Genomic DNA, 221,177 nt, shown 5'->3' with positions numbered 1-221,177 from the left:
TAATCCACCCAAATTAATTTTAAGGCCGGAGAAACCATTAACGCCACCGATAACAGCTTCGTTGCTTGTTGCACCAACGTTTAAACCTAAGGTCCAGGTGTTGTACTGTCCGCTCCCACCAAATATCCTGGGTTTAGAGGCAGTGTCGGCCAGATGGCCCTGCGCCCGGCTTACATTGCCGGCGGCGATGATTAAAATAAGCAACAAAACAATGCCGGTGATACTTTTCATTAGTCAAACAGTGATCAGGAGGGGTTTATACTAAGGTATATATTATTTTAATTTTTTTTGATATTTAATTAATTCGGTATGCATAAAAACCAAAACCTTAACACGCGGGGTTTGTTGCTATATTTGTACAAAACCCAATTGTTATGTCTGCATTTAACGATCTGCTCCAGTCGGGCAAGCCCGTGCTGGTTGATTTCAGCGCCGAGTGGTGCGGCCCCTGCCAGGCCATGCCGCCAATATTAAAACAGGTTAAAGAGATGCTCGGCGATGGCATTACCATCCTTAAAGTTGATATCGATAAAAACCCGGCTACGGCCAGCGCCTATAACGTGCAAAGTGTGCCTACGCTCATCCTGTTTAAAAACGGACAAACCAAATGGCGCAAAAGCGGCGTAATGCAGGCTTCGGCACTTAAAAAAGTGATTGAGCAGCACGGCTGATGGCATCATTCGAATTATTGTGTCATTGATCATTAAGCTGATCGATGGTCAAATGATTAATGATAAATGGTCACTCGTGAAATCTTTTGCCGAAAAACTCATCAATCCGCTGGTTAAAGGCGCTTACATGCTCACTGATGGTGTAATGATCATCGCGCGGTATTACCCATAAATTAGCGTACAGCAGGTTATTATAAATAAGTTGCGTATGCTCGCGGCGGATGATATCGTACTCGCCGCAGATAACCAGTACCGGGCATTTAATGTTATGCAGCTGCCCTAAGTCAATATGGGGTTGTTCGGCATCCAGGCGCACCAGTTTATCATGCTGCTTTTGGGCGGCAGTTTTTGCTGCGCCGCTTTTTGCCACGGCGTACTCCTTTTGCAGATCGTGCCACCCGGCAGGCACCAGGGCAGTGCTGCCCGGCCACAGGTTAGCGCCCGATACGGCCATTTTTTCGACCTTAGCGGGATGGCGTATCGCCATCAGCAGGGCAGTTATGCCACCATCGCTCCAGCCCAGCACACAGGCCCGTGGGGCATGCACGCTATCCAGCAGGTCGGCGCAGTCGTCGGCCATCTGTTCAAAGGTAAGCGAGTCGCGCGTGTCGGCGCTGCGGCCCTGCGCCCGGCTGTCGGCCACAATAACCCGGTAGTTTTGGGCAAAATAGCCAATGTTGCGGCTAAAGGTACTGATGCTGCCGCCGTTGCCGTGTATCATGAGCAGGGGCCTGCCCTGGCCGTAAACCTCGCAATACATCTGCATCCCGCGGATGCGGTAATACCTGCCCGCCGTTTTATTATCGCCGTAAGGCGTATGGTCGCGGTGGCAGGCCTGCAGTAACAAAACCGCCAGTAACAGTACAATAAATTTTTGCATATATTAAATATACAAAACAAAAAAAGCCCCGCAAGGGGCCATAGGTAAATGCAGGGTATTGTTGTTTTCAAGCCGCGGTTTTGGGCTGCTTGTAGCGCAGCACCATACCGTTAAGGTTGGCTTTAATATGTTGTTGTTTTTGTAACTGATGGGTTATGCTGGCCTGCAGGGCGTTAACATGGCGGCGTTTTACCTTTTGCCTGCCTACAAGCTGGTTAAAGGTATCGGCTGTGTAAACGTTATTGTGCAGTACCTGCAGGGTGCCGATGGTAGTATCGTAGGTGTTGCCGTCAAAAAGGCGGTCTTGCAGGCGTTCGGCATGGCTGCTTAGCAGGTTAATAAGTTCGGCGTTAAGGTTGCGCGCCCGCCTGAACTGGTGCGCGGCATCCAGCGCTTTTTGTTTAGGCGCAATTACAAAATGATTGTAGACGCAGGCAATGCCGAGCAACATCATTACGGCAAGATAAAGTGCGGTAGTGAACATGATTTTTTAGGTTTAGGTTACTCATAGTGTGTGATATAGCTGCTGTATACGTATACTCATGAAAAAAAGTTTACACACTTGAATTATTTTTATTTTTAAGTTAAAATGATGTTTTTGATATAGCAGGATGTAATATGCCGATGATGGCCCTCAGGGCAGTACCTGCCTGCCGACAGGCAGGTACTGCTAACCCTAACGCAGATATTAAGGGCAAAGAGGTACGGGAAACTACAAAAAGCAAAAACGCCCGGGGCAAAGCACCCGGGCGGTATTTTAATCAATAGCTAATGCCTTATGAACCAGCCGCTATGCTGCCATGCGGTTAAACCGGTCAAGCAGTTTGTGGTAATCGGCCCTGATCTGTTGCTGCATTTGTATCTGTTTGCTGATGTTTTGCTGTAGTGCCTCAACATGTGCGCGGCCAGCCTTTTGTTTACCTGCCAGTTGTTTAAAGTTTTGGGTTGTATACAGGTTATCGCGCAGGTTTTGCAGTGCATCCAGCGTATCGTCGAAGGTAGCGCCGTTAAATGCCAGGCCAGCATACTCCAGCCTTGCGGCATCCTGCCAAAGCAGGTTGATCAGCTCGGTATTGAGGTTGCGCGCATATCTGAACTGGCGGACCCGATCCAGCCGTTGTATCTTAGGTGTAAAAACGTACCTTTTATAAGCCTGGGCATACAAAATGCCCAGCAAGGCCAGAACGGAAAAATAAACAACATAGTCAGACATGGCTCTTAAATTTTAATATTAATATTAATCCCTGCGGTAGCTGTATACAGTTGTATACGGAGCTGCAGATAAAAGAGTTTCCCTTTTTGCAGTTATTTTTTCTTTAAGTTAAAAAACGCACCCCAAAGCCAAAAAACGAGCACATAAAGCCATATAACAGTAAATTAACCAATATTATTTTTTGCACATGGCCATCACTTACAAAAAAACTATATTTACAACCGCCCGTCATCCAGGCCGGGTACCGCCACGTATGTACCTGCGTATTGAAACGCCAGCACCCAAAACACTGATTGGCATGAGCATGCCTATGTCGTTCGCCAATATCCAAACGCCTGCACTATGGCGCAGCTTTATGCCGCGGCTCGGCGAAGTTAAAAACCGCGTGGGCGCCAACCGCTATTCGGCCGAGGTTTATCCGCCCGGGTACTATAACAATTTTAACCCTGCCAATACCTTCGATAAGTGGGCCGCTGTTGAGGTATCCGCTGTTAGCGATATACCCGCCGGTATGCAAACTTTACCTTTCGAAGGTCAATACGCCGTGTTTTTACATACCGGCCCGGCAAGCTTGGGCGCTAAAACCTATAACTATATTTTTTTAAACTGGCTGCCCGCATCGGGCTATATGCTTGATGACCGGCCACATTTTGCGGTGATGGGCGATAAGTATAAAGGCGAGGACGCGGCATCCGAAGAAGAGATATGGATCCCTGTAAGGGCAAAATAACCGGCAGTGCCAGCCACAAGGTTAAGCCCTGTGCAGCCGTGTAACATATCGCGATGCTGAAAACGTTATATGCCCTTACTGATGACAAACAGGGTATTTGTATTTTTTTAATTCCGGAGATATTTTTTTTCATATATAGTAAAATAATATTTTTTATTGTGTTTTATATTTAAAGAAGTATTTTAGGTATGTAAAATATTAAACCAATGCTTATGGGGAAGGCCACTCTTTAATTTAACCAGTTACGGCGGCTTTAAGCTGCAAACCTTTATTTATCAATTAAATCTGCAATTTTTCAAAAAAACACAATTTTTATGGATGCTTTTATCAGCGAGATAAGGATATTCCCTTTTACGTACAATCCGGTTGGTTGGATACCCTGCGATGGGCGCGAGTTAAACGTGGGGCAGTACCAGGCGCTTTATTCTTTGATCGGTAATATGTACGGCGGCACAGCGCCACAAACCTTTTGCGTGCCCAATTTTAATGTTAATGGTACGGCCAATATGGCCGTAGGCACCGGTACGGCTGTAACCGGTACCGTATACCAACTGGCCAAGCCGGGGGGTATAGCAGCGGTAACATTAACCGAGAGCCAGATGCCCAATCATACGCATACGTTCAACTTTTCGAATAATCCTATACCGGCACAATCATCAAATACACCTAAAGCCAATACCTATTTCTCAAGGCCGTATGCATCGGCCACCAATGTACTTGGCACAGCGTTTAACGTGCAGCCAACCGGTAATATTCAGGCTTCGCTCAACACCAGTGCGTTAGGCATATATGCAGGCACCGGCGGGCCGCACAATAACCTGATGCCTTTTGTAGCCATGGGTTTTTTTATTAACTACGATGGCGAATACCCGGTTTCGAATTAAAAATCTCACTCATCATTAAACAAAAAAACTATGGACCCATTTGTTGGAGAGATAAGAACATTCTCCTTCGGTAAAATACCTAACGGCTGGATGGCATGCAACGGGCAAAGCCTGCAAATTAAGCAATACGCAGCTCTTTACGCCCTTATCGGTACCTATTTTGGCGGCGATGGCGTAAATACCTTTAACCTGCCAAACCTACAGGGCGCCACCGTTGTTGCCGACTATTTAAACCGAACAAGCTATAAATTAGGCGCTACAGGCGGCACTGAAACAGTGGCCCTGACGACAGCCACCACCCCTGCGCACGCGCATTACGTGATTGTTAACACCAATGTGCCGACAGCTAACGTACAGCCTGCCGCTTCATACCTGTCGCCCCTGGCGCTTCACCAGACAACTGCGGCAACCCCGCTGGTAGCTATTAACGGTTATGCACCGGCTGCGACAGGCTCAAACCCGCCCGCACCGGCAAACCCGGTTGTGCTCCCAGCTGCAACTATCGGCACCGATGGTGCGGGCGCGGCACATAATAATATGTCGCCATACCTTACCATGAACGTTTGTATAGCCACCTTGGGTAATTTTCCACCACGTAATTAAAAACTTTAAATATTTAAAATTATGGATCCGATTACAGGAGAGATCAGATTTTTTGCCGGCCCTAAAATACCCGTAAACTGGCACGCTTGCGATGGTTCGACCGTGAGCATACAGCAATACCCGGCATTGTTTTCGTTAATTGGCACTACTTACGGCGGCGACGGCGTATCTACATTTGGCCTGCCCGATCTGCGCGGCCGTGCCATAGTAAGCCAGGGTACCGCTTTAAGTAAAACGGTTTATACACTGGGTTCACACGGCGGTACCGAAACGGTTACCCTGGCCCAGGACAACATCGTGACACACACGCATAGCTTTACCGTTGGCGCAACACCGGCAACAACGCAATCGCCAAGCGGCTCGTTTTTAGCCGAACCACAGCCAAACACCACTTATGCGTATGTGCCTACAAATATTACGGGGGTAAAAACGGCCAGTATCGCGGCCGGCGCACTTACAAGCTCTGGCGGGAACCAGGCACACGAAAACCGCCAGCCGTATTTGCCGGTTAATTATCTTATTTGCTTAAATGGCATTTATCCCGAATTCCCATCTTAATCTATTGATAACAAAAACGGCGCCCGTATAGATACGGGCGCCGTTTTTGTTTTGCCGGGGCCATATCGCCAATAACTACGAAAGAAAAACTATCGTTTTACTGGATTTGGATTTCGGGTACCTGGTAAGCCACCAGCGCCTTTAAAACATCGCCGCGGTACGTTTTTAAAGTTTTTAAAAAGTTCATCGTATCATCGCCATAAGCACGATGGCTGATACCGAACAGCAATACGCCTTTGTGACCGGCTTTATCGGTGTAAGGTTTGTAATGATATCCGCTCCATTCTATAACACTCAGATCATCGCCCGTGCTTTCGCTCATAATAAAATCAAGAATGTACTCACCGGTCTGCTCGTTTTTTATGATCTGGTAATTACAAACCTTGTCGGTTTTTTTTCTTTCCAGGATGTTATTCACCTGCGCCTGGGCCGCATCTTTAACAGTGAGATCGGTAATTATAAAATCAACCAGCACCATATCTTTAAAATGCTCAACAGCATCGCCATGCGTAATATATTCCTGCTTGTAATAGGTGTCGTTGGGGTGGCTGCTCCAGGTTAAGGTAAATTTGGTGTTGTTAAATATGATATCGGTTGGTGTACCATAATAATTTACAACGTCGGCAGCGGGTTTAACATGTAATTGCCCGATGATGAGCAACGGTAAAAGCAACAGTGTGTTCAGGTATTTATTCATCAATTAAATATAGCATTTTTTGATAAAGAATGCTTTTACAGTTGTACAATTACCAACCGCCGAAACATAGGAGCCGATTAGCAAAATTTATTCGGCTTATAACAAACCGCTGCCGCCGACTTTCTGACTCCGGACTCAAGGCTGCCCCTTAAAACTCCTCAGTAAATAACGTCATCTCCTTAATACCTATGCCCGGCGCGGCATGGCTAATGTTTAATCTGAACACCCTTGCTGTTACCGGCGCAAATGGTTTTAGCACTCCCCGGCCTATTTTGCCGCCGCTCAAAATGGTTTTCCATTGGCCGGCATCCTGGTACTCGAGCTTAAACTCTTTAACAGCGTTTTTATCTTCCTGCAAGGCCAGGGCGCATATTTTGCAGGCCCGGCCCAGGTCGACCTGCAGCCAGGCCGTGGTATCGGCAGCGGCGGCGTGCCAGGCGGTTTCGGTTAATCCGTCGATAGCTTTGGCGGCATTATCGTCGCCCAACTCGCCCGATGCGCTGGCCGTTTTACCGACAGATGGTATCGCAGGTACTACAGGCTCGCCCACAAACTGCAGCGCTATAACGCTGGCAATGCTATCGGGCGCGGCCAAAGGCAGTGTTAGCGTTAAACCCTCGCCGGTAGTTTTATATTTAACAGGCTTGCCGTTGGCCAGCAATGTAGCTTTGCTAATTTGGTTTTTAAGCGGAACGTTAAGCACGCCGTTTTTTGGCCAGTTAAATACATGCAGGTACAGGGTTTGCCCCTTGCGTGTACTGCGGCCCCAGCTTAAATAACTAAACGGACCGTTAGTGGTGCCGTGTATGGCCTCGCCGTTAACATCCATCCAACGGCCAATTTGCTGCAGGCGCTCAACCGAAGCATCGGGTACCAAACCCTCGCTGGTAGGGCCAATATTAAGCAGGTAGTTGCCGCCTTTGCTGGCAATATCCACCAAGTTTTGTATCAGGGTACGGGTACTTTTCCAGTTATGATCGTAGCTTTTATAGCCCCAGGTATCGTTCATGGTCATGCAGCTTTCCCAGTTTTTGCCGGGCAGGCCCGTTGCCGGGATGTACTGCTCGGGTGTTTCAAGGTCGCCGCCAAAGCCGCCGCCCAAACGGTTGTTGTAAATAATATTGGGTTGCAGCTTAAGCAGATCATAAATTTTAGCGGCGTTATCGTGGTTCATCTGTGCCGGGGTATCAAACCATAAAACCGATATCGGGCCGTATTTGGTTAGTATCTCTTTCATTTGCGGTACGGCAATATCATCGATGTATTTATCAAAGCTGCCTTCCTGCGCCTTATCCCAATAACCGCCGTAGGCGCCGCCACCGGGGTGGTTCCAATCCTGATCCTGCGAGTAGTACAGGCCAAATTTTATACCGTATTTTTTACAGGCTGCGGCCATTTCGGCAATTACATCGCGCTTAAACGGTGTGGCATTAACAATGTTAAAATTGCTGGCATCGCTTTTAAACATGGCAAAACCATCGTGGTGCTTGCTCGTGATAACGATGTAGCGCATGCCCGCCGCCTTGGCCAGTTTAACAACGGTTTCGGCGTTAAACTTTACAGGGTTAAACTGTTTGGCATATTGCCGGTAAACGGCCATGGGTATTTTGCCCTTGTTCATTATCCACTCGCCAATGCCGGGTATTTGTTTACCATCGTAAGTACCGGCGGGTACCGAGTATATGCCCCAGTGGATAAACATGCCAAAACGGGCCTCGTTCCACCATTGCATGCGCTGGCGGCGGTGAGCTTCGGTTTCGGGCTGCTGCGCCAGGATGGTTTTACCAAGCAACAGCAGGGCGGCAAAAAGCAGGGTTAGTTTTTTCATCGTTAAAAAAGGATCGTGGTAATAAATAATTGGTTAAAGGCAAGGCGTCATCGCGCAAGGCTAATTTCGATAATATCACCTAACCAGCAATGATCAAGATTGGCTAAAGAGTAAATTATTTTGTCGGGCGTATTTGCTGCCTGAATGCTTTTATTTGATCGTATCCGGGTATGCCCTCTCGGCTTTAAAGCCATAACTATCAAATACCTGCCTGGCGCCTGTAGGTTCGATAGCAATGGCAACGTTCCGGCCAACATCGGTTAGCGGTATGGTAAAACTATAGCTGATAACAAAACCCAGCCGCGAGCGCGATAGTTGCACCTTATGGCTCATAAACAATAACGCGCCGTAGTTTTTCAGCGATTCATCGGCCAGGGGCAAAAAATCGTTACGCGAAATACGGCCCGCATAAACAGGTTTAAAGTTACGGCTCAGTAAAACATCGGTAACAAAATTATTTGCGGCAAAGCTTTTAAGGCCAAACATATTGGTGTACTTTTCGGGCAGGATGATACCGCTGTCGTAGGCGCAATAATGTTTGAGGCGGATGTGCAGGGCCCCGCTATCGGTTGCAAGTGTGGTATCAACAACGGTAACTGTTTTGTAATTAGCCAGGCACTCCTTCAATATTTCGGCCGGCGATGGGTCGGGTTCGGCAACGCTATCCTTATTATTGGTATCAAAGGTTTTATCGATACTATCGGTTATGCTTTTTGCAGGTTTGATCACCGGTCCGCGATCATTGCCTGCACATGCCGCCAGAAACACACAGAACAATATAACAGCTATGTTTTTCATCAGACCCTCAATATACAAACGTACTTTTAGTCGGCATCCACTTCTTCGCAACCCACCAATTGCCACACCGCTTTACCTTTAACCTGGGTTTTGTGATAATTTACCCGGTAGGTACTGCTTGGCGCAACAGTAAATTGGAAGGTTAGCGTTGTTTCGTTTTCGTTTTTGGGGATAAACTTTGGCAGCAGTTGCCCTGCAATCAACCCGATATGCGGCGGTATCGTGGCCATTGTTCAACTGTTTGATTTAAATATCATGGCTATTAAAATAACCAGTATAATGCTCACAACTATCACCACCCATTTAAGCACCTTGTTGATGCTTTTGTTTTTTTTGCTGTTGGTTGCTGATTTGCCCTGTAACGATATGCGCAGGCCCGGTTCATCGGTCGCTGTTGTTTCGATCTCGTCGTTTTCGTGGTTATCAAAGCTGTCATCAACAAAGGGGTTTACCACCGCGGGTACGTGTTTGGTTTGATACTGAGGCTCGTCGGATGGTTTTTGAAAGTCGAGATGGCTGTCTTTGGCGCCCATCTTCTTCATCTTGCGTTTCAGGCGTTGCTCGGTAACCTCTTTGGTGCCTCCGCCAAACCAACTGCTAATGGCCTTAACAGGCGGCGGTAAAGGCAGGTCGAGCGGTTCGTCGGGTTCGGCAACCTTATCGTTAACCTCGGCCGGGGCTTGGTAACTTAAGCCTTTGGCCGTAATTTTGGCTTCGATGATCTTATCATCTATCGGGTACAGGCCGTTTATCAGTTTCCAGTTCAAAAAATCGTACGATCCGCTCACCACAATCATCTTCTCGTTCGATAAGGTATCGAGCGCCTGTTTAAACGCCTTGCGCTTATCGATGGTGTTCAGCTCAGTTAAAAAGGGATTTTTAATATCGATAACAGCGGTAGTAGCATTATGCTCGCGCAAAAAATTCAAAATACCTACACGAAAAGCATGTACCATGTGATAGTTAACTATTGGGTTTTAAAAAGTACCAAATTACACAAATTTTAAATGCTGTAACTAATTTTAATTGGCCATTTATTTTCCCAAAAAAAGTTTTTAACTTGTATGCGGTATTTGTATGCCGGCCCTAATCGCCATACAAACCAAGGCACCGATTAAACTTAAACTAACCAGATTAAACAACGCAGTGGCAGCGCAATGCTGTAAACGGCACAAAACAAAAAAATGATTGGTAATAACCTTTCCTACTCGTTAAAGGTTTGCCTGACCAGCGCAGTACTATCGCCCGGCATCATTATTGTAATTGACACCCAATTGCTTAATGCACGCTACCGCGATGTATGGCAATCGTTACAAATGGACCTGCTCATCAGCCTGGCATTAACTATCCCTATCTGGCTGTGTTTTTATTTTATTACCAGGTATGTAAATGCCAGCCCCCAGTTTTTTGCCAGTAAAAAATTCATCCTTGGCGTAACAGGTACTTTCCTGGCGTTTTCGCCGGTTATCTTCTGGCTTTTTTATAATGTGAGCTATTTTTTGGGTTTTAACGTGATCGACCTGGTACAGCCGCTCACCCACGCGTTGTTCATCGTGATAGCCATCATCGCCTTTAAGCTTAAACCCAACCTTGAGAACGACAGGGTTTATGGTGATTATAATGCCGGGTGATAGTTGATGCAGATACCTGCCATTCAATGTACAGCTCATAATCTCCATATTCATCCCGACTATTTTTTTCCGGCCTCCATCGCCACGTTTACAATCAGTTAGCGGCAACACACAGCTGATAAGGGGCACTCCCCGGTTCATCAAAATAAACTTTACGGCATCGTAGCAGTCAATATAATAATTAAAACATAAAACATAATTTAGTGCTTTATGATATAAATATCTGGCTATGAAAACCCCAAAATACTTTTACTATATTTTATTAACCATTGGTTTATCAAACACCCTGATGGTTAATAATACCTCTGCTCAAAGCAAACCACACAAACTTAAACGGGTTACCGTTACCCATAAGGCCGGCACTTATAAAGATTCGATACAGCTTAACGCATCGGCCAACCTGGATAAAGAGATCATCGATTTTAAAGACAACAAAACCACCTATGCCGAAGTGGTAAAATTTACCCTTACCATAACCAACAACAGCAAAGTTTCGGTACCCGACCCTATCGCCTACAAAGGCTCAAAATTTGTTAAGCTGTATATTAACGGGCATTTAAATATGCCAAAAGCACTGTTCGACGAAAGTGAGGATGTTACCGATACCGACAAGGTGATAGAAACCGGGCAATCGCAAACGTTTTATTGCGACTGGCTTAAGTCAAACCGCACGCAGCTCATCCGCAAGTACGGTAAAAAATTCGCCATCCAGTTTACCTACCTTAACAAACGCTCGGCAAAAGTATGGGTTGATGTGAGCAAGCTAAAAGCCAAAAGTTAACCGGGCAGGCTACAGGGGCAGTTGCACGGTAAAGGTGGTTCCCTGGCCCACTATGCTGTCGACATGTATGGTACCGCCCATTTCTTCGACCTGGGTTTTTACCATAAACAAGCCAAGGCCGCGGCCTTCTACCTGGCTATCAAAACGATTGTACAGGCCAAACAGTTTATCGCCGTGCCTTTTCATATCAATACCCTTACCGTTATCGGTAAAAGTAAGTACTACTTGGCTTTCGATAGTACGGGCAGCGATGGTTATTTGCGGCGCTACGCCCGGCCTGCGGTATTTAATGCTGTTTAATATTAAATTGTAAAAAATACTGTGCATATAGGTGCGCGGGCCAAAAACATGGGTGGTTGCAAAGTAGTGTTTAATGGCTACGCGTTCGCGGGCAATATCGGTACTGATGATGCTTTTGATGTTGTTAAGCAGGTCCTTCAGCTCGATGTTCTCTTTCACTTCGCCCAAATGCTGCCTGATATGCAAAACCTGGTTAATATCTAAAATAACCTGCTGCAGGCTTTTTGCCGATGTTAAGATAAAGTCGATGTACAGGTCTTTTTCGGCCTGGTTATCCAGTTCGTTAAAAGTTTCGGCCAGGGTAATAATATTGGCCACCGGCGCATTAAGGTTGTGTGATGTGATATGCGTAAACTGCTCAAACACCTTATTATTTTTTGAGAGTTCGTTCAGCATTTTTTCGCGCTCAATGGCAAGTTGCTTCCGCTGGGTAATATCCTTACTGATGAGGATAAACCCACGGTTTTTGTTGCCTTCACCATTTTTTACGCCTGTCCATTTAACATCCATCCAGCGCTCGCCCCCCGGCAGGCCGTCAAAATGCATTTCGTATTGTATCTCTTCGCCGGCAAGCACACGGCGGGTAACATCCAGCAGGATGGGGTGCCGTTCGGGCGGAAAATAATCTAACAGGTAGTTACCTTTCTTCAGGTTTTTTGAATACAGCAGCTGCGAAAACTTTTGTGCCAGCGAGTTATACGATACTATCCTCAAATCAGCGTCGTACAGGGCGTAGCCCGAGTCGGCATTATCCAGAATAGCATGCATATTTGCCTCGGCCTTTTTAACGGCATCCTCGCCACTATCCAGCCATGCATTATCGCTGCCGTAATCAAAATTAAGGTAATTCAAAACAGTAATTCAGGTAATGTAAATTTTTATAATATTAATTGCGCCCAAGTTATCACAAATTGTGTATAATTTAATATTAAATAATAAATTACATTAATATATAAAACTGCCGCAGGCGTACTAAAATTAACAAAAGTTTTATTGCTTGTACGTTAATGCAAAACTTTTGTTGCTGCATGTTAAGTACATATAAAAACGGTGCCCTAACGCGGTCAGGCAAAAAACACTGGCTTGCCCGTTTTGTTTGATTATGAAGTTGAGTAATGATAAAGTATAGTAACACCTTTTTTTATCAAACACACAAACAACAATCTGCAGCGCCAATTTGCATTTGTATTTTTTTTGCCGTACCTTTACATTTGTAATAAATGTAATAAATATACAGGCTGCGTTATCTGCCAAAACAAGCCAGTTTTACCTGCCAGCCGTTGTTCTTTATTTTCAAATACAGGCGTTCTGCCTCAATGCCAACCACTCTGCACATACATTCTCATGTCAAAATCCCAAAACTCCGCATCTTTAAAAAAGAAGAAAACAACTACCGCCATTCAAAACCTGCCCGATGCCCCATTGATCGCTGACGCAATGACTATTGACGCCCCCGAAAAAAAACCAGACCATATAACCTTCAGGCAAACCAGCCGTCAAAACCAGGCACTGGCCATGTTCGGCCAACAGGCCTCCGAGTTTCTGCTCGTTGGCGGCAGCCGCTCGGGCAAATCGTTCATCATTGTATACCATCAGTTGGCGCTGGCGCTGCAACATCCCGGCTCGCGGCATCTGATAGCCCGTTTCCGCTTTAACCACGCTAAAAACTCCATCTGGCTGGATACCCTTAAAAAAGTACTTAAGCTGGCCTACCCCGATGTTAAGGTTAAATGGCGCAATACCGACTATTACCTCGAATTTGAAAACGGCTCACAGGTATGGCTCGCAGGCCTCGACGACAAGGATCGCACCGAGAAGATACTCGGCATGGAGTTCCTCACTGTTTTTTTAAACGAAGCCAGCCAGATATCCTACGAAGCTTATACCACCCTTAAAACGCGCCTGGCCCAAAAGGTTGACGATGCCCGGCCGCAGCTTTTTGTCGACGCCAACCCTCCCAGCAAAAAACACTGGATGTACCAGGTATTTTATAACAATACCGAACCCGAAACCAACACCAGCCTCGATAAGCCGCGCTACGGGCACCTGCTGATGAACCCTGCAGATAATAGCGATAACATCAACAAAGAATATATGGCCACGCTCAATTCGCTTCCGTTGCGCAAACGCAAACGTTTCCGCGACGGCGAGTTTGCCGACGACAGCGAATGCGCCCTCTGGACCGACGACCTCATCAACGCTACCCGCATGCGCCGCCTGGCCGATGGTACCCTGCCTGTTAGCTTAAAGCGCATTGTAGTGGCCATCGACCCTGCCGTGAGCAGCAAAGATACCAGCGATGAAACCGGCATCATTGTAGCCGGGCTGGGGCTTGATGATCATTTGTACGTTTTGGAAGATAAAACCGATCGGTACCCCGGCCCTACCGACTGGGCCCGCCGTGCCGTGGCCCTTTACCAGCACTACCGTGCCGATCGCATCATTGGTGAGGTAAACAACGGCGGCGATATGATCGAAACTGTGTTGCGGGGAGTTGATGCATCTATCAGTTACAAGCCTGTGCATGCCACCCGCGATAAACTGACCCGTGCCGAACCGGTAGCCGCCATTTACGAACAGGGCAAGGCACATCACATCGACCAATTACTTGAGCTTGAGCTGGAAATGACAAGCTGGGAGGCCAAAAAAGGCGAAAAATCACCCAACCGGATCGACGCACTGGTTTGGGCCGCTACCGAACTATGCCTGCTGCCAGGCCACATCACCGGCAGGGCCAGGTTCAACTTTCGCAAAAAAACAGAGATAAGGCTGTTAGGCACTAAAAAGGTGTTCGATATAAAAAACAGGTAACCTCCTGTAAGCACACGGACGATATTTATTAGTTTACCCCAAATTTATCAAGCAGTTCAATCATCCCTTGCGCAATCACCGCATAACCATCTATGGTCGGGTGTGTTGTATCATCGCTTACCAGTTTGGTGCCGCCGTGTTGCAGCATATATGCTTTGGCATCGTAAACTTTTTTAATGCCAAACTCCGTTGCAATATCATGCACCGCAGCAATATACATATCCTGCCGCGCGTTATATACCGGGTCCTTATTAGTTAAGTATGCCGAAACAAGTATGATATCATCAGCCTTCCATCCTTCGCTAAGCCTTGTATTCAAATACTTACGATATCCGGCTTTAAAAAAATCAATGCTGCTCTGATCTGTGTAATATGATACATCGTTGGTACTGAATGCGCAACTCAGGTAGGCAACTTTCGCAGGTTTGGCATTGATTTCGCCGATATCCATCGAATTGATCGTTGTGCCATTAACACCCAGATTTGTCAATAACCAGTGCCTGGTATCGCATACAATGTTTACCCATCTGTGGTCGCTGGCAATAGCTCCCCCGAGCGTAATCGAATCGCCCTCGGCAACAAAAACAGGGACATCGTCAATATTCAACGAGCTTTTGCAAGCCGCAATCATCAACAAAATAACAAAAACGCCGGGTATCCTCAATTTGCCCATTAACTAACGAAAAACGGTTTAAAGTGATATACGCACTAAATCTACATACTTAGTTACTTTAAAATAACTTTTCTGAAAATTAATCAAAAAATTTGGTGTCCTGAATTAATAATATTACCTTTGTAATTAATGTAATAAAAAATCAGGCTGTACTCATTACCTTGCTCAGATCAGCTAACCCGACTGCCAGCCAGTGTTTTGATATCTCATACTGCTATTTACTTGAAACTAAACGCATCATGCTTCCAATCAAACTAAACGGAAACCCTTACAACTTTCCAACCGAGGCGAACGAGATCAGCCTGGGCCAGTTTTTTGCCTTACGGCAGTCAAAAGGCATTCTCGACGAGATATGCGCCCTTACCGGGATGGACCGCCAGAGCGTACAAAACTTTAAAGGACGCGACGACCTCGACCTCTGCCGGCTTTTATTAAATACCCTCGGCGAGAAACTCTCTAAAGGCATCGAAGGTAAAAAACTGCCCAAACAGACCACCATTGCCGGCAAAAAAGTAACCGTACCCAAAAACCTCAAACTCGAGCCCGTGGGCGCCTTTATTGCAGTGCACAACCTCATCAGCGAAGAGCAGAAGCGCAGCGCCGAAACCGGTGCGGACTTTGATCCAACGGACATCATCCCCCAGGTTTTGGCACATTATTTCTGGCTGCCCTATATGGGCGATGGCGTGCTTTACAGCGACGAAAAGATTGATGATGAGGCTTACATGGAGCAAATTTTAACTATCCCTGTAACTGACGCGGTACCCATTGCCAATTTTTTTTTTCGGAAGTACCCAAACTTGTAGCCGACCAGGCAGCATTACTGCACCGCCCCCCTGCAACCGATGAGATCCGCGCCAACGCATCAAAACTAAACCAGTTTGGCTGGATGCTCAGTATCGATACCCTGGCCGGCTTTGATATCACCAAATGGAACGAAGTGCTCACGCAAAGCTACGATCGCGTACTCATCAAACTACTGATGAACCGCGAACGCATGGAATATCAAAAACGCTACGCCGAGGTGGTGAATACAAGGTAAAGTCGATAGTCAATGGTCGATGGTCCATAGCGATAGTCGATCAGCCTATTACCATTATAACTAACCATGGTCTATGGACTATCGGCCATGGACTAAAGCAAAATCAAATGATCAAACAGACCTTACAAACCATTGCTTCTCAGCAAGCCTCCGTGGCTTCCTTTTTTTACGGAACCGACTATGAGGCAAACCTTCAGGCCGACGATGCACAATTTCCGATGCTGCATGTACAAACTATCGTAAACTCGGGCGCCGAGCTATCTGCCACTACGGGCGCCGCACGCAAAACCTGGCCGCTGTTTTTGTTTTTTTGCCAGAAAGGCGATATCGACATGACTACCGGCCAGCGGGAAAGCATTACCGAACAAATGAAGGACCTGGCCATCGAGTACGTTGCCCGCATTAATCAAACCAAACAGTTCGATCATGTCGACAAGGTGCAGTTTAAGCACCTGTTCTATAAGTTCGACAGCGCCGTTTGCGGTGTATTAACCATGATCACCCTGCGCGATAAAAGCGGTTATGCAGTTTGTGTTTAGTATATAGCCGATGGCTGCCAGGCCATAGTAAAAAGACATCTTTACTACCCAAAAAGTATGGATTATCGACTACGGACTTTATAAGTCACCGTCCATCCCTGTACAGCCAGGGTATCGTTCTTTCCGAGATTTAAATCGGCGCTCAAATTAAACTCGTTATATACCGATCCGGCCAGCATCTGATATTTAGCCGGATAAGGGCCGCTGGTAAACTTATAGGCTAAAACCGAAAGGGTAATAGTATTATAGTCGCCATGCCCGGCATCAACCTCTTTGGCCAGGTAAGCCGTGCCATTATTGATGGGGAAAGAAATGTATTGGCCCGTATATTGCAAAAAGGTATACAGCACATCGCCGGGGCCGTTAATGTTAACCCGGTAATCGGGCGAGCTGAACAGGAACAGGCCCTCGTTATTATACACCTCGTACTTTGTTTTTGATGCATTGAACACCGCTGTATCCCGCTTTAAAAACGTAATAGAGCTGGTATCGCCCGGGGCAAGCGCAACATTAAAATAGTTTTGCTGAACGCCTAAAAATTTAGCTTTAAGTGCGGGGTCGGTGATGTCCCCGTTGGCGGTCATTATCCGCAATGTCCCCTTTGCGCCCATCCCGCTGATATAAAGCTTCCTCGGGAAAGTAACGGTTTCGCTATCGCCGGGCGTCTTTTTACAGGCAGCCATATAAAGCATTAAAACTAAAGGCAGCAGCAAAAGCCTGGGTTTCATATTGCAGGTAATTGGTTGCCTAAAATTACACAATAAATGTATCCCCGACAATAAATCACATCCATGACGACCGAATTATTAAACTATTTCAACGCAGTCAAACAGCAGATCATTGATGCAGCTACGCAGCGGGGTATGTCGGCAAGTGGCAAAACCCTCGGCTCGCTCCAGGTTATCGAAACCCCTAATGGGTACGAACTGGAAGCCAACAGCAGTATTTATTTTTTGGAGCATGGCCGCGGGCCTACAACCGTGCCCAAAGGCGATCATGGCAACCCCGACCTGGTCGGGATCATCCGCGATTGGATCAGCGCAAAGGGTCTCGATCTTAATCCCTACGCTGTAGCCAATACCATCCACAAAAGCGGCACGCGGCTGTACCGCGCAGGCGGCAACTCGGGCGTATTGAGCGTACCCTTAAACCTCGATACGCTCGATCAGGTTTTTGATCAGATAGCCGGCCAATACCTGCAAAAAACTGCCGATGAAATATTTAAAACACTGGCTCCATCATAAGAGCAACTTACATTTCCACGAACTATCAACCATGATTCATGAACTAAACATATCAATATGCCAGCACCTATTGTAATAGATTCTTTTACCGTAACCGACAGTTTCGGCGATACCCTTATCGAAGTATCATATAACCCATCTGCTACCATACCTACGCTCGCCATAACAGCAAGCTGGGATAATTCGGTAATTACCGATTACACCGGCCTGACCAACAACAGGACGTTCCACCCAGGCGATCTGATCAGCAGTATCCCAAAAGGTTCAGACACCTGGAACATCGTAGCTACAATAACAAACCCATTCGCCGTTATTAACGTTGATACGGGCACCGGCGGCGGCACCGGTGGCGGAGGTGGAACGCCACCAGACGATCTGGCCGTCAGCTCCGTCAGCCTTGACCAGCAGGAAAGCGCTCCCGGCGCCGCCGACGGGCAGGTCACTATACATGCCATAGGCAGCAATACGCCATTGCAATACAGTATTGGCGGCACAACCTACCAAAGCAGCCCTGTATTTACAGGTTTAAGTGCTGCAAGTTATGTTGCTTACGTGCAAGATACCCTGGGCACCATCGTTTCGCAAAGTTTTACGGTAACTGCCATTATTCCCGTCCTGATCAGCACACCCGCAAGCGGCGGCTCGCGCTGGTCGGCCCTGTTTAACCCTATCGTTTTTGGCTACCAAAGCCTTACCCACGCCCCCGGCCGCAAGTTTGTTACCGAAGTTACCAGCGGGTACGATGGCGCAAGCAATGTCATCACGGCTATCCATGCCGCCAACCTTACGGGATATTGCCGTGCCGATATCAGCAAATATCTGCGTACGCTGCTGCAACCTGCCGATGGCCTTGATTATACCGCCATCAACTACCGCGATGCCAACATCAGCGCTTCGTACACTGTTCGGTACAAAGAGGTAGCTGATGGCTTTGATAGTGGTTGGAGCAGCGCCGGCGACCCGTTTTACGTAACATACTCGGCCATGCAGATCGGTAACAAAACCGGCGGTAATATGCAGCCCTATGTTACCCTACCCGATGCCGTTCAACCCCACCCGGCTAAGTTTTTAAACGATTTTGCGATACCGCATTTTTACACCGATATGCCTTTCGACCTGTCGTTCATCTACTCCGAAAAAATAGCCGGCCATCAGATAAAACTGGGCGGCAATGGCATCGATATCAATGGCAACATTACCGGCGCCCTGGGCGAGGCCATGCTGCTTAACGAAAATGGCTCGGTACTGTTAAACGATGATGGCTCAAAACTGCTTATCGAAAAACAGGCGCCCGGGGTACTTTACAGTAAATTAGGCGTTAACCGCCTGCGCATCACTCAAAATATACCCGCCGGCAGCATATATCTCGATGTGTTTTTGTTTTACACCGATACATCGGGCCAAAACATCCAGGTAACCGAAAGTAAACGCTTACTGCTCGATAGCTCACCCTGCAATGGCCTGCCTTACGAGTATTTAAAATGGATGGCGCCATCAGGCGGATGGCTGTATTATATGTTCATCAAAAACCAGTTCCACGAGCTCAACACCAGCAACCCGGTAATCACCGAACGCTTTATCAGCGATTATGCTACCGCCGACAGCACCCAACAACTCATCAGTATCGACGCGCAAAAAAAGATCACCGCCGGCAAAAACGATGTACCCGCCGCCGAAGCCGAAGTGCTGGCAACCTTGCTGTACTCGCCCAAGGTTTACCGCCTGGTTGATGCCGCCACCAATACCTGGCAAGGGGTTATCATCGATACCAAATCGCTCAAAATGTACCAAACCTATGAGGGCCGCGGCGATTTCGAGATCGCCTTCCTGTTGCCCGAGGTGAATACGCAACGCGCGTAGCGCTTCAGTATCAAGTAGCGAGTATCAAGTAGCAAGACAAAAAACTACCTGATGCCAACTACTTGATAATCCTACAGCAATACCCGGTACTTGATACTTGATACTAATTACTTGATACTCTAAAAAATGCAACACGCCGAACTATACGTCAACGATATCCTACTCGATCTGCCCAATGATAGTCTCATCGCGCTATCGTACGCGGTAAATACCCTTACCGACCTCAAATCCGTACAGGGCAATATCTCCAACTCCATCAGCCTGCCCGATACCGCCAACAACCGCCGGGCCCTGGGCTACCCCGAAGATTTAAACTTTAACGGGGCATCGGTCATCCGCAAAAAGCAGCCCTGCCGCTACGTGCAAAACGGCGTGGATGTTATCCCGCAAGGTAACCTGCGCATTGTTGGCGCCAGCAAAGGCTCGTTAAAAATTGTGATCAGCAGCGGCAACACCGATTTCTTCGATCTGCTCACCGGCAAACTGCGCGATCTCGACTTATCAGCTTACGATCATGTCTGGAACTTTAACAACGTGATAGATTCGCGTACCCATACCGATGGCTATATCTACCCCATCATCAACTACGGCAACCTGAGCAATAACACCGGCGAAGTGCACGGCCAGGCCATTTACCCCGGCGAAATGCGCCCCGCCGTATTCGTAAAAACCGTTGTCGACGAGATCATTAAACAAGCCGGCACGCTCAACAGCTCGGGCGTCAGCATCCCGGCAGGGTACACACTCAACAACCAGATTCTGGCCGACCCGGTTACCGCGCCAATTTATAACAACCTCATCCTGCCCTTCAGCAGCGATAAGTTTATTCATTCCAAGCGCTATTCCGATCTGTACAGCGCGCAAAACCTCAAAGCCCAGCAAACCAATACACTTACCTATGCGGGTTTGGATAACGGCAACGTGGTTAGCATACCTTTCAATGTAAGCATTAGCGATACCGGCCACCTGTTCGATACCGTTTATTGGACGGCCCCGCAGATCATGACGGTGGATATCGATGTGCTCTTTCCGCATATTTACATACACCGCAACGGCTCTGTCAGCGATAACATCAAGGGTATTTACATGAAGATCTACAAAATACCCCCCGGCGGCTCCACCGATCTGTCATCACACCCCGAGTATAAAATTTTCGAACCGCAAAACCTGGGCTTCGACGAAAATGACAAAGACTTTTTCAACTTCAGGATGCAGCTGCCGGGCGTAAACGTAGTCCCCGGCGACCGCCTCGTTATCGCTATGGAAACCGCCGGCCACAGCGGCAGTACCACAGCCATATTTTACCCCAATATCGAGCTTAACATCACCCTCAACAGCGATAATGTGCTATATGGCGAGCAGGTGCAAATCGAGTCGGTTTTGCCGGATATGACCACGTCCGACTTTCTCAAATTCATCCAGTTCTTCTTTTGCGCCGTTATTCAAACCGATAACATCAACAAAACGGTAAACATTGTGCCTTTCGGCCACATCATTCAAAACCTGCCCTTGGCTTTGGATTGGAGCGATAAGATCACCAACGACGGCGAAGACTTCGACGTGCAGATAGGCGACTACTCCCAGCAAAACGAAGCCCGGTGGAAACACGACGATACCGTTAGCCCCGATACTTACGGCAACGGCAGCTTTTACCTGCCCGACGAAAACCTCGATCTGTACCAGGACATTTACGATCTGCCCTTCGCCGCCAGCTTTGAACAATTGGTACTGGGCGGCTTTAACACCACCTTTATCAATAAGATCCCCGACCTGAACGCGTTGGATTACAACGGCCTCGTCTTCAGCACCCAAACCGAAGACCGCATTTTGCTGCTCAACAAGGTTGATACCACCATCAGCTACCGCGATCCATCGACGCCTACACCCATTAACGGCAATATCCCGTTCACCTATTTTACCTCAACCTCGGGCGGTGCCGATCTTACCCTCAAAAGCATCTTCGCCAACCATTATCAGGATCTGGTAAATGTACTAAGCGATCAGCGCAAGCTCACCTGTTATTTAAAACTTAACGAGATGGATATCCAAACGCTCGATTTTTTTAAACCCGTGTACATCGGCAAATACCAAAGCTACTTTTACATCTCCAAAATAACCGATTTCACCGGCATCAAACCCGTAAAGGTAGAACTGATACGCTTATAGTTCATCGGTTCATTAGTTCAATAGTTTATTGGTCTGTTATAGCGCAAATAAATTATCGAACTCTTAACCTTTTCTGAACTGTGCACCAATAAACCAATGACTAATGAACTAATGAACAACTAAAATGGACGATACCAAAAAAGCCCTCCTTAGTATTGATATCGATACTACCGCGCTCACCCAAAACGTAAACAATGCCAAAGCCGCCGTTGCCGATCTTAAATCGCAGCTCGATAACCTCAAAGCAGCTGGTAAAGATAGCGGCGATGCCTTCGATAAGCTGAGCGAGCAACTCAAAAAAGCAGGCGAAGACGCTAAAAAAAGTAACGATGCTTTAAAAGAGCATACCAAAGGTTTAAGCGATAGCACTGCTGCGGCCAATAATCTCAAAGGCGGCCTCATCGATCTGTCAAAGCAACACAATAGCCTGCAGGGCGATACCGCCAAATCAACCAAATCGGTAAGCGATTATACCAATAGTTTTTTAAAAGCGGTTGAAAGCGTAACCCCATTTGGCAAATCCATAGCCGAAACTGCCGAAAAGTTTAAAACCTTGCAGGAAGGTGCAGGCAAAGTAGGCTCGGCCCTGGGCCTGCTAAAAAAAGATGGCGATGATGCCGCTACCAACGCCCAAACCTTAAGTACCAATGCAGGCAAGGCAACCAAAGGCTTTGAGGCCCTAACCACCGGCACCGAGGCGGCCAGCGGCGGTGTAAGCACTTTTACCAAAGCGCTTGCCGGTACAGGTATAGGTTTAATTATTATTGCGGTAGCCGCGCTGATCGACTATTTAAAACAGGTTACCCCGGTAGTTGATGCCGTTGAGCGTGTTACCGCAGGCCTAACCGGTGGCTTTAATGCACTGGGGCGTATTGTGATGGATCTGCTATCGCCGCTCAAAAAACTATTCACCGATCCTAAACAGGCCATGAAGGACCTGGTTGATTTTTTAGAGCAGAACGTGATAAACCGTTTTAAGGCCTTCGGCGTTATTGTCGACGGGCTTGTTCACGGCAACTTAAAACAGTTTGCCGATGGTGTTATACAACTGGGCACCGGCGTAACCAATGCTACCGATAAAATAGTTACCGCCACTACCAAAATTGGCGAATACAGCAAAGCCATCTGGGATGCCGGCAAAGCCACTGCAAACCTAAAAGGCGAGCAGCAAGAACTTGCCCGCAGCGTAGAAGGCGAAGCTTTAAAAGCCAAACAAACAGCGGCCGAGATTGCCGAACAGCAGGTTAAAGCCCAAACAGGCACCGTTGCCCAGCGCAAAGCCGCCCTTGCCGAAATTGCCCGGCTCGAAGCCGCACAGGCTAAGCTGCATAAAGATAATATTGACAAAGGGGTCGATCTGGCCGTACAGGATGTAGGTATAAAACGTGGCCTTACCCAGCAGGAAATTAACCTGTTAAAAACCCGTGGTGCTGCCGAACTGGAAGACCTTGAAAAAAAGGGCCGTATTTATGCCGACGATGTTAAAGCTTTGAGCGATGCCCTGGGCAAAAAACTGGAGTTGCGCAAAGCCGATGCCGAAAAACGTAAACAATTGCGCAGCGCTACAGCGGCCTATAAAAAGAAACCGGCAGCCCCGCCACCGCCCAAAGCCGAAGATGACACCCTTAAAAACCAGGAGCTACGCGACCAGAAAGAACTGTTTGATTTGAAGCAGGAAGCGGCGATAAAAGCAGTGGAAAAGGATCACGATGCAATCTTCATGCTAAGGCAGCAGCAAATTGAAAAAGACAGGCAATTTGAATTGCAGCAAACAAAATTAACCCAAACTCAAATTGATATAATTAATGAAAGATATGATCAGCAACAAAATCAGGTAGCAAAAACCCATGCCGAGGCACAGCGGCAACAAGAAAAAGACGATCAGAATAAACGTTTCGATGCGCAACTAAAGCAAGACCAGCTTGATATTGCAAAAACCAATAATAATTACAAATTAAAACTACAGGCCCAGGCTAAATATTTAGACGACAAGCACAAGGCCGATCTTTTTAATGCTCAGGGCGATGCCAAAGAAATTGCTAAAATTGATGCGCAGTATTTAAAGGACAAACAACAACTTGCCAGCGAAGAACAAAAATTACTGCTCCGAAAAGCACAAAATTATGCCGGCTATTTCTCCACACTTACTGGCCTCTTTGGCAAAAATACCCAAGCCAGTAAAGCCGCCTTTGCCGCACAGAAAGCCATAGCTGCCGCAGAGATCGCCATCAACACCGAAAAACAGGTGTCATCAATCTTTACAGCCACGCGGTCGCAAGTAGCGGGTGATATCGCCAACTTCGGGCCGATAGTCGGGCCGGTAAAAGCGGCTATTGATATTGCTATTGGGGCTGCCGAAATTGTTGGTACAATAGCCAACGGTATAAAACAGGCAACAACCATAAACAGCACAAATCCCAAAGGTTTCGCTCGTGGTGGCGTATACATATCTGACGGCTATGGGGCCTACTTAATGGGGCCGGGAACTGGCACCAGCGATAGCATAAACGCCCGCCTAAGCCATGGTGAATCAGTTATTAACGCACGGTCGACCGAAATGTTCGCGCCAATTTTATCTGCTATTAACATAGCCGGAGGTGGCCGGTCCTTCAATTCGTCTGCAAATGGTCATGCCTATGCTTTGGGCGGCCTGTTTAATGGCAGCAATACCTTAAACGATGGTTCGAACGATCTCGCAACCACTCGCGCAACTAACGATATGGTACGTACTATTGCCGCGAACATGCCGAGACAGATTTTGGTAGTAGAGGACGTGCAAGCCTCACTAAACAACAAAGTAATGCTGCAAAATATGAGTAATTTTTAAAGCTAATTATTTTAGTATTTCACATTGCTTTTATCAGAATGTTTTTTATTTTTATCAAAAAATCACTTCTATGAAAAAAATATTAATTATAACATCCTTAATACTTGGCTCTTTAGGTTTCGCTAAAGCACAAACAGATTATTGTAAAGACATAACCAAAACAGTTGATTCAGCCTTAAATAAAATACAATATTCCAGTCCGTATAGCTATTTCTATATAAACCGAAGTGTACGAACATTTGGCTTTTTTACAAATTTTATTTTTCAAGCAAGAAATCATACCGCTAATTATAACGCAGTGGGTATAATAGTTCAGTTTACAGATGGCACCTATTGGAAAGATTTAGGCGTGAAAGTAGACTGTTCATACGAAAACTCCGATGTAGGATATACCTTCATGGCAATTGAAAGCTTTTTTACCCCAGATATTCCAGAAAAGTTCATAGATTTTAAACTGAAGAAAATAAAAAAAATCACACTGGGCAATATTGATATAGATGTAAGCGATGCAGATGCTACAAAATTTATGGCTTATGTAAATTGTATTGTGGCTATAAAAAAATAACACCAGCTATAGCATTAACGCCAAACTAAGCAACGGCGAACTTATCATCAATGCAGTTCTACCGCCATGTTCGCGCCCATTTTATCGGCTATCAATATGGCGGGCGACGGTAGGGCATTCAATTCTACAGCAAATGGCAATGGTTATGCCTTAGGCGGATTATTTAACGGCAGCAATGTAATAAACGATGGCTCTAACGATGTCTTTTTGGCTAAAACATATTTTTTAATATCTTTAAGTCCAATTAATTTGATTGCTGATCGATGAAAAAGAGCTTTTTGCTTATAGCGGTATTCCTGTGCCTGGCAACCTTAACCAGGGCCCAAACAGCTGATGAACCGGCTGTCGATTACTGTAAACAAATAAGCCGCGATACCGATGCCGCAGCAGGTAAACATACTTACGAGAGCCCTTTCGATAAAATGATCATCAAAAGCGTTGTTACATCTGCCGGGCAAACCATTACCATCAATTTCAATACCCATCAAATGGAACTATCCGAAGAAGCCGGCCTTTACATCAAATTTACCGATGGCAAGGCATTGCGGTTTTTCGGACAAAAAATCGATCATAAGTACGAAAACTCAGTAACCGGTTATAACTACGAAACCACGCTCATCGTATCGCCCGAAAAGCTCGAATATTTTAAAACTAAAAAAGTAGCCATCTTTCAGATAGCCAATATCGATGTCGAAGTTAACGACGATACCGCCACCCAGTTCCAGGCCTACGCCAATTGTATTGCTAACTTAAAATAGAAGCAAGATTCAAGACACAAGAACCAAGACTGTTTCCCAAACTGATCTTGATACTTGATACTTGATACTAATTACTTGATACTTTTTCTCAAAAATCCCTTGCATACATTATTACATTTTATTACATTTGTGATATAAGTAATAAATGATCATTTTCCTCCTGAAATTTCTTCAGGATGCTTCAGAGACGGTTAAATACAAGCTGTCCCAAACAAACGAAACTGCCATCCGGCAGAACTTAGAGGTCGAAAGCCAATTATTAAATCAGCAACAAACAAAGTATCTCTCAATCGCTATGTTCGATCTGCTCATCCAGCTCAAAAACAACGGCACGCTCAATCATATGGTGCGTAACGGCCTCATGTCGCCCAAGGTTTTTATGTACCTCGAAATTTATATGTATATAGATGCACGCGTAAAGGCAGGCGGCAAAAGTGTAAACAGCGTCGTTTTAGATGCCGAAATAGCGTTTGAGGTATCCAGGGCCACGGTTTGGCGTTCCATCAAGATCATTAAAGGTATTAAAGGCGAAAAGCAGTAAAATCAGGTTGTCTTAAAACTGTGAGACAACTAACACCCAAATACTGCTTACATTTGTATCACAATAGCAATAGAAGTAATAAAAACAAACACAAGAGCAAGTAGCTAAACAACACTCCATCTGTACATACACATTATCAGCAGCTTGCTTTTTTTGAATTTTAACTTTTGACTTTAAACTTAATAACCATGCCCAACACCTGTCATCTATACATCTACGGCGATATTGTCAGTCAGCAGGCCCCCAGCCTTGGCCAGTCAGGCGCTGTGTCCTTAACCTCAGTAAAGGATGCGTACACCTCTAACAGCTCCTGCGACGACATCGTGGTACACATCCACTCCAACGGTGGTTCCGTTTTCGAAGGCTTCGCCATCCACGACTTTTTAGTCGCCACCCGGAAACCCATAACCACCGTTGTTGAGGGGTTGTGCTGCTCTATCGCCACTGTAATTTTTATGGCCGGCACCGAGCGCAAACTCACCGAAAACAGCCGTTTCCTTATCCACAACCCCTGGGGAGCCGCCGAGGGCGATGCCGCTTACTTTTTACAATACGCCAACGAACTGCAGGACGAGCAGGCCCGCCTGCTCAACTTTTACAAACAGCGTACCGGCGCCAGCACACAATTGCTCCAAAGCTACATGAACGCCGAAAAAATGATGAGCCCTCAGCTCGCCGTCGACCTCAAATTCGCAACCGGCATTATCGATACCGCCAGGGCTATGGCCATTTACCGCAACCACCTGCATAACCCATACCAAGTAACCCAACAAAACAATAAACATATGGACAAAACCAAAAAAACACGCTTTAATCAGCTCATTTCGGGTCTTAAAAACCTGGTTAAAGATTTTACCAGCGATGGTTCCGAACTCCACGCAGCCAATAAAACCCTTGCCGGTAACGCAGGCGACCTGTATTTTGAAGGCGGACTGGCCGAAGGTACCCCGGTTTTCAGCGACGAAGCCATGACCATACCTGCGCCAGATGGCGATTACGAATTTGAGGACGGCACCGTTATTACCGTAGCCAACGGCCAGGCCACCGATATCACCCAGCCAAGCGATACCACAACCACCAATGACGATCCATCGGGCAAAGCTGTGCTAGCATCGTTACGCAAAAAGCTGGCCTCATTACAAGCCGAAAAACTGGAACTCGAAAATGCCCTGGCCGAAAGCGAAACCGTAATGAACAGCGCTTCAAAAGCATTGCAGTTAGCCAAATCGAGCTACAGGCCCGATAAGCGCGAAAACAAATTCAACCGTGCATCGGGCGGCAACCGAACCTCTGCACCCGATCTGGCCGACAAAATGGAAGCCCGCCGCACCGAGCTGAAAGCTAAGAAAGTCGGAAAGTCCACATAAGTCGGAAAGACCGGAAGTCAAATCAATTGCACAAAATCTTTCTTCCGGACTTTCCGTCTTTCGGACTTCCGGACTAACAACCCAATAACTTAATAACACATTAACCACAACCACATGCCATCAAACATCAATTTATCAACCGTTAGCTTCGACGGTAAAGAAGTAATGAGCTTGCGCGAGGCGTTCTACCAGGCAGTTTTTCAAAACCCGACTATCGACCAGTTTCACACCGTTGTAAACGGCATCAAGGCTAAACAACAAATGATATACTTAGGTCAGTTCGGGTTAACCGGTAAAGCGCAAACCAGCTGCGATATTACAGCCACCACAGCAACGGTGCCTGCCGTCGAAAAATTCTGGGACCCCAAATACATTGGCGACCGCATCGAAGAATGTTTTACCGATCTGTTACAAACCTTTTTTGTATGGGGGTTGAAAAACGGCGTCCAAAAACCCGACCTTACCAATACCGATTTTGCCCTGTTCCTCGAAGAGCGCTTCTCATTAGCCGCCTACGAAACCGCCCTGCGTTTTGCCTGGTTAGGCGATACCGCTGCAGACATTGCAACCAACGGTGGTTACCTTTCAAACAGTGTCGATCCGGCATACTTCAATGTGTTCAACGGCTTTTGGGCACAGGCAAAAGGTATAGTTGCTAACGATGCTACCAAAAAAGTAGCTATACCCAACAACGCAGGCACAAGCTTTGCGGCCCAGGCCTTTACCTCAACCGATACATCAAACAACCTGGTTACCAACATCTTTCAAAACATGATATACGGCGCCGACCTGCGTTTACGCGGCGCTAAAGATAAGGTGATCATTGCCACCCAGTCGGTAGTTGATCAATACGCCCGCGAGCGCAAAGCAGTAAACAACATCGAGCTGGCTTACGAGCGCACCGAAAGCGGTATCGATACCTTTAAGGTTGATGGTATCGATGTAATACCGTTCCAGTTCTTGGATCGCCACATCAAAGCTTACGAAAGCAACGGCACCAAATGGAACCAGCCGCACCGTATCCTGTTCACTACAAAAGGCAATCTGCAAATCGGTACCGAAGAAACCAGCAATCTGAGCGAGCTCGAACCGTTCTACGATAAAAAGTCAAAAAAATACTGTGTCGATTACGGCTTTAACCTCGATGCGAAAATTGCCGAAGACTACCTTACTATGGTAGCTTATTAAAGTCGGCAAGTCCGAAAGACGAAAAGTCAGCAGACACGCTCCTTCGGACTACAATTAACATAACAATCTCAATTAAAAATCACTTCCGGTCTTGCCGACTTTCGGTCTTCCGGACTAAAAAAACAAAAAACAATTATGGCCATCTGCGGAAAAATAGCCCAAAACATGCTTTATGATTGCAGCAACCCCGTTATAGGCGGCGTTGAAGCAGTAGTATACCTCTTTAACCGTAGCGATATTACCGCTTACGTAAGGGATACCACCAACCCACAAATTATTACCGATATCACGCTGGCAACCGGAGCCAAAGGCTTCCGTTACGAAGGGTACAATACCTCGGTTAAACCCAAAGCTACCTTTGTTAAAAAGGATTACAGTGCACGTTTCGATCACGCTGTCGATTTTGTCATCTTCGCCAAAGGCTCGGCTGTGAAAGCCGAGATCGAAAAATTAGGTACCAACCGTGTGGTTGCCGTTATCGAAAACATTCACAAATCAGGCGATTCGGCCTTTGAAATCTTCGGTACCGACCTGGGCCTCGAGTTAACAACCTTAACTGCCGATCCTAACGATGCCAACTCCGAAGGCGCATATGTAGTTAACCTTACATCGCCGGCCAACTTTAAGGAACCACACATGCCGGCTACCTTGTTCGATACTGACTATCCTACAACCAAAGCAGCTTTGCTTGCGCTGATAACAGCATAATAGCCACCCTTGCGATAACTAACTACTACGCCGCCAAGGTTTCCCCTCCTGCTTTTGAGGAGCAGGGCGTATTCCCATAAAAATCATATCGCATCCCATCAGGACGGGGACCACCGGCGGCAAACAACCACATCAAAATGAGCACATATACTCCCTCTGTAAATAATGAACCAATTTCCACTTCCAGAGTGGATTTAAAAGGAGTTAATCTGTTACTTTCCCTTTCGGCGCAGATAGCTCAAAAACAACCTGCTGCTATTGTGTTGCTAAACCAGGTTTATATGGATCTGTTTAATGAGACTATTCAAAAAGGATGTGGCAATTGTTATCAAAAGGCCTTTTTCAGGATACAAAAATACCTGTACCTGCAACAGCAAAATAATCCATCAAACAACCCAGACATCATGACGATAACCAACCGCAAATACCTGCTAAAACCCGACCGCGTACTACAAACCGCTTTTGGCGGCGATGCGTTAACCAACGATAACCTTACCGACGAAGCGGCGGAAAAATTGCTTGATGCACACCCAGCTCTGATCAAACATTTCGACAGGTATCCCGACAAAGACGAAAAGCCAAAAGTAAAAAGCCGGAATGCAATACTCGATGCCATGCCCCCGGCTGAAGAAGACGCTAAAACCACAGCCGACACTCAGTAATATTTAACAAACACAATCCGGTTCGACGCACTTTGCCGCCTTCCGGACTAAACCTAATAACAAATGCGTTTATTAACCAGCAACCGGCGCGATACTACACAACGGATAACCCAGCGCGAAAACCGCACCTATGGCATTGTCAGTTTCGACGAGGATAATGCTTACCCACAACGGATTTACTCGTTAACCAACTCTGCACCAACGGCCCGTACCTGTGTTGATACCTACAGCCGCTTTATCGGTGGTTCGGGCTTTGCCGATGTTGATTTTTACCAGGCTATTGCCAACAGCGAAAACCAAACTATGGATAAGGTGCTGGCATTGGTAAAAAAGGATTTGGCACGCTTTCGCGGATTTGCGCTCCATATAAACGTTAACGCGGCGGCCAAAATAACCGAAGTTTTTCACGTACCGTTTGAGCATGTGCGCATGGCATCCGAAAACCGCAAAAACGAGTCGGGTTTCGATTTTGCTACCTATGCCGATTGGAGCCGCGAAAAACGTAACAACATCCGCACCGATCTCATCACCTGGTTTCATGCCTTTAACCTTTCGGTTGATGCCATAGCCCAGCAGGTTGAAAGCGTAGGCGGCTGGGGCCAGTACAAAGGGCAGCTATTATATGTAAGTTTAGATGAGCATAGTTATCCGCTGGCATCCTGCGATGCGGTTTTGGAGAGCCTATACTCCGAAATACAATCCGATATCCGCACCACCGCAAACCTGCAAAACAACTTCAGCGCCAAAACGATGATGGTGCATAAAGGCAAATTTGCCGATGATGAGGATCGCGATGATTTTGAACAAGGCCTGCAGGAGTTTATTGGTCCTGAAGGTGCGGATATTATTGTGGTTGATGTGGAGAAGGACGAAGAAGTACCCGAACTGATTGCCATTAACAACAACGCCAACGATGCCGTTTTTGAGTATACCGATACCAAGATCACTAACAAGATCATCCGTAACTGGCTCATACCAAAAGTATTGTTATCGGTAACCGATGGTTCGGCAGGTTTTTTTAACCAGGAGCAAATCCGTGATGCCACGATGTATTACAACATGGTAACCATCGAAGAGCGCATTTTACTCGAAAGCGTATTTAGACAGATCGGACAAGGTTTCTACCAAAGCATAAACCCGAGCGATAACTACGCTATTACACCTATCGAGTTTAAACTCAGCAAAGCCGACCCGCCGCAAAGCCTGGTACAACTGCTCAATAACCAGTATATCACCAACGACAGTAAGCGCAATATCCTCACCATTTTATACGGAGTTGATGCAGAAGACGCGCTTAAAATATTTCCACAATAGTTGTCAGTTATCTGTTGCGGGTTGTCGGTTGTTTCTCAGGTATTGTGTTTTCTGATGCTAATAGCTAACGGGACACCTCGATAAAGACTAAAAACCTATAACTCACAACTGACAACTCGCAACTCACAACTAAACAAAAAATGGAACCACTACTCATCACAAAATCCGATTTTATTCCTTATCGCAACCTGACGGTAAATATGGACGATAGTAAACGCCTCGAACCCTTTATACTCGAGGCCCAGCGTATCGACCTGAGCAACCTGCTTGGCAAGCGTCTGTATTTTGATATGATGGCCAATATTGCGAGCTACAATGCGGGGGTGGCTGCTGCCGATGCTGCTTCGACAACTTATACACCAACTACCGACGAGCAGTGGTTTCAGAAACTGCTCACCGGCTGCGGTTACACTTACACCTGGCCCGACAGATCGACCACAACTAAAATATATGCCGGCTTAAAGCCCGTTTTGGTTTACCTGAGCTACGCCCGTTTTGTGCGCAGCGATAATGTGCGCTCAACTCAATCGGGTTTTGTAAAAAAGACCGTCGATTTTGCAACCCAGGTTTCCGACAAGGAGATACAAGCCGTAGCCAGCCGCGCCGAAGCTGATGCCAACGCCTTTTTTACAGGTACCGAAGATTTCATGGCCGATAACGCCGGGTACTTTGGCAAATACATAACAGGCGAATACCAGGGCCGGCCGGGAGATGCCTTTAAACGCGATGGCAAACGTACCGGTACGCGCCTGTCTGCCATTAAAGGCAATACCTATCTGCACGATCAGAAAAAATATCTTATCAGATAATAATCATACCTCACCATATGCCGCAAAACTCAACCATATCCAACCTGCCCGAAGATATCGGCGTTACCATTGCCGATTATGTTGCCATTGTTACGCCTGGCTCGGCACAAACAAAAAAGGCCAAACTGGCTAATATATTAGCCCTGGCAACAGGCGCAGGCGCACCAAACTTCATTGGTAAATTCGCATCATTAGTTGCATTACAATCGTATTTACCAGCTGGTGCCGATGGCAACTACGCTGTTGTAACCGCCTCGCCAAACGATGAAGAATACATTTGGGATAGCGACCACAATGCCTGGGTTAAAACCGAAAACGTACCGGCCAGCACCTTCGCACTGTTAGGCGGTAACGCTGCAGATAATGCATCCCTGGCTGCCGAGCTATCAGCACGCGATACGGCTATAAGCACCGAATCTGTCATACGCACCAACGCCGATGCCAATTTGCAAAGCCAGGTAAGTGCATTAAGCGCGGCTCTTATACCGCATCCAACCTATGTAAACCCAACGGCGGGCATCAGCTCATCGCAAAGTACCGGCGGTTTAGAGGTCGGGCAAACCATTAACATCCCGTTAACGGCAACTTACAACCAGAATGACGGTGGATCGCAAACCGGATTAAGCATTAAAAAGAACGGAACGCAGATAGCCACCACATCTCCGTATACCGACTCTGGCGTTGTGGTATCGGCAACTCCTGTTACTTATCAAAGCTCGGTCACATTTGGGCAGGGAGCAGTAAAAAACAACATTTTAGGCATAGCTGATGCAACAGGCCGCATAGCTGCAGGTAGCGTAAACAGCAGTAACCTAAGCTATCAGGGATTTTACAAAGTGTTTTATGATGCGGTGAGCAGCTTCCCCACCAATAGCGCCAGCGCCAGGGCTTTGGGTAATACCCGCTTCAGTAATTCGGGCAACACTTTTACCTTAAATACCGGCAGTACATTTACCAAATTTTGTGTGGTACTCCCTCCGGGCAAAACATTGGTAAGCGTCATCGATCAGGATGCATTAAACCTCGATATCACATCTCAATACACTTCGGCCTCCATTTCGGTAAACGATGCCGCAGGCACAGCTGTAGCTTATACTATCTGGAGCATGAGCCAGAGTGTACCCTACTCATCAAATCACAGACATAATATAACCATAGCATAACATGGCAAATTTAGAAATAGCGGGCGCGCATAAACGTACCCAAAAGGGAAATGTTGATTATTACTACGGTGGCGATAACGAAGCATGGGCGGATCTTGCGGCCGCTAAAGCGGGGGTACCATCAAGCATTCGCCCGGGTAAAACAGTGGGCGTATATATAAGCGGCAAAATAGTGGAACATTGGTGGCCCGATGCAACTCACATTGCCGACAGTGATTTGCAACCAATTTTAACAGCTGGTGCCGTTGGGTTAGGCGTTACAGATAGTCTGACAATTTCAGATGTAACTACCAGTACGCTTTCTGTCACAGGCCCTTCAGGTATGGGCGTTAGCAATTTAGGAGTATCAGGTAAAGTAAAGATCGGTGGAATGGACGTAACCAACAATGGAGGTCTGGAGTTTGCTGATTCCGGTGCGAGTGCTACTGTAAGTATCGGTAGCAGTAAGGCTATATTAGGGTTAAGTGAGGCTCACGACCTCGTAATTGATGTTAAGGCTAACAAAAGTTTTGAAGTACATACAAATGCCTCCAAGGGCTTTGAAGTTTTAGGTGATGGTACAGTTAATGGTAATGGTGGAAAACTGGCAACAACAGCCAATGTAGCCACCGCAGTAGCGGCCGCAAATCATTATCGGGGCAAGTATGCAAGCTTGTCGGCTTTGCAAACTGCAATACCAACAGGTGCTGATGGCGACTATGCTATTGTAACCGGCTCACCTAATGACCAGGAATATATCTGGGATAGCGATCACACCGCATGGACACTGACCGCCAATATCCCTGCAGGTACTTTTGCAGGGCTGGGCGGCTCGCCAACCGATAACGGAGCTTTGGCAGCCGCTTTAGGTGCAAAGGTTGACACGGTGTCAGGATACGGGTTGATCTCTTCTACCGACCAAACTAAATTAAACAGCATTGCATCCGGCGCAACAGCTAATAGCGCGGCAACATTGACAGATGCACAAGCCGGGACTGAAGCATCAAAATTCATTGTGCCGTCAATTTTAGCCGGCTGGTGGACATGGATTAAAACCCAGGCGGCCACGATTGCTGGCGCATGGAACTTCACCGGTGGGCTACAGTCTGGCGGCAACGCTGTTGAAACACAAAATAATAAAGCAACTGATTTTACTATAGTCGATAATAATAAGTATCCTACTACCGCTGCGGTCAGGGCCGATAAGCTTGTTTCGTTTAACGATCAGACAGGCACAACGTACACATTGGCACTTACCGACGCAAATAAAAAGATCAGGATGTCGAACGCTTCGGCAAATGTGGTAACCATTCCCACAAATGCAACAGTAGCATTTTTGGTTGGTACAACTATCCGCGTACAAATGGCTGGTGTGGGTAATACTTCAATAGTAGGGGCTTCCGGTGTGACCGTTCATGGTTATACACAGGTTATAGATGTACAATACAACGAAGCTCTGTTGTTTAAGGAAGCCACAGACACATGGAGCGTAATTGGAATTGCACCCGATGTATCAGCCGTTGACGGGCCAAATGGTACTATAAAAAACGTGCCGGGGACAAATACTATCGATTTTAAAGCCAAAGTACTGCAAGCCTCGGGATTGGGAGGATGTTTGAGTTTGAATGCAGCAAATAGCCAGTACGTTGATATCCCGACGACTAACTTTAGTGGGGTAAACGTTGACTTTTCAGTATCAGTGCTCCTTAAGACCACGCAAACTACAGGTGGCTTTTTTAGGCTTGCATACAGCACCGGATTTGCTGTACTAGGGGGTTTTAGTGGAAATGCTGTAGAATTTGGTCAAAGCGGTGGATCCTCGTATACAGGAACTAAAACAATTAATGACGGCAACTGGCATCTTTGGATAGTTACTTATTCAGCCTCAAGTAGAATACTTAGTTGTTATGTGGATAATTCCCTTGTAGGTACAAGCTCAAACCTAAGTAACAATTGTATAATGAATAGCGACATTGTCCGCATAGGAATGGGCGTATATGCAGGCAATGGCTATTATTTCACTGGTCAAATTGCTCAATGTTTAATATATTCAAGTGTGCTTTCTTCCACAGATCGTGGAAATATTTGGAATAGTGGCAACTTTACAAATACACCACCAACAACAAATCTTATACGCAGTTATCAATTTCAAGACGCGTCAGGAACTACTGTAGCGGATAATAACCCCAATACAACGCAGTACGCGGCCACCTTAAATAATGGGCCCATCTGGCAAGGTCCTGGCAATGGGGCTATATCCCAGGGTGCCACAACATCCTCAACTACTTACCTGGAAGTTTTAGACGGTGCAATTGCCGGCGAACGCGGACAAGTCAAAACCGGTGATGTATTATGCGGCAATATACAACAAGGAAGATCTGTTAAAACATTTATTAATAATTACTGGCCTTTAATTCAGGATTTTTCGGGAAAAGTATTGATCAATCCAATTAATACCAATACAAATGCCATAGCATCATCTGCCCTCGATGTGAGCAATCTCACGATCGGCTCTACTTATATTACAAATAATGCAGCTCCATCAAACGGTTTGCTCGTACAGGGCCGGACGTTACTGGGAACCTCTGCGGACAATACAGTGGATCAGCTTCAGGTATCCGGTAATTTAAATCTTGTATCTGTGGGTAACAAACTTAAGATAGCCACAGGTACCAATGCAAGTATTGGCACGGCTACTCTTGTTGCCGGAACAGTAACTATTAGTACAACAGCAGTTACCGCAAGTAGTAAGATTTTTATTACGCGTAATACAACTGGTGGAACTATTGGCAGTCTGTCTGTTCCGTCAACGAGCATTACAGCAAACACGTCCTTTGTAATTAATTCGGATAGTGCTTCAGATACCAGTACAATAAACTGGTGGGTAATTAACTAATTCTCGTCAAGCACGTCCTTTACATTCTTTATTTATGAAACAATTTTTTAACGAGGCAAGCGCTCGTTTCAAAAGCGCTGTGCCAAATTTTGAGAGGAAACTACAAATTGCTCTCAGCGGTGCGGTAACAACATTCCTGGCGATATCGCAAATCACATGGCCTGGTAAGCTTTCCATAATTGCAACAATAGCAGGTTACGCCTCTGCATTATGTGCCGGTATGGCACTGATCATTCAATTTACTGAAGACACGATAAAAAAATTCGATGAAGCCGGAACAGCACCAACCGCAAGCCAATCCACCGCAGCTTCAATAACAAATTCAAACGACTTTAAAACACCAAAAGATGGACAACTCAATAGCCCAAATACAAACACTTCATCCCCGGCTTAGGCAAATCGCTTTGCAAGCCTATCAGGAAGCTGTGAAAAATACACCAGCCGGTGTTCACCCAATAATTACCGAGGGTTACCGCTCATTTGCCGAAAGCGATAAACTATATGCCCAGGGACGTACGGCACCCGGCGCAATAGTGACCAATGCTCAGTCGGGATCATCATATCATAATTATGGCCTCGCGATCGATTTCGCGTTGGTGGTCGACGGCCAAACCAATTGGGATGAACATCATCCCAATTGGATGACGGTGGTAAACATCTTCAAAAAACACGGGTTTACCTGGGGTGGCGATTTTGCCGGTAGTTTTAAGGACTATCCGCATCTGGAAATGAGATTCGGCTACAACTGGCGGGATCTGCTGGCCCTGCACAATACAAACCAATTCATTCCCCGAACAACTTACGTGCGAATATGACAGCCATCGAAAGCCGCGAAATCCGTGGCATTACGCTAAAAGTTTTATATCTGCTTGTCGCTTTTTCAATCACTGCCACCGCCGGCATCATGACCAGCTACTTCAGCTTAAAAAACGACAATCAGCAATTAAGCACCCAGATCGAGATATTAAAAATTCAGATCCGCCAACTCGACCGCCGCCTGGACAATATAGAAATCCACCATGCTTCATTCACTCCGCAGGTCGTGAATGTAAAAGAGCAATAATTCACTTACAACACTTTATCTTTCATGAAAAACTACAGTATATTAATAGCCCTGCTATTGCTATGTGCCTGCAAAACCCGCCAGGTAAGTACCAGCAAAACGGCTATGTCAAGTCAATCGGTCAAAACCGAAGTACAGAGAGTTAGCACATTGCGTACAGACACTGCCCAAACAATAACACATATCACCGGTCAAAAACTCCGAACTGATAGCCTGGCTATCCAGATCACTCCAGATACAGGAATTATCCAAATTGTAAACGGCAATTATATAGGTCGCGCCCGTAAACTAATCATCACAAGTCGCTCGGCGTCTACACAAACCATCAATCAGGCTATGCAACAAAGTAGAGCCGAAATAACTCACAGCGTCTCGAACGACAGCACCCAGCAGCAAAACAGCACTAATCTGCAGGAAAAAAGTAAACAAACAATAGTAAAAAGTAGTAGATTTTGGTTCTACATCGTGATCATTATTATAGTTTTAACTATCTTGATTTATATTAAACCACCAAAATCACTGTAGATAGAATATTTTTTTTTGAAATGATTTAAGCTTATGTCCTACAGGAACCTCTATATATCTATGTATTAATGAAGCAATCAGTATTACTAATACAATCCCTATACTAGCTGAAACATAATAATTCATTTCACAATATTTAATCAAGAAAGGGATTATCATGGACAATAATAAATATTGGTGAATCAAGTAAATTGGAAATGAGATTTTACCTAAAAATAAAATGGGCTTATAGATAATAAGCTTTAATTTTTGGTTGACGAATAAAATAAATAACGTAAAGTATATGACAAGCATAATTATGTAAGTAATATGCGACACGTGCCCCGCTGATCGTGTTAAATTATATAAGGCTATTTGAGTAAGAAAGCAAATAATTAAGATCAAATAATTATTTAGAAAGCTTTTTTGATCGTAGTAAATTTTATAAAAGACAATACCAGCAATAAAGAGTGGAAAAAAATTGAGCATTGGCAAATAATGTGTATTTAGAAAAGGTATACCTTTTAGGCTCATGAAAAAATTGGCTATTAATAGCACATTAACTCCGACTCCAATCTCAATAACTCGCTTTAGTAGCTTCGTTTTAAATAGAATTAAAATAAAAATGTAAAATATCATTTCAATAATCATTGTCCAATATGGCCCATCTAAATCTGGTTTGCCAAGATAATATTGAAACATAGTCATATTTGCCAAATAGGTCTTAATATGTATAGAATGCTTATGTGTGATATCTCCTATACACATCAATGTAAAGGTAATAGTTACACATGTCCAATACGTGGGATATAGCCTGGAAACTCTGTTTATGACAAATTCTCTTCCTTTAGAGACGTTGCTTATGCTTAAAAAAATAACAAAACCGCTGATAATAAAAAAAAGGTCCACCCCTGTAATTCCCACTCGAAAGATAGATAAGGTGTCACCAAAAACATGAAAGAAGACGACTAAAAGTGCAGCCACACCCCTAAGGCAATCTAATTCTAAAAAACGATTTTTCATTCTGTAAATATATAAGAAGTATAATAGTTATTGCTGCAATGATTCGCTTTGTCAAAATCCAAATTTAAGACTATCGATTGAATCGCATTTTACATTTCTTTAAATAACTCCAGGCTTTTTTACCTTTTGTGCAATAGTCTTGAAGCAATTGCAATTATTTAAGCAATTATTTGCAAAACCGGTTAAATTAAATTTTCTTTTTTGATATATTTACGAATGACACTTTCTAATCGGTGTGGGGATTTAAATCAGGTATGACAAGCGAGCACCCGCGACTTCTGGCTGTACAGAAATTTACAAGTTTTGATCTGCAAATGGATGCCGATCTTAGGGAATTGATATCCATGGCTGCCGATATTTGCGATACGCCTACCGCAGCTATTACTTTGCTCGACGAACAATCGCAATGGTTAAAGGTGCGGACGGGCATTGAGCACGAAAAACTACCCCGCGAAACCTCTTTTTGCAATTACGCGATCCAAAGTGACGAGTTGATGCTGGTCCCGGATACCTTGCGCGACCCGCGGCTTGTTAATAACCCGCTTGTAGTGAACGAGCCCAACCTGCGCTTCTATGCCGGCGCTCCATTGATAACTACCGAGGGCCACCGACTGGGCACTTTGTGTGTAGTTGATCAAAAACCACATATTTTAAACAAATATCAGCAGATGATGCTGAAAATGTTGTCGAAGCAGGCTCTTAATATCATGGAGCTCAAACTGAGCCAGCAGTTGCTGGCCCTGCATCAAAAAGAACTGGAGGAACAGAGACGAACGATAGACGAGGCCGAGATAAAACTCCGCTCGTTTTTTGAAAGCTCGGTAAACTTCCACGTTTTACTTGGCAAAAGAGGCGAATTGCTCGATTACAATAAAACAGCTTATCGTTTTGTAAAAAAAGCCTATCAAACCAAGCTGGTGCGCGGTTGTGAATTTGTACAGTACATCGAACCCGATTTTAAAGAAACCTTTTTGGTTAACTATACCTTATGCCTTGCCGGCGAAAAAAGCTATGAACAGGGGCATACTGATTATCCGGAACTGGGCCGCGTTTGGTGGGAGGCGTCTTTTGAACCAGCTTTCAATAACGATAATGAGATCATCGGCGTATCGTACTTGATACGTAACGTTACCGACCGTAAGCTATACGAGCAAAAGATATTGGAGCAAAACCAATCGCTCCTTAAGATTGCCTACATACAGGCACACGAGTACAGAGGGCCGCTTACCTCGATCATGGGCCTGATGAATCTGATTAAAGAAGAAAACTACAGCGCCCCGCCCGAATACCTGAAAATGATGGAAACAGTTGTTAATAAACTTGATACCAAGATACACGAAGTAATCAATGATGTAAACAACATCACACTCGATGTTTAAGCGCCGATATTTATTTTAATTGTCATTTTCACCATATTTTACTGACCAGCAAGTCTGTTTTTAGGTCACAAATCCGTTAATTGAGTATTTTTTTTAAACCTTATATGTAAATTAGTGTTTAATTGTTGATGCTATATAGATGGGGCTTAAAAATTACGATTATGAAAAAACATACTACAAAAAAATTGGGATTATGGGCGCTTGGGCTAATAGTAGTTTTGGCAGTAATTTTTATTGGTACAAAAAGCATATTCGGTCCTAAAGAGAGCATTAATGTAGCCGATGTTGAAATTAAACTTCCGGCAGGTAAAACTTCGGTAAAAATTGGATCTACCGAAAATGCGGTGATAAGCGCTTTAGGCCAGCCAAAACAAATAGCGCCTTACTCATCGCAGGCAAGCTACAAACAAGGCACTGTACTCAACTACAACGGCGCAAAGTTTTATTTCGTAAAAAATAAACTTACCAACTTCGAGATCACATCACACAAATTTAAGGTAGGTTTGGCTGGCAACCGGTATACCACCTCGATAGGGAACACTACCAGAGATCTGCCCCACCTGAAAATTCAGGATAACGCCGCTTTTTTGGATGTAAAAAGTGATGATGCCACAACCGATCAGTACCTGGAGTATGATATGGGCGAGAATGGCCGTGTAACTAAAATCCTGTATAGCGATTACTAATCTTTGTTTAGCGCTGCATTAACCGTGCTACGTATTTGCCTATAATGTCGAACTCGAGGTTAACAACCGATCCCTGAGTTACCGATTGCAGGTTGGTATGTTCGAAAGTATAAGGTATAATGGCTACCGAAAAATAGTTAGGCCCGGAGTTTACCACTGTAAGACTTATCCCATTTACACAAATTGATCCTTTTTCAACTGTTACGTTACCAGCAGCGGTGTCATATTCAAAAGTATATTCCCAGCTGCCATCCAGCGTTTTAAAATTGGTGCAAACGGCTGTCTGATCAACATGGCCCTGCACAATGTGGCCGTCGAGCCGGGCGTTCATTTGCATACAGCGTTCCAGGTTTACCAGGTCGCCAACCTTTAACTCAACCAAATTGGTTTTGTTTAACGTTTCGGCAATAGCAGTTACTGTATGTTGTCCATCGGTTACTGCAATAACCGTTAAACATACCCCGTTATGCGCTACCGATTGATCGATCTTTAACTCGTGCGCTATGGCTGATGACACGGTGATGTGTAAATTACCACTATCGTGTTGTAGGTTGGTAACTGTACCTAAAGTTTCTATAATGCCTGTAAACATGGCTTCAAAAATAATTATAATAATTTCACCTGTAGGTATTGCCGCACAAGTTTACAATTTCAAGATCATTTAAAACGCTCTCATCCCGATATACCGCCGCGTTTATATCACAATATTTGTTTAAAATATTTATGATAATGACATAAAATATCGGCATCGTAAACCCTGCAAAATATTTATATTTTTTGTCAAAAGCTCCAAACCTTGTTTTAAACAGCCCCGTATACATCCATCCCAATGTTAATTTATTCATTATGGTTTAACACGCAAAACACATGTAAAACATATTATTGTGATCATGCCCTTTGACAAAAATTATGGAAAACCGGTTGTTGATAACAAGAAATATTAATCCGACTCTTAAGCAGCAATTTGCGGCAAGGCTGGAACAAATTGAGCAGATGTACATCGACTGGTTTAAGAAACGCCCGGCTATGTACGACCAGGACAAGCACGACTCTCTGATGTACCATATTTTTAGCGAGCAGTACGGCAATACGTTCAGTTTTATTTTTTGGAAATATTCGGAACTGCCCGAAACCATTCGCAGGGAATGTATAAAGGCCTTTAAGGAAATATTTGAAGATCAGGCTGCCTGATTGCTGCCTACTTTATTTCGACCTGATTGATGATCGAAGTTATTTTCTGATCGAGCTCGGATGTCGCATTTTCCAACATTTCCAAATGCTCCTTATCAGCATTATAGCTATTTAATTTAATCAGATACATCAACCCCAAAATGCTGGCTACGGGTTTGCGCAACTCGTGCGACTGTACAAAGGCAATATTACGCAGCAGCTCGTTTTGGTCGGATATTCTTTTCTGGTTATTTTTAGATTCGGTGATATCGGTGGCGTTGTACGAAACCCCGATGATTTCGCCTTCACTATCATAAGCCGGTTCGCAAACAATTCCCCACCAGATTGGCCCGTTTTTATAATTCACTTCAATTTCGGCCTTAATAACCTTGCCCGCTAAAGCTCTGTTAAAATTGCGGGTAAACCTACCCACGTTCTCAACATGATCGCTCATACGGATGCCCGCTTTGAGGCGTATCCCCAGCATGTTTTTTACAAACTTGGCAGCAGTTTTATTGAAAGCGGTAATGCGCATATCGCGATCAAGCAAAAAATGACACGATACCGAACTGTCAAAAAACGACCGCAGCTTATTCTCGGATTCTTTTACCTGGCGGTATTGTGCTTTTAAGACCTCGATACTCAGATCAAACTCCATAATCGTAATAATCTGGTGCGAAAGCAGGCCAAGCATTTTGACCTGTTTTGCACTAAGCGTTTTAGGCTGGATATCCAACACGCATAATGTACCTACGGTTAATCCATCGAAAGTGGTAATTGGTGCACCTGCATAAAAACGCACACCAGCATCGGCTTTAACAAAAGGGTTATCAGCAAAAGCGCTTTTTTGCAAATCGGGAATGACGAGCGGTTGGCCCGTTGTAATAATTTCGCCGCAAAATGCGTCGGCATTTTTTATCGTGGCGGTATCAACGCCCGTTTTATATTTGATAAGCTGGGTTTTGGTATCAGTAAAAGTGATCATGGCAATAGGCGTGTGGCAGATCTGGGCCGCCATCTCTACTATCCCCTGCAACTCACTCTCCCGGCTGATCTTTAAATCCAGAAAACGCTTTACCGCTTTAGCTCGCTGCTCTTCAGTTTTATTCATTTCGGCTTATACTTAATTAATAAGTATTTGGATTCAATTTTGTTAATAAATATCACTGAAAAACGATCAGGCGTATATGCCCGATATAAGTATCAGCAAAGATAGCTTTGTTTGCCATCTTATCAATTATATAAAATAGTGACATTAATGTTACATTTAAAAATTATATTATTGTTGTTGTATTACTGTTGTAAATAAATGGGTAAAAAAATTTTAGTTGCCGACGATGATCCGGGTATACTGGAAGCTATCGAGGCAATGCTGCATTTTAAGGGGTATGATGTGATTACCACTCTGGATGGTGACAACGTGCTCGAAATTGCAGGGCAAAACGCGCCTGATTTGTTTTTATTGGATATCTGGATGCCCGGGCTAAGCGGCACGGAGATATGCAAAGTGCTAAAAACCGACCCCAAAACAGCGCATATACCCATCATACTGATATCGGCCAGTTTAAATGTGGCCAAAGCAGCTACAGACGCCGGTGCAGATAATTACCTGGCCAAGCCTTTTGAAATGCGCGAAATGCTGAGAAAAATAGAGCTGCTGATTAGCTAAAAGCCGCGCGTTTTTAAACAGGTAAAAACAAAATCCTCCCCGAAACTCTTATCCTAAATAAAGTGCAGCATTATGTTTAGCTATAACGAAGCATTCAGCGGGTTTTCGGTTAACGACCTGCAACAGGCAAAAACCTTTTATGGCGATGTGCTTGACCTTAAAGTAACCGAGCAAAAAGAAGGCCTTGACCTGGATATCGGCAACGGCACGCATGTATTTATCTATCCCAAACCCAACCATCAGCCGGCAACTTTTACCATCCTTAATTTTAAGGTGAGCGATGTGGAAAAAGCGGTGGATGAACTCACTGCCAAAGGCATAAAATTTGAACATTACACCGGGCAAATGCAAACCGATGACAAGGGTATCTTTCGTAAAGGCGGCCCGCTGATAGCCTGGTTTAAGGACCCGGCGGGCAATTTTATTTCGGTTATACAGGCATAACATTACAGATGCGGCTTGGCAGGCTTTACAGGCGGGTCAAAATCATTCATGCCGTGCACGTTTAGCTTACGCCGATAGATCTTATCGCGGGTAATAACAAATAACTCGTTAAAATCTTTCCCGCCGAAGCAAAGGTCGATAGCAGGGCCGGCACCAAACGGTAAAGGTAAAATAGCATTAACGCGGCCAACCTGATCGAGCACCTGTATGCCTAAAGCCGTAGCCACGTAAACCCGGCCGTCGCGGTCGACTTTGATACCGCGGGGCTGCGCGTTATCGGTGGTATCGGGCGAGTGCAGCCAGCCATACCGCTGCTTATTACTTAAAGTACCATCGGCGTTAATGTTGTATATCCAAATCCAGTGGGTGTTTGATTCGGTTACATAGAGTTGGGAATGGTCAGGCGTTAGGGCCAGGCCATAAGGGTGGTTGAGGCCTCTATCCACGACTAATTTTTTTGAATAGTCTTTAAACATTAAAATTTTACCACCATCAACGGAACCGGTTGTACCCGTCAAATACATAAAATTATTATTTACCAGGTCGTTGCCTGAAAAAGGATATTTATAATAGTCTATTTCGGCATCTTTATTAAAAGCAACAACTACTAAGCTTTTCATTCCATGAGGAGATGCATCGCTTTTTAACACCTTGGGTTTAGGATGCCTTTCAACTTTAATTCTATTATCATGGTCAATCGTATACCATTTATTAGTTTTTATATCCCGTAAGCAAATCTCCCCCTCCCGATCTGCTTTAAACTCGCTGAGCAATCCATAATCGCCACTAACCTTTTCCCACCCTTCCCTATCAATCAAAATCTCACCGAGCATAGCATTTTTACTTTTGCCTGCTTTAACCGGCGCCGGATAATCTTTCCATAGCCAGCGCATGGCATCGGCAAAAAGGGCGGTACTTTGTGCGCCGCTATGCGCGCCTTCGCCCCAGGCATGGTTAACCTCGTACCCGGCAAAGGTAAACGCCCGCTCCATCATCTGGTTGGCATAAAACCAATCTCCGCCATAAATATTCAGGTCGTGCGAGCCGTCCTGCAAAAATATGCGGATAGGTTTGGGCTCATACTTACGGATAAGCCCGGGATAGCGGTCGCCGCCGCGCAGGCTAACGTAGGTACCAATGCCACTCATTACCCGGCTAAAAGCGTCGGGCCGTTCCCAGGCGGCTGTAAAGGCGGCGATAGCGCCGCTGCTGGTACCGGCTATCATGCGGTCGTTACCATTATGCGATAATACGATGGCCCGGCCATTGGTAGTTTTATGTTTCTCTACATCGGGCAGCAATTCATCCAGCACAAAACGGGCATAAGCATCACCCAGGCCGTCAAATTCGAGGCTGCGGTTGTAGCGGTCGAGCGCGGTAGTATCCTTTGCCAGCACACGGCCCGGTGTGATATATACGCCAATGGTAACCGGCATTTCTTTGCTGTGTATCAGGTTATCAAATACCGTTGGCGATTTAAACTGGATACCATCCTGATCGACAAATACGCAGGCGGGTTTAGCCGGATCGTACTGGGCAGGTACGTAAACCATATATTCGCGCCAGGTGCCGGGGAATATTTTGGAGTCAGCAAATGTAAATTTCAATATCTCGCCTTTAGGCACGCCGGGATGCTCTACCGAGGCCGAATCGACCGGGTATTTTTCGGCGGGTGTTTGGCTAAAACATATGATCGGCAAAAAGCACAGCAGAATGACCAGCAGGTTTCTCATAGGAAGGTTGGGTTAGCTGATCAAATATAAGCAATAAGGACCCATTGCCCGCATATGCTTATAGTTTGCGTTGGCGACAGGCAGGTACAGCACGGCCCGAACGGGGAACGCCCTAAAAATTACAACAGCACGCCATCGGCGCGCAGTTGTACGCCACCCTGGCCAATCAGTACCGACTCGGCAAAGCTTTCGTTATCGATAAACAGTTTTTCGTTATCGATGCTGATGCGGTGATCGCCAACCATAAAATGACCAAACACCCTGATAACGGCTATATGCTCATAGCGCTCCAGTTCGGCAGTAATATGGTGCGACAGGTGCATGTAATCGTGTTTTTCTAACTGGTGCACATCAATCAGGGTTGAGCCATCGGTGTTGAATACCTTAAACCTTCCGGGCGAATCGTCGATGCGGGTACTGTTCATTGTTTTATTATCCAGCACATCTATATTATACCCTTCGCGATTTTTGATATGGATATTTACAGCTAATTCGGTATTGCCTTCCCTTACCGGTTTAAAAACCGATCGTACCCTTAAAAATTCCTTCTCCTGAGTATCCTCAAAAAAAGTAATAACGCCCTGGTTGGCTATATAGGCGTTGCTCCCTAAAACAAATGCGTATTTCATAATCCGACACAGGTTTGTTTGTAGTATAACAAACCTGATAGGAAATGTTTGTTTTATTTAGTAAGAATGTTGCGAATCATAAATGCCGAGCTCGGTTAAAAAGCTTTCGACTATGCCGTTGAACTCCCTGTTTTTGGTATCGGGGAAACCGCCATGCCCGCCGCCCTGCACGGTGATAAAGCGCGTTTTTACGCCGGCTGCCTGCAGTTTATTGTACAGGTCGGCCGATTGCTGGTAAGGCACCAACGGATCGGCGGTGCCATGCAATATCAACACCGGCGGACAGTATTTATTAACATAGATAATGGGCGATATAAATTTAATGAAGTTGATATCGCCTTTATGCGGGCCGAGCCAGTTGGTAACGGCGTTGTAGCCGTTGAACATGGTAGCCATACTTACCAGGTCGGTCGGGCCGTACTGATCGATAATAGCGGCAACCTTAACCTGGTGCTGGTGAGGGCAATCGTCGTCGAAAATGGTATTGTTCCCTAAAAAACCGGCCATCAGGCCCAGGTGCGCCCCTGCCGACGAGCCGATGATAACGATCTTATTGACATCGATATTTAGCTCGTGCGCATTTGATACAAGATAGATGAGCGCGCAGCGCACATCCTCGATAGCCGCAGGGGCCGGCGCAGTGGGCAGCATGCGGTACTCGATATTGGCAACTGAATATCCAAGCTTATAAAACAGCCCGAAACCGTATTGCGACTCTTTGGTGCCGCTCGTCCAGCCGCCGCCGTGTATATTGATCACTACCGGCGATGGCCTGCCAAGCTTTGGCGCCAGGTAAAGGTCCATTTTGCACTCGTAATTAAACACTTTGGTATAAACCACGTTAAGTTGTGCTGTATAACCTTTGGGATAGGGATTGGCAGGATACTTAACACCATCCTGGGCTATTAGCTGCAGGGCGCATAAAATAAGAAGTATTAAGGCGGCTGATCTCCTCATTGCTCGGTCAGCTTTTTATAATCCTCCCTTACGGGGTCAAAAATATCGATCAGTTTACAATCGGTAACGGCAGTACCACCATGTATCGTATCAGGTTCGATCACCACGAAGGACGAAGGTGTGAGGATACGTGTTTCGCCGGCGACGGTCATCTCGAATTCGCCCTCGATCACGAACGAGCTTTGCCGGTGTATATGCTGGTGCAGCGGTACTGAGCAGCCTGCTTTAACCGTGATAAAATTGATGGTGTTATTGGGTGTATGAACAAGCTTTGAAAAAAAGCCGGGGGCTATCTCGCGCGTGGCAATATCATCGAAAAACCGAAACGGGGGCTGCTGCATAAAACCAGTTTAAACACAAATTTAAACAAAACGCGGTAAATAATTATGGCGCGTTTTGTTAGCAAATGATAAATTATAGCTTCAATTTAACCGTGAGCGATAACAGGCTGTAAAAGCCTTTGAGGTTACTGTCGGCGGTCGACTTAAACCCATCGGGGTAAGGCGACGCAATGTAGGTAATTTGATAGTTCGGGTTGATCTCTACCCTATCGTAACCAAAAATATTACCTATATCTATAAAGGTGCCAATATTTAGCGGTATTATGGGCACATAGCCGTAGGGTTTAACATCGAAATAAGGATCTGTTATACTTCTGTCGTAAGTGAAAGCGATATTACTTTTCATCACGCCACCGCCTATGCCCAGGTACAAACGCTTAACGGCATCCTGAAACTTGTTTTCAGGTTCAAAATCATTAATCAGACCCAAACCAAATTTCATATTAAAGTTGATAGCTTTAAAATCGTTGGTACTGCTGTGAATGTATTGCCGTGGCGGGTTATTGGTGTCGATGCCCTGCAGTGTGCCTATCTGCCCTTCGATGCCTGCCGAAAAGTAAGGACTGAACTCGTAGTCGAGCGTGGCGATAAAGCAACCGATGTGGGGGTTATCATTATAATGGGTAGCCAGTTGGGTAACCCCGCCGCCCAAACCAAGGCGCAGGCCGCTGGGATGCCTGCCAAAAAAATAATCGATCTGGCCATAAGCTGGTGCAACATTAAATACAACGATGCTTAGCGCGATAATAAAAATGAGTTTACGGGGCTTAAAAAGATACCTGACGAGATTTCGGCCGGTGTTACCGGGGGCGTAAGAAGTTGGAAAATAGGGCATACCAATAGTTTACAGGTAAATCTATAAAAACCCGTATAATTATCCAATAATTAATAAATTAAAACTTATACTTGATATTGATCGATACCATATTGTAAAAACCTTTAAGATGGCTGTACTGGTTTGATATATATCCGTCTGAATACATGGAATCCATAAAGGTGAACTGATAATTGGGATTGATCTCGATCCTGTCGTAACCAAGAAGGTTAGGCAGATCGATATAAGTGCCGAACGAAAACGGCACGACAGTTATCAGGTCGTAAGTATGAGGTGTGCCATATACGTATTGAGCCCGTTCGGGGTCGTAGGTAAAGCTGATTTTATCCTTCATTTTACCGAAACCCACTCCTATATACATGCGCTTTAGGGCATCCTGAAAAGCATTGTTAGGATAAAAATCGTAAAAAAGCCCAAGCGCGGCTTTAAGGTTGATATTAGCTGCCCTGAATTTATTAGTACTGCTGGTATAATACTGATGATGCGGCTCATAGGTATCAACACCTTTAAGAGTGCCGTACTGCCCCTCGATACCAATGGACAGGTAAGGGTTAAAGTCGTAGTCGAGGCTACCATCATAAACCAACTGTAACGGGTTACTATTATAGTGGGTAACTAATCCTGCTAAACCCGCACCTGCGCCTATACGTAAACCGTGCGTATTTTTACCGTAGAAAAAATCGATCTGACCGAAAGCCCGGGATGATGAGAATATGCCCGTAAGAGCAATAAGATATAGGGAAAAGCTAAAAAGGCAGTGTTTAATGTTTTTCATAATCTGCACGCTCCAAACGTTATGCCAAGGGTAGTTGTATGCCCTTTTTAATGCAATCGGAAGCTAAGAGCGTATAATTAAAGTAACTAAAAAGTTACAATAACGCTTTTTGTATGCATTGCTATACAAAACCGCTTAAAAAAACAAACCATTTTTATGCATTTTGGCTGCTTTAGGCAATTCGGGTTAAACTTTTAACTTTGCTAAGCATGAAAAAATTATTAGTAGCCAACCGTGGCGAAATAGCTTTAAGGATAATGCGCTCGGCGCGCGAAATGGGCATCAAAACCGTAGCTGTTTACAGCGATGCCGACCGGAATGCGTTACACGTACGTTATGCCGATGAAGCGGTACATATTGGCCCGGCACCGTCGAACCAGTCGTACCTGGTTGGCGATAAGATCATAGCAGCATGTAAACAAACGGGGGCCGAGGCTATTCATCCCGGTTATGGTTTCCTTTCGGAAAACCCGGCATTTGCCAAACAGGTGCGCGAAGCGGGGCTGATTCTGGTTGGCCCATCGCCCGAGGCTATGGAAGTGATGGGCAACAAGCTATCGGCGAAAGCGGCAGCACTAAAATACAATATACCCATGGTGCCCGGCACGGAGGAAGCGATAACTGATGTGGTGGTGGCCAAGATCCGCGCAAGCGAAGTAGGTTTCCCTATCCTGATCAAGGCGGCGGCCGGCGGCGGCGGCAAAGGCATGCGCATTGTTGACCGCGTAGAAGATTTTGAAGAGCAAATGGCCCTGGCCGTGAGCGAAGCAACATCGGCCTTTGGCGATGGCTCGGTGTTTATTGAGCGTTATGTATCGTCGCCAAGGCACATCGAGATACAGATATTGGGCGATACGCATGGCAACATCGTGCACCTGTTCGAGCGCGAATGCTCGGTACAGCGGCGCCATCAAAAGGTGATCGAGGAAGCGCCATCATCTATACTGACGCCAGAGATACGCCAGCGTATGGGCAAATGCGCCGTAGATGTGGGCCGCAGCGTAAACTATACCGGCGCAGGTACGGTGGAGTTTATCATGGATGATGACCTGAACTTTTATTTCCTGGAGATGAACACCCGCCTGCAGGTGGAGCACCCGGTGAGCGAATTAATAACTGGCATTGACCTGGTGAAGGAGCAGATAGAGATAGCACGGGGCAAAGCCATCAGCTTTAAACAGGAAGACCTGGAAATAAAAGGCCATGCCATTGAATTACGTGTTTATGCCGAAGACCCCGCGAATGATTTTTTACCGGATATCGGCACACTGCAAACCTACACTACTCCCAAAGGACCTGGCGTAAGGGTTGACGACGGTTTTGAACAGGGCATGGAGATACCGATCTATTACGACCCGATGATTGCCAAGCTGATAACCTACGGCGCCGACCGTACCGAGGCTATCGACCGCATGATACGCGCTATTGACGAATACCATATAACCGGCATTACCACAACGCTCGGCTTTGGCAGGTTTGTGCTGCAGCACGAGGCCTTTACATCGGGCAAGTTTGACACGCACTTTGTTAAAAAATATTTTACACCCGATGTACTGAAGACCCAGAACGCCGACGAGGCGGAGATAGCCGCCCTGGTTATGGCTAAGCTTTTAAAAGAGGGCAGTAAAGTAGCAGTGGCAGAGACAGTAATAGGCACGGAAAGTAATTGGGTTAAAAATAGAAAAGCTTTATAACTTGAAGTCACAAATTGTGACTTCAAGATTTTGGCTAACATATATCAAACTATGAAAACATTAAAATCAGTAGCATTTAACAGCTTTCACCCCTTAAGGGATATCACCGCTTTTATAAATGACAACCACATAGCGCGCGAAGATATACTGATCATTACCGAAGCGCCGGGAACTTATACCTTGTTTTATTACGCAGTTTAGTACTGTGGCATTACAAAATGCCTTAGCCAAGTTAAGCGCTCGTTACAAACGGGCGCAAGTTGTATCCTTAGCTTATTTTTTAGCGGTATAAGCTTTTGCAATGACGTTTAGCTGTTTGGCATCGGGTGTTTTGGTGCCGTTGTCAATCACTATCCGATAACGGAAAGTGACCGACTCGCCTTTTTGTAAGGTGAGACCTTTTGGCTCGCCGTTGGTAAATGCTTTTTGCCCAAGCGGATTAGCTGCAAACAAGCCATAGCCCCGCGCGTGCCAATAGGTTGGGTAATTGAAATTTTCGGGATGATCGAAGATGGTAATGCTGATAGAATCGGCACCCATCTTACCAAAAACCTTGCACCAGGTGCCGCGCGTACCCCAGGCGGCATCGCCCATTTTACCTTCGCTGGTGAGGTAACTGCCGGTAGGTACTTTGTCGTCGCCGCCTTTAACTATAGTTACGTTGCCTTTATTATCGGTAAACTTCTGGTCAACCTTACTCGGTATCTGTAGTTCGTGGGCCAGGCGCAGGCCAAGCAAGCCATCTTTCGAATCGTTAAAAACGCATTGGGTAACCGCTTTTAAGGTGGTCACCCTATCGATAATGCGCCGGGTTGCTGTCCCGCTAAACTCCAGGCGGGTGGTTTCTTCCAGTAAAACATCGTTAGCCTGGTTAGTCCAGTTGGCATGATAGGCCAGTACGCCTTTTGCCCCGCTGGTGGTTTGCAATATACGGTCGGTTTTTACCCAACCGTATGCGCTTTTCTTTTCCTTTTTAATAGCGTAGGAGTTGTTCCAGAAATCGAGTCCGTTGAGGTTCTCGAAGTTGAACCAGATGCCAATGTGATGCGGGTGATCGGTTGGATCGCCGGGTTTTGGATCGATCGGAAAACCCCTGGTTACAATGGTGCCGTTAGCCGCATGTACAGGGTATAAAACAGGTTTCTCTAAACTATCGGGGTACAAAAAACTGGTGAACAACTTATTGCCGATAACAATATCGACCTTATTTTTATCGGCTACTTTTACCATTTTAACCATTTCGGCCTTTTGGGCCATGGCAGTTGAGCCTATGGCTATAAGCGGTACGAATAGTGTGGCTTTAACGGAGTTTTTCACAGGTGTAATTTAGTAACTATAAGCTTTAAATTCGTCTAAAGGTCCGTTTATTTCGTTTGATCCGAGCTCAACGCTGTCGCCAAACTGCGGGGTTTCGTGTTTTAAGGTCCAGGCTTCTTCCAGCAGGGCGTCAACATAGCCTTCCAGTTTTGTTTTAAATTCATCAGGTAACTGTGCAATTTTTCTCTCGAGTGTTTGTAGTTCTGTCATAATTTATTTTGTACGTGTTATAATTTGCTTTGGTTGGCCCGCTTTAAATCTCCCTTCCGGGGAGGGTTTGGGAGGGGCCTAATATTTAAATACTTTCCCGCCGGCCATTACCTCTTGTGTAGCCTCGTCGAACGTTACCTTTTGGCCGGTATGCACGGCGGCATTAGCCATTATGGTAGCGATAGAGTGGCTGTACCCTGCCTCAACAGGTGCGTGCGGCGTTTTACGGCTGCGCACGCATTCCATCCAGTTGCGGATGTGGTTTGATGTGAGGGTATCGCCACCGGTATTGGCGCTCGATACCACCTTCTCGGTATTAGGCAAGCTCATCTGCTGGAGCAAATTGGCCTGCATACCCATGGCCAAGGCCATTTTTTGTGTCAGGCCCCCTTTGGGCGATACTTCGTTCGTATCGAGGTTGAGCGAGCCGCCGTTGCTGTAATATATTTCGGTAGGATGATCTTCGCCGTTATGCATCCGCGAACTGAACGTTACCTGGAAACCTGTCGATGGGTCGTTCTGCGGACCGTAATCGAACACAGCGGTAATGGTATCCCAGTTTTTACGGCCATCCTTCCACATATAAATACCGCCGTTGGCAACCACGCTGCGCGGGTGCTGCAGGCCGCTGAACCAGTGTACGGTATCAATCTGGTGGCTCATCCACTGGCCTGGCAGGCCCGACGAGTATGGCCAGAATAAACGAAACTCCAGATATTTACGCGGGTCGAATGTATCTGCGGGGCGGTTCAATAAAAAACGCTTCCAGTCGGTATCGCTTTCTTTGAGTAAAGGCACCACATCGGGCCTGCGCCAGCGGCCGGGTTGATTTACGTTCCATGTCAACTCCACCATCGTGATCGGCCCGAATTTGCCCGAACGCACAAACTCGTTGGCGGCCTGATAGTTGGCCCCGCTGCGGCGCTGCGAACCTATCTGTACAATTTTACCGCTCTCTTTTATAGCCTTTAGCGCGGCACGGTTATCGGCCATGGTTTCGGCAAAAGGTTTTTCGCAATATACATCGCAACCGGCCTTTACCGCTTCCATAGCATGTAAGGAGTGCTGAAAATCGGCTGTGCTTACAAATACCGCATCAACCAGCTTTTTATCGTACATCTCTTCGTTGTTACGGCAGGCGGTAACATCGCGGCCCATTTTTTCTTTCCATTGTGCAGAGCCTTGCTCACGTCTCAGTTTCCAGATATCGGATACGGCCACTACTTCAAAGTTCAACTCTTTATAATGGTTCATGAAACAGGGCATGTGCGAACTGCGGTGCCTGTCGGAAAAACCAACAACCCCTACCCTAACCCTGTCGTTAGCGCCAATGATGCGTTTATAGCTTGCGGCACTCCAGCTCACTTTTGATGCCAATACGCCGGCACCTACCAATGCCGACTGCTGAATGAATTTGCGACGGGAATTGTTCATGCTTATTTCAGTTCTTTGATTTTGATACTGCGGAACGATACCTGGTTGCCGTGATCCTGTAAAAGGATATGGCCTTCTTTGGCTTCGCCGAAATTTGGATAGGGTTTGAATTTGCTGATCGCTACCAGATCGCGGAAAGCTTTGGAGCCGCGTTCGTACTCTAAAACCTTTACCCCATTCAAATAATGCTCCACATGGTTATTCGGGTAAACTACTACACGGCCCACGTTCCACTCGCCGATGGGTTTGATACAGCTTGCCGGTTTGTTTGATGGGATGAGATCGTATACCGAAGCCAGCTTACGGTCGCCGTCGCGGCCCAGTTTGGCATCGGGGTGCAGTTCGTCGTCAAGCAATTGATACTCTAATCCTATAGCCGAACCGGTGGTCTGCTCGTTCAGTGTCACAAAATATTTTACGCCGCTGTTGGCTCCGGGCGTAAGCTTAAACTCAAATCTGAGGTCGAAGGCGCTGTATTGTTTGTCGGTTACGATGTCGCCACCATTTTGCGATTCTTTACCTTCGGAAGCCAGGACGGTTAGCTCTCCGTCTTTAATCTGCCAGCCCTTAGCCGGGAAGGCTTCGCCTTTGGCACTGCGCCAGCCCGTGCTTGTTTTACCATCAAACAGCAGTTTCCAGCCGTGTTGTTTTTCGTTAGCGGTTAATTGATTGTGCTTTTGCGCATTGACATTACCGGCTTTAAACAAAAGCAGAACGCAACAAATGGCAAATACGGCCATTGGTACAAATCGTTTCATGAAGATGGTATTTTCAGGTTTACGGGCTAAAGGTAAAATGTTTTTATCAATATCTTAAATTATTTGTGTTATTGATACACTTTATTGCCATAATAATAATACCGGGTTAACATTAGGTATGTCAATTCGGTTATTGATTAATTTGCCTTAGAGTTTGAATAGCTATTATAAAAAGAAACGATTTCTTTTTCGCTATATTTATTATCCAATCTAAAACCCTACTTGCCATGAATTATCACACTCAAATAGAAGCGTTGATCCCAGCTTTCTTTTCGGTTCAGGATGGTATACTCATACTATTCATCCTTATTATACCAATACTTTTACTCGTTTACCTGTTTGTTTCGCTGCAACGAAAAAAGGAACAAACCGCATTACTGAATCAAATACTAACAGAATTAAGAATACTAAACACCAAAAAATAGTCATCAGATTTTGGGCGTTTCCCTACGGGCCGCGTTTCCCCTGCCTGCCGGCAGGCGGGCGCTGCAATCGCTAACGCAGGTGCTACGTCTTACTTCCCCGGAACCGGGTGCGTAACCTTGCTGAAGTTGTAGCTGATGGACGCGCTGAAATTACGGTTGCGCGAGGTTGAGTAGTTTTGCTGGTTAAAGTTATCGCCATACAAATAAGTAGTATAGCTGCTTTGGCCCAGCGGGTTTACCGCCATAATGCGCACACGATATTTGTTTTTGAGAAACGATTTACGGATGGCAAAGCTCGAGGTAACCGAACCGTGGTTGCTGCTTTGCGCCGATGTATTGGTGTAATAGTTAAAATTACCCTCGAACGCGTAGTGACCCGGGATATCCATCGATAAGCCTGCCTTTGCCTGGAAGCTGATGCCGTTACGGTTCAGGCGTGTATTGCCGCTCGACTGATACAAAATACGGCCGATGGTAGTACCGCCTGTAAACTGCATTTTACGCGCCGGGCGGTAGTTGCCGTAAACGCTAAAACTATTGTATGAGCTTGTGCCCAGGTTGTAATAGCTGTTACGGGTAATACCGGTTGTATCGATGGTGCTGATACGCTCTACAATATGCTTGGTGTTTTGCAGGCTCAGGCGTGGGTAAATACCCCAGTTATCGCCGTAAGCGCCAAAACTAAAATCAACCTGCTGGGTGAACGAGGGGTCGAGACCGGGGTTACCGTAGCTGATGGTTTTGCCATCGGTACTTACGTATACCTGCGGGTTAAGCGTGCCCTGGTTTGGCCGCCCTATGCGCTGGCTGTAGCTTATGCCTATGTTGTATTTCTCTTTAAACTGCTTCCCGATAGAAATATTGGGGAAAAAGTTAAGGTAAGGTTTGATGTTGTATTGCTGCGCAATGGTGGATACATTAAAGTTCACGTCGGTGAGCTCGGCACGGCTGCCTACCCTGAACGACCATTTGTTATCCGTTTTGATGCTGAAACTGGCATAACCCGAGTAAATATCCTGCGTGTACCTGAAGAGGTTGGTGAGCCCCAGGTTTTGCAGGTACTGCTGCGTAGCCTGGTCGAAGTTCTGCACATCCTGGTTATTATTGTTATTATGGACGTTTGCCGACAGGCCGGTGTTAAAAGTGTAGTGCAGGCTATCCAGGGGCTTATCATAATCTATCTTAGCTAACAAACCCGTGTTGTTGGCAGCCGTTTGGTTGATCTGGTTGATGGGCAAACGCCCCAACACCGGCTGGTTGCTGCCGTCCAGGTAGTTCACATCCGAAAAACGGTACGCCGAGGCCGTGTTGCCGCTATAGGTTACGCTGGCATCCAGCTGTTCGCCGCGTTTGTTGATCTTCCAGGTATAGTTCAGGTCGAAAACGTAGTTAAATGAGCGGTTACGGGTATCGTTGGCCTGTGTATTGAGGTTGCTGGTTACGTAATTGCTATCCAGGTAATAGGTATCGCTGTACGAATCGCCCTGCGAATGGTTAAGGTTAAAATTGGTAGTAAAGCGGATATTTTGCGTGGTATCGATATCGTAATTGATACTGCCACGAAGGTTCTGACCGTTATTACTGCCCTCGCGGTTAGCATACGAGTTATGATAAAAAGTGGTGTCTAAAAAAAAGTTTTGGCTGAGCGATGAACTTACACCCGTGCTATGCCCGCCACCATACGCATAACTGCCGTTAATGGTAACTTTTTTGCCGTGGTACGAGATGTAGCTGTTCATATTATAATTGCCCAGCGTACCTGTATTAGCCGATAGCGTACCATTCAACCCAACCTTATAGCCTTTTTTAAGTACGATATTGATGATACCATCGCCTTCGGCGGCGTATTTAACAGGCGGGTTGGTCATTACCTCGATCTTCTCTATCGCATCCGAAGGCAGGATATTGAGCAAATCGGTGATGTTGGATGTCATGTAATCAGATGGCTTGCCATCCAGAAAAACCCGGCTGTTGCGCTTGCCGGCAATGGTGGCGTTACCGTCGATATCCACGTTCACCATCGGCACGTTCTTCAGCACGTCGGTAGCGGTGGCGCCTTCGCTTTGTACGCTGGCGGTTACATCGTAATCAATCTGGTCGGGGGTATATTTTACTACAGGTTTTTTCTCCACGATCTTCACCTCGTTCATTTCGTTACCGGTGCGTTTTAAGCGGATTACCCCCAGGTTATGGTCAGGTTGCGAGGCATTGATCTCGATATCGGTAATGAGCATTTTTTCGTAGCCGACGTAAGATATGCGGATGTTATACTTACCAAAAGGCACATTGCCCATTTTAAATTCGCCGCCATTGTTGCTGGTGGTGTTTTTGACGATGCTTTCGGTTTCGGGCGCGATGATGGCGATACCCGCAAAATCTATCTGTTCGCCGTTAACGGCGTCGATCAGTTTACCGGTAACAGTACCCGTATTTGCCGACTGCCCGTAGGCGTTGCCAAGGCATAGCAAAAACATCAGGCAGGAAGCGTAGTAAAGTATTTTCAAAAATTGCTGTTTATGAGATACAAAAATCAAAAAATCGCATTAAAAATGCCAGAAACTTGAACGTATTATTTTCGTTAGACTGTTTTTTTGAAAAAGGATTAAGTGAGGAGATTTTATTTCGAATATCGAATGTTCAATTTCGAATTTTATTCGGGCATCGTTGCGAACGATAGTGAAGTAATGTCCGACTTTCAGGGTCATTTTAGCGTAGACACTGACATTTAATTTTACCCAGGCGCGGAGGCGCGGATAGGCAAGCAGAAAAACAAAAAAGCGCCCTGGTTATTGAGCGCTTTTACTTATAAGGTTTAGTTCAAAAAAATTACTTTTGCCCGGTTGGCGGGTTGCCTGCCGGCGGAGGGGTACCACCACCCGGAGGCGGGGTCATGCCTGGCGCGCGGCCACCATTACCGTTACGCGCAGGAGCGGTAGCATCCGGGTGCGCTTTGCCGTTGTGGCAGGTGTAGCAGCCGATGGCAGCCGTCATGGCGCCGCCGTGATCTTTATCGTCTTTGTCTTCTTTAAAATATTTTTTGTTGATCTTTTCGGTCATGGTCATCATTTTGCGGGCCATCAGTTTTTCGGGTTTGGCATCACTCGCAAAATCGGTTTTGTTGGTTTGTGCATCGCGCGCGTGGCAAAAGCCGCAGCGCTGGCCCAGTGCTGCCGACCACTCGTGCATTACCTTTTCCATTTCATCGTGAGTGATGTTTTTAGGCAATACCTTCAGGTTTTTAAATCCGGGTTCTTCTTGTTGCTGCTGCGGCGCCCGCATGGCGGTAGTAGCAACAAATATGATAGCAGCTGACAGACAGGTTACTATTAATGTTTTTTTGTGTTTAAGCATATTTGTGGCGTTAGATTATCATGCTAAAGTAAAAAAATAATCGTAAAAACATATAGCTGTACAAAAAACATGTTGTAACAAATACGATATTAATTTTTAAATTCTACGATTTTTTGGTGCAACACCTCAGGTTTAAACGGCTTAAGCATACAATCAGAAAAACCGAGCGTTTTTAGCTCGTTAAGCATTTCGTTATCAACCAGCGCGGCAGTAAAAGCCAGCATGGGCACGCCCGGGTAAAGCTGCTTAATTTTAACAGCTGCCGCATAGCCGTCAATTTCGGGCATCTCCAGGTCGAGCAGTATAATATTGTAGGCCGCATCTTTGGCCAGGGCTTCGAGTACCTCGCGCCCGTTTTTGCAGGCAGTAATATCAACGTGCCAATCCTGCAATATGCGTTTGGCAACCAGCATATTAATAGGGTTATCATCGGCAATCAGCACCCGGCAGCCGCTAAGGTCGGCATTGAAGGTATTTTCGGCAGCTTTGGCGGCATTGGCATCGGCCTGCGGGAAGGTGACGGTAAAGTAAAAGGTGGTACCTACGCCGTATTCGCTGTTCACCTCCAGCTCGGTGCCCATTAAATTAAGCAGGCGCTGGGTAATGGTAAGGCCAAGCCCCGTGCCGGCATATTTGCGTGAGCTTTCGTGATATATCTGCCAAAAACCGGCAAATATTTTGGCGGCATCTTCTTTATGCATACCTATGCCCGTATCTTCAACCTCAAATTGCACAGTTACCTTACCGTTATCATTGCCAAAACAGGTGGCCCGCAAGGTTACTTTACCTTTTACTGTAAATTTGAGCGCGTTGGAGAGCAGATTGTTGATCACCTGTATCAAACGCATGTCATCGGCCATTACGTTAACGTTCAGCTTATCGTCAACATCAACCATCAGGTTAATATTCTTCTCTTCGAACCGGTTATAAAAAGGCAGCGCCGAATTGATCAGAAGCTCCTTCAGGTTAACGTTGATGGCATGCAGTTCAAACTTGCCGGCTTCGATCTTATTAAAATCGAGTATATCGTTCACCAGGTTAAGCATATGATCGGAGCAGTACCGCAATACATCAAAATATTCTTTCTGCTCGGGCAGCATTGCATCTTTTTGCAGCAGGCCCGATACACCGATGATGCCGTTTAAAGGCGTGCGCAGCTCGTGGCCCATGGTCGATAAAAAACGGGTACGAGCCTGCATGGCCTCTTCAGTACGTTCCTTCTCTGAGGTGATGGCACTGATGTACCTGCGCTCAAACCGCACGCTTGCCAGTGCAAATATTGCCGATAAGGCAACAGAAAATGCAATGTTAACATGAAAGAGGACATTATACGCCGCATCGGATATTTGATCCAGCGAACTGGTTTCTTTACCAAAAAACACACAGATATAAGCGCAGATAGCCGTAAAAGCGAGAAATCCCCCGATCTCGGCAGTATGCCTTTTATGGTTGTTGATCACCATAGGCAGGGCAAATACCAGCGGGAAATAATACAGATAACCGCCGGCCCTGTGACCGACAATGTACGAGACGGATATTAAAAAAACGTTGATCTGAACAACGATGTAATACTTGGCAAACTTGTAATAACCCAAACGCAGTAAAATCAACACCACCACACTCGATAATATTTTGCCGAATGTTACGCCCGCGCTGATATAGTTTTGATGAAAAAGCTGGATTAAAATGATGATTGCGCTTACGCTGATGGCAATATAACTCAGCTGCTGCATCCGCTTGGCGGTTTCCTTAATATCCTGCAGATCAAATTTTGTTTCGGCAGTTTGATTATTAAGGTTATACATAAAGTTTCCAGTAACGGATGATAGCGATAGTGGGCCGATAAAATTGTAACGGTATAAATCTAAAAAAAAATAATTATCAAATTATTTAATAGTCAAAAAAACAATAATCAGATTAACTAAAAAAATTAGTAAATGCTTTATATATTTGTATGTTAAGCACCCGGGGTAATGTATGCTATTGTAGATATCGAGACGACAGGAAGCCATGCCAGCGCGCATGGTATTACAGAAATAGCTATCGTAATACACGATGGCACACAGGTGATTAACCGTTTTGAAACCCTGGTTAACCCCTGCGCGCCTATACCGGTTTATATACAGGCCCTTACCGGCATTGATGACCGGATGGTGCAAAACGCCCCTTTGTTTAACGATATTGCCGAACAGATATTTGGCTTATTAAACGGTAACATTTTTGTGGCGCATAACGTTAACTTCGATTACTCGTTTATGCGGCACCATTTGCAGCGCGCAGGGTACGATCTGCAATGCCCTAAATTGTGTACCGTACGTTTGGGCCGCAAAATATTTCCGGGGCTGCCATCGTACAGCCTGGGTAAGTTTTGCCGGCAAATGGGTATCGAAAACCTGAGCCGACACCGCGCCATGGGCGATGCCTTTGCCACCACACAGCTTTTTGAGCTGATGCTGCAAAATGACAGGCAGGGCCACATCACAACATCGCTTAAACAAAAATCGAAAGAGCATTCGCTGCCATCAAACCTGCCGCAGGCACAGGTTGACGCTTTACCGAATGCACCTGGCGTTTATTATTTTCACGACCAGAAAGGTAAAATAGTTTATGTAGGCAAGGCGCGTAACCTTAAAAAACGGGTAAAAAGCCACTTTACCAATAACCGGGCCGACCTGCAGAAACAAGAGTTTTTACGTAACATCCATACCATCACCCATCAAACCTGCGGCACCGAGTTGCTTGCTTTTATTCTCGAAGCTGTTGAAATCAAACGCCTGTGGCCCAAATATAACCGCGCACAAAAGCATTACGAATATACCTACGGCCTGTACCGTTTTGAGGACCAGCGCGGCTACACCCGCCTGGCCATAGATAAATGGACGCGCTACTCGCAGCCGCTGTACACCTGCAACAGCATGCTTGAGGGCTACAACCTGCTTAACCGGCTGATAGCCGAATTTGACCTGTGCCCGAAACTATGCTTTGTACAGCGTAACGACCAGCCCTGCCCGCGGGTTAAAACCAAGCCCTGCGCCTGCCAGGTAACCGAAACTACCCAGCGCTATAATAAAAGGGTTAACAAGGCTATCGATCACCTGAAAGCAGCTTTATCGACCTTTGCCATACGCGATAAGGGCCGTACCGACGATGAGTACAGCTATATTTTGATCGAGAACGGCGAGTTTTACGGTATGGGATATGTTAAGCAAGGCCTCGACGGCAGCGAGCTGGCGGTACTCAAAACCCAGCTAACGCCTTATCCCGGCAACGGTTATATTAAAAGCATGGTGGCTAATTACGCGTTCAATAACCCGGAGAGGAAGGTGGAGTTTGAGGTGGCGGGTTGAGTTTGCGAGTGGCAGTGGCAGTTTACCGTTTTTGAATAACAACTATTACAAACGTCGATGACGCGCGGAGAGAGAACTACTCCTCACTCCGATGATGCTTTTTCTTCTTCCTGGTATGCTCTTCGGTTTTCTTTTTCTTCTTTTTGCTTTCGGTGTGCTTTTCGGAAGAAGCCGGTTTATCGTTGCTTTTGGCGCTGACAGCGGTTGTTCCGGCAGGTTTTGAAGCTGATGAGGTGCTTGTTTTGGTACTGTCAACCGGGCTGATATCTTTTACCGTAAAGGTGTTATCGCTTATGCCGTATTGCAGTATTTTGGTTTTCCCGGTTGGTTTGGCATCGGGTCCGTTACCATCGTAAACAGGGAACTGGCGCACCAGGTTACCCTCTTTTATCGAAAAAACATCGCCGCCGCGGTAGGTTTTTTTGGTATTGGTGCTCAGTTTCGGGAAGTCGATCTTCTGGCCCTTGCCGCCTTTAAACTCATAGGCGTAGATATTGATATGGTTGGTGGTATCCTTAGCTTTCGATTCGATAAGTATTTCCGGATTGCCGTCCATATTCATATCGGTATTGTACACGTCGATCACTGAGCCTTCCAGGTCGCCATAGGTGGTGCTGTAATGGCTGCCGGTCGAGTCGGAATGCAGGATAAGGTACGCGCCCGACGAATCTTTACCCCGGCCCCAGGTATATACGTCGAAATATTTACCCGGCGAGCTCTCAATAAGTTTATGGTACCTGAACGGCTGCGGCAATATCGCTTTAACCGCCGGGCCGGGCGGTGTTACCGTTTGCTGCTGTGCGGGTTGTTTACACGCACTTATCGCCGCAAGGCAAACCGTTACCAGGGCCATGTAAAACAGATCGGGGCTTATCTTCCTTACCATTGCATAAATATACTCAATTAAACATCATATCGGGCGGCAGCTCGCCTTTAGGCTTGCCGGGTATCGTCATATATACATGCAGCGAGTTACCTGCGCTCGCAAAAAAGTATTTCAGCGTAAATTTATGATAGCCTTTTTGCAGCAGTACATCGCCGCCTTGTTCAAACGCGCTATGTTTACCATCGTTATCAACTACCAGTTGGTCATCTATCAATAATACCGAGCCATCGCCCGAAGAGGTTGAGAATGAATAGCGGCCGTCATTATCAATACGTATAAAACCGTTATATATTACACCAAAATCGTGAATGCCGTTTTTGCGAAAAACATTGGTGTTAAAGTTTTTAACTATCCCGGTATCTATTTCGGCCCCGCCGTCTATCTTATCCGTGTTTTCGAACGTTCCGTTAAACAACCGATATTTTAAACCATCGGCAGTACCGCTGTAGGTTACCGGGGCAAGGGCTGGTTTGTTATTGATCACGGCACGGGTCACGGCGCTGCGTTTGCCCGATGGCGTGATCACAATGGTTTGAAACACCCTGCTCATATTATCGGGCACCTGCACGGTTACCGGCCCGGTGTATTCCAGGTCTGTTTCGCGCGGGGTGTAGCCATCAATGGTATAATATATTTTAGCTCCGGCAACCGGGCTTTTTAAAGTAAAAGTGTATTTATTCCCTGTGATGATGGTATCGGGTGCGCCAATGGCGGTTGATACACGGTAGTTCAGCCCGGCGGCATCTATCTTAGCCAAATGCACGGGCACACGGGTCTCGCTGAAATCCTTGTAATTTTTGTTGGCGAGGGGTGTCCATGCAATTTCCGACAGGGCCAGCAATCGCGGAAGCAACATATACTCTACTTTGTTATCGGTGGCAATATATTCCGTCCATACATTGGCCTGTACACCCATGATATATTTTTGCTGATCGGTGGTAAGCGATACCGGCACCGGGTTATAGCTGTAGGTTTTTTGCAAAGGTGCGTAACCGCCAATGCCTACGGGCTCCTGGCTGGTTTTGCCCTGGGCATGATCGAAATATACCCCCCCGCTGCCGGGCGTCATAATCACATTATGATGCTGTTGTGCGGCAGCTATGCCGCCGGATTCGCCGCGCCAGCTCATTACGGTGGCATTTGGCGCCAGGCCGCCTTGCAGGATCTCGTCCCAGCCGATGATGCTGCGGCCCTTGCTGTTCACAAATTTTTCTATCCGCTGGATGAAGTAGCTTTGTAATCCTTCCTCATCTTTAAGCTTTAACTTTTTGATCAGGTCCTGGCAGAACACCGATTGTTTCCAGGCGGTTTTCGAAACCTCGTCGCCGCCGATGTGGATGTACTTGCTCGGGAAGAGGCCCATCACTTCGGTCAGCACATCCTGCATAAAATTGAAGGTATAATCGGTAGGGCAATAAATATCGTCGAAACCACCCCAGGTACCCTGTACCTTTACCTGCTTATTGCCATAACAACCCAGCTCGGGGTAAGCGGCTATTGCAGCAACCGAATGCCCGGGCATTTCAATTTCGGGCAAAACGGTAATGTAACGCTCGGCTGCGTATTTCACCACGTCGCGCACCTGGTCCTGCGTATAATATCCGCCGTAAGGCGTGTTATCAAACTGCTGCGGGTTAAAATCGTGGTAATTACCGATCATGGTCTGCTCGCGCTGACTACCAACTTCGGTTAGCTTCGGATATTTTTTGATCTCGATGCGCCATCCCTGATCATCAGTTAAATGCCAGTGAAAGGTATTCAGCTTATACTGGGCCATCAGGTCGATATACTTTTTAACGAAATCGACACCGAAAAAATGTCGCGATACATCCAGGTGCAGGCCGCGGTAGCCAAAGCGGGGGTAATCATCAATATCCACACAAGGTACCTTCGCTACAGCAGCGTTGGTTGCCGGCAGCAACTGGATTAAAGTCTGCACAGCGTAAAACAGGCCGGCTCCTTTGCCGGTAACGGTAATTTGCTGCGGCGTAATGCTGATATGATAGCCCTCGGCGGGCAGGGCATCGGCGCCTGCCGAAGTAAACTTAATAACATGTGTGGTAACCGAGTTATCGGTTAAGGTAACCTGTTTGCGCAGCCCCCGGGTGCTCAGCAACGCCGATGTAAATACGCCGACTGCACGGTTGGCAGGTGTATCGGCCTGGATAAGGGTTTCCTGGTTAAGGATAAAAACGCCGTCAGATTTTTTAAGAGAGACGGGGGCAGGTATGATATTAAGGTTTGGAGCAGCGTCCTGCGCATAAGCCGCAGAAAAACCAAAGAATGTGAGGGCCAGTAAAAAGTGTTTTAGCATTACATTGGGTTATGGAAGTTGTGAAGTTAACAGATTTTGAAAATAAAGTGTTTACCGTGATGTAAAAATTTTATGAAAGAGGGTGAAATATTAGTAAAAAGACAATAAGCAGGCAGCATGATTTGGGCCTTACTCAGCCTGTTTAACTTATATCATTGCTATGACGTGATGGATATCAAAAACAAAAAGCCACTCGATGAGTGGCTTTTGCAATATTATTAACCGAACTTACTCAGCGGTAATTACATGCTCCTTGGCGGCCAGGTAACGCTCGGCTTCCAGTGCAGCCATACAGCCCGTACCGGCGGCAGTTATCGCCTGGCGATAAATACGGTCCTGGGCATCGCCGCAGGCAAATACGCCTTCCACATTGGTTTGGGTACTATCCGGATGGGTAATGATATAGCCGGTTTCGTCCATGTGGATCTGGCCCTTAAAAATATCGGTGTTAGGGTGGTGGCCAATAGCCACGAAGAAGCCGGTAACATCCAGCAGGCGTTCTTCCTGTGTTTTATTGTTTAATATCCGCACACCGGTAACTACCTGGCCATCGCCAATGATCTCCTGCGTTTCGCTGTTGTAAATGATCTCGATGTTTTTGGTATGCTGCACGCGGTGAACCATCGCTTTTGACGCGCGGAACTCGTCGCGGCGGACGATCATATACACCTTACGGCAAAGCTTGGCCAGGTAAGTGGCTTCTTCGGCGGCGGTATCGCCGGCGCCAACGATGGCTACATCCTGCCCGCGGAAAAAGAAACCGTCGCAAACAGCGCATGCCGAAACGCCAAAGCCATTATATTTTTCTTCGGAGGCTAACCCTAACCACTTAGCCGAAGCACCGGTAGAAATAATCACCGTATCGGCTGTAATGGTTTTTTCCTCGTCAACAATAACCTTGTGCGGCAGCGACGAAAAATCAACCGAGCTTACATACCCAAAGCGGATATCGGTACCAAAGCGTTCGGCTTGCTTACGCAGGTCTTCCATCATTTCGGGGCCCATCACCCCGTTTGGATAACCCGGGAAGTTATCGACATCGGTAGTTTGGGTTAACTGGCCGCCGGCCAGCATCCCGGTATATAAAACGGGCTTCAGATCGGCGCGTGCAGCATAGATAGCTGCGGTATACCCGGCCGGGCCAGAGCCTATAATCAGGCATGTTACGTGTTCGGTTTGTTGAGACATTTGTTTGGAAAATTGTGGTACAAATTTAGGGTTTATGCAGCGCTTAGCCAATAGACGATTGTCGGGATATTGACATTTCATTTTGCACAAAGGGAAAGATTATTAACACCAAAGCGAAATAAATATTTTATCATTGTTCTATTAAACCCTATGCCCTATTATGAAATGCTTATGCCTCTCACTATTTTTAATTTGCAGTATAACAATAAGCAAAGCGCAAACTTCCGCACCAAAGATTGGCAAACATCCTATTGTATTTATGGACAGTGTAAGACTTGGCTTACAAGATATAATAGCAGTAAACCCTGATGATATTGTCAGTTTAACTGTTTTAAATACCCAGAATTCAATAGCACAATTTGGCGAAGCAGGCAGAGATGGTGTGATATACATGGAAACTAAGGCGCATGCCCGCGGCCGGTATCGAAAATTTTTTAGTTCAAAATCTACAGAATATGCTGATTTAATTAATAAGGATATTGCTGATTCAACTATACAATATATAGTAAACGGAGAACTAATGAGTTTAAAAAACAGTATAAAAACAAAGAAAACTTTCGAGAGCGAACTTGAAAAAATCACAGATAGTACTTTTGTCAGTTTAAAATTAATTAACAGGAATGCGTTAGTATCTGATTATGGAGTAACCGATAAAGACTATGGTGTAGTGATAGCAACGAAAGCAATCAAAACACTCTCTAAAGATACGTCGACATATAATCAGCAGAAGAGAAACGAATCGATAATGCTGGACTGGCCCGACAGTGAGGGCTGGAAGGTTGGCGGTGATCAGGAAAATGAGCAAGAGCACGTGATCGACCTGGTGCGCAACAATGAGACCGTAGACAAATGGACAGAACTTGGTAATATGACAACGATCAAGGTGATCAAAAATTTACCGATAGATAAGGCTATGGACTTTATGTTTGACCAGGCCAAACAGCATTCGCCAAAGGCTAAGCTTACTTTTATTGAAAAGGATGAGCGAGCCGAAAACCCATGGATAATTTTCACCATTGAATCGCCCGGGTTTAAAGATAACAAGACCCCAGAATCGCAATTGTGGTATATTGTGCAAGGCAAGCAAGCGCTTTATACCAACTTCAGGGCGGTTAAACAAGCTTCTATACCCGATGCCTTGAAAACCAAATGGATCGCCTTTTTTAAGACTGCCAAAATTGTCTACAAGGATTAAGTAGCGTTTAGCATGGTCAATAGGGTACCGATATTTGGCAGTAAACCACTGAAAAGATGGCGAGATAATTTTATGGCTTCACCTTTTGAAGTGAAATTCTTACCCATCGTGTTTATTACTTTAAGTTTGCTACCTTTTTCTTTTTTGTTCGCCGAAAATAGTACGGTCAAAATCATTCATTATGTAACGATGCCCGGCGGCTGTCTATTTTTCATGCAGGCGGGTATACAATCATATAAATTAGTGTTTGGAGTCCAGGACCTGAAAAATCAGATTCAATACCGTTGGGGAGTTATCGGCATGTTGCTTTTTATTATATTGTTTAATTATTTCGAGCCAATTTCATATCTCGCTTTACAAAGCCCTGGCCCAATAATTAAGCAGGTACGTTTTTTTAAGCCAATCTATAACCAGGTAATACCCCTATTCTTTATCGTAATTTTACTTATCAGGCTGTTTCCGCTCACCTTAAAATACTATAGGCTAAAAAAGGAAAAGCGGCTTGTAACAGAAAGGGCAAGCTAAGCCTGTTATCTATCATACTCCAAAAACTCAATCCTGTTCCCGAACGGGTCTTTAAAAGTAAAACGCTCCCGGCCGGGGATGGCGACTTCTTCGCATATCTGTACCCCGTTGGCTATTAGGTGTTCGCGCGCGGCTTTGATATCATTAACTTCCATGGCAAAATGCTGTTTGGATAGCGGCGTACCGTCTTCGGTGCCGATATGCAGCTCCACCCCGGGCAACTGGTACCAATAACCTTTTGACGAATTGAACACCGATGGCCTGTACGTCGGTACAAAACCCATTACCCTGGTATAAAATAAATCGGCATCGTGCACCTTATCGGGCGGCACGGAGATGTACACATGATCGAGACGTTTGTAGTTCAGCATAAAAATAAATTGACCCGCCTTGCAGGGCAGGTCAATTTCGCAAAAAATTATCGGAATATAAATTGCGCAGAGGGAACGGCTATTAATTAGTTACGATAACATAAGCGGTAGCCATCATCGGGTGCACCGTGCAGTGGTATGAAAAGGTGCCCGCGGTGTTAAAAGTAAACTGGAAGGTTTGGTTAGTTGCCAGATTGTTACTGCCAAAAACGCCGTTTAGCGATGTTGCAGTATGCGGTGCGCTGTCCTTATTGGTCCAGGTAACGGTTTGGCCGGCTTTGATACGGATAGTATCGGGCACGAAGGCAAAATTCTGGATCGACACACTGGCGCCGCCCGTGGGCCCGCCGGTACCTGTACCGGCCGATTGCTGGTTGGATGATTTACTGCAGCTGTAAATTACTATTGCTACTGTTACAACGAGCAATAGCAAGGTTAAAATTTTGTTTTTCATGGCGGTGATATTTAATTTATATACACTATCACGCACAAAAATTGCAAAAGGTTGCCAAGATTTTTAATATATTTAATTTACATTAAATAATTATCACAAAACGAAATCACACGCAATTAAACTTAAACGACTGCAAGCTACGGGTGCAGGATAAAAACTCAGGCAATCACCAATGAACCGATGGTTAATTAATTGAAAACCGACGAATTATTTTGTTTTCACATAATTTTGTATCACATTTATTACAAACCTAATTTTTAAGCTATGATTTATTCCCCCGATGGGACCGGTGATACTCGGGACCAGAACGCTAATGGCGGTGCTATACGCACTAAAAAAGAGTGGCAAAACCCTGCCATAATCATTATTGCTAATAACCCCATATTGGCTACCAAGCAATTTGTAACGTTTCACGAATTTACGTTGGTACAAAACCCAACTGCACCAAACTATTTTTCTAATCCGGCAAAAACGTTGCGAACGCAGTCGACGCCGGGCGTTTTTTTGTCGTGACATCACAACCGGCCTGTAACCTTTAACCGTGTTGTATTTTTAATAAAGAAGGCCCTGCAATCATTGCAAGGCCCTTAAATATTTATGCCCGTAAAATTACCGTTTGCTTATCTCCACATAATCGCGGGTGGTAGCGCCGGTGTAGATCTGGCGCGGGCGGCCGATAGGCTCTTTGTTTTCGCGCAGTTCTTTCCATTGGGCAATCCATCCCGGTAAACGGCCCAGTGCAAACAGCACGGTGAACATTTCGGTTGGGAAACCCAGCGCGCGGTAAATAATACCCGAGTAAAAGTCAACGTTAGGGTATAGTTTACGTTCAACAAAGTAAGGGTCTTTCAGGGCTACTTCTTCAAGGCGTTTGGCAATATCCAACACCTCGTCGTCGATGCCTAATTTCTCCAGGATATCATCGCAGGCTTTTTTGATGATCTTGGCACGCGGGTCGAAGTTTTTATATACACGGTGACCGAAGCCCATCAAACGGAACGGATCATTTTTGTCTTTCGCTTTCGCGATCCATTTATCGGTATCGCCGCCATCGGCCTTGATCTTCTCCAGCATTTCGATAACCGCCTGGTTAGCGCCGCCGTGCAGCGGGCCCCAAAGCGCCGAAATACCGGCAGAGATCGACGAGTATAAGTTGGAGTCGGACGAGCCTACGATACGTACAGTAGAGGTCGAACAGTTCTGCTCGTGATCGGCATGCAGTATCAGCAGCACGTTCATGGCATCAACAACCACAGGGTCGATGGTCACCTCTTCGGTACGCTGGCCAAAGGTCATGTACAGGTAGTTGGTTACGTAATCGAATTTGTTTTGAGGATAGATAACCGGGTGGCCCAATGATTTTTTATAGATCCACGATACGATGGTCGTCATCTTGGCCAGCAGCTTGATGATGGTCTCATCAATAGCTTCCGGGGTTTGAGGAGTGGCTAACGACTCAGGGTAAAAAGCTGATAATGAGCTGATCAGGCCTGTTAACTGGCCCATCGGGTGCGAGTGTGAAGGATAACCGTCGAAAAACTTCTTCAGGTCTTCGTGCACCAGGGTGTGTTTGTTGATTTTGGTCTGAAATTCTTTCAACTGACCGGCTGTAGGCAGTTCGCCGTAGATCAGTAAATAAGCAACCTCCAAAAAGGTCGATTTCTGAGCCAGCTGTTCAATAGGGTAACCACGATATTTTAATATTCCAGCTTCGCCGTCGAGAAACGTGATAGCGCTTTTGGTAGCGCCGGTATTTTTATATCCAATGTCTAAAGTGACATATCCTGTAAGGTCGCGGAGTTTTGAAATATCTATCGCTTTTTCATCTTCGGTACCTTGTATTACAGGCAGATCGTAAGTTTTATCACCAATTTTTAACTGTATTGTTTCTGACATAGAAATTGTATTGTAATAGGCAAATGTAAATAAATCTGTGTACTTTTATGGTTTAGAATTTGATAGAATTGTAAAAATTTAGTTTCCGGTTTACGCCTGGCAATTATAACCAAAATTTCGAGTAATACCCTATTAAACTGATGGCTCTGAGCATTTTTAAACTATCGAACGCAAATACCGATAAAGACTTTTATCGCCTGTTCTTTATCCTTTTGTGTTTTATTAATCTTGCCTTCCATTTTTTGTACCTCGATTACGCTCCCCAGTCGTTCGACCCGGCCATGTACCGTGTTGGCAGCAGTTTGCTATGCATCATCACGGCGCTCATTTCCTTTTTCGATCAAAAAAAGGTTTACTATGCTTCGGCCTATGTTACGCTGATCGTTTTCCTGGCCATTAACAACTGTTACCTTTTAGGCGCCAATAATTTTATAGGCGAATATTATTTAGGCTCGCTGGTATCGTTGCTGGTACTTAGCTTTTTTTGCCGCAGCTCATACGAAATACTGACGCTATCTTTATTGAATTTTGCGGCATTTGGCTGCGGCCTGTTTTTTTCGACGATTATTGTACAACTAAACCTGATGGGCATTGGCCTCATTTTGTTTACGGGCCTGGCGGCCACGCTGTTCCTGTTCAGGCGCTCGTATATTTTACGGGCCATTAAGGTAAACATCGATATCAGGGAACGCAACGCCGAACTCCGTCAAACCAGTACCGAACTGGAGCAGATAAAAATAAAACTGCGGGGTCTGAGCGCAGCCAACACCGCCCTGGTGTTTGAATATGATGCCCATAAGAATTGCGTAGGCGAATGGTACCAAACCGATGATATTTTATTGAACCAGCCCGAAACCTTGATTGGTACCAATATCAATAACCTGCAGGTGCCCGTACTGACCAATTATTTTAAGCACGTACAAAAAACGCAAAAACAGGCTTCTTTTGAGTTTTACTCGCTGTTTGGTAACGAGCAATGGTACAAAGCGGTTGTTAACCCTGTATTTGATGAAGACCGCCACTTTACCCAGCACGTAACCGTTACCATTACCGATATTACTGAGCTCAAAGCAACTGCCGCCGCTTTAAAAGAGAACGAACTGATACTCTATAACGAACAGGTGGTTGCCAAACTCGGCAGTTGGTGGACCGACAGCACCTACAACGATATATTTTGGTCGAACAACCTGTTCTCGATCCTCGAGGTATCCGACATCCCACCCGACAAAACCAAGCTGAGTTATTACATCAGCCTGATACATGACGACGACAGGCCAATCGCGCAACAATATTTTTCGTCGCTGGCCAGCAACCCGCTCACCGAGTTTGAACACAGGCTCATTACACCAAAAGGCAGCCTCAAATATATTAAGGTTGTAAGCGGTTACCCGGTAAAGGATGATAAAGGCAAGATAATTAAAGTGGCAGGCATTGTGCAGGATATTACCGAAAGCAAAATGGCCAACCGCACCATCCGCACCAGCCAGGCCGAATTGATGGAAGTGCAGGCCATTGCCAAAGTGGGCGGCTGGAAATGGGACGTAAAGGTGAACGACCTGGAATGGAGCGATGAAATTTACCGCATTTACGACCTCGAAAAAGAAGAGGTTAAAAACGAAAACCACTTTAAACTTTTGCTGGCCTTTGTGCACCCCGACGATAAGGCGATGGTATCGTCGCTTTTCAGGGATCACAGCAAGCTTAACCGCCTGTTTTTAGAGTACCGCATCATCACCGGCAAGGGTAACTTAAAATACCTGAGCATCATTATCGGCAAAACTCTTAAAAAGGATGGCGCGATACGTAAGATCATCGGTACGATACAGGACCTGACCGAGCGCCGTAAGATTGAGATTGATTTTGAGCGTGCCGAGAATAAATATAAAAACGTACTCGAAACCATTAACCTTGCCGCGGTAACCTTAAACAAACAGGGCGAGATCATCTTTTGCAATAAACACCTGGCCGATATAGTTGGTTACGATAAAGGCGAATTGCTGGGCGTGAACTGGATAGATACTTTTGTGCCCGAAAACCTGAAACAGCAATTCAGGGCCTGGCTGGACAGCAACAGCTTTTACACCCAGCACACCAGCCCTATCATCTGCAAAAATGGCAAACAGCGGGTGATTAACTGGAAAAATACGGTTACGCACGACGAGTTTGGCAACATTGCCGAAACAACCAGCATAGGCGAGGATATTACGGATATTAAGAAGGCCCGGGAGGCCCTGATACTGGCTAAGGAAAATGCCGAAAAATCGTCGAGGTTTAAGTCGGAGTTCCTGTCAATCATGAGCCACGAGATACGCACGCCTATGAACGCGGTGATCGGCACCACTAACCTGCTGCTGCAGGATAACCCTGCGCCCCGCCAGCTGGAATACCTGCACACGCTCAAGTTTTCGAGCAATAACCTGCTCGAACTGATCAACGACATCCTCGATTATAATAAGATTGAAGCGGGCAAGCTGGAACTGTACAAGCTGCAGTTCAATATCCAGAAACTGGCGCAGAATATTTTGCAGGCCTTTGCTACCAAAGCCGAAGACAACGGCTCGAAACTGGAGCTTGCTTTTGATAAGAATATCCCGGCTAACCTGATAGGCGATCAGCTGCGTTTGGGCCAGATACTGAATAACCTGCTGAGCAACGCGGTTAAGTTTACCACCAACGGTACGGTTTACCTGCGTCTCGAATCGCAGGAGATAAAGCAAGGCAGCATATCGATCAAATTTATAGTGGCCGATACCGGTATAGGCATAGCGCCCGAGAATATTGATAAAATTTTCGATCCGTTTACGCAGGAGTACAGCTCCACCGCTGCCGATTATGGCGGCACCGGCCTTGGCCTGGCCATCACCCGGCGCCTGGTTGAGCTGCACGGCAGCACCATACACCTGAGCAGCAAACCGGGCGAGGGCACCGAGTTTAGCTTTACCATTACCTTCGAAAAGGCCGAAATAGACGAACCGGCAGAGGTTGTGCCAGCAGCAGCAGCCCCTGCCGAACAACAGAAGCCCGAAGGGGCCAACATTAACGGCATGAAGATTTTGCTGGTTGACGATAATAAAATGAACCTGCTTATTGCCAATAAGTTTTTAAAAAACTGGAACGCACGCGTACAACAGGCTACCGATGGTAAAATGGCCGTTGAGGTTGCCATGGCCCATAATTTCGACCTGATACTGATGGACCTGCAAATGCCGGTAATGGATGGTTTCGAGGCGGCCGCGCTCATCAAACAAACCCAACCCGATATACCGATCATTGCCCTGAGCGCCGATGCCATGCCCGAAACCAGCGCCAAAGCCGCCCGCTACGGCATGGACGATTACCTCACCAAGCCTTTTGTGCCCGAAGTGCTGTTTGAGAAGCTGTTGAGGTATTATCAAAGGGCAAAGGTGGAGCAGTAAGATTTGTTGTGAGTTGCCTGTTGTGAGTTTTGGGGGTTTTTCCTGTTTCTGACTGTAAGTTTAAGCTTCAAAGCGGTAATCTGAGCTTAACTATAATTACATTGATATTCCTAAACTCGCAACACACAACCCGAAACCCGCAACTCAATTGGTTCTTATCGCCTCAACCGGATCTAACCTTGAGGCAAACCAGGCCGGCACAATGCCTGCAATTATCCCGATGATGATGGAGATACTTACACCCAGGATGATGTTTTTAAGATATAAAACCACCTGAATATCGATCATGGCTTTAACGGCGAAGGTTCCGCCGTAAACTATGCCGATACCAATCGCTCCGCCCATAATGCAAAGCAATATGGCCTCGATAAGAAACTGGAGCATAATGAAATAGTTTTTAGCGCCCAGCGATTTTTGGATACCGATAATATTGGTACGCTCTTTTACCGACACGAACATAATATTGGCAATGCCGAAACCGCCTACCAGGATCGAGAATAAACCGATGATAAACCCGGCCACATTAACTGTACTGAACAGAGTATCGAGCTGGTTAGACAGGATAGTGGATTTATTGAGGGCGAAGTTATCGTCTTCGCCGGGACGTATGCGGCGTATGTTGCGCATTAAACCTTCGAGCTCGCTTTCCACCTCTTCGGCGCCAACACCCTCGCGGCCCTTAACAACTATTTGCGGGTTGTACCTCTCGTTTTGCACATCAATTACGTTATGTGCAAAATTCAGCGGCAGGATGATGGATTTATCCCATGATATACCGAGCATATCTTCGCCCTGTTTCGCAAAAACGCCTACCACGTTTACGTTTCGCCCCAGTACTTTTATTTGTTTACCTACGGCCTGCATGGGGTCGTTAAATAAACCTTCGGCAACATCATAACCAATAAGCCCTACCGGCGCACCCGCCCTCGACTCAATATCGGTAAAATACCGCCCGTCGAGGAAATCGAGGTTCCAGGTTTTGTTATAATCTACTGAGGCTGCGCTGATTTCGGCGTTGTCGACACTATTACTAAGATATTTAACGGTGCGGCTATCAATAAATGCCTCGTATGATATACCCTGGGCACTTTGCAAACGCTTTTCGAGTTCTTCATAATCGCGTATTTTGGGAACCGGGCGCTGTATATATTTCCACCAGGGGTAATCGCTACCAAAGGCCCATGGCCATTTTTGCACAAAAATACTATTGCTCCCAAGCTTATTTACGCTTTTTTGCAGGTTATCGCGCAGGGTATCCACCGCCGAAAATACCGCAATAATGGTAAAGATGCCGATTGTGATACCCAATAAGGATAATATGGTGCGCAGCTTATTTTGCCGCAATGCATCAAGGGCAAAAATTATGCTTTCGCGAAACAGCCTGAAAAATATCATATTACTAATTTAGACGTAAAGCATGCATTTGAGTTACAGCCCAATGTAAATAATTTTTACTGTCGCGGCTTAGTGTGATTATTCACGTGTAAACATACACCTTATTCGCATCATACACCTCTGTTTTCAATACACCTCTGTTTTCCTGAAACTGCGTGATATTATGCCGGTACCGCAATATACCGTTCGCCCCAGTTGTACAGGTCTTCCAGTACGGGTAATAAAGTTTGCGCCTTTTCGGTTAAGGAATATTCGACGCGCGGCGGCATCTCGGCGTAGATCTTCCGGTGGATCAGGCCGTCCTGCTCCAGTTCTTTTAACTGTGCACTGAGCATTTTCGTGGTGATAAATGGCATCTTTTTCTGCAATAACCCGAAACGGTGATGGCCCTGGTAGATAAAATACAGCAGCGCAATCTTCCAGCGGCCGCCTAACACCCGCATCACATTGTGCATCGGGCAGATGGCGGCCAGCGCTTCTTCGTTCGAAAAGTTGGTGGATGTTGTTTTTCGCATTACTTTCTTTTTGGTTAGTATAGTACAAATAAGTATGTACCATCTATTATGAAATCAAATATAGAGATTTGTTATTAACAAAAAAGATAAGATCAAATGAAAAAGACCATTGTTGTTTTAGGCGCTACCGGCAAAGTTGGCGGCAAGATCGCCAGCCTCCTCCTGAAGGAAGGGCACCACTTAAAATTAATTGCCCGGTCGGGTGAGCTGGAAAAAAGGTTCGGCGAGACCGGTGCGGAACTGATCGCCGGTGATCTCACCGATGTAGATCTGTTGACGGCCGCATTTACAGGCGCAGACAGCGCATTTATTTTGCTGCCGCCCAATTTCACCGCACCCGATTACCGGGCTTTTCAGCGGGCAGTAGGCGATGCAGCGATCGAAGCGATCAAACGGTCAGGTATCCGGTCTATCGTGAACCTCAGCAGTGCGGGCGCGCAGCTGCACGAGGGTAATGGCCTGATCGCTGGTTTGGCTGAACAGGAGGTCAAGCTAAACCAGTTAAAAGATGTGAACGTTATGCATCTTCGTCCGGCTTATTTCCTCGATAATGCGCTGCTCAATATCAGCCTTATTAAAAATACAGGCATCAATGGTACCACAGCAGATAGGGACCACCCGATACCGATGGCAGCGACCAGCGATGTTGCAGCAGTTGCCGCAAAGGCGCTGGCAAATCCCGGTTTTACCGGTAAAATGGTAAGGCCCGTCTTAGGCGACCGGAACTATTCCTTTAGCGAGATCACCGGTATCATCGGCCGGTCCATCGGGAAGCCGGATTTGCAACTGGTGCAGTTCCCGCCCGGCCAGGCGAAGGCGGGTATGATGAGCCAGGGCATTTCCGAAAACGTGGCTCAGGATATCGTGAACATGGAAGCCTCCCTGAAAAGCGGCATCATGAACTACCAGCAGCGGACGGCTGAAAATTCCTCACCAACAAGCGCCGAGGTCTTTGCTGAAAAAGTGTTCGCGCCGGCTTACCATGCTGCTTAAATAAACTAAAATTGTACCATTTAGAATACTGATGATGAAAAAGATCGAATTGAACAGGAACCATCCGGGATTTAATAAAAATGCCGAGCCGTTTTTCAGCATTATCATGGAGGGCCTTCAGGGGGAAGTTGATGGCGCACACTTTTGGGACGCCGTAGCCGAAGATGCGGTATTTGAGTTCCGGTATAACTTTCCGGGTTTTACCAACAAGATATCGGGCAGAAAAGCCTATATGGACTGGTTCAGCGGCTATAGCAACGTCCTGCATTCGGCTAATCAGCTCAGGGTGTATAAAATGCAGCAGCCGGAAAATGTGATCGTGCTGGAATACGAGGTGCACGGCACGGTACCGTCTACCGGAAAATCGTATGACAACCGCTTTTGCTCGATCATTACGGTCAAAGGCCGGAAGATCATTCATTGGGCGGATTATATGGATTCCCTGGCCGTGATGCTTTCTTTGACCAACGGTTGAACCAGAATGAAGATACGGCCTAATAGGAGAACTTGAATCCAAATTCCCCTATTTTTTTATTTAAAAACTGATCAGATAGTAAACTTCAATACGTTCCAAAAAAAATGTACGATATCATATGAATAATAACACTTGGATTTGCCAGATATAAAAAAACGGCCATGCGCCTCACGCATGGCCGTTTTTCAAAAAAGTATAAACGTATTAACTATTAGTAGTGGGCTGTGCGCACTGTGGTAGTGGTTGTAACGGATTTAGGTTTGCGGCTTGGATGCGCGCGCAAGTAAGCTTCGCGTTCGCGTTGTTTTTTACGATCTTTGGCATCGCCGATGATATAACCTCCGCCGGCACCAATGGCGCCACCGATAAGCGCGCCGCCGGCACCATGGCCGATGATACCACCGGCAACCGCTCCGCCAACACCACCTATAGCAGCACCCTTGGCCCTGTTGCTCCATTTACGGTGTTTGCGGTGATAAGTGGTTTGAGCGTTACTTATGCTGCCACCCAAAATAATGAGAGTTAAAAATAACACGAGTATTTTAATGTACTTTTTCATAACGTTTTAATTTGGTTGTTAAGATCTTTGCAAATCAATATCATCCCGATCTGCAGTAATGATTATACAAAAGCCCTGCCATTGTTTTACATTAGTTAATAGGATATTAAATATGTGTTTCGGTTTTTAAAAACTGTATTCATTAGCATACAAGTTTAGTATCTAACATAATCCGTAAGTCAAAAACCGGCCGGGGCCAACAATAGCCATACGCAACTGTTTATTCTAAACAAAACAACATCAGTTATGAGCATTAATAAAAAATTCACTATCGGCGGCGACCTGACCGTTAACCGCCTTGGATACGGCGCTATGCGCATTACAGGCGAAGGCATCTGGGGGCCGCCCAAAGATCACGACGAAGCTATCAGGGTTTTAAAACGCGCGGTCGACCTGGGTGTAGATTTTATAGATACGGCCGACAGTTACGGCCCTTACGTATCGGAAGAATTGATAGCCGAAGCCTTACACCCCTACCCCGCAGGTTTAGTGATCGCTACCAAAGGCGGTTTGTTGCGCACCGGGCCAAACCAATGGCCGGTAAACTCAAGTCCGGAGCATTTGAGAGAAGCTTTGGAGGGCAGCCTGAAACGGTTAAAGCTGGAGCAGATTGATCTGTATCAACTGCACCGCATCGATCCAAAAGTTCCGTTTGAGAAGACGCTGGAGTTTTTACAGAAAGCCCAGCAGGAAGGTAAGATCAAACACATCGGCCTATCGGAAGTGAGCGTTGCCGAGATCAAAAAGGCGCAGGAGTTTGTCGAGATTGTATCGGTGCAAAACATGTACAGCATCGATAACCGTAAATGGGAAGCCGAACTGGAATATACCAAAACCAATAACATTGCTTTTATCCCCTGGTTCCCGCTGGGCGGCGGCAACCAGGAAGGCCTTGAAAAAATTGAGGGCATCGCTAAGAAACACAACGCTACGGCACATCAGTTGGCATTAAGCTGGCTGCTGCACCATGCCGAAAACATTTTACTGATACCCGGCACATCGAGCGTGGCGCATTTGGAAGAGAATATGAAAGCTGCCGATATTGAACTGAGCGCGGAGGATCTGGAAGAGTTAGGAAAGGTGTAAACCTTTAAAGTCATTGTCATTTCGAAGGAGATAAATGAAAAAAGGCCTCGCACGAAGGCGCATAAGGCGCTAAGAAAAGGATTAAAAAACTTTACGTCTTTGTGCCTTTGCGCGATGAATAATGAGGCGTTGCCTTCGGCCGGGCCATCCCTGCCCGTCCGGCAGGCAGGCACTCATACTACGCAGGCATTAGCCACAGGCCGGTATCCCTGCCCGTCCGGCAGGCGGGCGTTTCTGTCCCTACGCAAACTTACGTACATTTGTAGATTCCAAAATAAACCAACCTACATTTGAGTATGAAACGTTTACTGCTATTCTTCGCCTTTTTATTAAGCGCGCCTGTTTTGCATGCGCAGGTCAAGGTCAACTTTGTGATCGGCACCGTGCCTGTCCGCATGCCCGAACCGAAAGCCATTTATATAGCCGGTAACTTTAACGATTGGTCGCCGGCTAGGGCCGATTGGCAGTTCGCCTTCAATAATAACACCTATACGTTAAATAAAACATTAGCCCCCGGCAATTACGAGTACAAACTTGTGCGCGGCAGCTGGGATAAGGTTGAATGCGGCCCGAACGGCGCCGGGTTTGGCAATCGCAACCTGCACCTGGCGCATGATACTACTGTTTACCTTACCGTAGCCGACTGGCAGGACCTGCACCCGCCCATCCAGCGTGTGCATACCGCCAGCCCGCAGGTGCATATCATCAGCGAAAAATTTGATATCCCGCAGTTAGGTAAACAACGCCGGGTATGGATCTATCTGCCGAAAGGCTACGAAACCGGCAAAAAGAAATACCCGGTAATTTATATGCACGACGGGCAAAACCTTTTTGACGGATATACCAGCGGCTTTGGCGAATGGGGCGTGGATGAGTTTCTGGACAGCCTGAAAGCCGGGCAGCAACAGTTTATTGTGGTAGGGGTTGACCATGGCGGCGAAGCGCGCATCGTGGAGTACAGCCCTTACGAATCGAAATACGGGAAGCCACTTGGTGATAAATATGTGGACTTTTTGGTGGAAACCTTAAAACCGTATATCGATAGCCATTACCATACTCTCGTCGATGCCAAACATACCACAGTTGCAGGCAGTTCGATGGGCGGTCTGATCAGCATGTACGCCGAACTGAAATATCCTAAAGTATTTGGCAGCGCGGGTGTTTTCTCGCCGGCATTCTGGATAAACCCGCCGATATACGATTATGCCAGGGCCCATGCGGGCCAGGCCAAACGTTTTTACTTTGTTTGCGGCGACCAGGAGGGCGATACCATGGATACGGATATGCTTAAAATGGCCGATATCGCGCGTAATGATGGCTTGCCATTAACGAATACGCCAACAACGGTAATTAAAGGCGCCAAACATAACGAGGCACAATGGCGCGGTGCTTTCCCGGCGTTTTATCAATGGCTGGTTGCGGGTATGAAGTAAAATCGCTAAAACAATTCTGAAATTTTTCGTTTTATAAATTGAAATATTTCGTATATTTGTTTTTAGAAAGATAAAAAACATGCCAACCGCAGCAATACAACACCACACCCCTGCTTTAAAGCAAAAGCTAAGCAAGCTTAACATCGGCGATAACTTTGCTATTGTTAAAAGCGCGCGTATGGGCGTTGGCACGCAATTGTTTTTTGATTTTGCGCAGGCTATCAATATGCCCTACAAAGAGCTTTCGGGATTACTCAACATTAGTTCGCGCACCATCAGCAACTATCACGATAAGAAAAAAAGCCTGGAGCCCGCCTACAGCGAACACCTGCTTAAGCTGATAGCCTTATTTAACAAAGGCGAAGAGATATTCGGCAGCACGGCCGAGTTTAACTACTGGCTGCGCAAACCTTTCTGGAACGCTGAAGAAACTCCTTTCGAATGGCTGAATACTTCGGGTGGGATTGACCTGGTAACCGACGAGATCACCAAACTGGCCTACGGCGACGCAATATAAGTATGCTTGCTTTCAGGATAGGCCATATCAACTATGCCACCAAATTAACTGCATCGGGCGTAGCTGGGCGCTGGGCATCGGCAGGTAAAAAGGTGATATACGCTGCCGAATCGATACCCTTAGCTTTATTAGAAAATATGGTGCGCAGGCAAGGGGTTGGCTTTAACCGCGATTTTAAGATCGTAGTAATTGAAATACCCGACGACATTAGTGTAACTATAATACCTTTACAAAAGCTCAAAGCAGGCTGGCGCGATTTCAGGGATTACGCCATCTGTCAGGCCATTGGCAATAAATGGTTCGATGAACAGCAAACCTGCCTGTTAAAAGCGCCTTCGGCAGTAATTCCCGAGTCAAATAACTACGTGATCAATACACAACACCCCGATTTCAGGCAGATCAAAATTATCCGGGTGAGCGACCTGGTTCCTGACGACCGGATAGAAGACCTGCTAAAAAACCACAAAAAGTAGTCAGAAAAATCGCGAATGTCCCCATTCATACAATGAGTATATTTGTGTAACCGTCATGGATACCGAAACCCCAACACCGTTGCGCAAGATCATCCACATCGATATGGATGCCTTTTACGCGTCGGTTGAGCAGCGCGATAACCCCGAATACCGCGGCAAAGCTATCGTGGTCGGCGGTTCGCCCGAAGGGCGGGGCGGCGTGGTGGCCACGGCCAGTTACGAGGCTCGTAAATTTGGGGTACGGTCGGCCATGCCCTCGAAAACTGCTTTACGGCTTTGCCCGCATGTTATATTTGTTCGCCCGCGGTTTGCTGTTTACAAAGAAGTATCCAACCACATCCGCGAAATATTCAGCCGGTATACCGACCTGATCGAGCCGCTTTCGCTGGATGAGGCTTACCTGGATGTAACCAATGATAAACTTGGCATAGGCTCGGCAATCGATATCGCCAAAGAAATAAAGCAAGCTATTAAGGATGAGTTAAATCTGACCGCTTCGGCCGGTGTATCTGTAAATAAGTTTGTTGCCAAGATCGCATCCGATATGAATAAGCCCGACGGGTTGAAATTCATTGGGCCGTCAGCTATCGAAGCTTTTATGGAAACCCTGCCTGTCGAGAAATTTCACGGCGTAGGCAAGGTTACTGCCGAAAAAATGAAGAAGATGGGCCTGTTTACAGGCCTCGATCTGAAACGCTTAACAGAAGATGAACTGGTAAAACATTTTGGTAAATCGGGCCGTTTTTTTTACCGCATTGTACGCGGCATCGATGAGCGCCCTGTTGAACCCGACCAGGAAACCAAATCGGTTGGCGCCGAGGATACTTTTCCGTACGACCTCACCACGCTCGAAGAAACGGACCCCGAACTGGATAAACTTGCGGTTATTGTATATAACCGCCTCACCAAAAACAACCTGAAAGCACGTACCGTAACGCTCAAAGTAAAATACAGCGATTTTAAGACCATTACCCGCAGCCAATCGTTCGCTGTTGCTACTGACGACCTGGAAACGATATCGGCCATAGCCAAAAAGCTCATGGCAGCCTCGTTTGAGGATGGGCAGAAAATACGGTTATTGGGGGTTTCGACTTCGAATTTTGGGGAGCTGCCGGTGAGACAAAAAATGGATGATCAGAATTCTCAGCTGTCCTTGTTTTAATTTACCAAAATTTGGTTATATTGATTTCTTTTTATATATTTGTCTTGAACTTTTTTTAAAACAAACAACAATTAGGAATTGGAATTAGGAAAAGCGCTAAAAGGTATGCGCTATTATTTTTTATTATTAATTGTTTTAAAATTTAAAGAAAGTTTAAAATGAAATTAATTATCGAAGACCATTTTCTAAGTGAGGTGGCCAAAGGTAATCCAATAGGAAAATCGCCTTATCCTATTGAGATTTTGAAGATTTTTAAAAAGCGTGTATTTCAAATTCAGCAGGCAAAAAATTCTGCTGATCTGCGACAAATTAAAAGCCTGCATTTTGAGAAATTGAAAGGCAAGGAATATGAGGGTAAGTATTCGATACGTTTAAATATCGCTTATCGGATCATATTCCGAATTGATGAAAACAAGAGTGATAAGATTGAAATTATCTGCATAGAAGAAATAAACAATCATTACTCATAAACTTTTACGCCAGGAGGCGTTTATACTATTATGAACAATCAGGTATTTGATCATACTGGTACTGAGATCGAGATAGAAGCATTCCACCCCGGTGAATTTTTACTCGAAGAAATAGAAGCGCGCGATATGCTTAAAAAAGATGTAGCGAAAGCTTTAGATATATTACCGCACCATTTAAGCGAAATATTTGCGGGCAAACGCAATATATCTGCAAAATTGGCCATCAGGCTCGAAAGGCTTTTGGGGATCAGTTCCCACTACTGGTTCGGTATGCAGATGGAATACGATCTGTATATTGCAAAACAGGAAGAAGCGATGGCGTAATTCGTCGCTTTTATACCAATCACGAGGGGTGCTGAAACAAGTTCAGCATGACCCGTTTGTTAATTTCTACTTATCTCCGGGATTCTTTTTGTTAGCCAGTAGCATCTCCACCATTTTTATCAAACGGGCATCGCGGGTTTTTTGCTGTTTGGCGGTAAGTATCCACATGATGTATTCTTTACGGTGCGAGTAAGCCAGCTTTTCGTAAACGGCAAGGGCAGCCGGTTCGGCTTGCAGGGCTTCGTGTACGTCGGGCGGCAGGGTGATGACCTTTTTATCTACGTCGATATAGTTGCCGTATTCGTTCTCCCTGATCTCATCCACGCATACACCCGATTTTTTACTTAACCCGGCAAGGCGTATCCTAACGCAGGTCCACCGTTCGTCAAACGCTACAGCAGCGACGGCTTCAACACCGAAGGCCGGAAGCATGTCCCACTCGCCCATAGCCAGGTCGGTTTCGATACCCGAGTTTTTTTTGGGATAGCATACCCATACCATCGTATCTTTTTTAATGAGGGGGACAATGAGCTTGAGCTGATTCACCAGGTCTGCGCGCTTTTGCGTAAACAACACGATGCCGTTCACCTCGCCGGTAATATGCGTATGCGCGGTTACGCCATCGGGCAAGGGTTGCAGCAGGTTCATACAATCCGGCGGGACATGGTAAAACAACCAGGTGGTATTTGGTTTAATGAGGAGCTTTTTGGCGAGGGCGTTCATAACCTAATGTGCAAATGAGTGAATGTGCAGATGTGCAAATGAACCATCAATACCCAAACCCCTCCCTACACCCGCCCTTGGGAGGGTGTAGGGAAGGGCCGATGCGCAACGATTCTATTTCAGGTTCAATTTCGAAAAAAAATCCCATAAAACAATACCTGCCGATACCACGATATTGAAAGAATGCTTGGTGCCAAATTGTGGTATCTCGATGCAGGCATCTATCTGCTGCATTACTTCATCATCTACGCCATTTACCTCGTTGCCAAAAATCAGGGCGTATTTTTTGCCGGGCCCGGGTTCGAACTGGTGCAGCATAGTGCTGTTTTCGGCCTGTTCAATAGCGATGATCACATAACCGTCGTTGCGTAATTGTTGGACAGCGGTAAGGGTGCTTGCAAAGTGCGACCAGTTGACCGAGGCCGTAGCGCCGAGGGCAGTTTTTTCGATCTCGCGATTAGGCGGCGTGCCGGTTATCCCACAAAGGCAAATCTGCTCCACGGCAAAAGCATCGCCGGTGCGGAAGACAGAGCCTACGTTATGCAAACTGCGCACGTTATCCAGCACTACGGCAACAGGCAGTTTTTGCTGTGCTTTAAATTCGTCGACCGTGGCGCGGTTAAGCTCGTCTAATTTTAATTTGCGCATTTATGCTGTTATCTGGTGCGCGCCGTTGCCGATAAGCGAACTGTAAACCGATGGCGCGTAGCCAATTTTGGCGGTGTAATATTCGGTTACACCTTTGGCAAAGCTATCAAAACCATCCTTTTTAACCAACGCAATGGCGCAGCCGCCAAAGCCGGCCCCCGTCATACGCGCGCCAACTACGTTTTTATCGGTGGCCGCATATTCAACAACGGTATCGAGTTCAACGCCGCTCACTTCGTACAGGTTTTGCAGCGAATGATGCGACGCGTACATCAGTTTGCCAAATTCGGTCAGATCATTAGCAGCCAATGCTTTCGCCGCCAGGATCACGCGATCGTTTTCGGCAATTACGTGGGTAGCGCGCTGCAAAACTACCGGGTCGGTAATGAGGTGTTTATACAGGTCGAAAGTGGCGGTATCGATATCGCAAAGGTTGTTGATATCCAGTTCCTGCTGTAACGCTTTTAAAGCGGTGCGGCATTCCTGCACGCGCTCGTTATATTTGGATTCGACCAGCTTACGTGGCTTGTTGGTGTTGATGATAGCCAGTACGTTATCGCCCAGGTTCATGTCGACGGCTTCGTAGTCGAGCGTATCGCAGTTGAGTTTTAAGGCTTTATCTGTTTCGCCGAAGGTAACGGCAAACTGGTCCATAATACCGCTGTTGAGGCCCATAAACTCGTTCTCGACGCGTTTGGTCATCAACACTAACTGGAGCTTGCTGAACCCGGCATTAAACAGGATGTTCAAAGCAGTAGCGGTAACCACTTCGATAGAGGCCGACGACGAGAGGCTCGAGCCGATAGGGATATCGCCGTAGTATAAAATGTCGAGCCCCTGCAGCTGCTTGCCGGCTTCGGTAAAGTAATTGATCACACCCACCGGGTAGTTGTACCAGCCCTTGCCTGTTTTTTGGTAGGATGGCTGCAGGGGTATTTCGGCAGTTTCTTCAAAATTTACGCTTTTAAACCTGAAAACGCCGTCGGTATTTGGTGCGGTAAGCATATAGGTGCCCATGGTAATGGCGCAGGGCATTACCAGGCCACCGTTATAATCGATATGCTCGCCGATGAGGTTTACCCTGCCGGGCGAAAAAAAGGTATGTTGAGCAGGCTTATTATATTGGCTTTGAAACTGCTGCTGTAGGTTGGTTTTCATGCGTTCAAATATGATCAAAAAAACTAATATTGTAAAAAGTACACTTACTAATTAGTATGCGTATTTGGCAAACAAAAAATCAATATTTACCTTCTCATAAAAAACATCATCATGAAACAATATCTGATAACCGGTTACGACCATACCGACGAGGGCGCCCTGAAACGCCGGATGGACGTGCGCCCGCACCACCTCGACGGCGTGCACGAACTGCTGGCCAATAACAATTATGTAATGGGCGGCTCTATTTTAGATGATGCCGGCAAAATGATAGGTTCGGTAATGGTGCTGCAGTTTGAAACCGAAGAAGAGCTCGAAGCCTGGAAAAAGGGCGAAATTTATATCACTGCCGGTGTTTGGGAGACGGTGGATGTGAAACCGTTTAGGGTGGCTGTTTCGGTAGCGATGTAGCCCCCTAACCCAGTGAAAGGGGAACAAATGGGGAGTGGTAAAAGGTAAGATGGAGAATGGTTACATCCAAAACTTCATCCTTATCGCTACGTTGTTGTTGGTGAACACCAACAATAGGCAGCAATTAATCTTAGGTTTATATATCATCTTAACATTAAACCTTTTCTATGGATGCATGATTAACTCCTTCAATGTCCCACCCGGCTCGATGCATTGCTATTGTTAAACATATCGGTTGCTGCGTCCTTAGCCGCATTATGTGGATATTTAGTTTCCGAAACGCGGACGTGTTTTTTATCATATTCCACGTCCAAATTAAATGCCATTTCCATTTCGACTTTTTGCTTGCTTTGTACAGCTGGTATCCAGGCGGGCGCCTGCAGTATAACATCGATAATTGTAGTGTCAACTTCTATATCCATTTGATGATCGGAGCTATTGCGTGGTGCAACCGACGGGTTCGTAATATGCCCGGCTGTATCAATCGTAAAAGAATACATAGCCGATCTGGTACCCTCTCCGCTTACTCCGGTTTTGTTTAAATGCGAATTTAAATATCCGATGAAGTTATATTTTGGATAGGCGTCTTTCACTTTTTTGAGACGGAATTTCTTTTCGTCGAGATGCGAGATGGTTTTAACAACCTCGCCTTTTTTATAAATATCAGTACTCATCGTATCGCCTTCAAACGATAACAAATTCCAACTGCCTTCCCTTATCCCATTTACAAATTGGCCCTCAACCGAGAGTTTACCCGTACTGGTGTTATAAGTTTGATAAGGGCCGTTAAGTTTGTTATGCTCAAAAGTTGCCATTCCAATTATTGCACCTGTTGGGCCAAAGTCTGTCCATTGGCCGGATTTTTCGCCGTGGGAAAAATAACCCAAAGTGCTCAAATAAGTTTTTGCAGGTTCAAAAGTTGTATCTGTCTGGTGGCGCTGATAATTATAGCGTGTAGATGTATCCGCGCTCGTGTGAGTAAAATACTTGAACCTTCCATGTGGCATGGTCATTTTTTCGTCGAGGAACGTACCACAGGCCTGCAAAATCCCCCTTGCATCGTACTTACTAGCAAACCAACCAGAACCGTCGGCAAGTTTGGTTATTTTGATGCCAGGCGGGCCGATTAAGGTATCTTGAGATGAAGGTAATGGCGTGGGTTCATTTTTAAGGGTTGTGGTCAGTTGCCCAAACGCAGTAACTGAAAAGAATAATGTCAACGTCAATAAAAGACACCTCATAGTTTAAATTAATTTCCTTAATATCAATAATTTTATTTACAGTGTTAATATCTGATTTGTAAACTCCAAATATTAACTCAGGTTTGTATCACCCTCTACATTAAAAACGTGTTCAATCCGTCGACTGTCTTTAGGATATCACATCCTACCCGAAAACCATTTTTCAAACTTGTTCATCAGGTCTTCAAGTTTGATGGGTTTGGCGATGTAATCGTTCATACCGGCGTTTATACATTCCTCTTCATCGCCGGGCATGGTATTGGCGGTAAGCGCAATGATAACCGGTTGTTTTACTACGGTGCTGCGGATGATGCGGGTCGCTTCCAGCCCATCCATCACGGGCATTTGCATATCCATCAAAATAAGCCCGTAATCTTTTTTGTTGGCAGCTTCAATGGCTTCCTGCCCGTTTTTAACCAGGTCGGGCTGGTAGCCCAGTTTATACAAAACATGCGCTATAACATGCTGGTTCATCTGGTTATCTTCGGCAACAAGCAGGTCGTAAGGGTAGCTGAGACTGAAATCGGCCGATAGTTTTTTCTTGCCCCCCTGCTCATCAGGTACGGCAGCATGTTGCTGCAGGGCGTTAAGTACATGCTTGCTTAGCAGGTGTTGCTTGATAGGCTTCGTCATGATAGAAACGAATAGTCCTTCCGATTCGCTTTTTAAATCTTCGCCGATAGAGCTTAACAGGATAATAGGCAGGCTGGCATGTTGCTCGCGAATACGTTTTGCCAGCGTGATGCCATCCATACCGGGCATCTGCATATCGGTAACCACCAGGTCTATATCAGCATCTTTCGACAGGATGTTCAGCGCCTCTTCGCCCGATACCGCCAGTACCGGTTTTAGCTTCCAGTATTGAAACTGGCGTTTTAATATGGATAGGTTGGTCGCATTGTCATCAACCACCAGGATACGTTTGCCTTCCTGTTCGTCCATATTGTAATGGGTATAAGGCACCAGGATCTTGGTACCGGGGCTGGTGCTCACGGTAAACGAAAAGGTCGAACCCATATCCGGTTCGCTCTTAACGCTGATCTGTCCGCCCATTAAGCTCACCAATTTTTCCGAAATGGCCAGGCCCAGCCCGGTGCCGCCGTACTTACGTGTGGTAGACGAATCGACCTGCGAAAATGCTTTAAACAGGCGATGCAGTTTTTCTTCGGGGATGCCGATACCGGTATCGCGTACATCAAACCTTAACTCCACAGCCTCGCCCTCAACCGGCTTGTGCAGGTTAACACAAATGCAAACTTCGCCCTGCTCGGTAAATTTAATGGCGTTACCCACCAGGTTGATCAGTATCTGCCTGAGGCGCAGATGATCGCCTACGATTTGCTGGGGTACATTTTCGGCGATTTTATAGACCAGTTCAAGACCCGACTGGGCTGCTTTTGTCGCAAAAATATCCAGAACATCTTCAATGCACTGGCGCAGGTTAAAGTCCTCGCTTTCGAGCTCAAGGCTTCCCGATTCAATTTTTGAGAAATCAAGAATGTCGTTGATCACGTTGATGAGCGTTTCGCCGCAGGTGGTAATGGTTTCGGTAAACATCTGCTGCTCTTCCGTCAGGTTGGTTTCGTTCAATAAGGCCGCCATGCCAATCACCCCGTTCATGGGCGTACGTATCTCGTGGCTCATGGTAGCTAAAAATATGCTTTTGGCCTTGTTGGCCTGATCGGCTTCAATACGGGCCTGCTGCAGTTCGAGGTTTGATTTTCTGAGCTCCTGGTTTGCCAGGGCGAGTACTTCTTCATTCTTTTTGCGCTCTGCCGAAATCTGCGCCTCTTTTTGCAACTCGGCCACCTGCAGGGTTTGCAACACCTGCATCTCGTTGTATTTTTTGAGTTGGTACGACCACAGGCCGCAAATCAGAAATATTGCTGCGGCCAAAAGAATATGGATAACAAATGTTTGGAAAGCAAAATAATCCAACTGGGTGAAATAGATATTGCTGACTCCGGTATCCTGCAAATAACTGAAAATGCCATGATGGAGCGTTACCACGATCATGATCGGTATCTGCAGCTTCCATTTTTGGTAGGTGATGAGTATGGCGCTGCCGATAAAGGCAAAAAAATGCATCTCGAACAACCCGTGCATCTGGTAAATATACTGCGCCATAAAAATGCCCAGTACAGCACTTAAAACATATTGATACAGGGACGAATCGGGCAAGGCGATTTTGGCCGAATAATAGGCCACCAGGGAGAGCCCGCCTACGCCCAGCGCAATAAGCCATGTGCCATAAAACGAAGCGAGTACCAACCCGATCACAAAATACACCGCTAGAAAGTAATTCATTAATCCGTCCGACCGTTTTTTTACTTCTAACTGGAACATATTTGTCTGCATATAAAATATAGTAGGCTCATCAATCATTAAAAAATCCCCCCCCTCTTTATCTTTTGCAATCGGGTAAGCTGCAGCCATAGGCCCTTAATGCCAGGGAGCTGAATATCAGCCGGGCATGATCATGCAGCAGGCCGTTAAGCGCCATTTTTGCATAGCTGGTTTTTTCGTCGGTGCAATAGCGGCTTTGGTTATAGTTACCCCTGTAATACAAAGTATGCTGTGCGTCCAGCAGTACAGCCTGTGGTGTTGAGTACACCCCACAGGCAGGAGCCAGCGAAGCATCAAACACAACCGGGATGTTTAAATCAAATTTATCACGTATTGCCTGGGCCGTATATTTCCGGTTATTGATAACCACAACAACAAAATTTACCTGCCCGCCAAACTGCTTTACCAGTGATTTAAAGTTGGTGATATTAAAGCGCGAACATGGGCAATCGGGATTAAAAAAATGCAGGAAAACCGGCTTACCCTGATAAACATCGAACTCGCTGCCCAATTTTATAACAGTACCGTTATTTACCGGTTTGTAATGCTCGGGGATGGGCGTGGGCAAATGATAGATCAGTTCATTGTACCAGAACAAAACTCCTACACCCGTAAAAAGGATAATTAACCAAACTGCAACCACTAATTTTCTCATCACTATTATCTGGCTATCTATACGTATAACTTATTGGAAATGTTGTATCTGCCAACAAGTTACCTGATAAAACTGCCATCTAATATACTAATAAAACTCTGAAATGGTGAGGTTTACAACAAAATTAATTGCCACGGATCAGGTTTGGATCACACCTACGTTAAAAGCTTTTTCTATCGGCGCGTGGTTCGCCGCTTCGATGCCCATGGATATTACCCGGCGGGTTTCCAGCGGGTCGATAATGCCATCAACCCACAAACGCGCTGCGGCATAGTAAGGCGTAGTCTGGCTATCGTAACGGTCAGTAATTTCTTTTAACAGTGCACCTTCCTGCTCTTTGGTAATGGTTTCGCCTTTGGCTACCATGCCCTGGGTACGCATTTGCAGCAGGGTTTTGGCCGCCTGCGAGCCGCCCATCACGGCAATTTTTGCCGAGGGCCAGGCGTAGATCAGCCGCGGGTCGTAGGCCTTGCCGCACATGGCATAATTGCCTGCGCCGTAGCTGTTGCCTATTACGATGGTAAACTTGGGTACTACACTGTTGGCAACCGCGTTTACCATTTTTGCACCGTCTTTAATTATCCCGCCCTGCTCGCTGCGGCTGCCTACCATAAAGCCGGTAACATCCTGCAGAAAAACCAGCGGGATTTTCTTCTGATTACAGTTCATGATAAAGCGGGTGGCTTTATCGGCCGAGTCAGAATAGATCACCCCGCCAAACTGCATCTCGCCTTTTTTATTTTTGATGACGGTGCGCTGGTTGGCTACGATACCTACCGCCCAACCGTCCACCCGGCCAAGCCCGCAGATGATGGATTGCCCGTAACCTTCTTTGTACTCTTCAAATTCGGAGTTATCCAGCAGGCGGAGTACGATCTCTTTCATATCGTAAGGCTTATCGCGGCCCCCGGGCATAATACCGTAAATATCTTCTTCTGTCAGTGCCGGCTTTGCCGGTTTGATCCGATCGAAACCCGCTTTGGTATAATCGCCCACCTTATCCATAATGTTCCGTATAGCATCCAATGCAGCGGCATCGTTCGGCATTTTATAATCCGTTACGCCCGAAATTTCGCAATGGGTGGTAGCACCGCCCAGGGTTTCGTTGTCCACATCTTCGCCGATGGCCGATTTTACGAGGTACGATCCCGCCAAAAAAACCGAACCTGTACCATCTACGATCATGGCCTCATCGCTCATAATAGGCAGATAAGCTCCGCCTGCCACGCACGAACCCATGATGGCCGAGATCTGGATGATACCCAAACTGCTCATGATGGCGTTGTTGCGGAAGATGCGGCCAAAATGTTCTTTATCCGGAAAGATCTCATCCTGCAAAGGCAAAAAAACGCCGGCCGAATCGACCAGGTAAATAATGGGCAGGCGGTTATCCATGGCTATTTCCTGTGCGCGCAGGTTTTTTTTGGCCGTTATCGGGAACCAGGCACCGGCTTTTACCGTAGCATCGTTAGCCACAATAACACATTGCCTGCCGCTGATATAACCTATACCGCAAACCACGCCACCCGATGGGCAACCACCGTATTCGGCATACATACCCTCGGCGGTAAAAGCGCCAATTTCCAGCCAGGGTTTGTCTTTATCGATGAGGTAAGCCACACGTTCGCGGGCCAGCATTTTGCCTTTTTCCTTCTGTTTGGCTGCCGCCTTTTCGCCGCCACCGGCAAATACTTTTTTTAGCCTGGTTTTCAGCTCGTAAACAAGCTGCTTGTTAATGTCTTCGTTCTTGTTGAATTCGAGGTTCATAATGGCGTCAGTTGGCGCCACAAATCTGATGAATTTTTGCGAGAAAGAACAGGGCGGTATTTGCAGGTGTTTTTTTGATTAGTTGAAAGGTTTGAATGTTGTAAAGTTTGAAAGTTTGTTTTTTGTGTTAGGTATATGTTGCAGGTTTTTTTTAAAAGTCATGCTGAACTTGTTTTAGTACCCCACAGGCAGAGCCATTTGCAAGGTTTTTTCTTATTTTTTAATTCTTAATTTTGACTTTCTCACGAGCGTTGCCAGTGGCAAACAAGGCTTTAGCCACGGCCTGCCCTGAGCCCCGTCGGCGGGCCGAAAGCAAATACATTTTAGCTTTAAGCTTTCTGCTTCAAACTTAATTGTAACTTTTTTATTGCGATTTTAGCTGGTTAACCAAATTTTCAGCATATTTAATGGTTAATTAATGCCTCATTATCATCATGCGCAAAACCTTACTCTTTTCAGTTTTAACTATTTGCACAACTTTTGCATTCGCACAAAAACCTTCAAAAAAACCGCTCGATCATTCGGTGTACGATACCTGGCAAAGCCTGAGTAACGATCATATCAGCGACGATGGAAAATGGATAGTTTACGTAGTTAAACCCCAGGCCTGGGATGCCAACCTGGTAATTACCGACACCAAAAACACCAATAAAATGGAAGTGCCGCGGGCCGATACCGTACGCCTCACCAGCGATTCGAAATACGCCGTATTTTTGATCCGCCCGTTTTACAAGGATACCCGTATGGCTAAAATTAAAAAGAAAAGCGCCGACGATATGCCGAAAGACACCCTGGGTTTGGTTACATTGGGCAGCCATGAGGTAACCAAAATTCCATCGGTAAAATCCTTCAAAATAGCCGAAAAGGCATCGGTAATTGCCTACCTGGCCAATCCTGTAGCCGATACAACCAAAAAAACGGTACCGGCTGCGCCGGCAGTCACACCACCGGCAGGTGCACCGGCGCGCGGCCAGGGAGGCGGCGGAAGACGCGGCGGAGCAGCAGCGGGCGGAGCAGCCGCACCGGCATCGCGCGATGGCGGCGACATGACCATTAAAAACCTGGTTGATGGCAAGCAGCATACCTACAATTTTGTAACCGACTACGCGATCAGCAAAGACGGTAAATTTGTACTATTTGTGGTTACCGCGCCCGCTAAAAACAACAAAGTAACAACCGGCGTTTACGTGTACAATGCCGCGCTGGATACCGCCAAAGCCATCAGTACCGGCAAAGGCACTTACCGCAGCTTAACGTTTGACGATGCAAGCAAACAGGTTGCTTTTACAGCCGAAAAGAACCCTGAAAAAGCACAGGTTAAACCTTATAAACTATACTATTATAGCTTAACCGGCACCGATAGCGCCAAAGTAATTGCCGCCAACGGCATGGGCGCTATGCCAAAAAAATGGGCCGTTAGCGGCGATGGCCGTGCTTATTTCAGCAAAAACGGTAACGACCTGTTTTTTGGCACCGCGCCGATACCTAAACCTGTTGATACCACCATTGTTGATTTTGAGGTTGCCAAGCTGGACATATGGAACTATAAGGACGATTACATGCAGCCGCAGCAGTTGAATACCCTGCAACGCGACCTGCGCCGCAGCTACCTGGCGGTGATACGCCCGGCAAAAGGCTCAGATATGATCCAGATTGCGGATATAGCTGTGCCCGACCTGGTGATACCGGAAAATGCACGTTACGCTTTAGGCTTATCGGACACCGGCTCGCGTGTGCAAACCCAATGGGAAGGCGGACCGACCATTAAACAGGCTTTTTTAATCGACCTGAACACCGGCGAGCGCAAGCTGATCAACAGCAAGATACGTGCTAATTATACCGTTTCGCCGGGTGATAAATATATCTTCTGGTTCGATTTTAAAGGGCAGAACTGGTATACCTATAACATCGCTACACAAACAACCACCAACATAACCAAAGATATCCCGGTTAAATTTGGCGATGAGCTGAACGACCAGCCGGACGATCCGGCACAATACGGATCGGTTACCTGGACGGAAGGCGACAAAGAAATTTTTATTTACGACAGGTACGATATCTGGAGCATTGACCCTGCAACGGGCAAAGCCACTAACTTTACCAATGGCATCGGCCGTAAACAAAAACTCATTATGCGTTACGTATCAACCGACCCCGAAAAAAGGTATGTTGTGCCCAAACAAACTTTTTGGATGCGTGTGCAGGACGAGGAAACCAAGCAATGGGGTTACTATACCAAAGTAGTTGGTACTGATAAAGAACCTCAAAAAATGGTAATGGGCCCTTACGAGTACAGCCCTATCGGCAAAGCTAAAAATGCCGATAGCTATATTTACACCAAGGCCAGCTACCAGCTTTCGCCAGACTTGTACACCACTACCAACTTTAAAAAAGAAACCAAGCTGAGCGCGACCAACCCGCAGCAGGCTAACTATAACTGGGGTACTGCCGAACTGGTGACCTGGACAACGCCAAAAGGCCACACATCCAAGGGTATCTTATACAAACCGGAGGATTTTGATCCGAATAAGAAATACCCGATGATCGCTTATTTTTATGAGAAACTATCGGATGGTTTATACAGCTACCAGGTGCCCGCGCCAACCCCATCAAGGTTAAACATATCCTACTTTGTGAGCAACGGTTATTTGGTTTTTGCGCCGGATATCAGTTATGAGAACGGCTATCCCGGTCCGTCGGCAGTTGAGTATATCAATTCGGGCGTTGAAGCGTTAAAGAAAAACCCCTGGGTTGATGGTGCACACATCGGCATACAGGGCCAAAGCTGGGGCGGTTACCAGGTTGCCTATTTGGTTACGGTTAATGATATGTACGCGGCTGCCTGGGCAGGAGCGCCCGTTGCCAACATGACATCGGCTTATGGTGGCATCCGCTGGGAAAGCGGCGTAAGCCGTGAGTTTCAGTATGAGCATACCCAAAGCCGTATTGGTGCTACCTTGTGGGAAAAACCCGACCTGTACATTTTGAACTCACCATTATTCCACCTGCCTAACGTGCATACGCCGCTGATGATCATGAGCAACGATGCCGACGGGGCCGTGCCCTGGTACCAGGGCATAGAGTTGTTTAGCGCTATGCGCCGTTTAAACAAACCTGTTTGGCTGCTGCAATACAACGGCGAGGCACACAACCTGGTACAACGCCAAAACCGCAAGGATATACAGATACGCGAGCAGCAATTTTTCGATCACTTTTTAAAGGGCGCGCCTATGCCGGTATGGATGAGTAAGGGCGTACCTGCCGTTGATAAAGGCAAAGAGTGGGGATTTGAACTGGAGAAGTAGGCAAGCCCCTCCCAAACCCTTCCCGGAAGACCGGGTTTTAAAACGATAACAATCGCCCTTTTAAAAGTCTCCCCTCCCGCGGGAGATTTAGAGGGGGCTGGCAAAAAAAAGAGAAAGTCAAACCGGCTTTCTCTTTTTAATTTCTATTAACTGACCTTAATTATTTACCCTAAAGAACGTGTTGTGGTTGAACGATAAATGATTAGTTACGTAAAAGTAAAGCATAGCATGTTAACTCCATATTATTTAACATTCTTTAACACTAAAGTTTTAGTTCACCACTTTTTAAAGATCACAAATACTGCCAGAACGATCAAACCGAAGCCTGCCAGGTGGTTCCAGCCCAGTTTTTCGCCTTTAAAGAACAGCGTGGTAAATATCATAAAGACTGTTAAGGTGATGGCCTCCTGTATGGTTTTGAGCTGCACCAAACTAAACGGGCCGCCGTCACCTTCGTAGCCGGCGCGGTTAGCCGGTACCTGGAACAGGTATTCGAAAAAAGCCAGCCCCCAGCTGATAACGATGAGCGAGATCAGCCCGAGATTTTTGCCCCAGCTAAACTCTTTAAACTTGAGGTGCCCGTACCAGGCAAAGGTCATGAAGGTGTTGGAGATGATAAGGAAGATAATGGTTTTTATTCCGCGCATAGTGTGTTATTTAAAATCCAGGTCATCCTGAATTTGTTTCAGGATCTCACCGGCATTCCGACTTGCATGATGAGATACCGAAACAAGTTCGGCACGACACCTGTTCTATTTCTGTTTCAATTCGGCGTGCAATTTAATCACTTCGTTGCGTTGGATAAGCAGCTTGCGCATATATTTTGTAAGAAACAATTTATTGGCCATCGCGCCAAGCAAACCCAGCGGCGCTTCAAAAATAAAAATGTCGGTCATTAACGTGCCGCCGGCTGCCTCACCGAAGTGATGCTCGTGCCTGAAAGATTTAAAAGCGCCGCTCTGCATCTCATCAACAAACAATACCGGCCTTTGCATTACAGTTATCTTCGAGGTTAGCGTTTGCCATATGCCGAAGTGCCTGGCGCGCCAGGTAACGGTGTCGCCCAATTCGATTAAGCCGCTGGTTCGCCCGGCTATGGCGGTTTCGCGGGTATGTTTGGTCGATTCGACATGCAGGTCGATACTGCGCGACAGGTCGAAACAGGTTTCGATATCAGCTTTAACAAAGGTGTTGAGGCGGATAGTGGGCATGTTGCGTCCAATTTCTTTACCCGTGCTCATGCATCGTTCCCGATCCACCGTTAGTAGATGTCTTGGAGCCGTGGAGAGTTCGTGGTGGCTTACCTGGGATGGCCGGTTCTACAACATTTACTGCGGAAGCATTTACTTTTTCGGCAGTATTGGGCGTTGGGACATTCACCTCTTCGATAGTATAGGTTACCACAATTTTTTTACCAATGTAGTTTTCGGGTATCGGCAGCTCGATAGCGGCTTTATCAGGAGTTATTATCGTACTTTGCATTATCAAACTTATACATTATCAATGTCCGGAACAAATTATTACTCGTTTCGGGTTTGCAGCAGTTCCTTACGGTATCGATCCTGTATCGGCGGTTTAATATCCTCAAACAATAAAATAATGGTACCTTTTTCGCGGGCAAGCGGGTTATCAATTTCGCCAAGTTTTTTGTAGCTGCCGATACAGTTTGCTTTGATCAGCTTTTCGCCGTTGGTAAAATCGCGGCCGGCATAAATGATGTACTTGGCATCGATGTTTTCGGGCGCCCATAGCGCGAAGCTGCTGTTCAGGCAAACCACCTCGGGCAGGTTATACAATTTACCATAATGGTGTATGGCCCCTGCTTCGCCGTAGTTATCGGCATCGATAATGGTTTGTTTACGCTGTTCGGGCGTAAGGCTGTAATACGCTTTGGCAACCTTTTCGGCAAGCTCGTCCCAGCCAAACATATCGCCGTAATCCTGTGTAGTTGGATGAATCTTCTGATCTTCCCATTTCAACGCAAAACCAAAACCCATTTTCTCGCCTGCGAATTTGAATAAAGGCAAGGCCGTTTTAATAGGTATCACAGGCAGCACCAGCGGGAACAATAAAAAGTTAGGAATGATCAGAACTGCGCAAACCACGGTGCGGAAAACTGTATCGCGCACTTTTAAAAACCGCTCAATACCAAATCCGCCCGCGGCAAACAATACGGGGTAAGCGCCAAAGAGATAGTAATTTTTGCCGTTCAGTAACACAAACAAGGCTAAAGTAAACAGGTAAGCAAATCCCAAAAAACGATAAGTGCGCAGTTTGTACGAAAAAAGCAGCCAAATTAAACCCGGTACCCAAACCAATATGGCCGAACCGTTTACCAGCAATTGCTGTAATAAAAAATCTGAGGGTGTGATGTAATCGAGCTGGCTTTCGCGCAGCTTGCGCATATGCGTAACCAGGGGCAGGTGATGGGTAAGCTGCCAGATGATATTAGGCAAAAAGATAACCACCGCAATAGCTACAGCTATCCATACGCCTTTGCTCAGCAATACCTTGCGTTGCCGGCTAATGCCGATACCGATAACCAGGGCGAGGGTATAGAACGCCATAGTATATTTGGTGAGCAGGCCAAACCCAATGGCCAGGCCCAAAAAGTACAGGTATTTTACCAGTTTGGTATTAAAATACCGCACCAGCAGGTAGCCCGACAGCACCCACCAAAGCTGATCGAATACGACGGGTTGCAGCAGGTAATCTGAAGCCAGGAATGCCGGCGCAAAGGTTAACGACAGGCAGGCAACGGTAATGGCAAATTTTCGCCCGCCAAACTCAACCACTGTTAAGCCGGTAAGCAGGATGATGAGCCCCGCACCAATAGTGGTAAATATACGCGCAGCAGCTATCGAAGTGCCGAACAGCCAGGTCGAAGCGGCGGCTATCCACGATATAAATGGCGGTACTTCTTTAAAGCCCCAGGCCAGGTGATCGCCTAAAGCGAGGTGCAGCATTTCATCGCGCTGAAAACCATAATGCGGTAAAGCAAAAACGTTTAATAACAGCCTGAAAACGACAAATAAAAGTATAAAATTGGTATATGCTGATTTGACGTTGCGTTGCGCCATTGTTTAAAATTGGTTAAGATTGATCAGTCGGGCAGATTTGAATGTAATTATCAGCAGGTTAAATACATCGGGTTTATACACTAAAGGTATAAAAAAGGGTAAACATATTTTATGTATTAGTTGCAAATACACTAAATTTGGTTTTGCAATTATTAAACCAACCCCAAAGATTGATGAATCCGGTAACCCTGCATTCAACCGTTCCAACCCTTATCCGTAATACAGTAGCTAACATTCATCCCGATACCGATACTTTTATGATCCATAAAGTTAAGGATACCTGGGCGGGGATCAGCTATCGCGAAGCACTGACCAGGATCGATGCCATATCGGCCTGGTTTTTGAACATCGGCATCAAAAAGGGCGACCGGCTGGCGCTCATCATCGAAAATGGCCCCGATTATGTGTATTACGACCAGGCCCTGCAGCAGATAGGCGCAGTGAATACTTCGGTATACCCTACCCTGAGCGAAGCCGATATCGAGTACATCCTGAACGATTCGGGGGCGAAAACTATCCTGGTGGGCAGCCCGTTCTTACTACGCAAAATAGTGAAGATAGCCAATAACTGCTCCGAACTGCTGCGTATCATACCGGCTTTTGATGATTTTGAAAAACATACCGATAAAGCAAATATCAACGCCGGAGTAGTTGGTTTAAAGGATGTTATTGACGAAGGGCTTGTACTTACAGACAAATACATAACTGCTATCAACGCTGCGCGCGAAGCTATTATTCCGAGCGACCTGTCGTGCCTGATCTATACTTCGGGTACCACGGGCACCCCTAAAGGCGTAATGCTTACCCACTCCAATCTGGTAGAGAACGTGCGCGTTTGCCTCGACCAGATACCGGTAATTGATGAGCACGAGACTTTCCTGTCGTTTTTGCCGCTCTCGCATGTATTTGAGCGTACCGCAACTTACCACGTTTGCCTGGCCAAAGGCTGTAAAATTGCCTTTGCGCAAAGCCTCGACCTGCTGGCCAAAAACATGGGCGAAGTAAGGCCAACAGTAATGAACTGCGTGCCCCGTTTGCTGGAGCGCATACACGATAAGGCCATGAAGAATGGCACATCGGCAGGCGGCGCCAAAGCCAAAATATTTTTATGGGCGTTGGGCATTGGCCGTAAGCACCGCATGGTGCTCGAGGCCGGCAAAAAGCCCAACATCATACTGCAACAACAGTTTAAGCTGGCCGATAAGCTCGTGTTCAGCAAAATAAAAGAACGTACAGGCGGGCGCTTAAAATTTATGATATCGGGCGGCGGCGCATTGCCTAAAAACATAGGCGAATTTTTTGGCGACCTGGGCATTAAGATACTGGAAGGCTTCGGGTTGACGGAAACATCGCCGGTAATGTCGGTAACCGAATATCACCGCCAGGTTTACGGCACCGTTGGCCGGATAATACCCGGCATCGAGGTGGCGATACAAAACGTGGATACCGGGCACATCCATACCATACAAACGCACGAATCGTTTAACGAAGCGTTCCAATCCGAAGAAGGCGAGATCATCGTACGCGGGCATTGCGTCATGAAAGGCTACTGGAACAAACCGCAGGAAACTTCGGTTGCTATTGATACCGATGGCTGGTTCCATACCGGCGATATCGGCCGTTTTTTTAAAGGCAACCTGCAAATAACCGATCGTTTGAAAAACATGCTGGTCAACGCCTATGGCAAAAATGTGTATCCTACCCCGGTCGAAAACACTTACCTCAAGAGCCCGAAAATTGAGGGCATGTTTTTAGTTGGCGATAAGCGCGAATACATCACAGCCATTGTTATCCCGGCAAGGGAAACCCTGCAGGAAACGTTCGGGCTCGATGACAAATTTTTTGAGAACCCCGAAGTATTTATCGACGACCAGCAGATAGTTGACTGGATAGCGCAGGACATCCGAAAGTACTCGAACGAGCTGGCCAAATTCGAGCGCATCAAAAACTTCAAGATCAAACGCAACCCTTTCAGCATGGATGAGGGCGAGATAACCCCGACCATGAAGGCCAAACGCAAGGTGATCGAAAAGAAATATGCCGACGCGATAGAGGAAATGTACCTGCAGGAGGCGGAAGCGGAGTAGGATAATCATTAGGTCGTTTATCATCGTGTCATTGCGAGGCACGAAGCAATCGCTTGCTATGCAGATAGGACTTGCAGAGCGGCTTTGCCTATGTGCGATTGCTTCGTGCCTCGCAATGACAAGTGGAAGATTTTGTATATTGGTTGATGCTTAAAACGCATCAATATTTCGTATATATACTAACCAATAAATACAATACGGTATTATACGTAGGTGTTACCAGTAACTTAGAAAGTAGAGTTTTGGAACATAAACTTGGTGTTAACAATGGTTTTACTAAACGTTATGCATGTAATAAATTGGTTTATTTTGAAAAGTATCAATGGATACAGGATGCAATAACTCGCGAAAAAGCAATTGAAAGCAGGTTCGCGACAAGCAAAAATCAATTTAATTATTGCCGACAATCCGAATTGGAATGATCTAAGTAATGGTTGGTACGATTAACCTATCCCAAACTCTCTTATTGCAACTGCGGAAATCGCTTGCTATGCAGATCGGACTTGCAGAGCTGTCTTGCCCATGTGCGATTGCTTTTCTGAAGCAAGTTCCGGGTAGATCAATAAGCCAAAATCACCTTTCGGTATATCGCACCGGATGGCAGGCAACTCATTTGGGTATCGGCACGTGTATAATGCTGAATTATCACGTATGAGAATAACTCTTTTTAGCCTGACCTTATTGACAACCATCGGCTGTTTTACGGCCAGCGCACAACAGCAAGACCTGAAAATACCGCAACCCAGCACCCTGCAAAAAATAGAGCAGGATTTTGGTTTGGGCACCATCTCCATAGCTTATTCGCGCCCTAATGCCCTGGGCCGTAAAGTATTTAACGGCATGGAACCTTATGGTATAGTTTGGCGCACCGGGGCCAATTCGGCAACGGTAATTAAGTTTACCGATACGGTTACCATGGCCGGCCACCAGGTTTTGCCCGGCACGTATGGTTTTTTTACCATCCCGGGTAAAGACGAGTGGACCATCATCTTAAACAAAGTAGCCAAACAATGGGGTGCTTATAGTTATGATGCCAAACAGGATGTGCTTCGGTTTACCGTTAAACCTGCAAAGCTGGATAAACCAACAGAAACATTTACCATGATGTTCAGCAATACAACACCAGAGTACACTAATTTACACCTGATGTGGGAAACCACCGATGTGGTCATCCCCTTTGTTACAGATGTTGACGCACGCGTGATGGGCAATATCGCGTTGGCGATGAAGGGCCAGAACAAGCCTTATTATTTTGCTGCTATTTACTATCATAACCACAACAAGGATATGAACACGGCCCTGGAGTGGATAAACGAAGCCGATAAAGCCAGTCCGGATGCGTACAACATTAAATACTGGAAAGCCCGTATCCTGTTAAAAAAAGGTGATACCCAGGCGGCCGCTGCATCGGCCAGCGAAGGCCTGAAGCTTGCCGAAAAAGAAGCCAACCCCGAATACATCCGCCTGAATAAAGAGGTACTTGCCCAGGCAGCTAAAAAGTAAAACCAAACGACCCTACTACCTATCTATCTAAAACATGCGTATTACTTTTTTATGGGTCATTGCTTTGTTATGCGTTGCCCTATCATCGTGTAATAAAACAGGCAATGGCCCGGCTGCGGGGGCAGGCCAAACCCAGCCTCCGGGCGCCGCTTCAGTACTGATAACGTCGTTTGCTCCGTCTGGCGGCCCGGCGGGTACGCAAGTAACCATCACCGGTTCGGGGTTTAGTATCAACATGGCCGAAAACGAGGTTAGTTTTAACGGCGTACGGGCAGTTGTATTATCTGCTACAGCTACTGCGCTTACGGTTACCGTTCCGGCAACGGCTGGCCCGGGCAAAATAAGTGTTAAAAGGGATATATCAACAGCCAGTTCGGCTACTGATTTTAATTATGTATATCATGTAAGTACCCTTGCCGGTGATGGAGCCCGGGGTATGACCAACGGGCCGGGAAATACTGCCAGATTTTACGAGCCTTACGGCGTAGCCACCGATGCGGCGGGTAATGTTTATGTTGCCGATGCCAGTAACAACATGATACGCAAAATAACACCCGCAGGGTTAGTAAGCACCCTTGCGGGCAACGGCACCATAGGATATAAGGATGGCGACGGTGCGATGGCACAATTCAACTATCCGCATGGCCTGGCGGTTGACGCCGCCGGAAATGTATTTGTTGCCGAGGCGGGCGGGAACATGATCCGGAAGATTACGCCGGATGGCATAGTAAGCACGCTGGCCGGCAATGGCAATGCCGGTTTTGTTAATGGTACGGGCGCACAGGCAGAATTTAACTTCCCGGCTGATATTGCTATCGATGCGGCGGGGAACCTGTTCGTTACCGATGGCAACAACAAATGTATCCGTAAGGTAACACAAACGGGTGTGGTAACCACCTATGCTGCAGGGTTTGGTTTCCCCGAAGGCATTGCTATGGATGCTGCCGGGAATATATTTGTTGCCGATGCAGCCAGCTTTGTAATACGCAAGGTAAACCATGCCGGCATGGTAAGCATACTGGCCGGCAGCGAAGCCGAGCTGAACTATGTGAATGGGCCGGGCAACGTGGCCCGCTTTCATAACCCCGAAGGAATAGCCATAGACAAACGGGGAAACCTATATATAGGCGATCTGAACGCAGCTGTACGCAGGATAACACCTGATGGCGTAGTTAGTACGATAGCGGGTAACGGCACTACTGATTTTATCGACGGGCCGGGGCCTGATTCGAGGTTCCATGAGCCGAGCGGCATAGCTACCGATACCAATGGCAGTATCTTCGTATGCGACGTGATCAACCAGCGGATACGCAAGCTGCAATAAACAAATCTGTTAATGCTTTAATATGTTTAAATGCATGGCAAATTAATTAAGTTTGCTTTTCACGATTGACTTATGAAGCATCTTAAATCAGCACTGATCATCACTTTTCTTTTCGCGGCAACTTTTGTTTACGCGCAGCAGGCGCCGGTAACCGCGGCAAACACCATGGATATTAACGGCAAGCTTTGGGCCAGCCTGTGGCAACAAAAAGCTGCCGAGTACAGGGCCCTGTGTTTCCAGGCGTATAATATTGCACACCTGCGTGCCGACCAGGCCGTACTGAAAAGCAGCACAAAACCTAAAGTTATTATTACCGATATTGATGAGACGTTGTTGGACAATAGCCCGAACGCCGTATCGCAGGCGCTGAAAGGCCGAAACTACGAACAGGCAGCCTGGCTAAACTGGACCAGCAAAGCTGCAGCCGATACCGTACCGGGCGCACCTGCGTTTTTAAAATACGCGGCCAAAAAAGGCATCACCATTTATTACATTACCAACCGCAGCGAGGCCGAACGTGCCAGCACGCTGAAGAACCTGCAGAAATACGGCTTCCCCAATGCCGATGATGCGCACCTGCTGCTGCGCGGCAATACCCCGAGCAAGGAAGAACGCCGCCGGCAGGTGATGAAGGATAATGAAGTGATTATGCTGTTAGGCGATAACCTGGCCGATTTTTCGGCTTTGTTCGATCATAAAACCGTGGCCGAGCGCCTGCAAAATACCGAAGCCGAAGCAGCGCAGTTCGGGAATAAATTCATCGTACTGCCCAATGCTGATTATGGCGATTGGGAGAGCGCCCTGTATGATTACAAGTACAACCTGACACCCGAGCAAAAGGAGGCTATTTTGAAAAAGGGGTTGAAAGGGGAGTAACTGCCGGATAGATGCAAACGCGGAAGGCTAAAACCATATTAACAACCATAGTTTTATTGATGAGCGTAATAGAAACGCCACTTTTCTATTATTATACTTACGGCTTTTTTACCTTTATCCTTTTCGTCCCGTACGGTTTAACCGGACTCATTTTAAGTATTGTCCTGTTAAAAAGCATTTTAAAATATAAATCAACTAATACCGCTTATCATATCTGTGGTTTAATTATCAGCGTTGTTGTTGGCACTCCATCTGCATTCAAAGAGAATAAGATGGAGTACCTGGATTGGAAATTAAGGATAGACGAGCGTCAGCAAATAGTTAATGATATTAAAAATGGTGTGTTAAAGCCCAACGCGGATGGAAAGTTTATTTTAACAGGTGATTATCTGTTACCTATCGGAGACATTAATGTATCTCACGACAAAGATGGCTTCATTGAGGTAGAATTTATTACTGATGCTGGCTTTATTGACCACTATTCGGCCCTGGTTTATACTGAAAGAAAGATCAAAGTTAGATCGGCATTTAGTAACGTGACTTCGGATATGGACGAGCACTGGTACACTATACATTATTAAGGCGTTTCTTTTCGGGCTGGGCTATCTCTAACATGGGGTCTACCAAAAGTCATAATTTACAATTACCAGAATAATGCAGAATTATCGTCGCAAATTAGTGCAAATCAAAAACCGGATTATGAACGATCAAACCGCACTATTTGTGAAAATGGCCCTCGATGGCTGGAATACGCAAAACAAACGTTTTACCGACCTCATCAACAAACTGAGTGATGAGCAATTGCATGCCGAAACCGCACCAGGACGAAACAGCGGTATTTACCTGCTGGGCCACCTGGCTGCCGTAAACGATGCCATGCTGCCCCTGTTTGGCTTTGGCCAAAGGCTGCACCCCGAATGGGAAGAGGTGTTTTTAAGGAACCCAGATAAATCTGGCCTTCCCAAACCACCGGTTGCCGAGCTGAAGGCCGAATTGGAAAAGATCAATGCGCAGCTGCACCTCAACTTCGCTAAAATGCAACCGCAAGAGTGGTTAGGTAAACATGCCGCTGTTTCGGCTGAGGATTTTGCCAACGAGCCGCACCGCAACAAGCTGAATGTGCTGCTCAACCGGACATCGCACATGGCTTATCATTTGGGGCAAATGGCCTATTTGAGCTGAAAGCAGAAAGGTTAAAGCTTAAAGCAAAAAAGCGTTTTGGATGACTTCAAGACGCTTTTTTGTTTGGATAATTGATCGTTTTTAAGTATATTTAAAGATGAGCGAGCATGAATTTCACTAATTGAGGCGAATTACACTGACTGAAAAATACCCATATTTACCCATGTGCTTTGAGGCGGAAGCAAGAAGCTTCAAATCCCGAAGAATAGCGATGTATAAACGGATTGCGTTAGGGATAGCAGTGGATACCGGCCGTCGCTGGGGCTCAGGGCGGGCCGCGGCTAATGCCTGCAGGCGTATGAACGCCCGCCTGCCGGACGGGCAGGGATAGCCCGGCCACAGGCAACGCCCAAAGAAAAGTCAAAATTTTAAATTAAAAAGTCAAAAAAATCCTTGCAAATGGCTCTGCCTGTGGGGTACTGAAACAAGTTCAGCATGACTTATTTTTAATACCTGTAACCTCTATGCTCAACACAAAAAACCAACTTTCAAACTTTACAACTTTCAAACTTTTCAACGACAGTAAAACAACCATCAATACTCCCATGCTCACAATGATAAATGGCCTGATGATAATAATGATCTACCCGTGTACAAATAAGCCAGTTGCAAAAGCATATAAAATTTTCTCCTGCCAGCCGGCAGGCTGGTACAATTTCCCCCCTACCGGTATAATACAAACAGATAAAACAGGCTAAATTAAAATCATCTGCATATCCGCACATTTACACACCTGTACATTTTTTTAATATCTTGTAATAAAAAGCAATACCCCGTATCTAAACCGAAAAAAAATTATAGAACATGGCTGAACAGCAGGATAAATACATTTTAAAAGTAGAGGGCCTGAGCGTGGAGTACGGCCCTGTAAAAGCAGTAAAAAACGTAAGTTTTGATGTGCTGCAGGGTGAGATATTTGGCTTGCTCGGGCCGAACGGCGCAGGCAAAACCAGTACGCTGAGCTCGATTGAAGGACTGGTAAAATTTAAAACGGGCAGCATCATCGTCGACGGGCAGGACGTGCGCCAGAAACCTTTACATGCCAAAGCCGCCATGGGCGTGCAGCTGCAATCGACAAGTTTCCAACCCGAACTGAATGTGGTTGAGATATTGCGCCTTTTCGGCAGCATTTACGGCGTACAGATGGATAAGGGCAAAATACAGGAGATATTAAAGGAAATTGGTTTGGAGGATGCTTCGGCTAAAAAGTTCAGCCAGTTATCGGGCGGGCAACAGCAAAGGGTATCGCTCATTATCGCCACTATCCACAATCCGCGCCTGGTATTGCTGGATGAACCTACTACCGGCCTCGACCCGCAGGCCCGCCGCCAGCTTTGGGAACGTATTGAAGGCATCCGTGAACGCGGCCACGCTGTATTACTCACCACCCATAGCATGGAGGAAGCCGAAGCCGTTTGCGACCGCATCGCCATCGTGGATCACGGTCAGGTAATCGCTATCGATACACCGCAGAACATGATCGACAAATACCGTAACGACCCGGAAGTGATCGCGGTATCGCGCCGTGGCAAAATAACTTTAGAGGACGTATTTATCGCATTAACCGGTCGCGCCGTACGCGCTTAATTAACTTAACACATGGAAACAACTATACCTAAATCATCAACGGCACTGGCTGCTCTGCTTCGTGCCGATTTTACAACCTTATTTCGTAACCGCCGCTCGGTAGTACTGGCCTTGCTGGTACCCAATATTATCCTGATAAGCTGGAAGGGCCTGGTAAAACATGCCGGCGGGCCCTTTGTGCTGGCTACCGGTGTGGTTATCGGCTTAATGGCCATCGGCCTGATGGGTTATACCATTTCGATAACGCGCGACAGGGACAAGGGCATTTTTCAGCGTTTACGTGTGGCTCCCCTGCCTACATGGACCATTATGCTGAGCCGCATCATTGTGCAGCTATTTATGATTATGCTGTTAACCTTAGTGGTTTTTGTGGTGGGCTACCAGTTTGATGGTATTTTACTTTCGACCGGGGGCTATATACTGACCTTTTTTGTAGCCTTTATCGGCGGCGCAGTGTACCTGTGCCTGGGCCAGTTAATTGCGGGTTTAGTAAAGAACCCCGAAACGGTTAACGCCACCACCCGCCTGGTATATTTTCTGTTTATGATGACAGGGATGTTTGGCGATATAGCACAGTTCAGCGATATGGGCAAACTGGGGCCATACTTAACTTCGATGGCGCATTGGTCGCCATACGGCTGCGTAAAAATTATGCTGCAAGCCAGTATGGAGCCGGCCAAATGGGGGCATGATAACAATGTTGCGCTGATGGCATCAGTAGCATATGCCATCGTATTCGCAGCTGTCGGCATTAAAAACTTCAAGTGGGAATCGAGGTAAATATGCAGATGAATTAATGTGCAGATATGCAAATTGATTAGCTAATACCCATCCATTCTCATTTACACATCTGCATATTTGCACATCAAGTTAAACGTTAAACTTTTTTTGAGTTGATTTGTCCTAATCTATATGTTTACCAAAACAAAACATCTCAGAATGAAAAATTCCCTTAAAATTTTCATATTGGCGTTGTTCCTGTCGCTTAGTTCGGCAGTAACATTCGCCCAGGTTAGCGTAGGTTTATCGGTTAGGATAGGCCCGCCGCCATTGCCTGTTTATGTGCAGCCGCCCTGCCCTGTCGACGGGTATATCTGGACGCCCGGTTACTGGGCCTATAACGATGTCGACGGTTATTACTGGGTACCCGGCGCATGGGTAGCGCCACCTGATCCGGGCTATTTGTGGACGCCCGGCTATTGGGGTTACGACGGCGGTTTTTACCGTTTCCACCCCGGTTACTGGGGTTTGCACGTAGGTTATTACGGCGGCATTAATTATGGCTTTGGTTACATCGGGGTTGGTTTTGTGGGCGGCGCCTGGTATGGCGGCCATTTCCGCTATAATACCGCTGTAGTTAACGTAAACCGCACGGTGATACATAATACGTATGTCGATCGTACGGTCATCCGCAACGTATCAAACAACCGTACCAGCTTTAACGGCCCGGGCGGTGTACATGCAAGCCCCCGCCCGCAGGAGCGTATAGCTATGAACGAACGCCATATTTCGCCTACCAGCCAGCAGGTATCGCATCAAACCATGGCCAGCCGCGACAGGAACCAGTTTGCATCGGCAAACCACGGCAAACCGCATACAACTGCTGTAGACAGAGTAAGCAGTCGTCCGTTCAACCAGCAGAACCGCACACCAAACGGCGGAGCGCCGCACCGGCCCAATGGTTTTGGCAATCACGGGCGGCCTGAGCAACATGCAGCACCAACACAGCAAAACCATCCGCAACCACAACAACGTGGCGGCTTTGGGCAACCTCATGGACAACCGCAGCCGCAGATGCACCAGCCGCAAATGCGCCAGCAACATCAGCCACAGCCAATGCAGCGCCCTGTACAGGCGCCGCCTCAGCAACGCAACGTTGCTCCGGGCTACGGGCAGCCGCGCGGTGGTTTCGGGCAACCCCGCGGAGGAGGTGGTGGCCGACCTGCCGGAGGCGGCGCTCATGGCGGCGGCCACGGCAGGCATGGATAAGCCATAAACTTTTTTCTGTATAACAGAACAGCCATTACCCCGCACAGGATATGGCTGTTTTAGTTTGCGTAAATCGATTGAGCCGCTATTTGGCTTGCGGGTCGAATTTAACCACACTATTATTAACAGGTTTTATGGTGCGGAGATATGCATAAACAGCCGAGAGGTCGCTGTCGGTCATCTTCGAAAAAGTGTTGTACGGCATAATGGTGTTAAAATCGCCGGTATGGATGGCCGGAAGGTTTTTGCCCTGGTATTTGCGGATGGCCGCAAAGAATTGAGCCTTGTTCCACAAGCCGATACCTGTTTCCTTATCGGGTGTAATGTTAGCTGTGCGTACTACCCCGCCTGTATACATGCGAAAAGGATTGCCTCCGGCCAGGTCCATCCCCGGTAGGGGCTGCCCCTTATCATCCTGCGGGGTGTGGCAATCGGCACAACCGGCAAATGCTACCAGGTACTTACCGTAAGCCACGGTGTCGGCCGGGTTTGGTCTTTGCGTAAAGGCAGGCTTTTGCGGCATGGTATTGATAAGAATGCTCACCGGGAAATCGCGCGTGGCTTCGGGGATATTATCCTTAGCTACTGAAGGTATGGTACGTAAATAGGCTATAATAGCATAAATATCCATTTTATCCATCTTACCAAAAGTGAGGTAAGGCATAATGGGGAACAGGGGTTTACCTTTCCGGGTTTCGCCGGTAGTGATCACCTTAAACAGTTCGCCATCGGTATACTTGCTCATGGCATAAGGTGTAATATTAGGCGAAAAGAAACTGCCCGGCAGGCCGAACTCATGCCCGAACTTTAAACCGCCTGCGCCTATGCTATCGGTATAAACGGGGAAAGTTAAACGGTTAGGGTCGCGCGGCGAGTGGCAGTCCATACAACCCGCTACCGAAGTGACGAGGTATTTGCCCCGTTCGATATTGGCCGCGGTGAGCGGGACCTTCAGATCGGGCGCCGGCCCTACATTGGGCAGGGCCGTCTTCACGTAGGTAATGCCTGCGGTAATTATGACCACTACGGCCAAAACCAGGAAGAGAATGACTTTAAAAAACTTTTTCATGATAAGGTAAGGTTTGATGGTTATTGAACTTTTAACGGCAACTTAACCTGTTAACAGACAGTGAACTAATATAGCAAAACAATCGAAATTACGAAAATAAGTACTGGCAGATAGCGATGGTAATGCGATAAAACGATAAATGCTTTTGGTTAGCAACTCTCCGTCTAAAATCTTACTTTTGCATTCTTTTTAACAGTTTTTGATATGAGCATTGGTTTATCCGAACAGGAGATCTTACGACGTGAGTCGTTACAGCAGTTACGCAATTTAGGCATCAACCCTTACCCTGCCGAAGCATTCGAAATAAATGCCTGGGCAAAGGATATTGAAGAAAATTTTGAAAAAAATCCGGATGCCTATAAGTCGGTTAAAATTGCCGGCCGTATCATGAGCCGTAATATCATGGGCAGCGCCTCGTTCGCAAAACTGCAGGATAGTACCGGCCGTATCCAGATCTATTTAAAACGCGACGACCTGTGCCCCGGCGAGGATAAAACTTTATACAATACCGTATTTAAAAAACTGCTCGACCTGGGCGATTACATCGGTGTTGAAGGCTACGCTTTTACTACGCAAACCGGCGAGGTTTCGGTTCATGTGGTAAAAATGACGGTTCTGTCGAAATCGCTAAAACCACTGCCCGTTGTTAAACGCGATGAGGCAGGCAATATTCATGATGGCTTTACTGACCCGGAGCTGCGTTACCGCCAGCGCTATGTAGATTTAACGGTTAACCCGGAGTTCAAACAGATCTTCATCAACCGCTCGAAAGTTATCCGCACCATGCAGTCGTTTTTCGACGGCCAGGGATGGATGGAGGTAGAGACGCCTATACTGCAGGCGGTACACGGCGGCGCGGCGGCGCGGCCGTTTAAAACACACCACAATACGCTGGATATGCCTTTGTTTTTACGCATCGCCAACGAGTTGTACCTGAAAAGACTGATCGTTGCGGGTTTCGACGGTGTGTATGAGTTTGGCAAGATGTTCCGCAACGAGGGTATGGACCGCACCCATAACCCGGAGTTTACGTCGGTCGAGATCTATGTGGCCTATAAGGACTATATCTGGATGATGAAGATGGTTGAAGACTGTCTCGAAAAAGTAGCCATCGCCGTTCATGGCAGCCCGCAGATAAAATTCGGCGAACACATCATCAACTTTGCCGGCCCTTACGAAAAACTGAGCATGCACGACAGTATCCTGAAATATACAGGCATCGATGTATCGGCTATGGACGAAGCCGGCTTACGCGACACCTGCAAAAGCCTCGGCATTGAAGTGGATGACACCATGGGCAAAGGCAAACTGGTCGACGAGATATTCGGCGCCAGGGTAGAAGCCAACCTGATACAACCGACCTATATTACCGACTATCCTATCGAGATGACGCCGCTCGCCAAAAAGCATCGCAGCAAAGAAGGTTTGGTTGAACGTTTTGAGCTGTTTGTGATGGGTAAAGAAATTGCCAACGCTTACAGCGAACTGAACGACCCGATCGATCAGCGTGAGCGTTTTGAGGACCAGTTGATATTGGCCGGCCGTGGCGACGAGGAAGCGATGGCAATGGATGAAGACTTTTTGCGCGCGCTGGAGTATGGTATGCCGCCAACATCGGGCCTGGGTATCGGTATCGACCGTTTGGTGATGCTGATGACCGGGCAAACCACCATTCAGGAAGTACTCTTCTTCCCGCAGATGCGCCCCGAAAAGAAAGCTAAAGTAGCAACTGCTGAAGACTTTATAAACATCGGCGTACCGGCCGAATGGGTACCGGTGTTGAACAAAATGGGCTTTAATACCATCGAAGAGTTAAAAGCAGGCAACCCAAACAAGGTATTTAACGATCTGGGCGGGATGCGCAAAAAACTGAAACTGGACATGCCCATGCCAACTAAAGATGAAGTAATAGCCTGGTTTGCGTAAGTAGCTGGAAGCGCTTATAAATTATTGCTAAGCCCGGGATCGGAAACAGATTCAGGGCTTTTTTTCTGCTGTCTGGTAAATCCGAAATCGAAAATTCGGAATCCGAATCCAAAGCCACTGGTTTACAAAAACTTAACAAAAGTTTAAAAATATCCAAACTTTCGCCGGAAAACGATTGTATATTTTTATAGAACCATTAAAGCGCAAATGTTATGATCAATACCAGCATAGAGATAACCGAGAGCGATTACCTTATCAAACTGAGCCGCAGCAAGTTCGATCTGTCGTTCATCCGCAACCTGATGACCATTGTGGAAATATCAAACCCGTCTGAAGACAGGGCCATACCCGATAAGAGTTTTTTAACTGATAATGTTCCGGCTATAGCCGACTATTACAGTCATCTCGACGAGAAATAGGATTAGCGTTTTATTTAAAACTGCTGGCGAAAGCCCCCGCGAATTACCTGTTGCTTATCCATCTGCGCCATTTGGTTCTTTAGCATCTTAATCTGTTCGGCAAGCAATTTATTGGTGTCGGCCTTGGTGGCTTCCTGTAAGTACATCTGTGCTTCGCGCTTATTACGTTTGGCCATTGCTATGCCTGCAAGGCTTAGTTTGGCCAAAGCTATATTGTGCGACATTTTCATGCCCAGCGAAAGCGCCTTTTTAAAGTATTTTTCGGCTTTCAGGGGCGCCTTGCGCGATTCGTTTAAGCCAAGCAGCAGGTTGTAGTAACCGTGTTGATTTTTGTTGAGTTCTTTCTCGTAGTCGGTAATTTTCATCAGCCAGGCTTCGGCTTTTACGGTGTTTTCTTTACGCAGGTAAAACTGGGCCATGATCATTTTTTCGTTGATGAAATAAGTGGTCAGGATAAGGCCTCCGATCAGGAACACCAAAATCCCCCATCCCCAAAAGCCAAAGCCGCATAAAGTAACCCCTGCGCCCAAAACCACACACGCTATAACTAACCGAAGTATATTTGACATAATTTTTTTGCTGTTTAACAGCGCAAATATCTGTTTATTTGTACTGTTAACCAACATCTGTTTTACATTTATGTCAATCGATCTGGAGGCCTCGTGGCTACATGTTTTAAAGAGTGAGTTTGAGCAGCCCTACATGCTTAAACTAAAAGAATTTTTAAAAGCCGAAAAAGCAGCCGGATATACCGTTTATCCCAAAGGCAGCGAAATTTTTAACGCTTTTAACACCACCCCTTTCGACGATGTAAAAGTGGTTATCCTGGGGCAAGACCCTTATCATGGCCCGCGTCAGGCCCATGGCTTATCATTTTCGGTACAGAAAGGTGTAGATGTACCGCCATCGCTGCGAAATATTTATAAGGAACTGCAAACCGATATTCCGGGTTTTATCATTCCGAATCATGGCAATTTAACAGAATGGGCCAAACAGGGCGTACTTTTATTGAATGCCACTTTAACCGTGCAGGCAGCAAATGCCGGCTCCCATCAAAAAAAGGGCTGGGAGCAATTTACCGATACCGTGATCAAAAAAATATCCGACGAGAAGCAGGGCGTCGTTTTTATACTCTGGGGCGCTTATGCACAATCAAAGAGCGCGCTGATTGACGAGAGCAAACATCTGGTCATCCGTTCGACACACCCATCCCCCCTGGCGGTAAGCCGGGGCGGTTTTTTTGGCTCGAAGCCTTTTTCAAGAGCTAATGATTACCTGGTACAGCAAGGCAAAAAACCTATCAACTGGCAGATACACTGATCAGCCCTGGCTGCCGTTTTGTTTTTTGCGCAGCTCTTCGTAAAGCACGATCACTTTTTTTTGAAGCGCGCTTATCTGGTTTTCGCGGTCCTGTACTTTTTGGATAATGGCCTCAACTTCCAGTTGCTGATCAATATCCTGTTGAACATCATCGGTAGCTAACAAATTGGCTAAGGGCACCGAGAATACCGCTGCAATTTGCTCAAGCCTGGACAGGTTGACGTCGGTAACGCCCGTTTCGATTTTTGAAAACGCCGGGATAGATATGCCTAATTTGGCAGCGATATCACCCTGGCTCCATCCATACTGTTGCCGTAACGACCGAATGTTTTTTGCTAATACCTCCATTTTGATACGTAAAGTTTAATCAATTGTAACAGTTTTAAATTGGCTATTTTATTGACAGGTAACTTATACGGAGATTTTGCTTTTATAGTTATAAAAAAAACGTCATTGCCCGACATTTTTTTTTCGGAAAGGCTAATCCTATTATTTAAATAACTGATAATGAATAAAATAAACGGGTATAATACTTGTCGTTTATACCTTTTTCGAGGTTTCGTGAAGCATGCCGCTCATATCGATGATATTATCATCAATTTCCGATACGCATTTATTCATCAGTTTAATGCACTCGTCCTGTTCGATGAGGTTGTCTTTTTCCAGGTTAAGCAAACCTTTAAGCGTAGCTATAGGGCCGCGTATCTGGTGCGATAAGTGGAGCGAGTAGTCGGCAAGTTTTTTGTTTTTGATTTGCAGATCTTTTGTCCTGTCGTCAATAATTTCTTCCAGGTGATGATTGATCTGGTTCAGGTTTTCTTTTTGCTCGGTTATCTTTTCGTTCAGGCGGGTGAGGTCCTGGTTGGTTTTAGCTTTGCGGTTTACGTTGTTGATCAGCAGGATAACCAATACCACCAGCAGACCCGCAACCAACACGGTAGACCAGAACAGTATCCTGTCGCGCGAGCGCTGCGCCAGCATCATCTCGTTATTATGCTCGTTTTCTTCCTGCTTGGTTTGCTCCTTAAGCAGTTTAAGACTATTTGAAACATCCGTGTGGTTCTTGATGCTATCTGCACGGTAAATCTCATATAAAAGAGAAAGTGCCACCTGGTAGTTCTTTCGTTTTGACTCCAGTTGAAAGCGGGTTAGCTTATAGTCGTACTTCAGTTTATCGCTGTTTACCAAAGTAGCATAATTCAATCCTTCTTCAAGATAGTGCTCCGCTTTATCAAACTGGTTTTTGGCAATAAATATTGAGGTGAGCGTTAAGTTAATACTGGCTACGGCCGTATTCAGATCCTTTTCTTTAGCCTGTGCATTAGCCTGCAGCAACAATACCAATGCGGTATCTAACTTGTTCTGATTGTAATAGATTACGCCTTTATTCTGTAAACACTGTATCAAATTCACGGTGTTATTCAGCTTTTTGAACAGGACATTACTCATCTCGTAATATTCCAGCGCTTTATTTAAATTCTTTTTCCGATAATAAATACTGCCAAAATTTAAATAAATAGTTGCTATAAGGTCTTCATCCTTTACTTTCAGGGCCACGTTTAAGGCTGACTCATAGTTCTTTATGGCTTCATCATAATCACTTTCGCGATACAAGTTTCCGATATTATTAGTAACTTTGGCAACGCCATCCTGGTTATTGGCGTCCTGGTATATTTTTTGAGCTACCAGGTAGTATTTAAGTGCTTCTACCTGTTTCGTTTGATAATAATAACCAATACCAATTACACGGTTTGCTTCGGCCATACCGTTAACATAACCTATTTTGGTGGCGAGCGCCAAAGCTTTATTTGCCTGGGTAATGAGTTCGGCTGGATTTGTTAAACGGTTGTTATATGCTTTTTTATTTAATGCGATCACATCTGTACTATCCAAAGCTGCTCCGGATGCATTAAAAGACACATTTAGCAAAAAGCATAGCAATGAATACAGGAAAACAGATTTGAATTTCATTAAATAAAAATAGTATATTTCAAACGGCGAACCAAAATAAAAATAATTGGTTGTATACGGAACAACAAAAAGAAATGTTTCGTATAACACGAGAAAAATATTTTTAAAGAAAAAAAAATGCAAAATTATGAAATAAATTTTGACACATAGAAATTTGTCTGTATGTTTGCTGAACAAAAGGTAGAGATAACACTCATAACTACCTTTAAATAAATTACTTATGATGTAATTTTTAAGTAATTTTTTGTGACTTTTATGACACTATTGACGCCTAAAAACGGCGTTGAAAAGTGACTGAAAATCACGCAAAAAAACAGGCTTTACTGCCGGTTATTGGCAAGTTCCTGCTGGTTGAATTATAATTAATATTAAAAAATATAACATAAACGACATTATTTACACATTAACGAATTAAAACATCAAATGAAAAAGATTATCATAGCCGCCATCGCCATTTTAACTACAGGTTTAGTACCATCGTGTACCAAGGATAACAGTGTAAAACCTGCTTCGGTTAAAGTTCAATCTACCACTGCAGACAAATCTGACGTTGGCAGCGGCGATACAGCCGGAGGTTCATCAACTACCGGAAGCGGCGACGGAACAACTACCGGTGGTAATTAATTTCAAACAAAAAAGCAAGATATAACCCTTAAATAACTGTCAAAAACTCAAAAAAATGAAAAAGATCATCATCATAGCTTTCGCAATCTTGACTACCGGCCTGGTATCATCGTGCACTAAAGACAACAGCGTTAAACCTGCTTCGGTTAAAGTTCAATCTACCACTGCAGACAAATCTGACGTTGGCAGCGGCGACTAATTAACTATCATCATATCCTATTTAAAAACTATCAAAACATTAAAAAAATGAAAAAGATCATCATCATAGCTTTCGCAATCTTAACTACCGGCCTGGTATCATCGTGCACTAAAGACAATAGCGTTAAACCTGCTTCGGTTAAAGTTCAATCTACCACTGCAGACAAATCTGACGTTGGCAGCGGCGACTAATTAACTATCATCATACCCTATTTAAAAACTATCAAAACATTAAAAAAATGAAAAAGATCATCATCATAGCTTTCGCAATCTTAACTACCGGCCTGGTATCATCGTGCACTAAAGACAACAGCGTAAAACCTGCTTCGGTTAAAGTTCAATCTACCACTGCAGACAAATCTGACGTTGGCAGCGGCGACTAATTAACTATCATCATACCCTATTTAAAAACTATCAAAACATTAAAAAAATGAAAAAGATCATCATCATAGCTTTCGCAATCTTAACTACCGGCCTGGTATCATCGTGCACTAAAGACAACAGCGTAAAACCTGCTTCGGTTAAAGTTCAATCTACCACTGCAGACAAATCTGACGTTGGCAGCGGCGACTAATTAACTATCATCATACCCTATTTAAAAACTATCAAAACATTAAAAAAATGAAAAAGATCATCATCATAGCTTTCGCAATCTTAACTACCGGCCTGGTATCATCGTGCACTAAAGACAACAGCGTAAAACCTGCTTCGGTTAAAGTTCAATCTACCACTGCAGACAAATCTGACGTTGGCAGCGGCGATAACGCAGGCGGCTCTTCAACCGGTTCGGGCGACGGTACTACCACAAACCCATAAACATCTATTTAAACTAACTCTTAAACCCTACAGAAAATGAAAAAGATCATCATCATAGCTTTCGCAATCTTAACTACCGGCCTGGTATCATCGTGCACTAAAGATAACAGCGTAAAACCTGCTTCGGTTAAAGTTCAATCTACCACTGCAGACAAATCTGACGTTGGCAGCGGCGATAACGCAGGCGGCTCTTCAACCGGTTCGGGCGACGGTACTACCACAAACCCATAAACATATTTAAACCAACCCTAATTATTTTGAAACTTAAAACCCTACAAAAAATGAAAAAGATCATCATCACAGCAATCGCAGCAACAACCGTTGGTATGGTAGCATCCTGCACTAAAAACAGCGGCATACAACCTGCTTCAGTTCAATCACAATCTGTTGCTTCAGATAAATCAGATGTAGGTAGCGGCGACTCTGCCGGCGGCTCGGCCCTTGTTAGCGGTGGTGCTTCTGCGCCTATTGTTGCTGATACTACCAAAATAACCAAATCAAAAAAAGGACGCTAAAAAAGTATACTAATTATTAAAAATCCCCATTTATAAATTATTAAAACTCACCAGTCATGAAAAAGATCATCATCCTTGCAGTAGCTTTATTATCAACAGGTATCGTATTTGCAACCACTGCGTTAACCAAACATAACGATGAAAAAACTGCCATAGTTAAAGTAGATGCAACCGCAACTACCGGCCATACTGTAGCTAACGATGCGGTAGCAAGCGCCGACTAATTTTCAATATCATCAAATAAATAACCGGAGATGGTGTAGAGAGATGGCTCTTCTCCGGAAAAGATTGTGCGGATCACACGGCAAACTACATCTTAAAAGAAGTCCTTATTTTGCCACGATCATTTTTTTGCTGAGCTGCCTGCCGGCAACCTGCATAACATATACATATACACCGGGCGACAGATCGCTAATGGTAACATTTACTTCGTGATAGCCCGAATTGTAAAACTCGTTAGCTACGATATTTTTTACCACTGCGCCCGTCATGCTGTAAAGCTGTATATTGATCCGGCCCGACTCGGTTAAGCTGAAACCGATAGTAGTAGCATTCCTGGCCGGGTTAGGGAAGTTTTGATTAAGACCGACCAACAGCAACTTACTCTCGATAGCTGCATTGATAGCATCAAACCATATATAACCGATCAGCTTATCGCCCTGTGCATTCGGGTGTATCCCATCGGCCTGGTACAGTGCAAAATTACGGCCCATAGCGGCATTAATATCGGCCAGGTAAATATGATTTTGTAACACCAATTGTTTATAACCTGCATTAATGCGGTTTACATAGCTGTTGGTAGTTTTATAAACAGCATTACCTTTATCATTTAAATATTGCACCGTACCTATAACAGGGATAAGATTAGCTTTTAAGCACTTCTCTATCATAGCCTGCATATTTTGCTGAACTACCTTTAAAGCGGCATTGATTTTAGCTGTACTTAAACCGGGCGTATTGGCCAGGTTTAAAGCATCATTAAGCCCCATTAAAATACAAACAAAACCGGTACGGCCGGCTATGGCCAAATCAAAACGGGCAAGGCCCTGGGTGGTGGTTTCGCCTGGTACGCCCCAGTTGGTAATGGATATATATTTACCGGTATAGCAGTACTGAAAATTTTGCTGCAGGTAAGGCTGGAATGAAAAGCCGTTTACCCCGGCAACGGTACTTGCCCCAAACGTGGTGACAATAATACTATCTTTACTGTAAAATTTTGACGCAACACTACAGCTCGGGGCCTGGGCCCAGGTTCTTACTATTACAAAACACGCGAAAAGGAGAAAAAGTAAAGTTTTTTTACAATGACTCATTTTGAGTTTAATAGCTTAATCTGTAGGTAACTACACAAATATACAACCATAAATTTACTTTACGGCTATTTGTTTACTGATATGTAGCGCAGTCGGCCCCAATTATACAAAATTGAACGAATAATAGAAATTTCAATGCAAAAGATACGCTGCTTCGGCACCTGATTGTGCTTTCGGCCCGGCTTATCAAAAAATTACGTAGCACACATTCCCCATACGTGGGCATTTCTTACATCTGTGCACCATATTTAAAGGCGGCGCCGCAACTTCTCCGTATCTGGCAAGGTACTACCATCTGTAGCCACATATACCGTAAAGTATAAATTCTATATTTGCGTTAAAATTTAAATTATGCAGGCAATAAAAAATTATGTAGAAGCCAATAAAGACAGGCTGCTGAATGAGCTTTTTGAATTATTGCGTTTTCCATCGGTCAGTGCCGATCCGAAATATAAAGAACATGTATTGAAAACTGCCGACTATGTAGCGCAAAAGCTGCGCGATGCCGGCGCGGATAATGTTGAAGTTTGCCAAACAGCCGGTTACCCGATAGTTTACGGCGAAAAGATCATTGACCCTTCGCTGCCCACGGTTTTAACTTACGGGCACTACGACGTACAACCGCCCGACCCGCTCGAACTTTGGAAAACACCTCCTTTTGAACCGACCGTACGCGACGGCAAAATATATGCCCGCGGCGCCTGCGACGATAAGGGCCAGTTTTATATGCACGTTAAAGCCTTTGAGCTGATGATGCAAACCAACACTTTGCCCTGCAACATCAAATTCATGATCGAAGGTGAGGAAGAAGTAGGCTCGGATAACCTGGGTATTTTTGTTAAACAGAACAAAGATCGCCTAAAAGCCGATGTGGTGCTGATATCCGATACCTCGATGATCAGTATGGAAAACCCCTCGCTCGAAACCGGGTTGCGTGGCCTTACTTACCTCGAAGTTGAAGTTGTGGGCCCCAACCGCGATCTGCACTCGGGCGTTTACGGCGGCGCGGTAGCTAATCCTGCTACCATCCTGGCCAAAATGATCGCTTCTCTGCACGATGAGAACAATCATATTACCATACCCGGTTTCTACGATAAGGTTATCGACCTCACCCCGGCCGAACGCAAGGCATTAAACGAAGCGCCTTACGATGAAACCGAATACAAAGCCGATCTTGACGTTAAAGAACTCTGGGGCGAAAAAGGATACACTACCTTTGAACGCACCGGCACCCGCCCTACCCTGGAGGTTAACGGTATATGGAGCGGTTACATCGGCGAAGGCGCTAAAACCGTACTGCCGTCAAAAGCCAATGCCAAGATATCAATGCGCCTGGTGCCCAACCAGCACTCGGATGAGATCTTCCAGCTTTTTGCTGATCATTTTACCAAAATAGCGCCGCCTTATGTTAAGGTTAAGGTAACCCCGCACCATGGCGGCGAACCGGTGGTAACACCTACCGACAGCGTGGCTTTCCGTGCGGCCGAAAAGGCGATCGAAACATCGTTCGGTAAAAAACCTATCCCGACACGCGGCGGTGGCAGTATCCCGATCGTAGCCTTGTTTGAAGAAGTACTGGGCATTAAAACGGTACTGATGGGCTTTGGTCTGGATAGCGATGCCCTGCATTCGCCAAACGAAAAGTATGATATCTTTAACTATTACAAAGGCATCGAAACTATACCACTGTTCCACAAATATTTTGCGGAACTGAATAGTCAGTAGTGAATGGTGAGTAGTAAGAATACCGTTAAATATTATAAATTTACGCCAACGCTTAAGCTAAGAGTTTTTTTTGACTTTTAACTTTTGACTTTTGACTTGTTAGATGGATATATCTGTTGTAGTTCCTTTATATAACGAAGTGGAATCTTTACCCGAACTAACCTCGTGGATAGCTAAGGTAATGAGCGATAACCGCTTCAGTTACGAGATTATTCTGGTTGACGACGGAAGCAATGATGGCTCGTGGCAGATGATACAGAAGCTAAGCGAAGGCAACGCCCATATTAAAGGTATCCGCTTCCGCCGCAATTATGGCAAATCGGCAGCGCTGAACACCGGCTTTGCCAGGGCCGAAGGCAACGTGGTGATCACGATGGATGCCGACCTGCAGGACAGCCCCGACGAGATACCCGAACTTTACCGCCGCATAACCGAAGAACAGTACGACCTGATATCGGGCTGGAAAGCCAAACGGCACGATCCGCTGAGCAAAACCATCCCGACCAAACTATTTAACGCGGCAACACGCAGCATGAGCGGCATCCGCAACCTGCACGATTTTAACTGCGGTTTAAAGGCTTACCGCAAAGCAGTGGTGAAAAACATCGAGGTATACGGCGAAATGCACCGTTATATACCGGTGCTGGCCAAGTGGGCAGGTTTTACCAAAATTGGCGAACAGGTGGTTGAGCACCGCGCCCGCAAATACGGCAAAACCAAATTTGGCATGAGCCGGTTTGTGAACGGCTTTCTCGATCTGCTCTCGATATTTTTTGTGGGCAAGTTTGGCAAGCGCCCGATGCACTTTTTTGGCAGCATGGGCGTATTGAGCTTCCTGGCTGGTTTTATTTGTGCGATATGGATCATCTGGGAAAAGCAATCCATCATAGCTTTTAACGAAAAGAACCATACGCATATCCAATACCGCGACGCTACACAGAACCCATTGTTTTATATAGCGTTGGTGGCTGTGGTAGTAGGTTTCCAGTTGTTCCTTACGGGATTTGTATCCGAACTGGTATCGCGCAACGGCAACGATCGGAATAATTATCAAATAGCGGAGGTTATTTAAAAGTATAAGCCCCTCCCAACCCTCCCCGGGAGGGAGGGCTTTAAAAGGTCTCCCCTTTCGGGGGAGATTTAGAGGGGGCTATGCACATCTAAAAACATGTTTTTCTCCATCATCATACCTTTATATAACCGTCCGCAGGAGATCAAAGAACTGCTGCAAACCCTCACAGCGCAAACTTATACACAGTTTGAGGTTTTGGTTATCGAAGATGGATCGGTAAATGATGCGAAGAACGTGGTGGCGACCTTTGCCAACAGGCTCGATATCAGGTATTTTGCAAAACCTAACGAAGGCCAGGGCTTTGCCCGCAATTATGGCTTTGGCAAAGCTAAAGGAGATTATTTTATTGTTTTCGACAGCGATTGCCTGATACCAGAAAACTATCTGGAGACCGTTAGGAATTACCTGTACGAGCACCCGCTTGATGCTTTCGGCGGACCCGACGGTGCGCATACTTCGTTTACAGCGGTGCAAAAAGCCATCAGCTACAGCATGACCTCGCCATTTACCACCGGCGGGATACGCGGCAATAAAAAAGGCATCGGCCAGTTCCATCCGCGTAGTTTTAACATGGGCATCTCGCGCGAGGTTTGGGAAAAAACCGGCGGTTATATCATTACCCGCCTGGGCGAAGATATCGAGTTCAGCATCCGCATCCATAAAATGGGTTTTAAGATCGGGCTCATTCCTAAAGCCATCGTCTATCACAAACGGCGGACAAATTTTATCAGCTTTTATAAACAGCTGCATTTTTTCGGACGGGCGCGCATCAACATTTATAAATTCTTCCCCGGCGAGTTAAAACTGGTTCATTTTTTCCCGGCGGTGTTCACCCTGGGCGTTTTTATGACGATTATCCTCAATTTTGCTTATCCGCCGCTGGGCAAATTATTCGATATCTTTTTCGCGGTTTACATTTTGTTGATATTTTTTCATTCGCTAATTCAAAATAAATCGGTAAAAGTTGCACTTTTGAGTATTATTGCCTCGGTTATTCAGTTAACCGCTTACGGATTGGGATTTATGCAGGATATGTGGAAGCGGGTGATAATTAATAAAAAGTAAAAGCATGTACCATCCTTTTTCTATTGCGGATACCCTAAAAACTGCATGGAATATTTTTAAAAATAATTTCATTACCATTATCGTTTACTCGGTCATCGTTTTCCTTATCCTGGCGGCACTGGCGTTTATCGTTGAATTTTTTGTGCCTCCCGGAAGTTATTATATAGACATGCTTGCCTCGTTCCTGATGCTTTTTGTGCAGGCCTATACTACCCTCGGGTTATATAAATTAATATTTACCCTGATTGACAGCGAGCTTTACGAATTTGAGTTTTCTCAAATAGTGCCTAAGGTTAAAATGATACTGAGTTACCTTGCCGTAGCCTTTATTTTTGCGATAGTATTTGTAACTTTTAAACTGTTGCTCGAGAATTTTGTCACCAACGAAATACTAAACCAGCTACTATTTATATCGAGCGTTATTGGCGGCCTCTACCTTATTTTAAGGATCATGTTTTTCAACACTTTTATTGTCGACGATGACTCCGGCCCGATAGAATCACTAAAACAAAGCTTTCAGCTTACCAAAGGTTACCTTTTAAAGGTACTGTCTATTTTAGGCATAATTATGCTTTTGATTGCAGTTCCGGCACAATTATCACAATATTTTCCTCCCGCGTCGCTGTTCATTATTTTCAGCTATCCATTTGTTAATATCATACTCATGGTAACCTATCGCAAGCTGGTGTACAGCCACCAGGATGTGGACGACGATGTTACCGAAACTGTTTAACTATGGGATTAAAGGCCGCATTAAGCAAACCTTTTGCCGCTATTGTCAATATCCGGATAAACAGGCTGCGCAAAAATGCGGTGGCTCTGCAGCAAAAAATTTTTTATCAATTGATCAGCCACGCGGCAAATACTGCATTTGGTAAAGATCACGGGTTCCATTCGATAAAAACCTACGAGGATTTTAAAAGACAAGTACCCATCCGCGATTATGAAGAGCTGCGGCCCTATATCGACCGGATAACACACGGCGAGGACAATGTAATGTGGCCCGGCAAACCATTATACCTGTCAAAAACCTCGGGCACTACATCAGGTGTCAAATACATCCCGATCAGTAAAGAAAGCATGCCCGGGCACATCAAAGCTGCACGCAACGCTTTGCTAAGCTATATTCACGAAACAGGTAAAGCCGGTTTTGTGGATGGCAGCATGATATTTTTGCAGGGCAGCCCGGTCCTGGCCGAAAAGCATGGCATAGCAACTGGCCGGCTTTCGGGCATTGTGGCACACCATGTACCGCAATACCTGCAAAAAAACCGCAAGCCCAGCTACGAGGTAAACTGCATTGAGGATTGGGAAGAGAAAGTCGATGCGATTGTTGATGAAACGCTGAATGAGGATATGCGGCTGATATCGGGCATACCACCCTGGTGCCAGATGTATTTCGACCGCCTATCGGAAAAAACAGGCGGTAAAAAGATCAAAGACATCTTTCCAAATTTTAAACTCTTTGTATATGGCGGCGTAAACTACGAACCTTACCGCGCGCGTATAGAAGAAAGCATCGGCTTTGGGATAGATACCATCGAAACTTACCCTGCATCGGAAGGGTTTATCGCTTTCCAGGACTCGCAAAAAAATAAGGGCCTGCTGCTGCTGGCCGATTCGGGAATATTTTACGAGTTTATCCCGGTTGAGGAATACTTTGATACCAACCCTGCCCGCCTGAGCTTGGCAGATGTTGAGCTGGATAAAAACTATGCGCTGATACTGAACACCAATGCCGGGCTTTGGGGCTACAGCATAGGCGATACGGTAAAGTTTGTATCTAAAAATCCTTATAAAATTGTAGTAACCGGCCGTATCAAACATTACATCAGCGCCTTTGGCGAGCATGTGATAGGCGAAGAGGTTGAGCAGGCCCTGCTGAGCGTAGCCAAAGCCGAAGGCGTGGATATTGTTGAGTTTACGGTAGCACCGCAGGTTAATCCGCCGCAAGGCGAATTGCCTTACCACGAATGGTTTGTTGAGTTTGGCCGCGAACCAAAAGATATAACGGCCTTTAGCCTGAAAGTTGACGAGGCATTACAGAAAAAGAACATCTATTATTTTGATCTGATACAAGGCAGCATATTACAACCATTACAAATGCGAAGTTTACGTAAGGATGCCTTTATCAGCTACATGCGCAGCCAGGGCAAATTAGGCGGGCAAAATAAAGTACCCCGCCTGGCTAACGACCGTAAGATTGCCGATGAGCTGGCGGGGTACATCGTATAAGATTTGATAACTTTTAAAAAGTTGTCAAATCTATTAAGCAACTTTGGCCGTTTGTTTCCTTTTGTACATAAAGTATCCGTACCAGGCTATCGCGGCAAGCACAAATAACACCCATCCGTTTGCCAAAAATACGACTACATCGTTCAGGCCCGACCAGCCGGTAGCCATCGAGTTACCCAATTGCGTTAAAAAAGGTTCGCGGAAGCTTGATGGGTCATCATTCACAGTAACCTCTTTAACAATGGTATTGGTTTGATAAAAGGTTAGGCTGATGGTGCTGTATTTAGTTTCCGAATCGATGCGGCGCGCATTTACTTTTTCGTCTATCAGGTCGTTTTTGATGCTCTGGATATTTTGCCCCTGGTTTGCAGCCGCGTTCTGATGCTTAACGATATCGGTTTGGTTCTTCATTTTTAAGCCGGCCGACAAATAATCGAGCTTTTTATCTTCAATATCCATATTTCTCGCATCGATATACATCGCCATGCGGCCCACCATATTCATAAACTCCTCCATTTTGCCAGATGGTATGCGCAAAGTCATATCGGCAGTTGTGTTATATGATGATACATGCAATACCGAATCGCGGCTTATCGGGCTCTCGTAGTTTTTATTGAGCGACGATTGCATAGTATGATGCATCACCAAACCGCCGTAACCTGTGGTTAAACTGGTAACATCCTCACAGGCGCGCTGTACATTTTTCACCTTAAAATGCATGTTGGCCGTTTTGATCAGTTTGGGCGAAGCCGAGGTATCGGATTTTGTATAAACCGCCGTCGAATCGGTAGCATTTGCAGCGTTGTAACCTTCTTTTCTTCCGCTGCAGGCCGCCAAAAAAATGGCAAAGCATGCCCCTAAACAAATAATCTTCGTTTTCATAATTTTTAAAATTTAGTGGTTTATTATTAATGCAGGGACCTGTTAAAAGGTGACCATGCTTTGCCTTGGGTAACTGAATTATTACGATGACACCGTCAATTCGTTAAAAAACAGGGTTTTTACATTATTTATAATTAATCTAAATAAAATTTGCATGGCTAAGTTTTTCTTTTTTTATTTGCATTGTTTATAATTAGTCTAAATAATAACAATGAAAACAAAACTACCTTACCTGTTAAAAACAACCCTGTTGCTTATGCTTGTGTTGGCAAACTCGATATTAATGGCTGCCGAGTTTAGCGGCGGCAATATTAAAGGACATGTTACAACGAGCGATGGCAAGCCTGCCGAATTTGTGACCGTAAGCATCAAAGAGCTCAATAAAGCCACCCGCAGCGACGAGCAGGGCGAGTACTCTCTTCAAAACATTAAAGCGGGTACATACCTGTTAAAAGTTTCATTCATTGGTCTCGAACCGCAGGAAAAGACCGTGACGGTAACCTCGGGTAAAACTTCAATGATAGATTTTACATTGGCCGAAACCTCGGCTAAGCTGAACGAGGTAACCATTAACGCCCGCAAGACACTAAACAACACCAAAGTTAGCCTGGGTAAGGCTGATATCAGTCCGCTTGATTTGCCGCAAAGTACCGGGATAGTTACCAACCGGGTGATACAGGACCAGCAGATTAATCACCTCGGCGATGCTATCCGCAACGTGAGCGGCGTAACGCTTACACAAACCCGCGGCGGTGTTGGCGAAACCTACAGCGCCCGTGGCTACAGTATTGGTATTGGCGGCGGCGCAGGCAGTGTATTTAAAGATGGTGTGCTGGTTAATACTGCCGGTTTCCCCGAAGCCAGCACCTTGGAAGCTGTAGAGGTATTAAAAGGAAGTTCGGCCCTGCTTTATGGCAACGTATCGGGCGGCCTGATCATTAACATGGTGACCAAAAAGCCCAAGTTCGAGAATGGCGGCGAAGTATCCATGCGTTATGGCAGTTACAATTTATATAAACCCGGTTTTGATATCTATGGCCCTATCAGCAAAGATCTGGCTTATCGCGTGGTGAGCACCTACGAAAATTCCAACAGCTATCGCAGCAGTGTAAAAACAGAACGTTTTTATGTTAACCCCTCGTTTTTGTATAACATCGGCAAAAAAACAAGCCTGTTGTTATCTACAGAGTTTTTAAAGTCGAACCTGACGCCCGACTGGGGCCTGGGATCGCTCGACTCGGGCCGGGCATTACCGAAAAACATTTCGCGCTCCGAATTTATCAATACCAACTGGGCGTACAGCCACATGAATCAGTATACAGGCACACTTACCTTAAAGCACCAGCTCAGCGATAACTGGAACCTGGCCTTTTTAACATCGGCACAAGCAACCCAGATCGATTCGTACGGATCGAGCCTCCCGAATGTAGTGACGGCAGGCGGCAACTGGTACCGTTCGCTGGCGCGCGCCAACACCACCGAAGACGACCTGACCGCTCAGGTCAACCTGAACGGCAAGTTTAAAACCGGGTTTTTGTCGCATAATCTTTTAATAGGTACGGATGCTGCCAAGGTACTTAACTACAGCAATGCTTATAGCATACCCGGATTAATTACCACCAAAGTTAACGGCGTTAACGTAACCTATTACGATCTGATCAATACTGTAAGTCTGGATGATGGCGCACAACGTACTGATGTCCCCAACGCATCGCTTACGACATTAACCAAATCACCGTCGTATCGTTATGGGTATTATGCGCAGGACCTGATCGGTATTACCGATAAATTTAAAGTATTGGCCGGCTTGCGTTACAGCATCCAAAAAACCGAACAGACTTACCTGTTTGATTATACCAAACAAACCAATGACCGGGGTACAACAGCCACCCGTTTTGACGATGCATTCTCACCAAAAGTAGCCCTCATCTATCAGCCTGTAGGTACAACATCTGTTTATGCAAGCTATACCAATAACTTTGTAGTAAATACCGGTATCGATGTAGCTACCAAACAAAACACTGCCCCATCCATTGTTAACCAATACGAGGCAGGTGTAAAAAATTCTCTGTTTGATGGTAAGCTATCGGCCAATATCAGTGTTTACCGCATTGTAAACAACAACCTTTCGGTAGCGGCGCTGGTCGACCTGAATGGCAACCCAACAACATCAACAACCTACAGGCGGCTGACCGGCGAAACTACAAGCGATGGTTTGGAGATTGACATTACCGGCAACTTGTCGAAAAACCTGTACTTTATCACCGGCTACGGTTATAACCATGCTTACTATTCGCATTCGACCGGGTTACCGGGATCTAACCTGAATGGCGAACCTATCGTAATTAATCCAAGTAATACCGCCAACGGATCGTTATTCTACACTTTCGATGGGCCAAAGTTAAAAGGCTTTAAAGTTGGCGCATCGGCGTTTTACACCGGTTTCCGTTATGCGGGCTACAATAATACCATCGGCCAGACACAAAAGTATAACCGTTTATTACCTGTAGGCGGTTTTGCAACGCTCGATCTTTCGGCAGGCTATACTTATAAAAAGCTATCGTTACTGGCAAGTGTTACCAATGTAACCAATACCATGAACTACCTGATACACGATAATTACAGCGTTACGCCTATCCCACCAACTCAGTTCTTAACCACATTGAGCTATAAATTTTAACCTGGCCGGTTAATTTTACCCTTACATCTGCTTATGTTAACCCGGGCCATGCCACAAAACGGCATGGCTTCTTTCGTTTTTTAATTTTAATTGATACCTTTAAATGCCTGATATATTAACTAATAGTGATACTTTTGTAATCTTAATTTTTAAGCGCTATTGGGCGTGGTGGTAACCGATGCATCAGGAAAATAATAAAGTAAAAAACATAGCCGTGCTGGGTTCAACAGGCAGCATCGGCACACAAGCCCTACAGGTAATCAACAACAATCCGGATCTGTTCAGAGCTTATGTATTAACTGCGCAAAGCAATTCTGCCCAACTTATCGAACAAGCCATAGCTTTTTTACCTGCCTATGTTATTATTACCGATGACGATAAGTACCCCGTTGTAAAAACTGCCCTTGCACACCTGCCGGTTAAAGTATTGAACGGGCACCGTGCGATTACTGAAGTTGTTACCCACCCCGAGATAGATACCGTACTTACTGCTCTGGTTGGTTTTGCGGGTCTGGAGCCTACAATTGCTGCTATTAAAGCGGGTAAAACCATCGCTTTAGCTAATAAAGAAACCCTGGTGGTTGCCGGCGAACTGGTGACTGACCTGGCTAAGCAGCATAATGTTAATATTTTACCAGTCGACTCGGAGCATTCGGCAATTTTTCAATGCCTTGCCGGCGAAGAAAATAACCCGATCGAAAAACTCATACTTACCGCCTCGGGCGGGCCGTTCCGTGGCAAGAACAGCCAGTTTTTGGCCGATGTTACCCGTGCACAGGCGCTTAATCATCCTAACTGGGTAATGGGCGCTAAAATAACGATCGACTCGGCCTCGTTAATGAACAAGGGCCTCGAGGTTATTGAAGCTAAATGGCTGTTTGATGTTAGCTTTGAGCAGATCGACGTGGTGGTGCACCCGCAATCCGTTATTCACAGCATGGTGCAGTTTGAGGATGGATCGATAAAAGCGCAAATGGGGTTGCCCGATATGCGCCTGCCTATACAATATGCATTAGCACATCCGCAAAGGGTAAAAAACACCTTCAAGCGTTTCGACTTTATGGACTATCCGAACCTGAGTTTTGAAAAACCCGACCTGGATACTTTCCGTAATTTAGCATTGGCATACGAAGCGCTCAACCAGGGTGGTAATATGCCCTGCATCATAAACGCAGCCAATGAAGTTGCAGTTGCGGGCTTTTTAGCCGATAGGCTGGGCTTTTTAACCATGACCACGGTGATTGAAACATGTATGCAAAAAATGAGTTTCATTAAAAAACCACAATTGGCCGATTATTTGAATACTGATAAAGAAACCCGCATATTAGCGCAAAATTTAATAAAACAAATGCCGCTGGCGGCAATAACAATTTGATATAAACAGATGACTGTAGTTATAATGGTAGCCCAACTGTTACTGGGCCTTTCAATTTTGGTGATATTGCATGAGCTGGGCCACTTTTTAGCGGCGCGCGCTTTTGGAATAAAGGTGGAGAAGTTTTATCTGTTTTTTGACGCCTGGGGTGTAAGCTTGTTTAAGTTTAACTACAAAGGTGTTGAGTATGGTATTGGCTGGTTGCCTTTAGGCGGTTACGTAAAAATTGCCGGTATGATAGACGAATCGATGGATACCGAGCAAATGGCCGGCCCGCCTCAGCCCTGGGAATTTCGCTCAAAACCGGCCTGGCAACGCCTGATTGTAATGATGGGCGGTATTTTTGTAAATATTGTGCTGGGTGTATTCATTTTCTGGATGCTCACTCTGCGCTATGGCGAAAGCTATATACCTAACGACAGCTTGAAATACGGTATTGCTCCCGGCAAAATCGGCAAGCACATCGGCCTTAAAGCCGGCGATAAGATAACTGCAGTTAACGGCAAACCACTGATCAAATTTGATGACCTGTTAAGCTCAAAAGTGCTGATGGGCAATTCGGTGCTTACAGTTGTACGCGATGGTGAAACCAAACAAATTTTGGTCCCTGCCGATATTTTGAATAATGTATCGGATGATGGTATCGGCGAATTTGTTCTGCCGCGCACAAAGTTTAAGGTCGACTCGGTTATACCAAACAGCAACGCAAAAAAAGCAGGTTTAAAAGCAGGCGACAGCATCCTGGCTGTGAATGGTAAACCTACAGCATTTTACGATCAGGTGGTTGATGAGATCAGATCCAATCCTAATAAAAATATCGATCTGACAGTAAAACGGCTCGACTCGGTGCAGCATCTTACCGCGCTTGTGGGAGCAGACGGCACCATTGGTTTTAATGGCAATAAAGTAAAGGCGCTGCCCGAAAAGACGATAAATTATAGTTTTTTTAGCTCCTTGCCGGTAGGCGCAAACCGGGCCTGGGGTACTTTCAGCGATAATGCAAAAGGTTTAAGTAAAGTATTTAAAGGCGAAGTAAAAGCGACCAAAGCATTTGCCGGCCCGGTTGGTATTGCCAAAATGTTTGGCGGCGTGATCGACTGGACGCGTTTCTGGAGCCTGGTGGGTTTGTTATCGATGGCTTTGGCCCTGATGAACTTGCTGCCTATACCGGTATTGGATGGCGGCCACGCCATGTTCCTGATCATCGAAATGATTAAGGGCAAACCTTTAAGCGATAAATTTATGGAGCGCGCACAACTTGTCGGCTTCGTAATTTTGATTACGCTGATGGTGTTTATTTACGGTACAGATATCTTCAGGGCAGCAACGCACAAATAATTCTTGAAGCATTGTAAACAAAGCCTCTTTTGTATAGCAGAAAGAGGCTTTGTTGTATAATTACCTTAATTTTGCACCATGAACTACTTTGAGTTTTACGAGATACCCGAATCGTTTGCGGTTGACGCGGCAGCGCTAAAAAAGAAGTTTTACGAGTTAAGCAAAAAGTATCATCCCGATTTTTATGCTACCGAAGATGAAGCCAAGCAGCAGCAAATACTCGAACTGTCAACGCTGAATAATAAAGCCTTCCAGGTTTTGGGCGACCAGGCCAGGCGAACGGAATATATCCTAAAACAACATGATCTGTTAAAAGAAGGGGAAAAATATGAACTTTCTCCGGCTTTTTTGATGGAGATGATGGAGCTGAATGAAGCATTGACCGAAGCTGAGGACACGCAGCAACTGGCTAATATTAAAACACAGATTGATGACTTTGAAAATGATTTGAACTCGGAGTTTGCCCGGCATACGGCCAATTACCAAACCGATGATGCAACCATAAAACAAAAGGAGCTGCTGGCCATTAAGGATATTTACTTTAGACAAAAATATCTGTTGCGAATTAAGGATAGTTTGAATACATTTGCAGCCCGCTTATAAGCAACCGATGTTGCTTTGCATGCCCAGCTGGCGGAATTGGTAGACGCGCTGGTCTCAAACACCTGTGGGAAACCGTGCCGGTTCGACTCCGGCGCTGGGTACGGAAGAGGATAAAAAGGCATTTTCAGAATTAAAACTGATATGCCTTTTTTCCTTTTGTGCCAAATTCTGCTTTAAAAGAGCAATTTGGGCAAATACCGAGTTCACCCTTACGGTTCGACACCCCTCATTTTTCTTGCTAAACCGAACGCCTTCGGGGAATACCAAATATTGCAATTGTTGTTTCGTGGAATAATCGGCAGAAAGCCATGTGGCGGGCAGTTTCGTGGCGATTTTGATAGCCGTTTCAACGCACGCACCAAGGTTCGACACCTGCATGTCTGATCGCGACAATTGGGCTTCGATGTCCTTGCGCTCAGCCTTGTACTTTTCTGAGTACTTCTCGAACAGTTCCGCCGATACTTCTTCTTCAATGAATCGTTCCTCTAAACGCAGGTGCTTCCTGTTGACATCATTGAGCCGTTGCTGCAATGCCTTGGCTTCTTCGCGGTATTCTACGGTCAGTTGATTAAACGTTGCCATCATTTGCATTTTAATGAGCGGTATTACGTCGTCATGTTCGACAAGCGCATAATCATCAAGCTTCTTGGCAAATGCGTCGTTAAGCTTTATTGCGCTTGTGTTATTGCAGCATCCTATGTTATTGCATTTGTAGTAATAGAGGTTCTTTGCCTGAACAATATATCCACGCATCGGCTTGCCGCACTCGTCGCAGTGTACAAATCGTTTTAACGGTATAGTGCATTGTTTGTCTTATTTAGCCTCGCATTCGCCGGGCCAGGTGCAAAAAAAGCGATCGTCATTTCCAGCTTATTTCTTGCAAAGTTTTTTTACCAGCCGTATCATTGTCGTTCGGAGGTCTGATGCCAGGTTAATATCGTTTGGCAGGTTCATTTGTAAGTTTAACTTACAAATATACAAACAAAAAAATCTTTACAATGTCATTTTTGAAACCGGCTGATTTACATTGATTCGTGATTAAATAATTATTAAGCTTATATTAGTATTTTAGATAGAACGTGAACGATGAAAATTAATTTAAGCGATGAAGAATTGTTACTGCGGCTGCAGCAGGGCGATATTCAGGCATATAATGAAATTTTCAACCGGTATTGGAAAAAGCTCTACGGCATTGCCTATAACCGTCTTAGAACAAAGGAGGCATCGGAGGACGTAGTTCAGGATATACTGGTTAGTTTATGGACCCGGAGAGAAGAACTTAAGGTAGTAAACCTTTCCTATTACCTTGGTACTTCTATACGATACGCGGTTTTTAGGCAGTTGAATAAATTGCACGAGAAAATACAGGTAGATACTAAAATTTTACAGGCCGATACCTCTTTGTCGGAGCCCGAAGAATTCCAGTTAATGGACTATCATATTTTAAAACAGTATTTAAACAAGGAAGTTAACAAGCTTCCGGAAAAATGTCAGATAGTTTTTAAATACAGCCGAGATCAGCATTTGAGCAATAAAAAAATAGCCGAAATAATGAATCTGTCCGAAAAAACGGTTGAAGCGCATATCACTAAAGCATTAAAACACCTGAAAGTCGCCTTGAAGGGCTTCTTTTTGCTAATTCTTCCCTTTTTATATTCATAAAACAGCTTATTTGCTAAAAAATTTAAAAAAACAACATAGGGTTGCCTGAGCTTTTGCGTACTATACAGTAAAATGCCCCAAGTTTGGGCTTGTTACTTATAACAAAAGTTAAATTCTGCAGGTAATGGATCAGGATCGGTTTAAAATTCTTACTAAAAAATACCTTGAAGGAAACGCAACCCATCAGGAGATAAAGACACTTTATCAGTGGTTTGATTCTTTTGATGATTCAACGATCCATATTGACAATGATGAAAAGGAAGTGGAAGATGATCTGCGAAGTAAAATATACTTAACGCTCGCATTTGATAAAGCCCAACCTAAAGTTGTTGCACTAAAAAAGAAACCAAGTAATACCTGGCGCTATGCGGCAGCGGCAATATTGCTCCTGGCAATTGGTATAGTGGCTACGCTATTTGTAAGGCTCACATTGTTTAAAGGCGACAATACAGAGTTGGTTAAAGCCGTAAAATTCAAGCCAGTTGGCAACAAGGCAACACTCACATTATCAAACGGTAAAGTTATTGAATTAGATGGCGCCCAAGCTAAACAGGTAAGAGACAGTCAGGGGCGTTTGGTAGCTGTAAATATCAATAAAGAATTAAGCTATCGCGCCGGCAGCGCCGCACAGACAGGCCAGGTAAGCGAAACCAATACCTTAACTACTCCCAGGGGCGGCCAATATAAAATTGTATTGCCCGATGGCACAGCAGTTTGGCTCAATGCTGCATCGTCTATCACTTACCCGATAGCTTTTGACGCGAAAGAGAGAAGGGTGCAAATAAACGGTGAAGCCTATTTTGAAGTGACTAAAGATCCGTCCAAGCCGTTTAGGGTAGTGAGCACAAAACAGGTGGTAGAGGTTTTGGGTACCCACTTTGATGTTAATGCCTATAGTGATGAACCGACCACTAATACAACCCTGATTGAAGGAAAAGTTAAGGTAACTGCCGCCCAGAACCAGGCATTGTTAATACCGGGAGATCAGGCACAACTCAGCGCATCAGGCCTGGTGATAGACAAGAGTGCTGATACAGAAGAGGCCACAGCATGGAAAAACGGATATTTTGTTTTTAATCACGAACATATTGAAAGTATTATGCGAAAAATATCGCGCTGGTATGATGTTGAAGTGGCTTATGAAGGGCCTATTTCAAAGGACTGGTTCGGAGGTTCAATTTCCCGCGAGAAGAACGCCGCCGAATTACTTGGAAAATTAGAACTGACCGGGCAGATACACTTTAAAATTGAAGGAAGGAGGGTAATAGTTATGCAATAAACAGACTCCTGCCTAACTATTCCAAAAAAAGAACCGGAGGTGCTACCAACACCCCCGGCATGTACTTTGGATCAGTTTACAACACCTTGTTTTAAAAACTTATTGATCATTAATCCAAACACTCAAATGTATGAAATTTTACGTTTTGTTTCATCGTGAGCATTCTGCCCACGTTTTTAGTAAAATCCTGTTAATTATGAAACTTACTGTCATCTTGCTATTCACAGTTTTACTACAGGTAAATGCAAGCACTTTTGCGCAAAAAGTTTCTTTAAGTAAGAAGAACATTACACTCGAACAGTTATTTAAACACCTGCATGTGCAAACCGGATATAATTTTATTTATACGGGTAAATTGTTAAGTCAGGCTAACCCGATCAATATCCAGGTGGAGGATGCAGATATATTGGACGTGCTGCAGCTTTCATTAAGAGACCAGCCGATAACTTTTCTTGTCGAAAACAAAACTGTAATCATTAAAGAAAAAGACCGGTCTTTAGGGGATAAAATACAGGACTATTTTGCAATACCGGTAACTGTAAACGGAAAAGTCGCCGATACGGTGGGCAATGCCCTTCCAGGTGTTACCATCAGGGTAGCCGGCAGGCAATTGTCAACGGTATCAGATAAAAATGGCGAATTCAGTTTAACAGTGCAGGATGGCGATGTGCTGGAATTTTCGTTTATCGGTTTTGTGCGGGTAATACACACCGTGAAGCGGGCTGAAGGCAAACTGACCATTGTTTTACATGAAGCCGTGAGAGCATTATCAGAAACCGTTATTGTAGGATACGGTACAACTAAAAAAAGGGATCTTACCGGTTCAGTATCAACTATCAATACCAAAGAAATTGAAGACATCCCCTTTACTACCATCGATAATGCATTAGCAGGGAAGGCCACCGGTGTTGAAGTGACAAAAACAGATGGTACTCCGGGCGGTGCAGTAAGGATAAGAATTCGTGGCTCGAGTTCGCTTTTGGGCGGTAATGATCCTTTATATATCATTGATGGCGTGCCGGTACAGGTGCAAAGCAATTTTGTAAACCCAGGTTTTGATATTGGAAGCGCTGTTGGTAACAACGTTACCGCCTCGGGCGGTGTAAGTGCTGGCTTGTCAACCGCGTTTGTTAATGGATTGAATAGTTTGGGTGGCCTCAGTGTAGATGATATCGAATCGATCTCAATACTGAAAGATGCATCTTCGACTGCGATTTATGGATCAAAAGCAGCTAATGGTGTTGTGATCATCAATACCAAAAAAGGCAAAAAAGACATGAAGCCCCAGATTGTGGCCAGTTATTACAGTACTGTCAGTACACCCAAAACGCCGGAATTGTTGAACGCCGATCAGTATAAAACCTTACTGACAGAGGCCGCTCAAAATGATTTTGCAGCACGCACAGCCGCCGGCCGCGCCATTCCGGCTAATGTAAACGCTATTATAAATACTCCTGGCACCTACTTTGGCACTGCAAATACCAATTGGATAAAAGAAGTTACCCATAATACGATAGCCCACAACGCGGAGGTATCTGTACAGGGAGGTGGATCGGCTTCCAAATACTTCAGTTCGATAGCCTATAACAATTCCCCCGGGGTTGTGCGGGCTACCAATTACCAACGGGTATCCGGAAAGCTTAATGTCGAAAATGAGATTGGAACCAAGTTCAGGCTGAACACCAATTTGATAATAGGTTATGCCAATCAAAACATCACTAACGGTGCTTATGACCAGGCCTTGATATCCCGGCCCGATTATGCACCCTATAACGCCATAGGTGGCTTTACCGATTTTTCGACAGTTGGGGCATCATACCAAAATTTTCAAAATCCGACTGCGCTATTAACAGCAACCAATAACGCAAAAAACTTTAGCCTGCTGGGTTCGCTCTCGGCTATTTATGATGTTACGTCAAACCTGCAGTTTAAAAGTACCGTGTCGCTAAATATGCAGACTTATAACCAGCGTAATTACACTCCCAGCTATTTATCGATCGGTAGTTTTTATGGTAACGTAGCCAACAACGGTGGTATTGGCAGCAATTCGAACAGCCGGTTAACCAATTGGTTTGTTGAGAACACGCTATCGTATAACAAAACATTTAACAAGATACATGCTATCGACATTTTAGCGGGTACGTCGTACGAAACCAGGAAGACAAGTTTCTACAGTGCTACAGCCGCCGGCTATCCGAACGATAATATATTAACCAGCCTTTCGTCGGCAGTAACGCCGTTAGTGGTTCGCGGCGACGACCCTTCCGAGCCACAAAGTTATTTGCTTTCGTTTTATGCACGGGCAAACTATAGTTTAATGGATAAATACCTGTTCACCTTTACTGGCCGGGCAGATGGATCTTCAAAATTTGGGCCGAGCAACAAATTTGGTTATTTTCCTTCGGGTGCTTTTGCCTGGCGCATATCCAAAGAAAACTTCCTGAAAAATGTTAAATGGATAGATGATATCAAATTAAGGGCGAGCTACGGTTTAACGGGTACTCAAAACATAGGCGACCAAATGTACCGTACTTTGTACACACCGTTGTCGTACGCCGGTACCAGTGCGTTGCTGCCATCGCAAGTGGGTAATCCAGGTATACAATGGGAAAGCACTAAGGAGGCCGATGGCGGATTAGATATATCGTTGTTTAAAGGCAGGCTACAAGCTACCGTTGACCATTACAATAAACAAACAAGCGGAGCACTGTTATCACTGCCTGTTGCGCCAAGTAGCTCGTTCGCCTCATTGCTGAGCAATGCTGTAGGCATTAAGAATACCGGTTGGGAAGTATCGTTACAGGGCGACGTGATACGTATTAAAGATTTTAAGTGGAGCGCATCTGCAAATGTGACCTGGAATACATCATTGGTAACCAAGTTAGCCGCCAATGCCAATTTGAGCCAAATAGGTAACCTTACCGGCTTAGAAACAGGAAATACAACGCTGATTGAAGGCCAGCCCTTGGGTATCATTACCGGATTAACGGTTATAGGTATTATTAAAGACGCTACACAGTTGGCTGCATACAAACAGCAATTAGGTGTTTATTATACAGCTGTTTTCCCGTACCTGTCCATTGGCGACCCAATGTACCAGTTAAAGCCTCAGGGCGGTGCAAATTACCTTAATTCCAGCACCATCATTGCCAACGCTGCACCAAAATATTTTGGCGGTTTTACACAGGGATTTAGTTATAAAAACTTCGATTTGAATTTCTATTTCACCTACTCGCAAGGCGGGAAGCTGGTATGGGGTGATCACGTTTCGAGTATGGCGTTTGTAGGAACTTCAAACGCAAACGTGGCTATGTTAAACAGGTATACACCCACAAATACCGGCTCCGATCAACCACAACTGCGTTTGAACGATCAAATTTATTACAAATCAAACCTCGATGTATTCAGTTCATCGTACATTAAGTTGCGGAGTTTGTCTTTTAATTACCATTTAAATAACCTGCGATGGATGAAAAAGGCCGGGATGAAAAACACCTCGGTATTTGCATCGGCCACCAACGTTTTCACCTTGACTAAGTATCCGGGGAATGATCCCGAAACATCCGACGACCCATACAGCGTAGCTGGAGGTTACTTTGATGTGAGCAATTATCCAACCGTCAGAACTTTCTCGATTGGTTTAAAAGTGGGTTTTTAATTTAAAAAGGAGACAGTAAAATGAAACATAAAAATATAAAGATATTGCTGGTAATATTTATTGCCTGCTTTGCCATAGCCTGCAACAAGCAGCTGAACGTGTACCCTACAACATCCGAGGTTGACGGTAACGTGATTGTTGACACTAAAAGTGCTTTCACAGTTCTTAACGGTGTTTATTACCGTTTTGCCAATGCAGGTGCTGATAATAACAGCATTCCAACCGTGCTATGGACCAATGTGAACGAAACGTTCCCATCCGAATTATGCGGAACCTTGAGTAACACCAGTGGTAATGATGGCATTTACTCTTTTACGTTTACGTCGGCAACAACCAGCGGTATTACCGGTATGTGGAATTATAGTTATGGCATTGTAAACGCCGCCAATGGCTTTTTGAAGAACGTTGCACCGGTAGCAACAATACCTGTGGCCACCAAAGCGCAAATGATAGCCGAAGCCAAATTTTTAAGGGCATTTGCCAATGCGCAGTTACTGTTTTATTATGGCCAGTATAACAATATCAGTAGTACATACGGTATTATTTTGCGCGATGAGTTTGTAAATGCTGATAACGTAAACCTTCCCCGCAGCAGTGTTGCCGCAACTTATGCCTCAATATTGGCCGATCTGGACGCAGCTATTACGGATCTGCCTGCACTAAATACACAAATTTACTATGCCAATAAGTCGGCGGCTAAAATGTTAAAAGCGCGTGTTTTGATTAATCGTGCTTCAAGCGGCGACTACACCCAGGTGATCAGTTTGACCAGCGATGTGATTGCCAACGGTGGTTTTACATTGGAGGCTAACCTTAAGGATATATTTTTGACCAAGGGCTTTACCAGCAAAGAAGTGATTATGGGCCTGCAGCCTTATACCTCGGAGACTTATAAGTACAGGCAAAATCAATATTATAACCAATACCCGGCATCGGATAGTTTAAAGAGTTTTTTAAAGAACGATCCGCGTAATCAATGGGTTTATCAAACCGTTACTTACCGCTCGGCGCCAACTTTACAGTTAACTAAATATTACGCCGGCAGTACTACAACGCCGGTACAAACCACTTTATCCGAAACCTGCTATGCCTTCCGCCTTAGCGAAGCCTATTTATTGCAGGCCGAAGCTATCACCTTATCAAACGGCGACCTGCCAACCGCAAAAACATTGCTGAAAACAGTTATGGGGCATGCAGGTATTATTGATTTTACCGCTGTTGATAATGCTACTACCGCAGCAGCACTACAGGTTTTGGTGGTGAAAGAGGAAATGAAAAATTTTGTAGCTGAAAACGGCAGCGACTGGTTTGCTTTGCGCAGGCTACCTTTTGCAACGGTGCAAACTATACAGCCCAATATCAAGCTTGCTACACAATTAATATTACCCATTCCGCTTGCTGAAATTACAGCCAATAGCCAGGTAGTTCAAAATCCTGGTTATTAAGCCGTGTAATGATAACCTTAACAGGGAGCATGTTACAATGCTCCCTGTTAGTTAAAGTAAATGGTTCAACATCAATAACTAAATCATCATATATGAAATGGAAATTATTTTTTGTTGCTGCTATGCTCATACAGTTGCAGCAAAGCTTTGCCCAAAGTACAAAGCAGTATGTAATAAAGGGAACGATAAAGGGCATTACTACAGGGAAAGTAAGGTTGTTGCAACCCAATATTAACGACCGTACCAGTAAGGCCATTGACAGCGGGACGGTAAAAAACGGCACGTTTGTATTAAAAGGAAAGATAAATACCCCGCAGATGATGTCGATCACGATAGTGCCCGGCAACTGGAGTTTTAACGTATTTGTAGAGAATGCCGATATAGCCCTCACAGCCGACACCGCTGGTGCCATGCACTATGATTATACAGCCCACGGCTTAGATAAAGGAGCAACAATCAGCAAATTTACAGAAACAGGCTCAAAAATATATGATGATTGGATGGCTTATGAGAACGACCCCGGACAGCATCAGTATGCAGCTATATCTGCAAAACTCCTTGAAAAATTTAAAGCCACCGCTAAAGACATCGATGCCCAATACAGGGTGCGCGATGAAATGGATTCGGTTAAGAAACTGTTACAGGTTTGGCAAAAGGCAAGGATAGATAGTTATGTTAATCAAAACCCATCGTCGGTTGCCGGGGTATATATGTTTTATAATTTATACATATTCTCGAGCAGCATGCCTTATGAAACGCTTGATGCCATGTTAAATAAATTTACCGGGGATGCAAAAGCATCGGTTTACTACCAAAATCTTGCAAGTTCGCTCCAGAAGCTTAAAGCTGTACAGCCGGGCAGTATAGCTCCTGATTTTACGCTGCTGAAACGGGATAGTACAAAGTTTACGCTATCGGCCTTGCGCGGCAAATATACCATGATTGATTTTTGGGCAAGCTGGTGTCATCCCTGCCGCCAGGCCATCCCACATTGGAAAGAAGTTTATCAAAAATATCATGACAAGGGTTTTGACATTATCAGCGTATCAGACGATAGCAGATGGAAAGATTGGATTGGCGCAATGGACATCGAAAAAATGCCCTGGACACAGGTTTGCGATGAGTTCCCGGTAAAACGGATGCCGGCGCGGGTGGGGAGCTTGTATATGATGACGTTTATACCTTTTTATGTATTGTTGGATAAGGAAGGTAAAATATTAGTGTACTCGGGCGATGAAAATAAAATTGACGAGAAGTTGAAGACTATATTTGAGCGATAAGTATTGTAAGGATTTGATAACGAAATATTTGATGAGCCTGCCCATCATTTTCCAAAAACAGAAACATCAGCAACTATGAAAGTATTAAAAGTAATTTATACGATGACAGCTTTGCTGATAGTACAGCAGGTTGTTGCTCAACAGGCTAATCAGCATAAGCCATTTACCCTTGCGGGGACGCTAAGCGGCGCAAAGATAGATTCAGTACTGTTTAGTTATAGCGACGCAGATGGTAAGTACTGCCATCTGTCAGTTCCGGTTATGAACCGGCAATTTAAGCTATCCGGAACTATTGCACAACCTACCCAGGCAGTCATCATTTTTAAAAATACAGGTGAAATAATACCGCGGGATAAGATGGAAGACAGGAGATTGGTATTTTACGTGGAGCCCACAAAAATGCACCTAACAGGCGATGCCTTAAAAGTAAAAGAGATCAGGTTATCGGGTTCGAAAACACAAGCGGAATTTGAAGAGTTAAATAATAGTTTAGCCGGGGTGAACGCTGAAAGACAGCCTGTAGTTGATGAATTGATGAAAGAAAAGGACCATGAAAAGCAGGCCGAGATCAGGGAAAAGCTGGAGCCGTTTAATAACAGGATTAAAAAAATAACTTATCAGTTCTTTTTAACGCACCCTGATTCTTACGTCACATCCGATAGGATAAAATATTATGTATCCAGTTTGAAACCCGACTCGCTGAAGCGGGTTTACGACAACTTTAACACTGAATTAAAGCAGAGCATTGGTGCAAAAGAATTAGCCCAAGAAATTAAGAAAATAGCAGCCGGGAGCCCGGGAAGCGTTGCCGCGAATTTTGCAACTACTGATATTAATGGCAATCCGCTCTCGTTGGCTGATTACAAAGGCAAATACGTTATTCTTGATTTTTGGGCCAGCTGGTGTGTGCCATGCCGCAAAGGTAACCCGCACATGATAGCGCTTTACCAAAAATATCATGAAAAGGGATTGGACATAATCGGCGTTTCGGATGATGATAACAAACCCCAGGCCTGGAGGGATGCGGTAGCCAAAGACAATATCGGGATCTGGCATCATGTGCTGCGGGGCCTAAACATGGACATGATCATGAAACATCTGTCGAACCCAAAAGATGTGAACGAGAAATTTGGCATTCACACACTTCCCACAAAAATATTGATTGACCCCTCGGGCAAAATTGTTGGCCGCTTTGATGATACTGTAAGTGGAACAGACGAAGATATGGACAAGATGCTGGCCGGAATATTTACCAATTGAAAATTGACAAAAACATAAATCAGTAATGAAAAAGATCAGCATATATGTAGCAATGCTATGCAGCTGTTTAGCTGCGTTAGCCCAGGAAAAGCCGGGTGAAACGATTGTTTTTAAAGGACATGCAGATACGGTTTACAACGGATCGGTCATTGTTATTTACAACAGGGCAGTTAACCTGGTCGATTCTGCAAAAATCACCAATGGCATTTTCGCATTTGCCGAACCTTTTAAAGGGCCCGGCAGGTACATGTTTTACAGTAAATACGAAGCAAAAAAGAAAGGCGGGTATGCACCTTACGGGATATTGGTTGCAAAACCGGGAACGGTAGAGATGGAAACCGACATGGAGAGCATGGCAAACACAGTTGTTAAGAATGCGCCCGACAATGAATTATACGCCGGATTTTCAAAATTGGGTAATGAGAGGCGACAGAAAATAATGGATCAGCTTAACGAGAAATACGGTGTTGATTTCATCAAAAAGCTAACTGGGAAAGACCCGAAATATAAAGAAGTGATGGCTTATTATAATGATTTGAATGCAGCAAATAATACAATAGAGACTGCAAGACTCGAAAGTTTTATTAAACTACATCCCGAGTCGTTTGCATCAATTTATTTGCTTAACGGAATAGCTGGCAGTATGCCTGCCGATAAGGCGCAGGCGCTTTATAACCTGTTGGGCGCAAAATATAAAACCAGCAGCTATGGTACCGATATCACCAAAAAGATAGTGTCAATGAAACTGACCGCGATAGGTAAAATTGCTCCCGATTTTGAACAACCTGACACCCTGGGGAAAATGATAAAACTATCAAGCTTTAGAGGACAATATGTACTGGTTGATTTTTGGGCCAGCTGGTGCGGGCCATGCCGTGCTGAGAATCCTAACGTGGTTAAAGCTTATCAGCAATATCACGACAAGGGTTTTACGGTACTCGGCGTTTCGTTAGATCAGCCAGGTAAAAAAGATGCCTGGTTAGCCGCCATCCGCCATGATCATTTAACCTGGACACACGTGTCGGACCTGCAGTTTTGGAACAACGCGGTCGCTAAATTATATGGGATACAGGCTATACCACAGAATTTTTTACTGGATAAGGATGGGAAAATAATAGCTGCAAATATTCGCGGCGAGGAGCTGGACAAAAAGCTTTCCGAAATATTTCGTAACTAAAATCATTTCCGGCCGGTTTAATTGCCCGCAAGATCTGACTACTTTGTAAAATGGGGCAAGCTTTTATGCAAAACAAATGCATGTTTCCCAAAATCTGTAATAGTCTTTGTGTCTTCCAAAAAGTTCGACATTCCTCCGCTTCCCTGTACAAAGCTCTCCTGATAAACCAGGAGAGCTTTGTTGTTTCTGCATATTGCCTTGGGGTTTAAACCAAACGCATCTCAGCCACTATTTTTTCGATTACTTCAGTAAACTGATTAACGAGTTCGGCTGTACGTTTTTTTGGCTGTGGCTTATCTGCACTGTTTTCGAGCTCCCTGATCACATTCTTTAACAATATAATATCAAGGCTATCGATCATGGGTTTTACCCGGTGCGCAATTTTTTTTATCGCCGGAATGTCCTGGCGTTCCAACGCTTCCTGCAGCTCGGCAATTGTTTCGGGCATTTGCTGTAAAAACAGTTCTATCATTTTATTGATAAAATCCTTATCGCCGCGGCCTATCTGGTGTAGTTTTTCGAGGCTAAAAAGAGGCTTATCCTCAATGGTCTTTATTTTTTTACGGTCACCCGCGTCAGAGCTTACATTTTCGAGCTTGAGTACTGTAGCAATGGCGTTAATGAGGTCGTTTTCTTCAAACGGTTTCGATATAAAACCGTTCATCCCGATGGCCATGTATCGTTCGCTATCACCTTTAATAGCGTTGGCTGTAAGGGCAATAATCGGGATATCCGATTTTAATTCGTTCCGGATGATCTCTGTGGCCTCCATGCCGTTCATCACTGGCATCTGCATATCCATCAATATAACATCGTATTGTGCCTTGTTGAGGGCCTCAACTGCTTCGGCTCCATTTTTGGCCTCGGTTATCAATACACCATAGTTTTCCAATACGGTATTGGCCACCAGCCTGTTCATCTCGTTATCCTCGGCCAATAGTATTCTGATGCCCTCAAGCGAACTCGTATCCGAAAAATCTTTATTCGCTTTTGGCAGGTCATGCGAGCTACCTACCTGAAACGGCAGTTCGATCAGGATTTCGGTGCCTTCACCCTTTTTACTTTTAATGCTGATGTGCCCGTTCATCAGTTCAACCAGTTCCTTGGTGATGGCCATACCCAACCCGGTACCGCCATATTTACGGGCTGTAGTGCGCTCTTCCTGGCTAAATTTATCGAATATATGCTCAACAAATTCGGTGCTTATACCAATGCCGGTATCTTTTATGCTAAACTCAACAACCTGTTTTTTGTCTATTTTTTCCTCAAGCTGCACCGAGATGGTAACAGATCCTTTTTCGGTAAATTTTACCGCGTTACTGATCAGGTTGAGCAATATCTGGTTAATACGGTGCGAATCGCCTATCAGTACCGGGGCAATACTTTTATCCAGGTTTGTTTTTAGCTCTAAGCCTTTCTCCTCGGCGCGCGGCTGCATTACCCTCGACACGTGCTGCAAAACTTCGGATAGGTTAAACCCAGTATTTTCGAGTTCCAGTTTACCGGCCTCTATCTTCGAAATATCCAGGATATCGTTGATAACTACGAGCAAATGATCGGATGCCATATTGATCGTATTTAAAAAGAAGCGTTGCTGCTCCTGAAGCTCGGTTTTTTCGAGTTGCCGGCCCATACCGATGATGGCGTTCATCGGGGTACGTATCTCGTGGCTCATATTGGCCAAAAAAGCTTCTTTGGTTTTGACAGATTGCTCGGCTATCTCGCGGGCCTCATTCAATTCCAGTTCGAGCCGTTTGCGGTCGGTAATATCCAGGTGTATCCCAATCGAACCTACCAGTTCGCCCTGGTCGTTATACCGCGGGGCACCGCTTATCAGCCACCATTTTAACTCACTTTTTTTGTTTCTTACAGTTAGTTCGTAAGCATCGGATACCCCTTTTTTGCGCAGTTCGTTCTTATGGTTGAGGATATCTCTGCCTTCGCCGGCAGGAAACAGGTTACCTGCCTTTTTGCCCAATATCTCGTCAAGCCTGTAACCCGACATTTCACAAAAGCACTGGTTGGCAAACCGGATGATCTCGTCGTTATCAACCTCCAGCAGGCCCAGATTCATGTTGGCTAATATGTTCCGGTATTTTTCTTCGCTGCTGATGATGGCCTGTTCGGCAAGCTTCCTTTCGGTGATATCGGTATGGGTACCTATTACGCGCGATGGCAAACCCTCGGCCGTTCGGCTCACTACCATCCCACGGTCGAGCACCCAAATGTAATGCCCGTCTTTATGGCGTATGCGGTATTCTATCTGGTGATTGGCTTGTTTTTTATAAAAATAATCCTGGTCGGTTTTCATTACCAGGTGCAGGTCTTCGGGATGGATGCGGCTCATCCATTCGTCCGGGTCGTTCGCAAATTCATCATCGGTATAGCCCAGCATCTCTTTGTAACGCTTGCTGAAAAATATTTTGCGGGTTTGAAAATCGTAATCCCACACACCGTCGCCCGCCCCTTCAAGCGCAAACTGCCATAGTTCCTGGCTCGCTTTCAGCTCTGCTTCTGATTCTTTACGCTTGCTGATCTGCGCGTTTAGCAGGTCCATTATCTCCAGCAGATCGTCGCCTTCCATAGTAAAACCCTCTATTCCGGTTTGCACAACGGCTGCTTTTAGTTTTTCTATAGATAGTTTTTTGAGTCCTAACTCTTTTTGCAGCTTTTCGTTAACCTCCATATATTCCTCTTCGCTCATTTTAAATGCGCGTTCGGATAATATGCTGTCTTTTTCGAAGGCAAAATACGATGCCGCAACCGCTTGCAGAAAAGGCGCAATGCCCGGCGAACTTGCAAGTTCGTCGGGCAGGTACTTTTTTATTTGCCGTTGAAGTAGCTTATTCTCTTTCATTAAAAGTGGTAATGGTCATGGTTTGGTTATGCAACTGGCAACCTTTACCCCTAATTAACGGAGAAATTTCTCCATATGAATAAAATCCCGACAATAAAGTTTTGCGTCCGAATATTTCATCTACGGCATCAACTTCATCTTCGGTACGCGATCCTAATATCATCTTCCTTCCCACACAGCTTATTAGCAGGGCAAAATCAGGCGCCGACTCGCTCGCCGGCTGTGTTTCGGTTGCCGCAAGCGACGCGGCAGCAGTTAATTTATCAAAATTTGCGCGCATAAACCGCACTTTTGCACCTTTGGGTATATCGCCTGCAAAGGTCATGCTGCCGGCTTCATGATCAACCGATAAAATGGTACGCACAATAGGCTCTGTATTACCCGACAGGGTAACTGCTAACGGGTATAACAGGGCGGTACCGGGTAAGCCATCCGCATCTGGGCCCAGGTAGCGTTTATATAGATCGAGCGCGTTTTTGTCGTCCATCTCATATAACACGTTGGCTTCCGATTTAGTAACCAGCCTCTCCAGCCCAAACATTTCCCAGCCGCCTTTTGATCCGTGGCCGATTTTCAATTTTTTGCCATAAAAGCCTATGCCGGCAATCAACCCCTGCTCAGGCTCGCCATTAAGGCCTACAACGGTGGCTTCAAAGCGTGCGCCATCACCGGCTAACCCACCTGTTACCAGGATCTTTTCGTTGGTTATCGAGTTGATACCCCTTACCAGTTCGCTGCCGTTAACGCCGCTCCCGTCAGAAAGAACCAGCACATACGAAAGATCTTTCTGATCGAACTGATTGATCAACGCCTTACCCGCATCGAAACTATTTTCATAATCTTTAATGTATACCTGCTGAGGCTTGATAACCGTGTCAGCAAACTCAATGGCCGTTGCTGTAAATCCGTTGTCGGATACCTCGGTGTGGTATATTTCGCCGGCTGTTGAGCAAATGGCGATAACCGCTTCCGGAAATTTTTTACGTAACAGATCGTAAACAGGTAAACCGGTCAGGGTGTCCCTGCCGCCAAAGCAAAGCACAAGGTCGGTCTTGCCTTCGTCAACCGCACTTCGTTGAGGATGTGTTTGCCATTGGCCATCCTGATATTGGTATAATGCTGTTCTCATAATTATAGTTTAGGGGATTGGGTTGTTTAAGCTTCTATTTCTTTGTCCTGTATCATTTTATAGATAGTAGATTTACCTATATCCAGTTTATCGGCAACCTGCACTACATTGCGCTGGTATTTATTTAAAAAGTACTCGATGATCTGGATGTTATATTCCTTCAACGTTTTCTCTTTGGCAAACAGGTCCTGATCTGCCCGCGGCGAATTAAAGCTGATATCCTGATCGGATATTTCCTTACCATCGCACATCACGGCGGCAAGATCCATCATCGATTTCAGTTCGCGTATGTTGCCCGGGAAATGGTACTTCAGTAAACGTTCCTTGGCTTTAGGTGTAAATTGTATGGCGCCGAGTTTGTTTTGTTTGCAAAAGTCATCTAAAAAGTACTTGGCCAGTACCAGCACATCGTTCCCGCGGTCGCGCAGCGGCGGCAGCTCTATGGGTAAACCCATAATGCGATAGTAAAAATCCTCCCTGAAACGCCCCTGCTTAACCTGCTCGGCCAGGTTTTTATGTGTTGCCACCACCAGCCTGATGTCTAATTTGATCTTCTCGCTGCCGCCAACACGCACCAGTTCGCGTTCCTGCAACACCCGCAGCAATTTGCTTTGCAGGTTCATATCCAGCTCGCCTATCTCATCCAGGAAGATGGTACCCTGGTTAGCTTCTTCAAACTTGCCTATCTTACGCACCATAGCGCCCGTAAAAGCGCCTTTTTCGTGACCAAACAATTCGCTTTCCAGCAATTCGGACGGTATAGCAGCCATGTTAATGGCTACAAAGGGTTTCTTTTTACGATCAGAATGGTAATGGATAGCCTTGGCCACCAACTCTTTACCTGTCCCGGTTTCGCCGGTTATCGAAACATTGATGTTTGTGCGCGCGGCTTTTTCCATCAACGAGAACACTTTTTTTATGCTTTCGGATGAGCCCTTGATCACTTTCTCAAACTCGTACTTCTGCCCAAGCTCTTCGCGCAGCACTTCTACTTCCTTTTTCAGCGATTGATTTTCGCGAATGCGGTTAACTGCATTCCAAAGCATATCTTTAGTATGGTCGTCTTTTACGATATAGTCGCTGATGCCTTTTTTATATAAGTCGATCGCTGTGGCAATATCTTCCTGGCCGCTGATAACAATTACCGGTGTACCGGGGTTTGCCTGCTGAACTTTTTTGAGCAGTTCGGCTCCGTTCATGTCGGGCAGGCTGTAATCAATCGTGATCAGGTCTGGTTTTTGGTGAAGCTGGGCCAGGCAATCCTTACCATTCATAAACCTGGTGATCTGGTAATCGGGGTTCAATGACAGGTGGTATTGCAGTATCTCGCCGTACCATTTGTCGTCTTCAACTATAAAAATGTGGTAAGCACTCATTGGTAAATGTTTTTTATACAATTTAATAAAATAGCTAAACTATTACCCTTTCCGAGGTAATAGTTTTTGCTCACTGGCACCGGCACAAATCTCGCCACACCACATCATCAAAACCATTGCCAATTTATTAATTTATTGATTATTAATAATTTAAACAATTATCCCATCTTTGTTTCTTCCACATATTGGAATTTTTTTTCCATTTAATGGAATTTTCTAAAGGCCGTGCCGAATTAAATAAACCTGGAGAGAAAGTAAAAACACGACAGGCAGGGCAATCCAATCAGCAACGCAAACCGGCTTGCACGGTAAGCGCCCTGAACCGATAGCTTGTCGACATACCTGGCCGGATTCAAATTAAACGCAATTTTTGTGGCCAGTTGGTTTACTTTCTCCGGTATTGAATTGAGCAGGGCGTAAAATGCCGCCGTGTATTTTCCGTTAAATATGTTAACCAAAACAACGCTTGCCGTTAGGATGAGGGCAAAAACTACGACCTCGGCAACTAACAGGGTAAGCGAACCATGTACCGTGTACCGGTTGTTAAAATATTTTGTGTAAAAAACAATCATCTCATATATCAAAATACTGTGTACCAGGTAAATGCCATAAACCAACCGACGTGGCTCCAGCTTGTTTACCCAACTTAGCTCACCCAGTTTAAAGAGGCAGCCAAACGCAACAAGCGAACAGATGATATTGCTCAACCTGATAGACGCATACGGATCGGCGCACCCTGTTCGCGATAGATGAAATCCTTCTAAACAGGCAATGAATATGGATACTGTAAAACCACCGATCAACATAAACCATGGTGTACCATTTAACAGGTATATAAATTTTTGATCATGCCTGCTTATCTGCATGCCCAGCCACATAAAAAAAGCGTAGCCTAAAAAAGCTTTGGTATGGTGTACCGATATCCAGCCATAGTGTAAGTTAACCGAATAAAACAAGGTCAACATACCCAGTATAAGCCCCATCCGTAAAGTGTTGGCATATTTTTTTAAGAGGATCAGAGTCACTGCCGATATCACGAAAACTACGATAAACCAGTAGGCAAAATAAAAAATGCTGTTCTTAGCTATGTCTGCATTGATGAGTAAAACCTGCTTTAAATCGCCATACCGCATGGCGGATTTTAGCGCCGGGCTGTTAACCAGGTTCAGCAGAATAAATATCACGACAAATACAAGCCATGGTAAAATGGTTGATTTGAACCGTAGCCTTAAAAACTTTAACGGCGTATAGTGCTCAATTTTTGGCGCGATCAGAAAACCAGATATCAAAAAAAAGATGATGGTGCCTATTTTGCCCATTTGCAGTACGACTGATTGCAATACGGCATCTGCAAGGCTGTGATATGTAGTTGTTTCGGAGCCCAGGTTGCAATGTCCCCAAACGATAGAGCACATGGCTATGAACCTGATGGTATCGATCACTTCGAAATTTTTGCCTGGGTATTTACCTGTGCTGCCAAAGGCTGTATCAAAATTCGGTAAACCATACCGCGACAGGTATTTCTTCCGATCAGAATTTTTAAAAAGTAACATGATTTGGTGTATTATTATATAGGGGGATTAGTCAGGCTGCCTTGCTTCTAAATACGGATATATCTTTGTTTAAGTAAGCTGTTCCGAATAGCTGGATCAGGTTATCATAGGGCCTTGCCTTATGACCGTTGAACAGCCTGGTAAATTGGGCCCTGAATTGGTTTGATGTAAAGAGTTTGGCCTGGTTTACACATGCCGCCGACAGCGTTTTATGTATCAGCGCATTAGTGCTTAATTCGTTTATGGTTTTGGCAATACCGGCCAATTGGCTGCTGTCAACCGCTATACCGTGTTTACCGTTACTTATTAACTCCTGTAGACCACCTTTGGCAGGTACAATCACCGGGATGCCATAGTACATAGCCTGCAATACATCAATATCGCCCGAAGTGTTAAACTCATTGGCCGAAAGGTTGACCAAAAGATCTGCCCTTTGGTAGAAGCGGTGAATGTTATCGTTTTCGGGCAAAATGCGCAGGTTGGCCGGTTGCCTGTTCTTATCCAACAGGCCTGCTGTTGCTACAGTCCAGTCGTTTAATACAACTTCAAAGTTAATTTGCGGCAAGACGGTTGCGAGGTCGGTAAATTTAGCTATGGCCGGGCTATCGTCAGATGAGGTGATCATCAGTACAGTGAACTTTTTTGCGCGGCTGGTAATCTGTAACTGGTTGATCTCGCTGATAAACTCTTCAGAAGGTGTATTGTAAACAACAGTTTGTTTGGCTACGGATAATGCAAATTTATCCTTTAAGCTTACCGAAGGGAATATCACCTGGTCGGCTATTTTATTAATCAGATATTTCAACGCCTTGTCGGCAACTGCAGGGTTTTGTTTGGTATTATGCAGGTGGCAAACCAGTTTAGCACGTTTGAGTTTGGCTACGATAGCCGGAGCGATAGAGTAGATCGAATTGATATACACCACATCGGCAGGGCCGATCATTTTCAGCACCGTAATGAACAATTGTATTTGCACCTTAATAAACATATAAAGCGCAAACAACTTATTGGGCTGGTCGCTATTATTTAAGGTATGTACATTTATACCTTTTACATCGCCCAGAACCGATGCCTGGTCTTCTGTTGTGATGGCTTCAACAACAAAGCCATCGTTGATTAACGCTTTAACTGATTCTTTAAATGATGCAAAGCTTTCGCTTTTGTGGCCGAACATCTGGATGGCTATGATCTTTTTCATATACTGTGGTTTTTATTGTGATATTCCACAGTATGCCAATCTTCAGCCAAAATTATAATTTTCTTAAAATCAGCAAGTTAAATTACATTTACATTTGATTTTATTCCCAAAAATGGAATAACTTCCTTTTTATAGATGCCAAAAGTGTCACCATTCATTAATTATTGTGTCGCGGAACTGCTATGTAAAGTGCTGCTTATTCCGCAACTATCCCTGCTAAACTAACCTGCCAGGATAGCCGGTTGCGAACTTGTGGCAGAAGTGTATCTGTAATACTCCAAATAAGGTTAGAAATATGGAACAAATTCCAATAAATGGAAAATATGCGATCGCCAAAAATAGTTAATTAATTGATTATTAAGAACTTGAATTATTGGCACTACGTTGGCATAGCACCTTACAGAAATTAACGATTAAAACTTTAAATATATGGAAACGCTTACCCCAATCCTCAAAATTATCGCCATCTGCACCATTGCATGTGCCATGGCCATATAAATTGAACAAATAATTAAATGCAGCTAACAAAATTTAAATAAAAACATTAAACACAAAATCAACATGAAAACTTTAGGAGTATTTTTCGCAGCCCTGGCCATGTTTTGCATCACAAGCGCAGTTGCAGTAGGCGCAGGCATACTATAAAAATTTAGACCGTAGCAGATTCCCCCCGGGCGCTTACGTATGTAAGCGCCTTTTTATTTGACAGATTTTATAGATACTTTAGTTCCCGACAGTCTTAAAATCATTCGTCCATGCCCCATCTGCCTGTTGTATTTATATCAGAACCTATACACGCCGCCGGTATGGAAATGCTCAGGGATAAAGTACGGATCATTCAGGCGCCTGATACCAGCCGCGATACTACGATAAAACTGATCAAGAATGCTGATGCGGTGATTCTGAGAGCTTCGACCAGATTTGATCGGGAAGTAATAGCTCATGCTGACAAACTAAAGGTTATTGCCCGTACGGGTGTCGGCGTTAATAACATAGATATTTTGGCAGCAACCAATGCCGGCATTTTTGTATGCAATGCGCCAAATGCCAACGAACGGTCGGTCGCCGAACATGCGCTTACGATGATCATGAGCCTGGCGAAGCAAATTTTCCCAATGCATACCGCTGTTCGCCAAAACCACTGGGAAGCACGTTATTTATCAAGCGGAACAGAGATAAACGGTAAAACACTTGGATTGATAGGATTTGGCAGCATCGGAAAAATAACCGCGGATTTGTGCCTCGCCGTGGGTATGAAAGTGATGGCCTACAGGCCATCTGGCAATATCAATTATCCGGGGGTTAGCGAGGCACAAACTATTGCGCAGATTTTTACAGAAGCCGACTTTATAAGCCTGCACTGCCCGTCTACACCCGTCAACTATCACCTGGTAAATCAAACGCTGCTTGGTTTAATGAAAACCTCTGCCTATCTGATCAATACCTCCCGTGGCGATTTGATTGATGAGGCTGCATTAGCAGCGGCCCTGAATGAAGGTAAAATCCGCGGTGCTGCACTCGATGTATTTGAAGAAGAACCTATACTAACCTCGAACCCTGTGCTATCGGCCCGGAATGTCATTCTTTCTCCCCACGTCGCAGGGTCTACCTACGAATCGGACGAAAGGCTTGCCACTATAGCTGTCCGGGCAGTGCTTGATACGCTATCGGGCAAAAGGCCTTCAAATATCATCAATGATAGGTTGTAAGATTTTACAAGTGAGCCATCGCTCCGCTAAAAATGGTATTTGTAAATTGAGCCCCAAATGAAGAAAGTTAAACTGATATGGTTGCTGACGTGTGCTTTACAGTTTGCAGCCACTCCGCTCCTGGCACAGCAAAAACATGTTTTCGCGCTTGGCAAACATGATTTTTTGCTGGATGGTAAACCCTTCCGGATCATCAGCGGCGAAATGCACCCGGCACGCATACCGCACGAATATTGGCGGCACCGTATCAAAATGGCTAAGGCTATGGGCTGCAATACCATAGCGGCTTATGTTTTCTGGAATTATCACGAAAGCCAGCCAGGTGTGTTTGACTTTAAAACGGGCAACCACAACATCGCCGAATTTATCCGCATTTGCCGGCAGGAGGGTATGTGGGTGATCCTTCGTCCCGGCCCTTATGTATGCGCCGAATGGGATTGGGGCGGCCTGCCAACCTATCTGTTAAAAATACCGGATATTAAGATCAGGTGTATGGATAACCGGTACATGGCTGCGGTAAGTCGTTACATAAGTCATTTGAGCAAAGAAATTAAACCGCTGCTGTGCACCAATGGTGGCCCCATCATCCTCACCCAGATAGAAAATGAATACGGCAGTTATGGTAATGATAAAACCTACCTCAAAACCTTAAAAAAGCTGTGGCAGCAAAATGGCATAAGTGGTCCCTATTACACAGCCGATGGCGCTGTGGCGCACATGCTGGACGCGGGTACTGTCGATGGTGCAGCTATCGGACTGGATCCGGGTGTAAACGATAAAGACTTTGAAGCAGCAGCCCGCCAAAACCCTAATGTGCCTTCTTTCAGTTCGGAAACTTATCCCGGCTGGTTAACGCACTGGAAAGAACACTGGCAAAGGCCGGATACCAACGAGTTAAAAAAAGATATTATCTATTTGCTTAAAAGTGGCCGGTCGTTCAATTTTTATGTGATTCATGGCGGCACCAATTTTGGTTTTAATGCAGGGGCCAATGCTTTCAGCACCACGCAGTTTCAGCCCGATATCACCAGTTACGATTACGATGCCCCGATCAGCGAACAGGGCAATGCAACCCCCAAATATTACATGCTGCGCAATTTGATCAGTCAGTACGTAAAATACAAAATACCATCTGTGCCCGCCCCTGTTAAAACTATTGAGGTGCCCGAAATCAAACTTAGCCCGTTAACCAGCATCTGGAAAATATTGCCAAAACCAATTGCGTCGGCACAACCAAAACCGATGGAATATTACGGGCAAAACCAGGGTTTTATCCTTTATCGCACAAAGCTCATCGGTAACAAAACAGGCACTTTAACCATTACCGAGCCGCACGATTTTGCCCTGATATTTATTGACGGCAAACTGGTAGATACCATTAACCGCAATGGCGGGCGCTGGAGTGTGAAACTACCTAAAAACGAAAGTAAAAACCCTCGACTGGATATTTTGGTTGAAGGTATGGGCCATATTAACTTTGCACAATATATGATAGACCGCAAGGGTATCACCGACAGGGTAACCCTTAACGGGATGACGCTGATGAACTGGCAAACCTACCTGCTGCCCATGAGCGAAAAAATGATAGCAAGTTTAAAACCTGCTTATCCGGAAGGCATACAGGATGGTGTTTTTTATAAAGGGCAATTTACATTAACCGAAACCGGCGACACTTATGTTGACATGAGTAAATACACCCGCGGTATGGTTTATGTAAACGGGCACAACCTGGGTCGCTACTGGAATGTTGGGCCACAGCAAAGATTGTATTGCCCTGCCGGCTGGCTTAAAAAAGGCGTAAATGTTATTGTTGTTTTTGATTCGATGCAAAATACCGCCACAACTGTTAGAGGGTATAATCAATGCGAATAAATATGGCAGGTTCGGGAGTGCCCGTTATACCGGGTGATTACGGCACAGATCTAAAAAAATTGTGCCGGCATTATTTATGCTTCATCCAACATAATTTTTATATTTAAATAAAAATAAACCTGCTTCATGTCTGGCCCTAAAACCTGTCATCATGTACGCTAAACCGAAAGCCAAAAGTAACAGACCTGATGTGGCAGATACTGCCGCAACGGCACAACGAAAAGGTATTTCGATGCCGGCTGTTCCGGTTAGTCAGGAAGACAATATTCAGCGCCGGGCAGTTGACGGCGAGGAACAGGTACAAGACAGCGTTAAACCAACCATGCAGATGAAGGACGCGGTACCGGTTAACGGCGATACCTGGCCGGAGCATGAGGCCGATATAACGGGCGCCAAAGCTGTAACAGGCGCGGCAACTGCAAATCAGTTGAAAACTGGCCCGGTTAGTACAACGGCGCCGGTTGCCCAGCTTGCCGGTACCAAACCTAACCAGCCAACGGTCGACGGCCGTTACCGGGTAAAGCTATCATCGGTGCGGGAAGAGTTTACCTACCGGAACAGGCTGGCGCTGGGACTTAACGATGTATTACCCGGCCACCACCGGATACGAGGCAAAAAGTATACCGAGAGCGGAAAAATTGAAGCGGTGATGTTGGATGGTGAACATGAATGGCTTTTCCTGAAGCAACCGATAGATGCGCCCAGCGGAGACCAGAAGGTTTTATGTATCGATACGGTGGGTTGGGAAGATGAATCTGCAAAGCCGGAACGGGAGAGGGATCAGAAATGTGTAATGGATGTAAAGATGGGCACTTATACCAAAAGCAGCGAGCAGTTTGCACTTGAAGGCGCCGGAGTATTTAAACGTTTTTTCAAAAAAATCGAACATAATTTAAAAGACCTTAACCGCGACAGCCGTAAGCTGGGTTATGATATTGATGCTGCAAACCTGGCAATCTTTCTCAACCTTGCCACCAACAGGGCAACCTCCCGAAAGTTACAGGCAGCCATGATAGAATTGAGACCAAAATTGATGATGCTCAGAGAAAGGATGGACGCCGCGCCCATAACATTTGTCGGAAGCAGCCTTTTCATGGTATTTAATTTGACGAGCCCCGAGAAAAGCGATGTTAGGCTGATTGATCCTGATCACCCGATTGTAATCGACCCGGGCGAATTACAGTTGCCCGACCAGTTGGTTAGGCGCAGTACTTTTGAGGGACAGCGCCGTAGCTGGGATGATTACATTACCAAATGGAAAGGCGGTTTTGACACCGGGATGCGTAATTTTATGAGGTGGTTTGATAACCTGGCTATAGGCGGCAGCTAACAGATTTAATCCAATACGGACAGCGTGGTGTTGATGATATCGTCAAAAACGGCCTTGTCTTTTGTCGATTTGGCCGTTACCCGCATACCCTTTACCGTGTTGAAGATAAAGCGGGCCAGCGCGCGGGCATCCTGGGCATTGGTTAGCTCGCCCTTCTCCTGCCCTTTTTTGATCACTTTGTAAAAAGCGTCTTCAACCTGCTGGTCGTTCTGGCAGATCATCCGGCTCACCTGTTCGTCGTGCGGGGCAACTTCCACTTCGGCGTTCACTAAAAAGCAGCCTTTATTGGCCTGGTCGCACAACAGTCCGCCTGCTATATATTCCAGTAATTGTTTGATGACCTGTTTGGCCGGCTGATCGCTGCCGGTGATACCGCAAATGCTCCCGGCATTGTTGCTCTGATACGTTTCGAGCGCTTTGATGAACAGGGTGTGCTTATCGCCAAAGGTATCATACAGGCTCGAGCGGCTGATGCCCAGGCCATCGACGAGATCCTGCATCGAGGTCGCATTATACCCTTTCAACCAAAAAAGGTCTACTGCTTTGTTCAGCACTTCGTTCTCGTCAAAATCCTTTGTCCTTGCCATAATGCGGAAAGCTTTGCCTGGTTTTCACAGGCAAAGCTATTCAATATTCGTCAATTTATAAACGGTTTACCTAACGCCGCCGCCGGCCAGCAGGGTTTCGCCGGTTAACCAGTACGACTCTTCGGAAGCCAGGAACACCGCTAAAGGAGCAATGTCTTCGGGCTGGCCGATACGGCCCAGCGGTGCGGTACGTGCAGCTTCAGCGGCAAAATCGCTGCCGATAAAACCTGCAGCATGTGCGCCTTCGGTTTCGATCATACCCGGGTTGATCGAGTTTACACGGATCTTTTTAGGTCCAAGTTCTTTAGCCAGCACATGTGTTATTGAGTCGACAGCGCCTTTTGTCGCGGTGTAGATAGCACTGCCTACCGGCGTAATACTGCTTACTACCGAGCCGATGTTGATAATGCTGCCGCCTTGCGGGTTAAAGTTTTTTAGCGCGCCTTGCGTGGTGAGCAATGTACCCAATACATTGGTGTTAAACTGGCTGTGGAAATCTTCTTCGTTGATTTGCTCAATTGCACCGAATTTGTAAATACCGGCATTGTTTACCAGGATATCCACAGCGCCGAAAGCCTTAGCAGTTTCTTCGAACAAACGGTTAATATCGGCTGTTTTAGATACATCTCCTTGTACAGCTATGGCCTTACCACCGTTTTTCACGATCTCGTCAACCACCTTGTCGGCGCCTGCTTTTGCCGAAGCATAATTTACCACTACTGCTGCGCCTTCGGCTGCCAGGCCTTTTGCTATACCGGCACCAATACCTTTTGAAGCGCCTGTTACTACGGCTACTTTGTTTGCTAACTTTTTCATGTTATTTCAATTTGATTTTTTATTTTTGGAACGATTGTTCCGCAAATGTATATTCAATTTGGAATGATCGTTCCATTTATTTCAGATCATTACTTTCGGATGACGATCATCGTTCGAAAGATTCCTTTTACAATGTGAGATAATCCCTGCGTAAATAGCTGTTTTTGTTATATTTGAGCAGTAAGCAATCACGCTATCCATGACAGACGAACAAGCACAGATCCAGGCCAATTTTTTAAGAGCAGCATCCTGGTACGGCCCTATTGATGAAGCCGAAGCTATATTAAGCGCCAACCCATGGCTGGCTAAAAGCAGCATACATACCGCAGCGCTATTGGGTGATGATGAAACCGTAAAGGATTTTCTGACGCAGGATGCCGCAAACGCGACTATCACAGCTAAACCTCTTGATGCAAACGCTCTGGTGTATCTCTGCTTCTCGAAATACCTGGCCTATAAAAAGCGACCGGAAGCTAATTTTCTGAAAGCAGCTACAGCCTTGCTGGATGCCGGGGCCGATGCCAATTCGGGTTTCCAGAATACCGGCGAGTACCCCGGCTTTGAAGGCGTACTTTACGGAGCGGCAGGTGTATTACAAAATGCAGCTCTTACGCAATTGCTTTTAGATCATGGTGCCGACCCTAACGATAACGAAGCCTGTTACCACTCGCCCGAAACCTGGGAGAACGATGCCATGAAAGCCATTGTGAATACCGGTAAGGTTACGCCCAATAACCTCACGATGATGCTCATCCGCAAGCACGATTTTCACGATTATGAAGGTGTGAAATTCCTGCTCGAATACGGCGCCGACCCCAATCTGGAGTGGCGGCCGGGCTTTTACCCTATCCACCACGCATTGATGCGGGCCAACAGTTTACAAATGATTGAGCTGCTGCTCGATCACGGTGCCGATCCGAACGTAAGCAACGGTCACCAACTCACCGCTATAGCCCATGCTGCCTGCCAGGGCCGGGGCGATATCCTGAAAATGTTGCGGAAGCGGGGCATTGCACTCAATTTACAGGGCCCGCTCCAACTTATCGGCGCCTGCGCCGAAGATGATGCCGAAGCCATCAAAACAATCTTACAACAAGAACCCGACTTTACCGATAAAATCAAACCCCATGGCGGTCACCTGCTTGCTCGTTTCGCTACTAATGGTAACGCGGCAGGAATCGGTCATTTGCTCGACTTAGGCATTGATGTAAACACGCCTTTCGCCCAGGGCGACGGTTATTGGGAGATCCCTCAAAACAGCCTGGCCATACACATTGCCGCCTGGCGCGGTTTTCCGGATGTGGTTAAACTGCTGATAGAGCGCGGATCGAAAGCAGATGTACCTGATGCAAAAGGCAATACGCCTTTGATGCTCGCCGTACGCGCCTGTGTCGATTCGTACTGGACAATACGCCGTTCGCCCGATTCGGTTATCGTCTTATTAAAAGCAGGCGCCGACGCGAACAGGATCACTTTACCTACCGGCTATGATGCGATAGATCAAATTTTAAAGGAAGCGCAAAACAACTGAAACGATAACCGCCGTTTTATTGTGACAGCGGTTATCGCATGTAATTTCGCTTACATTGCCGGTATTGGCGCTATTTCGCGCACTTCTATATTGCCTTCGCCGGCAATATGAGGGCAGCTTTTAGCTATCGCGGCAGCGGCATCAAGGCTATCGGCTTTGATGATCAGGTATCCGCCGACGATACCTTCCGCAGCCGATGTTACAGCTTCGTTGATGGTACCGGCTGCCGAAACCGTTTTACCGCCGCCCACCAGCGGCAGGCCGCCTACCAACTGCCCGCTTTGCGACAGGCCGCCCATATACGCGCCCCATGCCTGCATTTCGCTTTTAACCTCCTGCTCTGTTTTGCTTGTTACCGGCTTCCCGCCGCGTAACAACAATAAATACTCTTTCATTTTTCTGATTGGTTTAATGTGCTTAAAAACCAATGACGATCAGCCGGCGGGGTATTGGACAACTGGATTAAACTTTTACAACCATTTTCAAAACGGGACATGACGACTGAAATGTTTGAAGGTTGCAATGTTTGAAGGTTTATTCTGTCGCATTTTGTTATTTGCCATTTTCGCAACTGAATTTTTAAACACATAGGTATTCTTCGGTATTTTTCGGTTAGTCATCAATCTTCAATTATCAAATTCACAATAACCCTGAGCAGTTGTGGGTGTCCTCTATGCCGGGCACTAAACACATGGGTATTTATGGGTATTTCTTGTCTTGATTATTTACTCATTGATTTATTTTTAATGGAGTAAATGAGCTCGCTTTCGCTCGGTCCTTGCATCTTGATTCTTGACTCTCCTACAATATACCCATTTTCGCCCGCATTTCAAAACTTTTCCTTTCGCCGTTGTTGGTGTCGTCACCAACAAAACCCGTTTAAGCTTGCAGACGCCACTTCCAGCTATCCTCAACGATACTGCGAAATGACATCTATGCGACAGTAGATGTTTAAACACATAATACTTTTGCCTGTATAATGAATAACACAAATTATTACAACAATGTATAAATTAAAAATTATAACCTCAACTGTGCGCCCCGGCCGCAAGGGGCCTGTCATAGCACAATGGGTTGGCGAAGCAGCTAAAAATCATGGCGGTTTTGATGTGGAAGTGCTCGATTTAGGCGAAATAAACCTGCCTCTGATGAACGAGGCCGTTCACCCCATCATGAAACAATATGAACACGAACATACCAAACAATGGAGCGCCAGGATCGACGAAGCCGACGCCTTTATCTTCGTTACCGCCGAATACGATTACAGCTACCCTGCCCCGCTGAAAAACGCGCTCGAGTACCTGGTGCACGAGTGGGCCTATAAGCCATCGGGTATCGTGAGCTACTCAATCGGTCCGTTTGCAGGTGTAAGGGCAGTAACGCAATTAAAAACCGACCTGATCTCGTTGAAAAACGTGGGTCTTTTAGAAGCGGTGAATATCCCATCGTACAATCAGTTCATCAACGAAGAAGGCGTATTCGTACCGAACGAGTTGCTGATCAATTCGGCCAATGTGATGTTCACTCAGTTGCAGCGTTGGGCAAAGGGCCTGAAAGCCATTAAGCAAGACAAGTAACAAATACCATACACAAAATGGCTAAAATGGATTTTCGAAAAATTTTAGCCATTTTTAGGCATGAAAAACTGCATCCTCGCTTTTATATTCGCCGCATCATGTGGCCGCCTGCTGGCGCACCCTGCGGCCGACACCTCGATCATCCGCACCGATACGATCAAAAAAGGTAAACTTACCCTTACTTTTATCAATCAATCGGCAACGCTAAGCCCTGTAACCAAACAAAGATTGATAGACGCCTTTTTTAAGGTGTATCCCGAAGAGATGAAGGAATACAACAAAAAGTCGCTGCGCGAGGTTACTTTTATCATCGATACCAGCTATAAAGGCGTTGCCGCCACCGGCCACGGCGTGGTACATTATAATCCGGAGTGGTTTGTCAAACATCCCGAAGACATTGATGTGGTTACCCACGAGGTAATGCATATTGTGCAAAACTATGGCGATAAAGGCGGCCCGGGCTGGTTAACCGAAGGCATTGCCGACTATGTCCGAAACCAGTTTGGCATCAATAACGGCCCCGCTAACTGGACACTGCCTGCTTTTAAACCAACCCAAAGCTATACCAATGCCTACCGCGTTACTGCGCGCTTTTTGGTTTGGTTGGAGAAGAATAAGAAAAAAGACATCGTAAAAAAACTGGATAAACACATGCGCGAAGGCACCTATAAGCCCGAACTGTGGGTTGAGTATACCGGCAGCACCGTAGAAGCCCTTTGGCAGGAGTACAGCCAAAACCCGGCGATATAACCGTTTATTTACATGCAGATGAAAAACAAAACCGGCATGGATAATCTTTTAACTTAACTGTTAACTGCTATCAGATGCCGGCCTGTCCTTATTTCACAAAAGCAATCCTGACCAAATCCTCTTTCCTGGCTTTGCTGTTCTGCTTTATATTCATTTGTGCCGAAGCTCAAACGCCGTTTGATATCCCGCAGTTAAAGGCAGATACCTCGCGCAGGGCAAGGCGGCAGCATAACCGGGCCTCGTTCGATCATAAAAATTTTGGTAGGGCGGCAATGGAGCTGGGCATGGTAGAGGTATTACCCTGGACCTGGGACCGCTATCTCAAAAATGCCGATTATGCCCGTATATCCTTTAAAACTGTAGTGCAGCACTTAAATCCTGGCAGTTGGGCGTTTGATGATGATAACTTTCAAACCAACCAATTTGGCCACCCCTATCACGGCAGCTATTTTTTCAATGCGTTCCGCACCAACGGGTACAGTTTCTGGCAGTCGGCGCCGGCAGCAGTAGTAGGAAGTTATATCTGGGAAACAGCCGCCGAGAACCAGGCCCCCGCACCTAACGATTTTATCAACACCAGTTTTGGCGGTATCGTGCTCGGGGAGATGACTTATCGTTTATCCAACAGGATCATCAATAACCGTAGCCGTGGCTTTAAACGGCAGGTACGCGAGGTGCTGGCATTACTGGTAGACCCGATGAACGGGCTGAACCGCATTATTGACGGGAAATGGGGCAAAGTGATGAACAACGCGCCCGATTACGATTCGTCGAAAGTGGTTGCCGAATTTGATATGGGTATACGGCAGTTCAACACTAACGGCTCGGGGCTTTTTACCAGTAACCGTTACGGCTGGTACGGGCATATCAAAATGCAATACGGCAGCCCTTACATCAATTTCAAAAAACCTTTTACCAATATTTCTATCAATACCGAGTTCGGGCAGGACGATAGCTCCAAGGTAAACGTGGTGTCTGTTTACGGATCATTAACCGGTTGGAAGATCTATACCGAAAAGATCAAAAACCTGGCAATCTTATCAGCAAATTATGATTATATCCGTAACGAAGCATTTTTTTACGGTGCGCAAAGCGTTAAGATGAACCTTTATACCGAAGACACGGTATCCACAAAAATCAAGCTCAACTCGGCATTGGGGCTGGGGCCGGTACTTTTAGCCGCCATACCCGATGCATACATGCACGGCAACCGCAATTACGATTACGGCCCCGGTTTTGCTTTTAATGCCGGTGGTGGTATAGTGATCGTGAACAGGGTGTTTTTTAACGTCAACTATCGCGGCGGCTGGATGCATACCATCAACGGCAACCCTTCGCACTATTTTTTACAGGCTTATACCAATGAGCTGGCCGTAAGGGTAATCAAACATTTCCTGGTAGGTGCCGAAGCGGGTAAATTTAACCTGCACGGCGAGTTTAAAAGTTATAATGATGTGGATAAAACCTATCCTTATATACGGATATCCGCCAGATATACCACCAGCCTTTAAGAGCACCGGGTTTACCTGCGTTTTCCGTGCGGATTAAGGCATAGCACGACCACGAATATTGTACATAAGGCTGCAAGCAGTGCAAACAGCAATTTTATTACCGGGAAGAGCGACTGGGGGTCAGAAAACATGATGCCGAATAATGCCGCCAATAAAACAATAACCGATAGCGTTATCATGGCCCCGAGCACTACAAAAAAAATTTTCATAAAACTGGTTTATACCCCTACTTCGGAAACCAGAGTCAAGTCGCTGGGTCGGCAATGGTTTTTATATAAAAAAACAAGCCCGGTATGATAAACACACCGGGCCACATTGCAGGTCAGAATATCCGGTTACAATACCTGCAGCATCTGGCTTACAGATGGCCTTTTGGTGTAATCCTTATCAAAATGCGCAAATATGATCTTGCCCGAACTGTTGATAATGTAGGTAGCCGGTACCGGCAACACATGGTCGGTATTGCCATTGCCCTTTTCCAGGTCGATGCCATAGCCTTTTAATTTACCATATAGCTGATCGTCGACCTTATAATCTACATCGTAAGCTTTCATAATCTTATAGCTTTCATCGTGTATCAGCGAAAACGAAGCATGTGTTTTTTCGCGGGTTTTGTCGATATTTTCGCCGGTTTCTGGTGTTACACCTACTACATAGGCACCTTTGGCGGTAAGCAGTTGTAACGAATCCTGCAGATGCTGCATTTGCTTATTGCAAAAAGGGCACCATTGGCCGCGGTAAAAAAACAGCACCACCGCTTTGTGCGATTTGAGCAAGCTTTTCAGATCGACGGTTTTACCCGAATTATCTTTAGCTGAGAATGCAGGCGCTTCGGCTCCTTTTTTAAGCCCGCTTTGCGCGAATAAATTTGCCGTTAACAAAAAAGCGGCAACAAATAAAAAGTACTTTTTGTTATTCATTTTCTGAATGGTTTGATGATTATATACCCGCTTAGTCGATATCACAGGTATAGCCTTACATCAGAGAGCGAATTAAAGTGATCGCGACCCATTATTTTTCAAAAAATCTTACTTACTTTGAATGATATATAACTGACCGACAATGACAATTAACAGACCGCGCACCTTGTTCTGGGGCGCAACCCTGCTCCTATCCGTTTGCCAGCTCGCGGCAAATGCGCAGCAACAAAAACCGGACGACCCGCTGATGAAGATCTACCGCGCCACTGCGCCAAAGATCAACGACCTGGTACATACCAAACTGGCCGTTCGCTTTGATTATAAAAAGCGCTATATGTACGGCAAGGAATGGGTGACACTGAAACCCCGCGCCTACGCTACCGATTCGCTCCGGCTTGATGCCAAAGGCATGGATATTCATAACATCTCCATCGTGAAGGGGGGTAAAAATTACCCTTTAAAGTTTAGTTATGACAGCCTTTCGCTGGCGATCACTCTCGATAAAAAATATCTGCCTAATGAAAATTACACGGTATACATCGATTATACTTCAAAACCTGATGAGCTGAAAGTGCAGGGCAGCGCCGCCATTAACGATGCCAAGGGCCTGTATTTTATCAACCCTGATGGGGCAGACAAGGATAAACCCATCCAGATATGGACGCAGGGCGAAACCGAGGCCTCATCGGCCTGGTTCCCTACCATCGATAAGCCGAATCAAAAAACCACCGAAGAGATAGCCATGACGGTGCCTGCCAAATATGTTACGCTATCAAACGGTAAGCTGGTATCGCAAAAACCTGCCGGCAATGGCCTGCGTACCGATACCTGGAAGATGGACCTGCCGCACTCGCCATACCTGTTTATGATGGCCGTCGGCGATTTTAAGATCTATAAGGACAAATGGCACAATAAAGAAGTAAGCTATTACCTGGAACCTAAATATGCGCCCTATGCGAAGGATATTTTTGGTTTTACACCTGAGGCGATGGCCTTTTACTCGAAGATATTAGGTATTGAATACCCCTGGAACAAATACTCCCAAATTGTGGTCCGCGATTATGTGAGCGGCGCCATGGAGAACACCACCGCTACCCTGCACGGCCAACAGGTACAGGCCACCCGCCACGAACTGGTTGACGGCAAGCCCGAAAGCGAAACCGACATTGTGCACGAGCTTTTCCACCAGTGGTTCGGCGATTATGTAACGACCGAAAGCTGGAGCAACATTACTGTAAACGAGTCGTTCGCCGATTTGAGCGAAACCCTTTGGGCCGAGTACAAACACGGCAAGGATGCCGGCGATGAGGTAAACTATCAGGCCATGCAGAAATACCTGCGCCCGGCAGGCAACAAAACCAAAAACCTGGTGCGTTTTTACTACCACGATAAAGAGGATGTTTTTGACGCCGTGACCTACGAAAAGGGCGGCCGTATCTTAAACATGCTGCGCAATTATCTGGGTAACGAGGTATTCTTTAAAGGTCTGCACATTTATCTTACACAAAACGCCTTTGGCAATGGCGAGGCGCAGCAACTACGCTTGGCGCTTGAACAAGCCAGCGGCCAGGATTTGAACTGGTATTTTAACCAGTGGTATTACGGCCCCGGTCACCCGGAGTTAAAAATCGATTATAAGTGGGACGCTGCCAGTCATACCCAAACTGTTTATGTACAGCAAACCCAACAGGCCAATGCCTTTACTTTGCCCATAGCGGTTGATATTTATGCCGGCGGAAAAAAAACACGCCACAAAGTTTGGCTGCGCAACCGCGCCGATACGCTGACATTTACATCGGATAGCAAACCCGACCTGGTAAATGTCGACGGCGATAAGATTTTGCTTTGCCAGAAGACAGATAATAAGACACTGGAAGAATATGTGTTCCAGTATTCGAACGCGCCGCTGTTCCTCGACCGTTTAGAAGCGATCAACATGGCCGCAACGCACCAGGATAACGATGGCGCGCAGAAAGTGATGCTGGCTGCGTTGAAGGATAAGTATTTCAACCTCCGCATCAGGGCCATCAACGCTATCAACCTAAGCAATGCCGATGTACGCAGTGCAGCTTTGCCGGTGTTAACCGAGATCATCAAAAGCGACCCGAAAACCTTGGTAAGAGCAGCCGCTATTAATGTGCTGGTTAAACTAAACGACCAGAACAACGTGCCTTTGTTCAAGGCTGCCATCAACAGCCCGTCGTACGCGGTTCAGGGCGCTGCGCTAAATGGCATAGCAGCCTTTGAACCTGATAATGCACTCAAAATAGCTAAAAACCTGGAGGCAGATAACGGTGGAGCTTTAACGGCGGCTATTACAAAATTGTATATGACGCATGGCGGTGAGGCCGAGTTCCCGTTCATAGCCAAGAGCTTCAGGAACGCAGGTGTGCAGCAAAAATTTAATACGATACCCGATTATGTGAAGCTACTGGTTAAAATAAACAACCCTAAACTGGTTACCGAGGGAGTTACCGACCTGAAAGAAACCGGCATACGCTATAAAGCCTTCGGCGCGGCTACCTACATCAGCGGCCAGTTGGAGGGCCTGCGCACCCAAAAAGAAGAACAGGCTAAAAGTGCTACCGGCACACAACAGCAGCAATTGCAGCAACTGGTTAAATACATTGGCGATTGTATTGATGAGTTAGGTAAGAAGTGATTTCGGATTTCGGATAGTGTGATTTGATATCGGCCCTGAGGTTTAATGCTTCGGGGCTTTTTTGTTGTGTTTATTTTGCAGTAGGGATGGAAACGCCCTGCCTGCCGGCAGGCAGGGATACCGGCCCGCGGCTAATGCCAGGTGCAGTATGAGCGCCCGCCTGCCGGACGGGCAGGTACAGCCCGGCCGGAGGCAACGCCCTAAAAAAGAAAGCCTTGAGTCGAGAGTTAAAAGTCAGCCCAACGCACTGTTCTTTGATAAACTCAAAATGACAAGCCTTACGCACCATTTCCTAAAAGTATTACTACCCGAACAACAATTGCTCAATATATATCCCTAAACTTCTGGTTTTAGGACCAAGGTTACCTTAGGCACTGTTAGCCCCTAAACTAAAAACAAATCCGAACCGGACGTCCGAATTCCGCCATCAATAAAAATCCTTATTCAGCAACTTTTCCAGCTCGGCAAAGCTGATGTTCATTTTTACGCGACCGTGGCGGGCGTAGGATATTTCGCCGGTTTCTTCGGAGATGATGAGGGCCGTGGCATCGTTGGCCTCAGACACGCCGATACCGGCGCGGTGCCGCAAACCAAATTGCGGCGGCAGGTCGGTATTATCAGTCAAAGGCAAAATACAACTGGCCGATTTGATCTTGTTCTCGGCTATAACCACAGCGCCATCGTGCAGCGGGCTGTTTTTTTGAAAGATACTTTCGAGCAGGCGTTTGGATATTTTGGCATCTAGTACTTCGCAGCTATTCTGATAAAATTGCTCGTCGTAATATTTGGCAAAAACAATAAGCGCGCCGGTACGGCTTTGCTTCATGCTTTTGCAGGCGTCGATGATGGGTTTGATACGGGCAAGGTTGTTCCGTTCGTCATCGGCTTTGCCAAAAAAATAACGCCACCAGGCTTTGTTACGCTGCAATGAGGCGTTTTTACCTACCAGCAATAAAAACCGCCTTATCTCCTGCTGAAAAACGATAATGAGCGCAAGGATGCCCACATTCATGAAGTTTTCGAGGATGCGGGTAAGCAGCGGCATTTCGAGGGCGCGCACTACAAAGTACAACACGCAGATGAGTGCCATGCCGATAAAAATATTGGCGGCAATGGTACCCCTGATGAGATTATACAGCTGGTAAATAATAATGGCAACGATGATGATATCCAATACATCGAAAAACCGGAATTTGAACAGGTGCAGATCCATCAACAGCATGGTTACGAAGTTAGCCATTTGATTTCGGAATTGGGATTTCGGATTTCGGATTTTTTTATCACCTGTTTTGCTTCAGACAGTTTGCCCGCCCTGCTTTTTAGGGAAAACCAGCGAAGCTGCAATGCTGATAGCAAGCACCAGCAAGATAACAATAAGTGAGCGCATAGTGGTGAGGCCGATAGCTTCGGCGTAGTGCGATGCCAGCATTTTGGCGCCGATAAAGGTAAGTAATACCGCGAGGCCGACCTTGAGGTAATGGAACTTATCGATAATATTCACCAGCAAAAAGAACATCGACCGCAGCCCCAGGATGGCAAAGATGTTGGAGAAGAAAACGATGTAAGGATCCTTGGTGACTGAGAAAACGGCCGGTATCGAATCGAAAGCGAAGATCAGATCGGTAAACTCGATGATGAGCAATACCAGGAAAAGGGGTGTCATCATACGCCGGGCGCCAATGGTCACAAAAAAACGATCGCCTTCAAATTGCGGGTGTACGGCAAAATATTTGGACGCCAGTTTAACCACTTTATGATTTTGGGTATCGATAACTTCGGTTTTATTGCGCTTAACAAACATCATTACACCGGTATAAACCAAAAACGCTCCGAACAGGTACAGTACCCATTCGAACCGGGCAATCAGCGCTGCGCCTACAAAAACAAAGATAAACCGCATGATAACCGCGCCGGCAATGCCCCATACCAGCACTTTGTGGTAATGCTTCGGTGTTACGGTAAAGGCAGTAAATATCAGTACGATCACAAAAATATTATCCACCGAAAGTGCGTACTCTACTACGTAGCCCGTTAAAAATTCGAGCGACAGGTTGTTGCGGTAAGCGGCCAGGCTGCCTTCAAAATCAGCGGGGTTTAAGGCAAGGTGATGAAAGTTGCGAAGATTAACGGCCTGCAAATCGGCAAAACTTTGGATATTATGCAGTTTATCGCCAAAGGCCCATATCAGCCCATAAAACCCAAGCGCAAAAGCTATCCACACCACACTCATGATGAGGGCATGTTTGGTACTTACCGGCTCGCCGGGTTTGGAGAACAAACCCAGATCGATAGCCAGCATAGCTATGATAAAGACCATGAAACCGATGATAAACAGCGTTTCGCCTGTCATATCCTTTTTATTTATTTCTTTCGGTAGTGTAGCGCACCAGTTGTTCTAACGAGCGCCGCGATTCGCTGTCGGGGAAGGTATTGAGTATCGCGAAAGCATCGTCCTGGTAAATCTTCATCTGGCTTTCGGCATATTGCAGGCCGCCGGTATCTTTAACAAATTTAATGATTTCGGCTATCTTGTCCGGCTCATCGTTATGGTTTTTCACCAGGTTAACAATCCGGCGCTTTTCGGGTTTGGTCGTATGATTCAGGGCGTAGATGAGCGGCAGGGTGATCTTTTTTTCCTTGATATCGATGCCAAGGGGCTTACCCACGTCGTCAGTGCCAAAATCGAACATATCATCCTTTATCTGGAAAGCGATACCGATCTTTTCGCCAAAAAGGCGCATTTTTTCGACAGTAACCTCATCCGCTCCCGACGATGCCGCGCCGCAGGCACAGCAGGAAGCAATAAGCGAAGCCGTTTTTTGGCGGATCACATCGTAATATACCGGCTCGTCGATATCCAGGCGGCGTACCTTTTCTATCTGCAGCAGTTCGCCTTCGCTCATCTGGCGTACCGCTTCCGATACGATTTTAAGCAATTTAAAATCGTCGTTCTCGATAGAAAGCAGCAGGCCTTTCGACAGTAAAAAGTCGCCAACCAAAACTGCTATCTTGTTTTTCCATAAAGCGTTGATGGAGAAAAATCCGCGCCGCTGATAGGAGTTATCAACTACGTCGTCGTGCACTAAAGTAGCTGTATGCAGCAGCTCAACCAAAGCTGCGCCACGGTGGGTCGATTCGTTAATACCACCACAAACGCTGGCCGAAAGAAACACGAACATGGGCCTGATCTGTTTGCCTTTACGTTTTACGATGTAATGGGTAATACGGTCGAGAAGCGGCACCTTACTTTGCATTGAGGCCTTAAACTTCTCCTCAAATACATCAATCTCGGCAGCTATGGGTTTCTTTATTTCGTCGATGCCCGGCATTCAATTATAATAAGGTCGGCAGATAAACTACGCTGTCGCAAACATAAACTAAAAAAACAATAGTGTGGGCATTTTGCGCATGGCGGCTATAGTTTTTAGATATTATCAAAATACAGTTCGCTCTTAAACCTTTTGGCCAGCAAACCAGTTGCTGCCGCAGGGTCGATATCGGCCACAATTACGCCGGTAGTTCCGTATGGCTGGTACGCCCGGCAGTTGCCATCGGGTGCGATGACGGAGCTGGCGGATTCAGGATATCGCGAGCCATAATTTGAACTGACAAAATAAATGGTATTCTCCATGGCGCGCATCATCATGGCCTTTTCGTAATACGGGTTATTGCGGTGCCCCCATTCGGTAAGCTGTACCCCACCGGTATTGCTGCCGGTAAAATGCGGGTGGAACACCACAGCCGCACCGTTCTGCGCTGCCCAGCGTACCGATTCGGGATAACGGAAACCCTCGTGGCAAATGGTGATGCCGAACTTCAAACCCTCAACTTCAAAAAGCCGCCTTTTTGTTCCGGCGGTCCAGATATTATCCTCGGTAGGGTCGAGCTGGTTTTTGGTTTGATAACCCAGCACGTCGCCAGTGGCGGACACGACGAAAGCTATGTTGAGCAGATCGTCGCCCTCATACCAGTCCATAGGCACAATAATGGCGATATGATTCCTGGCTGCGATGGTGCATACAGTTTGTAATGCGGACTGTAATTTTTCGGGACTGCGGTCTGACAGATCATAACCCATCCCGGGGTAACCGGGCAGATACGATTCGGGGAAACAAATGATGCGTGCCTCTTTTTCTGCCGCCTCTTTCACCAACTGTTCAAGCTGGCGCAAACCATCATCTATAGATTCCGGGAAAGGCGGCGAGGCTACGGCTATTTTCATGGTGTACTAAAATAGCGATAATAAACTTTATGATGCATTTTGATAGGGTTTGTATCCAAAATATTTTATTTTAGATCAATCACATGAGCAGTACAACCCACCAAAACATCTTCACCAGATACCGGCAGATTATATTGTACGGTATTGCACTTGCAGTGCTGCTTTTTTTATTAAAATGGATAGAATACCGCTTTCTCATCCTCGATTACGCGCTCGAAACCTATATGAGCATTTTAGCGGTATTTTTTACTGTGCTTGGCGTATGGCTTGCCATTAAGCTTACCAAGCCCAAAGTGCAAACCATCGTAGTCGAAAAGCAAGTTTATATCAATGGAGCTGATGGTGATTTTGAGGTTAACCAACACGAAGCCGACAGGCTTAACCTGAGCAGGCGCGAACTGGAAGTTTTACGGCTGATGGCCGAGGGCCTGAGCAACCAGGAGATTTCTGACCGGCTGTTCGTATCGTTAAATACCATTAAAACGCATTCGCAAAAGGTATTCGAAAAAATGGAGGTAAAGCGCCGCACCCAGGCCATAGAGATGGCCAAAAGGCTGGGGATTATTCCCTGAGTGCGGAGCCGGGAGCCTAAAGCCCGGAGTCAAAAAGACTGAGAACTGACGGCTCAGGACCGGGGCTGAACTCATACTTTAGGGTTAATTTGGGCATGATGATCAAAAATCACCCGAAAGTATGACCGCGAAATGATCCGGGCAAGACAACTTTGTGCTGTTAAACTATAAAAAACTAAACGTCATGAAAAAAACTGTATGGGTATTCGGATCGATATCCGGCCTGATCTTTGTATTGTGGATGGCCACCATTTACACCGCGTGTTACAACAACCCCAACATGGAAGCCAGCATGTGGATGGGCTACGGCTGCATGATCGTAGCTTTTGCGTTCGTATTTGTAGGGGTAAAAAACTTTAGGGATAAATACAATGGGGGCACAATCACTTTTGGGAAAGCTTTTAAAGTAGGGCTATATATCGCGCTGATCGGGTCGAGCGCTTATGTAGCAGCCTGGCTGGTTGATTTTTATGTATTTATGCCCGATTTTATGGATAAATATATGGCGCACGAACTGCTGCGCGCCAAAAATCACGGAGCCACCCTGGCCGAGCTTAACAAACAAAAGGAGCAAATGCAAACCATGGCCAACCTGTATAAAACCCCGGTCGGTGTCATCCTGCTCACGTACCTCGAGGTTTTACCGGTAGGCCTGATAATGACCCTGATTGCGGCGCTGATATTAAAACGCAAACCCGAAGAAAACATAACAGCGGCCGTGTAAAGAAAGTCCCGATCCGGCAGGTTAACTCTGCCGGATTCCTCATAGCTTTTACGCTGCTAAAAATTCGTTTACCAGTATTGCCGAAATTTCGGGTTGCCTGCTGCCGGTTTTAACCGTGCATACCTCGCCAAGCATTGTACCATGATAACCGGGAAGTATTGTCAGCTGCGCGTTGGGGATCAACCGGCTCAGTTTTAAAACCTCTTCGGTTCTGATCACGTCCTTATCGGCCACCATCAGCAGTGTTGGCATATGAATGGCTTTTAATTCGGTTTCGTTAAAATCTTCAAAAGCGATGCGGCGAGCCCTGTCTTTATTGAACATGTTGACCAGCTTGCGCTGATCGGTATTTACCTTCAGGAAGCCATCTTTAAGTGGCCGCGGCATATCAGCAAACGTAGCCTTTTCCATACCTTCAAAAAACCCATCGATCATACCGGCACGGCTATAGTTTGAAGATACAACAATGATCTTGTTAAGTAGTTGCGGATAACTGATGGCCAGTTGCAGGGTTGTACAACCGCCATCGCTGAAACCCAGCACATTGGCTTTTTCAACTTTTAAATATTTCAACAGGCCGGCTACATCGGCAGCATCCTGCTTAAACGATTCAGGCTGATCGCGGTCGCCCGTGCGGCCATGCGCCTGCAGCTCGACGGCGATCACCTGATGTTTTTCAGTAAAAAAATGTAATATGTTGCTAAAAACGGTTTCGATCGTCGAGCCGCCGCCGTGGACCAATACCAGCGGTATATCACCACTGCCATATATTTCGTAATACATATCGATGCCGTTTACCGGGGCATAACCTGTTGTTTTTTCCATCGCCGAATTTTTAAACGGTTTTGTGATTTTGAAGATAAGCGGCCATCTTTTCGATATTTTGTTTTAGCCCCACATCCGCTTTGAAAGTTTTTACCACTTTAACCAAGTCCTCGCGCGAGTCGAAAAGCATGTGCCAGTCCAACCCGGTTTGATCGCCTATGGCCGTGAATTGTATTGTGGCCACAAAGTGCGGGTATGACGCATGTTCATAAACCAATTTTTTGAAGGGAACCACCTCTTTAAAAACACTTTCGTTTTTGTAATCGGTACCATCGGGCCCGTGCAGCACCAGGTTCCATTTACCTTCGGGGGCGACTTCCATTTTACTGATGGTGCAGGTAAAGCCATCGGGCCCCCACCATTGGCAAATATGTTCGGGGTTTGTCCAAACTTTCCACACCAGCTCTATCGGGGCGTTTAATGTTCTGGATAACCGGAGTTCCCTGTCCCGGGTATCTGTTTGCGGGTTACTCATATCTTTTTGTTTTTAAGTTTTTCAAGGTAAGTTTCGAGGTTATCGAGCTTGCTTTCCCAATGCTGACGGTACTGATCTATCCAGCCGGAAACCTCGCTTAGTTTTTCCAGCCGGGCCTCGCACACATGTTCGCGGCCGGTCTTTTTAACAGTCACCAGGCCGCAATCGGTCAAAATTTTAATGTGCAGCGAAATAGCCTGCCGGGTCATCTCAAAGTTTTCGGCGATGGCGTTTACATTCTGCGGGTTGTCGGCCAGCATCCCGATGATCGACCGGCGGGTCGGGTCGGCAATGGCCTGGTATACATCACGACGGGCTATCATAAGCAAGCATTTGCTTGCAAATATAAATGCAAGCATTTACTTGCGCAAATAAAATTCAGGATTTTTTTAGAGTGACAAAAAAATCAGGATCATGGCCCGCTATTTAGCGAGCCGGGTGAGCAGATTACGCTCATACGACTTAAGCGCGGCCATTTTATCAACGCCCAATTTGGCGATCTTCGCCAGTGCAACAGGCTTTAACTTATCGGTTTTATTATCCATTTTGCAAAGGAACTCGAGCTTGTTAAACAACAGGCAAAAAATATCCGGCTCATCAGCAGTCGGTATCAGGTCGATCAGATCCTGTATCCTCGCGGTAATCGACTCGCCCACCCTATCCTGGGTATCCCAGGCATCAACTTCTTCGGGGAGCGCGCGGTATGCTTTATATTCTTTTGACGACTCATCGGTCAACTTTCCGCTTGTCAGCACTTCATCCCGCTTAGCCCTGCCTGTGCCGTATACACTTTGGTGATAAATATCGGTAGCATTAATTTCGGCAACCGGCACTGCGGCACTTTTTTCGATGGCGGCATCTACAATGTTGCCAGGCACGGTCATTTCGGAAACGATCTCCGCCTTTTTTTTGCCTTTCCGTAACTGGCCCATAATCATCTTGAACCATTGTTCTGAGTGGCGGGCTTCGTGATACAATGTAGTTGCCATAGAGGTGCCCATTGCCCTGTATCCCGGGTTCACCAACATCTCCCAGGTTTTAAACTCAAACACGGCTCCGGTTACACTGTCTGATCTTTTGATTGCGATTTCGGGGTACTTGAGCGCCGTTAATGACTGATTAACAGCTACCATAATCCGGCTGAACATGACCATCGGGTCCCGAACATCGGCACCCTCAAACTGGCCCTCGATATTTGCTATAAAATTAGTTGCAGCGTCTTCGGTATTAAGCCCGTGCACCCTGAGGAAGGTGTTGATCCGTTGAAGCGTTACGCCCCTGAGATCAGCTTTACGATCCTGGTAATACTTCTTAACAGCTTTAATATGTTCAACATTCATAGGATTGAGTTGGGCCAGCCATTCTTCAACCTGCTGATCGAACGATTTTTGTGGTACCACAACAGCTACGGCCTTAGCCGGGGCGGATACTGCGACAGCGCTTTCTTTAACTACGGGCGTTTTCTTTATAACCACAGGCTCGGGCGCTTTGGCGCCGCTAACCACCACAGGCTGGTCTACAGGAGCAACGACCTTCTTTTTGACTTTGACTCTTTTTGACAATCCCTTTTGAGGGACCGGCTCTGCCTTCACAATAGGCCCCACCCAGGTCAGCGCCTCATCTACCACCCAGCCCGTATTGACAGGCAGCGCGGTTGTAGCGCTCCAGGAATGTTCCTTTTTCCCGATGTTAAACGCCCGAGTCGAAAATAAACTACCCTCGGTCACGCTGTCGTTCACCTCTACCGTTTCGCCGCTGTTCAGTTTTATAATTTCAACATGATCCTTGTCTCTCATATTGGCCTCCTTGGTCACGCTGTATAACCCGCTCTTTTTTACCATTTGAACGGGAGGTTCTGACGGGTCCTGATTTTGCGGTAAGTGTTTCTCCGGATTTTGTTTTCGCTGAGCTGCGGCGGATAAATGCCTGTTGGCCATTGCCTGATAAGCCTGCAATTGTTTTACCCGTGCGCTGCCATTTGCTTTTTCGTGCAAAGTAACTTCTCCCCCGCCTAACTGATGCGGGCGTTCGTCTTTACTTTTCAATCCCGGTAAATTATCCGCAGCAGCCTGGCTCTTATGTTGCTGTGTTTTATCTGTATGAGTACGCATAACCGTAGGTATGATGTACGTAAATTACCAATCACCTGCAATCAAGGCAGGTATCCATTTACTTTTTCCCGGTTGTTTGTCGATGTATTTGTGAATATACAGATAATCAGCAAGCTTTTACAATTATTTTCAAAACTGCAATGCATGTCTTGAGCACTTCACTTATTAAACCTTGAAAGCCGGAAACCATACGTTTTTAAATCCCCGTAAAAATCAATAAATTGAAAACCTGATTAACATACCCGGCAGAAATTTAACAGCGGATAGATTTTATGGATATAATGCAGGATTATTATATTTTTGCAGTCCTTTACAGATACGGAGAGGTGTCTGAGTGGTCGAAAGAGCACGCCTGGAAAGTGTGTATACGCCAAAAGTGTATCGAGGGTTCGAATCCCTCCCTCTCCGCTTCGCACGAATGTATCGCCCCGGCAAATAGCCGGGGCATTTTTATTTGCGGCATTGCAAAACTTCACCTTGTGCATAAGCGGCAAAATAAAAATGGAAGTGTGCGATAACAAACGGCGGCAGGTCGGTTTGATTCCTCCCAAAAGCAGAACAGCGAAGCTAATCCCTCCTCATAGCTTAATAGGCTGTATACCGTTTCCGTTTTACAGCACAGGCAAAAATTTTATAAAAGAAGATCGGTTATGCGTAAACCCTAAAACTTAAGTGTGGCTAATTTTGCTTTATAAAAAAAGTAAAATGCAATACATCATCAAAATAGCAACCACCCTGTTCTTTATGGTTTGGGACATTTACTGGGGCCTGGCGCTTGGCTTTATACTTTCGTCGCTGGTAAGGGCTTTTGTTCCGACAAAAAAGATTTCGGACAAGCTGGGGAAAGACAGCCTCAGCGGGCTTGGTTTGTCGGCCTTTTTCGGAGCGATCTCGTCGTCGTGTTCTTATGCGGCTGCTTCGATGGCCCGCACATTGCTCATCAAAGGGGCCACCTGGCCCAACGCAGTAGCTTTTATGGTGGCAAGCACGAACCTGGTTTTCGAAATTTTTATTGTGATCGTATCATTACTGGGCTGGTCGTTTTTTGGCGGTGAGGTTTTTGGCGGTTTATTTTTCATTGTCATTTCCGCTATCCTGATCCGGCGGTTATTTTCATCCAAACTTAAAGAACAGGCCCTGGCCCATACCAAACAAAACGAACATGGCAACCACCATAATCACGATCATGCTTCAGGGCATAGCCATCAGCACGAGCAGAAACCTTCGTGCTGCCATAGCATGCCCGCGAAAACAGATATAGTTGAACCCAATGTTGCCGACAAACTACAAACTGCAAGCGGCCATTTTTTTATGGATGTGACGATGGTAGGAAAAGATATCCTGATCGGCCTGGTTGTTTCGTCGGTGCTGATGGTGCTGGTGCCCGACAGGTTTTGGCAAAGCCTGTTCCTGACGACCGATCATCAACTGCCACATATTTTGGTATTAGCCTGGAATGCAATTGTGGGTATCCTGGTGGCAGTTATTGCCTTTGTCTGCTCGGTGGGCAATATCGTTATGGCGGCTGTGTTATGGCATGGCGGGATATCTTTCGGTGGGGTGATCGCATTTATCCTGTCCGACCTGGTAACTATTCCTATGCTGATGGTCTTTCGCAGTTATTATGGCAGCAAACCTATGTGGCTGTTGTTCGTCACCATGGCTGCAAGTATCTTTTTTACTGCTCTGATCCTGGATTATTCTTTTGCTGCTTTAAACTGGCTGCCTCAAACCCATCAGGGCAGTATGGCCATGACGGGCCAGCATTTTGAATGGAACTATAATACCTGGCTCAATTTTGTATTCATTCCATTATCCGTTGTTTATTTCTTACGTGGCCGAAAAACCCTGAAAATGCACTAAATTTGTATGGTGGTTTTGTATATCAAAAATATGGTTTGCGATCGCTGCGGGATGATCGTTCGTCAGCAGCTGGAGGGCCTCGGCTTTACCGTATCCCATATTAGCCTGGGGCAAGCCGGGATTACCCCCGAACCTAACCACGAACAAATGCAACTCATAGCCGCCTCGTTAAAAGTACCCGGGTTTGAGCTGATTGATAAGGAAAGCGACAGAACGGTTGAGGCTATTAAAAACACGATCGTCGAACTGGTTCACCATTCAGACCTGTCTGCTTTAAACACGACGTTCTCGGCACTGATATCCGGCAGGTTAAACCGCGATTATGCTTATCTGAGCCGTTTGTTCTCAAACGCTCAGGACAAAACCATCGAGCGTTTTATTATCGAGCAAAAGGTTGAAAAGATTAAAGAACTATTGGGATATGGCGAACTGAACCTGAACGAAATTGCTTACCGTATGGGTTATAGCAGCAGTGCGCACCTGTCGGGCCAGTTTAAATCGGTTACCGGCCTCACGCCCACCGAATTTAAAAACCATCATTCGCAAACCCGGAAGCCGATCGACCAGATTTAACGGAATTTTATAAGCAGAACACAAAATGATGTAAGTATTTTGCGCGGGTGCCGACTAACTTTGAAATACGAAACAGCGAACCCATTATGTTAAGATGGGTTTGTTAAATTTTATCAAACTCATCAATAATAATACTATCTTCGTTAAGTGAAACGCGCATCAGTCATCATATTGATCCTGGTATACCAGCTGTCCTGCCTGGGTATGGTGGCTAACCGTTTTTATTGTTGCGGTAAGCTTGCTGCAGTTTCACTTACCCTGGGCTCTGCCGAAAAATCACCTGTCGGCAAACACAAATGCTGTAAAACCGAGAAAGTCTGTCTTAAAATAAAGGATAGTCATACCCCTGCCGCTTACACGCATTACAAAGACAAAGATGTTTCGCCGATGGCCCTGCCTGCGGCAAACTTAGCGTCTGTTATATTACCGGCAGCGCCTGCAAACCAGGTAAACCTGGTACGGCCGCCACCGGGGCGACAAACAAATCCTATCTATATCCTCAACTGTAACTATCGTATCTGATCTTTTTCTCAGGCTGCGTTCTGCTGCCTGCTGATGAGCTTTTAGTCATCTCTATCATAGTAATGCATGTGTTTTTCGCATGCTTGTTCATCCATTTTTTAATTTTTAAAACCATGAAAAAAGTAATGCTGATGGCTGTAGCCATCCTGTTTTCTGCTGCAAGCGTTTGGGCTGCCGATCTGCACACCGGCAAAGTAACTGCCGACACCACAAAAAAGGCAAAGCCGGCAAAAGTGCAGTACACCTGCACCATGCACCCGGAAGTGCTGTCGGACAAACCTGGCAAATGCCCCAAATGCGGCATGACGCTGGTGAAAAAAGCCGACGCCAAAAAGAAACCTGCCGAAAAAATGAAAATGTAATGTACGGCCCGCCGCCGGGCGGCGGGCCCTTTTATCTGATATAAGATGATTAATAAACTGATTAGCCTGTCGTTAAAAAACAGGTATATCGTCCTGATACTGGCTGCCGGCCTTTTTGGCTGGGGAGCCTGGTCGATAGCGCAAAACCCGGTAGATGCCATTCCCGATCTGTCTGACAACCAGGTGATCGTGTTCACCGAATGGGCCGGTCGAAGCCCGCAACTGATGGAAGACCAGGTAACCTATCCGCTGGTAAGCAATTTACAAGGTATTCCGAAAGTTAAAGCCATCCGGGCCACCTCCATGTTCGGTATGAGCTTTGTGTATATTGTATTTGACGACAAGGCGGATGTGTACTGGGCGCGCAGCCGTGTGCTCGAGCGCCTCAATTATGCCCAACGCCTGCTGCCGCAAGGGGTAACGCCTACCCTTGGGCCCGATGGAACCGGCGTCGGCCATATCCTGTGGTACACGCTTGATGCCAAAAACACCGACCTGGGCGAACAGCGCGCCCTGCAGGACTGGTATATCAAACTCGGCCTGCAAACCGTTCCGGGCGTTAGCGAGGTTGCCTCGTTCGGCGGGTTCGAAAAACAATACCAGGTCAGCATCGACCCCGGCAAACTTAACTATTACCGCATCCCGCTTTCGCAGGTGCTGCGTTCGATAAAAAGCAATAATAATGATGTGGGCGGCCGCAAATTCGAGATGAACGGCACAGGCTATATTGTGCGCGGCCTGGGTTATATCAAAACGATAGCCGATGTGGAAAATATCCCGGTCGGCCTTAATAATACGATACCGGTAACATTAAAAGACATTGCCAGCGTACAGATGGGCGGCGATGAGCGCCTGGGTATATTCGACCGGAACGGCACCGGCGAAGCTGTAGGCGGCATTGTGGTGATGCGTTATGGCGAAAATGCCGATGAGGTGATACACAATGTAAAAGCGAAGATGGCGGATCTGCAAAAAGGCTTACCCGAAGGCGTGAAATTTCATATCGCCTATGACCGCAGCGAACTGATAGAAAGTGCGGTTGCCTCGGTAAAGCATACACTCATCGAGGAAATGATCACCGTATCGCTTATCGTGATCCTGTTCCTTTTCAGCTGGCACAGTGCGTTAAGCATTATCATCCAGATACCGATTACTGTTGCCGCAAGCTTTATCCTGCTTAATGCCTTCGGTATCAGTTCGAATATCATGTCGCTTACAGGCATTGCCCTGGCTATTGGCGTGATCGTAGATAACGGCATCGTCATGGTAGAAAATGCACATCGCAGCCTGTCGTTATCAGGTACGGTAACAAACCACGAGCGCATCGGCATTATCGAGCGCTCCTGCAAGCAGGTTGGCCGCGGCGTGTTCTTTTCAACGCTTATCATTGTTACTTCTTTTTTACCGGTGTTTTTACTGCACGGGCAGGAAGGCAAGCTGTTTGGCCCCCTGGCCTGGACAAAAACATTTATCCTGGCTATCGATGCGATCCTTGCGGTTACGCTGGCCCCGGTACTCATCTCGTTCTTTTTAAAAGGTAAGTTAAGGAGCGACGAACGTAACCCGCTCAACCGCGGCCTCGAGTGGCTATACCGGCCCGTATTAGACTGGTGTATGCGCTGGCGCAAAACTACGCTCGCCGTAAACATCCTGGCGCTGCTTATCAGCATACCTTTGCTGATCAGCCTGGGCAGCGAATTTATGCCCCCGCTGGACGAAGGTACCATCCTGTTTATGCCTGTTACCCAGCCTGATGTTTCAAACGCACAGGCCAAGCAGCTTTTACAGATACAAGACAGAATTATTAAAAGCGTGCCCGAAGTGGCCGATGTACTGGGCAAAGCCGGCAGGGCAAGCACAGCGACCGACAATTCGCCAATCAGTATGACCGAAACGATCATCCTGCTTAAACCGAGGGAGCAATGGCGTAAGGGGATCGATAAAGCAGGCATCATCAACGAGCTGAATGCCAAACTGCAGATCCCGGGTGTGGTTAACGGCTGGACGCAGCCCATCATCAACCGCATCAATATGCTTTCGACAGGTATCCGTACCGACGTCGGCCTGAAGATATATGGCCAAAACCTCGACACCATCAATGTACTGGCTAACCGCATGAAACAGGCTCTTGCCGGTATCGACGGTGTAAAGGATCTGTATGTCGATCCTATAACCGGCGGCAAATACCTGGATATTGTGGTTGATAAGGCAGCCATCGGCCGTTATGGTTTGAGTGTGGACGACGTGAACGAGGTGGTAGAAAGCGCCCTCGGAGGCATGAATTTGACCACAACCGTAGAGGGAAGGCAACGCTTTGCTATTAATGCCCGCCTCGCGCAGCAATACCGGGATAACCTGGACGATATTAAACGGACGTTGGTGCAAACACCGGCCATGGGGCCCGTGCCGCTATCATCAGTGGCAGATGTCCGCTTCAGCGATGGTCCGGCCATGATCCAGTCGGAAAACGCCCTCCTGCGCGGAACCGTATTGTTTAATGTGCGGGGGCGCGACCTGGGCAGCACGGTAAAAGCTGCGCAGAACAAATTGAACACCCTGCTGCAAAGCCTGCCTAAAGGGTACTATATCGAGTGGAGCGGGCAATATGAAAACCTCATCCGGGCCGAAGGCACGCTGAAGCTCATTTTACCTATCGTGCTGGTAATCATCTTTGCCTGCCTGTATTTCGCATTTAAATCGGCACGGGAGGCTTTCTTTAGCCTCATCAGCATCCCTTTCGCCCTTATTGGCGGTGCTTATATGGTATGGGCATTCGGCGTACATCTTTCGGTTGCTGTGGCTGTCGGCTTTATTGCCCTGTTCGGCATTGCTGTCGAAACTGGTATCGTGATGGTGATCTACCTCAATGATGCCATGCAGCAGTTGGTTGCAGCGAAAGGCAACAGCAGCAAAACGATCAGCCGCGATGACCTGCGCCATTATGTAATGAACGGTGCTGTAAAGCGCCTTCGGCCTAAACTGATGACGGTTTGCGTAGCGCTGTTTGGCCTGGTGCCCGTGCTCTGGGCAACCGGAACTGGCAGCGATGTGATGCGCCCTATTGTATTGCCGATGATCGGCGGGGTGCTTACCTCATCTACACATATCTTACTGGTAACGCCACTCATCTTTTTAATGGTAAAAGAATACGAGCTGCGGAAGCATGGCCGGCTGGATATACTGGAAGTAAAAGAATAAGCTCATGAAAAAGAAAAGATCGTTATTATACACATTGCTTGTCTTGTTGCTATTGGGCAGTAGTGTGAAGGCACAGGTGATGACGCTGGATAGCGTGCTGGCGAAAGTCGGGCGAAACCCATCGTTACTTGCTTTTGATGCAAAGGCAAGCGCACAGGATGCCTATGCCGCCGGCGCTGGCAGCATCGATGCGCCAAAGATCAGTGCCGGCCAGTACCAAACGCCGTATTCGCTTAACCCCAATATGGGCTCGTTTATGGTCCAGGCCGAACAGATGTTTACTAACCCCGCTAAGCTGAAAGCTAAAGCTGCCTACCAGCAAGGGTTATCGAAGGTAACGGCAGAAGATAAGAATTATTTAAAAAACCAGCTTTTTGCACAGGCCAGGCAATATTACCTGGAACGCGTGGTGCTCGAGAAAAAACTGGCGATACTGCAAAATACCAGGCAGTTGCTGGATTATATGCTGAAAGATGCGAACATCCGGCTCACTTACGGGAAGGAAAAACTAAGCAATATCTACAAGGCCAAAGCACAATTATTTGAGCTGGACAACAGCAGCGAACAATTAAATAATGAGATTAGCCAGCGCAGTGTAATGCTTAATACGCTAATGAACCGGGATAAACAGGCGCCCTTTAGCATCGATACAAACCTGGTGATACGGGCACTGCCTTCAACTGCCGACACTGCCACCTTAGCGGCTGCGCGCAGCGATATCCGGGGTATCGATCGTAATATCGAACTAAACCGGCTTAACACTGAGGTGGAGTACAGTAAACGTAAACCCGATTTTGGCATACAGGCAGGCCACATGTTCAGCTATGGTGGTTATGCCAACCAGTATATCCTGATGGCATCGGTAACCATACCTATTGTACCATGGGCGTCAAAGGAGTATAAAGCCAATTTGAAAGGCATCCGCTATGAAACCGAGGAACTCCAGCAAAAAAGGCTCGACCTGCTCAACCAGGTGTCCGGTCAGCTGGTCTCGTTAAAAGTACAACTGGCCAGTCAGCAAAAGCAGTTATCCAATTATCAACTTAACATTATCCCGGCCTTGCAGAACAGCTATAAGACGGCCCTTTTGGCTTATGACCAGAACACCGGCGACCTGCCCACAGTGCTGAACAGCATCAATGATCTGCAAAGCGCGCGTATGTCGGCATTAGACCACCTGCAGGATATTATCAATTTACAGGTAACTTATGAAAAAGAAGTGGAAAAGTATTAATCTTTTATTGATCATCCTGGTATTTGCGGCTTGTAAAGAGCAGCCCAAACAGGCATCCATACAGCAGGAACAGCAACAGATTACCTACACCTGCCCCATGCACCCGGAGGTACATGAGGAGCATCCGGGAAGCTGCCCGATATGCGGCATGACGCTTGTTAAAAAAACGGTAACGCCAAGCGAGCAGGCCGGTATCAGCCTGCAAACCGTTCTGCAACCGGTTAACAGCGCGGTGATATCGGACGTCAAAGCGGTAAGGCCGTTGTTGGCTACTGTGATCGATACCGTGGCGGCACAGGGCTATCTTGCATTTGACACCCGTACCTACAATAATATAGCAGCAAGGTTTTCGGGCCGTGTTGAAAGGCTGTACATCAAATACGCTTTTGAGGAGGTGCATAAAGGGCAGCGTTTGATGGATGTTTACAGTCCGGAAATGGTAAGCGCGCAACAGGATCTTGTTTTCCTGCTCAAAAACTCGCCTGCTGAGGTCACTTTGATCAACGCTGCGAAACAAAAACTACTGCTGCTCGGCATGACCGGCGACCAGGTACTTGAACTTAGTAAAACAGGAAAAGCATTTTACAGCCTGCCGGTTTACAGCCCTTACGATGGGCATGTACACGACGTGGCACACAGCCAGATGGCTGGCCCCAAAACTGATGAAGTAACGGATTATGCGCAGAATATGCCGCTTGCCATTAAAGAAGGCATGTTTATTCAAAAAGGTCAGACCCTGTTTAACGTTGTTGATCCGCACCGGCTATGGGCGATAATCAAGATCAAACAGGCCGATGCAGGCAAGCTCAAACTAAACCAGGCTGTAAAGCTTTACATCGGCGACCAGCAAATGACGATGGAGGGCAAGATCGACTTTATCGAACCGGTGTTACAAACCGGCGACCGCACAACAAGTATAAGGGTTTACCTGAACAATCACCAGCACGGCATGAAGGCAGGAAGCCTGGTTGAGGCAAAAATACATACCGGCTCAAAATCGGGCCTGTGGCTGCCGCGCACAGCGGTAATCAGCCTGGGGCAAACAAATATCGTGTGGCTTAAAGATGGTGTTGTTTACCGTGCGCACGCCGTGCAAACAGGCATACAAAATGGTGGCCGGGTATTGATCAGCGGCGGCCTTACCGGGCGGGATAGCGTAGCATTAAACGCCCAGTATTTATCTGACAGCGATAGCTTTATTAAAACGCAAAAACATGAATAAACGTAATCTGTATAAAATTGTAAGTTTTGTGCTGCTGATGCTTTTTTTATCGGCCTGCGGGCACCATGATCAAAAACCAGCAGCACAGGCAATGGCCCAAAGCCAGTTTTACTACACCTGCTCGATGCACCCGCAGGTACATGAAGATCATCCGGGTAATTGCCCCATCTGCGGTATGAAACTTATCAAAGTGGAAGTTAATACCGGTAGTCAAACCGACCGCATCCAGCTTACAGCGGCACAGCAACAACTGGCAGGTATCCGAACCGACACCGTGAGGGAAGAAAATACCGGTGAAGAAAAAATCATAACAGGTACGGTAACTGCCGACGAAAATGCCAGCGGCGAGCAAAGCGCCAGGCTTTCGGGCCGTGTACAGCGCCTTTTCGTTCGCACAACCGGCGAAGAGGTAAAAACGGGCCAGCCGCTATACAGCCTTTACAGTGAAGATCTGCAGGAAGCCGAAAAAGAATACCTGCTGGCCAGGGAGCAGCAGCAAAAGCTGCATAACCCGGATGTGGATTACCCCGCACTCATCAGTGCTGCCGAAAGCAAACTTAAGCTGTGGGGACTAACCGCGGGGCAAATCACCGCACTTGCGAAATCAGGCAGGGTAACCGGATCGGCTATGATTGTAAGTACAGTTGCCGGTACAGTAAGTGAACTGAATGTGCATGAGGGCGATTATATCACCGAGGGCGAAACGATTCTTAAAATACAGGGGCTCGGCAGCCTGTGGGTACAGGCGCAGTTATACGCCAGCGAAACCGGCGCATTGCACCCGGGGCAATTGGTTAATGTATCTTTCCCTGATCTTAACGGTCAGATTCTGAAAGGCAGGGTAACCTTTATGAACCCCGAACTATCAGATGCCTCAAAGATCGATCTGGTGAGGATCGGTGTCTCAAACCTGCAAAAACAGCTCCGGCCGGGGATGCAGGCAAATGTGTTGATTGGCGGCAACGATCGCACCTTAGCGGTGCCCGTCACAGCAATTCTTTCCGATAATAAGGGTAACCATGTATGGGTAAAACACAGTGATGGCAGTTTTTCGCCGAGGATGATCGAAATCGGAAGGCGCAACCATACTTATGCAGAAATATTATCGGGTGCGAATACAGGCGAAGTGATAGTTACAAGCGGGGCATATTTGCTCAGCAGCGAATCCGTATTTAAAAATGGCAGCGATATGGGCGGTATGAAAATGTAGGTTGATTCTTGTTATCGTAGCAGAGAACCAACCTGCCCCTGCTGCTAAACCACTACCCGTACACAAACTCTGACACAAATTTACCGGCGCATTGCAGCCTCCTGTAAACGCGTCATATTCAATACCATAGACATTAAGGGATACTTGCGTTTGTTCAAATCGCTATATTTAACTTTAATAAGAATAATTTACAAAATCAATTCTAAAACTTTCTAAAATGTAAAACATTACCGGTAATATTTACGTAAAAAAGCCCAGGCATAATTTATGCACGTAAAGCATGGTAAATTTTTACTTCAGGCGATTTACAAACCACTTTTTTGCTGCTGCAATAAGCTTTGTAGTACCTGTGCTTTTTGTTGCCCATCACCTTTCCTTTAAACCATCTTACCATAACAGCCCTGACAATGCTTCGGCGATAGCATCAGTTGAGCCCCCGGTTTCGGCATGCAGTTTAACAGATGCCACTGTATCTGCGTGCACATCGAGCATGACCTTAACTGTAGATCCCGGCTATACCAATTACGCCTGGAGCAACGGCTCTACCGGTAATTCAATCACGGTTACTTCATCGGGCACCTACTGGTGGGAAACCGTACGATACGACGAGGATGCTGTTTCAAACGGTAATTTTGAAAACGCCAGCAACCATTACAGGGGCTTTAACAGCAGCTATACCAGAAATACGACAAGCCTGGTAGCCGAAGGCACCTATGCTGTGCTGCAGAACCCGCACAGCGAGCACTCGAGTTTTGCCACATTCAACGATCATACCAAAAATGATGGTACCGGTTATATGATGGTGGTTAATGGCGCGTCGACAGCCAACGTTACCGTATGGTCGGAGTCCATCAGCGTACAGACAAACACTACCTATGTATTTTCGGTATGGGGTGCATCGGTAACATCGGGCAGCCCGGGTATCCTGAATTTTTCCATCAACGGGGTACAGTTGGGTAATATCACGCTTACCTCTACCCTGGGCGCCTGGCAAAACTTTACGGTAAGATGGAGTTCGGGCAGCAACACTACAGCTACCATCGGTATTGTCAATCAAAACACTGCGGCATCAGGTAATGATTTTGCGCTGGATGATATTTCGTTCGCGCCTGTCTGCCGCAAAAACATCACGGCGAATTTATATCCCAATCCACCTAAACCAGTCATCACAAACGTCCCACTTTAAAAATAAAAGTCCCACACACAATGAAAAACAAATTTACCCCTTTAAAAGCATGCCTTACATTGCTTTTCGCCGTAATCATCAGTTCGGCCTTTGCACAAACGCCGTTTACCGGGCCCAGCGATGCCGTGACCGCTCCGCCGGGCAGTGCAGCTGCCGTATCGCAGGTTATCTGCAGCAGCGGACAGATCCAGTTGAAAACAACCCCTACCGCGGGTTATACCTATCAATGGTATAAAAAGAAAACCGACGGCACCATGCAACTGGTACAGGATGGCAGCAGCAGCACCTATACCGAAACACCTACCGGCCCGGGCTATTACACCTATCAATTGGTACAGATCAACTCGACGGGCTGTACCTCTGCTTCGTCCGATCCGTTCAACGTTTTCGTGCTTCCGCCGATAACCGCGGGTATTACTGCCAGCAGCTCGAACGTCTGCGCAAGCGGTCAGACCAGCGCTACTTTGAGTGCTACGCCGGTTAATGGTTCGGGCTATACCTATACTTACCAATGGACACGCAACGGCGTTGATATACCGGGTGCAACATCAAGCACTTACACAGTAAACGAATCGACAGCCGGTTCGGTAACCTTCGGCGTAACGGTTGCTTATACACTGAACAGCAGTTGCAGCTCGTCGACCACGACAACTATTACTGTGGTGCCTGTGCCAACCAAACCTGTTATTGTTACCGGTCCGTAATGTTTTAAGCACACTGGCCTGATACCTTAATGGGGCGACGCTACCTCATATTGCTTATTAGCCTGCTGCTGAGTTTTTCAGCGGCAGGCTTTGTTACGCATAAATACGGCGGCCCCATTGCCAGTGTAACCATCAAAAGAGGCGACTCAATTACCTTGCATGCTGCAACAAATGGTGCCGCAGCTTATCAGTGGTTTAAAGACGGCGTACCCATAGCCAATTCAAACACCAAGGATTATCACGCTAAAAACGCAGGTATCTATACCGTAATAGCTTATAGTAAAGAAGGCTGTCCTTCGCCGATATCCGAACCTATAGAAGTGAAGATCGCTCCCGACCTGTGGATCATTGCCGATGATAAAACGCGGCCCTATGGTTCGCCAAACCCGCCGCTAACCTTCAGGTATGAGGGTTTTGTTAATGGCGACGGACCGTCGGTACTTACCCACTTACCGGCAGTGGTAACTGCGCCGACCATCAGCAGCGACGTGGGCAGTTATCCCATCCATGTTTCGGGCGCACTATCCAACAAATACACTATTAACTATCGCGATGCTACTTTAACCATTACCAAAGTACCCTTACTCATTACAGCCAATAACGATACCAAATACCGCGACGGGCAACCTTATACCAAAGGTAACGGTGTAACATACGCCGGTTTTGTAAACGGCGAAACGCCTTCGGTACTACAGGGCAAGGTTGCCTATAGCGGCAGTGCCATAGGTTCGGTTGATGTAGGCAGGTACAGCATTATGCCTTCGGGTTTTACCGCCAATAATTACCAGATAACCTACAGGCCGGGTGTGCTCGATGTGATCGATAAGATCGTTGATATGTCGGTGCTTAAAGTTTCCGAAGCGCGCAGCGTACGTGTCGGCGAGGTGTATCAGTATACATTAACCGTCGAAAACAAGAGCAATATGCCCGCAACCCAGGTGCAGATGAAAGACGCCCTGCCACCCGAGCTTGATTATGTCAGCATCGCCGGTACTACCCTGGGTATCGCCAGCTATGATGTGAGCAGCCGCACCATTACCTGGCAGGTTGGCAATATGGCAGCCAATGGTAAAGCGGTATTAACACTGCAGGTTAAGGCCAATATGCATGGTAAAATCGTTAACTCGGCATCGGTAACATCGGCCGAAACTGATGGTAACCTGGCCAACAACCAATCGTCGGACAGTAAGGATATCGACGGTTTGTACATCCCCAACGTGTTCACGCCTAACAATGATGGTAAGAACGACAGCTTTATCATACCTAACCTGAGTTTTTATGCAGATAACGAGATCACCATCTTTAACCGCTGGGGCAATGTGGTTTACCGCAAGCAATACTACCAGAACGACTGGACGGCCCCGGGGTTGAACGAGGGAACCTATTTCTATATCCTGAAAGTAACTACCAACAGCAAATCGGATATCTACAAAGGGTACATAACTCTTTTACGATCGGCGGTAAAACAATAGAAATCAGATAACAATTAGTGCGCATACGATGAAAAGATTGTTTTTTATAACCTGTTTAGCCATCATGAGCCTGGATGCCCTTGCGCAGCAGGATGCCCAGTACAGCCAGTACATTTTTAACGGCCTGTATGTCAGCCCCGCTTATGCGGGGTATAAGCAGGACTTTTACGTGCATTCGTTCTTCCGCTCGCAGTGGACGGGTTTTCCGGGTTCGCCGCAAAGTTTTTCGATTGCCGGTGATGTGTCTGTAGCTGATACCAAGGTTGGTTTGGGTATGATGATAGCTGCCGATAAGCTCGGTGCACAAAGCAGCCTTGCTACCAATTTCAACCTGGCTTACCACATACCGATGGGCGAAGACGATGGTACCCGCCTTTCATTCGGTGTGGGTGTCGGCTTCATCCAGGCCGGGCTGGACGGCACCAAACTTAGCGCCGTGCAGGAGGGCGATAATTACATCCCTACATCTGCGGTAAGCTCGTTATTTCCGGATGCTCGCGCCGGGGTGATGTTCAGCACCAATAATTTTTACGCCGGTTTTTCGGCCGATAACCTGATCGCACAGAACATGCAGCAGGATAAATCGATGCTGGTGCCGGTACCTAAACCACATTATTATTTAACTGCCGGAACGCTGTTTGATATGACCGACGATACGAAGCTGAACCCCTCCTTCCTGTTAAAAGACGATCGTGCCGGCCCCACCAGCCTCGACCTTAACCTGTTTGTACTGTTAAGCGAGCGCCTTTGGGTTGGCGGCACCTACCGCACAGCTGTGCCTTTGTACAACAAACCAAACCTGCCCGGCGGCTTACCTAAAACAAACGCCACGGTAGCCATGGTCGAGTTTTTTGTTACCGATAAGCTGCGCGTAGGTTATGCGTTTGATTACTCTACCACCTCGCTGGGAGGTTACAATTATGGCTCGCACGAAATTTCACTGGGCATCTACCTGCGCAAAGGCGATGTTACTCCCGGTAACGAAAAATGTTATTTCAGATAAAAACATGCTTGGTTTATTCATTATCCTCCTTGTCAAAGCCGCCCGCAAACGCAAAAAGCCTGTCCACCAACCAGCCTGATTGGGCAGGCCGCGGGCGGTTATTTTTTGATGTATAGATAAATGTGATGCTTCGTTGCTGTAGAGATTTCTTGTTGGCACAAATCGCTGGCGCACGCGTGTCGCGTGTGCTTAGCCTATGTTTAAATATATTTTACCTTATATTTAGCAATCAAGATGAGCAGAAAATATTAGTTCTTAAATAAGGAAGGTTTACACTTTGTAAGCTTTGCAACAGTTTATTGGATAGATGTATTCGTTCGACCGTTTTATACGGACGTTATTGTGGAAAGCCTTATTTACTGCCAAAATAATCTCGGCATGCAACTCTACTGTTGGTGTATAATGCCCAGTCATGTGCATTTGATATTTTGTGCAAGGAATAATAATCCTGAAATTGTATTAGGCAGATTGAAAGAGTATACTTCAAAACGTTTGGTAAAGGAAATTTTTGAAAATGCCCAAGAGTCGAGGAAAGAGTGGATGCTATGAATGTTTAAACGTGCTGCCTCAAAAAGCAGCAATGTAAAGCAATATCAGTTTTGGCAGCATGATAATCGCCCTATCGAGTTATGGAGCGCAAAAGTTATTGAACAAAAAGCCGACTATCTTCATAATAATCCCGTAGAAGCTGGATTCGTTAATGAAGCACATCACTGGAAATATTCAAGCGCAATTGATTATGCTGATGGCAAAGGGCTAATCAATATTGAACTCCTGTAAAATTGATTGGCTTTATGTGGCACACGCGGCACGCGTGCGCCAGCAAAGGACCTTATTTTCAGGGCGTTGCTCCTGCGGGTCGGGCTATCCGCTCATACTTCACAGGCATTAGCCACAGGCCGGTACCGCTGCTATCCCTAACGCAATCATCCGTCTGTGCCAATGCAGCTCAGTTCAACATCCGGTACTCATTAGGCGACTGCCCCACGCGTTGCTTAAACAAACGGGTAAAATGCTGCGGGTATTTAAAGCCCAGGCCGTAGGCTATCTGGCTTACCGAGCGGCTGGTATCGAAAATCTGCTCTTTGGCTATATCCATCAGTTTGGCCTGGATGTACTCCTGCGCGGTTTTGCCGGTTTCCTTTTTGATCAGATCGCCAAAGTAATTGGCCGACAGGTCCATCTGCCCGGCGCAATAGGCTACCGATGGCAGGCCCAGGTTTTGCGGTTTATCCGACCAGAAATAGGCATTCAGCAGTTCTTCAAATTTAGCCAGGATGCCTTTGTGCACGGTGTCGCGGGTAACAAACTGGCGGTCGTAAAAGCGGGCGCAGTAGTTTAAAAACAGTTCGATGTTTGATGTGATGAGCGTTTTGCTGTGTTTATCGATAGCCTGGTTCAGCTCAAATGCGATCTTCGAAAAACAGTCCAATACAATTTGCCGCTCCCGCTCCGAAAGGTGCAGCGCCTCGTGTGCATCGTACGAAAAGAAAGTATAATCGTGTATGTGTTTGCCCAGGGCGGTACCGCGTAACAAATCAGGGTGAAACACCAGCACTGTACCTTTGGGCTGGTAATAATTATCAGCTTCGATACCGATAACCTGCCCCGGTGCGATGAATACCAGCGTACCTTCTTCATAGTCGTAGTAATTACAGCCATAGCGCAGGTCGCCGCACTTAACCTCTTTTAAAAATATCATGTAAAGGCTTGTATTTACACGGACATGCTTTCGCGGATCGGCTTTCGACAGATCGACAATACTTACCAGCGGGTGCAGGGTTTCGTTATTGTTGAAGCCGTTATACTGGCTTACGGTTTCTAACCTGATGATCTTATCCATGGCAATGGCTGTTTTTGTTAATCAAAGATAAGGCTTCGATGATGGTTTATCCCATGCTCAACCCGGCATCAGTAATAATGGTAAGTAATACCGTAATGGGTATAACAAGAGGCAGCAAAATAGGCTCCAACTTTGTATCGCAATTTAAAGCATAAACAATATGGAAAAAAGAAAATTAGGAAACAGCGGCCTCGAGGTATCGGCCATTGGCCTTGGCTGCATGGGTTTAACCTTTGCTTACGGGCCGGCAACCGAGCACGGGGAAGCCATCAAACTGATACGCACCGCTTATGAACGCGGCATCACTTTTTTTGATACGGCAGAAGCTTACGGACCTTTTGAGAATGAAAAATTATTAGGCGAGGCACTGGCGCCCTTCCGTGATGAAGTAGTGATCGCAACCAAATTCGGGTTTGAAAAGGGTAATGCCCGTGCGGGTGTCGACAGCCGCCCCGAAAATATCCGCAGCGTAGCCGAGGCATCGCTAAAACGATTGAATACCGACCGTATCGACCTGTTTTATCAGCACCGAGTCGACCCGAAAGTACCTATCGAGGACGTTGCCGGGACGGTTAAAGACCTGATACAGGAAGGTAAGGTAAAACACTTCGGGATGTCGGAAGCGGGGGTTAACACCATTCGCCGCGCACATGCGGTACAGCCTGTTGCGGCCATACAAAACGAATATTCGCTCTGGTGGCGCAAACCCGAAGACGAACTGCTGCCGATGCTGGAAGAGCTGGGTATTGGTTTCGTGCCCTTTAGCCCGCTGGGCAAGGGCTTTTTAACCGGCAGCATTAGTAAAGATACCAAATTCGGTAACGACGACTTCCGCTCTATCGTGCCGCGTTTTACTACCGAAGCGATGGAAGCGAACCAGGCGTTGGTAGATATACTTAAAGATATCGCCAGCCAAAAGAACGCTACCCCTGCGCAGATAGCCCTGGCATGGATACTGGCGCAAAAGCCTTGGATGGCGCCTATACCCGGCACTACCAAACTGCACCGCCTGGAAGAAAACATAGGCGCGGTTGATATCAAACTTACAGCCGATGAACTGAACGGTTTGGATAAAGCTATCGAAGCTATCGATATCGTTGGCGCGCGTTACCCCGAAGAATTTGAAAAAAGATCGGGATTATAATCCCTGTAGCTGCAAAAACCATTGGCCGGCATCTTGAAAAAGTGCCGGTTTTTTTGTATATTTATGATTAATGCTGCAAGCGCGAAGCTGAAAGACGAAGGCAAAAACGTGCAAGAATTTCTTACAATTTCCCCCCTGGTTGAATAATCAAGAGACAATAAGCAAAAACAAAACTGTCAGATACCCATAAATACCCATGTGTTTTTTGGATGAAGCGATAAGGAGCAAGGACATTTACACATTTACCTCATCTGCATATTTGCACATTGAAACAAACAGGATAGTACAGGTTGTAAAACCCGCCAAGCTTGCCCAACTTAGTTTTCAGTTATAATATCCTAAAAAATACTGTACAATATTTTTATGATGAAGAAGCATTTGTTCCTCTTATTGGTCGTGTACGCTCTGCTGGCTGCACACACTAAGGCACAAAATAAAGCTGCCGCATACGCGCCGCCAACTTCGCCCCGTGCCACTTATAATTTTAACCCCGACTGGAAATTTACCTTCGGCGATGTAGCCGGGGCCGACCAGCCTGGGTTCGACGATTCGGGCTGGGCCGCCGTAAGCCTGCCGCACACCTGGAACGAAACCGATACTTACCGTGCATACATCAGCCATGGTGGCGGCGACGTCGGCGAAAAAATGATGGGCATTGGCTGGTACCGCAAGCACTTTAAACTGCCTGCCAGTGCCGAAGGCCAGAAGATATTTTTACAGTTTGAGGGCCTGCGCCAGGCTGGCCGGTTTTTTCTGAACGGCAAAGCCATCGGCAAATACGAGAACGGTGTTACCGCCTTTGGCCTGGATATTACCGATGCAGCAAATTTTGGTGGAAAGGACAATGTTTTGGCCGTTAAGGTTGATAACAGCACCAGCTACAAAGAGGAAGCAACCCAAACACCCTTTGAGTGGAACTCGAAAGATTTTAACCCGAATTTCGGCGGGTTAAACCGTAACGCATCACTTATCGTAACCGGCAAAGTTTACCAAACCCTGCCGCTTTACGAAGGTTTAAAAACCCGCGGTGTATACATTTATCCTCAGGCCATCGATCTTAAAAATAAAACCGCCAACCTGAAGATAGAAGCCGAAGTGGTAAACGAGACCAGCGATTATGCCTCGATCACTTTATCGGCCGTGGTGGTTGATAATGACGGCGTAGTTCGCGCAAAGCTCGATGGCAATACATCCGACCTGGTGGCAGGCCAGGCAGAAATGTTTACTGCCGAAGGTATGTTAACGGCTGCCCGTTTTTGGGAACCTGCCGATCCGTACCTGTACCATATGTACTCGATACTGACCGTAAACGGCAAAGTGGCCGATGTAGTGGATACCCGAACCGGCTTCCGCCAAACCGAGTTTAAAGGCGGCGCGGGTACCGGCGGTGTTTACATTAACGGCAAATTTATCTGGTTAACCGGCTATTCGCAGCGCTCGGCAGATGACTGGGCCGGTTTGGGCGGCGCCTATCCTAACTGGATGCACGATTATACTTTATCGATGATACGCGAAAGCAACGGCAATTACGTACGCTGGATGCACGTTGCGCCCGAACGCGCTGACGTGGATGGCTGCGACCGCTTTGGCATAGTTGAAGTTTGCCCCGCCGGCGATAAAGAACGCCTGGTTACCGGCGTACAGTGGGACCAGCGTGCCGCCGTGATGAAAGCCAGTATGATATACTACCGCAACAACCCGAGCATCCTGTTTTGGGAAGCAGGCAATACCGTAGTAACCGCCGACCAGATGAACCAGCTGGTTGCCATGCGCAAAGAGCTCGACCCGTACGGCGGCCGGGTAATGGGCACCAGGGACAATGACGACGCGGCGTTGAATAATGCGCTCACGCCGATATCGGAATATTATAGTGTGATGATAGGCCAGGATCCGAAAACAGACAAAGTTACCGGCGATGATATTTTTCGCGGGTACAGCATAGCCCGCCGCGATAAGGCGCCGCTGGTTGAGGCCGAGGATTTCAGAGATGAGGCCGGCCGGAACATTTGGGATAATTACTCGCCGCCGCATTTTGGTTTTAAACCGCATATTGTTGAAGGCGCAGGCGGCCGCCCAGGCCCGGGCAGCGACAGCTACCACTGGAACTCGGAGGATTTTTGTTTAGCCGGCGCTGTGCGTTATAACGCCTACATCAGCAACCGGATCGACAATAAGGATCCTGATCATTCAAAATGGTCGGGCTATACCTCTATCTATTTTTCGGATTCGGATGCCGATGGCCGGCAGCAGGGCAGCTATGTTGAACGCGTGAGCGGTAAGGTTGACGGAGTGCGTTTACCAAAACAACTGTTCTATGTATCGCGCGTAATGCAGAACGAGAAGGCCGATGCGCATATCATCGGCCACTGGACGTATCCTGCAGGCACCAAAAAAAACATGTATGTAGCCGCATCGCACGGCGATAAGGTAGAGCTGTTTTTAAACGGTAAATCGCTTGGCGTGCAAACCAAACCTATTAACTTTAAAGATACCATAGGCCGCAGCGACCGTACATCGACACCGGGCGAAGGCGAGAACACCGGCTTTATTTATGCCTTTAAGGATGTTACATTCATGCCGGGTACCATTAAAGCCGTGGTTAGCAAAGGTGGCAAGGTTGTTGCCCAGGACGAGATACAAACAGCCGGCGAGGCAAAGGCCATTAAGCTTACCCTGCACACCGGCCCGCAGGGCCTGCAAGCCGACGGCAGCGATGTTGCCTTTATAGATTTTGAAGTGGTTGATGCGCAGGGCCGCCGCTGCCCAACCGACGAAGCCAAGGTTGATTTTGCCGTAACGGGGCCGGTAGTATGGCGCGGCGGCGTTAACGAAGCCAAACTGAACAGCACCAATAACCTATACCTGGATACCGAATGCGGCATTAACCGTGTAATGATCCGCTCGACGCTGAAACCGGGTACTATTACCGTTACTGCGAGTCGCCCGGGTTTAACAAGCGGCACGATCAAATTCGACTCGAAAGCTGTTGACATCAAGAGCGGTTTAACACTCAGCCAGCCACAGAATTTGCCTGCGCCGGTTAAGTAAACTTACCCATCTTATAAAGAACTGCTTCAATAGGTTGAGGCTGTTCTTTATTTTTTTGCTCCTTATTAATATAATTTGATATTATCAAATTATGATTTCTGATAAAATGACAATATTTTTATAGAGATATTTTTATCGCAGTGCAAAGAACCAGGGCCGAACAAAGACCGATTGCCTCATCAAGAGCCATTGCCAGTCAAACCACAGGCAAAAACAGCAATAGTATGCCTGCCGTACCCGTTCTGCAAAATAAACCTGCGCCTGCTCAAAAAAGTGCGGCGCTTATACAGGGCAGGTTTGCAAGTAATGCGGCCGCTACAGCGCCCATACAGCTAAAACTAAAGCGCTGGAAACCTAAAGAATTTGAAACGACCCCCTGCGCAAAAAAAGATAAGGAAGAATTTGCGCATGTGGCTGCAAACAAAGTGTCGGACGCGGTAGACCAGGCCCATGCCGAAATTGAGGTAAATAACCTAAACGATGCAAATCCGGCTTTCCAGGCACTATACCTGCTCAGGTTAAAAGAGTACCAGGCCGGCAACTACTCCATGCACCCATCAACAGCTGCGGGCTATATTATCGAAAGCAAGATAAACAACCGATTAGCCGGTGAAGACGGTTTTAATTTTCAAACCACAGGTATGCTTAATGGCACGCGCCCGGATATTGCTGTTGATTTGGGCGATGATCAATCTGCACTTATAGATATTACCGCCGAAAAAAGCCTGGGGCATATTTTCATGAAAAAAGGTAACTGGACGAACCATGGGCATATACCTTACGTAGCCGAAGCCTGGTATCAGAGTATATCGTTTACAGGTAAGGCCGAAAAGCTTTCGAAAGAGCAGGAAGAATTGGCAATTAAGGCAGCCGAAAATAAAAGAGAATTGGCCGAGGTTATGAGCAAAGAAAAAGCCAAGTATAAAACTGAGCAGTTTTTAGCTACCCAGGATAATGTGTTCGGTAGTTTAGCAGACGCGGGCACCAAAGTACAACAATACCTCGCTAAGCGGCCCCGTGATATGGCGGCTCTAAAAGCCGTAGGTGTCGACATAGCTGGTGATGGTAAATATATTAGTAAGACATCCATAGAAGCCCGCAATGAGTTTGTGGAAGCTCCGGTTACTACGGTAGACAACCCGGTACCTAAATTTACAGAACATTCGAAAGAAAGAGCGATCAATGTGATCAATTATGCTAAACGTGCTGTGCCTAAGGTGCGCCATATGACGGTTAAACCGGAGAAAAAATTTGTTGGTAAATGGACGAAAAAGTTTGGCAAAAAGAAAAATGATTGAGCTCATATCTGCACAGTCAGCTGCTGTACGGTGTAACCGTTAGCAGCGCCCGGAGGCCTATCTATCATACTATTTACATTCGCTGCCACAATACCTTCATCTATTGTTTGTTATATTTGGATAGATGAAGCGCCATTCAAAATATTTTGTAGTTTTTATCCTGCTGCTGATCTCTGCATCAGTTAAGGCGGCTTCGATATTGATACCGATGGATGAGGCGCAGAAAGATCACCTCAAATCGTACGGGGTGGCTTTCTGGATATTGAAGAATGGCGGCGAGGTGGATTGGCTGCTCAATTACCGCGGCGGCAGTTTTATGTGCAAATACGAAAAAAAGACCGAGGACGAATGCCGCATCCGCGGCGTGAGCGCCGAAGTGATTGCCGATGCCAAGGCTGCCGATATCATCACCCAGATATCCGATCCGTCGGTCAATATGGAAGTGGTGAAGCTGGAGAAGGCGCCCCGCATGGCAGTTTATTCGCCTAAGATCGGTGTGCTGCCGTCGGATGATGCGGTGATCCTGGTGCTGAAATACGCCGAAATACCTTTTGATATCATTTACGATGAAGAAGTGCTGAAAGGCGATCTGAGCAAATACGACTGGCTGCACCTGCACCACGAGGACTTTACCGGCCAGTACAGCAAGCAATCCTTCCGCGGCCGCGGGCAGGGCCGTTTTATGGAGGACAAAGCAACCCAGGAAGCCACAGCCCACCGCATGGGTTTTAAAAAAGTATCGAAAATGAAACTGGCCGTAGCACAACGCATCAAGGATTTTTGCGCAAATGGCGGCTTTTTACTGGCGATGTGTTCTGGCGCAGATAGTTTCGACATTGCGCTGGCTGCCGCCAACACCGATATCTGCGAATCGATATACGATGGCGACGATGCCGACCCCGATGCACAATCGAAGCTCGACTTTAGCCAGACGCTCGCTTTTCAGAATTTCAATGTAAACACCGGGGCGTTCGGGCGCCAGTTCAGCGATATCGACGATGGCCCAACCCGGCACATCCCGCAGGAAGAAGATTTTTTCACCCTGTTCGATTTTTCGGCCAAGTGGGATGTGGTAGCCAGCATGCTTACGCAGGATCACGAGCGGGTGATCAAAGGTTTTAAAGGACTGGCCACAGCTTTCAACGAAAGCAAGATCAAACCCTACGTTACGATTTTAGGCGAATTCAAACGCGCCAACGAGGCCCGCTACATCCACGGCGAGTACGGCAAGGGCCAATGGACCTTCTACGGCGGCCACGATCCCGAAGATTATCAGCACGGCTTTAACGAACCGCCTACCGACCTTACCCTGCACCCCAACTCGCCGGGTTACAGGCTCATCCTCAACAACGTATTGTTCCCCGCTGCCAAAAAGAAGAAGCAAAAAACCTAAGTTTTTACCAGACCGGAGGTGATTTAGCCCTATTGGGTACCGTGTTTTCAACCGTAAAATACGGTGTTATCACTGCGTTGCGGGTGCGATATCCCTTGCATCTTTGTATCACACTTCTCCCACAGAAGTAGAGTTTGTTTAGTGTTTTTTTGTTTAAGTCAGTTAATTAGAAGTTCGTAAAAAGCTGCACCGCGAGGGGGCAGCTTTTTACTTTTCATAGGGTATACTATAATTGATATTATTGAAGAAGCTGACTTGTATAATACATTACAGTGATTTCCGCACATTATTAAGGTGATAATGCCCCATTCCGTCACATAGTCTTATCATACCTTCGCGATACCTGTTAATACATGTTTACGTGTAATTAAGGGTAAATAGAAATTTTGATAAAGTCGTGCCGCGAGGGTACGGCTTTATTTATTCCGGTACGGTAACTAAGATACGTCTTCGCATTTTTTCTTAGTGCAGCTTTGTGTGCAGGTATGGTGTTTTTTTGCCGGCTTATCGGGCTGAGCTGTCATCAGGTAAGCGCCTCCGGTTATCATAATAAGCAGCGTAAGGATTTTCATTTTCATATAGGTAGGTTTTATACTCAATAAGACGCGGCAAAATTTAAATAGTTACCATTTTTCTCGATCTTTTGCTTTTTTAAATTTTTCGCGCCTGCAACGTTGTACATAGGTGTTCCTGGCATATTTATTCGGTGTTATTTACATATCCGCCCGGGCATGGCTTGCTGACCTTTGTTAAAAAAACCAGCACAATGAAAAAAAAGCTTTTAATGGTTTGCATGGCCATCGGGTTAGTGGCCTCAACCGGCAGCAGTTTCTCGGCAGCACATAACGGGCCTAAAACACCGGCTTTTGAAACGGTTATCGACGATTATATCAGCAGCTATATGAATTCGGATTTCAAAAAGCTCGACAAGGTATTAAGCGACGACGCCCGTATAAAAATGCCCAGGGCCGAAAAGATCATCGTACAATATAAAAACGACCTGGTGTCGGCTATGAAAGCTGATGCCACCAAACAGGAATGCACCAGCGAGTACGAGGTTGTTGCCAAAAGCAATGCGCTGATATTGGCACGGGTCGATTTCCAATATGCCAATTTTAAGCAACAGAATTTTTTAACCATTGAGAAGAACGAGAACAATGAGTGGAAAATCACGCAGGTATGCAAGTTCTTCAAAAACAATAGTGAGCAAACCTCGGGCTCGTCAGAACCTGTGGTAAGCGTCAACTAAAATTTTCTTTTTTATAACTTCCAGGTAACATTATGCTTTAAGAAGCATCTTATACCTGATAAGCCCGTAACTAATATCACCCTTTTAGGGTGATATTTTTATTATTAAATAGGCTTTAATTTATGGCGTTGTAAAAGCGGTGGATTAAAGCCTGTTGCGATTTATGTGTGTTCGACTAAAAAATAACTTAGCTGTATATGGTATAATCCGGTTGTTATTGATAACAGCTTTCGCTTTTTGCTGCCTTACTTTTAGCGCACATGCTCAAAAATATAATTTTACCCATTACGATATTGAGGGCGGCTTAATACAATCGCAGATAAACACCCTTAGCCAGGATGCATCACACCGTTTATGGATAGGCACCCTGGGTGGTGCATGCCGCTTTGATGGTAAAGAGTTTACCGCTTTTTCGAAAGAAAACGGCCTGCCTAATAATTTTGTTTATACCGTTTTATGCGACCGGGAAAACCGCGTTTGGTTTGGCACCCATATGGGGCTCGCTTGTTTATGCAATAAAAAGCTCATCAATTACCCTATTCCGTCAAATGTTAAGCATAGCTGGGTTACCAGTATTGTTGAAGATGGGGCCGGCAATATCTGGCTGATGATGCAGGGCAAGCTATTTAAAGTTACCGGGCGTACTTTACAATATATGCCCATACCCAATACCGACGAATTTAGCATAAACTACATTGCCGTTAACCGGTCGGGCATATTATGTGCAGCTGTTTTTCAAAAAGGTATTTATTGTTTAAACGGTAATACATGGGCCAATGTCATCCCGCTTAGCGGAGAGTATAAAGATCTGGCCATCAGGTGGATATTGTTTGACAGGCTCGATCATAACAAAATTTACTTTATTGCTAACAATAAACTGTATGTATGCAGCGGTACTACTGTGTCTGCTTACCCAAATAGCACCCTCCAAACAACCAATGCGGGTTTATTATGTGTTGCCCAGGATGCTTTAGGCAGCTTGTGGATAGGGTCATCAAGCGGTGTATACCGTATTAAAAACAACCAGCTTATCCTGTTTACCTCTAAAAACGGGTTTACCGACACCGCCATACCCAACATTTATTGCGATAATGATAACAACTTATGGCTGGCAACCTGGGGCGATGGCATATATAAATACGAGGGTAATACCTATCTTCTTTTCGATCAGTCGCAAGGCGTCGGCAGCGCCCAGACCATTATGGGCATAAGCCGCGATAAAAAAAATAATATATGGCTGGCCACCGATGGCAATGGCGTAATGACCTATGACGGCAAACAGTTTAAAAATATTGAATTGCCAACCACAAACTTAAATGCCAAAAAAGTACAATGTATTTATACCGATAATGCCAATAACATCTGGCTCGGCAGCGCACTTGGCGGTGTATGGAAATTTGACGGGCATAGCTTTATAATGATCCCGGGTACCCAGGACAGGGTTGCCAATGCCATTACCCGCGATAACGAAGGCACGCTGTGGATGGCTTCGCCTTATGGCTGTTATTATTATAGTAATAACAGCATGACGCATGTAGATAACTTTAATGTATTTACCGCATCATTACTAACATTGGGCAAAGATTCGGTATTGGTAGGTACACAAAGTGGCATAAGGCTTATTGTTAATAAAAAACTGGTTACAGGCTTTAAGCTTAATGAACTCGAATCATCAAACATTTTGTGTATGATCAAATATCATAACAAAATCATGGTGGGAACAGGCGATTGGGGCCTGTTTGTTTGGGACCCGCAAACAAAAAAAATAAAAAACTACAATGTGAACGATGGCTTTAACTCTAATGCCATTTATAACATGGCGGCCGATAAGCATGGAATAATATGGGCCGGTACCGGCCGTGGTATAAATCGTATTATACCTGTTGCAAACGGCAGCGATTTTAGCATAAGGGGCAGCGGGAGCTCAAAAGAAATTATTGCCGAAGCCAACGAAAACTCCATTTTGTACTTTGATGATAAGATATGGATGGGCACTACCAAGGGGCTGGTGGTTTACAATACCGAAACCATGCACATGCACACGTCAAGTCCGCACATCCTCATACAATCGGTAAATCTCTTTACAGCCGACCATGTCAAATCAATGGCCGATACGTCGGAGGCGCTAATACCTTATAACCAAAACCATCTTTCGATATCCTTTTTAGGTGTTTATTTAAAAAACCCGCACGATGTATCATATCAGTATAAGCTTATCGGGCACGACGATAATTTTTGCGCCCCTGTAAAAAATACCCAGGTAGATTATCCGTCGCTTCCCCCCGGGAAATACACTTTTCAGGTAAGGGCCCTCACATCGTCGGGCCTGCAATCAACCAACACTGCCCAGTTTGTATTCGAGATCATCCCGCCATTTTATCAAACCTGGACGTTTAGGTTACTGTTTGTCATTTCGCTGGTTTTGCTGGGAATCGGCATGCAAACCTATATGCACAAACGCAGGTTACGTTCTATCAAAATCATGGAACGCATCAAACGCGAAGAGAAGCAAAAGATCAGGCAGCAAACAGCCGAAGATTTTCACGACGACCTGGGCAACAAGTTAACGCGTATCACCGTATTGTCGGATATACTGACCGCCAAACTGGATACCGGCGCAACCGAACAGAAGAAACTTGTTGGGCAGATCAAACAAAATGCCGAAGCGCTGTATAATGGCACAAAAGACATTTTGTGGGCACTGGACCCTAAAAGTGATAACCTGTACGAAATATTAACCCATATCAGGCTTTTTGGTATCGAGTTTTTTCACGATACATCAATTGTATTTGAGGTTGACGAAATAGACGTAGCATTTAGCCGGATAAAATTACCGCTTGAATATTGCCGCAACATGACGATGATCTTCAAAGAGTTGCTGAATAACATTTTAAAGCATGCGGGCGCCACTCACGTACACCTGACAATAAGCGATATAAAGAATAACGAGATGAACATCTTATTGACGGATAATGGGAAAGGCTTTGATACCGACGGCATTACCCCCGGCAATGGTATAAACAATATAAAAAACCGCGCGGCACGCATAGGCGGTGGGATAATTATCGAGTCGGATAAAAGCAGCGGCACAACGGTTATTTTAAAACTAAAATTAAAATATGGATAGGGGCAGTTATGACTAACGACAATAACAACATCAGGATAGTAATTATTGAGGACGACCAGGTTATCCGCGAAGGCTATGCGTTTTTGATTGGCCAAAGCGAGGGCTATGAGGTTATAAATATTTACGCATCCTTTGATGAGGCAGCCAAAAAGATTGTTACAGATGCTCCCGAGGTGATATTACTCGATATCGAGTTACCTGGTACAAACGGTATTGAAGCTATACCCAAACTTAAAAAGGTATTGCCACAAACACATATACTTATTTTAACGGTCTACGAATCTGAAAAGTTAATATTCGATGCCCTTTCCAATGGCGCCTCCGGTTACCTGACAAAAAACACCCCTGCTGCCAAAATAATCGAATCGATAAAAGAAGTAATGCAGGGTGGCGGCCCCATGAGCGTAAACATTGCGCGTATGGTTATCAATTCATTCCGCCGCAACCAGGATACCCCGCTCTCCAAACGCGAAACCCAGATACTGGAGCTCATTTGTAATGGTAAAAGCCGCACCCAAATTGCTAACGAATTGTTTATCGATCTCGAAACTGTACGGACTCATATTAAAAACATCTATATCAAATTGGACGTTAATTCGCGCGCCGATGCCATTAAAACCGCACGCGATAACAGGCTGGTATAAATTTCCAGTCTAAACCCCTGTCAATCAGTAGCGATACCTCCCCGGCACAGTAAAAAATTGTGATACTCGCTTATTTCATTTGATCAAAATAACTTATATGCAAAATCCCCCTAAGCGGGTGATACCATGACCTATATATTTAGTTTATTTTTGACTTGTACAATAATCAAAGTATTGTGCCCTTCTGCCAGATCCGCCGCCAATAACTGACCAGAGTTAATTTTTTAGAATGATTAATAACAAGTTTTAACCTGTTAGATGGTTGCTTTCTGTACCTATGAAAATAAAACACGTAACCGTATTTGTAAGTGATATGGAAGAAGCTGTAGGCTTCTTTACCGAAAAACTGGGCTTTAGTACCCCCGAAACTATACCTATTGATAAATACAATGAAGTTCCGATACGCATCAACAATGCCGATCAGTACCTTAACCTGGTGATGGATGAGAATAAAGACGGTTTTAAAAGCCGCATTATTTTGAGCACCGATGATTGCCTTAAAGACTATCACCAGCTAAAAACGCAAGGGATTGATTTTAAAGGTCAGCCGCAGTACCTGTCATCCGGCCTTTATGCCGAGTTCTGTGATAATTACGGCAACGAGTATGTTTTACTGGAAGAAAGGGATTATACCGAAGTTTAAATTTTACCTCCTATGGATTACATTAAAACCTTAAGAAACAATAATCGTATTTTAAGCGAAACAAGGGCACACCGCTCACAAACGCAGTGTACATCCGACTTGAGCTTGAAATTTGCATTGAGCGGTAACGAAACCTACCAGGTAGGTAAGCGTGAGCTCTCTATTTACCCCGATTCGTTCCTGATGCTTAACAAAGGCACTCAATATACCAGCCGGATCGACTCGGATGTACCTGTAGAATCGTTTTCGATCATTTTCGATCAGGGGTTTCTGCACGATTTCAGCAATGCCTACACCTTAAGCGCTAACAAATTATTGGATCAGCCCGGTTTAACCGGCAGCTCAAGCATCGATTTTAACGAGACTATTTACCCCTTTGCCGGCGATATGCGTTTCAATATCCAGCATTTAAAAAACCACCTGGATAATGGCCTGCAGGACGAGTTGTTGATAAACGAGTACCTGCACCACAGCCTTATAAACTATTACAGGGTGTACAATAACGAAGTTTACAACAAAGCCGACAAGCTAAACTTTACCAATCGCAGTACACGCATCGAGATATTAAAGAGATTGAATATCGCCAAGGATTTCATGTACACCAATTACAACAGAAACATTTCGCTTGAAGAACTGGGGCGCCAGGCATGCTTATCAGTTAACCACCTTTTGCGCACCTTTAAACAAGCCTTTAGCTTATCGCCGCATCAGTTTTTGATACAACTACGCTTGCAGCGTGCACGCATATTGCTCAGAACCACCCAGTACCCGATTAACGAAATTGTGTGTCTGGTAGGATTTGAGTGCCCAAGCTCCTTCATCAGGCTTTTTAAAGCCAAATATTTCATTACACCACAAAAATACAGGCAGGCATTAATATAATAATTATAATTCGCACCGCAGCGTGCGCCCGGTGCGAATTATAATTAACTGATTATCTGCCATATACAATACCGAACCAGGCTCTTCCTTCGCTCATCAGCATGTCACAATATGCCTGAATCACCAGATAGGTGATTATCGCATACTTTCCCGATAGCTGATTCTTTAATATTACAGCCTTTGTAATAAATATAACTGACGTCATGAAGAGCTACACACTCATTATCAAATCGCCTCCTTGATGCTGTGTTTAAAACCCAACCGGTACACAGCCATTTACGCCCCCCGGGGCAAATTCTCAATTAATAATAATTAACAAGAATATGAAACAAAAATTACTCACCATTTTAGTGCTTTTTGCTGTTGGTATAACAAGTGCATTAGCTCAAAGCAAAACTATCACCGGTAAAGTTACCGGTGCCGACGACGGGCTCACCCTACCCGGTGTTTCTGTTAAAGTTCAGGGTACCTCAATGGGTACACAAACCAATGCCGAAGGTAAATTTACCGTTAACGTACCTGCAACGGCCAAAGCTTTGATATTTAGCTACCTGGGCTACGCTTCACAAACGGTAGCAATCGGTTCGCGAACAGTGATCGATGTAAAATTAAACCCCGATACCAAGGCTCTGGCCGAAGTAGTGGTGGTCGGTTACCAAACCATTAAACGTTCAGATGTTGTTGGTGCCCTCTCTACTGTCGACGGCAAAGATCTCGAAGCAAAACCTTTGGCTTCGTTTACTCAGCTTTTGCAAGGTGCCGCAACGGGCCTACAGGTTACAGCTGCAAACGGCCGTCCGGGCTCGAACGCAGTTATCAGGCTTCGTGGGCAGGGCTCTATAACCGCCGGATCTGATCCGCTGATCGTGGTTGACGGTATACAGATCACTACAGCTGCCTACAACGGCCTTAACCCCGATGATATTGAAAACGTAAGCGTTTTGAAAGATGCACAGGCAACTGCAATCTACGGTTCACGCGGTTCGAACGGTGTAATTATCGTTACTACCAAAACAGGTAAAGCAAACGCGCCATCATTACGTTATTCTTTCCGTTTCGGCAAAACACAACGTCAGGATTTCAACAATGTGCGACTGATGACCTCGGCCGAGAAACTGCAATATGAATACGATGCACAATATACCAACCCTACCCTCGACTCGATGATCACCAACAGGGGGTATGTTGTAACTCCGCCATTTCCGGGTGCACCAGGTTCAAAAATTAATTTTATAACACCTGCTCAACGCCAAACCATCTGGGATCTGGCAATAAGCAGGGGCGCCGGCGACTGGAGCAAATATCTGTTCCAGAACGCAACCATGCGTACACACGAGATCTCGTTATCTGGTGGTGCCGATAAATTGACTTATTACCTGTCGGGCGATATTAATGATAACCCGGGTGTTGAACGCTTCTCTGAATTTAACCGTAAGGGCGGCAGGTTAAACGTAACCTACCAGGTAAAAGACTGGTTTAAAGTTGGTACTAATATAGGCGTAACATCAAGCCACGAACAACGTGTGCGCGACGCTTATAACACCCAAAACTCACAAGGCGCTTTATTCTTCTTTAACCCGTACGAGCAACCATATAATGCTGACGGTTCTTATAACTTAACTGCACAAGGTTTTTCACCTTTAGAAGGTGCTGTTAACAACCCTACGCTTTACGACAGGGTAAACCAATTTGGCACTTTTTATGGCGAAGCGCATTTCTTAAACCACTTAACCTTAAAATCGCAATACGCGCTTAACTACAATACATTAGCGTATCAAAGCTATTTGGAACCAGGCTCAAACTTAGCCGGCATATTAGGTTACAACCAAAAGAATGATCAAAACAATACCGATTATTTTTACAGCTGGACAAATACCGCAAACTGGGTTCAAACCATCGACAACAAACATACCTTCAATGCTTTAATAGGTACCGAGTACGATAAAGACCACGTTTACAACAGCAGCTTAACCGGTCGTGGGTTCCCATCGAAGGATTTCACTACCCTGGATAACGCCGCTACACCTACTACCGCGACCACTTCTATTACTGAGTTCTCGCTGATCTCTTATTTCGCAAGTTTATCTTACGATTTCGACAAACGTTACTTTATTAACGTAAGCGGCCGCCGCGATGGTTCGTCACGTTTTGGCGCCAATGTAAGGTTTGCAAATTTCGGTGCTATCGGCCTTGCATGGGATATCAAGAACGAAAAGTTCCTGACGCTGCCAAACTGGGTGTCTGAATTGAAATTGCGCGGATCATACGGTACAGCAGGTAATAATACCATACCTGAGTATACCCCGTACGGTACCTACTCGGTTACAACCAAATACAACGACCAAACTGCGCTTATTCCTTCAAAATTATCTAATCCTAATTTAACCTGGGAAACCGGTTATACCAAAGATGCAGGTTTAACTTACGGGTTTTTGGACGGCCGTATTACAGGCGAACTGGATTGGTATAACCGTGTGAACAAAAATCTTCTTTACCCTGTAAACGTTTCGCAAACAACCGGCTTTACTTCGTATACCGGTAATATTGGTGCCGTACAAAACCAGGGTATTGAGCTTGCGATAAACGGTGCTGTGATTCGTAAAAAAGATCTGAAATGGAATGTAAGCTTCAGCTATTCGCATAACGATAACAAGATCACCCAGCTTTATTCTGACAACGCCGCAGGGCAGGCAGCATACGGTATAACCAAGTTGGTTGTAGGCCAGCCAATAAACGTGTACTTTTTAATGCGCGAAAAAGGTGTTGACCCTGCCGACGGCCAGGAAGTATACTACAACATCGATGGTACCGAAACAAAAACCTATGCAGGCAGCCAGGCTGTAGTATTAAGCGGCAAATCGCCGATTGTTAAATATTTTGGCACCATAGGCACCGATGTTAGCTACAAGGGTTTTGATTTTGACGCACGCTTCTACTACTCTGGTGGTAACTGGATCTTCAACGTAGTCGATCAGGATGCAACATCAAGCGGTGATGTTTCAACAAACTTGCTTTCGTACGCTGCAAATTACTGGAAGAAACCGGGCGATGTGGTTCCTTTTCCAAGAGTTCTTGACCCGGCAACAGGTAAACCTGACACTAAACAGGCAACCGAATTTTTCACCGATAAATACCTGCAAAAAGGCGATTACGTAACACTTAGAGATGTAACATTAGGGTATACTGTACCCGGTAAATATACCAAACGATTAGGCATAGCAAACATCAGGGTATTTGCCCAGGGTACTAACCTGGCCACCTGGACCAAGTTCCACGGTAACCCCGAAACAGGTGATGCCGGCGAAACCACAACTGCAAACGGTACACTTTACCAATACGGATATCCGCCAATTAAAGGTTACACCTTTGGTATAGATGTTAGATTTTAAGGCTCATTAAATTAAATAAGATGAAAAAAATATTATATACAGCTGCGTTGGCCTCTGTTTTAGTAGCAGGATGCAGTAAATCGGATCTGGACTTATACCCGTACAACCAGGTGGCAACCGAACAGGCTTTTAATTCGCAACAGCTCGTTCAGTTCGATATCAACGGTATGTACCAGGGCTTAAGAGCTTCGGGCTCATACGCCGTGGGTACCTGGAACATTATAGCTGATGTTTTGAGCGATAACCTGGTACTTGACCAGGTGGGCAGGCAAAGTTTAAAAACTTACTACCAGTATACTTATAGCTCAAACTCTACTTATGGCCTGTTCACAGGCGGCTATACAGTTACCAGGCGTGCAAACGCTATATTGGAAAATATAGATAAACTGCCTGACGGTACCTTTAAAAATGATGCGAGAGGACAAGCACTTGCTTTAAGGGCAATGTTGTACTTTGATATGGCCCGCGTATACAGCAAAACCTATTTAAACGCTTCGGCATCTGATTTTACATTGCCTTATGTAACTACCAGTTCGGCCACTAACGTGCCTCCGAGCGAATCGTTACAAGGTTTTTATGGTAAAGTAATAGCCGACCTGGTTGCCGCCGAGCCGTTGATCAACCCTATAGCTACCAATACCAACATCTATCTAAACAGGGAAGCTGTTGCAGGTTTGTTATCGAGAGTATATTTATACAAAGGCGATTATGCCAACTGTATTGCCGAAGCAAACAAAGCTTTGGGCACTACTCCCAATCTGCCAAACATCGCAACTTTTCCTTCAATCTGGACGGATGCAACCAACGCCGGCGTATTGTTTAAGGTTAAAAACACCAGCTTGGATAATATCAACAGCCCTGGTGTAAACTACTATCAGTTTACCACCCGCCCTACTCCGACCAGTACTCAAAACGGCTATAAATCTGAGTACCTGCCCGACTTTAGCTTCTACCAGTTGTACGCAGCTACCGACGTAAGGAAATCAGCGTATTTCCAAACAAACTATTACAACGGTACGCTTTACAACCATATTATCAAATATGCCGGCAGATCGGGACCGCCAGAGCTGGGTATAGGTATTCCAAACCCATCTGTTAGTTCGGCAAATCCTGCCGGCGTGGTCGACGGTAAATTGCTTAGAACAGCCGAAGTACTTTTAAACCGGATGGAAGCTGAATACAGAAGCGGTGCCATACCTGCTGCCGTTGCCGACCTGGTTCTGTTAAAATCTAACCGTTACACCGGTTACGACCCTACAGCGGATAACCTGTTGACGGGCGCCCCGTTACTTAACGAGATCTTAAAACAACGCCGTTTAGAGCTTGCCTTTGAAGGCGACAGGTTCTGGGATTTGAAACGTTTAAATTTACCGGTACAGCGTGATGCTACGCATGGCGAAGCGGCAGATGGTTCGGGTGTTCCGCCAAATGTTGCAACTTTACCTGCCGGCGATAACAGGTTCAATCTGCCTTATCCACAATCAGAAATCAACTTTAACCCTGGTATTAAACAAAATCCAGGTTATTAATCAGCCTTATTCTTTCTATAAAAAGGCCGCCTTTTGGGGCGGCCTTTTTTTGTGATGCACCTTCATCGAAATGGTAAACAGATGACATTCAGATGTTTTTCGGCAGATACTAAAGGTGAGTTTCGCCTATTTGCAAAAGACAGGGCATTATAATTTTGAGTTACCAAGTTTTTTCATTTCGGAAATAATTGGAACAGTTAAGTTAATAGATTAAGAAAGTCAATTGCGCGAGGCAATTGGCTTTTTTTAGTTTAAGGGCAATGTGAACCAGAAAGTGCTGCCTTTGCCCGGTTCGCTTTCCACGCCGATATCGCCGCCATGACGCTTCACAATTTCGGCACAGATGTACAAACCCAGCCCCAGGCCGGTGTATTGTGCACCCGAATGGTCGACACGGTAGTAACGATCGAACAGGAAGGGGACCTTCTCCCGAGGAATACCCGGACCGCTATCCTGTACTGATATTCTGGCAAAGTTACCGTCCTTTTCTACTTTCAGTATGATGTCTCTCGAATCGGGCGCATATTTAACCGCGTTATTCACAAAGTTTACTACTACCTGGTCAATGCGGTGCTCGTCGGCGTTTACCTGCAATTGGGCATCACCCTCAAAAACCAGCTCGTGTTTGCCTGCCATACGCACATGGCTGCAGCAGCTTTTCAGCAGGTCGGCAATAACAAAAGTTCTTTTATCCAGGTGCAGTTGCCCTTCGGTCATGCGGTTCACATTGAGCAGGTCGTCTATCAATGTACTCATCTTTTTCATACTCCGGTTGGATTGCTCAATGAGCTTGACGTGCATCGGTGAGTAAGGTTTGTTTTTAATCAGGTCGAGCAATTGCAGCGACGCTTTGAGACTGGTGATCGGCGTTTTGAGTTCGTGGCTGGCAATACTCAAAAAGTCATCCTTGCGCTGCTCATAGTGCTTGGTTTCGGTAATATCACTTATAACCACTACCATATGCGTGGCCTGCCCCTGCTCATTGTACCTTGTTTTGCCGTGCGCACTTACCCAATGTATGGAGTTATCGGGCCACCCGATCTGATACTCGGCGCTGTAGATTGCTTTATTGGCTATTGCCTCAGCGATCAGCAGCTTTATTTGCTCACGGTATTCGGGTAAAGTAGCATTCAGCACGTCGCGGTAATTCAGTTCAGCGTCTTTTGATGATCCATAGATTTTTTTAAACTGATCGCTGCTGATCATATGCCCTGTCTTAAGCGCTATCTCGGCCGAACCCAGCGCACCGGCCTCAAGCGCTATCTCCAAACGTTGCTTGGCTTCGGCCAGTTGCCTGGCAGTTTCAACCTGTTCGGTAACTTCGGTAGCCGCCAGCATAATCCCCATTACTTCGCCCGCATCGTTTTTAACCGGTTTGTAAGTAGCGTTAAAGTAAGCTTCGTTGATCATGCCGCCGCGCATCACCGGCGCCTTTATCCCAAAACCCTGATGCTCACTGCCGGTAGTATATACTTCCTTTAAAATGTCCATATACGGGTGCCCGATCATTTCGGGGCGTGAAGCTAATAGCGGCTTGCCAACAATATCAGCCGTCCGGCCTATCAGGTTGAGCATACGCTCGTTTACCTGATCTACAACCATATCGGGCCCGTTGTAAATGGCTATGGCTACAGGCGCCTGGCTCACCAGGTTACGAAAGCGGTTTTCGCTCTCGTACAATTTTTGATTAGATTCCTCGAGTTGTAACACCTTGCGCCGCAACTCCAGTTTATCTATCACCTGCTGGGCCAGTACAATGAGGCCCGATATTTGCTGCCGGCTCAGTTCGTGTGCCCGGGTATCTATTACACAGAGTGTACCCAGTGCAAAACCATCACTATTCACCAGGGGCACCCCGGCATAAAATACAATATGCGGGTGCCCCGTCACCAGCGGGTTATCAGCAAAACGTTCGTCTTTATGGGCATCATCCACGATCATGATCGGTTCGGCGGATGTAATGGTATGTGCACAGAACGAATATTCGCGCGGGGTTTGTGTTTCGGTGGTGCCTTTGTGCGATTTGAACCATTGCCTGTCTTTGTCGACAAGGCTGATCAACGCTATAGGTGTTTGGCAAATGATCGAGGCCAACTCCGTCAGGTCGTCAAAATCCTTTTCTTCGGCAGTATCTAAGATATGGTACGAGTGTAATGCGGCAATACGCTCAGCTTCGTTGGGCAGTCTCGGCGGTACAGAAGGCGGAACAGCTGCGGTTCCGGCGGGGTTCTCTATCATCACACTCTTAAAGCAGATCCGGGTAAAATAGTTTTAAAGGTAAGTAAATTTTTCAAGGCCGCTACAAGGGCGACTGTATCAGCATTTTACTTCTTTTTTCTTTTTCCCTACTGCTCCCTTGTTTTTTACTTTCATAATATATTCAATGGCATCAGGCACCTTGCACGCTGTGCCGTTCATGTCGACAGTTACTACGCCCACGGCTTTGGCGGCAGCGATGGCTTCGTCGCTTAACGGGGCCACATAGCTCCCAACAGCTATTAAAAAGCCATTCATTTTTTGGCGCACGCGGTTTGGCGAAGTGTGGATAGTGTTTTTCACCCGATCCATCAGCTGTTTTATTTTTGGCAGATCGAGCTGATCATCGGGTGTAAGAGCCAGGTGGCAGCTTAGGGTCGACCAGCCCGCAGCCATCACATGCGGCTTATCGCTGTCTATCCACTCCAAACCTAACTCATACCCGTATTTTCCCTGCGATGCTACCCATGGAACGGTATATTCGTTAATGTTATTTGATAAGGCATTTTTTACCCACTCATCCAGGTCGGCTTTGGTCATACGGTTATCGTCCGTTATCAGGCCGGCAAGATACATCGCATCGGCATTGCCTGTGGCATATAATCCTTTGGCCAGTTCGTAATCCTTTTTTACGCGCTTCTGTATTACTTTAAGATATTCGATCTTCACGCCAAAAAAAGGCTCGAGGATGCCATGTTTCACCCATATTTTTTTGACGCTTTCGCTGCCGTTGGCTTGCAGCTCGTCCATAATTTCGTTTACTGTGGCCATGACCTTGTGATGAGTTTAAGATATAAAGATAAACTATTTACTATCAAAAAAACATTATATTGGCTTTGCTAATCAGCAATATAAAACCCGAATCTTAACAGTATCTCCATGTTAAAGTATCTCACACTATCAGCTGCGATCGTTTGTCTGTCGCTGCTTGCTCCCATATCATCACACGCGCAAAACTTACAGGTAAATGATCTGATGGTAGAATATATGCATAATCCGGCAGGCATCAGCAGCCTTAGCCCACGTTTTAGCTGGAAACTTACCGCGGCCGAGCGAAATACCTTGCAGGCCGGCTACGAGATCAGGGTAAAAAACGATAAGGGCAAAGTGTGGGACAGCGGAGTTCAGCACAGCGATCGGTCGGTAAACGTAATTTACGCGGGGCCTGCACTAACTTCTAAAACAAAATATTACTGGCAGGTAAGGATAAGCGATAACCACGGCCATACCACCAAATGGAGCAATGTTAACTTTTGGCAGATGGGCTTGCTGCAGCCCGGTGATTGGTCGGCTAAATGGATAAGCGTTGCCGTTGCGGATACGGTTAAAAATGCCAGCCCGATGTTCCGTAAGGCGTTCCGCATCTCAAAAAACATCAAATCGGCTATGGCGTATATTACCGCGCATGGTTTGTACGAAGCACATTTGAACGGGGCAAAAATCGGCGATAAATGCCTTACCCCAGGCTGGACGAGCTATAACAACCGGGTACTGTATCAAAGTTATGATGTGACGCCTATGCTCAAAAAAGGCGATAACGCCATCGGTTTTGTTTTGGGCAACGGCTGGTACAGCGGTGGCATAGCGCATAATACTTACGGTACCAAAGTAAGCGGCCTGCTGCAACTGGAGATCACTTATGCTGATGGCAGCAAGGATCTGATCAAAACCGACGAAAGCTGGAAATACAATTACGGCCCGGTACGCTACGCAGATATTTATAACGGCGAAACTTATGATGCCCGGCTCGAAAAAGCCGGCTGGGACCAAAGCGGTTTTAACGATGCGGATTGGAAAGCCGTTGGCATACTACCTTTTGGCCCTGAAGCGATAACCAGCAGTATCGGGCCATCGGCGGGGGAGCATGAGATATTTAAACCGGTAAAGCTCATCCAAACACCGCTGGGCGAAACGGTGATCGACTTTGGGCAGAACCTTGTGGGCTGGGTTCGCTTTAAAGTAAAAGGCCCGGCGGGCACGGTGATCAAAATAAGCCATGCCGAGATGCTGGATAAGCCCGGAAATTTTTACACAGCCAACCTGCGCGGCGCCAGGCAGCAGATACAATACACTTTAAAAGGCAGCGGCGAAGAAACTTATGAACCGCGTTTTACCTACCAGGGTTTCAGGTATATCAAGATCGAAGGTTACCCCGGTAAAGTAAACCCCGATGATTTTGCAGCGATAGCGGTTTATTCGGATATGAAAACTACGGGCAGCTTTGCCTGCTCTAATCCACTCATCAACCAGCTGCAGCATAACATTACCTGGGGGCAAAAAGGCAATTTTGTTGATGTGCCTACCGATTGCCCGCAGCGCGACGAACGCCTGGGCTGGACGGGCGACGCGCAGGCTTTTTCGCGCACAGCTGCGTTTAATATGGATGTTGTAGGCTTTTTTACCAAATGGCTGGCCGATATGAAAGCCGACCAGCAGCCTGATGGCGCAGTGCCTTTTGTAATACCAAATGTACTCGGAAAGAATGCTGTCGCATCAACCGGCTGGGCCGATGTAGCGACCATCGTACCCTGGAACATGTACCTGGCCTATGGCGACGAAAAATTATTAGCCGATCAGTACGGCAGCATGAAGGCCTGGGTTGATTACATGACCGCGCATAGCTCCGGCGATCTGTGGAACAGGGGTACGCACTTTGGCGACTGGTTGTTTTATAGCCCTGGCGATGATAATGATGGTAAAGCCGCCATTACCGATAAATATTTGATCGCACAGATATTTTATACGCACTCGGTACAACTGCTCATCAATGCTGCACAGGTATTGAACAAACAAAACGAGGTAACTAAATACACCGACCTTTTAACCAGGTTAAAGAAGGCGTTCATCCACGAATACGTAACGCCGAACGGCCGGCTGGTATCAGGCACACAAACCGCTTATGTGTTGGCGCTTAACTTTGATATGCTGCCCGAAAACCTGCGCGCCCAGGCAGTTGACCGGTTGGTTGATAACATCGGCGATTACCGTTTCCACATCACTACAGGTTTTTTGGGTACGCCTTACATCTGCCAGGTGTTAACCCGCTTTGGCCATTTGGATATGGCTTACCGGCTGCTGCTGCAGGAAACTTTTCCATCGTGGTTATACCCGGTAAAACTGGGCGCCACTACAATTTGGGAACGTTGGGACGGCGTGCGTACCGATGGCAGCTTTGAGGCCATCACCATGAATTCGTTTAACCACTATGCTTACGGTGCCATAGGCGACTGGATGTACCGCACCATTGCCGGCCTGGATAATGATGACACCGGCCCGGGTTATAAAAGGATACTCATAGCGCCACGACCCGGCGGTAACTTAACCAGCGCTAAAGCCGAACTGGAAACCATGTACGGCAAGGTTGTGTCTGGCTGGAAGATCGATTCGGCTAAATTCAGGCTCATGGTTATTATACCGCCTAATGCCACAGCTACTGTTGTACTGCCAAATGCCTCAGGTAAAACAGTAACCGAGGGCGGCGAATTGATATCTGCATCGAAAGATATCAGTAATATAAACACTGATGGTCCGGCCGTTAAACTTAACGTAGGTTCGGGCACTTACAACTTTGAGTACGGCATGTAAGGCGCTAAAAAAACACTATCCTATCTATACCAAACATTCAGCGATTTTAACACACCGAAGATTGCAGATACGAATAAATACTGCCATTATTAACTAATTTAAAGGTTTTCTTATCACTTGCAGGGGTAAGGCAACTGCCTAACCGCATCGTTCCTCACCCAACCAAATTGTATGGCGGCAGTCTAAAGGGTTATATTTAATGCTGATATAAACCTTTTTCGAAATGACATTCACTACTCTGAAACGCTTCGCTGTATTGGGCCTTGCCGCGTTAACCATAACGGCTTTCCACACCGGTAAAAAAGACGGCTGGCAATCAAAATTTGTTACCCTTAACGGGGATGGTTCCCTCGCCTATCATCCCGATAAGGATGGCGGCACGCTGCCTGATTTTAGTTTAGTTGGTTATCACCAGAACGATGTACCCATCCCCGATGTGCCCGTTGTAAAAACCATTGAAGCACCAAAAGATGGCGATGCGGGGCAACTGATACAGGATGCTATCGACGAGCTATCCAAACGCTCGCCGGATGCCAGCGGCTTCCGCGGCACACTCCTGTTAAAGAAAGGAACTTACAAAGTTGCCGGGCAGCTTTTTGTAAAAGCCGGCGGTGTAGTGCTGCGTGGCGAAGGCGATGATAAAAACGGCACGCGCATTATTGCCGCAGGAACCGGCCAACGCACTTTGTTAAATGTAGAAGGCTCTGGCTCGATACGCGAAGTCGGCGGCTCGCGGGTCAAGATTACCGATAGCTTTGTACCGGTGGGTACCAAATCGTTCAATGTCGAGTCGGCAGCAGGTTTTAAGGTTGGCGACCCGGTCATCCTGTTTCGCCCAAGCCCTCAAAACTGGATACATGATCTCAAAATGGATCAGATAGTAGAGCGCGAAGGCACCAAACAATGGAAAGCCGGCGAATACGATATGCATTACGAGCGGGTAATTACCAAAATTGAAGGCAACAAAGTGTTTATCGATAACCCGGTGGTGCTGCAGTTGGAAGCTCAATATGGTGGCGGCGCATTGTATAAATACACTTTTAACACCCGCATACAGGAAGTTGGGGTGGAGCATATTTACTTCGAATCGGAGTATGCCAGCGAAACCGACGAAAACCATGGCTGGATAGCCGTAGGCTTTAAAAACACGGCCAATGGCTGGGTGCGCAACGTAAGCGCGCGTTATTATGGCTACGCCTGTGTAAGCCTCGAAGGTGGCACACGCAATATTACCGTAACCGACAGCAAATGTGTCGACGCCAAATCGCAGATCACCGGCGGGCGTCGTTATTCGTTCAACAATACAGGCCAGCTCAACCTGTTTATGAACTGCCATGCCGAAGACGGCCGCCACGATTATGTAACTGGTGCGCGCGTTTGCGGCCCGAACGTGTTTTACAACAGCACCGCCAAAAACGAACATGCCGATATCGGCCCGCACCACCGATGGTCGTCGGGCACGTTGTATGATAACATTGTTACCGATGGCGAGATCAACGTACAGGATCGCGGGTATATGGGCAGTGGCCACGGTTGGAGCGGTGTAACGCAGATACTATGGAACTGCACCGCCAAAAAAGCGGCAGTACAAAAGCCCTGGGTAAGCGGCACCAATTATTGCATCGGCTTTCACGGCACCGAAGATCCCGGTCACTTTAAAGACCGTTGGGCTGGTGAATGGGAAGGTCGCGATAAGGATGGGCTGCAACCGCAATCGTTATACATGGCGCAGTTGAACGCCAGACACGCGGGCAAATAAGCAAAAAGATAAAGGGCCAGGATTTATTTCCTGGCCTTTCTCATTTAATTATAAACTATAGTCTTCTGGGTATTGGTAAAAACATTATCCGTGAACTGATTATCAAACGGTGCAACATCCTGCATCGTGCGCGATGGGTAGCGGTTCACATCAAACTTGCCTGCCCAGTCCGCATTTTTGCTATCGCCAACCAAAATACCTGTCTCGGCATTGCTGATATGGTTATTTTTAACGGTACAGCCGCTTGGCGCGATATAAAAGCCGGTAACCTCTTTGCCCTTAGCCATGCCGTACATTAAACGGATAGCGGTTTTGATATTACTGATATTGTTATTACTGATAGTATGCCCGGTGCCGTTTACACGGATACCACCTATGCCGCCTTTAAAAGTATTACCATCAACTAAACAATCGTGGCCGCCGCGCATCACGAGCTCGCCCTGGCAATCCTCAAAATAATTGTTGAGGTATTTATTGCCGGTACTTTTATTGCTGATCACTTCAGGCTCGCCATCGCAATGGATAAAAGTATTGTTCTGCACCGTAGCATTGGGCACCAGGTTGCCGAGTAATATCGGGTCCTGCCCTATCTGCACGCACTCGCCGCCATTGTAAATGGGCCAGGTAACTTTGGGTTTATCTTTAAAGGTGTTCTTTTCTATCAGGGTATATTTCGGGCAATCCTGCTTGGTAACTTTTACCTGTACCTCCATATTATCGATATCGGTAATAAAGCTGCAATGATCTACCTGGTTGTGCTCACCATAGCCCGATATCACTACGATAGGCATAAACTGGGTTTTGGCTGTATTTTGGGTGAAGAAGCAGTTCGTCATCCGGCAGTTTTTGGTATTGAAAAACTCTACCAGCACGGCATTCTTGCCATCCTTTTTAAATACGTTACAGCCTTTAAATGTAAAGCCATCCAACACAATGTAATTGCCGGTAACATTAAAAACATGATCGTAAACATCCTCAGTAAAGGTTACTTTATCCTTGCCTTCGGCTTTGATAGTGATGGGTTGTTTTTCGGTACCCGATACAGCAACGTTAAGCAATAGGTCTTTGTAAGTTCCGGCGGCGATCACGATATTATCGCCGGGTTTTACCTGGCTAACGGCCTGGTCAAACTCCTGCTGGTTGTGAATGGTGTAGTCTTTGCAAATTGCCGTGGCCGTTAAACTGCCAAACAAGGCTAATAGTACGATCTTTTTCATAGTTTATGGTATTTATAGTGGTTTCCCTTGTGGGAAGAACTTATTTTACTTTATTTAAATCTTCGTTCACCTCGTCAAGCAGGTAGCTTTTCGGATCTGAGTCGTATTCCCAGAACATGACGCCCGCCAGCTGGTGTTGCAAAACATATTTACATTTATTGTCTATCGACCAGATGTCATCGTACGTTACAAACTGGTGATTGATATTACTAAACAGGTACGGGGCCATCGCTGCCGTATCGCGGTAAGCAATAAAGCCTAAAGCTTTATCCGTGAGTAAACTGTCGCGGATCATATCATAACCTAACTGCCTCAAATGTTTCGAATTGATATCGCCCAGGCCTTTTTTTGCGGAATCTGGCAGTTGAAATACCCTCCCATAAAATGCTACGCCCAAAACCATTTTTGAAGCTGGTACTCCTGCTGCAATGTAAGCCGAGACCGCATTG

At 46.0% G+C, this 221,177-nt stretch carries 204 protein-coding genes, 2 tRNA genes and 2 pseudogenes (1 of these 208 only partly in view); 130 read left to right on the top strand and 78 right to left on the bottom strand.

The genetic code is table 11. The features are described from left to right. A pseudogene (locus BEL04_RS14715) lies at positions 1-231 on the bottom strand (hypothetical protein); the annotation flags it as partial. Positions 232-374: 143 nt separating this feature from the next. On the opposite strand from BEL04_RS14715, the gene trxA reads away from it, so the two are divergent. Next, positions 375-671, top strand: a complete 297-nt coding sequence (gene trxA / locus BEL04_RS14710; protein ID WP_066005181.1) for a thioredoxin — start codon at positions 375-377, stop codon at positions 669-671. Positions 672-741: 70 nt separating this feature from the next. On the opposite strand, the gene BEL04_RS14705 is transcribed toward trxA, so the two are convergent. The 3 genes from BEL04_RS14705 to BEL04_RS14695 form a co-directional block, all read right to left on the bottom strand. Further along, positions 742-1,551 (bottom strand): alpha/beta fold hydrolase, encoded by an 810-nt coding sequence (locus BEL04_RS14705; protein ID WP_066005180.1) that lies wholly within the window; start codon positions 1,549-1,551, stop codon positions 742-744. 67 nt (positions 1,552-1,618) lie between these two features. After that, complete coding sequence (locus tag BEL04_RS14700; protein ID WP_139113052.1) at positions 1,619-2,035, bottom strand: hypothetical protein; 417 nt, start codon at positions 2,033-2,035, stop codon at positions 1,619-1,621. A gap of 306 nt (positions 2,036-2,341) precedes the next feature. Beyond that, the gene (locus BEL04_RS14695) at positions 2,342-2,764 is read right to left on the bottom strand and encodes a hypothetical protein (RefSeq protein ID WP_066005178.1); all 423 of its coding nucleotides are present in this window, start codon (positions 2,762-2,764) and stop codon (positions 2,342-2,344) included. Positions 2,765-2,951: 187 nt separating this feature from the next. On the opposite strand from BEL04_RS14695, the gene BEL04_RS14690 reads away from it, so the two are divergent. The 4 genes from BEL04_RS14690 to BEL04_RS14675 all read left to right on the top strand — a co-directional run bounded on the left by BEL04_RS14690 (position 2,952) and on the right by BEL04_RS14675 (position 5,539). Next, complete coding sequence (locus tag BEL04_RS14690) at positions 2,952-3,494, top strand: GyrI-like domain-containing protein (RefSeq protein ID WP_254659581.1); 543 nt, start codon at positions 2,952-2,954, stop codon at positions 3,492-3,494. A 314-nt stretch (positions 3,495-3,808) separates the two neighbouring features. Further along, on the top strand, positions 3,809-4,378 hold the full coding sequence (locus BEL04_RS14685) for a phage tail protein (protein ID WP_066005177.1): 570 nt from the start codon (positions 3,809-3,811) through the stop codon (positions 4,376-4,378). Positions 4,379-4,408: 30 nt separating this feature from the next. Then, on the top strand, positions 4,409-4,981 hold the full coding sequence (locus BEL04_RS14680) for a phage tail protein (protein ID WP_066005176.1): 573 nt from the start codon (positions 4,409-4,411) through the stop codon (positions 4,979-4,981). A 21-nt stretch (positions 4,982-5,002) separates the two neighbouring features. Further along, positions 5,003-5,539 carry a phage tail protein gene (locus BEL04_RS14675; RefSeq protein ID WP_066005174.1) on the top strand — a complete coding sequence of 179 codons (537 nt, stop codon included), beginning with the start codon at positions 5,003-5,005 and terminating at the stop codon, positions 5,537-5,539. 97 nt (positions 5,540-5,636) lie between these two features. On the opposite strand, the gene BEL04_RS14670 is transcribed toward BEL04_RS14675, so the two are convergent. The 5 genes from BEL04_RS14670 to BEL04_RS14650 form a co-directional block, all read right to left on the bottom strand. Next, positions 5,637-6,236: a hypothetical protein gene (locus BEL04_RS14670; protein ID WP_066005172.1), complete on the bottom strand. Its 600-nt coding sequence runs from the start codon at positions 6,234-6,236 to the stop codon at positions 5,637-5,639. A 148-nt stretch (positions 6,237-6,384) separates the two neighbouring features. Continuing rightward, on the bottom strand, positions 6,385-8,064 hold the full coding sequence (locus tag BEL04_RS14665) for an alpha-L-fucosidase (RefSeq protein WP_066005169.1): 1,680 nt from the start codon (positions 8,062-8,064) through the stop codon (positions 6,385-6,387). A 150-nt stretch (positions 8,065-8,214) separates the two neighbouring features. Then, complete coding sequence (locus BEL04_RS14660; protein WP_066005168.1) at positions 8,215-8,862, bottom strand: hypothetical protein; 648 nt, start codon at positions 8,860-8,862, stop codon at positions 8,215-8,217. A gap of 26 nt (positions 8,863-8,888) precedes the next feature. Then, entirely contained in the window at positions 8,889-9,092 is a 204-nt protein-coding gene (locus BEL04_RS14655) for a hypothetical protein (RefSeq protein WP_066005167.1), read from the bottom strand. 3 nt (positions 9,093-9,095) lie between these two features. Beyond that, the gene (locus BEL04_RS14650; protein ID WP_066005165.1) at positions 9,096-9,818 is read right to left on the bottom strand and encodes a hypothetical protein; all 723 of its coding nucleotides are present in this window, start codon (positions 9,816-9,818) and stop codon (positions 9,096-9,098) included. Between the two features lie 228 nt (positions 9,819-10,046). On the opposite strand from BEL04_RS14650, the gene BEL04_RS14645 reads away from it, so the two are divergent. Together BEL04_RS14645 and BEL04_RS14640 are read left to right on the top strand one after the other, a co-directional pair. Further along, on the top strand, positions 10,047-10,493 hold the full coding sequence (locus BEL04_RS14645) for a hypothetical protein (protein ID WP_066005163.1): 447 nt from the start codon (positions 10,047-10,049) through the stop codon (positions 10,491-10,493). Between the two features lie 229 nt (positions 10,494-10,722). Beyond that, the gene (locus BEL04_RS14640) at positions 10,723-11,274 is read left to right on the top strand and encodes a hypothetical protein (protein WP_066005161.1); all 552 of its coding nucleotides are present in this window, start codon (positions 10,723-10,725) and stop codon (positions 11,272-11,274) included. A gap of 9 nt (positions 11,275-11,283) precedes the next feature. On the opposite strand, the gene BEL04_RS14635 is transcribed toward BEL04_RS14640, so the two are convergent. Continuing rightward, on the bottom strand, positions 11,284-12,426 hold the full coding sequence (locus BEL04_RS14635; protein WP_066005158.1) for a PAS domain-containing sensor histidine kinase: 1,143 nt from the start codon (positions 12,424-12,426) through the stop codon (positions 11,284-11,286). 492 nt (positions 12,427-12,918) lie between these two features. On the opposite strand from BEL04_RS14635, the gene BEL04_RS14625 reads away from it, so the two are divergent. After that, the gene (locus BEL04_RS14625; protein ID WP_066005154.1) at positions 12,919-14,385 is read left to right on the top strand and encodes a phage terminase large subunit; all 1,467 of its coding nucleotides are present in this window, start codon (positions 12,919-12,921) and stop codon (positions 14,383-14,385) included. Between the two features lie 28 nt (positions 14,386-14,413). Here the strand turns inward: BEL04_RS14625 and BEL04_RS14620 are convergent, their stop codons facing one another. After that, positions 14,414-15,058 carry a GDSL-type esterase/lipase family protein gene (locus tag BEL04_RS14620; protein WP_066005152.1) on the bottom strand — a complete coding sequence of 215 codons (645 nt, stop codon included), beginning with the start codon at positions 15,056-15,058 and terminating at the stop codon, positions 14,414-14,416. Between the two features lie 239 nt (positions 15,059-15,297). Here BEL04_RS14620 and BEL04_RS14615 point away from each other — a divergent pair, with 239 nt between their 5' ends. The 3 genes from BEL04_RS14615 (at position 15,298) to BEL04_RS14610 (ending at position 16,639) form a co-directional block, all read left to right on the top strand. Beyond that, positions 15,298-15,864, top strand: a complete 567-nt coding sequence (locus tag BEL04_RS14615) for a hypothetical protein (protein WP_066005151.1) — start codon at positions 15,298-15,300, stop codon at positions 15,862-15,864. Positions 15,865-15,947: 83 nt separating this feature from the next. Continuing rightward, positions 15,948-16,100: a hypothetical protein gene (locus tag BEL04_RS24380; RefSeq protein ID WP_175404086.1), complete on the top strand. Its 153-nt coding sequence runs from the start codon at positions 15,948-15,950 to the stop codon at positions 16,098-16,100. A 107-nt stretch (positions 16,101-16,207) separates the two neighbouring features. Continuing rightward, complete coding sequence (locus BEL04_RS14610) at positions 16,208-16,639, top strand: hypothetical protein (protein ID WP_066005146.1); 432 nt, start codon at positions 16,208-16,210, stop codon at positions 16,637-16,639. Between the two features lie 62 nt (positions 16,640-16,701). Here the strand turns inward: BEL04_RS14610 and BEL04_RS14605 are convergent, their stop codons facing one another. Next, entirely contained in the window at positions 16,702-17,367 is a 666-nt protein-coding gene (locus tag BEL04_RS14605) for a hypothetical protein (protein WP_066005144.1), read from the bottom strand. A 63-nt stretch (positions 17,368-17,430) separates the two neighbouring features. Here BEL04_RS14605 and BEL04_RS14600 point away from each other — a divergent pair, with 63 nt between their 5' ends. From BEL04_RS14600 to BEL04_RS14505, 19 genes are all read left to right on the top strand, one after another. Then, a complete protein-coding gene (locus BEL04_RS14600; RefSeq protein WP_066005141.1) occupies positions 17,431-17,883 on the top strand; it encodes a hypothetical protein in 453 nt (150 codons plus the stop codon). 57 nt (positions 17,884-17,940) lie between these two features. Next, a complete protein-coding gene (locus BEL04_RS14595) occupies positions 17,941-19,743 on the top strand; it encodes a hypothetical protein (RefSeq protein ID WP_066005138.1) in 1,803 nt (600 codons plus the stop codon). Positions 19,744-19,869: 126 nt separating this feature from the next. Continuing rightward, positions 19,870-21,909 (top strand): hypothetical protein, encoded by a 2,040-nt coding sequence (locus BEL04_RS14590; RefSeq protein ID WP_066005137.1) that lies wholly within the window; start codon positions 19,870-19,872, stop codon positions 21,907-21,909. A gap of 124 nt (positions 21,910-22,033) precedes the next feature. After that, positions 22,034-24,736: a hypothetical protein gene (locus tag BEL04_RS14585; RefSeq protein ID WP_066005135.1), complete on the top strand. Its 2,703-nt coding sequence runs from the start codon at positions 22,034-22,036 to the stop codon at positions 24,734-24,736. Positions 24,737-24,806: 70 nt separating this feature from the next. After that, entirely contained in the window at positions 24,807-25,301 is a 495-nt protein-coding gene (locus BEL04_RS14580; protein WP_066005133.1) for a hypothetical protein, read from the top strand. Between the two features lie 263 nt (positions 25,302-25,564). Then, positions 25,565-26,059, top strand: a complete 495-nt coding sequence (locus BEL04_RS14570) for a hypothetical protein (protein WP_066005128.1) — start codon at positions 25,565-25,567, stop codon at positions 26,057-26,059. Positions 26,060-26,204: 145 nt separating this feature from the next. Next, the gene (locus tag BEL04_RS14565) at positions 26,205-26,600 is read left to right on the top strand and encodes a hypothetical protein (protein WP_066005125.1); all 396 of its coding nucleotides are present in this window, start codon (positions 26,205-26,207) and stop codon (positions 26,598-26,600) included. 188 nt (positions 26,601-26,788) lie between these two features. Continuing rightward, complete coding sequence (locus tag BEL04_RS14560; protein ID WP_066005123.1) at positions 26,789-27,967, top strand: head maturation protease, ClpP-related; 1,179 nt, start codon at positions 26,789-26,791, stop codon at positions 27,965-27,967. 114 nt (positions 27,968-28,081) lie between these two features. Continuing rightward, positions 28,082-29,155 (top strand): hypothetical protein, encoded by a 1,074-nt coding sequence (locus BEL04_RS14555; RefSeq protein WP_066005122.1) that lies wholly within the window; start codon positions 28,082-28,084, stop codon positions 29,153-29,155. Positions 29,156-29,290: 135 nt separating this feature from the next. Then, on the top strand, positions 29,291-29,863 hold the full coding sequence (locus BEL04_RS14550) for a hypothetical protein (protein ID WP_066005121.1): 573 nt from the start codon (positions 29,291-29,293) through the stop codon (positions 29,861-29,863). 137 nt (positions 29,864-30,000) lie between these two features. Beyond that, a complete protein-coding gene (locus BEL04_RS14545) occupies positions 30,001-30,525 on the top strand; it encodes a hypothetical protein (protein ID WP_175404085.1) in 525 nt (174 codons plus the stop codon). A 63-nt stretch (positions 30,526-30,588) separates the two neighbouring features. Continuing rightward, positions 30,589-31,839 carry a hypothetical protein gene (locus BEL04_RS14540; protein ID WP_066005116.1) on the top strand — a complete coding sequence of 417 codons (1,251 nt, stop codon included), beginning with the start codon at positions 30,589-30,591 and terminating at the stop codon, positions 31,837-31,839. A 140-nt stretch (positions 31,840-31,979) separates the two neighbouring features. Beyond that, the gene (locus tag BEL04_RS14535) at positions 31,980-32,648 is read left to right on the top strand and encodes a hypothetical protein (RefSeq protein WP_139113050.1); all 669 of its coding nucleotides are present in this window, start codon (positions 31,980-31,982) and stop codon (positions 32,646-32,648) included. Between the two features lie 17 nt (positions 32,649-32,665). Further along, complete coding sequence (locus BEL04_RS14530; protein ID WP_066005112.1) at positions 32,666-33,811, top strand: hypothetical protein; 1,146 nt, start codon at positions 32,666-32,668, stop codon at positions 33,809-33,811. A gap of 1 nt (position 33,812) precedes the next feature. Next, positions 33,813-36,686 (top strand): LamG domain-containing protein, encoded by a 2,874-nt coding sequence (locus BEL04_RS14525; RefSeq protein WP_066005111.1) that lies wholly within the window; start codon positions 33,813-33,815, stop codon positions 36,684-36,686. Positions 36,687-36,720: 34 nt separating this feature from the next. Continuing rightward, positions 36,721-37,080 carry a hypothetical protein gene (locus BEL04_RS14520; RefSeq protein ID WP_066005109.1) on the top strand — a complete coding sequence of 120 codons (360 nt, stop codon included), beginning with the start codon at positions 36,721-36,723 and terminating at the stop codon, positions 37,078-37,080. Positions 37,081-37,111: 31 nt separating this feature from the next. Next, positions 37,112-37,501 (top strand): M15 family metallopeptidase, encoded by a 390-nt coding sequence (locus tag BEL04_RS14515; protein ID WP_066005107.1) that lies wholly within the window; start codon positions 37,112-37,114, stop codon positions 37,499-37,501. Further along, positions 37,498-37,749, top strand: a complete 252-nt coding sequence (locus BEL04_RS14510) for a hypothetical protein (protein ID WP_066005105.1) — start codon at positions 37,498-37,500, stop codon at positions 37,747-37,749. Before BEL04_RS14515 ends, BEL04_RS14510 begins: the two co-directional genes overlap by 4 nt. Positions 37,750-37,773: 24 nt before the next feature. Next, positions 37,774-38,274 (top strand): hypothetical protein, encoded by a 501-nt coding sequence (locus BEL04_RS14505; protein ID WP_066005104.1) that lies wholly within the window; start codon positions 37,774-37,776, stop codon positions 38,272-38,274. On the opposite strand, the gene BEL04_RS24765 is transcribed toward BEL04_RS14505, so the two are convergent. Beyond that, positions 38,266-39,276, bottom strand: a complete 1,011-nt coding sequence (locus tag BEL04_RS24765; protein WP_066005103.1) for an acyltransferase — start codon at positions 39,274-39,276, stop codon at positions 38,266-38,268. The two genes, BEL04_RS14505 and BEL04_RS24765, sit on opposite strands and share 9 nt — an antisense overlap. Before the next feature lie 254 nt (positions 39,277-39,530). Between BEL04_RS24765 and BEL04_RS14495 the strand changes: the two genes are divergently transcribed. Both BEL04_RS14495 and BEL04_RS14490 read left to right on the top strand, forming a co-directional pair. Then, positions 39,531-40,655 carry a GAF domain-containing protein gene (locus BEL04_RS14495; protein ID WP_066005102.1) on the top strand — a complete coding sequence of 375 codons (1,125 nt, stop codon included), beginning with the start codon at positions 39,531-39,533 and terminating at the stop codon, positions 40,653-40,655. A gap of 161 nt (positions 40,656-40,816) precedes the next feature. Further along, complete coding sequence (locus BEL04_RS14490; protein ID WP_066005100.1) at positions 40,817-41,341, top strand: hypothetical protein; 525 nt, start codon at positions 40,817-40,819, stop codon at positions 41,339-41,341. Positions 41,342-41,348: 7 nt separating this feature from the next. Here BEL04_RS14490 and BEL04_RS14485 read toward each other — a convergent pair whose 3' ends face one another. Continuing rightward, positions 41,349-41,933 carry a riboflavin synthase gene (locus tag BEL04_RS14485; RefSeq protein ID WP_066005097.1) on the bottom strand — a complete coding sequence of 195 codons (585 nt, stop codon included), beginning with the start codon at positions 41,931-41,933 and terminating at the stop codon, positions 41,349-41,351. 317 nt (positions 41,934-42,250) lie between these two features. Between BEL04_RS14485 and BEL04_RS14475 the strand changes: the two genes are divergently transcribed. Continuing rightward, on the top strand, positions 42,251-42,532 hold the full coding sequence (locus BEL04_RS14475) for a hypothetical protein (RefSeq protein ID WP_066005090.1): 282 nt from the start codon (positions 42,251-42,253) through the stop codon (positions 42,530-42,532). A 7-nt stretch (positions 42,533-42,539) separates the two neighbouring features. On the opposite strand, the gene BEL04_RS14470 is transcribed toward BEL04_RS14475, so the two are convergent. Further along, a complete protein-coding gene (locus tag BEL04_RS14470; RefSeq protein WP_066005089.1) occupies positions 42,540-43,622 on the bottom strand; it encodes a GAF domain-containing protein in 1,083 nt (360 codons plus the stop codon). A 198-nt stretch (positions 43,623-43,820) separates the two neighbouring features. On the opposite strand from BEL04_RS14470, the gene BEL04_RS14465 reads away from it, so the two are divergent. Next, a complete protein-coding gene (locus tag BEL04_RS14465) occupies positions 43,821-44,180 on the top strand; it encodes a PleD family two-component system response regulator (RefSeq protein ID WP_066005084.1) in 360 nt (119 codons plus the stop codon). 72 nt (positions 44,181-44,252) lie between these two features. Further along, entirely contained in the window at positions 44,253-44,624 is a 372-nt protein-coding gene (locus tag BEL04_RS14460) for a VOC family protein (protein ID WP_066005082.1), read from the top strand. 2 nt (positions 44,625-44,626) lie between these two features. Here the strand turns inward: BEL04_RS14460 and BEL04_RS14455 are convergent, their stop codons facing one another. From BEL04_RS14455 to BEL04_RS14430, 6 genes are all read right to left on the bottom strand, one after another. Next, positions 44,627-46,357, bottom strand: a complete 1,731-nt coding sequence (locus BEL04_RS14455; protein WP_066005081.1) for an SMP-30/gluconolactonase/LRE family protein — start codon at positions 46,355-46,357, stop codon at positions 44,627-44,629. A gap of 119 nt (positions 46,358-46,476) precedes the next feature. After that, positions 46,477-46,986 carry a hypothetical protein gene (locus BEL04_RS14450; protein WP_066005079.1) on the bottom strand — a complete coding sequence of 170 codons (510 nt, stop codon included), beginning with the start codon at positions 46,984-46,986 and terminating at the stop codon, positions 46,477-46,479. Positions 46,987-47,043: 57 nt separating this feature from the next. Then, a complete protein-coding gene (locus tag BEL04_RS14445; RefSeq protein WP_066005078.1) occupies positions 47,044-47,943 on the bottom strand; it encodes an alpha/beta hydrolase in 900 nt (299 codons plus the stop codon). Next, positions 47,940-48,284 carry a cupin domain-containing protein gene (locus BEL04_RS14440; RefSeq protein ID WP_066005077.1) on the bottom strand — a complete coding sequence of 115 codons (345 nt, stop codon included), beginning with the start codon at positions 48,282-48,284 and terminating at the stop codon, positions 47,940-47,942. Before BEL04_RS14440 ends, BEL04_RS14445 begins: the two co-directional genes overlap by 4 nt. A 73-nt stretch (positions 48,285-48,357) precedes the next feature. Next, the gene (locus BEL04_RS14435; protein ID WP_066005075.1) at positions 48,358-49,119 is read right to left on the bottom strand and encodes a hypothetical protein; all 762 of its coding nucleotides are present in this window, start codon (positions 49,117-49,119) and stop codon (positions 48,358-48,360) included. A 58-nt stretch (positions 49,120-49,177) separates the two neighbouring features. Continuing rightward, positions 49,178-49,894 carry a hypothetical protein gene (locus tag BEL04_RS14430; RefSeq protein ID WP_066005073.1) on the bottom strand — a complete coding sequence of 239 codons (717 nt, stop codon included), beginning with the start codon at positions 49,892-49,894 and terminating at the stop codon, positions 49,178-49,180. Between the two features lie 209 nt (positions 49,895-50,103). Here BEL04_RS14430 and accC point away from each other — a divergent pair, with 209 nt between their 5' ends. Further along, on the top strand, positions 50,104-51,588 hold the full coding sequence (gene accC / locus BEL04_RS14425) for an acetyl-CoA carboxylase biotin carboxylase subunit (RefSeq protein WP_066005070.1): 1,485 nt from the start codon (positions 50,104-50,106) through the stop codon (positions 51,586-51,588). A 51-nt stretch (positions 51,589-51,639) separates the two neighbouring features. Further along, entirely contained in the window at positions 51,640-51,789 is a 150-nt protein-coding gene (locus BEL04_RS24375) for a hypothetical protein (RefSeq protein WP_175404084.1), read from the top strand. A 72-nt stretch (positions 51,790-51,861) separates the two neighbouring features. On the opposite strand, the gene BEL04_RS14420 is transcribed toward BEL04_RS24375, so the two are convergent. The 7 genes from BEL04_RS14420 to BEL04_RS14385 all read right to left on the bottom strand — a co-directional run bounded on the left by BEL04_RS14420 (position 51,862) and on the right by BEL04_RS14385 (position 60,888). After that, entirely contained in the window at positions 51,862-52,905 is a 1,044-nt protein-coding gene (locus tag BEL04_RS14420; RefSeq protein WP_083227934.1) for a PmoA family protein, read from the bottom strand. A gap of 9 nt (positions 52,906-52,914) precedes the next feature. Further along, positions 52,915-53,115 (bottom strand): hypothetical protein, encoded by a 201-nt coding sequence (locus tag BEL04_RS14415; RefSeq protein WP_066005067.1) that lies wholly within the window; start codon positions 53,113-53,115, stop codon positions 52,915-52,917. Positions 53,116-53,193: 78 nt separating this feature from the next. After that, on the bottom strand, positions 53,194-54,549 hold the full coding sequence (locus BEL04_RS14410; RefSeq protein WP_066005065.1) for a Gfo/Idh/MocA family protein: 1,356 nt from the start codon (positions 54,547-54,549) through the stop codon (positions 53,194-53,196). A 2-nt stretch (positions 54,550-54,551) separates the two neighbouring features. Beyond that, positions 54,552-55,307, bottom strand: a complete 756-nt coding sequence (locus BEL04_RS14405) for a DUF1080 domain-containing protein (protein ID WP_083227933.1) — start codon at positions 55,305-55,307, stop codon at positions 54,552-54,554. A gap of 514 nt (positions 55,308-55,821) precedes the next feature. After that, complete coding sequence (locus BEL04_RS14395) at positions 55,822-58,236, bottom strand: TonB-dependent receptor domain-containing protein (RefSeq protein ID WP_139113049.1); 2,415 nt, start codon at positions 58,234-58,236, stop codon at positions 55,822-55,824. 322 nt (positions 58,237-58,558) lie between these two features. Further along, a complete protein-coding gene (locus tag BEL04_RS14390; RefSeq protein ID WP_066005060.1) occupies positions 58,559-59,083 on the bottom strand; it encodes a c-type cytochrome in 525 nt (174 codons plus the stop codon). An 89-nt stretch (positions 59,084-59,172) separates the two neighbouring features. Further along, a complete protein-coding gene (locus BEL04_RS14385; RefSeq protein ID WP_066005057.1) occupies positions 59,173-60,888 on the bottom strand; it encodes an ATP-binding protein in 1,716 nt (571 codons plus the stop codon). A 168-nt stretch (positions 60,889-61,056) separates the two neighbouring features. Here BEL04_RS14385 and BEL04_RS14380 point away from each other — a divergent pair, with 168 nt between their 5' ends. Then, positions 61,057-62,430, top strand: a complete 1,374-nt coding sequence (locus tag BEL04_RS14380) for an exonuclease domain-containing protein (protein ID WP_066005056.1) — start codon at positions 61,057-61,059, stop codon at positions 62,428-62,430. A 76-nt stretch (positions 62,431-62,506) separates the two neighbouring features. On the opposite strand, the gene BEL04_RS14375 is transcribed toward BEL04_RS14380, so the two are convergent. The 3 genes from BEL04_RS14375 to trxB form a co-directional block, all read right to left on the bottom strand. Beyond that, positions 62,507-63,316 carry a hypothetical protein gene (locus BEL04_RS14375; protein ID WP_066005054.1) on the bottom strand — a complete coding sequence of 270 codons (810 nt, stop codon included), beginning with the start codon at positions 63,314-63,316 and terminating at the stop codon, positions 62,507-62,509. A 13-nt stretch (positions 63,317-63,329) separates the two neighbouring features. Beyond that, positions 63,330-65,630, bottom strand: coding sequence for a family 20 glycosylhydrolase (locus BEL04_RS14370; RefSeq protein ID WP_066005052.1), 2,301 nt, complete (start codon positions 65,628-65,630; stop codon positions 63,330-63,332). A 228-nt stretch (positions 65,631-65,858) separates the two neighbouring features. Beyond that, the gene (trxB, locus tag BEL04_RS14365) at positions 65,859-66,818 is read right to left on the bottom strand and encodes a thioredoxin-disulfide reductase (RefSeq protein WP_066005050.1); all 960 of its coding nucleotides are present in this window, start codon (positions 66,816-66,818) and stop codon (positions 65,859-65,861) included. A 259-nt stretch (positions 66,819-67,077) separates the two neighbouring features. On the opposite strand from trxB, the gene BEL04_RS14360 reads away from it, so the two are divergent. After that, positions 67,078-68,013, top strand: a complete 936-nt coding sequence (locus BEL04_RS14360) for a hypothetical protein (RefSeq protein ID WP_066005047.1) — start codon at positions 67,078-67,080, stop codon at positions 68,011-68,013. A 530-nt stretch (positions 68,014-68,543) separates the two neighbouring features. Here the strand turns inward: BEL04_RS14360 and BEL04_RS14350 are convergent. Beyond that, positions 68,544-68,909 carry a VOC family protein gene (locus tag BEL04_RS14350; RefSeq protein ID WP_066005043.1) on the bottom strand — a complete coding sequence of 122 codons (366 nt, stop codon included), beginning with the start codon at positions 68,907-68,909 and terminating at the stop codon, positions 68,544-68,546. Between the two features lie 82 nt (positions 68,910-68,991). Further along, positions 68,992-69,363 carry a cupredoxin family copper-binding protein gene (locus tag BEL04_RS14345; RefSeq protein ID WP_083227932.1) on the bottom strand — a complete coding sequence of 124 codons (372 nt, stop codon included), beginning with the start codon at positions 69,361-69,363 and terminating at the stop codon, positions 68,992-68,994. 264 nt (positions 69,364-69,627) lie between these two features. On the opposite strand from BEL04_RS14345, the gene BEL04_RS24370 reads away from it, so the two are divergent. Beyond that, a complete protein-coding gene (locus tag BEL04_RS24370; protein WP_066005042.1) occupies positions 69,628-69,876 on the top strand; it encodes a hypothetical protein in 249 nt (82 codons plus the stop codon). 96 nt (positions 69,877-69,972) lie between these two features. Here the strand turns inward: BEL04_RS24370 and BEL04_RS14335 are convergent, their stop codons facing one another. After that, on the bottom strand, positions 69,973-71,259 hold the full coding sequence (locus tag BEL04_RS14335; RefSeq protein ID WP_066005041.1) for a citrate synthase: 1,287 nt from the start codon (positions 71,257-71,259) through the stop codon (positions 69,973-69,975). A 140-nt stretch (positions 71,260-71,399) separates the two neighbouring features. On the opposite strand from BEL04_RS14335, the gene BEL04_RS14330 reads away from it, so the two are divergent. Beyond that, entirely contained in the window at positions 71,400-74,675 is a 3,276-nt protein-coding gene (locus BEL04_RS14330; RefSeq protein WP_066005036.1) for a PAS domain-containing hybrid sensor histidine kinase/response regulator, read from the top strand. Positions 74,676-74,819: 144 nt separating this feature from the next. Here the strand turns inward: BEL04_RS14330 and BEL04_RS14325 are convergent, their stop codons facing one another. Next, positions 74,820-76,070, bottom strand: coding sequence for an ABC transporter permease (locus BEL04_RS14325; protein ID WP_066005034.1), 1,251 nt, complete (start codon positions 76,068-76,070; stop codon positions 74,820-74,822). A 161-nt stretch (positions 76,071-76,231) separates the two neighbouring features. After that, positions 76,232-76,585, bottom strand: a complete 354-nt coding sequence (locus BEL04_RS14320) for a helix-turn-helix domain-containing protein (RefSeq protein WP_066005032.1) — start codon at positions 76,583-76,585, stop codon at positions 76,232-76,234. 96 nt (positions 76,586-76,681) lie between these two features. Here BEL04_RS14320 and BEL04_RS14315 point away from each other — a divergent pair, with 96 nt between their 5' ends. After that, on the top strand, positions 76,682-77,578 hold the full coding sequence (locus BEL04_RS14315; RefSeq protein ID WP_066005029.1) for an NAD(P)H-binding protein: 897 nt from the start codon (positions 76,682-76,684) through the stop codon (positions 77,576-77,578). Between the two features lie 31 nt (positions 77,579-77,609). Next, positions 77,610-78,053, top strand: a complete 444-nt coding sequence (locus tag BEL04_RS14310) for a nuclear transport factor 2 family protein (RefSeq protein ID WP_066005028.1) — start codon at positions 77,610-77,612, stop codon at positions 78,051-78,053. Between the two features lie 211 nt (positions 78,054-78,264). Here BEL04_RS14310 and BEL04_RS14305 read toward each other — a convergent pair whose 3' ends face one another. Continuing rightward, positions 78,265-78,612: a glycine zipper domain-containing protein gene (locus tag BEL04_RS14305; RefSeq protein WP_066005027.1), complete on the bottom strand. Its 348-nt coding sequence runs from the start codon at positions 78,610-78,612 to the stop codon at positions 78,265-78,267. A gap of 246 nt (positions 78,613-78,858) precedes the next feature. Between BEL04_RS14305 and BEL04_RS14300 the strand changes: the two genes are divergently transcribed. The 7 genes from BEL04_RS14300 to BEL04_RS14270 all read left to right on the top strand — a co-directional run bounded on the left by BEL04_RS14300 (position 78,859) and on the right by BEL04_RS14270 (position 84,077). Continuing rightward, positions 78,859-79,698 (top strand): aldo/keto reductase, encoded by an 840-nt coding sequence (locus tag BEL04_RS14300; protein WP_066005026.1) that lies wholly within the window; start codon positions 78,859-78,861, stop codon positions 79,696-79,698. A 296-nt stretch (positions 79,699-79,994) separates the two neighbouring features. Then, positions 79,995-81,131, top strand: coding sequence for an alpha/beta hydrolase-fold protein (locus BEL04_RS14295; protein WP_066005024.1), 1,137 nt, complete (start codon positions 79,995-79,997; stop codon positions 81,129-81,131). A gap of 79 nt (positions 81,132-81,210) precedes the next feature. Continuing rightward, entirely contained in the window at positions 81,211-81,648 is a 438-nt protein-coding gene (locus BEL04_RS14290) for an antitoxin Xre-like helix-turn-helix domain-containing protein (protein ID WP_066005023.1), read from the top strand. Between the two features lie 2 nt (positions 81,649-81,650). Then, positions 81,651-82,121, top strand: coding sequence for an RES family NAD+ phosphorylase (locus BEL04_RS14285; protein WP_066005022.1), 471 nt, complete (start codon positions 81,651-81,653; stop codon positions 82,119-82,121). Positions 82,122-82,176: 55 nt separating this feature from the next. Then, on the top strand, positions 82,177-83,283 hold the full coding sequence (gene dinB, locus BEL04_RS14280) for a DNA polymerase IV (RefSeq protein ID WP_066005021.1): 1,107 nt from the start codon (positions 82,177-82,179) through the stop codon (positions 83,281-83,283). A 158-nt stretch (positions 83,284-83,441) separates the two neighbouring features. After that, the gene (locus tag BEL04_RS14275; RefSeq protein WP_066005019.1) at positions 83,442-83,753 is read left to right on the top strand and encodes a type II toxin-antitoxin system RelE/ParE family toxin; all 312 of its coding nucleotides are present in this window, start codon (positions 83,442-83,444) and stop codon (positions 83,751-83,753) included. Positions 83,754-83,783: 30 nt separating this feature from the next. Next, on the top strand, positions 83,784-84,077 hold the full coding sequence (locus BEL04_RS14270) for a HigA family addiction module antitoxin (protein ID WP_066005016.1): 294 nt from the start codon (positions 83,784-83,786) through the stop codon (positions 84,075-84,077). 66 nt (positions 84,078-84,143) lie between these two features. On the opposite strand, the gene BEL04_RS14265 is transcribed toward BEL04_RS14270, so the two are convergent. From BEL04_RS14265 to BEL04_RS14255, 3 genes are all read right to left on the bottom strand, one after another. Continuing rightward, positions 84,144-84,800: a YdeI family protein gene (locus BEL04_RS14265; RefSeq protein ID WP_066005014.1), complete on the bottom strand. Its 657-nt coding sequence runs from the start codon at positions 84,798-84,800 to the stop codon at positions 84,144-84,146. A 114-nt stretch (positions 84,801-84,914) separates the two neighbouring features. Then, positions 84,915-85,448 carry an RNA methyltransferase gene (locus tag BEL04_RS14260; RefSeq protein WP_066005012.1) on the bottom strand — a complete coding sequence of 178 codons (534 nt, stop codon included), beginning with the start codon at positions 85,446-85,448 and terminating at the stop codon, positions 84,915-84,917. Continuing rightward, positions 85,449-86,606 (bottom strand): galactokinase, encoded by a 1,158-nt coding sequence (locus BEL04_RS14255; RefSeq protein ID WP_066005010.1) that lies wholly within the window; start codon positions 86,604-86,606, stop codon positions 85,449-85,451. Between the two features lie 111 nt (positions 86,607-86,717). On the opposite strand from BEL04_RS14255, the gene BEL04_RS14250 reads away from it, so the two are divergent. Then, on the top strand, positions 86,718-87,017 hold the full coding sequence (locus tag BEL04_RS14250; RefSeq protein WP_066005008.1) for a YciI family protein: 300 nt from the start codon (positions 86,718-86,720) through the stop codon (positions 87,015-87,017). Positions 87,018-87,205: 188 nt separating this feature from the next. On the opposite strand, the gene BEL04_RS14245 is transcribed toward BEL04_RS14250, so the two are convergent. The 4 genes from BEL04_RS14245 to BEL04_RS14230 all read right to left on the bottom strand — a co-directional run bounded on the left by BEL04_RS14245 (position 87,206) and on the right by BEL04_RS14230 (position 93,026). Further along, the gene (locus tag BEL04_RS14245) at positions 87,206-88,258 is read right to left on the bottom strand and encodes a toxin-antitoxin system YwqK family antitoxin (protein WP_139113048.1); all 1,053 of its coding nucleotides are present in this window, start codon (positions 88,256-88,258) and stop codon (positions 87,206-87,208) included. A gap of 138 nt (positions 88,259-88,396) precedes the next feature. Beyond that, positions 88,397-90,565 carry a response regulator gene (locus BEL04_RS14240; protein ID WP_175404083.1) on the bottom strand — a complete coding sequence of 723 codons (2,169 nt, stop codon included), beginning with the start codon at positions 90,563-90,565 and terminating at the stop codon, positions 88,397-88,399. Positions 90,566-90,662: 97 nt separating this feature from the next. After that, complete coding sequence (locus BEL04_RS14235) at positions 90,663-91,259, bottom strand: peroxiredoxin (protein ID WP_066004998.1); 597 nt, start codon at positions 91,257-91,259, stop codon at positions 90,663-90,665. 138 nt (positions 91,260-91,397) lie between these two features. Beyond that, entirely contained in the window at positions 91,398-93,026 is a 1,629-nt protein-coding gene (locus BEL04_RS14230; RefSeq protein WP_066004996.1) for an acyl-CoA carboxylase subunit beta, read from the bottom strand. A gap of 434 nt (positions 93,027-93,460) precedes the next feature. Between BEL04_RS14230 and BEL04_RS14225 the strand changes: the two genes are divergently transcribed. Further along, positions 93,461-96,331 carry a prolyl oligopeptidase family serine peptidase gene (locus BEL04_RS14225; RefSeq protein ID WP_066004994.1) on the top strand — a complete coding sequence of 957 codons (2,871 nt, stop codon included), beginning with the start codon at positions 93,461-93,463 and terminating at the stop codon, positions 96,329-96,331. 275 nt (positions 96,332-96,606) lie between these two features. Here the strand turns inward: BEL04_RS14225 and BEL04_RS14220 are convergent, their stop codons facing one another. From BEL04_RS14220 to BEL04_RS14205, 4 genes are all read right to left on the bottom strand, one after another. Next, positions 96,607-96,978: a DMT family protein gene (locus BEL04_RS14220; RefSeq protein WP_066004992.1), complete on the bottom strand. Its 372-nt coding sequence runs from the start codon at positions 96,976-96,978 to the stop codon at positions 96,607-96,609. Between the two features lie 105 nt (positions 96,979-97,083). Beyond that, complete coding sequence (locus BEL04_RS14215) at positions 97,084-97,542, bottom strand: SRPBCC family protein (protein ID WP_066004990.1); 459 nt, start codon at positions 97,540-97,542, stop codon at positions 97,084-97,086. Positions 97,543-97,558: 16 nt separating this feature from the next. After that, on the bottom strand, positions 97,559-97,813 hold the full coding sequence (locus tag BEL04_RS14210; RefSeq protein WP_066004989.1) for a hypothetical protein: 255 nt from the start codon (positions 97,811-97,813) through the stop codon (positions 97,559-97,561). A gap of 38 nt (positions 97,814-97,851) precedes the next feature. Continuing rightward, entirely contained in the window at positions 97,852-99,411 is a 1,560-nt protein-coding gene (locus tag BEL04_RS14205; RefSeq protein WP_066004988.1) for a glycosyltransferase family 39 protein, read from the bottom strand. 173 nt (positions 99,412-99,584) lie between these two features. Here BEL04_RS14205 and BEL04_RS14200 point away from each other — a divergent pair, with 173 nt between their 5' ends. From BEL04_RS14200 to BEL04_RS14150, 10 genes are all read left to right on the top strand, one after another. Then, positions 99,585-101,498 carry a long-chain fatty acid--CoA ligase gene (locus BEL04_RS14200; protein WP_066004987.1) on the top strand — a complete coding sequence of 638 codons (1,914 nt, stop codon included), beginning with the start codon at positions 99,585-99,587 and terminating at the stop codon, positions 101,496-101,498. A gap of 146 nt (positions 101,499-101,644) precedes the next feature. Next, a complete protein-coding gene (locus BEL04_RS14195) occupies positions 101,645-101,920 on the top strand; it encodes a GIY-YIG nuclease family protein (protein WP_254659588.1) in 276 nt (91 codons plus the stop codon). A 229-nt stretch (positions 101,921-102,149) separates the two neighbouring features. After that, positions 102,150-103,001, top strand: coding sequence for a DUF2911 domain-containing protein (locus tag BEL04_RS14190; protein ID WP_066004984.1), 852 nt, complete (start codon positions 102,150-102,152; stop codon positions 102,999-103,001). A gap of 34 nt (positions 103,002-103,035) precedes the next feature. Further along, positions 103,036-104,325 carry an IPT/TIG domain-containing protein gene (locus BEL04_RS14185; RefSeq protein WP_083227931.1) on the top strand — a complete coding sequence of 430 codons (1,290 nt, stop codon included), beginning with the start codon at positions 103,036-103,038 and terminating at the stop codon, positions 104,323-104,325. Positions 104,326-104,397: 72 nt separating this feature from the next. Beyond that, on the top strand, positions 104,398-105,201 hold the full coding sequence (locus tag BEL04_RS14180; RefSeq protein ID WP_066004982.1) for a 5'-nucleotidase, lipoprotein e(P4) family: 804 nt from the start codon (positions 104,398-104,400) through the stop codon (positions 105,199-105,201). 11 nt (positions 105,202-105,212) lie between these two features. Beyond that, the gene (locus BEL04_RS14175) at positions 105,213-105,782 is read left to right on the top strand and encodes a hypothetical protein (protein WP_066004980.1); all 570 of its coding nucleotides are present in this window, start codon (positions 105,213-105,215) and stop codon (positions 105,780-105,782) included. 118 nt (positions 105,783-105,900) lie between these two features. Next, positions 105,901-106,383 (top strand): DinB family protein, encoded by a 483-nt coding sequence (locus BEL04_RS14170; RefSeq protein WP_066005305.1) that lies wholly within the window; start codon positions 105,901-105,903, stop codon positions 106,381-106,383. A gap of 804 nt (positions 106,384-107,187) precedes the next feature. Beyond that, entirely contained in the window at positions 107,188-107,970 is a 783-nt protein-coding gene (locus BEL04_RS14160; protein WP_066004975.1) for an ABC transporter ATP-binding protein, read from the top strand. A 12-nt stretch (positions 107,971-107,982) separates the two neighbouring features. Next, the gene (locus BEL04_RS14155) at positions 107,983-108,750 is read left to right on the top strand and encodes an ABC transporter permease (protein WP_066004973.1); all 768 of its coding nucleotides are present in this window, start codon (positions 107,983-107,985) and stop codon (positions 108,748-108,750) included. A gap of 159 nt (positions 108,751-108,909) precedes the next feature. After that, a complete protein-coding gene (locus BEL04_RS14150) occupies positions 108,910-109,959 on the top strand; it encodes a YXWGXW repeat-containing protein (RefSeq protein WP_083227947.1) in 1,050 nt (349 codons plus the stop codon). 85 nt (positions 109,960-110,044) lie between these two features. Here the strand turns inward: BEL04_RS14150 and BEL04_RS14145 are convergent, their stop codons facing one another. Further along, complete coding sequence (locus BEL04_RS14145; protein ID WP_066004969.1) at positions 110,045-111,028, bottom strand: cytochrome c; 984 nt, start codon at positions 111,026-111,028, stop codon at positions 110,045-110,047. Positions 111,029-111,232: 204 nt separating this feature from the next. Between BEL04_RS14145 and lysS the strand changes: the two genes are divergently transcribed. Next, positions 111,233-112,954: a lysine--tRNA ligase gene (lysS, locus tag BEL04_RS14140; protein ID WP_066004967.1), complete on the top strand. Its 1,722-nt coding sequence runs from the start codon at positions 111,233-111,235 to the stop codon at positions 112,952-112,954. 212 nt (positions 112,955-113,166) lie between these two features. Beyond that, positions 113,167-113,373 carry a hypothetical protein gene (locus BEL04_RS14135; protein WP_066004965.1) on the top strand — a complete coding sequence of 69 codons (207 nt, stop codon included), beginning with the start codon at positions 113,167-113,169 and terminating at the stop codon, positions 113,371-113,373. A gap of 14 nt (positions 113,374-113,387) precedes the next feature. On the opposite strand, the gene BEL04_RS14130 is transcribed toward BEL04_RS14135, so the two are convergent. Then, entirely contained in the window at positions 113,388-113,942 is a 555-nt protein-coding gene (locus BEL04_RS14130; protein WP_066005302.1) for a hypothetical protein, read from the bottom strand. Positions 113,943-114,012: 70 nt separating this feature from the next. Between BEL04_RS14130 and ung the strand changes: the two genes are divergently transcribed. Beyond that, positions 114,013-114,693: a uracil-DNA glycosylase gene (gene ung / locus BEL04_RS14125; RefSeq protein ID WP_066004961.1), complete on the top strand. Its 681-nt coding sequence runs from the start codon at positions 114,013-114,015 to the stop codon at positions 114,691-114,693. Here the strand turns inward: ung and BEL04_RS14120 are convergent, their stop codons facing one another. Both BEL04_RS14120 and BEL04_RS14115 read right to left on the bottom strand, forming a co-directional pair. Then, on the bottom strand, positions 114,694-115,041 hold the full coding sequence (locus tag BEL04_RS14120) for a helix-turn-helix domain-containing protein (protein ID WP_066004959.1): 348 nt from the start codon (positions 115,039-115,041) through the stop codon (positions 114,694-114,696). A 192-nt stretch (positions 115,042-115,233) separates the two neighbouring features. After that, positions 115,234-116,664 (bottom strand): tetratricopeptide repeat protein, encoded by a 1,431-nt coding sequence (locus tag BEL04_RS14115; protein WP_139113047.1) that lies wholly within the window; start codon positions 116,662-116,664, stop codon positions 115,234-115,236. A gap of 423 nt (positions 116,665-117,087) precedes the next feature. Between BEL04_RS14115 and BEL04_RS14110 the strand changes: the two genes are divergently transcribed. Genes BEL04_RS14110 through BEL04_RS24345 form a run of 9 tightly spaced genes read left to right on the top strand, consistent with a single transcriptional unit; the run spans position 117,088 to position 119,041 of the window. Continuing rightward, on the top strand, positions 117,088-117,288 hold the full coding sequence (locus BEL04_RS14110; protein ID WP_066004955.1) for a hypothetical protein: 201 nt from the start codon (positions 117,088-117,090) through the stop codon (positions 117,286-117,288). Positions 117,289-117,343: 55 nt separating this feature from the next. Next, a complete protein-coding gene (locus BEL04_RS24365) occupies positions 117,344-117,487 on the top strand; it encodes a hypothetical protein (protein ID WP_175404082.1) in 144 nt (47 codons plus the stop codon). 47 nt (positions 117,488-117,534) lie between these two features. Further along, positions 117,535-117,678 carry a hypothetical protein gene (locus tag BEL04_RS24360; RefSeq protein ID WP_175404082.1) on the top strand — a complete coding sequence of 48 codons (144 nt, stop codon included), beginning with the start codon at positions 117,535-117,537 and terminating at the stop codon, positions 117,676-117,678. A 47-nt stretch (positions 117,679-117,725) separates the two neighbouring features. Beyond that, entirely contained in the window at positions 117,726-117,869 is a 144-nt protein-coding gene (locus tag BEL04_RS24355) for a hypothetical protein (protein ID WP_175404082.1), read from the top strand. A gap of 47 nt (positions 117,870-117,916) precedes the next feature. After that, the gene (locus tag BEL04_RS24350) at positions 117,917-118,060 is read left to right on the top strand and encodes a hypothetical protein (RefSeq protein WP_175404082.1); all 144 of its coding nucleotides are present in this window, start codon (positions 117,917-117,919) and stop codon (positions 118,058-118,060) included. A 47-nt stretch (positions 118,061-118,107) separates the two neighbouring features. Beyond that, positions 118,108-118,302, top strand: coding sequence for a hypothetical protein (locus tag BEL04_RS14105; protein ID WP_066004954.1), 195 nt, complete (start codon positions 118,108-118,110; stop codon positions 118,300-118,302). A gap of 36 nt (positions 118,303-118,338) precedes the next feature. Beyond that, complete coding sequence (locus BEL04_RS14100; protein ID WP_066004954.1) at positions 118,339-118,533, top strand: hypothetical protein; 195 nt, start codon at positions 118,339-118,341, stop codon at positions 118,531-118,533. A gap of 50 nt (positions 118,534-118,583) precedes the next feature. Next, entirely contained in the window at positions 118,584-118,817 is a 234-nt protein-coding gene (locus BEL04_RS14095) for a hypothetical protein (protein ID WP_066004953.1), read from the top strand. 56 nt (positions 118,818-118,873) lie between these two features. Then, complete coding sequence (locus tag BEL04_RS24345; protein ID WP_175404081.1) at positions 118,874-119,041, top strand: hypothetical protein; 168 nt, start codon at positions 118,874-118,876, stop codon at positions 119,039-119,041. Between the two features lie 105 nt (positions 119,042-119,146). On the opposite strand, the gene BEL04_RS14090 is transcribed toward BEL04_RS24345, so the two are convergent. Beyond that, a complete protein-coding gene (locus BEL04_RS14090; protein WP_066004950.1) occupies positions 119,147-120,130 on the bottom strand; it encodes a GDSL-type esterase/lipase family protein in 984 nt (327 codons plus the stop codon). Positions 120,131-120,481: 351 nt separating this feature from the next. On the opposite strand from BEL04_RS14090, the gene BEL04_RS14085 reads away from it, so the two are divergent. The 5 genes from BEL04_RS14085 to BEL04_RS14065 all read left to right on the top strand — a co-directional run bounded on the left by BEL04_RS14085 (position 120,482) and on the right by BEL04_RS14065 (position 126,227). Continuing rightward, on the top strand, positions 120,482-121,855 hold the full coding sequence (locus BEL04_RS14085) for a dipeptidase (protein ID WP_066004948.1): 1,374 nt from the start codon (positions 120,482-120,484) through the stop codon (positions 121,853-121,855). Positions 121,856-121,958: 103 nt separating this feature from the next. Continuing rightward, positions 121,959-122,927, top strand: a complete 969-nt coding sequence (locus BEL04_RS14080) for a glycosyltransferase (protein WP_066004947.1) — start codon at positions 121,959-121,961, stop codon at positions 122,925-122,927. Positions 122,928-123,023: 96 nt separating this feature from the next. Continuing rightward, a complete protein-coding gene (locus tag BEL04_RS14075; RefSeq protein ID WP_066004943.1) occupies positions 123,024-123,992 on the top strand; it encodes a glycosyltransferase family 2 protein in 969 nt (322 codons plus the stop codon). A 4-nt stretch (positions 123,993-123,996) separates the two neighbouring features. Next, entirely contained in the window at positions 123,997-124,725 is a 729-nt protein-coding gene (locus tag BEL04_RS14070) for a hypothetical protein (protein WP_066004942.1), read from the top strand. A 2-nt stretch (positions 124,726-124,727) separates the two neighbouring features. Continuing rightward, positions 124,728-126,227, top strand: coding sequence for a GH3 auxin-responsive promoter family protein (locus BEL04_RS14065; protein ID WP_066004941.1), 1,500 nt, complete (start codon positions 124,728-124,730; stop codon positions 126,225-126,227). Between the two features lie 33 nt (positions 126,228-126,260). On the opposite strand, the gene BEL04_RS14060 is transcribed toward BEL04_RS14065, so the two are convergent. Then, positions 126,261-127,109 carry a DUF4349 domain-containing protein gene (locus BEL04_RS14060; protein ID WP_066004940.1) on the bottom strand — a complete coding sequence of 283 codons (849 nt, stop codon included), beginning with the start codon at positions 127,107-127,109 and terminating at the stop codon, positions 126,261-126,263. Between the two features lie 211 nt (positions 127,110-127,320). Here BEL04_RS14060 and BEL04_RS14055 point away from each other — a divergent pair, with 211 nt between their 5' ends. The 12 genes from BEL04_RS14055 (at position 127,321) to BEL04_RS13995 (ending at position 144,866) form a co-directional block, all read left to right on the top strand. Continuing rightward, a complete protein-coding gene (locus BEL04_RS14055; protein WP_066004938.1) occupies positions 127,321-129,789 on the top strand; it encodes a TonB-dependent receptor in 2,469 nt (822 codons plus the stop codon). Positions 129,790-129,967: 178 nt separating this feature from the next. Then, positions 129,968-131,164 carry a 1-deoxy-D-xylulose-5-phosphate reductoisomerase gene (locus BEL04_RS14050; RefSeq protein ID WP_066004936.1) on the top strand — a complete coding sequence of 399 codons (1,197 nt, stop codon included), beginning with the start codon at positions 129,968-129,970 and terminating at the stop codon, positions 131,162-131,164. Between the two features lie 9 nt (positions 131,165-131,173). Beyond that, the gene (gene rseP, locus BEL04_RS14045) at positions 131,174-132,502 is read left to right on the top strand and encodes an RIP metalloprotease RseP (protein ID WP_066004934.1); all 1,329 of its coding nucleotides are present in this window, start codon (positions 131,174-131,176) and stop codon (positions 132,500-132,502) included. Between the two features lie 78 nt (positions 132,503-132,580). Next, the gene (gene hscB / locus BEL04_RS14040) at positions 132,581-133,105 is read left to right on the top strand and encodes a Fe-S protein assembly co-chaperone HscB (RefSeq protein WP_066004930.1); all 525 of its coding nucleotides are present in this window, start codon (positions 132,581-132,583) and stop codon (positions 133,103-133,105) included. Positions 133,106-133,126: 21 nt separating this feature from the next. Beyond that, positions 133,127-133,206, top strand: a tRNA-Leu gene (locus BEL04_RS14035). 985 nt (positions 133,207-134,191) lie between these two features. Next, complete coding sequence (locus tag BEL04_RS14025) at positions 134,192-134,767, top strand: sigma-70 family RNA polymerase sigma factor (RefSeq protein WP_066004925.1); 576 nt, start codon at positions 134,192-134,194, stop codon at positions 134,765-134,767. Between the two features lie 124 nt (positions 134,768-134,891). Next, complete coding sequence (locus BEL04_RS14020; RefSeq protein WP_066004923.1) at positions 134,892-136,046, top strand: FecR family protein; 1,155 nt, start codon at positions 134,892-134,894, stop codon at positions 136,044-136,046. A gap of 196 nt (positions 136,047-136,242) precedes the next feature. Continuing rightward, the gene (locus BEL04_RS14015) at positions 136,243-139,704 is read left to right on the top strand and encodes a TonB-dependent receptor (protein ID WP_066004921.1); all 3,462 of its coding nucleotides are present in this window, start codon (positions 136,243-136,245) and stop codon (positions 139,702-139,704) included. A 20-nt stretch (positions 139,705-139,724) separates the two neighbouring features. Further along, complete coding sequence (locus BEL04_RS14010) at positions 139,725-141,149, top strand: RagB/SusD family nutrient uptake outer membrane protein (protein WP_066004918.1); 1,425 nt, start codon at positions 139,725-139,727, stop codon at positions 141,147-141,149. A gap of 92 nt (positions 141,150-141,241) precedes the next feature. Next, complete coding sequence (locus BEL04_RS14005; protein WP_066004916.1) at positions 141,242-142,429, top strand: TlpA disulfide reductase family protein; 1,188 nt, start codon at positions 141,242-141,244, stop codon at positions 142,427-142,429. 75 nt (positions 142,430-142,504) lie between these two features. Beyond that, positions 142,505-143,689 (top strand): TlpA disulfide reductase family protein, encoded by a 1,185-nt coding sequence (locus BEL04_RS14000; protein ID WP_083227928.1) that lies wholly within the window; start codon positions 142,505-142,507, stop codon positions 143,687-143,689. A 25-nt stretch (positions 143,690-143,714) separates the two neighbouring features. After that, on the top strand, positions 143,715-144,866 hold the full coding sequence (locus BEL04_RS13995) for a TlpA disulfide reductase family protein (RefSeq protein ID WP_066004912.1): 1,152 nt from the start codon (positions 143,715-143,717) through the stop codon (positions 144,864-144,866). Between the two features lie 205 nt (positions 144,867-145,071). On the opposite strand, the gene BEL04_RS13990 is transcribed toward BEL04_RS13995, so the two are convergent. From BEL04_RS13990 to BEL04_RS13970, 5 genes are all read right to left on the bottom strand, one after another. Beyond that, complete coding sequence (locus tag BEL04_RS13990) at positions 145,072-147,723, bottom strand: hybrid sensor histidine kinase/response regulator (RefSeq protein WP_066004910.1); 2,652 nt, start codon at positions 147,721-147,723, stop codon at positions 145,072-145,074. Continuing rightward, positions 147,710-148,852 carry an FIST signal transduction protein gene (locus BEL04_RS13985; RefSeq protein ID WP_066004908.1) on the bottom strand — a complete coding sequence of 381 codons (1,143 nt, stop codon included), beginning with the start codon at positions 148,850-148,852 and terminating at the stop codon, positions 147,710-147,712. The genes BEL04_RS13990 and BEL04_RS13985 overlap by 14 nt, the downstream gene beginning before the upstream one ends. 26 nt (positions 148,853-148,878) lie before the next feature. Continuing rightward, on the bottom strand, positions 148,879-150,228 hold the full coding sequence (locus BEL04_RS13980) for a sigma-54 dependent transcriptional regulator (RefSeq protein ID WP_066004906.1): 1,350 nt from the start codon (positions 150,226-150,228) through the stop codon (positions 148,879-148,881). A 233-nt stretch (positions 150,229-150,461) separates the two neighbouring features. Further along, a complete protein-coding gene (locus BEL04_RS13975) occupies positions 150,462-151,781 on the bottom strand; it encodes an acyltransferase (RefSeq protein ID WP_066004901.1) in 1,320 nt (439 codons plus the stop codon). A 31-nt stretch (positions 151,782-151,812) separates the two neighbouring features. Next, positions 151,813-152,979 (bottom strand): glycosyltransferase family 4 protein, encoded by a 1,167-nt coding sequence (locus BEL04_RS13970; RefSeq protein ID WP_066004899.1) that lies wholly within the window; start codon positions 152,977-152,979, stop codon positions 151,813-151,815. Between the two features lie 755 nt (positions 152,980-153,734). On the opposite strand from BEL04_RS13970, the gene BEL04_RS13965 reads away from it, so the two are divergent. The 3 genes from BEL04_RS13965 to BEL04_RS13955 all read left to right on the top strand — a co-directional run bounded on the left by BEL04_RS13965 (position 153,735) and on the right by BEL04_RS13955 (position 157,890). Beyond that, positions 153,735-154,688 carry a hydroxyacid dehydrogenase gene (locus BEL04_RS13965; protein ID WP_066004897.1) on the top strand — a complete coding sequence of 318 codons (954 nt, stop codon included), beginning with the start codon at positions 153,735-153,737 and terminating at the stop codon, positions 154,686-154,688. 57 nt (positions 154,689-154,745) lie between these two features. Continuing rightward, positions 154,746-156,560 carry a glycoside hydrolase family 35 protein gene (locus tag BEL04_RS13960; RefSeq protein ID WP_066004895.1) on the top strand — a complete coding sequence of 605 codons (1,815 nt, stop codon included), beginning with the start codon at positions 154,746-154,748 and terminating at the stop codon, positions 156,558-156,560. 151 nt (positions 156,561-156,711) lie between these two features. Next, on the top strand, positions 156,712-157,890 hold the full coding sequence (locus tag BEL04_RS13955; RefSeq protein WP_066004893.1) for a hypothetical protein: 1,179 nt from the start codon (positions 156,712-156,714) through the stop codon (positions 157,888-157,890). 5 nt (positions 157,891-157,895) lie between these two features. Here the strand turns inward: BEL04_RS13955 and BEL04_RS13950 are convergent, their stop codons facing one another. Together BEL04_RS13950 and BEL04_RS13945 are read right to left on the bottom strand one after the other, a co-directional pair. Next, positions 157,896-158,477, bottom strand: coding sequence for a TetR/AcrR family transcriptional regulator (locus BEL04_RS13950; protein WP_066004891.1), 582 nt, complete (start codon positions 158,475-158,477; stop codon positions 157,896-157,898). Positions 158,478-158,543: 66 nt separating this feature from the next. Further along, complete coding sequence (locus BEL04_RS13945; protein ID WP_066004889.1) at positions 158,544-159,293, bottom strand: SDR family NAD(P)-dependent oxidoreductase; 750 nt, start codon at positions 159,291-159,293, stop codon at positions 158,544-158,546. A gap of 199 nt (positions 159,294-159,492) precedes the next feature. Between BEL04_RS13945 and BEL04_RS13940 the strand changes: the two genes are divergently transcribed. Then, the gene (locus BEL04_RS13940) at positions 159,493-160,824 is read left to right on the top strand and encodes an ankyrin repeat domain-containing protein (protein ID WP_066004888.1); all 1,332 of its coding nucleotides are present in this window, start codon (positions 159,493-159,495) and stop codon (positions 160,822-160,824) included. Between the two features lie 50 nt (positions 160,825-160,874). Here BEL04_RS13940 and BEL04_RS13935 read toward each other — a convergent pair whose 3' ends face one another. Next, the gene (locus BEL04_RS13935; protein WP_066004885.1) at positions 160,875-161,219 is read right to left on the bottom strand and encodes a YciI family protein; all 345 of its coding nucleotides are present in this window, start codon (positions 161,217-161,219) and stop codon (positions 160,875-160,877) included. A gap of 609 nt (positions 161,220-161,828) precedes the next feature. On the opposite strand from BEL04_RS13935, the gene BEL04_RS13930 reads away from it, so the two are divergent. The 3 genes from BEL04_RS13930 (at position 161,829) to BEL04_RS13920 (ending at position 164,662) form a co-directional block, all read left to right on the top strand. Then, on the top strand, positions 161,829-162,401 hold the full coding sequence (locus BEL04_RS13930; RefSeq protein WP_066004884.1) for an NADPH-dependent FMN reductase: 573 nt from the start codon (positions 161,829-161,831) through the stop codon (positions 162,399-162,401). Between the two features lie 60 nt (positions 162,402-162,461). Continuing rightward, positions 162,462-163,151 carry a basic secretory protein-like protein gene (locus BEL04_RS13925; RefSeq protein WP_066004883.1) on the top strand — a complete coding sequence of 230 codons (690 nt, stop codon included), beginning with the start codon at positions 162,462-162,464 and terminating at the stop codon, positions 163,149-163,151. 74 nt (positions 163,152-163,225) lie between these two features. Next, positions 163,226-164,662: a DUF3943 domain-containing protein gene (locus tag BEL04_RS13920; protein ID WP_066004880.1), complete on the top strand. Its 1,437-nt coding sequence runs from the start codon at positions 163,226-163,228 to the stop codon at positions 164,660-164,662. 11 nt (positions 164,663-164,673) lie between these two features. Here the strand turns inward: BEL04_RS13920 and BEL04_RS24050 are convergent, their stop codons facing one another. After that, complete coding sequence (locus tag BEL04_RS24050) at positions 164,674-164,871, bottom strand: hypothetical protein (protein ID WP_139113046.1); 198 nt, start codon at positions 164,869-164,871, stop codon at positions 164,674-164,676. Between the two features lie 126 nt (positions 164,872-164,997). After that, positions 164,998-165,582, bottom strand: coding sequence for a peroxiredoxin-like family protein (locus tag BEL04_RS13915; RefSeq protein WP_066004878.1), 585 nt, complete (start codon positions 165,580-165,582; stop codon positions 164,998-165,000). A 142-nt stretch (positions 165,583-165,724) separates the two neighbouring features. Between BEL04_RS13915 and BEL04_RS13910 the strand changes: the two genes are divergently transcribed. Continuing rightward, on the top strand, positions 165,725-168,244 hold the full coding sequence (locus BEL04_RS13910; RefSeq protein ID WP_083227927.1) for a M1 family metallopeptidase: 2,520 nt from the start codon (positions 165,725-165,727) through the stop codon (positions 168,242-168,244). Positions 168,245-168,392: 148 nt separating this feature from the next. Further along, positions 168,393-168,584, top strand: a complete 192-nt coding sequence (locus BEL04_RS24045) for a hypothetical protein (RefSeq protein WP_139113045.1) — start codon at positions 168,393-168,395, stop codon at positions 168,582-168,584. An 87-nt stretch (positions 168,585-168,671) separates the two neighbouring features. Here BEL04_RS24045 and cdaA read toward each other — a convergent pair whose 3' ends face one another. The 4 genes from cdaA to BEL04_RS13890 form a co-directional block, all read right to left on the bottom strand. Further along, positions 168,672-169,466, bottom strand: a complete 795-nt coding sequence (gene cdaA, locus BEL04_RS13905) for a diadenylate cyclase CdaA (protein WP_139113059.1) — start codon at positions 169,464-169,466, stop codon at positions 168,672-168,674. A 72-nt stretch (positions 169,467-169,538) separates the two neighbouring features. Further along, on the bottom strand, positions 169,539-170,594 hold the full coding sequence (locus tag BEL04_RS13900; protein WP_066004876.1) for a TerC/Alx family metal homeostasis membrane protein: 1,056 nt from the start codon (positions 170,592-170,594) through the stop codon (positions 169,539-169,541). A 7-nt stretch (positions 170,595-170,601) separates the two neighbouring features. Beyond that, on the bottom strand, positions 170,602-171,573 hold the full coding sequence (locus BEL04_RS13895) for a polyprenyl synthetase family protein (protein WP_066004873.1): 972 nt from the start codon (positions 171,571-171,573) through the stop codon (positions 170,602-170,604). A gap of 95 nt (positions 171,574-171,668) precedes the next feature. Continuing rightward, on the bottom strand, positions 171,669-172,466 hold the full coding sequence (locus BEL04_RS13890; RefSeq protein WP_066004869.1) for a carbon-nitrogen hydrolase family protein: 798 nt from the start codon (positions 172,464-172,466) through the stop codon (positions 171,669-171,671). Positions 172,467-172,549: 83 nt separating this feature from the next. Between BEL04_RS13890 and BEL04_RS13885 the strand changes: the two genes are divergently transcribed. Continuing rightward, the gene (locus BEL04_RS13885) at positions 172,550-173,038 is read left to right on the top strand and encodes a response regulator transcription factor (RefSeq protein WP_066004868.1); all 489 of its coding nucleotides are present in this window, start codon (positions 172,550-172,552) and stop codon (positions 173,036-173,038) included. A gap of 184 nt (positions 173,039-173,222) precedes the next feature. Beyond that, positions 173,223-173,762 (top strand): DUF4199 domain-containing protein, encoded by a 540-nt coding sequence (locus BEL04_RS13880; protein ID WP_066004865.1) that lies wholly within the window; start codon positions 173,223-173,225, stop codon positions 173,760-173,762. Positions 173,763-173,810: 48 nt separating this feature from the next. Here the strand turns inward: BEL04_RS13880 and BEL04_RS13875 are convergent, their stop codons facing one another. The 4 genes from BEL04_RS13875 to BEL04_RS13860 all read right to left on the bottom strand — a co-directional run bounded on the left by BEL04_RS13875 (position 173,811) and on the right by BEL04_RS13860 (position 177,173). Then, entirely contained in the window at positions 173,811-174,587 is a 777-nt protein-coding gene (locus BEL04_RS13875) for an alpha/beta fold hydrolase (RefSeq protein WP_066004863.1), read from the bottom strand. 10 nt (positions 174,588-174,597) lie between these two features. Further along, complete coding sequence (locus BEL04_RS13870; protein WP_066004861.1) at positions 174,598-175,062, bottom strand: SRPBCC family protein; 465 nt, start codon at positions 175,060-175,062, stop codon at positions 174,598-174,600. Then, a complete protein-coding gene (locus BEL04_RS13865; RefSeq protein ID WP_066005295.1) occupies positions 175,059-175,385 on the bottom strand; it encodes a helix-turn-helix transcriptional regulator in 327 nt (108 codons plus the stop codon). Before BEL04_RS13865 ends, BEL04_RS13870 begins: the two co-directional genes overlap by 4 nt. Before the next feature lie 99 nt (positions 175,386-175,484). Next, positions 175,485-177,173: a hypothetical protein gene (locus BEL04_RS13860; protein WP_066004859.1), complete on the bottom strand. Its 1,689-nt coding sequence runs from the start codon at positions 177,171-177,173 to the stop codon at positions 175,485-175,487. A 320-nt stretch (positions 177,174-177,493) separates the two neighbouring features. Here BEL04_RS13860 and BEL04_RS13855 point away from each other — a divergent pair. The 15 genes and pseudogenes from BEL04_RS13855 (at position 177,494) to BEL04_RS24620 (ending at position 192,502) form a co-directional block, all read left to right on the top strand. Beyond that, positions 177,494-177,581: transfer RNA gene (locus tag BEL04_RS13855), tRNA-Ser, on the top strand. A gap of 297 nt (positions 177,582-177,878) precedes the next feature. Beyond that, entirely contained in the window at positions 177,879-179,036 is a 1,158-nt protein-coding gene (locus BEL04_RS13850) for a permease (protein WP_066004857.1), read from the top strand. A 30-nt stretch (positions 179,037-179,066) separates the two neighbouring features. Next, entirely contained in the window at positions 179,067-179,609 is a 543-nt protein-coding gene (locus BEL04_RS13845) for an AraC family transcriptional regulator (RefSeq protein WP_254659579.1), read from the top strand. Between the two features lie 147 nt (positions 179,610-179,756). Further along, on the top strand, positions 179,757-180,131 hold the full coding sequence (locus tag BEL04_RS13840) for a hypothetical protein (RefSeq protein WP_066004853.1): 375 nt from the start codon (positions 179,757-179,759) through the stop codon (positions 180,129-180,131). A gap of 113 nt (positions 180,132-180,244) precedes the next feature. After that, positions 180,245-180,493, top strand: coding sequence for a heavy metal-binding domain-containing protein (locus tag BEL04_RS24040; protein ID WP_066005292.1), 249 nt, complete (start codon positions 180,245-180,247; stop codon positions 180,491-180,493). A gap of 45 nt (positions 180,494-180,538) precedes the next feature. Further along, positions 180,539-183,691 carry an efflux RND transporter permease subunit gene (locus BEL04_RS13830; protein ID WP_066004851.1) on the top strand — a complete coding sequence of 1,051 codons (3,153 nt, stop codon included), beginning with the start codon at positions 180,539-180,541 and terminating at the stop codon, positions 183,689-183,691. A gap of 4 nt (positions 183,692-183,695) precedes the next feature. After that, positions 183,696-184,925: a TolC family protein gene (locus BEL04_RS13825; RefSeq protein WP_066004849.1), complete on the top strand. Its 1,230-nt coding sequence runs from the start codon at positions 183,696-183,698 to the stop codon at positions 184,923-184,925. Continuing rightward, positions 184,900-186,147: an efflux RND transporter periplasmic adaptor subunit gene (locus BEL04_RS13820; protein ID WP_083227925.1), complete on the top strand. Its 1,248-nt coding sequence runs from the start codon at positions 184,900-184,902 to the stop codon at positions 186,145-186,147. Before BEL04_RS13825 ends, BEL04_RS13820 begins: the two co-directional genes overlap by 26 nt. Then, positions 186,140-187,357 (top strand): efflux RND transporter periplasmic adaptor subunit, encoded by a 1,218-nt coding sequence (locus BEL04_RS13815; RefSeq protein ID WP_066004844.1) that lies wholly within the window; start codon positions 186,140-186,142, stop codon positions 187,355-187,357. Before BEL04_RS13820 ends, BEL04_RS13815 begins: the two co-directional genes overlap by 8 nt. A gap of 280 nt (positions 187,358-187,637) precedes the next feature. After that, complete coding sequence (locus BEL04_RS13810) at positions 187,638-188,543, top strand: hypothetical protein (RefSeq protein ID WP_139113044.1); 906 nt, start codon at positions 187,638-187,640, stop codon at positions 188,541-188,543. A gap of 20 nt (positions 188,544-188,563) precedes the next feature. After that, positions 188,564-189,247, top strand: a complete 684-nt coding sequence (locus tag BEL04_RS13805; protein WP_066004840.1) for a hypothetical protein — start codon at positions 188,564-188,566, stop codon at positions 189,245-189,247. A gap of 29 nt (positions 189,248-189,276) precedes the next feature. Continuing rightward, entirely contained in the window at positions 189,277-190,719 is a 1,443-nt protein-coding gene (locus BEL04_RS13800) for an MBG domain-containing protein (protein ID WP_066004838.1), read from the top strand. Positions 190,720-190,747: 28 nt separating this feature from the next. Further along, positions 190,748-191,722 carry a type IX secretion system membrane protein PorP/SprF gene (locus tag BEL04_RS13795; RefSeq protein WP_066004836.1) on the top strand — a complete coding sequence of 325 codons (975 nt, stop codon included), beginning with the start codon at positions 190,748-190,750 and terminating at the stop codon, positions 191,720-191,722. A gap of 297 nt (positions 191,723-192,019) precedes the next feature. After that, positions 192,020-192,271: pseudogene (locus BEL04_RS24625) on the top strand (transposase); the annotation flags it as partial. Next, positions 192,272-192,502 (top strand): hypothetical protein, encoded by a 231-nt coding sequence (locus tag BEL04_RS24620; RefSeq protein WP_254659578.1) that lies wholly within the window; start codon positions 192,272-192,274, stop codon positions 192,500-192,502. 169 nt (positions 192,503-192,671) lie between these two features. On the opposite strand, the gene BEL04_RS13785 is transcribed toward BEL04_RS24620, so the two are convergent. Continuing rightward, positions 192,672-193,565 (bottom strand): AraC family transcriptional regulator, encoded by an 894-nt coding sequence (locus BEL04_RS13785; protein WP_066004830.1) that lies wholly within the window; start codon positions 193,563-193,565, stop codon positions 192,672-192,674. Positions 193,566-193,725: 160 nt separating this feature from the next. Here BEL04_RS13785 and BEL04_RS13780 point away from each other — a divergent pair, with 160 nt between their 5' ends. The 4 genes from BEL04_RS13780 (at position 193,726) to BEL04_RS13765 (ending at position 200,448) form a co-directional block, all read left to right on the top strand. After that, positions 193,726-194,709 (top strand): aldo/keto reductase, encoded by a 984-nt coding sequence (locus BEL04_RS13780; RefSeq protein WP_066004829.1) that lies wholly within the window; start codon positions 193,726-193,728, stop codon positions 194,707-194,709. A gap of 363 nt (positions 194,710-195,072) precedes the next feature. Next, on the top strand, positions 195,073-197,757 hold the full coding sequence (locus BEL04_RS13775) for a sugar-binding domain-containing protein (protein WP_083227924.1): 2,685 nt from the start codon (positions 195,073-195,075) through the stop codon (positions 197,755-197,757). Between the two features lie 140 nt (positions 197,758-197,897). Further along, entirely contained in the window at positions 197,898-199,055 is a 1,158-nt protein-coding gene (locus tag BEL04_RS13770) for a hypothetical protein (protein WP_066004824.1), read from the top strand. Between the two features lie 124 nt (positions 199,056-199,179). Then, a complete protein-coding gene (locus tag BEL04_RS13765; RefSeq protein ID WP_066004822.1) occupies positions 199,180-200,448 on the top strand; it encodes an asparagine synthetase B in 1,269 nt (422 codons plus the stop codon). A 437-nt stretch (positions 200,449-200,885) separates the two neighbouring features. Here the strand turns inward: BEL04_RS13765 and BEL04_RS24335 are convergent, their stop codons facing one another. Continuing rightward, the gene (locus BEL04_RS24335; RefSeq protein ID WP_175404080.1) at positions 200,886-201,026 is read right to left on the bottom strand and encodes a hypothetical protein; all 141 of its coding nucleotides are present in this window, start codon (positions 201,024-201,026) and stop codon (positions 200,886-200,888) included. Positions 201,027-201,214: 188 nt separating this feature from the next. Here BEL04_RS24335 and BEL04_RS13760 point away from each other — a divergent pair, with 188 nt between their 5' ends. The 7 genes from BEL04_RS13760 (at position 201,215) to BEL04_RS13730 (ending at position 211,911) form a co-directional block, all read left to right on the top strand. Then, the gene (locus BEL04_RS13760) at positions 201,215-201,697 is read left to right on the top strand and encodes a nuclear transport factor 2 family protein (protein ID WP_139113043.1); all 483 of its coding nucleotides are present in this window, start codon (positions 201,215-201,217) and stop codon (positions 201,695-201,697) included. A 217-nt stretch (positions 201,698-201,914) separates the two neighbouring features. Next, positions 201,915-204,824, top strand: a complete 2,910-nt coding sequence (locus tag BEL04_RS13755) for a two-component regulator propeller domain-containing protein (protein ID WP_175404079.1) — start codon at positions 201,915-201,917, stop codon at positions 204,822-204,824. A gap of 8 nt (positions 204,825-204,832) precedes the next feature. After that, positions 204,833-205,468: a response regulator transcription factor gene (locus tag BEL04_RS13750; RefSeq protein WP_066004816.1), complete on the top strand. Its 636-nt coding sequence runs from the start codon at positions 204,833-204,835 to the stop codon at positions 205,466-205,468. A gap of 277 nt (positions 205,469-205,745) precedes the next feature. Then, complete coding sequence (locus BEL04_RS13745; RefSeq protein WP_066004814.1) at positions 205,746-206,111, top strand: VOC family protein; 366 nt, start codon at positions 205,746-205,748, stop codon at positions 206,109-206,111. Between the two features lie 12 nt (positions 206,112-206,123). Further along, positions 206,124-206,993, top strand: coding sequence for a helix-turn-helix domain-containing protein (locus BEL04_RS13740; protein ID WP_066004812.1), 870 nt, complete (start codon positions 206,124-206,126; stop codon positions 206,991-206,993). 323 nt (positions 206,994-207,316) lie between these two features. Next, positions 207,317-210,382, top strand: a complete 3,066-nt coding sequence (locus BEL04_RS13735; RefSeq protein ID WP_066004810.1) for a SusC/RagA family TonB-linked outer membrane protein — start codon at positions 207,317-207,319, stop codon at positions 210,380-210,382. 20 nt (positions 210,383-210,402) lie between these two features. Continuing rightward, the gene (locus BEL04_RS13730; protein WP_066004808.1) at positions 210,403-211,911 is read left to right on the top strand and encodes a RagB/SusD family nutrient uptake outer membrane protein; all 1,509 of its coding nucleotides are present in this window, start codon (positions 210,403-210,405) and stop codon (positions 211,909-211,911) included. A gap of 246 nt (positions 211,912-212,157) precedes the next feature. Here the strand turns inward: BEL04_RS13730 and BEL04_RS13725 are convergent, their stop codons facing one another. Further along, positions 212,158-214,149, bottom strand: a complete 1,992-nt coding sequence (locus BEL04_RS13725) for an ATP-binding protein (RefSeq protein WP_066004806.1) — start codon at positions 214,147-214,149, stop codon at positions 212,158-212,160. A gap of 78 nt (positions 214,150-214,227) precedes the next feature. Further along, positions 214,228-214,938 (bottom strand): DNA alkylation repair protein, encoded by a 711-nt coding sequence (locus tag BEL04_RS13720; protein ID WP_066004804.1) that lies wholly within the window; start codon positions 214,936-214,938, stop codon positions 214,228-214,230. A 108-nt stretch (positions 214,939-215,046) separates the two neighbouring features. On the opposite strand from BEL04_RS13720, the gene BEL04_RS13715 reads away from it, so the two are divergent. After that, a complete protein-coding gene (locus tag BEL04_RS13715; RefSeq protein ID WP_066004802.1) occupies positions 215,047-217,752 on the top strand; it encodes a glycoside hydrolase family 78 protein in 2,706 nt (901 codons plus the stop codon). 223 nt (positions 217,753-217,975) lie between these two features. Next, entirely contained in the window at positions 217,976-219,511 is a 1,536-nt protein-coding gene (locus tag BEL04_RS13710) for a hypothetical protein (RefSeq protein ID WP_066004800.1), read from the top strand. Between the two features lie 44 nt (positions 219,512-219,555). Here BEL04_RS13710 and BEL04_RS13705 read toward each other — a convergent pair whose 3' ends face one another. Both BEL04_RS13705 and BEL04_RS13700 read right to left on the bottom strand, forming a co-directional pair. Next, on the bottom strand, positions 219,556-220,728 hold the full coding sequence (locus BEL04_RS13705) for a chondroitinase-B domain-containing protein (RefSeq protein WP_066004797.1): 1,173 nt from the start codon (positions 220,726-220,728) through the stop codon (positions 219,556-219,558). A 40-nt stretch (positions 220,729-220,768) separates the two neighbouring features. Next, positions 220,769-221,177: the end of a glycoside hydrolase family 18 protein gene (locus BEL04_RS13700; protein WP_083227922.1), read on the bottom strand. It continues 713 nt past the right edge of the window; only the last 409 of its 1,122 coding nucleotides appear in the window; its start codon lies off the right edge, out of view; the stop codon is at positions 220,769-220,771.

Source organism: Mucilaginibacter sp. PPCGB 2223, from assembly GCF_001705515.1.
Lineage (GTDB): Bacteria > Bacteroidota > Bacteroidia > Sphingobacteriales > Sphingobacteriaceae > Mucilaginibacter.
The sequence above is the reverse complement of the archived record's forward strand: the minus strand, read 5'-3'. Positions and strand labels throughout refer to the sequence as shown.

Bases quoted from the DNA above. Each gene is read 5' to 3' on its own strand.
- trxA (WP_066005181.1), top strand. From the start codon at position 375: ATGTCTGCATTTAACGATCTGCTCCAGTCGGGCAAGCCCGTGCTGGTT.
- BEL04_RS14705 (WP_066005180.1), bottom strand. From the start codon at position 1,551: ATGCAAAAATTTATTGTACTGTTACTGGCGGTTTTGTTACTGCAGGCC.
- BEL04_RS14700 (WP_139113052.1), bottom strand. From the start codon at position 2,035: ATGTTCACTACCGCACTTTATCTTGCCGTAATGATGTTGCTCGGCATT.
- BEL04_RS14695 (WP_066005178.1), bottom strand. From the start codon at position 2,764: ATGTCTGACTATGTTGTTTATTTTTCCGTTCTGGCCTTGCTGGGCATT.
- BEL04_RS14690 (WP_254659581.1), top strand. From the start codon at position 2,952: ATGGCCATCACTTACAAAAAAACTATATTTACAACCGCCCGTCATCCA.
- BEL04_RS14685 (WP_066005177.1), top strand. From the start codon at position 3,809: ATGGATGCTTTTATCAGCGAGATAAGGATATTCCCTTTTACGTACAAT.
- BEL04_RS14680 (WP_066005176.1), top strand. From the start codon at position 4,409: ATGGACCCATTTGTTGGAGAGATAAGAACATTCTCCTTCGGTAAAATA.
- BEL04_RS14675 (WP_066005174.1), top strand. From the start codon at position 5,003: ATGGATCCGATTACAGGAGAGATCAGATTTTTTGCCGGCCCTAAAATA.
- BEL04_RS14670 (WP_066005172.1), bottom strand. From the start codon at position 6,236: ATGAATAAATACCTGAACACACTGTTGCTTTTACCGTTGCTCATCATC.
- BEL04_RS14665 (WP_066005169.1), bottom strand. From the start codon at position 8,064: ATGAAAAAACTAACCCTGCTTTTTGCCGCCCTGCTGTTGCTTGGTAAA.
- BEL04_RS14660 (WP_066005168.1), bottom strand. From the start codon at position 8,862: ATGAAAAACATAGCTGTTATATTGTTCTGTGTGTTTCTGGCGGCATGT.
- BEL04_RS14655 (WP_066005167.1), bottom strand. From the start codon at position 9,092: ATGGCCACGATACCGCCGCATATCGGGTTGATTGCAGGGCAACTGCTG.
- BEL04_RS14650 (WP_066005165.1), bottom strand. From the start codon at position 9,818: ATGGTACATGCTTTTCGTGTAGGTATTTTGAATTTTTTGCGCGAGCAT.
- BEL04_RS14645 (WP_066005163.1), top strand. From the start codon at position 10,047: ATGATTGGTAATAACCTTTCCTACTCGTTAAAGGTTTGCCTGACCAGC.
- BEL04_RS14640 (WP_066005161.1), top strand. From the start codon at position 10,723: ATGAAAACCCCAAAATACTTTTACTATATTTTATTAACCATTGGTTTA.
- BEL04_RS14625 (WP_066005154.1), top strand. From the start codon at position 12,919: ATGTCAAAATCCCAAAACTCCGCATCTTTAAAAAAGAAGAAAACAACT.
- BEL04_RS14620 (WP_066005152.1), bottom strand. From the start codon at position 15,058: ATGGGCAAATTGAGGATACCCGGCGTTTTTGTTATTTTGTTGATGATT.
- BEL04_RS14615 (WP_066005151.1), top strand. From the start codon at position 15,298: ATGCTTCCAATCAAACTAAACGGAAACCCTTACAACTTTCCAACCGAG.
- BEL04_RS24380 (WP_175404086.1), top strand. From the start codon at position 15,948: ATGCTCAGTATCGATACCCTGGCCGGCTTTGATATCACCAAATGGAAC.
- BEL04_RS14610 (WP_066005146.1), top strand. From the start codon at position 16,208: ATGATCAAACAGACCTTACAAACCATTGCTTCTCAGCAAGCCTCCGTG.
- BEL04_RS14605 (WP_066005144.1), bottom strand. From the start codon at position 17,367: ATGAAACCCAGGCTTTTGCTGCTGCCTTTAGTTTTAATGCTTTATATG.
- BEL04_RS14600 (WP_066005141.1), top strand. From the start codon at position 17,431: ATGACGACCGAATTATTAAACTATTTCAACGCAGTCAAACAGCAGATC.
- BEL04_RS14595 (WP_066005138.1), top strand. From the start codon at position 17,941: ATGCCAGCACCTATTGTAATAGATTCTTTTACCGTAACCGACAGTTTC.
- BEL04_RS14590 (WP_066005137.1), top strand. From the start codon at position 19,870: ATGCAACACGCCGAACTATACGTCAACGATATCCTACTCGATCTGCCC.
- BEL04_RS14585 (WP_066005135.1), top strand. From the start codon at position 22,034: ATGGACGATACCAAAAAAGCCCTCCTTAGTATTGATATCGATACTACC.
- BEL04_RS14580 (WP_066005133.1), top strand. From the start codon at position 24,807: ATGAAAAAAATATTAATTATAACATCCTTAATACTTGGCTCTTTAGGT.
- BEL04_RS14570 (WP_066005128.1), top strand. From the start codon at position 25,565: ATGAAAAAGAGCTTTTTGCTTATAGCGGTATTCCTGTGCCTGGCAACC.
- BEL04_RS14565 (WP_066005125.1), top strand. From the start codon at position 26,205: ATGATCATTTTCCTCCTGAAATTTCTTCAGGATGCTTCAGAGACGGTT.
- BEL04_RS14560 (WP_066005123.1), top strand. From the start codon at position 26,789: ATGCCCAACACCTGTCATCTATACATCTACGGCGATATTGTCAGTCAG.
- BEL04_RS14555 (WP_066005122.1), top strand. From the start codon at position 28,082: ATGCCATCAAACATCAATTTATCAACCGTTAGCTTCGACGGTAAAGAA.
- BEL04_RS14550 (WP_066005121.1), top strand. From the start codon at position 29,291: ATGGCCATCTGCGGAAAAATAGCCCAAAACATGCTTTATGATTGCAGC.
- BEL04_RS14545 (WP_175404085.1), top strand. From the start codon at position 30,001: ATGAGCACATATACTCCCTCTGTAAATAATGAACCAATTTCCACTTCC.
- BEL04_RS14540 (WP_066005116.1), top strand. From the start codon at position 30,589: ATGCGTTTATTAACCAGCAACCGGCGCGATACTACACAACGGATAACC.
- BEL04_RS14535 (WP_139113050.1), top strand. From the start codon at position 31,980: ATGGAACCACTACTCATCACAAAATCCGATTTTATTCCTTATCGCAAC.
- BEL04_RS14530 (WP_066005112.1), top strand. From the start codon at position 32,666: ATGCCGCAAAACTCAACCATATCCAACCTGCCCGAAGATATCGGCGTT.
- BEL04_RS14525 (WP_066005111.1), top strand. From the start codon at position 33,813: ATGGCAAATTTAGAAATAGCGGGCGCGCATAAACGTACCCAAAAGGGA.
- BEL04_RS14520 (WP_066005109.1), top strand. From the start codon at position 36,721: ATGAAACAATTTTTTAACGAGGCAAGCGCTCGTTTCAAAAGCGCTGTG.
- BEL04_RS14510 (WP_066005105.1), top strand. From the start codon at position 37,498: ATGACAGCCATCGAAAGCCGCGAAATCCGTGGCATTACGCTAAAAGTT.
- BEL04_RS14505 (WP_066005104.1), top strand. From the start codon at position 37,774: ATGAAAAACTACAGTATATTAATAGCCCTGCTATTGCTATGTGCCTGC.
- BEL04_RS24765 (WP_066005103.1), bottom strand. From the start codon at position 39,276: ATGAAAAATCGTTTTTTAGAATTAGATTGCCTTAGGGGTGTGGCTGCA.
- BEL04_RS14495 (WP_066005102.1), top strand. From the start codon at position 39,531: ATGACAAGCGAGCACCCGCGACTTCTGGCTGTACAGAAATTTACAAGT.
- BEL04_RS14490 (WP_066005100.1), top strand. From the start codon at position 40,817: ATGAAAAAACATACTACAAAAAAATTGGGATTATGGGCGCTTGGGCTA.
- BEL04_RS14485 (WP_066005097.1), bottom strand. From the start codon at position 41,933: ATGTTTACAGGCATTATAGAAACTTTAGGTACAGTTACCAACCTACAA.
- BEL04_RS14475 (WP_066005090.1), top strand. From the start codon at position 42,251: ATGGAAAACCGGTTGTTGATAACAAGAAATATTAATCCGACTCTTAAG.
- BEL04_RS14470 (WP_066005089.1), bottom strand. From the start codon at position 43,622: ATGAATAAAACTGAAGAGCAGCGAGCTAAAGCGGTAAAGCGTTTTCTG.
- BEL04_RS14465 (WP_066005084.1), top strand. From the start codon at position 43,821: ATGGGTAAAAAAATTTTAGTTGCCGACGATGATCCGGGTATACTGGAA.
- BEL04_RS14460 (WP_066005082.1), top strand. From the start codon at position 44,253: ATGTTTAGCTATAACGAAGCATTCAGCGGGTTTTCGGTTAACGACCTG.
- BEL04_RS14455 (WP_066005081.1), bottom strand. From the start codon at position 46,357: ATGAGAAACCTGCTGGTCATTCTGCTGTGCTTTTTGCCGATCATATGT.
- BEL04_RS14450 (WP_066005079.1), bottom strand. From the start codon at position 46,986: ATGAAATACGCATTTGTTTTAGGGAGCAACGCCTATATAGCCAACCAG.
- BEL04_RS14445 (WP_066005078.1), bottom strand. From the start codon at position 47,943: ATGAGGAGATCAGCCGCCTTAATACTTCTTATTTTATGCGCCCTGCAG.
- BEL04_RS14440 (WP_066005077.1), bottom strand. From the start codon at position 48,284: ATGCAGCAGCCCCCGTTTCGGTTTTTCGATGATATTGCCACGCGCGAG.
- BEL04_RS14435 (WP_066005075.1), bottom strand. From the start codon at position 49,119: ATGCCCTATTTTCCAACTTCTTACGCCCCCGGTAACACCGGCCGAAAT.
- BEL04_RS14430 (WP_066005073.1), bottom strand. From the start codon at position 49,894: ATGAAAAACATTAAACACTGCCTTTTTAGCTTTTCCCTATATCTTATT.
- accC (WP_066005070.1), top strand. From the start codon at position 50,104: ATGAAAAAATTATTAGTAGCCAACCGTGGCGAAATAGCTTTAAGGATA.
- BEL04_RS24375 (WP_175404084.1), top strand. From the start codon at position 51,640: ATGAAAACATTAAAATCAGTAGCATTTAACAGCTTTCACCCCTTAAGG.
- BEL04_RS14415 (WP_066005067.1), bottom strand. From the start codon at position 53,115: ATGACAGAACTACAAACACTCGAGAGAAAAATTGCACAGTTACCTGAT.
- BEL04_RS14410 (WP_066005065.1), bottom strand. From the start codon at position 54,549: ATGAACAATTCCCGTCGCAAATTCATTCAGCAGTCGGCATTGGTAGGT.
- BEL04_RS14405 (WP_083227933.1), bottom strand. From the start codon at position 55,307: ATGAAACGATTTGTACCAATGGCCGTATTTGCCATTTGTTGCGTTCTG.
- BEL04_RS14390 (WP_066005060.1), bottom strand. From the start codon at position 59,083: ATGCTTAAACACAAAAAAACATTAATAGTAACCTGTCTGTCAGCTGCT.
- BEL04_RS14385 (WP_066005057.1), bottom strand. From the start codon at position 60,888: ATGTATAACCTTAATAATCAAACTGCCGAAACAAAATTTGATCTGCAG.
- BEL04_RS14380 (WP_066005056.1), top strand. From the start codon at position 61,057: ATGTATGCTATTGTAGATATCGAGACGACAGGAAGCCATGCCAGCGCG.
- BEL04_RS14375 (WP_066005054.1), bottom strand. From the start codon at position 63,316: ATGGTAAGGAAGATAAGCCCCGATCTGTTTTACATGGCCCTGGTAACG.
- BEL04_RS14370 (WP_066005052.1), bottom strand. From the start codon at position 65,630: ATGCTAAAACACTTTTTACTGGCCCTCACATTCTTTGGTTTTTCTGCG.
- trxB (WP_066005050.1), bottom strand. From the start codon at position 66,818: ATGTCTCAACAAACCGAACACGTAACATGCCTGATTATAGGCTCTGGC.
- BEL04_RS14360 (WP_066005047.1), top strand. From the start codon at position 67,078: ATGGACAGTGTAAGACTTGGCTTACAAGATATAATAGCAGTAAACCCT.
- BEL04_RS14350 (WP_066005043.1), bottom strand. From the start codon at position 68,909: ATGCTGAACTACAAACGTCTCGATCATGTGTACATCTCCGTGCCGCCC.
- BEL04_RS14345 (WP_083227932.1), bottom strand. From the start codon at position 69,363: ATGAAAAACAAAATTTTAACCTTGCTATTGCTCGTTGTAACAGTAGCA.
- BEL04_RS24370 (WP_066005042.1), top strand. From the start codon at position 69,628: ATGATTTATTCCCCCGATGGGACCGGTGATACTCGGGACCAGAACGCT.
- BEL04_RS14335 (WP_066005041.1), bottom strand. From the start codon at position 71,259: ATGTCAGAAACAATACAGTTAAAAATTGGTGATAAAACTTACGATCTG.
- BEL04_RS14330 (WP_066005036.1), top strand. From the start codon at position 71,400: ATGGCTCTGAGCATTTTTAAACTATCGAACGCAAATACCGATAAAGAC.
- BEL04_RS14325 (WP_066005034.1), bottom strand. From the start codon at position 76,070: ATGATATTTTTCAGGCTGTTTCGCGAAAGCATAATTTTTGCCCTTGAT.
- BEL04_RS14320 (WP_066005032.1), bottom strand. From the start codon at position 76,585: ATGCGAAAAACAACATCCACCAACTTTTCGAACGAAGAAGCGCTGGCC.
- BEL04_RS14315 (WP_066005029.1), top strand. From the start codon at position 76,682: ATGAAAAAGACCATTGTTGTTTTAGGCGCTACCGGCAAAGTTGGCGGC.
- BEL04_RS14310 (WP_066005028.1), top strand. From the start codon at position 77,610: ATGATGAAAAAGATCGAATTGAACAGGAACCATCCGGGATTTAATAAA.
- BEL04_RS14305 (WP_066005027.1), bottom strand. From the start codon at position 78,612: ATGAAAAAGTACATTAAAATACTCGTGTTATTTTTAACTCTCATTATT.
- BEL04_RS14300 (WP_066005026.1), top strand. From the start codon at position 78,859: ATGAGCATTAATAAAAAATTCACTATCGGCGGCGACCTGACCGTTAAC.
- BEL04_RS14295 (WP_066005024.1), top strand. From the start codon at position 79,995: ATGAAACGTTTACTGCTATTCTTCGCCTTTTTATTAAGCGCGCCTGTT.
- BEL04_RS14290 (WP_066005023.1), top strand. From the start codon at position 81,211: ATGCCAACCGCAGCAATACAACACCACACCCCTGCTTTAAAGCAAAAG.
- BEL04_RS14285 (WP_066005022.1), top strand. From the start codon at position 81,651: ATGCTTGCTTTCAGGATAGGCCATATCAACTATGCCACCAAATTAACT.
- dinB (WP_066005021.1), top strand. From the start codon at position 82,177: ATGGATACCGAAACCCCAACACCGTTGCGCAAGATCATCCACATCGAT.
- BEL04_RS14275 (WP_066005019.1), top strand. From the start codon at position 83,442: ATGAAATTAATTATCGAAGACCATTTTCTAAGTGAGGTGGCCAAAGGT.
- BEL04_RS14270 (WP_066005016.1), top strand. From the start codon at position 83,784: ATGAACAATCAGGTATTTGATCATACTGGTACTGAGATCGAGATAGAA.
- BEL04_RS14265 (WP_066005014.1), bottom strand. From the start codon at position 84,800: ATGAACGCCCTCGCCAAAAAGCTCCTCATTAAACCAAATACCACCTGG.
- BEL04_RS14260 (WP_066005012.1), bottom strand. From the start codon at position 85,448: ATGCGCAAATTAAAATTAGACGAGCTTAACCGCGCCACGGTCGACGAA.
- BEL04_RS14255 (WP_066005010.1), bottom strand. From the start codon at position 86,606: ATGAAAACCAACCTACAGCAGCAGTTTCAAAGCCAATATAATAAGCCT.
- BEL04_RS14250 (WP_066005008.1), top strand. From the start codon at position 86,718: ATGAAACAATATCTGATAACCGGTTACGACCATACCGACGAGGGCGCC.
- BEL04_RS14245 (WP_139113048.1), bottom strand. From the start codon at position 88,258: ATGAGGTGTCTTTTATTGACGTTGACATTATTCTTTTCAGTTACTGCG.
- BEL04_RS14240 (WP_175404083.1), bottom strand. From the start codon at position 90,565: ATGAATTACTTTCTAGCGGTGTATTTTGTGATCGGGTTGGTACTCGCT.
- BEL04_RS14235 (WP_066004998.1), bottom strand. From the start codon at position 91,259: ATGAGAAAATTAGTGGTTGCAGTTTGGTTAATTATCCTTTTTACGGGT.
- BEL04_RS14230 (WP_066004996.1), bottom strand. From the start codon at position 93,026: ATGAACCTCGAATTCAACAAGAACGAAGACATTAACAAGCAGCTTGTT.
- BEL04_RS14225 (WP_066004994.1), top strand. From the start codon at position 93,461: ATGCGCAAAACCTTACTCTTTTCAGTTTTAACTATTTGCACAACTTTT.
- BEL04_RS14220 (WP_066004992.1), bottom strand. From the start codon at position 96,978: ATGCGCGGAATAAAAACCATTATCTTCCTTATCATCTCCAACACCTTC.
- BEL04_RS14215 (WP_066004990.1), bottom strand. From the start codon at position 97,542: ATGCCCACTATCCGCCTCAACACCTTTGTTAAAGCTGATATCGAAACC.
- BEL04_RS14210 (WP_066004989.1), bottom strand. From the start codon at position 97,813: ATGCAAAGTACGATAATAACTCCTGATAAAGCCGCTATCGAGCTGCCG.
- BEL04_RS14205 (WP_066004988.1), bottom strand. From the start codon at position 99,411: ATGGCGCAACGCAACGTCAAATCAGCATATACCAATTTTATACTTTTA.
- BEL04_RS14200 (WP_066004987.1), top strand. From the start codon at position 99,585: ATGAATCCGGTAACCCTGCATTCAACCGTTCCAACCCTTATCCGTAAT.
- BEL04_RS14195 (WP_254659588.1), top strand. From the start codon at position 101,645: ATGCTTAAAACGCATCAATATTTCGTATATATACTAACCAATAAATAC.
- BEL04_RS14190 (WP_066004984.1), top strand. From the start codon at position 102,150: ATGAGAATAACTCTTTTTAGCCTGACCTTATTGACAACCATCGGCTGT.
- BEL04_RS14185 (WP_083227931.1), top strand. From the start codon at position 103,036: ATGCGTATTACTTTTTTATGGGTCATTGCTTTGTTATGCGTTGCCCTA.
- BEL04_RS14180 (WP_066004982.1), top strand. From the start codon at position 104,398: ATGAAGCATCTTAAATCAGCACTGATCATCACTTTTCTTTTCGCGGCA.
- BEL04_RS14175 (WP_066004980.1), top strand. From the start codon at position 105,213: ATGCAAACGCGGAAGGCTAAAACCATATTAACAACCATAGTTTTATTG.
- BEL04_RS14170 (WP_066005305.1), top strand. From the start codon at position 105,901: ATGAACGATCAAACCGCACTATTTGTGAAAATGGCCCTCGATGGCTGG.
- BEL04_RS14160 (WP_066004975.1), top strand. From the start codon at position 107,188: ATGGCTGAACAGCAGGATAAATACATTTTAAAAGTAGAGGGCCTGAGC.
- BEL04_RS14155 (WP_066004973.1), top strand. From the start codon at position 107,983: ATGGAAACAACTATACCTAAATCATCAACGGCACTGGCTGCTCTGCTT.
- BEL04_RS14150 (WP_083227947.1), top strand. From the start codon at position 108,910: ATGAAAAATTCCCTTAAAATTTTCATATTGGCGTTGTTCCTGTCGCTT.
- BEL04_RS14145 (WP_066004969.1), bottom strand. From the start codon at position 111,028: ATGAAAAAGTTTTTTAAAGTCATTCTCTTCCTGGTTTTGGCCGTAGTG.
- lysS (WP_066004967.1), top strand. From the start codon at position 111,233: ATGAGCATTGGTTTATCCGAACAGGAGATCTTACGACGTGAGTCGTTA.
- BEL04_RS14135 (WP_066004965.1), top strand. From the start codon at position 113,167: ATGATCAATACCAGCATAGAGATAACCGAGAGCGATTACCTTATCAAA.
- BEL04_RS14130 (WP_066005302.1), bottom strand. From the start codon at position 113,942: ATGTCAAATATACTTCGGTTAGTTATAGCGTGTGTGGTTTTGGGCGCA.
- ung (WP_066004961.1), top strand. From the start codon at position 114,013: ATGTCAATCGATCTGGAGGCCTCGTGGCTACATGTTTTAAAGAGTGAG.
- BEL04_RS14120 (WP_066004959.1), bottom strand. From the start codon at position 115,041: ATGGAGGTATTAGCAAAAAACATTCGGTCGTTACGGCAACAGTATGGA.
- BEL04_RS14115 (WP_139113047.1), bottom strand. From the start codon at position 116,664: ATGAAATTCAAATCTGTTTTCCTGTATTCATTGCTATGCTTTTTGCTA.
- BEL04_RS14110 (WP_066004955.1), top strand. From the start codon at position 117,088: ATGAAAAAGATTATCATAGCCGCCATCGCCATTTTAACTACAGGTTTA.
- BEL04_RS24365 (WP_175404082.1), top strand. From the start codon at position 117,344: ATGAAAAAGATCATCATCATAGCTTTCGCAATCTTGACTACCGGCCTG.
- BEL04_RS24360 (WP_175404082.1), top strand. From the start codon at position 117,535: ATGAAAAAGATCATCATCATAGCTTTCGCAATCTTAACTACCGGCCTG.
- BEL04_RS24355 (WP_175404082.1), top strand. From the start codon at position 117,726: ATGAAAAAGATCATCATCATAGCTTTCGCAATCTTAACTACCGGCCTG.
- BEL04_RS24350 (WP_175404082.1), top strand. From the start codon at position 117,917: ATGAAAAAGATCATCATCATAGCTTTCGCAATCTTAACTACCGGCCTG.
- BEL04_RS14105 (WP_066004954.1), top strand. From the start codon at position 118,108: ATGAAAAAGATCATCATCATAGCTTTCGCAATCTTAACTACCGGCCTG.
- BEL04_RS14100 (WP_066004954.1), top strand. From the start codon at position 118,339: ATGAAAAAGATCATCATCATAGCTTTCGCAATCTTAACTACCGGCCTG.
- BEL04_RS14095 (WP_066004953.1), top strand. From the start codon at position 118,584: ATGAAAAAGATCATCATCACAGCAATCGCAGCAACAACCGTTGGTATG.
- BEL04_RS24345 (WP_175404081.1), top strand. From the start codon at position 118,874: ATGAAAAAGATCATCATCCTTGCAGTAGCTTTATTATCAACAGGTATC.
- BEL04_RS14090 (WP_066004950.1), bottom strand. From the start codon at position 120,130: ATGAGTCATTGTAAAAAAACTTTACTTTTTCTCCTTTTCGCGTGTTTT.
- BEL04_RS14085 (WP_066004948.1), top strand. From the start codon at position 120,482: ATGCAGGCAATAAAAAATTATGTAGAAGCCAATAAAGACAGGCTGCTG.
- BEL04_RS14080 (WP_066004947.1), top strand. From the start codon at position 121,959: ATGGATATATCTGTTGTAGTTCCTTTATATAACGAAGTGGAATCTTTA.
- BEL04_RS14075 (WP_066004943.1), top strand. From the start codon at position 123,024: ATGTTTTTCTCCATCATCATACCTTTATATAACCGTCCGCAGGAGATC.
- BEL04_RS14070 (WP_066004942.1), top strand. From the start codon at position 123,997: ATGTACCATCCTTTTTCTATTGCGGATACCCTAAAAACTGCATGGAAT.
- BEL04_RS14065 (WP_066004941.1), top strand. From the start codon at position 124,728: ATGGGATTAAAGGCCGCATTAAGCAAACCTTTTGCCGCTATTGTCAAT.
- BEL04_RS14060 (WP_066004940.1), bottom strand. From the start codon at position 127,109: ATGAAAACGAAGATTATTTGTTTAGGGGCATGCTTTGCCATTTTTTTG.
- BEL04_RS14055 (WP_066004938.1), top strand. From the start codon at position 127,321: ATGAAAACAAAACTACCTTACCTGTTAAAAACAACCCTGTTGCTTATG.
- BEL04_RS14050 (WP_066004936.1), top strand. From the start codon at position 129,968: ATGCATCAGGAAAATAATAAAGTAAAAAACATAGCCGTGCTGGGTTCA.
- rseP (WP_066004934.1), top strand. From the start codon at position 131,174: ATGACTGTAGTTATAATGGTAGCCCAACTGTTACTGGGCCTTTCAATT.
- hscB (WP_066004930.1), top strand. From the start codon at position 132,581: ATGAACTACTTTGAGTTTTACGAGATACCCGAATCGTTTGCGGTTGAC.
- BEL04_RS14025 (WP_066004925.1), top strand. From the start codon at position 134,192: ATGAAAATTAATTTAAGCGATGAAGAATTGTTACTGCGGCTGCAGCAG.
- BEL04_RS14020 (WP_066004923.1), top strand. From the start codon at position 134,892: ATGGATCAGGATCGGTTTAAAATTCTTACTAAAAAATACCTTGAAGGA.
- BEL04_RS14015 (WP_066004921.1), top strand. From the start codon at position 136,243: ATGAAACTTACTGTCATCTTGCTATTCACAGTTTTACTACAGGTAAAT.
- BEL04_RS14010 (WP_066004918.1), top strand. From the start codon at position 139,725: ATGAAACATAAAAATATAAAGATATTGCTGGTAATATTTATTGCCTGC.
- BEL04_RS14005 (WP_066004916.1), top strand. From the start codon at position 141,242: ATGAAATGGAAATTATTTTTTGTTGCTGCTATGCTCATACAGTTGCAG.
- BEL04_RS14000 (WP_083227928.1), top strand. From the start codon at position 142,505: ATGAAAGTATTAAAAGTAATTTATACGATGACAGCTTTGCTGATAGTA.
- BEL04_RS13995 (WP_066004912.1), top strand. From the start codon at position 143,715: ATGAAAAAGATCAGCATATATGTAGCAATGCTATGCAGCTGTTTAGCT.
- BEL04_RS13990 (WP_066004910.1), bottom strand. From the start codon at position 147,723: ATGAAAGAGAATAAGCTACTTCAACGGCAAATAAAAAAGTACCTGCCC.
- BEL04_RS13985 (WP_066004908.1), bottom strand. From the start codon at position 148,852: ATGAGAACAGCATTATACCAATATCAGGATGGCCAATGGCAAACACAT.
- BEL04_RS13980 (WP_066004906.1), bottom strand. From the start codon at position 150,228: ATGAGTGCTTACCACATTTTTATAGTTGAAGACGACAAATGGTACGGC.
- BEL04_RS13975 (WP_066004901.1), bottom strand. From the start codon at position 151,781: ATGTTACTTTTTAAAAATTCTGATCGGAAGAAATACCTGTCGCGGTAT.
- BEL04_RS13970 (WP_066004899.1), bottom strand. From the start codon at position 152,979: ATGAAAAAGATCATAGCCATCCAGATGTTCGGCCACAAAAGCGAAAGC.
- BEL04_RS13965 (WP_066004897.1), top strand. From the start codon at position 153,735: ATGCCCCATCTGCCTGTTGTATTTATATCAGAACCTATACACGCCGCC.
- BEL04_RS13960 (WP_066004895.1), top strand. From the start codon at position 154,746: ATGAAGAAAGTTAAACTGATATGGTTGCTGACGTGTGCTTTACAGTTT.
- BEL04_RS13955 (WP_066004893.1), top strand. From the start codon at position 156,712: ATGTACGCTAAACCGAAAGCCAAAAGTAACAGACCTGATGTGGCAGAT.
- BEL04_RS13950 (WP_066004891.1), bottom strand. From the start codon at position 158,477: ATGGCAAGGACAAAGGATTTTGACGAGAACGAAGTGCTGAACAAAGCA.
- BEL04_RS13945 (WP_066004889.1), bottom strand. From the start codon at position 159,293: ATGAAAAAGTTAGCAAACAAAGTAGCCGTAGTAACAGGCGCTTCAAAA.
- BEL04_RS13940 (WP_066004888.1), top strand. From the start codon at position 159,493: ATGACAGACGAACAAGCACAGATCCAGGCCAATTTTTTAAGAGCAGCA.
- BEL04_RS13935 (WP_066004885.1), bottom strand. From the start codon at position 161,219: ATGAAAGAGTATTTATTGTTGTTACGCGGCGGGAAGCCGGTAACAAGC.
- BEL04_RS13930 (WP_066004884.1), top strand. From the start codon at position 161,829: ATGTATAAATTAAAAATTATAACCTCAACTGTGCGCCCCGGCCGCAAG.
- BEL04_RS13925 (WP_066004883.1), top strand. From the start codon at position 162,462: ATGAAAAACTGCATCCTCGCTTTTATATTCGCCGCATCATGTGGCCGC.
- BEL04_RS13920 (WP_066004880.1), top strand. From the start codon at position 163,226: ATGCCGGCCTGTCCTTATTTCACAAAAGCAATCCTGACCAAATCCTCT.
- BEL04_RS24050 (WP_139113046.1), bottom strand. From the start codon at position 164,871: ATGAAAATTTTTTTTGTAGTGCTCGGGGCCATGATAACGCTATCGGTT.
- BEL04_RS13915 (WP_066004878.1), bottom strand. From the start codon at position 165,582: ATGAATAACAAAAAGTACTTTTTATTTGTTGCCGCTTTTTTGTTAACG.
- BEL04_RS13910 (WP_083227927.1), top strand. From the start codon at position 165,725: ATGACAATTAACAGACCGCGCACCTTGTTCTGGGGCGCAACCCTGCTC.
- BEL04_RS24045 (WP_139113045.1), top strand. From the start codon at position 168,393: ATGAGCGCCCGCCTGCCGGACGGGCAGGTACAGCCCGGCCGGAGGCAA.
- cdaA (WP_139113059.1), bottom strand. From the start codon at position 169,466: ATGCTGTTGATGGATCTGCACCTGTTCAAATTCCGGTTTTTCGATGTA.
- BEL04_RS13900 (WP_066004876.1), bottom strand. From the start codon at position 170,594: ATGACAGGCGAAACGCTGTTTATCATCGGTTTCATGGTCTTTATCATA.
- BEL04_RS13895 (WP_066004873.1), bottom strand. From the start codon at position 171,573: ATGCCGGGCATCGACGAAATAAAGAAACCCATAGCTGCCGAGATTGAT.
- BEL04_RS13890 (WP_066004869.1), bottom strand. From the start codon at position 172,466: ATGAAAATAGCCGTAGCCTCGCCGCCTTTCCCGGAATCTATAGATGAT.
- BEL04_RS13885 (WP_066004868.1), top strand. From the start codon at position 172,550: ATGAGCAGTACAACCCACCAAAACATCTTCACCAGATACCGGCAGATT.
- BEL04_RS13880 (WP_066004865.1), top strand. From the start codon at position 173,223: ATGAAAAAAACTGTATGGGTATTCGGATCGATATCCGGCCTGATCTTT.
- BEL04_RS13875 (WP_066004863.1), bottom strand. From the start codon at position 174,587: ATGGAAAAAACAACAGGTTATGCCCCGGTAAACGGCATCGATATGTAT.
- BEL04_RS13870 (WP_066004861.1), bottom strand. From the start codon at position 175,062: ATGAGTAACCCGCAAACAGATACCCGGGACAGGGAACTCCGGTTATCC.
- BEL04_RS13865 (WP_066005295.1), bottom strand. From the start codon at position 175,385: ATGATAGCCCGTCGTGATGTATACCAGGCCATTGCCGACCCGACCCGC.
- BEL04_RS13860 (WP_066004859.1), bottom strand. From the start codon at position 177,173: ATGCGTACTCATACAGATAAAACACAGCAACATAAGAGCCAGGCTGCT.
- BEL04_RS13850 (WP_066004857.1), top strand. From the start codon at position 177,879: ATGCAATACATCATCAAAATAGCAACCACCCTGTTCTTTATGGTTTGG.
- BEL04_RS13845 (WP_254659579.1), top strand. From the start codon at position 179,067: ATGGTTTGCGATCGCTGCGGGATGATCGTTCGTCAGCAGCTGGAGGGC.
- BEL04_RS24040 (WP_066005292.1), top strand. From the start codon at position 180,245: ATGAAAAAAGTAATGCTGATGGCTGTAGCCATCCTGTTTTCTGCTGCA.
- BEL04_RS13830 (WP_066004851.1), top strand. From the start codon at position 180,539: ATGATTAATAAACTGATTAGCCTGTCGTTAAAAAACAGGTATATCGTC.
- BEL04_RS13825 (WP_066004849.1), top strand. From the start codon at position 183,696: ATGAAAAAGAAAAGATCGTTATTATACACATTGCTTGTCTTGTTGCTA.
- BEL04_RS13820 (WP_083227925.1), top strand. From the start codon at position 184,900: ATGAAAAAGAAGTGGAAAAGTATTAATCTTTTATTGATCATCCTGGTA.
- BEL04_RS13815 (WP_066004844.1), top strand. From the start codon at position 186,140: ATGAATAAACGTAATCTGTATAAAATTGTAAGTTTTGTGCTGCTGATG.
- BEL04_RS13810 (WP_139113044.1), top strand. From the start codon at position 187,638: ATGGTAAATTTTTACTTCAGGCGATTTACAAACCACTTTTTTGCTGCT.
- BEL04_RS13805 (WP_066004840.1), top strand. From the start codon at position 188,564: ATGAAAAACAAATTTACCCCTTTAAAAGCATGCCTTACATTGCTTTTC.
- BEL04_RS13800 (WP_066004838.1), top strand. From the start codon at position 189,277: ATGGGGCGACGCTACCTCATATTGCTTATTAGCCTGCTGCTGAGTTTT.
- BEL04_RS13795 (WP_066004836.1), top strand. From the start codon at position 190,748: ATGAAAAGATTGTTTTTTATAACCTGTTTAGCCATCATGAGCCTGGAT.
- BEL04_RS24620 (WP_254659578.1), top strand. From the start codon at position 192,272: ATGTTTAAACGTGCTGCCTCAAAAAGCAGCAATGTAAAGCAATATCAG.
- BEL04_RS13785 (WP_066004830.1), bottom strand. From the start codon at position 193,565: ATGGATAAGATCATCAGGTTAGAAACCGTAAGCCAGTATAACGGCTTC.
- BEL04_RS13780 (WP_066004829.1), top strand. From the start codon at position 193,726: ATGGAAAAAAGAAAATTAGGAAACAGCGGCCTCGAGGTATCGGCCATT.
- BEL04_RS13775 (WP_083227924.1), top strand. From the start codon at position 195,073: ATGATGAAGAAGCATTTGTTCCTCTTATTGGTCGTGTACGCTCTGCTG.
- BEL04_RS13765 (WP_066004822.1), top strand. From the start codon at position 199,180: ATGAAGCGCCATTCAAAATATTTTGTAGTTTTTATCCTGCTGCTGATC.
- BEL04_RS24335 (WP_175404080.1), bottom strand. From the start codon at position 201,026: ATGAAAATGAAAATCCTTACGCTGCTTATTATGATAACCGGAGGCGCT.
- BEL04_RS13760 (WP_139113043.1), top strand. From the start codon at position 201,215: ATGAAAAAAAAGCTTTTAATGGTTTGCATGGCCATCGGGTTAGTGGCC.
- BEL04_RS13750 (WP_066004816.1), top strand. From the start codon at position 204,833: ATGACTAACGACAATAACAACATCAGGATAGTAATTATTGAGGACGAC.
- BEL04_RS13745 (WP_066004814.1), top strand. From the start codon at position 205,746: ATGAAAATAAAACACGTAACCGTATTTGTAAGTGATATGGAAGAAGCT.
- BEL04_RS13740 (WP_066004812.1), top strand. From the start codon at position 206,124: ATGGATTACATTAAAACCTTAAGAAACAATAATCGTATTTTAAGCGAA.
- BEL04_RS13735 (WP_066004810.1), top strand. From the start codon at position 207,317: ATGAAACAAAAATTACTCACCATTTTAGTGCTTTTTGCTGTTGGTATA.
- BEL04_RS13730 (WP_066004808.1), top strand. From the start codon at position 210,403: ATGAAAAAAATATTATATACAGCTGCGTTGGCCTCTGTTTTAGTAGCA.
- BEL04_RS13725 (WP_066004806.1), bottom strand. From the start codon at position 214,149: ATGATAGAGAACCCCGCCGGAACCGCAGCTGTTCCGCCTTCTGTACCG.
- BEL04_RS13720 (WP_066004804.1), bottom strand. From the start codon at position 214,938: ATGGCCACAGTAAACGAAATTATGGACGAGCTGCAAGCCAACGGCAGC.
- BEL04_RS13715 (WP_066004802.1), top strand. From the start codon at position 215,047: ATGTTAAAGTATCTCACACTATCAGCTGCGATCGTTTGTCTGTCGCTG.
- BEL04_RS13710 (WP_066004800.1), top strand. From the start codon at position 217,976: ATGACATTCACTACTCTGAAACGCTTCGCTGTATTGGGCCTTGCCGCG.
- BEL04_RS13705 (WP_066004797.1), bottom strand. From the start codon at position 220,728: ATGAAAAAGATCGTACTATTAGCCTTGTTTGGCAGTTTAACGGCCACG.